The 187,384-nt window shown below is 63.5% G+C and carries 173 protein-coding genes and 2 tRNA genes; 68 read left to right on the top strand and 107 right to left on the bottom strand.

Annotated elements, in window-relative coordinates:
• Positions 1–361 precede the first annotated feature (361 nt).
• The 5 genes from DK366_RS21715 (at position 362) to DK366_RS05525 (ending at position 5,689) form a co-directional block, all read left to right on the top strand.
• Entirely contained in the window at positions 362–697 is a 336-nt protein-coding gene (locus DK366_RS21715; protein WP_109124525.1) for a glycine zipper 2TM domain-containing protein, read from the top strand.
• A gap of 73 nt (positions 698–770) precedes the next feature.
• Positions 771–1,289 (top strand): hypothetical protein, encoded by a 519-nt coding sequence (locus DK366_RS05540; protein WP_109124524.1) that lies wholly within the window; start codon positions 771–773, stop codon positions 1,287–1,289.
• A gap of 134 nt (positions 1,290–1,423) precedes the next feature.
• Complete coding sequence (locus DK366_RS05535) at positions 1,424–2,179, top strand: response regulator transcription factor (protein WP_109124523.1); 756 nt, start codon at positions 1,424–1,426, stop codon at positions 2,177–2,179.
• Positions 2,180–2,425: 246 nt separating this feature from the next.
• Positions 2,426–3,538, top strand: a complete 1,113-nt coding sequence (locus tag DK366_RS05530; RefSeq protein ID WP_232820925.1) for a glycosyltransferase family 4 protein — start codon at positions 2,426–2,428, stop codon at positions 3,536–3,538.
• 9 nt (positions 3,539–3,547) lie between these two features.
• The gene (locus tag DK366_RS05525) at positions 3,548–5,689 is read left to right on the top strand and encodes an amylo-alpha-1,6-glucosidase (protein ID WP_232820924.1); all 2,142 of its coding nucleotides are present in this window, start codon (positions 3,548–3,550) and stop codon (positions 5,687–5,689) included.
• A gap of 4 nt (positions 5,690–5,693) precedes the next feature.
• Here the strand turns inward: DK366_RS05525 and DK366_RS05520 are convergent, their stop codons facing one another.
• Together DK366_RS05520 and DK366_RS05515 are read right to left on the bottom strand one after the other, a co-directional pair.
• On the bottom strand, positions 5,694–5,921 hold the full coding sequence (locus tag DK366_RS05520) for a hypothetical protein (protein ID WP_109124522.1): 228 nt from the start codon (positions 5,919–5,921) through the stop codon (positions 5,694–5,696).
• Positions 5,922–5,986: 65 nt separating this feature from the next.
• Positions 5,987–6,574 (bottom strand): hypothetical protein, encoded by a 588-nt coding sequence (locus DK366_RS05515; RefSeq protein WP_109124521.1) that lies wholly within the window; start codon positions 6,572–6,574, stop codon positions 5,987–5,989.
• Positions 6,575–6,675: 101 nt separating this feature from the next.
• On the opposite strand from DK366_RS05515, the gene DK366_RS05510 reads away from it, so the two are divergent.
• Positions 6,676–7,722 (top strand): DNA topoisomerase IB, encoded by a 1,047-nt coding sequence (locus DK366_RS05510; RefSeq protein ID WP_109124520.1) that lies wholly within the window; start codon positions 6,676–6,678, stop codon positions 7,720–7,722.
• Positions 7,723–7,729: 7 nt separating this feature from the next.
• On the opposite strand, the gene DK366_RS05505 is transcribed toward DK366_RS05510, so the two are convergent.
• A complete protein-coding gene (locus DK366_RS05505) occupies positions 7,730–8,704 on the bottom strand; it encodes a GlxA family transcriptional regulator (protein ID WP_198651434.1) in 975 nt (324 codons plus the stop codon).
• A 135-nt stretch (positions 8,705–8,839) separates the two neighbouring features.
• Here DK366_RS05505 and DK366_RS05500 point away from each other — a divergent pair, with 135 nt between their 5' ends.
• Complete coding sequence (locus DK366_RS05500; protein WP_109124518.1) at positions 8,840–9,478, top strand: HD domain-containing protein; 639 nt, start codon at positions 8,840–8,842, stop codon at positions 9,476–9,478.
• 62 nt (positions 9,479–9,540) lie between these two features.
• Here the strand turns inward: DK366_RS05500 and DK366_RS05495 are convergent, their stop codons facing one another.
• A complete protein-coding gene (locus DK366_RS05495; RefSeq protein ID WP_198651433.1) occupies positions 9,541–10,284 on the bottom strand; it encodes a DUF4440 domain-containing protein in 744 nt (247 codons plus the stop codon).
• Positions 10,285–10,394: 110 nt separating this feature from the next.
• Complete coding sequence (locus DK366_RS05490; RefSeq protein WP_109124516.1) at positions 10,395–10,607, bottom strand: hypothetical protein; 213 nt, start codon at positions 10,605–10,607, stop codon at positions 10,395–10,397.
• A gap of 357 nt (positions 10,608–10,964) precedes the next feature.
• Between DK366_RS05490 and DK366_RS05485 the strand changes: the two genes are divergently transcribed.
• The gene (locus DK366_RS05485; protein WP_232820923.1) at positions 10,965–12,878 is read left to right on the top strand and encodes an FTR1 family protein; all 1,914 of its coding nucleotides are present in this window, start codon (positions 10,965–10,967) and stop codon (positions 12,876–12,878) included.
• A gap of 94 nt (positions 12,879–12,972) precedes the next feature.
• Here DK366_RS05485 and DK366_RS05480 read toward each other — a convergent pair whose 3' ends face one another.
• The 8 genes from DK366_RS05480 to DK366_RS05445 all read right to left on the bottom strand — a co-directional run bounded on the left by DK366_RS05480 (position 12,973) and on the right by DK366_RS05445 (position 22,777).
• Positions 12,973–16,059 carry an error-prone DNA polymerase gene (locus DK366_RS05480; protein WP_198651432.1) on the bottom strand — a complete coding sequence of 1,029 codons (3,087 nt, stop codon included), beginning with the start codon at positions 16,057–16,059 and terminating at the stop codon, positions 12,973–12,975.
• Positions 16,060–16,198: 139 nt separating this feature from the next.
• Positions 16,199–17,611: a DNA polymerase Y family protein gene (locus DK366_RS05475; RefSeq protein ID WP_109124514.1), complete on the bottom strand. Its 1,413-nt coding sequence runs from the start codon at positions 17,609–17,611 to the stop codon at positions 16,199–16,201.
• A 16-nt stretch (positions 17,612–17,627) separates the two neighbouring features.
• A complete protein-coding gene (gene imuA / locus DK366_RS05470) occupies positions 17,628–18,251 on the bottom strand; it encodes a translesion DNA synthesis-associated protein ImuA (protein WP_109124513.1) in 624 nt (207 codons plus the stop codon).
• A 12-nt stretch (positions 18,252–18,263) separates the two neighbouring features.
• Positions 18,264–18,833, bottom strand: a complete 570-nt coding sequence (locus DK366_RS05465) for a S24 family peptidase (protein WP_232820922.1) — start codon at positions 18,831–18,833, stop codon at positions 18,264–18,266.
• Positions 18,834–18,944: 111 nt separating this feature from the next.
• Complete coding sequence (locus DK366_RS05460) at positions 18,945–20,051, bottom strand: glycosyltransferase (protein WP_109124511.1); 1,107 nt, start codon at positions 20,049–20,051, stop codon at positions 18,945–18,947.
• Between the two features lie 164 nt (positions 20,052–20,215).
• Positions 20,216–21,352 carry an adenosyl-hopene transferase HpnH gene (hpnH, locus tag DK366_RS05455; RefSeq protein ID WP_109124510.1) on the bottom strand — a complete coding sequence of 379 codons (1,137 nt, stop codon included), beginning with the start codon at positions 21,350–21,352 and terminating at the stop codon, positions 20,216–20,218.
• A 112-nt stretch (positions 21,353–21,464) separates the two neighbouring features.
• Positions 21,465–22,073, bottom strand: coding sequence for an isopentenyl-diphosphate Delta-isomerase (gene idi / locus DK366_RS05450; RefSeq protein WP_232820921.1), 609 nt, complete (start codon positions 22,071–22,073; stop codon positions 21,465–21,467).
• Positions 22,074–22,240: 167 nt separating this feature from the next.
• The gene (locus DK366_RS05445; RefSeq protein ID WP_157956460.1) at positions 22,241–22,777 is read right to left on the bottom strand and encodes a DUF2147 domain-containing protein; all 537 of its coding nucleotides are present in this window, start codon (positions 22,775–22,777) and stop codon (positions 22,241–22,243) included.
• Between the two features lie 54 nt (positions 22,778–22,831).
• Between DK366_RS05445 and hpnI the strand changes: the two genes are divergently transcribed.
• The 5 genes from hpnI to DK366_RS05420 are packed head-to-tail and all read left to right on the top strand — an operon-like array spanning position 22,832 to position 28,278.
• Complete coding sequence (gene hpnI, locus DK366_RS05440) at positions 22,832–24,004, top strand: bacteriohopanetetrol glucosamine biosynthesis glycosyltransferase HpnI (RefSeq protein WP_109124548.1); 1,173 nt, start codon at positions 22,832–22,834, stop codon at positions 24,002–24,004.
• 58 nt (positions 24,005–24,062) lie between these two features.
• Positions 24,063–25,490, top strand: coding sequence for a hopanoid biosynthesis associated radical SAM protein HpnJ (gene hpnJ / locus DK366_RS05435; protein WP_109124507.1), 1,428 nt, complete (start codon positions 24,063–24,065; stop codon positions 25,488–25,490).
• A 22-nt stretch (positions 25,491–25,512) separates the two neighbouring features.
• A complete protein-coding gene (gene hpnK / locus DK366_RS05430) occupies positions 25,513–26,343 on the top strand; it encodes a hopanoid biosynthesis-associated protein HpnK (protein ID WP_109124506.1) in 831 nt (276 codons plus the stop codon).
• A complete protein-coding gene (locus DK366_RS05425; RefSeq protein ID WP_109124505.1) occupies positions 26,340–27,374 on the top strand; it encodes a lysylphosphatidylglycerol synthase domain-containing protein in 1,035 nt (344 codons plus the stop codon). Before hpnK ends, DK366_RS05425 begins: the two co-directional genes overlap by 4 nt.
• 13 nt (positions 27,375–27,387) lie before the next feature.
• On the top strand, positions 27,388–28,278 hold the full coding sequence (locus DK366_RS05420; protein ID WP_109124504.1) for an aminomethyltransferase: 891 nt from the start codon (positions 27,388–27,390) through the stop codon (positions 28,276–28,278).
• A gap of 7 nt (positions 28,279–28,285) precedes the next feature.
• Here the strand turns inward: DK366_RS05420 and hpnA are convergent, their stop codons facing one another.
• Entirely contained in the window at positions 28,286–29,269 is a 984-nt protein-coding gene (gene hpnA, locus DK366_RS05415; protein WP_232820920.1) for a hopanoid-associated sugar epimerase, read from the bottom strand.
• A 310-nt stretch (positions 29,270–29,579) separates the two neighbouring features.
• Here hpnA and DK366_RS05410 point away from each other — a divergent pair, with 310 nt between their 5' ends.
• The 6 genes from DK366_RS05410 to DK366_RS05385 all read left to right on the top strand — a co-directional run bounded on the left by DK366_RS05410 (position 29,580) and on the right by DK366_RS05385 (position 38,237).
• On the top strand, positions 29,580–30,719 hold the full coding sequence (locus tag DK366_RS05410; RefSeq protein ID WP_232820919.1) for a phytoene/squalene synthase family protein: 1,140 nt from the start codon (positions 29,580–29,582) through the stop codon (positions 30,717–30,719).
• Positions 30,716–32,713 carry a squalene--hopene cyclase gene (gene shc / locus DK366_RS05405; RefSeq protein WP_198651429.1) on the top strand — a complete coding sequence of 666 codons (1,998 nt, stop codon included), beginning with the start codon at positions 30,716–30,718 and terminating at the stop codon, positions 32,711–32,713. Before DK366_RS05410 ends, shc begins: the two co-directional genes overlap by 4 nt.
• A gap of 80 nt (positions 32,714–32,793) precedes the next feature.
• Complete coding sequence (locus DK366_RS05400) at positions 32,794–33,447, top strand: purine and other phosphorylase-like protein, family 1 (protein ID WP_109124501.1); 654 nt, start codon at positions 32,794–32,796, stop codon at positions 33,445–33,447.
• A 78-nt stretch (positions 33,448–33,525) separates the two neighbouring features.
• Complete coding sequence (locus DK366_RS05395) at positions 33,526–36,138, top strand: MMPL family transporter (protein ID WP_109124500.1); 2,613 nt, start codon at positions 33,526–33,528, stop codon at positions 36,136–36,138.
• A gap of 25 nt (positions 36,139–36,163) precedes the next feature.
• Positions 36,164–36,526, top strand: coding sequence for a copper resistance CopC family protein (locus DK366_RS05390; RefSeq protein ID WP_109124499.1), 363 nt, complete (start codon positions 36,164–36,166; stop codon positions 36,524–36,526).
• A 55-nt stretch (positions 36,527–36,581) separates the two neighbouring features.
• Positions 36,582–38,237 (top strand): CopD family protein, encoded by a 1,656-nt coding sequence (locus DK366_RS05385; RefSeq protein ID WP_109124498.1) that lies wholly within the window; start codon positions 36,582–36,584, stop codon positions 38,235–38,237.
• 17 nt (positions 38,238–38,254) lie between these two features.
• Here the strand turns inward: DK366_RS05385 and DK366_RS05380 are convergent, their stop codons facing one another.
• The 5 genes from DK366_RS05380 to DK366_RS05360 form a co-directional block, all read right to left on the bottom strand.
• On the bottom strand, positions 38,255–39,121 hold the full coding sequence (locus tag DK366_RS05380; protein ID WP_232820918.1) for a farnesyl diphosphate synthase: 867 nt from the start codon (positions 39,119–39,121) through the stop codon (positions 38,255–38,257).
• Positions 39,122–39,211: 90 nt separating this feature from the next.
• On the bottom strand, positions 39,212–40,414 hold the full coding sequence (ispC, locus tag DK366_RS05375) for a 1-deoxy-D-xylulose-5-phosphate reductoisomerase (RefSeq protein WP_109124545.1): 1,203 nt from the start codon (positions 40,412–40,414) through the stop codon (positions 39,212–39,214).
• Between the two features lie 2 nt (positions 40,415–40,416).
• Entirely contained in the window at positions 40,417–41,346 is a 930-nt protein-coding gene (ispH, locus tag DK366_RS05370) for a 4-hydroxy-3-methylbut-2-enyl diphosphate reductase (protein ID WP_109124546.1), read from the bottom strand.
• Positions 41,343–43,259 (bottom strand): 1-deoxy-D-xylulose-5-phosphate synthase, encoded by a 1,917-nt coding sequence (gene dxs, locus DK366_RS05365; RefSeq protein WP_109124496.1) that lies wholly within the window; start codon positions 43,257–43,259, stop codon positions 41,343–41,345. The genes ispH and dxs overlap by 4 nt, the downstream gene beginning before the upstream one ends.
• Before the next feature lie 163 nt (positions 43,260–43,422).
• Positions 43,423–44,199 carry a ferredoxin--NADP reductase gene (locus DK366_RS05360; RefSeq protein WP_109124495.1) on the bottom strand — a complete coding sequence of 259 codons (777 nt, stop codon included), beginning with the start codon at positions 44,197–44,199 and terminating at the stop codon, positions 43,423–43,425.
• Between the two features lie 504 nt (positions 44,200–44,703).
• On the opposite strand from DK366_RS05360, the gene ahpC reads away from it, so the two are divergent.
• The 4 genes from ahpC to DK366_RS05335 all read left to right on the top strand — a co-directional run bounded on the left by ahpC (position 44,704) and on the right by DK366_RS05335 (position 52,359).
• Positions 44,704–45,267: an alkyl hydroperoxide reductase subunit C gene (ahpC, locus tag DK366_RS05355; protein ID WP_109124494.1), complete on the top strand. Its 564-nt coding sequence runs from the start codon at positions 44,704–44,706 to the stop codon at positions 45,265–45,267.
• 159 nt (positions 45,268–45,426) lie between these two features.
• Complete coding sequence (gene ahpF, locus DK366_RS05350; protein WP_109124493.1) at positions 45,427–47,016, top strand: alkyl hydroperoxide reductase subunit F; 1,590 nt, start codon at positions 45,427–45,429, stop codon at positions 47,014–47,016.
• 944 nt (positions 47,017–47,960) lie between these two features.
• Complete coding sequence (locus tag DK366_RS05340) at positions 47,961–50,933, top strand: TonB-dependent receptor (RefSeq protein WP_232820930.1); 2,973 nt, start codon at positions 47,961–47,963, stop codon at positions 50,931–50,933.
• Positions 50,934–51,042: 109 nt separating this feature from the next.
• Positions 51,043–52,359 carry a thioredoxin family protein gene (locus DK366_RS05335; RefSeq protein ID WP_157956458.1) on the top strand — a complete coding sequence of 439 codons (1,317 nt, stop codon included), beginning with the start codon at positions 51,043–51,045 and terminating at the stop codon, positions 52,357–52,359.
• A 138-nt stretch (positions 52,360–52,497) separates the two neighbouring features.
• Here the strand turns inward: DK366_RS05335 and DK366_RS05330 are convergent, their stop codons facing one another.
• Complete coding sequence (locus tag DK366_RS05330; protein ID WP_109124489.1) at positions 52,498–53,151, bottom strand: glutathione S-transferase family protein; 654 nt, start codon at positions 53,149–53,151, stop codon at positions 52,498–52,500.
• A 116-nt stretch (positions 53,152–53,267) separates the two neighbouring features.
• Here DK366_RS05330 and DK366_RS05325 point away from each other — a divergent pair, with 116 nt between their 5' ends.
• Positions 53,268–53,852, top strand: coding sequence for a TetR/AcrR family transcriptional regulator (locus tag DK366_RS05325; RefSeq protein ID WP_109124488.1), 585 nt, complete (start codon positions 53,268–53,270; stop codon positions 53,850–53,852).
• Positions 53,853–53,949: 97 nt separating this feature from the next.
• Here DK366_RS05325 and DK366_RS05320 read toward each other — a convergent pair whose 3' ends face one another.
• Positions 53,950–54,207 (bottom strand): hypothetical protein, encoded by a 258-nt coding sequence (locus tag DK366_RS05320; RefSeq protein WP_109124487.1) that lies wholly within the window; start codon positions 54,205–54,207, stop codon positions 53,950–53,952.
• A gap of 256 nt (positions 54,208–54,463) precedes the next feature.
• Here DK366_RS05320 and DK366_RS05315 point away from each other — a divergent pair, with 256 nt between their 5' ends.
• Positions 54,464–55,147: an aspartyl/asparaginyl beta-hydroxylase domain-containing protein gene (locus DK366_RS05315; RefSeq protein WP_109124486.1), complete on the top strand. Its 684-nt coding sequence runs from the start codon at positions 54,464–54,466 to the stop codon at positions 55,145–55,147.
• Here the strand turns inward: DK366_RS05315 and DK366_RS05310 are convergent.
• From DK366_RS05310 to DK366_RS05255, 12 genes are all read right to left on the bottom strand, one after another.
• Positions 55,088–56,215 (bottom strand): mechanosensitive ion channel family protein, encoded by a 1,128-nt coding sequence (locus DK366_RS05310; RefSeq protein WP_232820917.1) that lies wholly within the window; start codon positions 56,213–56,215, stop codon positions 55,088–55,090. The two genes, DK366_RS05315 and DK366_RS05310, sit on opposite strands and share 60 nt — an antisense overlap.
• A 53-nt stretch (positions 56,216–56,268) precedes the next feature.
• Entirely contained in the window at positions 56,269–56,463 is a 195-nt protein-coding gene (locus DK366_RS05305) for a hypothetical protein (RefSeq protein ID WP_109124485.1), read from the bottom strand.
• 198 nt (positions 56,464–56,661) lie between these two features.
• Positions 56,662–57,222 (bottom strand): DNA starvation/stationary phase protection protein, encoded by a 561-nt coding sequence (locus DK366_RS05300; protein ID WP_109124484.1) that lies wholly within the window; start codon positions 57,220–57,222, stop codon positions 56,662–56,664.
• 46 nt (positions 57,223–57,268) lie between these two features.
• A complete protein-coding gene (locus DK366_RS05295; protein WP_109124483.1) occupies positions 57,269–57,961 on the bottom strand; it encodes a YoaK family protein in 693 nt (230 codons plus the stop codon).
• Between the two features lie 42 nt (positions 57,962–58,003).
• A complete protein-coding gene (locus DK366_RS05290; RefSeq protein ID WP_109124482.1) occupies positions 58,004–59,443 on the bottom strand; it encodes an alginate export family protein in 1,440 nt (479 codons plus the stop codon).
• 47 nt (positions 59,444–59,490) lie between these two features.
• Positions 59,491–60,396 carry a glyoxalase gene (locus DK366_RS05285; protein ID WP_232820916.1) on the bottom strand — a complete coding sequence of 302 codons (906 nt, stop codon included), beginning with the start codon at positions 60,394–60,396 and terminating at the stop codon, positions 59,491–59,493.
• Between the two features lie 20 nt (positions 60,397–60,416).
• A complete protein-coding gene (locus DK366_RS05280; protein ID WP_109124481.1) occupies positions 60,417–60,866 on the bottom strand; it encodes a DoxX family protein in 450 nt (149 codons plus the stop codon).
• A 3-nt stretch (positions 60,867–60,869) separates the two neighbouring features.
• On the bottom strand, positions 60,870–62,750 hold the full coding sequence (locus DK366_RS05275; protein WP_109124480.1) for an amidohydrolase: 1,881 nt from the start codon (positions 62,748–62,750) through the stop codon (positions 60,870–60,872).
• A complete protein-coding gene (locus DK366_RS05270) occupies positions 62,747–63,025 on the bottom strand; it encodes a XapX domain-containing protein (protein WP_109124479.1) in 279 nt (92 codons plus the stop codon). The genes DK366_RS05275 and DK366_RS05270 overlap by 4 nt, the downstream gene beginning before the upstream one ends.
• 24 nt (positions 63,026–63,049) lie before the next feature.
• Positions 63,050–63,703, bottom strand: a complete 654-nt coding sequence (locus DK366_RS05265; RefSeq protein ID WP_109124478.1) for a hydrolase — start codon at positions 63,701–63,703, stop codon at positions 63,050–63,052.
• A gap of 74 nt (positions 63,704–63,777) precedes the next feature.
• The gene (locus tag DK366_RS05260; RefSeq protein ID WP_109124542.1) at positions 63,778–64,599 is read right to left on the bottom strand and encodes an alpha/beta hydrolase; all 822 of its coding nucleotides are present in this window, start codon (positions 64,597–64,599) and stop codon (positions 63,778–63,780) included.
• Positions 64,600–65,044: 445 nt separating this feature from the next.
• Entirely contained in the window at positions 65,045–65,677 is a 633-nt protein-coding gene (locus DK366_RS05255; RefSeq protein ID WP_109124541.1) for a response regulator transcription factor, read from the bottom strand.
• Between the two features lie 221 nt (positions 65,678–65,898).
• Here DK366_RS05255 and DK366_RS05250 point away from each other — a divergent pair, with 221 nt between their 5' ends.
• Positions 65,899–68,964, top strand: a complete 3,066-nt coding sequence (locus DK366_RS05250; protein WP_198651427.1) for a sensor histidine kinase — start codon at positions 65,899–65,901, stop codon at positions 68,962–68,964.
• A gap of 36 nt (positions 68,965–69,000) precedes the next feature.
• On the opposite strand, the gene fusA is transcribed toward DK366_RS05250, so the two are convergent.
• Positions 69,001–71,130, bottom strand: coding sequence for an elongation factor G (fusA, locus tag DK366_RS05245; protein ID WP_109124476.1), 2,130 nt, complete (start codon positions 71,128–71,130; stop codon positions 69,001–69,003).
• A gap of 377 nt (positions 71,131–71,507) precedes the next feature.
• On the opposite strand from fusA, the gene DK366_RS05240 reads away from it, so the two are divergent.
• From DK366_RS05240 to DK366_RS05220, 5 genes are all read left to right on the top strand, one after another.
• A complete protein-coding gene (locus DK366_RS05240) occupies positions 71,508–73,946 on the top strand; it encodes a TonB-dependent receptor (RefSeq protein ID WP_109124475.1) in 2,439 nt (812 codons plus the stop codon).
• Between the two features lie 112 nt (positions 73,947–74,058).
• A complete protein-coding gene (locus DK366_RS05235) occupies positions 74,059–74,442 on the top strand; it encodes a conjugal transfer protein TraR (protein ID WP_109124474.1) in 384 nt (127 codons plus the stop codon).
• Between the two features lie 68 nt (positions 74,443–74,510).
• Positions 74,511–74,999: a peptide-methionine (R)-S-oxide reductase MsrB gene (gene msrB, locus DK366_RS05230; protein ID WP_109124473.1), complete on the top strand. Its 489-nt coding sequence runs from the start codon at positions 74,511–74,513 to the stop codon at positions 74,997–74,999.
• A gap of 33 nt (positions 75,000–75,032) precedes the next feature.
• Positions 75,033–76,325: an acetyl-CoA C-acyltransferase gene (locus tag DK366_RS05225; RefSeq protein WP_109124472.1), complete on the top strand. Its 1,293-nt coding sequence runs from the start codon at positions 75,033–75,035 to the stop codon at positions 76,323–76,325.
• 54 nt (positions 76,326–76,379) lie between these two features.
• Positions 76,380–77,813, top strand: coding sequence for an amidohydrolase family protein (locus DK366_RS05220; protein WP_109124471.1), 1,434 nt, complete (start codon positions 76,380–76,382; stop codon positions 77,811–77,813).
• Positions 77,814–77,978: 165 nt separating this feature from the next.
• Here DK366_RS05220 and DK366_RS05210 read toward each other — a convergent pair whose 3' ends face one another.
• On the bottom strand, positions 77,979–79,217 hold the full coding sequence (locus DK366_RS05210) for a porin (protein ID WP_109124469.1): 1,239 nt from the start codon (positions 79,215–79,217) through the stop codon (positions 77,979–77,981).
• A 251-nt stretch (positions 79,218–79,468) separates the two neighbouring features.
• Here DK366_RS05210 and DK366_RS05205 point away from each other — a divergent pair, with 251 nt between their 5' ends.
• Positions 79,469–81,229, top strand: a complete 1,761-nt coding sequence (locus DK366_RS05205; RefSeq protein ID WP_109124468.1) for an amidohydrolase — start codon at positions 79,469–79,471, stop codon at positions 81,227–81,229.
• Here DK366_RS05205 and DK366_RS05200 read toward each other — a convergent pair.
• Positions 81,221–82,099, bottom strand: a complete 879-nt coding sequence (locus DK366_RS05200) for a hypothetical protein (protein WP_232820915.1) — start codon at positions 82,097–82,099, stop codon at positions 81,221–81,223. The two genes, DK366_RS05205 and DK366_RS05200, sit on opposite strands and share 9 nt — an antisense overlap.
• 41 nt (positions 82,100–82,140) lie before the next feature.
• Between DK366_RS05200 and DK366_RS21150 the strand changes: the two genes are divergently transcribed.
• From DK366_RS21150 to DK366_RS05180, 5 genes are all read left to right on the top strand, one after another.
• Entirely contained in the window at positions 82,141–82,377 is a 237-nt protein-coding gene (locus DK366_RS21150; protein WP_157956457.1) for a hypothetical protein, read from the top strand.
• A gap of 50 nt (positions 82,378–82,427) precedes the next feature.
• A complete protein-coding gene (locus tag DK366_RS05195) occupies positions 82,428–83,177 on the top strand; it encodes an SDR family oxidoreductase (RefSeq protein ID WP_109124467.1) in 750 nt (249 codons plus the stop codon).
• 130 nt (positions 83,178–83,307) lie between these two features.
• Positions 83,308–84,039, top strand: a complete 732-nt coding sequence (locus DK366_RS05190; RefSeq protein WP_232820928.1) for an HAD family hydrolase — start codon at positions 83,308–83,310, stop codon at positions 84,037–84,039.
• A gap of 34 nt (positions 84,040–84,073) precedes the next feature.
• A complete protein-coding gene (locus DK366_RS05185; RefSeq protein ID WP_232820927.1) occupies positions 84,074–84,886 on the top strand; it encodes an NAD-dependent protein deacetylase in 813 nt (270 codons plus the stop codon).
• Between the two features lie 76 nt (positions 84,887–84,962).
• Positions 84,963–85,889, top strand: a complete 927-nt coding sequence (locus tag DK366_RS05180) for a CHAD domain-containing protein (protein WP_109124465.1) — start codon at positions 84,963–84,965, stop codon at positions 85,887–85,889.
• A 4-nt stretch (positions 85,890–85,893) separates the two neighbouring features.
• Here DK366_RS05180 and tadA read toward each other — a convergent pair whose 3' ends face one another.
• Together tadA and DK366_RS05170 are read right to left on the bottom strand one after the other, a co-directional pair.
• Positions 85,894–86,361: a tRNA adenosine(34) deaminase TadA gene (tadA, locus tag DK366_RS05175; RefSeq protein ID WP_255412555.1), complete on the bottom strand. Its 468-nt coding sequence runs from the start codon at positions 86,359–86,361 to the stop codon at positions 85,894–85,896.
• Between the two features lie 53 nt (positions 86,362–86,414).
• Positions 86,415–87,332 carry a LysR family transcriptional regulator gene (locus DK366_RS05170; RefSeq protein ID WP_109124463.1) on the bottom strand — a complete coding sequence of 306 codons (918 nt, stop codon included), beginning with the start codon at positions 87,330–87,332 and terminating at the stop codon, positions 86,415–86,417.
• Between the two features lie 116 nt (positions 87,333–87,448).
• Here DK366_RS05170 and DK366_RS05165 point away from each other — a divergent pair, with 116 nt between their 5' ends.
• Together DK366_RS05165 and DK366_RS05160 are read left to right on the top strand one after the other, a co-directional pair.
• Complete coding sequence (locus tag DK366_RS05165; RefSeq protein ID WP_109124462.1) at positions 87,449–88,312, top strand: NmrA family NAD(P)-binding protein; 864 nt, start codon at positions 87,449–87,451, stop codon at positions 88,310–88,312.
• A gap of 14 nt (positions 88,313–88,326) precedes the next feature.
• The gene (locus DK366_RS05160; protein WP_109124461.1) at positions 88,327–89,037 is read left to right on the top strand and encodes an SDR family NAD(P)-dependent oxidoreductase; all 711 of its coding nucleotides are present in this window, start codon (positions 88,327–88,329) and stop codon (positions 89,035–89,037) included.
• 6 nt (positions 89,038–89,043) lie between these two features.
• Here DK366_RS05160 and DK366_RS05155 read toward each other — a convergent pair whose 3' ends face one another.
• The 4 genes from DK366_RS05155 to folD form a co-directional block, all read right to left on the bottom strand.
• Positions 89,044–89,397 carry a gamma-glutamylcyclotransferase family protein gene (locus DK366_RS05155; RefSeq protein WP_198651426.1) on the bottom strand — a complete coding sequence of 118 codons (354 nt, stop codon included), beginning with the start codon at positions 89,395–89,397 and terminating at the stop codon, positions 89,044–89,046.
• Positions 89,398–89,463: 66 nt separating this feature from the next.
• On the bottom strand, positions 89,464–91,044 hold the full coding sequence (gene guaA / locus DK366_RS05150) for a glutamine-hydrolyzing GMP synthase (protein WP_109124460.1): 1,581 nt from the start codon (positions 91,042–91,044) through the stop codon (positions 89,464–89,466).
• 222 nt (positions 91,045–91,266) lie between these two features.
• Entirely contained in the window at positions 91,267–92,724 is a 1,458-nt protein-coding gene (gene guaB, locus DK366_RS05145; protein ID WP_109124459.1) for an IMP dehydrogenase, read from the bottom strand.
• 242 nt (positions 92,725–92,966) lie between these two features.
• Complete coding sequence (gene folD, locus DK366_RS05140) at positions 92,967–93,833, bottom strand: bifunctional methylenetetrahydrofolate dehydrogenase/methenyltetrahydrofolate cyclohydrolase FolD (RefSeq protein WP_109124458.1); 867 nt, start codon at positions 93,831–93,833, stop codon at positions 92,967–92,969.
• Between the two features lie 65 nt (positions 93,834–93,898).
• Here folD and DK366_RS05135 point away from each other — a divergent pair, with 65 nt between their 5' ends.
• Entirely contained in the window at positions 93,899–95,020 is a 1,122-nt protein-coding gene (locus DK366_RS05135; protein WP_157956456.1) for a GNAT family N-acetyltransferase, read from the top strand.
• Here the strand turns inward: DK366_RS05135 and moeB are convergent, their stop codons facing one another.
• The 8 genes from moeB to ndk form a co-directional block, all read right to left on the bottom strand.
• A complete protein-coding gene (moeB, locus tag DK366_RS05130) occupies positions 95,021–96,187 on the bottom strand; it encodes a molybdopterin-synthase adenylyltransferase MoeB (RefSeq protein ID WP_109124456.1) in 1,167 nt (388 codons plus the stop codon).
• Positions 96,188–96,349: 162 nt separating this feature from the next.
• On the bottom strand, positions 96,350–97,750 hold the full coding sequence (gene der, locus DK366_RS05125; RefSeq protein ID WP_109124455.1) for a ribosome biogenesis GTPase Der: 1,401 nt from the start codon (positions 97,748–97,750) through the stop codon (positions 96,350–96,352).
• Between the two features lie 24 nt (positions 97,751–97,774).
• Positions 97,775–99,001, bottom strand: a complete 1,227-nt coding sequence (bamB, locus tag DK366_RS05120) for an outer membrane protein assembly factor BamB (RefSeq protein WP_198651425.1) — start codon at positions 98,999–99,001, stop codon at positions 97,775–97,777.
• Complete coding sequence (locus DK366_RS05115; RefSeq protein WP_109124454.1) at positions 98,998–99,642, bottom strand: tetratricopeptide repeat protein; 645 nt, start codon at positions 99,640–99,642, stop codon at positions 98,998–99,000. The genes bamB and DK366_RS05115 overlap by 4 nt, the downstream gene beginning before the upstream one ends.
• 149 nt (positions 99,643–99,791) lie before the next feature.
• On the bottom strand, positions 99,792–100,763 hold the full coding sequence (locus DK366_RS05110; RefSeq protein WP_232820914.1) for a helix-turn-helix domain-containing protein: 972 nt from the start codon (positions 100,761–100,763) through the stop codon (positions 99,792–99,794).
• Between the two features lie 71 nt (positions 100,764–100,834).
• Positions 100,835–101,593, bottom strand: coding sequence for a type IV pilus biogenesis/stability protein PilW (gene pilW, locus DK366_RS05105; protein WP_232820913.1), 759 nt, complete (start codon positions 101,591–101,593; stop codon positions 100,835–100,837).
• 28 nt (positions 101,594–101,621) lie between these two features.
• Positions 101,622–102,761 (bottom strand): 23S rRNA (adenine(2503)-C(2))-methyltransferase RlmN, encoded by a 1,140-nt coding sequence (rlmN, locus tag DK366_RS05100; protein WP_109124451.1) that lies wholly within the window; start codon positions 102,759–102,761, stop codon positions 101,622–101,624.
• A 124-nt stretch (positions 102,762–102,885) separates the two neighbouring features.
• Positions 102,886–103,311 (bottom strand): nucleoside-diphosphate kinase, encoded by a 426-nt coding sequence (ndk, locus tag DK366_RS05095; protein ID WP_109124450.1) that lies wholly within the window; start codon positions 103,309–103,311, stop codon positions 102,886–102,888.
• A gap of 236 nt (positions 103,312–103,547) precedes the next feature.
• On the opposite strand from ndk, the gene DK366_RS05090 reads away from it, so the two are divergent.
• The 3 genes from DK366_RS05090 (at position 103,548) to DK366_RS05080 (ending at position 108,036) form a co-directional block, all read left to right on the top strand.
• Positions 103,548–104,171, top strand: coding sequence for a TetR/AcrR family transcriptional regulator (locus DK366_RS05090; protein ID WP_109124449.1), 624 nt, complete (start codon positions 103,548–103,550; stop codon positions 104,169–104,171).
• A gap of 79 nt (positions 104,172–104,250) precedes the next feature.
• Entirely contained in the window at positions 104,251–106,635 is a 2,385-nt protein-coding gene (locus DK366_RS05085; protein ID WP_109124448.1) for a 3-hydroxyacyl-CoA dehydrogenase/enoyl-CoA hydratase family protein, read from the top strand.
• Between the two features lie 192 nt (positions 106,636–106,827).
• On the top strand, positions 106,828–108,036 hold the full coding sequence (locus DK366_RS05080; RefSeq protein WP_109124447.1) for an acetyl-CoA C-acyltransferase: 1,209 nt from the start codon (positions 106,828–106,830) through the stop codon (positions 108,034–108,036).
• Positions 108,037–108,403: 367 nt separating this feature from the next.
• On the opposite strand, the gene DK366_RS05075 is transcribed toward DK366_RS05080, so the two are convergent.
• Positions 108,404–108,796, bottom strand: coding sequence for a DUF202 domain-containing protein (locus tag DK366_RS05075; protein WP_109124446.1), 393 nt, complete (start codon positions 108,794–108,796; stop codon positions 108,404–108,406).
• A 136-nt stretch (positions 108,797–108,932) separates the two neighbouring features.
• Here DK366_RS05075 and DK366_RS05070 point away from each other — a divergent pair, with 136 nt between their 5' ends.
• From DK366_RS05070 to cycA, 3 genes are all read left to right on the top strand, one after another.
• Positions 108,933–109,472: a DUF2058 domain-containing protein gene (locus DK366_RS05070; RefSeq protein ID WP_109124445.1), complete on the top strand. Its 540-nt coding sequence runs from the start codon at positions 108,933–108,935 to the stop codon at positions 109,470–109,472.
• 199 nt (positions 109,473–109,671) lie between these two features.
• Positions 109,672–110,304, top strand: a complete 633-nt coding sequence (locus DK366_RS05065) for a 2OG-Fe(II) oxygenase (protein WP_232820912.1) — start codon at positions 109,672–109,674, stop codon at positions 110,302–110,304.
• A gap of 67 nt (positions 110,305–110,371) precedes the next feature.
• Positions 110,372–111,784, top strand: a complete 1,413-nt coding sequence (gene cycA, locus DK366_RS05060; protein ID WP_109124443.1) for a D-serine/D-alanine/glycine transporter — start codon at positions 110,372–110,374, stop codon at positions 111,782–111,784.
• Between the two features lie 50 nt (positions 111,785–111,834).
• Here cycA and DK366_RS21145 read toward each other — a convergent pair whose 3' ends face one another.
• From DK366_RS21145 to DK366_RS05025, 7 genes are all read right to left on the bottom strand, one after another.
• A complete protein-coding gene (locus DK366_RS21145) occupies positions 111,835–112,419 on the bottom strand; it encodes a hypothetical protein (protein WP_157956455.1) in 585 nt (194 codons plus the stop codon).
• Positions 112,416–112,925: a sigma-70 family RNA polymerase sigma factor gene (locus tag DK366_RS05050; RefSeq protein ID WP_109124441.1), complete on the bottom strand. Its 510-nt coding sequence runs from the start codon at positions 112,923–112,925 to the stop codon at positions 112,416–112,418. The genes DK366_RS21145 and DK366_RS05050 overlap by 4 nt, the downstream gene beginning before the upstream one ends.
• A gap of 4 nt (positions 112,926–112,929) precedes the next feature.
• Positions 112,930–113,664, bottom strand: a complete 735-nt coding sequence (locus tag DK366_RS05045; RefSeq protein ID WP_109124440.1) for a hypothetical protein — start codon at positions 113,662–113,664, stop codon at positions 112,930–112,932.
• A gap of 152 nt (positions 113,665–113,816) precedes the next feature.
• Positions 113,817–113,892, bottom strand: a tRNA-Gly gene (locus DK366_RS05040).
• 61 nt (positions 113,893–113,953) lie between these two features.
• A complete protein-coding gene (pgsA, locus tag DK366_RS05035; RefSeq protein ID WP_109124439.1) occupies positions 113,954–114,562 on the bottom strand; it encodes a CDP-diacylglycerol--glycerol-3-phosphate 3-phosphatidyltransferase in 609 nt (202 codons plus the stop codon).
• A gap of 93 nt (positions 114,563–114,655) precedes the next feature.
• Entirely contained in the window at positions 114,656–116,485 is a 1,830-nt protein-coding gene (uvrC, locus tag DK366_RS05030; protein WP_109124438.1) for an excinuclease ABC subunit UvrC, read from the bottom strand.
• A 17-nt stretch (positions 116,486–116,502) separates the two neighbouring features.
• A complete protein-coding gene (locus tag DK366_RS05025; protein ID WP_109124437.1) occupies positions 116,503–116,976 on the bottom strand; it encodes a low molecular weight protein-tyrosine-phosphatase in 474 nt (157 codons plus the stop codon).
• Between the two features lie 201 nt (positions 116,977–117,177).
• Between DK366_RS05025 and DK366_RS05020 the strand changes: the two genes are divergently transcribed.
• Positions 117,178–117,585 (top strand): energy transducer TonB, encoded by a 408-nt coding sequence (locus DK366_RS05020; protein WP_157956454.1) that lies wholly within the window; start codon positions 117,178–117,180, stop codon positions 117,583–117,585.
• A gap of 227 nt (positions 117,586–117,812) precedes the next feature.
• On the opposite strand, the gene kdsB is transcribed toward DK366_RS05020, so the two are convergent.
• From kdsB to DK366_RS04995, 5 genes are all read right to left on the bottom strand, one after another.
• A complete protein-coding gene (gene kdsB / locus DK366_RS05015) occupies positions 117,813–118,586 on the bottom strand; it encodes a 3-deoxy-manno-octulosonate cytidylyltransferase (RefSeq protein ID WP_109124435.1) in 774 nt (257 codons plus the stop codon).
• 63 nt (positions 118,587–118,649) lie between these two features.
• A complete protein-coding gene (gene aroA, locus DK366_RS05010) occupies positions 118,650–119,954 on the bottom strand; it encodes a 3-phosphoshikimate 1-carboxyvinyltransferase (RefSeq protein ID WP_232820911.1) in 1,305 nt (434 codons plus the stop codon).
• A gap of 40 nt (positions 119,955–119,994) precedes the next feature.
• A complete protein-coding gene (gene pheA / locus DK366_RS05005) occupies positions 119,995–121,083 on the bottom strand; it encodes a prephenate dehydratase (protein ID WP_109124433.1) in 1,089 nt (362 codons plus the stop codon).
• Positions 121,084–121,162: 79 nt separating this feature from the next.
• On the bottom strand, positions 121,163–122,248 hold the full coding sequence (serC, locus tag DK366_RS05000; RefSeq protein ID WP_109124432.1) for a 3-phosphoserine/phosphohydroxythreonine transaminase: 1,086 nt from the start codon (positions 122,246–122,248) through the stop codon (positions 121,163–121,165).
• Positions 122,249–122,347: 99 nt separating this feature from the next.
• Entirely contained in the window at positions 122,348–123,115 is a 768-nt protein-coding gene (locus DK366_RS04995; RefSeq protein ID WP_109124431.1) for an FHA domain-containing protein, read from the bottom strand.
• 149 nt (positions 123,116–123,264) lie between these two features.
• Here DK366_RS04995 and DK366_RS04990 point away from each other — a divergent pair, with 149 nt between their 5' ends.
• Both DK366_RS04990 and infA read left to right on the top strand, forming a co-directional pair.
• Positions 123,265–123,540: a polyhydroxyalkanoic acid system family protein gene (locus tag DK366_RS04990; protein ID WP_109124537.1), complete on the top strand. Its 276-nt coding sequence runs from the start codon at positions 123,265–123,267 to the stop codon at positions 123,538–123,540.
• Between the two features lie 82 nt (positions 123,541–123,622).
• Positions 123,623–123,841 carry a translation initiation factor IF-1 gene (gene infA / locus DK366_RS04985; protein WP_019466733.1) on the top strand — a complete coding sequence of 73 codons (219 nt, stop codon included), beginning with the start codon at positions 123,623–123,625 and terminating at the stop codon, positions 123,839–123,841.
• A gap of 136 nt (positions 123,842–123,977) precedes the next feature.
• Here infA and clpA read toward each other — a convergent pair whose 3' ends face one another.
• A complete protein-coding gene (gene clpA, locus DK366_RS04980; RefSeq protein ID WP_109124430.1) occupies positions 123,978–126,245 on the bottom strand; it encodes an ATP-dependent Clp protease ATP-binding subunit ClpA in 2,268 nt (755 codons plus the stop codon).
• Between the two features lie 232 nt (positions 126,246–126,477).
• Positions 126,478–126,804: an ATP-dependent Clp protease adapter ClpS gene (gene clpS, locus DK366_RS04975; RefSeq protein WP_109124429.1), complete on the bottom strand. Its 327-nt coding sequence runs from the start codon at positions 126,802–126,804 to the stop codon at positions 126,478–126,480.
• Between the two features lie 120 nt (positions 126,805–126,924).
• Here clpS and DK366_RS04970 point away from each other — a divergent pair, with 120 nt between their 5' ends.
• From DK366_RS04970 to hflD, 3 genes are read left to right on the top strand one after another with little or no spacing between them, the layout of a single operon-like run.
• Complete coding sequence (locus DK366_RS04970) at positions 126,925–127,416, top strand: NUDIX hydrolase (protein ID WP_109124536.1); 492 nt, start codon at positions 126,925–126,927, stop codon at positions 127,414–127,416.
• The gene (gene mnmA, locus DK366_RS04965) at positions 127,413–128,552 is read left to right on the top strand and encodes a tRNA 2-thiouridine(34) synthase MnmA (RefSeq protein WP_109124428.1); all 1,140 of its coding nucleotides are present in this window, start codon (positions 127,413–127,415) and stop codon (positions 128,550–128,552) included. Before DK366_RS04970 ends, mnmA begins: the two co-directional genes overlap by 4 nt.
• 10 nt (positions 128,553–128,562) lie before the next feature.
• Positions 128,563–129,186 carry a high frequency lysogenization protein HflD gene (gene hflD, locus DK366_RS04960; protein WP_109124535.1) on the top strand — a complete coding sequence of 208 codons (624 nt, stop codon included), beginning with the start codon at positions 128,563–128,565 and terminating at the stop codon, positions 129,184–129,186.
• 42 nt (positions 129,187–129,228) lie between these two features.
• Here hflD and DK366_RS04955 read toward each other — a convergent pair whose 3' ends face one another.
• Positions 129,229–130,545, bottom strand: a complete 1,317-nt coding sequence (locus DK366_RS04955) for an MFS transporter (RefSeq protein WP_109124427.1) — start codon at positions 130,543–130,545, stop codon at positions 129,229–129,231.
• Positions 130,546–130,783: 238 nt separating this feature from the next.
• Between DK366_RS04955 and aqpZ the strand changes: the two genes are divergently transcribed.
• Positions 130,784–131,485, top strand: a complete 702-nt coding sequence (gene aqpZ, locus DK366_RS04950; protein ID WP_198651424.1) for an aquaporin Z — start codon at positions 130,784–130,786, stop codon at positions 131,483–131,485.
• Between the two features lie 72 nt (positions 131,486–131,557).
• On the opposite strand, the gene DK366_RS04945 is transcribed toward aqpZ, so the two are convergent.
• The 4 genes from DK366_RS04945 to rnk all read right to left on the bottom strand — a co-directional run bounded on the left by DK366_RS04945 (position 131,558) and on the right by rnk (position 135,826).
• Complete coding sequence (locus tag DK366_RS04945; RefSeq protein ID WP_198651423.1) at positions 131,558–131,953, bottom strand: VOC family protein; 396 nt, start codon at positions 131,951–131,953, stop codon at positions 131,558–131,560.
• A gap of 3 nt (positions 131,954–131,956) precedes the next feature.
• Positions 131,957–132,913, bottom strand: a complete 957-nt coding sequence (gene epmA, locus DK366_RS04940; RefSeq protein ID WP_109124426.1) for an EF-P lysine aminoacylase EpmA — start codon at positions 132,911–132,913, stop codon at positions 131,957–131,959.
• Positions 132,910–135,300 carry an NAD-dependent DNA ligase LigA gene (gene ligA, locus DK366_RS04935; RefSeq protein WP_109124425.1) on the bottom strand — a complete coding sequence of 797 codons (2,391 nt, stop codon included), beginning with the start codon at positions 135,298–135,300 and terminating at the stop codon, positions 132,910–132,912. The genes epmA and ligA overlap by 4 nt, the downstream gene beginning before the upstream one ends.
• Positions 135,301–135,415: 115 nt before the next feature.
• Positions 135,416–135,826 carry a nucleoside diphosphate kinase regulator gene (gene rnk, locus DK366_RS04930; protein ID WP_109124424.1) on the bottom strand — a complete coding sequence of 137 codons (411 nt, stop codon included), beginning with the start codon at positions 135,824–135,826 and terminating at the stop codon, positions 135,416–135,418.
• 246 nt (positions 135,827–136,072) lie between these two features.
• Between rnk and DK366_RS04925 the strand changes: the two genes are divergently transcribed.
• The 3 genes from DK366_RS04925 (at position 136,073) to DK366_RS21140 (ending at position 138,958) form a co-directional block, all read left to right on the top strand.
• The gene (locus tag DK366_RS04925) at positions 136,073–137,548 is read left to right on the top strand and encodes an MFS transporter (RefSeq protein WP_109124423.1); all 1,476 of its coding nucleotides are present in this window, start codon (positions 136,073–136,075) and stop codon (positions 137,546–137,548) included.
• A gap of 62 nt (positions 137,549–137,610) precedes the next feature.
• Entirely contained in the window at positions 137,611–138,825 is a 1,215-nt protein-coding gene (locus tag DK366_RS04920) for a cation:proton antiporter (RefSeq protein WP_109124422.1), read from the top strand.
• The gene (locus DK366_RS21140; RefSeq protein ID WP_157956453.1) at positions 138,806–138,958 is read left to right on the top strand and encodes a hypothetical protein; all 153 of its coding nucleotides are present in this window, start codon (positions 138,806–138,808) and stop codon (positions 138,956–138,958) included. The genes DK366_RS04920 and DK366_RS21140 overlap by 20 nt, the downstream gene beginning before the upstream one ends.
• Before the next feature lie 971 nt (positions 138,959–139,929).
• Here the strand turns inward: DK366_RS21140 and DK366_RS04915 are convergent.
• A complete protein-coding gene (locus DK366_RS04915) occupies positions 139,930–141,348 on the bottom strand; it encodes a deoxyribodipyrimidine photo-lyase (protein ID WP_109124421.1) in 1,419 nt (472 codons plus the stop codon).
• A 91-nt stretch (positions 141,349–141,439) separates the two neighbouring features.
• A complete protein-coding gene (gene fabV, locus DK366_RS04910) occupies positions 141,440–142,645 on the bottom strand; it encodes an enoyl-ACP reductase FabV (protein WP_109124420.1) in 1,206 nt (401 codons plus the stop codon).
• 240 nt (positions 142,646–142,885) lie between these two features.
• Here fabV and DK366_RS04905 point away from each other — a divergent pair, with 240 nt between their 5' ends.
• The 4 genes from DK366_RS04905 to DK366_RS04890 all read left to right on the top strand — a co-directional run bounded on the left by DK366_RS04905 (position 142,886) and on the right by DK366_RS04890 (position 146,445).
• Positions 142,886–144,190 (top strand): porin, encoded by a 1,305-nt coding sequence (locus tag DK366_RS04905; protein WP_109124419.1) that lies wholly within the window; start codon positions 142,886–142,888, stop codon positions 144,188–144,190.
• A 126-nt stretch (positions 144,191–144,316) separates the two neighbouring features.
• On the top strand, positions 144,317–144,589 hold the full coding sequence (locus DK366_RS04900) for a hypothetical protein (protein WP_109124418.1): 273 nt from the start codon (positions 144,317–144,319) through the stop codon (positions 144,587–144,589).
• Positions 144,586–144,840, top strand: a complete 255-nt coding sequence (locus DK366_RS04895) for a hypothetical protein (protein ID WP_109124417.1) — start codon at positions 144,586–144,588, stop codon at positions 144,838–144,840. The genes DK366_RS04900 and DK366_RS04895 overlap by 4 nt, the downstream gene beginning before the upstream one ends.
• A 15-nt stretch (positions 144,841–144,855) precedes the next feature.
• The gene (locus tag DK366_RS04890; RefSeq protein ID WP_109124416.1) at positions 144,856–146,445 is read left to right on the top strand and encodes a PepSY-associated TM helix domain-containing protein; all 1,590 of its coding nucleotides are present in this window, start codon (positions 144,856–144,858) and stop codon (positions 146,443–146,445) included.
• Here the strand turns inward: DK366_RS04890 and DK366_RS04885 are convergent.
• Together DK366_RS04885 and DK366_RS04880 are read right to left on the bottom strand one after the other, a co-directional pair.
• A complete protein-coding gene (locus tag DK366_RS04885) occupies positions 146,439–146,756 on the bottom strand; it encodes an antitoxin Xre/MbcA/ParS toxin-binding domain-containing protein (protein ID WP_232820910.1) in 318 nt (105 codons plus the stop codon). The two genes, DK366_RS04890 and DK366_RS04885, sit on opposite strands and share 7 nt — an antisense overlap.
• 243 nt (positions 146,757–146,999) lie before the next feature.
• Positions 147,000–148,430, bottom strand: coding sequence for a PLP-dependent aminotransferase family protein (locus DK366_RS04880; protein ID WP_109124415.1), 1,431 nt, complete (start codon positions 148,428–148,430; stop codon positions 147,000–147,002).
• Positions 148,431–148,531: 101 nt separating this feature from the next.
• Here DK366_RS04880 and DK366_RS04875 point away from each other — a divergent pair, with 101 nt between their 5' ends.
• Positions 148,532–148,969, top strand: coding sequence for a carboxymuconolactone decarboxylase family protein (locus DK366_RS04875; protein ID WP_109124414.1), 438 nt, complete (start codon positions 148,532–148,534; stop codon positions 148,967–148,969).
• A 14-nt stretch (positions 148,970–148,983) separates the two neighbouring features.
• Positions 148,984–149,445, top strand: coding sequence for a cupin domain-containing protein (locus DK366_RS04870; protein ID WP_109124413.1), 462 nt, complete (start codon positions 148,984–148,986; stop codon positions 149,443–149,445).
• Between the two features lie 9 nt (positions 149,446–149,454).
• On the opposite strand, the gene DK366_RS04865 is transcribed toward DK366_RS04870, so the two are convergent.
• The 9 genes from DK366_RS04865 to DK366_RS04825 form a co-directional block, all read right to left on the bottom strand.
• Positions 149,455–151,107: an alpha/beta fold hydrolase gene (locus DK366_RS04865; protein ID WP_109124412.1), complete on the bottom strand. Its 1,653-nt coding sequence runs from the start codon at positions 151,105–151,107 to the stop codon at positions 149,455–149,457.
• A 121-nt stretch (positions 151,108–151,228) separates the two neighbouring features.
• Positions 151,229–151,909 (bottom strand): NAD(P)H-binding protein, encoded by a 681-nt coding sequence (locus DK366_RS04860; protein ID WP_109124411.1) that lies wholly within the window; start codon positions 151,907–151,909, stop codon positions 151,229–151,231.
• A 9-nt stretch (positions 151,910–151,918) separates the two neighbouring features.
• On the bottom strand, positions 151,919–152,779 hold the full coding sequence (locus DK366_RS04855; protein WP_109124410.1) for an SDR family NAD(P)-dependent oxidoreductase: 861 nt from the start codon (positions 152,777–152,779) through the stop codon (positions 151,919–151,921).
• A gap of 52 nt (positions 152,780–152,831) precedes the next feature.
• On the bottom strand, positions 152,832–153,404 hold the full coding sequence (locus tag DK366_RS04850) for a TetR/AcrR family transcriptional regulator (RefSeq protein WP_109124409.1): 573 nt from the start codon (positions 153,402–153,404) through the stop codon (positions 152,832–152,834).
• A gap of 62 nt (positions 153,405–153,466) precedes the next feature.
• Entirely contained in the window at positions 153,467–155,038 is a 1,572-nt protein-coding gene (locus DK366_RS04845; protein WP_109124408.1) for a phospholipase D family protein, read from the bottom strand.
• 149 nt (positions 155,039–155,187) lie between these two features.
• Positions 155,188–156,264, bottom strand: a complete 1,077-nt coding sequence (gene zipA, locus DK366_RS04840; RefSeq protein WP_109124407.1) for a cell division protein ZipA — start codon at positions 156,262–156,264, stop codon at positions 155,188–155,190.
• Between the two features lie 13 nt (positions 156,265–156,277).
• Positions 156,278–159,787: a chromosome segregation protein SMC gene (gene smc, locus DK366_RS04835; protein ID WP_109124406.1), complete on the bottom strand. Its 3,510-nt coding sequence runs from the start codon at positions 159,785–159,787 to the stop codon at positions 156,278–156,280.
• A 264-nt stretch (positions 159,788–160,051) separates the two neighbouring features.
• Positions 160,052–160,315, bottom strand: coding sequence for a BolA family protein (locus DK366_RS04830; protein WP_109124405.1), 264 nt, complete (start codon positions 160,313–160,315; stop codon positions 160,052–160,054).
• Positions 160,312–160,617, bottom strand: a complete 306-nt coding sequence (locus DK366_RS04825; RefSeq protein WP_109124404.1) for a YciI family protein — start codon at positions 160,615–160,617, stop codon at positions 160,312–160,314. Before DK366_RS04825 ends, DK366_RS04830 begins: the two co-directional genes overlap by 4 nt.
• Positions 160,618–160,770: 153 nt before the next feature.
• Between DK366_RS04825 and DK366_RS04820 the strand changes: the two genes are divergently transcribed.
• Positions 160,771–161,409 (top strand): membrane protein insertase YidC, encoded by a 639-nt coding sequence (locus tag DK366_RS04820; protein ID WP_157956452.1) that lies wholly within the window; start codon positions 160,771–160,773, stop codon positions 161,407–161,409.
• A gap of 46 nt (positions 161,410–161,455) precedes the next feature.
• On the opposite strand, the gene lysS is transcribed toward DK366_RS04820, so the two are convergent.
• From lysS to prfB, 3 genes are all read right to left on the bottom strand, one after another.
• Positions 161,456–162,985, bottom strand: coding sequence for a lysine--tRNA ligase (gene lysS / locus DK366_RS04815; protein WP_109124402.1), 1,530 nt, complete (start codon positions 162,983–162,985; stop codon positions 161,456–161,458).
• Between the two features lie 40 nt (positions 162,986–163,025).
• Positions 163,026–163,400 (bottom strand): four helix bundle protein, encoded by a 375-nt coding sequence (locus DK366_RS04810; RefSeq protein WP_109124401.1) that lies wholly within the window; start codon positions 163,398–163,400, stop codon positions 163,026–163,028.
• Positions 163,401–163,437: 37 nt separating this feature from the next.
• A protein-coding gene (gene prfB, locus DK366_RS04805; protein WP_109124400.1) for a peptide chain release factor 2 occupies positions 163,438–164,563 on the bottom strand; the annotation gives its coding sequence in 2 pieces (ribosomal slippage) (positions 163,438–164,487 and positions 164,489–164,563; 1,125 coding nt in all).
• A gap of 161 nt (positions 164,564–164,724) precedes the next feature.
• On the opposite strand from prfB, the gene DK366_RS04800 reads away from it, so the two are divergent.
• Positions 164,725–166,035, top strand: a complete 1,311-nt coding sequence (locus DK366_RS04800; RefSeq protein WP_157956451.1) for an aspartyl protease family protein — start codon at positions 164,725–164,727, stop codon at positions 166,033–166,035.
• A gap of 7 nt (positions 166,036–166,042) precedes the next feature.
• On the opposite strand, the gene asnB is transcribed toward DK366_RS04800, so the two are convergent.
• The 5 genes from asnB to DK366_RS04780 form a co-directional block, all read right to left on the bottom strand.
• Positions 166,043–167,716, bottom strand: a complete 1,674-nt coding sequence (gene asnB / locus DK366_RS04795; RefSeq protein ID WP_109124398.1) for an asparagine synthase B — start codon at positions 167,714–167,716, stop codon at positions 166,043–166,045.
• 93 nt (positions 167,717–167,809) lie between these two features.
• A complete protein-coding gene (locus DK366_RS21680; protein ID WP_255412551.1) occupies positions 167,810–167,938 on the bottom strand; it encodes a hypothetical protein in 129 nt (42 codons plus the stop codon).
• Between the two features lie 50 nt (positions 167,939–167,988).
• Complete coding sequence (locus DK366_RS04790; RefSeq protein ID WP_109124397.1) at positions 167,989–168,381, bottom strand: STAS/SEC14 domain-containing protein; 393 nt, start codon at positions 168,379–168,381, stop codon at positions 167,989–167,991.
• 90 nt (positions 168,382–168,471) lie between these two features.
• Positions 168,472–169,419, bottom strand: coding sequence for a PD40 domain-containing protein (locus DK366_RS04785; RefSeq protein WP_109124396.1), 948 nt, complete (start codon positions 169,417–169,419; stop codon positions 168,472–168,474).
• Between the two features lie 62 nt (positions 169,420–169,481).
• The gene (locus DK366_RS04780) at positions 169,482–169,796 is read right to left on the bottom strand and encodes a 2-hydroxyacyl-CoA dehydratase (RefSeq protein WP_343125613.1); all 315 of its coding nucleotides are present in this window, start codon (positions 169,794–169,796) and stop codon (positions 169,482–169,484) included.
• A 225-nt stretch (positions 169,797–170,021) separates the two neighbouring features.
• Between DK366_RS04780 and DK366_RS21135 the strand changes: the two genes are divergently transcribed.
• On the top strand, positions 170,022–170,195 hold the full coding sequence (locus tag DK366_RS21135; RefSeq protein ID WP_157956450.1) for a hypothetical protein: 174 nt from the start codon (positions 170,022–170,024) through the stop codon (positions 170,193–170,195).
• Positions 170,196–170,230: 35 nt separating this feature from the next.
• On the opposite strand, the gene DK366_RS04775 is transcribed toward DK366_RS21135, so the two are convergent.
• The 11 genes from DK366_RS04775 to tpiA form a co-directional block, all read right to left on the bottom strand.
• Positions 170,231–170,644 (bottom strand): GFA family protein, encoded by a 414-nt coding sequence (locus DK366_RS04775; RefSeq protein WP_109124394.1) that lies wholly within the window; start codon positions 170,642–170,644, stop codon positions 170,231–170,233.
• Between the two features lie 75 nt (positions 170,645–170,719).
• Positions 170,720–170,950: a hypothetical protein gene (locus DK366_RS04770; RefSeq protein WP_157956449.1), complete on the bottom strand. Its 231-nt coding sequence runs from the start codon at positions 170,948–170,950 to the stop codon at positions 170,720–170,722.
• Positions 170,951–171,133: 183 nt separating this feature from the next.
• Positions 171,134–171,781: a hypothetical protein gene (locus DK366_RS04765; RefSeq protein WP_109124392.1), complete on the bottom strand. Its 648-nt coding sequence runs from the start codon at positions 171,779–171,781 to the stop codon at positions 171,134–171,136.
• Positions 171,782–172,578: 797 nt separating this feature from the next.
• Positions 172,579–173,295, bottom strand: a complete 717-nt coding sequence (locus DK366_RS04760; RefSeq protein WP_157956448.1) for a DoxX family membrane protein — start codon at positions 173,293–173,295, stop codon at positions 172,579–172,581.
• 375 nt (positions 173,296–173,670) lie between these two features.
• The gene (locus DK366_RS04750; RefSeq protein WP_109124390.1) at positions 173,671–174,315 is read right to left on the bottom strand and encodes a hypothetical protein; all 645 of its coding nucleotides are present in this window, start codon (positions 174,313–174,315) and stop codon (positions 173,671–173,673) included.
• A gap of 27 nt (positions 174,316–174,342) precedes the next feature.
• Positions 174,343–175,554 (bottom strand): ATP-binding protein, encoded by a 1,212-nt coding sequence (locus tag DK366_RS04745; RefSeq protein WP_157956447.1) that lies wholly within the window; start codon positions 175,552–175,554, stop codon positions 174,343–174,345.
• A gap of 473 nt (positions 175,555–176,027) precedes the next feature.
• Complete coding sequence (locus DK366_RS04740) at positions 176,028–176,546, bottom strand: hypothetical protein (protein ID WP_109124388.1); 519 nt, start codon at positions 176,544–176,546, stop codon at positions 176,028–176,030.
• A 198-nt stretch (positions 176,547–176,744) separates the two neighbouring features.
• Positions 176,745–177,242 (bottom strand): AAA family ATPase, encoded by a 498-nt coding sequence (locus DK366_RS04735; RefSeq protein WP_109124387.1) that lies wholly within the window; start codon positions 177,240–177,242, stop codon positions 176,745–176,747.
• Between the two features lie 113 nt (positions 177,243–177,355).
• Positions 177,356–177,440 (bottom strand) — tRNA-Leu (locus tag DK366_RS04730).
• A gap of 11 nt (positions 177,441–177,451) precedes the next feature.
• Positions 177,452–177,898 (bottom strand): preprotein translocase subunit SecG, encoded by a 447-nt coding sequence (secG, locus tag DK366_RS04725; RefSeq protein ID WP_109124386.1) that lies wholly within the window; start codon positions 177,896–177,898, stop codon positions 177,452–177,454.
• A 25-nt stretch (positions 177,899–177,923) separates the two neighbouring features.
• Positions 177,924–178,673 (bottom strand): triose-phosphate isomerase, encoded by a 750-nt coding sequence (tpiA, locus tag DK366_RS04720; protein ID WP_109124385.1) that lies wholly within the window; start codon positions 178,671–178,673, stop codon positions 177,924–177,926.
• Positions 178,674–178,795: 122 nt separating this feature from the next.
• Here tpiA and DK366_RS04715 point away from each other — a divergent pair, with 122 nt between their 5' ends.
• Positions 178,796–179,611 carry an SDR family oxidoreductase gene (locus DK366_RS04715; protein ID WP_109124531.1) on the top strand — a complete coding sequence of 272 codons (816 nt, stop codon included), beginning with the start codon at positions 178,796–178,798 and terminating at the stop codon, positions 179,609–179,611.
• Between the two features lie 400 nt (positions 179,612–180,011).
• Here the strand turns inward: DK366_RS04715 and DK366_RS04710 are convergent, their stop codons facing one another.
• From DK366_RS04710 to orn, 4 genes are all read right to left on the bottom strand, one after another.
• On the bottom strand, positions 180,012–180,947 hold the full coding sequence (locus DK366_RS04710; RefSeq protein ID WP_109124384.1) for a 2-oxoglutarate and iron-dependent oxygenase domain-containing protein: 936 nt from the start codon (positions 180,945–180,947) through the stop codon (positions 180,012–180,014).
• Between the two features lie 104 nt (positions 180,948–181,051).
• Complete coding sequence (gene glmM / locus DK366_RS04705; RefSeq protein WP_109124383.1) at positions 181,052–182,398, bottom strand: phosphoglucosamine mutase; 1,347 nt, start codon at positions 182,396–182,398, stop codon at positions 181,052–181,054.
• A gap of 58 nt (positions 182,399–182,456) precedes the next feature.
• Entirely contained in the window at positions 182,457–183,362 is a 906-nt protein-coding gene (gene folP, locus DK366_RS04700) for a dihydropteroate synthase (RefSeq protein ID WP_109124382.1), read from the bottom strand.
• A gap of 21 nt (positions 183,363–183,383) precedes the next feature.
• Positions 183,384–183,944, bottom strand: a complete 561-nt coding sequence (gene orn / locus DK366_RS04695; protein ID WP_109124381.1) for an oligoribonuclease — start codon at positions 183,942–183,944, stop codon at positions 183,384–183,386.
• A 127-nt stretch (positions 183,945–184,071) separates the two neighbouring features.
• Here orn and sbcB point away from each other — a divergent pair, with 127 nt between their 5' ends.
• Together sbcB and DK366_RS04685 are read left to right on the top strand one after the other, a co-directional pair.
• Complete coding sequence (sbcB, locus tag DK366_RS04690) at positions 184,072–185,520, top strand: exodeoxyribonuclease I (protein WP_109124380.1); 1,449 nt, start codon at positions 184,072–184,074, stop codon at positions 185,518–185,520.
• An 11-nt stretch (positions 185,521–185,531) separates the two neighbouring features.
• Positions 185,532–186,218 carry a DUF2461 domain-containing protein gene (locus DK366_RS04685; RefSeq protein ID WP_109124379.1) on the top strand — a complete coding sequence of 229 codons (687 nt, stop codon included), beginning with the start codon at positions 185,532–185,534 and terminating at the stop codon, positions 186,216–186,218.
• A gap of 119 nt (positions 186,219–186,337) precedes the next feature.
• Here DK366_RS04685 and DK366_RS04680 read toward each other — a convergent pair whose 3' ends face one another.
• Positions 186,338–187,249, bottom strand: coding sequence for a LysR family transcriptional regulator (locus tag DK366_RS04680; RefSeq protein WP_109124378.1), 912 nt, complete (start codon positions 187,247–187,249; stop codon positions 186,338–186,340).
• Positions 187,250–187,384: the final 135 nt, after the last annotated feature.

Here is a 187,384-nt window from a genome sequence, read left to right as displayed (position 1 = left end):
GCGCGGGCGGCTCGACCGGCTGGGGCGGGCCCGGCGGGGTCGGCGGCTTCACCGGATCGGGCGTCGGGGCAGGCACTTCACCCCGCGGACCTGACATGCGCTGAACCTTCGAGTTGGCGTGTTTACCGATAAGCATGATGGGCTCCTGCATAAGCAACTCCATCGTGAAAGCCCTGCGTTGAACTGCGTGCCTGCAATGCGTGACACAAATGTGCACGCACTTTGTATTCCAACGGTTCATGGACATCTGCACATCGCCGTGATGTCCGCAACCGCAGCTGACTTGTGCGACTGAATTTTGACCGGGCAGTCACTTCGCGGGGCGTAGCTCTTTCACAGGCCACCAAAGGAGGACATACGCATGAAGACGCGTGCCATTACTTCCCTCGCCTTCGCCATGAGCTTGTGCGCAGGAACCGCATGGGCGCAGAGCGCACCCCAGACGCGCACCGTATGCGAGGACGTACCGGTGAAGCAGATCAACTCCAGCGACACGCATCGCGTGGCCGGCACGGCGATCGGTGCCGTCGCAGGCGGCGTGGTCGGCAATCAGATCGGCGGCGGCAAGGGCAAGACGCTCGCCACCGTCGGCGGCGCTGTTGCCGGTGGCGTGGTGGGCAACCAGGTGCAGAAGGCGCATCAGGACAACAACGCCACGTACACAACGGAACGTCGTTGCCACCAGGAACAGTACTGATGCATGCATCGCCGGCCCCTGGTGGCGCCGCGATGGATCGACAAAAACCCGCACTCATCGAGGAGACCCTTGCATGAATACGTCTGTCTATTGCATGGCCCGCACGCCTGAGCAGGCGGAAGTGATCCTGCTTGAGCTGAAGCAGGCCGGCTTTACCAACAACGATATTTCCGCCCTGCTCCCGGACAAGCGCGGCAACAAGGATTTCGGTCACGAGCACAACACCAAGGCACCGGAAGGCGCTACCGCCGGCGGCATCGCAGGCATGGGTGTGGGTGCGGCACTGGGCTGGCTTGCAGGCATCGGCGCACTGGCCATTCCCGGAGCCGGTCCGTTGATTGCCGCCGGCCCGATCATGGCGGCGCTGAGTGCTGCTGCCGTGGGCACCGCGACCGGTGGCGTGGTCGGCGGACTGGTTGGCCTGGGCATGCCGGAGTTCGAAGCCAAGCGCTTCGACGCGAAAATCCGCGAAGGCAACATCCTGATTTCCGTGCACACGGAGAGCGGCAAGCAGAAAGACGTGGCCAAGGACGTGTTCAAACGCAACAATGCCGACGACATCTCGACCGCCGGCGAGGCACGGGTGCACTAGCACCCGTGACGCACCCGGCAGAAAGCTGACTGGGGCCGTCGAGGCAAACGAGGTTTTCACACGTGACTCACGACCGGGAAGCTCTGATCCCGGTCATTCGCCACGTACAGCACGCACAGTTGGGGGCCAAGCTCATGCACGCGAAGAAACGCCGATCCGGCTTCATCATCCTCGTCGAGGACAACCGCCAGAACGCTCAGGCCACGGGTGAATACCTGGAGAGCCAGGGCTATACCGTGGACTATGCCTACGACGGCATTACCGGTTTGCACCTGGCGTCGTCGAACGACTATGACGCCATAGTGCTCGACGGCATGCTGCCCGGCATGGACGGCCTGGAGGTTTGTCGCCGCCTGCGTGGTGAACACAAAATCGCCGCGCCCATCCTGATGCTCACCGGCCGCAACACGCTCGATGACAAGGTGGCCGGCCTGGATACCGGCGCCGACGATTACCTGTGCAAGCCTTTCGATTTGCGCGAACTCGAAGCACGCCTGCGCACGCTGATCCGTCGTGAACGTCGCCAGGTGTCGCGCGAAGTGCTCACCGTGGGTGACCTGACCTACGACACCGGCACCTTGAACGTGACACGCGGCGAACAGGAACTCACCCTGTCGCCCATCGGCTTGCGACTGCTGGCCATCCTGATGCGCGAATCGCCGCGCGTGGTGAGCCGTTCGCGCCTGGAGCGCGAAGTTTGGGGCGAATCGCTGCCCGATTCCGACACGTTGCGTTCGCACCTCTACATTTTGCGCCGGGCCATCGACAAGCCGTTCGCCAACCCGTTGATGCATACCCTGCCGACCGCGGGTTACCGCCTGGCAGACATCAAGCCCGCGTCGAAGAGCATGACGCCGCAGGCTGCGAGCCCTTCTCTCGCCATGGCCTGATACCGCACACGCCTGTGATTGACTCAACGGCCGCTGATATCCAGCGGCCGTTTTTTTCGGCTTGATGGCACCGAACGCCGTTTCCACGCCAGCTCCACCTCGCACACCGCAAAGTGAGCAGCAACGGACGCAAGCCTGCCCCGCCCCACGCGAATGTCTCTCGCGCCGCGCCTTGCCGCCTTATCGATGGCATGGCTAAGCCGCCGTGCGCGGTCCCGCCTTTCATCGCCAGGCAAGAACGAAGGGATGCACGACTCCCACGATGACGCACGCGCGTCATCCGGCCCTCGCGAGGTAAACGTGCGTATCGCCCAGATCTCCCCACTCTACGAATCCGTACCGCCTCGGCTCTATGGCGGCACGGAGCGCATCGTTGCCTACCTGACGGATGCACTGGTCAAGCGCGGACACGATGTCACTTTGTTTGCCAGCGCCGATGCACAGACACGCGCCAAACTCAGCGCCACGCGCGCACAGTCCATCCGGCTCGATCCCTCGCCACTGAAGTCCGATCTCGCCGCGCACCTGACATTGCTCTACGAAGTGCAGAGGCAGATGGATCGATTCGATGTGCTGCACTTTCATATCGACCTGATCCACCTGCCCGCCTTCGAAGCGGTGGCGTCCCACACGGTGACTACGCTGCACGGCCGCCTCGACCTGACGGACCTCCCCGACGCCTATGCACGCTGGCCGCAATATCCCCTGGTTTCCATTTCGCGACAGCAGCGCGCACCGCTGCCGCATGCGTCATGGATTGCCACGGTGCCCCACGGCATTCCAGCCGACCTGTATCGCGCCCACCTGAGCGCCGGCGACGGCTATCTCGCCTTCCTGGGACGCATCTCCCCGGAAAAGCGGCCGGACCGCGCCATCGCCATTGCGCTGCGTGCCGGTATTCCACTGCGTATCGCCGCCAAGGTCGATGCCGTGGACCAGGCATATTTCCACGAACACATTGCTCCGCTACTCGACCATCCACTTGTTCAGTTCGTCGGCGAAATCAGCGACAGCGACAAGGAAGCCTTTCTGGGGAACGCGCGCGCCCTGTTGTTTCCCATCGACTGGCCCGAACCCTTCGGCCTGGTGATGATCGAGGCCATGGCATGCGGCACGCCAGTGATCGCATGGAACTGCGGATCGGTGCCCAGCGTCGTCGACGATGGCTTGACCGGCTTCATAGTAAACAGCGAGGACGAAGCCGTGGCGGCCGTGGCTCGCCTTTCACGCCTCAACCGCCGCAGCATCCGAAGCGTCTTCGAACGGCGCTTCACTGCCGACGTCATGGCGGCCGCGTACGAGTCAGTGTATCGCCAAGTGATGATGCCGCCGGCCGACCTTCGCGCTGTGGGCACATGAGACCATCGGATGAATGACGCGTATGCACCGAACGAGATAACCGAAGACCTTCATGTCGGCGAAACGCGGGCCATGTTCGCGCTCAAGGCGGCGCACAGTTTTGCCGTCAGCGATGCACGCGGCGACATGCTGGGCGGCGCCGAAGGCATGTTCCGCAATGACACGCGCGTGTTGTCGCACTGGATACTGGAGCTGGGCGGCATCAAGCCGTCGCTGCTCAGCGGCACGGTAAGCCACGACAACGTCTTGTTTACCGCCGACCTCACCAATGAACCCCTGCCGCCGATTGGCGGCAAGGCGGCGCCCGCCGGCGTCATCCACGTGCAACGTACTCGACTGCTGTGGGACAACCGGCTGTTCGAACAGATCCACCTGCACAACTTCGACGACAGCGACCTGACCGTCCTGGTCTGCCTGCGCTTTCATGCCGATTTCCGCGACATCTTCGAAGTGCGCGGCATGAAGCGCGAACGACGCGGCGACGTGCTGCCACCGGACATCGGCAAGGACCAGGTTCGCCTGGCCTATCGGGGACTGGACGATGTCATGCGGCGCACTGTCATCAATTTCTCGGCAACGCCCACCCAACTCGGGCCGCAGCGCGCGGACTTCGAGATCGCCTTGCCACGCATGGACGGCGTCTCGCTCTACATCGAAGTGGGTGACGAACCGATGCAACCGACACGCGAGCGCTACCGCAGCGCCGCCGCAGCGGCGCGAGCCACCGTGCGCCGTCGACGCCATCGTGGCGCTTGTCTCAAGAGCAACGCGCGCCTGTTCAACAACTGGCTGGATCGCTCGCGTGCGGATATTGCGTTGCTGGTCGCCGACCTTCCCACCGGCCCTTATCCCTACGCGGGCATTCCGTGGTTCTCCACGCCATTCGGGCGGGACGGTCTCATTACGGCCCTGCAAACGCTGTGGGTAGATCCGAGCCTTGCGCGTGGCGTGCTGGCATACCTCGCCAGTCGCCAGGCGACGGAAACCTCGGCGTTCCGCGATTCCGCACTTGGCAAGATCATGCACGAGACACGCGCTGGTGAAATGGCATCGCTGGGCGAAGTGCCGTTCGGGCTGTATTACGGCGGCGTGGACTCCACGCCATTGTTCGTGATGCTTGCCGGGGCCTACGCCGAACGCACGGCGGACCTTGCCTTTATCGACAATCTGTGGCCCTCGCTGAAAGCCGCACTGGGCTGGATCGAAACCACCTGCGATGCTCACAGCCACGGCTTTCTCGCGTATGCCCGCGGCGCCGAAGGTGGCCTGGTGAACCAGGGATGGAAGGACAGCAACGACTCCGTGTTCCACGCCGATGGCCGCATTCCCGAAGGCCCGATTGCGCTGATCGAAGTCCAGGGCTACGTCTACGCCGCACTGCGCAGCATGGCCTGGCTGGCCGATCGGCGCGGCGAAGGCGAATGCGCTGGCCGTTGGCGCACGCGTGCCACCAGCATGCGGCACGCCGTGGAAGAACTGTTCTGGGACGAGGAGATGGCTTTCTATGGCATTGCCCGCGATGGTGCCGACGCACTTTGTCGCGTCCGCACGTCCAACGTGGGGCACCTGCTCTATACCGGCCTGCCGCGCAAAAAGCGCGCGCGGCAGGTGATACGACAGCTGCGCTCGGCAGCGTTCGACGGCGGCTGGGGCGTGCGCACGCTGGCCTACGAGCAGGCGCGATTCAACCCCATGTCCTATCACGACGGCTCGGTATGGCCGCACGACGTCGCCATGAGTGCTGCCGGCATGGCGCATTACGGCGAACGCGACGACGTGGTGCGACTGGTCGGCGAAACCTTCGAGGCGGCGACGCATTTCGGCATGCGCCTGCCCGAACTGTTCTGCGGCTTTCCAAGGCGCGCCGGCGAACCACCCGTGGCGTATCCCGTGGCTTGCATGCCGCAGGCTTGGGCAGCCGGCTCCATGTTCATGCTGATGCAGTCCTGCCTGGGCATGGATATCGATGGGCGCCACGGCGTGGTGCGTGTACGACGCCCGCGCCTTCCTCAGGGGATCGATCGACTCATAGTCAATGGCCTGGAAGTTGGCACGGCGCGCGTTAACGTCGGCTTCGAACGCATCGGCGGGCGCGTGGTGACCTTCCGCGAAGGCGGTGCACCGGACGTGCGCATCCGGGTGGACCAGTGAACCGTCAAAAGAGCGGATAGCTCCCCTGCACGCCATGCGTCGATAGCATGGCGCCGATGCGGGCCATCAACCAGTCCTGGTCCAAGGGGTCGCTACGCTGCATCAATTCGTCAGCCAGCGCGGCGAAGCGCGGCCAGAAGTCCGTCGCCTCCGGATGCGAACTGAGCAGCGTCGACACCTCGATATCCAGCACATCAAGGCTGCGTTCCAGGCGAAGGCGGGTTCGGTTCATGGTTGAAGCGTAGGCCGCGATTCATCACGGCCGTGTGGGATTTTCGCGATCCGGACGTGGCCTTTTCAGGCGGCCGCCCGCCATGCCAACGCACGCTCCGGAAAGAAGCCGCCCAGCGGCAAACCCACCGCCTCGCACGCGTCCATCACATAGGCCAGCGAAGCGGCGGCGAGGTTCCGCCGACGTTCCGCCGGCACGTTGAAGGTTTCATATTCGATGGCCTCCAGCATGCGCAGGGACCATTCGTACAGGCCATCACCCTGGCTGGCGAACCACTGCTGCAGCCACGCGCGCAGCGAGTGCAAGGGAAAACCTTCGCGCGATGCAATCTCCGACAACGTCGCCGTCACCTCGGGACAAACACCGCGCAGCCATTCGCTGTAGCCGGCGGCCTCGTCCGGCACCGACAAAGGCGCCGGTGAGCGCTCGTTGGCATGACGGACAAGAATGTCGCGTTCGATGCGGCGGGCTTGCGCCAGACGCTCGGTTTCCAGCAAAAGCCCGCGATCCAGATCGAACACGTCAAAGAAGCGGCGATGCAACGTACGCATGCGAACCAGCGGCTGGCGCGAATAGCCGACCTTGATCAGGTCCTGGTCCCGCCATGGCAGCAGGTAGACGAACGTGCGGCCCTTGGCGAGGGTGCGGGGCATGACGAATTCATCCATGGCGCGATGGTCGCACAGGCAGCAACGCACCCGGTGCTCACAAAAGGCAATCAGCCCATTCACGAACGCCGTGGAAGCTCATCCGCATGACCAGACGCATGACGCCACCGGAGCGTGACGCGGCCTCGGAAGGCCTTGTCTACGTGCATGACGGAGAACCCGGCCTGCATCGCCGGCGCCGCGGCAAGGGATTCATCTATGTGGATGCCCGCGGCCGACGCGTCACACGGCCCAGCGTGATCGAACGCATTCACGCCCTGGCCATACCGCCGGCCTATGCCGACGTATGGATCTGCGCCAATCCCAGGGGCCATCTTCAGGCCACGGGTCGCGATGCGCGTGGACGCAAGCAGTACCGCTACCACTCGCGCTGGCGTCAAGTGCGTGACGAAAGCAAGTTTTCGCACGTGAGCGAATTCGGCGCACTGCTGCCGCGCATCCGTCGCCGCGTGAGAACCGACCTTGCCCTGCCCGGCTGGCCACGGGAAAAAGTGGTGGCATTGATCGTTCGCCTGCTGGACGAAACGCTGATACGCGTCGGCAACGAGGCGTACACCAAGGACAACGGCAGTTACGGATTGACCACCCTGCGCTCGCGGCATGTACGTATCGATGCCGGCGAACTTCACCTGTGCTTCCGGGCCAAGAGTGGCCAGTGGAGCGAGGTGGCGTTGAACAACGACCGGCTTGCACGTCTGCTGCGACGTCTGCAGCAACTGCCGGGACAACGCGTGTTCCAGTACGTGGACGACGACGGCAAACGCCACGCCATCGATTCGGGTATGGTCAACGACTATCTGCGCGAAGCCAGTGGCAGCGATTTCACCGCGAAGGATTTTCGCACCTGGGCAGGCACCGTGATGGCCGTTGGCCTGCTTGCCGAAACGCATGTGCCGAGCACGGCCACCGACAAGGCGAAGCAGGAAGCCATCAACGACGTGGTGCGCGAAGTGGCTGCGCAATTGCGCAATACGCCCAAGGTATGCCGCACGTCGTACATCCACCCGAAAGCCTTCACTGGCTGGGAGGATGGAAGCCTGCATCGGCGCATACCCGCATCCCTGGCCCATCATCCACGCAAGCTGGAACGAGCGACGTTGCGCTTTCTTTCCCAGCGTTCGCGTGCGACATGACCGCTCGTCAGTCCAACGCGACATCCGCCGGACGATGCATGCGCCGATAATCGGCCGGTGTCACGCCAAGACGGCGCACGAACGCCCGGCGCAGGCTGTTGACGTCGGCATAGCCGCACAGGGCGGCCACACGCTTCGGCGCCTCCTTGCCGGCCTCGAGCAGTCGACGCGCCACTTCCACACGCACTTGCTCCACATATTCAGCGGGCGGCACACCGACTTCCTGGTGGAACACGCGAGCGAAGTGCCTGGCACTCAACCCGGCACGCTCGGCGAGTGCAGCCACGGAGTGATCCTCCTCAGGGTGTGCACCAATCCAGCGCTGCAAGGCCTGGATGGTGGCGTGCCCGGCCAGCGCAGCCTCGCCCTGCCGGCTGAATTGCAGCTGCCCGCCAGGCCGCTTGAAGAACATCACCAGTTCGCTGGCTACCTGCATCGCCACATCGCGGCCAAGATCCTCCTCGACCAGCGCCAATGCCAGATCCATGCCCGCCGTAACCCCCGCCGCCGTGCACACCGGCCCGTCGCGCACATAGAGCGCATCCGCCTCCACATCGATGCCGGGATGGCGCTCCTTCAATACATCCACCACGCCCCAATGCGTGGTGACGCGCCGGCCTTCGATCAGCCCGGTGTCGGCGAGTACAAGCGCGCCATTACACACGGAACCGTAGCGTCGACTGCGCTTCGCCACTCGCTGCAGCCACTGGATGGCACTGACATGGCTCGGCGCACGAGCCATGCCCGGTGCGCCGGCAACCAGCACAGTGTCGAATCGGGGCGGGTCGTCGCGAATGGTGAGATCCGGCATCACCCGCACGCCGGACGAGCTTTCGATGGCCCGCGCTGATGCACCCACCACCATGGGGCGATAGACATCGCGCCCCAGCCGGCGATTGGCCTCGGCGAACACGTCGAGCGGGCCGGATACGTCGAGCAGCTGCACGCCCGGCAGGGCAAGAATGGCCATGATTCGGGACACGGAACCTCCGGCGTCCGTTGATGGCACAAAATGGCATGATTTGTAACATTGAGTCAAATCATGCCCTTGCCATTTCAGGCTCCAATGACTGCGAAGCCGGCGCACCGCGTGCCGACCCAGACTGGAGCAACCCCCATGAGCACCATTGCAGGCATTGCCATTCCCGACAGCCAGCTGGCCCGGGAAGTGACCGACCTGGTACGCGACACCGAAACGGAGCTGCTGTACCACCATTCACGCCGTGTGTTCCTGTTCGGCGCGCTGACCGGCCAGCAAAAAAAGCTCGACTACGATCCCGAACTGCTCTACGTGAGCGCCATGTTCCACGACATGGGACTGATGCCGGGCCACAGCAGCCCCGACAAGCGCTTCGAAGTGGACGGCGCCAATGCAGCAGCCGATTTCCTGCGCCGCCACGGCATTGCCAGCGACGCCATCGAAACGGTATGGACCTCCATTGCGTTGCACACCACGCCTGGCATCCCGGAATTCATGCGCCCGGAAATCGCCCTGCTCACTGCTGGCGTGGAAATGGACGTGCTGGGACTGGGTTTTCCGAATGTCACCAACGAAGACCGTGCCAGCGTCGTCAAGGCACACCCACGCAGTGCGCAGTTCAAGCAAGACATCATCGAGGCGTTCTATCAGGGCATTCGCCACAAGCCCGACACCACGTTCGGCAACGTAAAAGCTGATGTGATCGCACTGAAGGAACCGCACTTCCATCGCGGCAACTTCTGCAGCGTCATTCTCAACTCCGCATGGCCGGCCTGATGGCTTCAGGCGATGGTGAGGCACTGGCCTCGCCATCGCCGGTCATCCGCAGGCCATGGCGCTCAGGCTTCCTTGTTGAGCCTCAGGTCGTTGAACTTCCGGCGTTCGATCAGCGTGGTGACCTTGCCATGCTCATCGCGCTGGAAGATCAGCAGGTTGCGCTCGTCATCCGTCCCCATGAAGACATCCTTGGCAACGGGTTGAAGCGTATGCACTTCGCCGCCGGCACGCATGGCAACAGCAAGCGCACCGTGATCCACCGACACGACCCACGCCCGCCCCGGCGCAAAGCGGTAGGTACCGACATAGTCGCCCGGGACAAGACCAGGCACATCCAGGCTGGGTGGTGGCGTGGGAAGAGTCACGTCTTCGGAACCCACCAGCTTCCATTCGCCATCGCGCCTGGCAAAGGTCAGCAGCGCGCGATAGCGCACCACGAACGATTGCCCGAAGTAGGTTTCGCGCTCGTATTCCTCCACGCTGAGCAAGGCGCTGTCGCCATGCAGCCACGCATGCGGATCGCGCATCTCGATGCTGCCGGTGATGCCTGCAGGAAATGCGCGGAGCGATGCGATCGTATCGGCCTTCCCAGCCACGCGACCGAACTCATCGATGATGACGGCATCGTCGGCTACCCAGCGCTGCCACGCGGCCTTGTCGCCGGTGGGAAGTGCATCCATCAGGGCCTGATTGATGTGTACCAGATCGTCGCGCAGCGCCGCAGGCGCCTCGTCAGCCCGCGCGACAGTTCCCAAGCTGATGATGCCAAGCATGCATACGATGATTGCGAATGGCCATCTGCTCATGTCAGCACCTCCGGCGACAGACCTGCAGCATGCGCCCATGCAGGTATGCCGGCCCGTGCTTGAAGTCACTGGGCAGATGCCCCAGCACGCAGGCGCACGACGCCAGCCCGCTAATCGCGATCGCCCCGCTGGATCGCGCGCAGGAACCCAATCACGTGTTCCGCGCGCCCCTGCGCAACCAGTTCACGCGCCGTCAGGCCGCCCAGTTCGGCAATTGGCACCTCGCGATACCACGCCAGCGAGTCGTAGAAGGAGGATTCGATCTTGCGCGCACTTTCCAGCACGGCCAGCGTCGCAGCCAGGGATGGTGCCCGACGCGGCAATGCCTTGTCCGGCTGCTCGCATCGCGCCGGGACGGCGTCATCTAAAGGTGGCGGAAGGACACACATGGGCAGGCGGTCGCGATAAGAGCTCGACCCACCATAGGGGTAACGCCTGGCGGAAAGCTTGCCTCTTACCGCCGTCCATTGAACGTTCCGCGCATACAGCCGCGAGCTTGCATCCATTCGGCTTGCCGGAGCTTCCGCGACGGATGAAGGCCCATCGTCACCTGTCCCTTGCACGCTGCTTCGTGGTCACACGGGAAACGGATCGTCCATTCCTCGGGACATCGCCTTCGAGCAATACCGGAGTACACTTCACAAATGAGAACTAATCGCATTTGTGAAGTGTTGCGTCACTTGGCTGCGATCGCACTGGCGGCCGGGCTGATTTTTTCTTCCGCCCACGCGCAACAGGCGTCCGCCGATCCGGCAACAAGCGTTCCGCAAACCTGGCAAATGCTCGATTATCTGGCCGCCGATTACGCAGGCGCCGTGCATCAAGGCCAGGTGGTCAGCGCGTCGGAGTACGACGAGATGCGCGAGTTTGCGCGCCATGCACGCGAGCGCGTGCAAGCACTGCCGCCCTCCGCCGCCACGCCGACACTGCATGCGCAGGCCGACCAGCTCGTGGCGCTTATCGACGCCAAGGCACCGGAAGCGGATGTGGCGCGCCAGGCCCACGCACTCACCGACACACTGCTGCAGGCCTACCCCATTCCCACCGCGCCCACGAAGGCACCCGACCTTGCGCGTGGCGCTGCCGTCTATCAGTCGCAATGCGCGATCTGCCATGGCGCCACCGGTCATGGCGACGGCCCCGCAGGCAAGCAGCTTTCGCCACCGCCCATCGATTTCACGAATGTGGAGCGCGCCGATCAGCGCAGCGCGCTGTCCCTGTACGAAGTGATCACGCAAGGCGTTGCCGGCACACCCATGGCCAGCTTCGCCGACCGCCTGTCCAGCGACGAACGCTGGTCGCTTGCCTATTACGTCGGCACCCTGGCGTATCCCGCGGCCACTGCGCAGGGTGCGCAAGCGTGGCACGACGACGCGCGCGCACGCGGCGCCATCGCATCCCCCAACGAGCTGGCACGCGCTCGCGTCAGCGAACTCGCCGATGCCGTGGGAGGCACCGCGCAGGCGCGCCTGATCGTGGGCTACCTGCGCGCCCACCCGCAAGCCATCCATGAGGCACTCGCGGGCATTCCGCTGGCACGCACGCGCATCGCCGACAGCGTAAGGGTATTTCGCGATGGCAAAGCGGAAGAAGCGCGACAGCTCGCCCTGTCCGCTTATCTCGATGGCGTCGAACCCGAGGAAGCACGACTGGATGCCCGCAATGCACCACTGCGGGGCCAGATCGAAACCGCCATGGGCGCGTATCGCACGTCGCTGTCGAACGGCGCCTCGAGTGATGCCGTCGCGGCACAAGCCCATGAGGTCGACGGCTTGCTCGCCCAGGCGCAAAGCCTGCTGTCGGAAAGCGCGGCAAGCCCCATGACCACGTTCATCGGCGCACTCACCATCCTGGTGCGCGAGGGCCTGGAAGCGCTGCTTGTCGTGGTCGCCCTGCTCGCTTTTCTGCGCAAGGCGGACCGGCATGACGCCACGCGTTACGTGCATGCTGGCTGGGTACTGGCGCTGCTGGCGGGCGCGGCCACCTGGGCCGTCGCGAGCTACGCCATCTCCATCAGCGGTGCCAGCCGCGAACTCACCGAAGGTCTTTCGTCACTGTTTGCCGCCGCCGTGCTGCTCGGCGTGGGCCTGTGGATGCACCAGAAGAGCATCGGCGGGCGCTGGCAGTCGTACCTGAAGGCGAAGATGACCACGGCGCTCAACCGCCGCTCGGCGTGGTTCGTGTTTGGCCTCACTTTCATCTCGGTATATCGCGAGGTGTTCGAAACCATCCTGTTCTACACCGCCCTGTGGAACGAAGGCCAGGGACAGTGGCTGCTTGCCGGACTGGGCGTGGGCGCCATCATCATTGGCTTCATTGCGTGGCTGCTGTTGCGCACCAGCCAGCGCCTTCCGCTGGGCTTGTTCTTCTCCATCAGCTCCGTGGTGATCGCCGCGCTTGCCATCGTGCTCACCGGCAAGGGCGTGGCCGCGCTGCAGGAAGCGGGATGGACCAGCGTAACGGTCGCGCCAGTTCCTTCCATCGACCTGCTCGGCATCTACCCCACCTGGCAATCGTTGCTGGCGCAGCTGGCCGTGGCACTGATGCTGGCATTCGGGTTCGCATTCAACCGTTGGCGCGCCCGCACGGCCTGACGGCGCGCGGCCGAAACGGTGAAGCATCAACGTGGGCGATAACCCATCGCTCACGTCGCAGCATGGCGGCTCATTGAGCGCCATGCCGCGAAACTCAGTGGAAGTCGCGCGAACGACTGTCGAGCGATCCCAGCAAATCACTCAAATCGTGCAGGCGGTGCGCAATCAGATGGCTCACGCCATCCACATGCTCCCAGCGACCATCGACCGCCAATAGTCGCGATTCGAGAAAGATGCGTCGCTGCCTCTCGGCCACATGCGCCCACACCACCACGTTGATGGGGCCGAATTCGTCTTCGATGGTGACGAACGTGACACCACTGGCGGTTTGCGGCCGTTGACGCTGCGTCACCAGGCCAGCGGCGCGCACGTTGCTGGCGTGCGGACGGTGCTGGAGGCTGCGCGAATCCGTGCATTGCGCCGCACGCAGGCGCTTGCGGATCTGCTGGATCGGGTGCGGGCCCAAGGTAAGTCCCGTGCGCGCGTAGTCAGCCAGCGTGTTTTCGCCCTGCGACGGCGGAGGCAACGACACATCGTCTTCTTTCGGACTGGTGTTGCCGAACAACGGCAGTTGAGCCTCGATGCCCGCCATCGCCCAGCGTGCGCGATGACGATGGCCGGCAATGCCACGCAGGGCATCGGCCTCGGCCAAGGCTTCCTGTTGATGCTTGTTGAGATCGGCGCGAGCGCACAGGTCAGCCACGTCATCGAAGGGACGATGCGCACGAACACGCACCAGTCGCTCCATCACATCCTGCCGGCATCCGCGCACCTGCCGAAAGCCCAGGCGCAGCGCAAAACCGCCACGCGACGTCGCGTCGTCTTCGAGGGTGTTGTCCCAGTCGCTGCAGCGCACATCCACCGGCCGCACCTTGATGCCGTGGCGCTGCGTATCCTGCACGAGCTGGCTGGCGTCGTAGAAGCCCATGGGCTGGGCATTGAGCAGCGCACACATGAAGGCGGCTCGGTAATGGCACTTGAGCCAGCAACTGGCGTAGACCAGCAACGCGAAACTTGCCGCGTGGCTTTCCGGAAATCCATAGGAACCAAAACCCTTGATCTGCTCGAACAGGCGCGCGGCGAATTCCTGCGTGAAACCGTTTTTCAGCATGCCAGCCATCAGCTTCTGGCGATGCATTTCCATGTCGCCGTTGCGCCGCCACGCCGCCATCGAACGGCGCAGCTGATCTGCCTCGCCCGGCGTGTATTCGGCAGCCACGATGGCCAGCTTCATCACCTGCTCTTGAAACAGCGGCACGCCAAGCGTTCGCTCGAAGACATCTTTCAAGGCGTCCGATGGATAGGTAATCGGCTCCTCTCCTCGCTTGCGTCGAAGATAGGGATGCACCATGTCGCCTTGAATAGGTCCTGGGCGTACGATGGCCACCTGGATCACCAGATCATAGAATTTTTCCGGCTGGTGACGCGGCAGCATCGCCATCTGCGCACGCGATTCGATCTGGAACACGCCAATGGTATCGGCGGCACGAATCAGCTTGTACGTGTCGGGATCTTCCTTCGGCATCGACGCAAGCGTTTCCACGCGCCCGTGATGCGCCTCCAAAAGCTTCAGGCATTTGCGAATGCAGGTGAGCATGCCCAGGGCGAGGCAATCGACCTTGAGCAGCTTCATGGTGTCCAGATCGTCCTTGTCCCACTGGATGATGGTGCGATCCGGCATGGACGCGTTTTCCACGGGCACCAGGTGCGACAGGGGCTGGTCGGAAATGACGAAGCCACCCACGTGCTGGGAAAGATGGCGCGGGAAATCCATCAGCTCATGCGTCAGCGCAATCACGCGCCGCAGCAGTGGACTATCCGGATCGAAACCGCGTTCGCGCAGGCGACCATCCAGCGGATCGCCACCGTCCTGCCATGCAAAGGTGCGCGACAACAGGTCGATCTGATCCGATGGCAAGCCGAGTGCACGCGCCACGTCGCGCACGGCGCTGCGCCCGCGATAGCAAATCACCGTAGCCGCCAGTGCAGCGCGTTCACGGCCATATTTTTCGTAGATGTGCTGGATGACCTCTTCGCGGCGCTCGTGCTCGAAATCGATATCGATGTCGGGCGGCTCGTTGCGCTCGGCAGAAATGAAGCGCTCCACCAGCAGCGTGGTGACATCAGGATCGACGGCCGTCACGCCAAGTGCGTAGCAGACCGCCGAATTGGCGGCCGATCCACGCCCCTGGCAAAGAATGTCCTTGCTTCGCGCGAATGAAACGATTTCCTGGACGGTAAGGAAGTACGACTCGTACTCAAGCTTTTCGACCAGCTCAAGCTCGTACTCGACCTGCTTTCTCACCTTGGCCGGCTCGCCTTGCGGCCAGCGCCACTTCAGGCCATCTTCCGTCAACTGACGTAGCCAGGTTGTGGGCGTGTGCCCTTCCGGCACGAGCTCGGACGGGTAGCGATATGTCAGGTCCGTCATCACGAAATGACATCGATCCGCGATGCGCACGCTTTCGGCCAGCAAGTCTTCGGGATAGATGGCCGACAACGCATCGCGTGTCCGAAGGTGACGCTCGCCATTGGGAAACAGCAGGTCGCCCGCCTCGGCCACGGTGCGGTGATGACGAATGGCCGTCATCACGTCCTGCAATGCCCGGCGCCGACGCACGTGCATGTGCACATCACCCGTGGCGACCATCGGCAATGCCAAGGATTCTGCCAGCAACGTCAGCTTGGAAAGTCGCCGTGAGTCATCCGGCCCACGATGTAATTCAACAGCGAGCCACAGGCGGTCACCAAACAGCGATTGCAGCCATTGGCCGTGTTGTGATGGCGCATCACTGGTCGGCAACCACAAGGCCAGCGTGCCGGGCAATGCGTCAGCAAAGTCCGCGCGCGTTACGCGATACTCACCCTTCTCCGCTTCGCGGCGTCCACGCGTGATCAGGGCGCACATCGACACGTAGCCTTCCAGGTTTTCACACAGAAGCACCAATTTCGGGCCGTCTTCCACCTGAAACTCGGCACCCACGATCAGCTTCAGGCCGGTATCACGGGATGCCTCATAGGCGCGAACAATGCCCGCCAATGAACACTCATCCGTGATCGCCAGCGCACGATAGCCGCATTCCTTCGCCCGCTCGAACAGCTCGCGCGCACTCGATGCGCCCCGCTGGAAGGAGAAGTTGGAGAGGCAGTGGAGTTCGGCGTAGTCGTTCACGCTTGTCATCACCGCTGCCCTGCCTATCCGTCATTCCCGCGAAGGCGGGAATCCAGTGACTTTCGCACCTCAAATAAGCAAAGGCACTGGATTCCCGCCTTCGCGGGAATGACGTTGAGGGGCTTTGCAAAGTGGCCGGCAAAGAAACTCACGCAAACCACCCATGCAGCATCCAGCCGCCCTGCTCGCCCGGCGCACAGAACACCCATGCGCACTGCCCTTGCGAGGTTCGCACCACGTAGTAATCGCGGCGTATATCGCCACCGTCCCACCAGCCGGTTTCGATGCGCTCGGGGCCGGCGATCACTTCCGGCGCCGGACCGCGCAAGGGACATGGCGACTCAAGCAACCAAGTGGGACGCGGCAAGGTTTCGGGGGATGTCGCGGCTTTCACGTGCGTCACATCGGATTGTGCTTTTTCAGGGCGTGGATCGACGGTGCGATGCAGTTGCCGGATGGCTTCCTCACCCAGCCGTGCGCGCAGGCGTTCGCGCAGTTGTTCCAGCGGAACGGCGTGCACCGGACGTGCGTCGAACAAATCTCGCCCCGCCGGCACGAACGGCGGAAGCTCGCGCGCCACCAGGCGCATGGCCATCACTGGCTGATGCAATGCCAGACGCTCAAGCCGCCCGCGTGCGCAATCGAACAGCAGCGCGGCATCGCGCGCGGCAGCCAGCATGCCGACCGTGACATGGGTGGGTGGACCGCTGCGATGTTCCAGCTCCAGCTCGAAACGCTGCACACCACCGTCGCGGCCAGCGAGATAAGCGGCAAGGTCGCCTGTGAGCCGGCGCAACGGAAACACCAGCGCCTCCACGTGTTCGATTTCGTGCGTCCATTCCATGCGCTGTTCGAACGCATCCGGTGGGCGGTAGCTGTCCATGGGCGTCGGCTCGTCGCCGGTAAGGCGATCGAGCTGCGCCACCAGGTTCTCGCCAAAACGTCGCTGCAAGCCGGCACGAGGCAACTTGAATACCTGCCCGAGCGTGCGAATGCCCATGGATGGCAACCCTTGCGTGGCGTCATCCGGCAAACGGGCACGCGCGATGGGTACGGGCGCCAGCGCATCGCGAAGCGCCTCCGGCGACATCACGGCGATGCCGTCCTGCATGCCGGCCAGCACATAAGCCGCATGCGGCGTGGGTGCGAGCGCCACACGGTGACGAAAACCGAGTTCCTGCAGATCGTTCCGCAGCAGCGATTCGAAACGCGACCACGGGCCAAACAGGTTGAGGCTGCGGCTGACCTCAAGCACCACGGCGTGCGCGTACAAACCCACTTCCCCACTGTAACGGTATGCCCAGGCAGCGAGCAGGCGATGCCAGCGGCCTTCGTCTTCCGCATCGTGTTCGATCATCGTGAACTGTTGCAGCAATGCCTGCGCAGCCACGAGCTTTTGCCCGCGATAGATGCCGGCCGCACGCGCCGGTGCATTGGCCGCGTGCACGATGCGCGCCTGCGCGGGACCACTTACCAGTACGAGCGGCTCATCCGATGGCGGGCGTCGCCGAAGGACACCGTCCAGCGCCAGTTGCGGCAGCAATACGCAGGCCCACGACATGGTGCAGGCTCTCCTGTCACGACCAGCCGGAGGCGAGCGGCACCGCGCTCACCGGCGGATTGCCACCACGGCACTTGCGTACGCGCACCTGCCATGCAGGCGTGCTTTCCAGCTCCAGCCGCAGGGCGGCCGGCGATGCCTGCACGGCGTGGCGACGATCGCGAAACACGAAGGACAGCGCCTTGCCGGTATCGGCCGCCACCTGCAGGCGACGCAGGGAGCGATCGTCCGCGTGCGCGGGCCACGCCAGCACGGCAGCGCAACTGGCAGAACGCAGGCATTGCTCGGCAGCCCACAGCACGTCGCGCTCATCCGCCTGCACGATATCCACGCGTGACATCACCACGCCGCGCGCCTCCCAGCCCGCCACGTAAGGCACATACGGTGGAGAAATCACCACGACGGGGCGATCTTCGCGCGTCAGCCGCGCCAGCGTGGGCAGCACGAGTTGCAGTTCGCCCACGCCATCGGCGGGCAACAGGATTTCGGTCATCGCATGCTCGGGCCAACCACCCGCCGGCAACACGGCATCGAGCGCGGCCCAACCGGTCGGCTGGCTGCCTGAAGGCACAGGTGCAGCCCGTCCATGCCAGACCTGGCGGCTGTGCAAGAGCGAATCGAGCGCGAGAACCTGGCCCATGGAGCGCTCACCTCAACGCAGGGTTCGCAGGCAACGCGTCACCACGCCCCACACGCTCAACGTCTCGCCTTCGCGAAACACGATGGGCTTGAAGTGCGCGTTCTCGGGCAGCAGTGCGATATGGCCGTCCCCCTTGCCGAGCCGCTTGATGGTCAGCTCGTTGTTCACCACCGCCACCACGATGTCGCCCTGCCGTGGCGCGAGCGCGCGATCCACCAGCACTTCGTCGCCATCGAAAATGCCGGCACCGATCATCGACCAGCCGGACACGCGAATGATGAAGGTGCTCGGCTCGTGGCCGGGCAACACGAGATGCTGATTGAGGTCGACCACTTCGTCGACATCGTCTTCCGCCATCGAGGGTACGCCTGCGGGTACGCGACTGAGGAAAGCCGTCAGGGCGACCGTCGAAGGGTCCAGCGACACCGGGCGAGGCGCGTCCAGCGAGGCCGGGCTGCGATAGGCATCCAGGTACGCAAGCACGGCCGGCACCTGACTGTCAGGGACGCGAATACGCTGACTGGGCTCGCCGGCGGGTCGACCGGCTCCCGGACGGCGTCCACCGTGGTCGGAAGGAGGCATGGGATGACTTGATTACTGGGACGGCAATCAAGATACCACGCCGGCATTCTCATGGATCGAGATTCAGCATCCGCACCCGAAAGATTTCAAACAACTGATTCAAAAGATAATTCAAGCGCCCACACCGTAAACACGCCCCTTCCACTGGGAGCGCACGCCACGCCAGTAGCGGACCGCCGAACTCCAGGTCATGCCCAGGTAAAGGCCCGCCCCCAACGGCAGCAGCAGCGCCCACCACAAGGGCATCCGGTAGTACAGGAGCATGGGCAGGTAGCCCAGCATCATGGCGACCAGCGCCAGCCACGCCAGCGGCCAGACCCCCGGGGCGCCAAGCAGGACCATCGGCACCCCGTAAGCCAGCACAAACAGCGCCGTCACCACCAGCAGCACTACCGTCGAGTAGCCCAGCTGGGTGAAGGCCGAGCGCGCTACCATGCGATGAATGGAGTCGAAGCTGCCGTACGGCCGCAGGCTCACCACATCGCGGCTCAGCCCTATCCATGTGCGTCCGCCAGCACGCTTCACCTGTCGGGCCAGCGTGCAATCGTCGATCAGTGCATCGCGAAGGCTGGCGAAGGCGCCGATGCGCTCCAGCATGCCCGTATCGACCAGGATGCAGCCACCCGCACCCGCCGCCACCAGCGTGGACGGCGAGTTGGATATGGCAAAGGGATAAAGCAGCTTGAAGTAGTAGACGAACGCCGGCAGCAGCAGGCGATCCCAGAAACTGGTGCGGCGAAGATCCGCCATGATCGACACGAACTGGCGCTGCTCGCACTGCTTGTGTTGCAGCAAGGTGGCCAACATGCCTGGACGCAGCTCGATATCCGCATCCAGCAGCAACGTCAGCGATGTGCGCACGTGCTGCCTGCCCTGCTCCAGCGCCCACAGCTTGCCCGCCCAGCCTTCGGGAAGCGGTTCACCCGATATCACGCGAACGCTGGAAAAAGACGATGCGATGCGTGCCGTACCGTCGGTGGATTGGTCGTCGATGACGATGATCTGCAAGCCTTCGCCTTGGGCCTGCAGACCGCGCAACGTTGCGCCAATCACGTCAGCTTCGTTGCGTGCAGGGATGAGCACGGTGATGTCATCGAGGCGCGTACTGGCGGAGACGTCTGCCTCAAGATGTTCGCGCGTGCTCCAGGGGCGCCAAGGTGCGATTAGCAGACCTAGCCACATCACGAGAGGGATGGCGGCGCAGAGAAGTAGCCACATGATTAGCGCCTATAGACGCCCGAAGACTTAGTCACGCCCACACCTCCCTCACCGTCATTCCCGCGAAGGCGGGAATCCAGCGACTTTGCTTGTTGCCTTAAAGCGGAAAGGCACTGGATTCCCGCCTTCGCGGGAATGACGATGAGGTGGTTCGAATGGTGCTATCAGTGCCCAGCATCAACACCCGACGAACGACGCTGAATCGCACTCACCGGAATAAGGATGGCCGTCGCATCCGCCCGATTGCCGTAAAGCACCGGCAAATCCGGCGCCATCGATCCATCCGTGCGCGGCCCGAACGTCGCCACGCGCGCCGCCTTCAGCGGATGCGCAAACGTGTCGTCCACCGCCGTACCCTCAAAACCGCAATGCGCCATGCAGTTGTCGCACTTGGGATTGATGCCGACGCCGTACTTGTCCCAGTCGGTGTCTTCCATCAGCTCCTTGTACGAGCTGGCATAGCCTTCATCCACCAGCAGGTAGCACGGCTTCTGCCAGCCGAAGATGTTGTACGTGGGGTTGGACCATGGCGTGCACTGATAGCTCTGGTTGCCCGCGATGAAGTCCAGGAACATCGACGACTGGTTGAACACCCACTTGCTCTTGCGTTCCTTGCCGATGCGGAACACATCGCGGAACAGGTTCTTGCTCTCCGTGCGCCCGAGGAACACATCCTGCCGCGGTGCATGCTGGTAGCTGTAGCCCGGCGACACCGTAATGCCTTCGATGCCCAGCGACATGGCGAAGTCGAAGAACTTGGCAATCTCCTCCGGCTCTTCATTGTTGAACAGCGTGCAGTTGATGGTGACGCGAAAACCGCGCGACAACGCCAGCTTGATCGCCGCCACGGCCTTGTCGAACACGCCCTCCATGCATACCGACTGGTCGTGCCGTTCCTTCAAGCCATCCAGGTGCACGGACCACGTGAAATACGGCGACGGCTCGTACTCGTCGATATGCTTGGTCAGCAGCAGCGCATTGGTGCACAGGTAGATGAACTTCTCGCGCGCGATCAAACCCCGCACCAGCTGCGGCATCTCCTTGTGGATCAGCGGCTCGCCACCGGGAATGGACACCACCGGCGCACCACATTCGTCCACCGCACGCAGCGCGTCTTCCACGCTCATGCGCTTCTGCAGGATTTCCTTCGGATGATCGATCTTGCCGCAACCTGCACAGGCGAGATTGCACTGAAACAAGGGCTCCAACATCATCGCCAGCGGGTAACGCTTCTGCCCGCTCAGCTTCTTGCCGATGATGTAACGCGCGATCTTGGTTTGCTGAATCAGAGGAATGCCCAACGGAATCTCCTCATCGCTATCGATGGATCGTTACGCGCTGCGCCACATGTCGCAAGCGCCTGGATGTCAGCGGTACACAGAAGCAAATCGAGTATAGCCAGCGGCGCTTCGCTCAGGACGCCAGGCTGGCTGGCGGCGCCAATACGTGCGCATGTTCCCGTCGCAAGCGATCCCATTCAATCTTGAACCACGGCGTGAATCGTTCCGGATGCTCGGCAATTTCCCTATCGAGCGCATCGGGCACGATATAGCGCAGTGCGGCGATCTCATGAATGTTGGCGACAGGTGCCGCATCCGTTCGACCCGCGTAGACCCAGCACAGTTCATGCTCGGCGCCTTCATCGTCGAATTGCGCCTGATACTGGAACTTGAACTGGAACTGGAATTCACACTGCATGCCCAGCTCTTCGCCAAGCCGGCGATGGATGGCGATGTCCATGCTCTCGCCGCGGCGAGGGTGGCTGCAACAGGTATTGGACCAATAGCCCGGCCACAGGCGCTTGCCTTCGGCGCGCTGCTGAAGAAGCACTTCTCCTTTCGTGTTGAACACGAACAGCGAGAACGCGCGATGCAGAATCCCTTGCCCGTGGTGCGCGGCGGCCTTGTCGAGAAATCCGGTTTCCCGATCGTGCTCGTCCACCAGCACCAGCGGCTCGTCCTGGAAGGAAACCACGTTCCTTGACCAGAGTCCTTCGTTGTAATCCAGCTCGCGGCTAGCCAAGGCTCAAACCTCTCTCTTCCGGCGGACGGCTGTAACGCCCGGTCATCACATCTTCGTCACAAATGGCGCGACGCACGCTCGACCGTCAAACGAATGCGCTCTCAGGCTAGCAAGGATGCGTGCGTGCGAGTAGTCCCTCGCAGCGCATCCTGCGACAACGCGAAAACTCAATGCGCATCGGCAGCGCTGCGCGCGACGGCGGGAAACGGCTCGCGCGTGCGCGTCCACGTCGTATTGCCACCCAGCAAGGTAATACCGATATAACCGTGCAAGACAAGGCGATCCGCCGATGGCAGATGGACCTGGCAGTGGTAATCCTTGCCGTTGTCGGAGTTGTAGACATGACCATCGACCCAGGCATGTTCACTGGCGTCGTAACGCAACCCCCAGAGCAGATGCAGCCCCGTCAATGGGCGGGAACGCAGGGATGGATCGGGGTTGTGACGGTCGGTCACCGTCTTGCCGTTGAGCTCCGGGCCGTCTTCCGGCCCATACGTATCGTGCAATTGCCACACGATGGTGCCGCCATAGGTATCGCCCTGGCGTTCGATGCGAATGATGGCGTCACGACTTTGCACCAGCCAGTCGCCCACGATGCCGTCAGCCGCCGAGTCCGCCGACGTCTGCGCCAGCGTCGCGCAAGCCAGGCCGAGCCCGGCGACCAGCCAGAGCCAGCGGCGCAGCCAAAAAGCACGGGTATTCACGAAGTGCATGCAGTAACTTTGGGAGGAATGGTGGATCGCGTCCGAACCGACCTCATGCCGCCCTATCCTCCCGAGTTATCGCTGCTGTCATGGCTGGGCCTTGCACTGGCGTCATGTGCCACGGCGTACGCCTGCCTGAGCCTTTGGGCCTGGTTTCGATGCGAACGCCTGAACAAGCATCGGCGAGCCCGCGTGAACGATCAGGCAAGCCACGCGGTAAGCGTGCTCAAGCCTTTGCATGGCGCCGAACCGCATCTTTACGAAAATCTTCGCGGCTTCTGCCAGCAACAGCACGATCACTACGAAATCCTGTTCGGCGTGCGCGATCCGGATGATGCGGCCATCGCCGTCGTGCAGCGACTGCAGCGTGAATTTCCGGCGCTGCCCATGGCGCTGGTCATTGATCCCACGGTGCATGGCGCCAACTTCAAGGTCAGCAACCTCATCAATCTGCTGGCCCAGGCTCGCCACGATTGGCTGGTGCTGGCCGACAGCGACATCAGCGTGCCGCCGGATTACCTGGCGCGCGTCACGGCACCGCTGGGCGACCCGGGCACCGGCATCGTTACCTGCCTTTATCACGGCGTAGCCGGCAAAAGCATGACGACCCGGCTGGGGCGCCTGTTCATCGATGACTGGTTTGCACCGTCTGTGCGGCTTGCCCATGCCTTCGGCTCCACGCGATTCGCGTTCGGTTCCACGATTGCCCTGCGCCGCGACGCGCTCGAAGCCATCGGCGGCTTTGAAGCACTGGAAGACACCCTGGCCGACGATTTCTGGCTGGGTGAGCGCACGCGCCAGCTTGGCTTGAACACGGTATTGAGCGATGTCGTGGTGGGCACCGACGTTACAGAAACCCATCTGGCGACACTGTGGCCGCATGAACTGCGCTGGCTTCGCACCATCCGCGCCATTTCCCCGGCAGGCTTCGCCTTCAGCTTCATCTGCTTTAGCTGGCCGCTGCTGGCGCTGTCCCTGGCGCTTTCACCCACACTGTCTTGCATGATCGTGACAGGGGTTGGCGGATTGGCGCGTCTCATTCGTTATGGGGCGTCCTGGCGCGGCACCGCAAGGTCTTCCCGATGGCAGGACCTGTGGCTCACCCCTTTTCGCGACGCGCTGATGCTGCTGGAATGGGCGGGCGCGCTGTTCCATTGGCGAGTCCAGTGGCGCGGCCAGGTGCTGCATGCTCGCGATCACGCGCCATCGCGGTATTCTTGGAAATGAAGCTGAAAGTGCGATCACCCACTCATTGCGGACCCCCGCTGCAGGAGCCTGGCAATCCATGAAGACGCTTTTTCTGCAAGCCCCTTCGTTCGACGGTTTCGATGGCGGTGCGGGTTCCCGTTACCAGGCCAAGCGCGAGATCAAGAGTTTCTGGTATCCCACGTGGCTCGCGCAGCCGGCTGCCATGGTGCCCGACTCGCGCGTGCTGGACGCGCCCGTGGAAGAACTGTCGGTCGAAGACACGCTCAACATCGCCAGCGTGTACGACCTGGTGATCATCCATACCAGCACGCCGTCGTTCCCTACCGACGCCAAGTTCGCCGAGCTGCTCAAGGAGCGGCGCCCCAACATCCTCATTGGCATGGTGGGCGCGAAAGTCGCCGTGGAACCCGATGCATCGCTGCTCGCGTCGCCCGCCATCGACTTCGTGGCGCGCGAAGAATTCGACTACACGTGCAAGGAAGTGGCCGAAGGCCGGGCCTTCAAGGACATTGCCGGCATCAGCTACAAGCTGGCCGACGGCACCGTGCAGCACAACCCGTCACGCGCCACCATTGAGCGCATGGACGATCTTCCGTTCGTCGCGCCCATCTACAAGCGCGACCTGAAGATCGACCGCTATTTCATCGGCTACCTGCTGCATCCGTACGTGTCCATCTACACCGGCCGCGGCTGCCGCTCCAAGTGCACCTTCTGCCTGTGGCCGCAGACAGTGGGCGGTCATCGCTATCGCGTGCGTTCGGCGGCCAACGTGCTTGCCGAGGCGAGGTGGATCAAGGAAAACATGCCGGAAGTGCGCGAACTGATGTTCGACGACGACACTTTCACCGACAGTTCCAACATGGATCGCGTGCACGAGATCGCTCGCGGCTTGCACGCCATGGGTTGGACATGGAGCTGCAACGCGAAGGCGAACGTGCCGTACGAGTCGCTGAAGATCATGAAGGACAACGGCCTGCGCCTGCTGCTGGTGGGTTACGAGTCCGGCGACGACCAGATCCTGCACAACATCAAGAAAGGCTTGCGCACCGATATTGCGCGCACCTTCACCGAGAACTGCCGCAAGCTCGGCATCACCGTGCACGGGACCTTCATTCTCGGCTTGCCGGGCGAGACCAAGGAAACCATCGCACGCACCATCGAGTACGCCAAGGCCATCAACCCGCACACCATCCAGGTATCGCTGGCGGCACCGTACCCAGGCACCGCGCTCTACAAGCAGGCCATCGAGAATGGCTGGCTTGAGCACAACACGGCAGCCCACACGGTGAACAACCAGGGCGTGCAGCTGGCCATGATCAGCTACCCGCATTTGTCCAAGGAGGACATTTTCCACGGCGTGGAAACGTTCTATCGCAGTTTCTATTTCCGCCCGTCGAAGATCTGGGAGATCGTGAAAGAGATGGCGGGCAGCTGGGAAATGACCAAACGGCGCTTGCGCGAGGGCGTGGAATTCTTCCGCTTCCTGCGCGCGCACGAGGCATGACCGCATCGCCGTTGTGGGAACCATGACTGCTGCACGCTCGCCCACTCGGCCTCGATTGATCGTGACGGCCGACGATTTCGGCCTGCATCCAGCCGTGAACCTCGCCGTAGAGCGCGGATTTCGCGAAGGCGTGCTGCGCGCAGCCAGCTTGATGGTCACGGCGCCCGCAGTCGCCGACGCCGTGGCGCGCGCCAAGCGCATGCCGGGCCTCGCCGTGGGTCTGCATCTTGTGCTGGCCGACGGCCAGTCCGCCCTGGCGCCCTCCCGGGTGCCATCCCTGGTCGACGCGCGCGGGCGCTTCGGCGACGATATGGTGCGCAACGGGTTCCGTTTCTTCTTTCTGCCGCACGTGCGGGAGCAGCTGGCAGCGGAAATACGCGCGCAATTCGAGGCCTTCGCCGCGACGGGCCTGCCACTGGACCACGTCAACGCGCACAAGCATTTCCATCTTCACCCCACGGTACTTTCCTTGATGCTTTCCATTGGACGCGACTACGGCCTGCGCGCCGTGCGTTGGCCAGCCGAACCCGGCGCCGCCCCCTGGCTGAAACCCTGGCTTGCCCTGATGCGCCACCGGCTGCGCCGTGCGGGCGTGCGCTCCAACGACCATGTGTTTGGCATCCAGCACAGCGGCGCCATGGATGAACAAGCCTTGCTCGAGGTACTGGAACGACTGCCGGAAGGATTGAGCGAGCTGTACCTGCACCCTGCCACCCACGGCGACATCACGCCCGCGATGGTCGATTACCGGCATGCAGACGAACTGGCGGCGCTGCTTTCTCCGCGCGTGCGCCGAGCCGTGGCGGAGCACTGCCACCTTTGCCATGGCTTCAGCGATCCGGCGGCAGCATGAAGTATTTCGTTTACCTGGCCGGGCTGCTTGGCCTGGTCGCCGCCATTGTTCTGGTGACGCACCAGAACTGGTCGGCCATCGAGCACGCCTTCAACAACGCGGGCTGGGCCTTGCTGTGGCTGCTGCCTTTCCACGCCCTGCCCTTGTTGCTCGATGTTTTCGGCTGGCGCGCCCTGCTGGCACCCAGCGATCCCCAGCGCCGCGCCGGTGTGCCGTTTCTGTTCTGGGTAGCCACGGTGCGCGAGGCGTGCAATCGCCTGCTGCCGGTGGCCAATATCGGCGGAGAGATAGTCGGCATCCGGCTGGTGAAATGGCGAGGACTGGAAGGCGCACCGGTGGCCGCCAGCGTGATCATGGAAGTGCTGCTGACCCTGGTCAGCCAATACATTTTCGTGGCGTTGGGACTGTTGTTGCTGATCGGCATGGCGGGCCATATCGGCACGCTCAACTCCATCATCGGCGCGATTGCGGCCACCCTCCCATTGCCCATTGGCCTGCTCTGGCTGCTGCGGCATGGCCAGCTGTTTTCCCGGCTGGAAACCTTCGCGGAGAAGCTGCTGGGCGGCCCGTCGCGTTTCACGGAACTGCTGGACGGCGCGCGCCTCGACGACGAGGTGCGCAAGCTTTACGGCAAGCCTGCGCGCCTCAGCGTGGCGTGCGCCTGGCAGGTCGCCGGTTTTCTGGCTGGCAGCTTCGAAAGCTGGCTTGCCCTGAAATTGCTGGGCTATCCCATTTCGGTATGGGATGCGATTGCCATCGAGGCCACCACGCAAGCGGTGCGGCATATCATCTTCTTCGTACCGGCCGGACTGGGCGTGCAGGAAGGCGGCCTGGTGTTGTTCGGCAACATCATCGGCCTACCTGCCGACGCCGCCATCGCGCTCTCGCTCGTGAAACGCGCCCGCGAAGTAGGCTTTGGCGTGCCTGCATTGCTGTCCTGGCAATGGGCCGAGGCGCACCGGCTGCATCGCCGCTGGCTGTCGCGACGCAAGCCAACGCTTCCCGATACCCCCAACAGCAAGCTGTCCTGATGAGGTGAGCGCGATGTCCCATGACGCCGTAGCCGCTGCCGACCACACCATGCGCCATTGGGCTGGCCATGAGCCGGGGCGCATCAAGATCGGCTCCGACGCCCATAAACGGCTGTTCTGCCGGATGCTGCTGGACACGCACAACCCTTACAAACCCGCCGTCATCGACTGGCCCGCGTTGAGCGAGGATGCGTTGCATCGCATCACCTCGTTGCCGATCTGGGATATTGCCGTACAGACCGAAGGCAAGGCCAAGCTGCGCGTGGCCACGTACACCGCCACCGTCAGCGATCCGCTGCTGCACGACGCCCTGACCATGGATGGCGACGAGGAGGCACGCCACAAGGTCGTGCTCAGCAAGATGGTCGAGGCCTACGGTATTCCCCTGGCACCAGAGCCCGACTACGAAGTACCGAAAGATCCCGAATGGGGCTGGCTGGTGACCGGTTACAGCGAGTGCATCGACAGCTTCTTTGCTTTCGGCTTGTTTGAATCGGCCAAACGCACGGGCTATTTCCCCGCGGAACTGGTGGAAACGTTCGAGCCCGTGATGCAGGAAGAAGCGCGGCACATCCTGTTCTTCGCCAACTGGGTGGCGTGGTACCGCAAGCAATTGCCCTGGTGGAAGCGCCCCGCGTTCGAGCTCAAGGTGGCGCGCGTGTGGCTGTTCCTGATCTGGGAACGCATCGGCATTGCCAAGGGGCTGGACGACAACGGTGAAATGCAGGACGCCAACTTCACCATCACCGGTCACGAACAGATCGGTCTGGACCTGAAGCTCGGGGAGCTGATCGACATGTGCCTCGCCCAGGATGCCTTCCGCATGGGCGGTTACGACGAACGCCTGCTGCGCCCGACCTTTGTACCCCGCATGGCACGCCTCGCGCGAAAATTCGTGCGCTGAACCGCGCTCAGTGGTGCAGGCTGAACCAGGCCACGGCATCTTCCAGCGCAAGGCGTACCGGACCGGCGGCATACCCCAGTTCGCGCTCGGCCTTGGCGCTGCTGAAAAACATGCGCTTGCGCGACATGCGTATCTCTTCCACCGTGGCAATGGGCGGCCTTCCCGTCAGTCGCGCCCACGCCTCGGCGACATACGCCACCGGCATCACGGCGCCATGCGGCAAACGCCAGCGCGGCGGCTCGCGCCCGACGATGTCGGCGATCTCGAACAGCAGATCGCGCAGGGACATATTGGTGCCACCCAGGATGTAGCGCTCACCCACCACACCCTTGCGAAACGCCAACCAGTGGCCATCCGCCACGTCGTCCACGTGCACCACGTTCAGGCCGGTATCGACATACGCCGGCATGCGGCCGGACATCGCATCACGCACCACGCGGCCCGTCGGCGTGGGCTTGATGTCGCGCGGACCAATGGGCGTCGACGGATTCACGATCACCACCGGCAGGCCTTGCGCCGCGTATTCGTCCACCACGCGCTCGGCAAGGAACTTGGAGCGCTTGTAGTGACCGACCATGTCCGCCAGTGACACTGGCGTCCTCTCGTCACCCAGCGCGCCGTCCTTGGGAATGCCCAGGGTCGCCACGCTGCTGGTGTACACCACGCGCGGCACCGCCGCCCGTTGCGCTGCCTCCAGCAGCACACGCGTGCCTTCGACATTGGTCTGATACAGCTGCTTCGGCCGGGGCGCCCACAGTCGATAGTCGGCAGCGACATGGAACAGCGCATCACAACCGTCACATAGCCTGGCCAGTGACGATGCGTCCGTGAGATCGCCCTCGACGACGTCAACATCGAGCCCTTGCAGGTTGCGGCGATCCGAACCTGGACGCGCCAACACGCGCACGCGGTGGTCTTCGCGCAGCAGCCGGCGCACCACGGCCGACCCGACAAAACCCGTGGCGCCGGTGACCAGCGACCTCACAGGCACGACACCAACATCGCCAGCGTGAATCCTGGACACATAAGGCGGCCGATCCCTGAACCCGGGGTGGATTGAGAGTTCATTATGTACGAAGACATGCGCGCCATGTCGCACCCCGCATACACCCGAACACCGCGCGGACCGAGCTGGTGACACGGTCTTTGCACCACGCTTTCCCCAGCCTTTCCGCCGGCTCCCGCGTCTCGACGAATCGAAGACATTCGCTTTGGTCAGATGGCTGCGTCTCACAGGAACAGGGTGATACCATGCCTGCGTCGCTGGTTTCTCTGTATGTGAATACTAAGAAGGCCGAGGCATGCCCATGTTCGAAGCGAAACAAGCCGCTGCGATCGCCCCGAGCAACGCCAGCGCTTACCAGGACGCCATTCTTCCGAAGGTGTCACGAACGTTCGCCCTGACGATTCCGCAGCTGCCGCCGGCACTGCGCGACGTCATCGCCAATGCGTACCTGCTGTGTCGCATCGCCGACACCATCGAAGACGAACCCGCCTTCAGCCCGGAAGAAAAAGGCCGCTACGAGAACGCCTTCGTCGATGCCGTCACGGGACGCACCGATGCGCGCGCCTTCGCCGCGGACATCGCGCCGCGCCTTTCCAACGCCACTTCGGAAAGCGAGCGGGAACTGATGTTCCGCCTGCCGTTGGTGCTGGAAGTGACCGACACGTTCAACCCGACCCAGCACGACGCCATCGTGGAATGCCTGCGCGTGATGTCGCATGGCATGCACGATTTCCAGCGCGTGGTGGGCCTGCAGGGATTGGACACGCTGCACGACATGGATCGCTACTGCTATCACGTGGCGGGCGTGGTCGGGGAAATGATCACCAAGCTGCTGATCGATTTCGAACCGGAACTGGCGTCGCAGGAGCGCACATTGATGCGCCTGGCCACCTCGTTTGGCCAAGGCCTGCAGATGACCAACATCCTGAAGGATCAATGGGAGGACCGCAGCCACGGCGTGTGCTGGTTGCCTCACGACGTATTCGAGCGCTACGGCGTCGAACTTCGCGACCTTACCGCCGGCCAGCAGGATGCGCACTACGCCGATGCGATGATCGAGCTTATCGGTATCGCACACTCGCACCTGTGCCGCGCGGTGGAATACACGCTCATCGTGCCGGCGCGCCACGCGGGCTTTCGGCGATTCTGCCTGTGGAGCATTGGCCTTGCGGTGCTGACATTGCGCAACCTGCAGGACCGCCTGGATTTCTCCTCCGGCACGCAGGTCAAGGTGTCGCGCGCCGCCGTGGCGCAAACCATTGGACTCACGCGCCTTACCGACAAGTACGATCCGGCAGTGCGTTTCCTGTTCGGCGCCGCGGCACGCAAACTGCCGCTCACGCCACTAGGCCCCGAGTGGGACGTGCCACAGGCAAGCAACGCGGCATGGCCGTGGCGGCGCGCATCGGATTTCAAAAACGCCCGATCGCTATGACGGACACGCCCACTATCGCCGTCCCACCCACCTCAGCCACGCGCCCACCGCAGCACGACCCTGACCGCCTCGAGCAGGCCATCGACCGCGCACGACGTGCGCTGCTGGCGCGCCAGCACGCTGATGGCCACTGGTGTTTCGAGTTCGAAACCGATTGCACGATTTCGTCCGAATACATCCTGATGATGCACTTCCTCGACGAGATCGACGACGGGCTCCAGGAAAAACTGGCTCGCTACATTCGCGCCAAGCAGCGCCTTGATACGCACGGCGGATGGCCGCTGTACCACGATGGCGCACTCGACGTGTCCTGCTCGGTGAAGGCGTATTACGCGCTGAAGGCCGCCGGCGACTCGCCTGACGCACCGCACATGCGCTGCGCACGCGAAGCGATTCTTGCCAGGGGCGGCGCATCGAAGAGCAACGTGTTCACGCGCATCCTGCTGGCCATGTTCGCGCAGGTTCCCTGGCGCGCCGCGCCGTACGTGCCCGTGGAGATCATGCTGTTTCCACGCTGGATGCCCTTTCATCTCGACAAGGTGTCGTACTGGGCGCGCAGCACGATGGTGCCCCTGTTCATCCTGTGCTCGATGAAGGCGCGCGCCAAAAACCCGCGCGACGTCGGCATCACCGAACTGTTCGTGACGCCACCGTATGAAGAGCGCCACTACTTCACCACCAGCACCTTCGTCAGCAAGCTGTTTCTGGTGCTGGACAAGGTGGGGCGAGCGATCGATCCGCTGATTCCCTCATCTTTGCGCAGCAAGGCCATTCGCGAAGCCGAACAATGGTTCCTGCCGCGACTCAATGGCGAGGATGGCCTGGGCGCCATTTTTCCACCGATGGTCAATGCGCTCGAAGCCATGGACTTGCTCGGCTACGCGAAGGATCACCCTGCCCGCGCTACCTGCCTCAAGTCGCTGCAGAAACTGATCGTGCATCGCGACGATGGCACAGCCTTCTGCCAACCCTGCGTGTCGCCCGTGTGGGATACCGGCTGGGCGGCGATGGCGTTATTGCGTGCATCGCCCGATGACACCACGCAAGCCGCCGTCACCCGCGCCATGGAATGGCTGGCACCACTGCAGGAACTCGAACTGAAGGGCGACTGGGCGACACAGGCGCCCGATCTTGCCCCTGGCGGCTGGGCGTTCCAGTACGCCAACGCCTATTACCCGGACCTGGACGACACGGCCGTCGTGGCGGCCCTGCTGCATGTCGCCGTACGCGACACGCCCGACGCGGATGCCTATCGCGCACGCATCGAGCGCGCGGCGGACTGGTTGATCGGCATGCAATCGGACAACGGCGGCTTCGCTGCCTTCGATCGCAACAACACGCACTACCACATCAACGAAATTCCCTTCGCCGACCACGGCGCCATGCTCGACCCGCCCACCGAAGATGTTTCCGGCCGCGTCCTTGCATTGCTGGGCATACTGGAACGTCCGCAGGATCGCCCCGCCATCGATCGGTGCGTGGCCTACCTGCGTGATGCACGACTGCCGGACGGCTCGTACTGGGGGCGCTGGGGCACCAACTACATCTACGGCACGTGGTCCGTACTTGCCGGACTCGCCCTGGTCGGCGAGGACATGCAGCAACCCTGGATTCGCGCATCCGTGGACTGGCTGTTGTCGAAACAACACGACGACGGCGGCTGGGGCGAAACCAACGACACGTATTTCGACGCGTCGCTGCGCGGCACGAACGCAGGTGTCAGCACCGCCCACAGTACGGCATGGGCGGTTCTAGGCCTGCTTGCCGCCGGCGACGTGGCGTCAGAGGCCACACGGCGTGGCATCGCGTGGCTGCTCGATCACCAGCAACCCCAAGGCGAACCCGAAGCCGATCTCTGGTATCACCCAAGTTTCAACGCACCAGGCTTTCCACGCGTCTTCTTCCTGAAGTATCACGGCTACACGGCCTATTTTCCGCTATGGGCACTTACCCGCTATCGACAGCTGCTTGCGCGCTCGCGACCGGCGTCGTGACGCCTGGCCCCGTGGGCATCGTGACGGCGCTCGCATCCGAGGCGCGCGCGCTGACACGCCGGTCACTCCGGACTCGCGAGATGTCGCCACTGGAAGCGGGCAGCCAACTGTGGCTCAGCGGCATGGGACAGGACGCCGCACGACAGGGCGCGTTGTCACTGATTGCATCGGGCGCCGTGGCACTCGCGTCGTTCGGTGTCGCCGGTGGATTGGCACCGGGACTGCGTAGCGGCACGTTGTTCTGTCCGTCGTGCGTGCTTGACGAACGTGGCCACGATTACGCGCCCGACGGAGCGTGGCGGGCATCGCTCATGCATCGCATCCAGGCGGCAAAGCTCCCGTTCGTGACCGAAGGAAGCCTGCTCAGCCTGCCCCACCCGTTGCTCGATGTCGGCGCAAAAGCCGCCATGCGCGAGCGCCACCAGTCGCTCGCGGTGGATATGGAGAGCGCCGCCATCGCATCGGTTGCGATGGAACATGGCGTGCCCTTCATCGTGCTGCGCGCGATTGTCGACGAACGTGACGACGAAGTGCCCGCAGCACTGCAGGCCGGCGTGGATGCCTGGGGGCGACCACTCGCCGGCGCCATGCTGCTCGCCCTGCTTCGCCGCCCGTCGTTGCTGGCGCAACTTCCTGGCCTCGCCGTTCGCATGGGCAAGGCCACGCGGGCACTGCATGCGGCGGCAAGGGCAGCCGGTACCGAACTGGGACGCGACGTGGCCGTGCCCTGCTAATCTCTATCCATTGTTCTCGGATGTCAGGCCTGGCCTCGACGGACGGCCAGCGGCATCAAAGCCCGGAGGCCCGACAGCGTGTTCAGAGCGATCCACAAAGGTCTGGTCTGGCTGGTCGACCGCAGCGGTCGACATCACTTTATTGTCCTGATCATGGCGGCACTGCTCGCCGCACTGTGCCTGTGGGGCGCATCGCGACACCTGAGCATCGACACCGATGCCGACCATCTCTTCTCCGACAAGCTGGCATGGCGGCAACAGAGCCTGGCGTTCGCAAAGCAATTCCCGCAATTCAGCGACACGCTCACGGCCGTCGTGCGGGCGCCTACACCGGAAGAAGCACGCATCGCCGCGCAGGCGCTTAACGCCAAACTCGTTGCCGACAAGCAACACTTTCTTTCATCGTCCACACCCGGCATCAGCCCATTCTTCAATCGCGAAGGCCTGCTCCTGCTGCCGCAGGACGAACTGGAAAGCACGGTGGACAGCATGTTGCAGGCACAGCCGTTGCTGGGCCCGCTGGCGAAAGATCCTTCCGCGCGCGGCCTGTTCAACGGCATCGACCTGATGGTGGAAGGCGTGCGCCGCGGCATGGCCAAGGACCTGTCTTCGTACGACACCGCACTTGGCAATGTGGCCGGCACCATGGAAGGTGCGCTCGCCGGCAAGCATGCGCCGCTCTCGTGGCAGGCCTTGCTGACGCCGGATCTCGTCAACAGCAACGGTGGCCAGGAATTCATCCTCATTCACCCCGTGCTTGACCACACCGCACTGGAACCCGGGCAGGCAGCCACCCAGGCCATGTTGAAGCTGGCCAACGAACTGCCGGAAGTGCAATCCGGGCGCGTACATGTGAACTACACGGGCTCCGTACCGCTGGCCGATGAAGAGTTCGCGGCACTCACGGATCGCGCCGGCCCCATCGCCATCGGCAGCAGCCTGTTGCTGGTGTTCTGGCTGGTGCTTGCCTTGGGCACGTGGCGGTTGATCGTGCCGGTAATCATCACGCTGGTGGTTGGCCTGATTTACACCTTGGGATTCGCCGCGTTTGCGGTGGGTCGACTCAACCTTGTATCCGTGGCATTCGCGGTGCTGTTCGTTGGCCTTGCCGTGGATTTCGGCATCCAGTTCGGCGTACGCCTGCATGCACGTCAATACAGCGATCGTACTTTCGACGACTCGTTGCATGAAACCGCCAACCGCGTGGTGAGCCAGGTCGGCCTGGCGGCACTTGCCACGGCCTGCGGCTTCCTTGCCTTTGCGCCCACGGATTTCACCGGCGTGGCCGAGCTGGGCATCATTGCCGGCATGGGCATGTTGCTCGCACTGATCTGCACGCTCACCGTATTGCCGGCACTGCTTCGACTTCTTTCGAAAGGATCGCCCCACGCGGAAGTGGCCTTGCCCGGGGGCGTCGCGGCCGATGGCTGGCTGCAGCGCCACCGCAAGATGGTGCTCGGTATTTTCGGCGTACTGGGCGTCATCGGCATCTGGAGCGCCATCACCATTCCCTTTGACGCCAATCCACTGCATACCAAACGCTCCGACAGCGAGGCGATGCGCACGCTTACCTCGTTGATGGATGACCCGAACACCAACCCGTTCACCATGGACGTGCTGGTGAAAGACCTTCCTGCCGCCAAGGCCCTCAGCGAGCGACTGGGTAAATTGCCGGAAGTGGCGCAGGTAGTGTCCGGCGTCGACTTTGTTCCCACAGGCCAGGACGACAAGCTGGAGCAACTCCAGCAAGCATCCGACCTGATGTACGGCGTGCTGAATCCTGGCGAAAAGAGCCCGGCGCCCAGCTACGACGAGATGCGCAGCGCCGCCAAGGACACCAGCGAGGGTATCGCCAGCGTCGCCAATCAATTGCCGGCAAGCTCACCCCTGCTGCGTATTGGCAAGGCGCTGGCTGCGTTGTCGAAAGGCACGGACCAACAGATGGCGACGGCGAACCAGGCGCTGACACAGTTCCTGCCTTACACACTGAACCAGCTGGCCGATTCACTCTCCGCCACGCCGATCACCATGCAGAGCCTGCCGGAAGATCTGCGGCGCGACTGGTTTGCGCCTGATGGGCGCGTACGCGTGCAGGTGACGCCCACCACCAAGGCGCAAAGCACCATGGGCTTGCGCGATTTCGTGAGCGCCGTGCAACGCGTGGCACCGGACGCCGCAGGCTCGGCGGTGGATACCATCAAGGCTGCGGACACCATCCTCATCGCGTTCCGCGAAGCTGCCATTTACGCCACACTGGCCATCGGCATCGTGCTGCTGCTCGTGCTGCATCGACTGCGTGATGCAGGCCTGGTGCTCGCCACCTTGTTGATGTCGGCCTTGCTTACCGCGCTGCTGGCGCGACTGTTTGGCATATCCATCAATTTCGCCAACATCATTGCGCTGCCTTTGCTGCTGGGTGTGGGCGTGTCGTTCAACATCTACTTCGTGATGAACTGGCGACACGGCATGAACCTGTTCCTGGGTTCACCCACGGCGCGTGCCATCCTGTTCTCCGCACTCACCACCGGCACGGCGTTCGGCAGTCTCGCCATTGCCCGCCACCCGGGCACGGCCAGCATGGGCGCGGTATTGCTGCTCAGCCTGCTCGCCGTACTGCTTTCCACCTTCGCTTTCCTGCCCGCCATGCTTTACTCCATCGGACAGTGCAAGCAGCCCATCAGCCACACCTGACCCGCCTGTTTCAGGAGCCCATTGCATGCTGCCTTTTCGTCGTGCCGCGTTCGCCGCCCTGGCCCTTTTCGCCAGCATCAACGTTCAAGCCCACGCCATTCTCACCAGCAGCTCGCCCAAGGCGAACGGCGCCGTGCCGGCCGGGCATGTCGTGTTTACGCTCACGTACAACAGCAAGATCGATCAGGGGCGTTCACGACTGGTATTGATCGGACCGGACAAGAGCGAAACGCCGCTCGCCATTGCCGCGAACAACGACAAGCCGAACGAACTCGACAGCAGCGCCGAGGTGAAACCGGGTGCCTATGTCGTTCGATGGCAGGCGCTGGCGCTCGATGGCCACATCACGCGCGGCGACCTGCCATTCTCGGTGACGGCAACGCCCTGAGCGTCGTCAATCTCTTTCCTTTCATCCATCGCCACCGCTGACCAACGGGGGTTCCGTGGCCCTGCTTGTCGATATCTTCGGTTACCTGAGCGTCATCCTGCACGGCTTCGTCATCGTCGCGCAGTCGATGATGCTTGGCGGCTTGCTGTTCCTCGTGCTCCTGCTTCATCCCCTGTCGACCCAACTGCAGCACGGCGTTGACCTGGAACAACGTGTCGCACGACTCACGCGCTGGAGTGCCTGGGGCCTCGTGCTGGCCGAGCTGGTCACGACGGCGCTGCAGGTCTCGGTGCTCATGTCGACGGTGGATCTGCCGCTGGGCAATGTCATGCAGGCCTCGTTTGCCGAGGCGGGCAGCGTCAAGATGCTTTGCGCACTCGTCATCGCCATCACGCTTGGCCCGCGCACGATGGCCCAGCCTCTTGCACGTTCTGCGCTGCTGCTGGTGGGGCTGGTTGAACTCACGGCTGCCACGCTCACTACGCATGCCTATGCGCGACTGGACGACAACGCGCTGCTGATGGTGGTGGAAGGCCTGCATCAGTTTGGCGCGGCCATCTGGATTGGTGCGATCCCCTGTTTTGTCCTGGTGCTACGTCACCTGGAGGATGCCGACAGCCTGCGCCTCGTTGGCGCGCGCTTTTCCCGCATGTCGATGGCGGGTGTTGCCTGCATCCTGCTTTCAGGCATCACCATGTGGGCTTTCTACGTAGGAAGCATGCAGGGCTTCTACGGCACGGCCTACGGCGTGATGGTGGGCGCCAAGGTCGCCATGTTCATCGGCCTGCTGGGGCTGGGGCTTGGCAACTTCCTGGTCACCGAACGACTGCGCAAGGGGCGCGACGCCTCCGTCATCCGCATGCGCCGCTTTGCCGAGGTGGAGATCGGCATCGGCTTCACCATCTTCTTCGCCGCCGCCTCGCTGACGTCCGTACCGCCCGCCGTCGACCTGACGACCGATCGTGTGACGCTGCACGAGATTGCCGAACGCAACGCGCCTTCATGGCCCCGCCTGAGCTCACCCGACCACGACACGCTGGCCATTTCGCAGCTGCAGGCTCAACTCGACCGCGACGCGGCGCGCGAACACCAGGTGTCGTCATCCGCCACGACGCCCGGTTCCGGCGTGCTGCCGCCGCGCAACGCGGAAGACATTGCATGGTCGGAATACAACCACCACTGGGCCGGCATCTTCGTGCTGCTGATCGGTCTGCTTGCCCTGCTCAGCCGCTTCGGCGTGCGGTGGGCGCGACACTGGCCATTGCTCTTCCTCGGCATGGCCGGATTTCTGCTGATCCGTTCCGATCCCGAGGTATGGCCACTCGGCCAGGAGGGCTGGTGGGTGGCGTGGCGTGACGTCGAAGTGGCGCAGCATCGTTTCTTCGTGCTGCTGATCATCCTGTTCGGAACCTTCGAGTGGTCCGTACGCACGGGACGCCTCAAGAGCGAACGCGCCGCGCTGGTGTTCCCGTTACTGGTGGCGACGGGCGGCGCCATGCTGCTCACGCACAGCCATCAGATTTCCAACGTCAAGGACCAGATGCTGATCGAGCTGACCCACACGCCACTCGCCCTTGCCGGCGTCGCCGCCGGCTGGGCACGCTGGCTGGAACTGCGATTGCCGGGACGCGGCGGACGCATCGCCGGCTACGTATGGCCGGCGTGCTTCATGCTGATTGGCGTGATCCTGCTGTGGTACCGCGAAGCGTAAGCGTTGGCGAACGACAATCAGCGGATGCGATGCACCACCATGTCAGCCAAGTCATGCAGGTGGCCAGCGCGCGGGCCAAGCGGCGCCAAAGCGGCGCGTGCGCGCTTGCCGAGTTCTTCAGCCAGCGCGCGCGATGCGTCCAGGCCAAGCAGGGCAACATAGGTCGGCTTGTTGTCCTGCGCGTCCTTGCCAGGCGTCTTGCCCAGCGTGGCGGCATCCGAGGTGACATCGAGAATGTCGTCAACGACCTGGAATGCGAGACCGACGGCACGCTGGTAGTCGTCCAGCGCCGCGTGCAGTGACGCCGGCACCGGCGCAGGACCGCAATGGGCGCCCATGAAGATGGACGCACGCAACAGTGCGCCGGTCTTCAGGCGGTGCATCTGTTCGAGTTGATCGCGCGTCAGCACATGGCCCACGCTGGCCAGGTCAATCGCCTGACCGCCCACCATGCCCAATGAACTGCTTGCGCTGGCGAGCTCTTTCAGCAATGCCACCTTTTGCGAAGGTGAAGCTGGCAGTTCGCTGATCGCGGCGAAGGCCTGAGCCTGCAATCCATCGCCAACCAGTATCGCCATCGCCTCGCCGTAGCGCACATGCACGGTCGGCTGGCCGCGACGCAGCAGATCGTTGTCCATCGCGGGCAAATCATCGTGCACCAGCGAATAGGCGTGGATCATCTCGACCGCGCTGGCCGCACCATCGAGCACAGCCTCTTCCGCATCCACCAGCTCGCCTGCCGCGTGGCACAGCAACGCACGCAAGCGCTTGCCGCCACCCAGCGTGGCGTAGCGCATGCCGTCATGCAGGACGGTCGGCTCCATGTCTTTCGGCGGCAGGTAACGATCCAGCGCCTGCTCGGTGCGCTGAAGTATCCGCGGCATCCATGTTTCCAAGGGCTCGGTCATGGCGGGTCCGTCGGGGGAATCGGCCCTCACCTGAAACGCTTCACTCACGGAATCCTCTCCCTATCGTCAATGGACAGCGACGGCATGCGTATAGCCCCTGGTCTGCTGCGCCATGAACTGCCGCGCCGTGACGCGGGCGAGTTCGTCGGCGGCAAGAATGTCATCAAGCCCGGCGGTCGGCGCCAGCGGCGGCAGTCGGTCAAGCGCGTGACCGATCACTCGTGCGATGTCGGTGAAGCGAATGTGTTCGTGCAGAAAAGCGTCGACGGCGACTTCGTTTGCCGCATTCAGCGTTACGCTGGCAGCGCAGCCATTACGCAGCACATCCAGCCCGAGGCGCAGGCACGGGAATCGCTCCAGGTCGGGCTCGTGAAAACTCAGCTGGGACATCCGCGTGAGATCCAGCGGTGCAACGCCCGAATCGACTCGATCAGGATGCGCCATGGCATGGGCGATGGGCGTGCGCATGTCGGGGTTGCCGAGCTGCGCAAGCACGGATTGATCGGCGTAAGCCACCATCGAATGAATCACGCTTTGCGGGTGGATCAGCACCTCGATGCGCTCGGGCGGCATGTCGAACAACCACCGCGCCTCGATGACCTCAAGCCCCTTGTTCATCATGGTGGCCGAGTCCACCGAGATCTTTCGCCCCATCACCCAGTTGGGATGCTTGCATGCCTGGTCGGGCGTGACGTCGTCGAGAGTATCAAGCTCCCGATGAAGGAACGGACCACCGGAGGCGGTGAGAATCAACCGCTCCACGCCCGCACCGGTGCATGAGCTGGTGCCCAGGCATTGGAAAATGGCGTTGTGTTCGCTGTCCAGCGGCAACAGCGTCGCGCCGTGTTCCGCCACGGCACGCATGAACAAGGCGCCCGACATGACGAGCGCCTCCTTGTTGGCAAGCAGGATTTTCTTGCCCGCGCGCGCCGCAGCAAGCGACGACGACAACCCGGCAGCACCCACGATGGCCGCCACCACGGTGTCGCAACGCGATGCGCTCGCCACGGCATCCAGTGCCTGCGGCCCATAAGCCACTTCGGTAGAGAGGCGTGCGGCGCGCAGGCGCTGCTCCAGCTCGGCGGCACCTTCGGCGTGACCCACCACGGCAATGTCCGGAAGAAACGCCACGCACTGTTCGAACAGTCGGTCGATACTCTGATGTGCCGTCAATGCAAAGACGCGGAACCGATCAGGATGGCGCGCCACGACATCCAGTGTGCTGGTTCCAATGGAACCGGTGGAACCAAGGATGGCAAGGCGCTGCATGCTCATGACACGGCCTCCAACACCACGGGCAAGGGAAACACCGCGCGCTCGCGGCGTCCTTCCATGGTCACCAGCTCCACAGGAGCCAGCTGCCTCAAGGCGCGAATCACATCGTCGACGCAGGATTCCGGCGCGGAAGCACCTGCCGTCAGGCCGATGGTACGCGCATCGGCCACCCACGATGGCAGGAGCTCGTTGCCGTCGGCCAACAGATAGCTCGGCACCCCGCATTCCTCGCCAATTTCCTGCAGGCGGCGCGAATTGGAACTGGCCGGCGAACCAACCACCAACAACACGTCCACCTGCGCCACCAGCTCGCGCACGGCGTTCTGCCGGTTCTGCGTGGCGTAGCAGATATCGCCCACGCTGGGGCCTGCCAGGTTTGAAAACCGACGACGCAGCACATCGATGATGCGGCGCGTGTCATCCACGCTCAGCGTCGTCTGCGACACGTAGGCGAGCGGTGCATCGGCAGGCATGTCGAGCGACTCGGCATCATCCACGCCCTGAAGAAGCAGGACGGGACCCGGAATCTGGTCCAGCGTGCCCACCACTTCGGGATGTCCGGCGTGACCGATCAACAACACCGTGCGGCCCTCGGCGGCGTAGCGCTGTCCCTGATGGTGAACCTTGGACACCAGGGGGCACGTGGCGTCGAGTACCTGCAGCCGGCGCCGCTCCGCCACCGCCTCAACCGTGCGCCCCACACCATGCGCGCTGAAAATCGCGTGCGCGCCTTCGGGCACCTGCGACAAGTCGTCGACGAAGATCGCGCCCTTGTAGCGCAGCTCATCCACCACGTGGCGGTTGTGCACGATTTCGTGATGCACGTACACCGGCGCGCCAAAGCGTTGCAGCGCACGCTCGACAATCTCGATGGCGCGAACGACGCCGGCACAGAAACCACGTGGCTGGGCCAGGATCACTTTCATGAAGAACGAACCTCCCATGCCACGGCGTAATTGGATCGCGGTGCCAGCACGCGCTCCGTGAAGCGCTGAATGGACGCACGGATCCCCTCGGCGTCCAGTCCGTAGTGATTGAGCAGACCGGCGGGATCGCCGTGCTCCACGAATTCGTCCGGAAGCCCGAGGCGAAGTACCGGCACGCTTATGCCGGCATCGGCAAGGCATTCGAGACAGGCCGAGCCCACGCCGCCTTGAAGGCAGCCCTCTTCCACCGTGACGAGCGCGTCATGCGTCTGCGCCAGGTGACGAACAAGTGCTTCGTCCAGCGGCTTCACGAAACGCATGTTCGCCACCGCCGCATCCAGCGCTTCCGCCGCAGCCAGGCTGGGCGCAACCATGGACCCGAACGCAAGAATGGCCACGCGCTGGCCCGCAGGCGTGCCGGCATGTCGTCGCACTTCACCCTTGCCGATGGGAAGCACTGTCATCCCGGCTTCCGTCGCCACGCCCGGCCCTGTGCCTCGCGGATAGCGAACGGCGCATGGGCCCTCATGATTCACGGCGGTATGCAGCATCTGCCTGCATTCGTTTTCGTCCGATGCCGCCATCACCACCATGTTCGGCACACAGCGCAGGTAGGCAAGGTCGAACGCACCCATGTGCGTGGCGCCATCGGCACCCACGATGCCAGCGCGGTCGATGGCGAACGCCACCGGCAGGTTTTGCAGCGCGACGTCATGAATAAGCTGGTCGTAACCGCGCTGCAGGAAGGTGGAATAGATCGCCACTACCGGCCGCAACCCTTCGGTGGCAAGGCCCGCGGCAAAGGTCACCGCATGCTGCTCGGCAATGGCGACGTCGAAATAGCGATCCGGAAAACGTTTCTCGAATTCCACCAACCCCGATCCCTCGCGCATGGCCGGCGTAATGCCGACGATGCGTGGATCTTGCGCGGCTTCGTCGCACAACCATTCGGAGAAGACCTGCGTATAGCTTTTGCGTGACGCCTTGGCAGCGGATACCAGGCCGACTTTCGGATCGAACTTGCCCGGACCGTGATACTGGATCGGGTCAGCTTCCGCCAGCTTGTAACCGTGCCCCTTTTGCGTGATCACGTGGAGGAATTGTGGCCCGCGCAACTGCTTGAGGTTCTGCAATGCAGGAATGAGCACGTCCAGATCGTGCCCGTCGATGGGGCCGGTGTAGTTGAAGCCGAATTCCTCGAACAGCGGCGACGGCACCACCATGCCTTTCATCTGCGATTCCAGCCGCGACGCCAGGTGATTGATCGGCGGAATCGGCCGCAGCGCGTAATGCACGCCTTGCCTTGCCTGTTGATAGAAGCGGCCGGAAATGAGCCGCCCGAAGCAATAGCGCAACGCGCCAACGGGCGGCGAGATCGACATGTCATTGTCGTTGAGCACCACCAGCAGCGGCATGTCCTCCGCTACGCCGGCATTGTTCATGGCCTCGAACGCCATGCCCGCACTCAGCGCGCCGTCACCGATCACGGCAATGCTGTGCCGCGGCTCACATTGAATGCGTGCGGCGTGCGCCATGCCCAGCGCGGCCGAGATGGAAGTGCTGGAGTGCGCCGTACCGAACGTGTCGTATTCCGATTCCGTACGACGAGGGAACCCTGAAATGCCACCAGCCTGGCGTATGCCGTCCATCATGTCGCGCCGGCCGGTAAGGATCTTGTGCGGATAGGACTGGTGCCCCACGTCCCACACCAGCCGATCACCCGGTGTATCGAACACGTAATGCAGCGCAATGGTCAGTTCCACACTGCCCAGGTTCGATGAGAGATGCCCGCCCGTGCGCGACACGCTCTCCAGAATGAAGGCGCGCAATTCACCCGCCAAACGATGAAGCGCCGGCATGTCGAGCTGACGCAGCTGCGCCGGTGAATCGATGGTTCGTAGCAATTCGTACACGACGGACTCTCCTCGGGGCTGCCGGAGTCTCTATCTGGACGTTTGACTAAGCACTTGTGCCTACCCTGGCTACTTCCAGCCTTAGCACCGCGTTACAACGCACTTTTTCGACGAGCATGGTTTGCGCCGCTACCCGATCATCATGCCTCCGGGCCGCCTGCGTTCACCTTTCGACGAACGCACGCTCGATCACGTAATCACCCGGCTCGCGCGTGCGCGGCGAAATCCTGAAGCCGCGACCATCCAGCAAGGCGCTCGTGTCATCCAGCATCGCCGGACTACCGCACAACATCACCCGGTCGGTTTCGGGGTTCAGTGGCGGCAAGCCCGCGAAGTCACTCATGCGTTCGTCCACGATGGCATCCGTAAGACGCCCGCGGTGGCGAAAGGGTTCCCGCGTCACGCTGGGGTAATAGACCAGCTTCTCGCGCACCAGATCGCCCAAATAGTCGTGGCTCGGCAGTTCACGCTCCAGGTATTCGGCAAACACCAGGTCGCTGACACGCCGGACGCCGTGAGCCAGCACCACCTTGTCGAAACGCTCGTACGTTTCCGGGTCGCGCACGATGCTCAGGAACGGCGCAAGCCCCGTGCCGGTGCCCAGCAGATAAAGATGCTTGCCGGGGCGCAAAGCGTTCAACACCAGCGTACCGGTGGGTTTGCGGCTGACGATGAGGGGGTCGCCAGGCTTAAGGTGCTGCAGGCGGGACGTGAGTGGGCCGTCGGCCACCTTGATGCTCACGAATTCCAGGTGCTCTTCGTGGTTAGCACTGGCAATGGAATAGGCCCGCATCAGCGGCTTGCCTTCCACTTCCAGGCCAAGCATCACGAAGTGGCCGCTGTCGAATCGAAAACCCGGATCCCGCGTGGTTCGAAAACTGAAAAGGCTGTCGTTCCAGTGATGAACGTCGATCACGTACTCCGTCGCCAATGCCACCATCGCAGCCACCGTTGCCAAGTGAAGAGATGTTGCACGCGGCCAGGCATGTACAGCGTGGGGAGCCTGGCGCAGGTCGTATGACTCGACCGTTATGTCCTAGGTACAAGTTTCGGCAGGTTGAAGTCAATCCTGCACGATGGCGATTTTCGTCTCTTGCACAATCTGCGCAAAAGTTGTTGTGCAAGAGCGTCTTGCATCACGCAGAACTCACGTGACGCCTGCTAGCGGACAACGGGTTTTTCCTGCGTCACCCGGGCGACACGGCGATGCGCTTTCATCGCTCGCACGCCAGCGCGAACGCCGTGGCACATCGTCGCGCTTGTCTTGCAAAAAAACCCACGACACCACGAAGGTGATGTGGCAGGCTCCACGCCCCTTGCCCGGTACCGCAGGGCTCGATCATAGCTACGCTCAATGGCCATGATGCCAACAATCAATTAGAACTATGGTTAGCCAGACCGTATTCTTGAGTCCTCACCAACCACAACAACGGAAAAAACAACGATGTCGTTGATCAATACCGAAATCAAGCCGTTCAAGGCCAACGCTTTCAAGGATGGCCAGTTCATCGAAGTGACCGACGCCTCGTTGAAGGGCAAGTGGTCCGTGGTGGTGTTCTACCCCGCCGACTTCACCTTCGTCTGCCCGACCGAGCTGGAAGACCTGGCCGACCATCAGGCCGAGTTCTCGAAGCTGGGCGTTGAGATCTACGGCGTGTCCACCGATACGCATTTCGCGCACAAGGCATGGCACGACACGTCGGATGCGATCGGCAAGGTGAAGTACACCCTGATCGGCGACCCGACCGGCGCCATCACGCGCAACTTCGACGTGATGATCGAAGAAGAGGGCCTGGCCCTGCGCGGTACCTTCCTGATCAACCCGGAAGGCCAGATCAAGCTGTGCGAAATCCACGACAACGGCATCGGCCGTTCGGCTTCCGAGCTGCTGCGCAAGGTCAAGGCCGCGCAGTACGTTGCCGCTCATCCGGGTGAAGTGTGCCCGGCCAAGTGGCAGGAAGGCGACAAGACGCTGAAGCCGTCGCTCAGCCTTGTCGGCAAGATCTAAGCAACTCGCTCTACCGTCTTGCGGCCCGCTGCATCGGGCCGCCTGGGACCCGGCGATTCACGCCGGGTCCGATTTCCCCACGAATTCCAAGGCACGCAACGCCCGGCGCAAGCCGCAGGTGCTGACGGCGCTCATCCCGAACAACCGACGGAGTCACCCATGCTGGATGCCGATCTGAAGTCCCAATTGCAGGCTTACCTCGAAAAGGTCGTTCACCCGATCGAGCTGGTGGCCTCCCTCGATGGCGGCGAGAGCTCGCAGGAGCTGAAGGCCCTGCTGGAAGACATCGCGCCGCTGTCGGACAAGATTTCGCTGCGACTGGACGGCACCAACGCACGCAAGCCGTCGTTCGCCATCAACCGCCTTGGCACCGATGTCAGCGTGACGTTCGCCGGCATTCCCATGGGCCACGAGTTCACCTCGCTGGTGCTGGCGTTGCTGCAGGTGGGCGGCCATCCGTCCAAGGCCACGCAGGAAGTGATCGAGCAGGTGCGCAATCTCGACGGCGAATACCGCTTCGAGACCTTCATGTCGCTCACCTGCCACAGCTGCCCGGACACCGTGCAGGCGCTCAACCTGATGAGCGTGCTCAACCCCAACATCAAGCATGTCGCCATCGACGGCTCGCTATTCCAGGATGAAGTGAACGAACGCCAGGTGATGGCGGTGCCCACCGTCTACCTCAATGGCGAGTTCTTCGACACCGGCCGCATGTCGATCGAGCAGATCGCGGCGCGCCTGGATACCAACGCCCATGAGCGCGAAGCGGAACGCCTGAAGACCAAGGCACCGTTCGACGTGCTGGTGGTCGGCGGCGGCCCGGCGGGTGCAGCGGCGGCCATCTATGCAGCCCGCAAGGGCATCCGCACCGGCGTGGCGGCCGAGCGCTTCGGTGGTCAGGTGCTGGACACCATGGCCATCGAGAACTTCATCTCCGTGCCTTACACCGAAGGCCCGAAACTGGCCGCGGCGCTGGAGCAGCACGTGCACGAGTACGACGTGGACGTGATGAACCTGCAGCGCGCCGAAAAGCTGATGCCGGCCACGACCGAAGGCGGTCTGCACGAAATCGTGCTTGCCAACGGCGCATCGCTGAAGGCGAAGACGGTGATCCTTACCACCGGCGCCCGCTGGCGCAACATGAACGTGCCGGGCGAGCAGGAATACCGCAACAAGGGCGTCACCTACTGCCCGCACTGCGATGGCCCGCTGTTCAAGGGCAAGCGCGTGGCGGTGATCGGCGGCGGCAACTCGGGCGTGGAAGCAGCCATCGACCTGGCCGGCATCGTGGGTCACGTCACGCTGCTGGAATTCGACAGCAAGCTGCGTGCGGACGAAGTACTCCAGCGCAAGCTGCGCAGCCTGCCGAACGTCAACATCATCGTCAGCGCGCAGACCACCGAAGTGGCCGGCGATGGCCAGAAGGTGACCGGCCTCAACTACACCGACCGCGTCGGCGGCCAGACTCACAGCGTGGCGCTGGAAGGCGTGTTCGTGCAGATCGGCCTACTGCCCAACACCGACTGGCTGAAGGGCACGGTGCAATTGTCGCCACGCCACGAGATCGAAGTGGATGCGCGCGGCGAGACCTCCATCCCCGGCGTGTTTGCCGCGGGTGATGTCACCACCGTGCCGTACAAGCAGATCGTCATCGCGATGGGCGAAGGCTCCAAGGCTTCGCTGAGCGCCTTCGATTACCTGATCCGCCTGCCGGTGGATGAGGTGGCAGAGGAAGCTGTCGTCGCCTGACGCACGTTGTTCCAGCGCGCCGCCCTGTGTTGCCGACCCCTCGCGGCGCACAGGGCGGGGCATTTTTGTGGGCTGGATAGATTGCCGAACATCTACAAGGTGCCTAAAGCGGCGCCTATTTTCCTCGTCATCCCTGCGAAAGCAGGGATCCAGTGACTTTCCACTCAGTGAAAAGGCGCTGGATTCCCGCCTTCGCGGGAATGACGGTGAGGAAAGTTCAAGTCGTGATGGACTTCGGGCGAATTCGCGTATGCCCCGCAACCCTGCCGCGATGCGGCTTACGACTACGCTTAGCGCCTTCGATTACCTGGCCCGCCCGTCGGGAAACGGAAGTCTTCATCGCCTGATACACCGTCTGTTCTAGCGCCCGCCCTGTGCGCCCCCTCTCGGCGCACAGGGCGGGGCTTTTTTGTGGACGGGAAATGGACAGCCACATATCTTCCGCGCATTTTAAAAGGCGTCGTTTTTTTTCGTCACTCCCGCGAAGGCGGGAGGCGCCTTTCAACAGCCACATGCTGGTCATCCAGTGACTTCACCCGCAACGAAAAGGCACTGGATTCCCGCCTTCGCGGGAATGACCGTGAGGAAAGTTCAAGTCTTGATGAACTTCGAACGAACTCGGAGACGCCCCGCAGCCCTGTCACAGCGCGGCTTATAACCCTGCGTTGTTCCGACATGAGAAATGCTCATCTGTCGAAGTATTTCAATCGTTCAAATCTCGGGTTTTCATAGCCCCTACCCATCGACACCCACGCTGGCATGCGTTGGTGTCGCGGTGGCGCCGAGCGTCCCCACGCCCGGATAGGGGCCACTTTCCGAACACCGACGTCGACACGGGAGCTCCCCCTCCCGCTCAGCGCATGGATGCGCGCGACGGCGGCACCCGATTCCCGAACCTTCGAGAGCCGACTTTGACCAAGCACGTTCCTGTTTCGCCGCGTCCGTTGGCGGCCGCCCTGATCACCTTGCTGGCACTGGGCAGCACGCCCGTCCTTGCGCAATCCACCACCGGCAGCATCTTCGGCCAGGTGCCCGCCAATAGTGGCGAGGCCGTGCAGATCAAGAGCAGCACGGGCATTTCCCGCACGGTGACCGTCGACAGCCGTGGCCGCTACAGCGCCACCGAGCTGCCGCTGGGCACCTATACCGTGACGCTGTTGCGCGATGGCAGCGTGGTGGACACGCGCAACGACATCTCGCTGCGCGTGGGCTCCGGCACCGAAGTGTCGTTCGAAGCGGCGGCTGCCAAGGACCTGGGCGCCGTGAGCGTATCGGCCAGTACCGCACCACCGATCGATGTCACCGCGACCGATTCGCGCACCGTCATCACCGCCGACGAACTGCAGCGCCTGCCGCTGGGGCGTTCGGCGGAAGCCATCGCGCTGCTCGCACCCGGCGTCACGTCCAACAGCGGCGGCTACACCGGCCCCACGGGGCAGTCGCTGGTGAGTTTCGGCGGCTCGGCGGCAAGCGAGAATGCGTATTACATCAACGGATTCAACACCACCGATCCGCAGCGCGGCATGGGCGGCCTTACCCTGCCCTACGGCGCCATCGAGCAGCAGGAAATCTACACGGGCGGCTACAGCGCGCAGTACGGCCGCTCCGATGGCGGCGTGATCAACATGGTCGGCAAGCGCGGCACCAACGAGTGGCAATTCGGTGGGCAAGTGGTGTGGGAACCGGCATTCGCGCGCTCGGATGCCACCAACACGTACTACACCAATGGCCTGCCCGCCTCGCCCGTGGCCGGCGGCCTGTACGACCCCAACAGCAGGAATCGCCAGTGGACCACCACGTATGACGCCTACCTTGGCGGCCCGCTGATCAAGGACAAGCTGTTCCTGTTCCTGGCCGCGGAAGCCTCCACGCAGGAAGGTGACACGGTGAACAACGTCACCAGCGCCAAGCCGTATGTCGACTACAAGTACAGCTCGCCCAAGTGGTACGCGAAGCTGGACTGGAACATCACCGACAGCAATATCCTTGAAGTCACCGGCGCATCGAGCAAGCAGCAGACGTCGGGCAGCATCTACGACTACGACTACACCACGCTGTCGCGCGGCAACTACATCAACCTCGCCGACAACACCAAGACCGGCGGCGATCTCTACACGGCCAAGTTCACCAGCTACATCACCGACAGCCTCACGTTCTCCGCCATGTACGGCAAGATGAAGCTGCTCAACTACGACGTGCCGGGCAACTACGACAGCAGCCTCACCTACCTGACGGATGTGGCGTACCAGAACCCGCAGCTCAATGGCGGCAACCCCATCGGCAACAGCCAGGTGACGCAGTCGCTGTACAACGCCAATCGCCACAACACCACCAACAACCTGCGCATCGACCTGAGCTACCAGCTCGGCTCGCACACGATTTCCGCGGGCATCGACAACCAGAATTCCCGCGCCATCGACCAGGGCAGCCAGACTTCCGGCCCGGGTTACTACTGGGGCTACGCGTACACCACCACGCCGAACGTGGCTTTGATTCCGAATCTCGGCGTGGGCGCACCGGCCAACTATCCGAACGGCGGCTCGGGCTATTACGCCATCCAGTACGTCAACAGTTCCATCGCCAGCGTGAGGTCGGCGCAGCGTGCGCAGTACATCGAAGACAAGTGGCAGGTGACCGATCGCTGGCTGCTTTCGCTGGGCCTGCGCAATGACCAGTTCACCAACTACAACGCCAACGGCGATGCCTACATCAGCCAGCGCAGCGCGCAATGGGCGCCGCGACTGGGCTTCAGCTGGGACGTGAACGGCGATTCGAGCTTCAAGGTGTACGGCAACGCCGGACGCTACTACCTGGGCCTGCCACTCAACCCGGCATTGAACGCTGCCGGCGCGTACGTGGCCACGCAGCAGTACTTCACCTATAGCGGCATCGCAGCCGACGGCACGCCGATCGGGCTGGTGCCGTTCTCCAACCCGGTGTCGTCCAACAACACCTACGGCGTACTGCCCGACCCGAAGACGGTAGCGGCGCAGAACATCAAGCCGGAATACCAGGATGAATTCATCCTGGGCTTCAGCAAGACACTGGGTACCAACTGGGTCTACGGCGCCAAGCTGACGCAGCGCATCCTGCGTAACGGCATCGACGATTATTGCGACGTGCCCACCATCGAGAACAAGGCCGCGCAGCTGGGCTACACCGTCAGTGCCACCAACAGCTGCTACCTGATCAACCCGGGCCGTGCGAACACCTTCACGGTGATCGACGACACCGGCGCGTATCGCAGCGTGTCACTCTCCAACGACGAGATGGGCTTCCCGCCGCTCAAGCGCAAGTACTACGCGCTGGAGACTTTCCTGGAGCATCCGTTCGATGGCCACTGGTACGGCAAGATCGACTACGTGTTCTCGCGCAGCTACGGCGACACGGAAGGCCAGTTGCGTTCGGACATCCAGCAGCCGGCGGCATCCACCAGCATCGACTGGGATTTCCCCTCGCTGATGGTCAACAGCAACGGCGCGCAGAGCAACGACCACACGCACCAGATCAAGCTGTTCGGCTACTACCAGTTCACGCCGGAATGGCTGGTGTCGGGCAACCTGTCGGTGGTTTCGGGCAATCCGCGCAACTGCCTGGGTTATTTCGGCCCCGACCAGACCGACCCGAACGGCTACGGCAGCTACTACCACTGGTGCGGCGGCCAGCCGTCGCCCCCGGGCACGCATCGCCTGCCATGGAACAAGCAGCTGGATCTTGGAGCCACGTATCGACCGGCGTTCGCGGAGCACAAGCTGGGCTTCTCGCTGAACGTGTTCAACGTGTTCAACTCGCAGGCCATCCTGAATGCGTATCCGTACTACCAGATATCGCCAGGCACGCCGGACCCGCTGTACGGCTCGTCCGTGGTTCGCCAACAGCCGCGTTATGTGCGACTGACCGCCACGTACGACTACTGACGCAACGTCATCGATAAAGGCATCCCCTCGTGCCTGCGTCGGGAGGGATGGCCAGCCAGGCCATCCCTCCACCTTGTTCCAACGATTCGACAAACAGGGCACCGCCACCATGCAGATCCGATCCCTCCGCGCTCCGCTGTTCGCCGCCGTGCTGTTCGCCACCGTGGGTGTGCATGCCGCGGAAACGAAGGCACCGCTCACCATCGACGAAGCCCTCAAGGCTTCTGCCGAACAGCATCGACCCGTGCTGATCGATTTCCAGGCCGTGTGGTGCTACTCGTGCTACTACATGGCCAGTCACGTACTGACCGGACCCGAATGGAATGCAGTGGAGCGCAAGGCCATCGTGGTGGAGGCCGATGCCGATTCGCCGGATGGCCAGACGTGGATGAAGAAGCTCAACGCTTCCTTCCTGCCCAGCTATGTCGTGCTGGACGAACACGGCAATGAGCTGGGACGCATCGCGGCCGAACAGCCGCGTGAAAAGTTCTATCCGAAGATCAACGCCATCCTGGCGACCGGCAACACACTCGACAGCCTCAAGCAGAAGGCGGCGAAGGGATCGAGTGACGACATCGCCAACGTGCTGGAGGCTTATCAGGCGCGCTCCGAAGCAGACGATGGCCTTGGCTGGTTCGCCAGCTTGCCCGCCAACCAGCAGCAGGCAGCACGCAAGAACAACCGCGCTGCCGTGGCGCTCGATCAGCTGGCACTGATCAAGTCCGTTGCCGCCAGGGACAATACCGCCATCATCACGAGCGCACAGAAAGTGCTGGCACAGGACATCGGCTGCCAACGCCCCTACGTGCTGGACAACCTTCTGGAGGCCAGCACCAAGCTGCCGCCAGCGGAACGCAAGACACTGCTCGCGGCGCAACGCACGCCACTGGACCACTACGTGTCCACCCAAGTGCTCGTTGCCAAGCCTGCTTGCGCAGACCAGCGCAGCGCCGTGCTCGCCAGCGCGGATCTCGATGATGCCCTCGGCGACGCGCAGGCCGCCAAGGCCATCCTTGATCGCGCCATCACGCAAACGCAGCAGCGCCTGGGCGGCAAGCTCACCAGCGACCGCAACCTTGCCGACAACCTGCGCATCTACCTGCAGCGCGCCGGACGCACCGCCGAACTGGACGACTACCAGCGCAAGCTGATCGCGGCCTATCCGGAGGACTACGTCTACGCCTATCGCTATGGCCGCAGCCTGGTGGAAACCGGCAAGCCAGCGGACGCCCTGCCTTACCTCGCCACCGCTGCCGACAAAGCTTATGGAGCCAACCGCCTTACCGTGGCCCTGTGGCGCGTGCGAGCGCTCAAGGCACTGCATCGCGATGACGACGCAAAGAAGCTGGCGGGCGATGTACTGGAAACCAACGGCCCGTGGTTTCCCAAGCAGGCCGATGCGTTGAAGGCTGAACTCAAGGCTTGATGACTCATCATTCCGGCGACGGCTGGCGAAGCTAAAAAAATAGGGACTCGTCTTTCCTCGTCTTTCAGTGTCTTCGCACGCCACGAAGGCACTGGACCCCAGCTTTCGCTGGGGTGACGAGAGTCGACCCTGTGGCACTCATACAGCTACCGCGTCGGACGTAAACGGCGCCGCTCTTTTTGCCGGCCACGGATCTGCCCACGCCGGCAAACCTTCAAGTCCATCCAGCCACCGCACGATGTTGGGATACGTCGCCAACGGCATGTCCGCCTGCCGCCATTCGCAGGCCATCGCCGCCAGCTGGAAATCGGCAATGGTCAGGCGGCTGCACGCCACGAAATCACGGCCTTCCAGCCAGCCATCGAGCACGGCTGCCAATACCTTCAACTCGGGAACGGCCGTCTCCAGCGCACGCGGATCGGGCGCACCAAGACCGAACGTAGCCTTCACCACATACTCAAAGTAGAACGGGCCCACCGCACGCGCCCAGTGATTGTCGTTCCACGACAGCCAGCGCAGCACCTGCACCTGTTCGTCCGGCCGATGCGACGGCCACATGTCGGAACCGGCCTTGTCGCACAGATAGGCCATGATCGCCGACGACTCCCACAACACGAAGTCGCCATCGACCAGCGTAGGTGCCTTGCAGTTCGGATTGAGTGCCGCGTATTCGGCCGTCTTCATGGCGCCTGCCTTGGCATCCATCCAGATGAATTGAGCGTCGATGCCCAGGTGCTTTACCAGTGCCAGCACGCGCCGCGGCGCTTGCGCCTTGATCCAGTAGATCTTCATGCGGTCCTCCGTTGGTGTGTGACCTCACCCTCGGCAACCCAGCTTACGCAGCGCCAAATTATGTTAAAGAACATATTCTCAGCGCTGCTATACCACCCGGCAGGAGGTCACCCGCCATGCCCTATAGCCCTGAACACAAGACCCATACGCGCGCCCGCATCGTGGAGTCGGCGCGACGCCTGTTCAATCGACACGGTTTCCAGCAAGTCACCATCGACCAGGTAATGGCGCATGCCGGACTCACGCGCGGCGCGTTCTATCACCATTTCGACAGCAAGGACGAGCTTTACGCCGCCGCTGTCGGCAGCTTTGCCAGCTGCAATCCGTTCGTGGTGAAAATGTCGGAAGCGGAAAAGCCCATCGACGACCCGCGCCAGCTCGCGCGCATGCTGGTGGACCTCTACCTGAGCGATGAAGTGCTGGATGACGTGGACATGCACTGCCCGCTCTATGCGCTGCCATCGGACGTGGCGCGCGCAGGACTTGAACCCCAGCAAGCCTATACCGATCTGATTCGCGGCATGAGCCACGTGTATCGCTCGGCATTGAAAGGGGTGCGCGATGCGGATCGTCGCGCTGAATCCATGGTGTCGCTGTGCGTGGGCGGCATGGTGCTGGCACGTACCACCAATGATCCAGGCTTGCGTCGCTCGTTGCGCGCATCGGCAAGACACCAGGCGCTCGCCTTGCTCAAGGCATAGCGGACAAAACACCGGCGCGACCATCGCAAGGATGGTCGCGAACGTTTGGCCAGACGATCAACGCGCTGCGCAAATCAGCCGCCGTGCGCCTTCATCCTTACGCCTGTAATTGCACGAGCAATCGCTCCAGCTCGGCGCGCAGCTGCTTGACCTGAGCCTGCGCCTCATCGCGCTCGCGCATGACGTCGCTGTGCACAGCCAGCGATACGACATGCATCGACAGCGTTTTCTTCCTTGCCCGATAGCGACGCGCACGCTCTGCCGCCGTCAATGCATTCGGCTTGCGCGGACGACCGCGCGAACGCTTGAACGTCAAGGGCAAAGCAAGCGTGCCCGGATCTTGTGGGTCAACCATGGCGCATCCTCCTCATTTGCCGCTTATTTTACGTGACGTCACGTAAAATGCAACAAAAATATCGCGAAAAAACAGCCGGAAAGGCCACTTTTTTCGGCTGAATTCGCAAGAAGAGCGTGTCGGCGCGAAGCCGGTCCGCGCGTTCACGGGACAAGGAGATTTTTGTCGCTACCGTGAAACACGTCGGCAGCGGCAGAACCCCGCCGAGCGGCATGGCGGTGAGCAAGCCCACCGAGCAGGAACAAGGAAACCGAAGATGGAGTCGCTCTATGAGCTGTCATCGCGGGCCATTCGCCGCCTGTACGACGCCCGCATCAACACGCCGCCCGTGCTCGATATGGACACCTACTTCCCCGATGGACATCGTTTCCGTGACGCGTGGGAAGTGATCCGGGGCGAGGCACTGGCCATTCTTGAAAGCGAACGCCCCATTCCCCGCTTCCACGAGATCATGCCGACGCAGGCCGAGATATCGGCCACCGACGGACGCGACTGGCGCATGTTCCTGCTCAAGGTTTACGGACAGGACATACGCACCAACCAGATGCCCTGCCCGTTCCTGTCGGAGTTGCTGTCAGCATGCCCCGACGTGATCTCCGCGACGATTTCCTTCCTTGCGCCGCACAAGCACATTCCGCGTCATAGCGGGCCTTTTCGCGGCATTCTTCGCTATCAGTTGAACCTGGAGGCGCCCGTGGCAAGCGACGGCCGACCTGCTGCCGTGCTCTGGCTGGCCGGCGATGAGCACCGCCTGGCGAGTGGCGAACAACTGCTATGGGACGACACGTTTCCACATGAGGTATGGAACCGCAGCGAGCAGACGCGCGTAGCGCTGCTGCTCGATGTGCGCCGCCCTGAGCTGCCGCTGGATCTGCGCCTGTTATCGAACGCCGTGACCAAAGGCGTCGGCATGGTCGTCCGATGGCGCGGGTTTTCCTGACGAGCCGTCACTGCCTGGCGCCATGTCTGCACGCAGCCGTGGCAGCGCCCGCGGATAGTGCGCAGCGATGTATGCGACAAGCCCCTCGCGCACCTTGCAGCGGAGGTCGAAGTTGCGGCCCGAGTCGGCCGAGCTCATCAGCGCGCGCAACTGCACGGCCCTTTCATTGGCGTCAGTCACCTGCAGCACGCACACGCGCCCGTCCCATTCGGCGGCGTCGCGGCACAGCCGCCGCAATTCTTCCCGCAAGGGTTCGATGGGCACGCTGTAATCCATCCAGAGAAACACCGTGCCCATCAGCTGTGCGCTGTTGCGGGTCCAGTTCTGGAACGGGTTTTCCATGAACCAGCCCAACGGCACCACCATGCGGCGCTCGTCCCAGATGCGCACCACGACGTAGGTGCCGGTGATCTCTTCGATGCGCCCCCATTCACCCTGGATGATCACCACGTCATCCAGCCGAATCGGCTGTGTCAACGCAATCTGCAAGCCGGCGATGAGATTGCCGAGCACGGGCTTGGCGGCAATGCCGAGCGCAATGCCAGCCACGCCAGCCGATGCCAGCAGGCTGGTGCCCAGCTGGCGCACGCCGGGAATGGTGAGCAGGATGGCCGACGCACCCAGCAGCAACACCAGCACATCGGCCGTTCGCCTGAGCACCCGCACCTGCGTGATCATGCGACGCGCGGCCAGGTTGTCGGCGACATCGAGCGGATAACGCCGGATCGCCGCCACTTCGAACGCGCCCAGGCAACGCAGGACCAGCCAGGTCACCGCCACCATCAGCGCAACAAGCAGCACGTGCTGCACCAGCACGAACGCCGGCAGGACGTCGGCATCCGGCAGCACACGCAGCGCGACCACCAGCATCAGCAACGGAACCAGCCAATCCATCGGCGCACTGGCGCGCCCCAGCAGACTGGCGACGAACGGGTGTCGCCGGGCAAGGCGCCGACGCGCCGCATACGCCAGCAACCGCAGCAGCAAGGCCAACAGCAGTGCCACCACCACCGTCATGCCCAGGCGGGCCAACGGATCGTGCTGCCATGCCTGGACGAGGCTATCCACCGCCACGGTCCTGAATCACGACGACCGCCCTGGCACGATCCGCCCTGGCACGATCAATGATGAGAACGCGGCTTGGCGGCAATGAAGGGCGCTACCGGGTCGCTCGCGGGAAAGGTTTCTTCCAGCGCCTCGTCATGCAGCGCCTGCGAATGCAGCTGCTCGGCCTCCTTGCGGGAAGCGCGCTTCTCCGCATGTCCGGAGGGACGGTCGCTCGGATGAACGGTATGACGCTTTTCTCGATTCGGCATGATGGTTTCCGCAGAAGTGGGCCTGAGACGGGATAGCCGTCCCGCATCTTCGCGATCGCGCCGTTAGTCACGTGCCTTGCGCATGTGACCGCGCGTGGATCAATGTGAACGCCGCGCATGGGCAGCTCACCGGGAGAAGATGATCCCTGCCCCAAAGAAAGCCCGCGGCCAGCCGACAGCCGCCGCGGGCGGTAACGATCAGGCGCGACGGCTGGTTTCGAACAGGAACCATACGCGGCGCTCGGCCTCGTCGATCCAGTTTTCCAGCAGGCTTGCCGTGGCGACGTCGCCGTATTCGTCGCACAGCTCGTGCGTGGCGCGCATGTAGCCGGCCAGGCGCTGGTTGTCTTCGCGCAGCTCGGCGAGCATGTCGTCCGGCGTCACGAACTCGGCGTCGTTGTCGCTCAGGCGCGCCAGGCGCTTGGCATGGCCCAGTGAACGCAGCGTGGTGCCGCCCAGCTTGCGCACGCGCTCGGCAATGGGGTCTACGGTGGCGTAGATCTCATCCGATTGCTCGTCCAGCAGCAGGTGGTAGTCGCGGAAGTACGGACCGGACATGTGCCAATGGAAGTTCTTGGTCTTCAGGTACAGGGCAATGATGTCGGCCAGCAGTGCATTGAGCTCGGCGGAGATGTCCCGGGTCGCCTTTTCACCCAGGGGCGACGGCGTGCTGAGGGCCGCCTTCTGGCGAGTCTTGACGGCACCCGTGTCGATTTTGGGCTTACTGGTGTCGCTCTTGGCCTTGCTTGTCTTGCTCATGAGGGCTTTCTCCGCGGTTGGCTGTTCGAGTATGGGCAGATAAATGTCATTGGGATGTCACTGCGGGAGCGGCATCGGCGTGGCGAATCAGCGCGGCCAGGGCAAGCACGGGCGGAACGGCGAAGCACCACATGCCACCGAAGGCGTACAGCACTGCGCCGGCCGCGCATCCGATGGCAAAGGCCAGCACGGCGACGGTCATCTTGCCGAGTCGCGCATCGAGCGCCGCTTTCTGGTCCCCGGGCACGCCGCGGATGCGGTCGGCCACGTCGAGCATGATCTGCGTGGTGGTGCCGGTCATCAGTGTGGAGGGCGGCGCGCTGGTCAGGTGCACGCGGTGCAAGGCGTTCTGGATCGCCATGGCGCCGACCAGGGTCATGCCCGTCATGGTGGCGGCGAGGCTGTCACCCTGAGGAAAGGGCCCGTAGCGAATGGCCAGCACCATGGCCACCAGGAACATCGCCAGCTTGATCGCCAGCAGCGAGCGCACCACGGGCTGTCCACGCGCCATCAACTGGTAGCGCAACAGGCGCGCACCGATCACGAACACGCAGAACACCGGCAATGCCAGCAGCTTGGCGATGATCCCCGAGCTGCCATTGACCAGTGCCGCGCCTATGGTCACGAAGTTGCCCGTGACATGCGCGGTGAACAGGCCATGCAGCGCAAGAAAGCCCGCCGTATCGACGTAACCGGCCATCACGCTGAGGATGGTGGGCAGCAAAGGCTTCTCAGCCATGGCGTGGTGTTCTCCCGTTGGCGAATGGATGAATGCGCGGCGTCACCACATGAATTTCCCTTCGACGCCGAGGTAGTCGCCATCGCGCCCGCCCGCCATGCGGATGGCCCGCCCGACGTCGTAGCGGACAGCTTCCACTGCGCCGGTGAAGTTGGCGTTGAAGCTGTAATCGGCACGCAACTGGCCGTAGGCGCCCGTCCAGTGACCACCCTGCCCGGCCGTGCCTGGCAACGGAATGTTCGGTTGCACGTAGATGGCATCCGCCGTGGTTTGCCGCCACTGGAAACCCAGTGCCGCCATCAGCGTAAGGCGCGACACCGGCTTGATGGTGACACTGGGCTTCACGTGGATCAGGTTGGTGTAACCCGTAAAGCCGGCCAGCGTGAAGTAATAGCCGTTGGGGAACAGCGGATTGAACGTGCCCAGCGTGCCGTCACCCGGATGGCGATCGCCCGATGCCGCATCGACCTGCAACCCCAGGCGCGGCGACCACGGCACGGACCAGGTATATCCTCCGCGCGCGCCCGAACCCCAGGCATTGATGTCCTTCGCGCCCACATGGCCACGCTGGGCCATGGCTTCCAGGTCCCAGTCCACGCCCGACTGGTTGCCGGCAAAACGCACGTCATAAACGTCGCGATGTTCTTCGCCGACCGCATCGAGATAGCGCGCGTTGTCGCGACTGTAGAGCGCGTAATACGCCGACAGTTCGTCCTTCCCCCACAGCAGGCGCTCGACGCGCAAGGTATCAAAGCGGAAATGGCGGTTGGACGTATCGTCGAACGGATGCTCGTCGCTGTACTGCACAGGCTGGCTGACAAAACCCATGACGCGCCACTTGGCTCCTTCCCAGTCCACCCAGATCGCATCGAACGATTGCCGCACATTCGGACCGTCACGCAACGACACAAAGCGCTGCAGGTCGAACGCGAAATCCTGGCGCCCCACGCGCGCCTTGAACGTGCCATCGGCAAAGGGGCGCACGTAGGCAAGGAACGCCAGCCGCAGGTCCCAGGGGTTGCGGTCCGCACCGCTGATCGCCTGCTTGTTGACGGTGCGCGCGTCCTCGAATTGCACGAAAGCCTGCCAGTAGGTCGCAAAGCGCAGGTCGGCGTGAATCTGGAACCGCTGCAACAGATAGGTGTTGTTCGCGCTGCCTATGCCAAAACTGGCGGCATCCGACATTTCCGTTCGCTCACGCAAATTCACGCCGAACGAGAGATAGGTCTTCGGATCGCTGTCGCTCAACGACAGATACTTCAACGCATCGCCGCATTGCGTGCGCAACGCGGGATCGGCCAACACCGACCAGTCTTCCTGCCAGCGGTTGCTGCGCAACGCCGGGCGCTCGGCGGCGTCCTGCACGGGCGTGGATTGCGTGGAATCCAGGTTGATCTCCTGCGCCACCACCGGCGATGCAAGCACCGACACCAGCAGCACGCCCGCCACCAGCGAACGCATGGGCACGATGACTGCGCCCATGCGCTTTCCTGAAGGACATCGCGTCCTTCGCGTTCGATTCATGAGGGTCAATGACCGGCAGCGGCGTGAATCTCCGCAACGTAACCGCCCGGGAATTCAACCACCGACGAGGTGCGCCCCTCGCTGACGTACGGATCGACCAGCACGTTCACGCCGTGGGCCTTGGCCTTGGCCAGCGTATCGGCGACGCTGGTCACTTCGTAGCCCGTCAACTCGTGACCGTAGGGGTACGGCAAATGGCCATCCGTCACGAACACGGTCATCTTGCCGAAGGTGGATTCAATGCGGATGCGACGGAACGTGTCGTTCGGACGTCCAATTTCCACGCCGGGCGCCTTCGCCTCGTCCGACACCACCTTGCCGTGCGAGAACGCCAAGAAACTCTTCACCAGCGCATCGGCGCGATCCGGCGAAACGTAAACCCGGTTCTCCGGAATGGTCTGGAGCGCCGCATAGTTCGGTGGCGTGGTGTGCCAGTAGAGCTGCATGTTTACGCCGCCCGGCCACTGGATGACGGCATCGCGGCCGATGGGATCGGGGAACGTCTGCACGATCACGTCCGCACCGGCAGCGCGCGCAGCCTTGATCGCCACATCCATGTCGGTCACCAGGTAGCCGGTGCGCTCAAGGCCAAACGGGTGCGGAATCGGCGTGCGGAAACCGAACAGGGACACCATGCCCACCGGCGTCTGCAGCAGCTGCGTACTGGTACTGCTGGGCGTTGGCGTCACGGTGGCAATGCCCTGCTTGGTGCTCTGGCCGCCGAACGTCGCGAGAAAGCTGTCGACGAAATGATCCACCTCGCCAGGTGCCACATAGACATGCGTGCTGTCGTACTGCGCACCCACAGCCACCATGGGCGTCGTCGACGCCTCCTTGGCGAAAACGGGTGACACCGCACCGATCGCACCCAAACCCAGGGCGACGGCAAGAATCCTGGAATACATGTGCATGGCGAAACTCCCTTGGGTTATCAAGAATGAGAGGAACTGATGGCGGATGTCGCGCGGTCACGCAGGTCATGCCACGCAACCAGCAGGAAACCGCCCGTCAGGCCGAGATGTTCGAAAAATGCGTTCGTCACGCCAAATCGTTCCTGCTGGGGCAGATTCCAGAAACGATTGGCGATGAAGGTTGCAGCCAACGTGAAGAAGGCCAGCAGCAGCGCACCCAGCCAACGCCCTCGTCCCGTAAGAATGGCAAGCGACGCACCGAGCTCCAGCACAATGGTCAGCACGGTGATCGGCATGGCCGGCGACAAACCGAAATGCGCGGTTTCCGCTACCGCAGCGTGGATATCCCACGCCTTCTGCAAGCCGCCCTGCAAGTAGGCGGCGCACAGGCCGAGCAAGGCGACCCAATGCACGACTGGTGTCGCGAAACGTGCAGCCCAGGGTCGCAGTGTCGGTGCCGTGGCGCGCATGGCCTACACCGCCCAGCACGCGCAGCCCAGCGCGCCCCAGAACGACTTCAGGTCGGACACGGGCAATCGACTCGACCAGGCGTTCGCATGATCGTGACCATGTACGCCACAACCATGGCTGCAACCGCAGGCAGCCGCCGTGATCGCCGGCTGCGCATTGCGTTGCTGTGCCCAGGCGCCATAGCCGCCATAGGTGCGCACGGGCGACCATTCCGGCATGGCAGGCGGCACGGTCACATCTTCGAACGTGGCAAACCCGCCGCTGCCGTACACCACCCGGCCGCCGACAATGGTGAGCAGGGACGTGGTATCGGCGATGTCGTCTTCCGGGCAGGCGAAGAAGTCACGGTCAGGCACAATCAGATCGGCGAGTTGCCCCACCTTGATCTGGCCCTTCTTGCCCTCCTCGTTGGAAAACCATGTGACGTGCTCGGTCCACATGCGCAGCGCCTCATGCCGGTCCAGGCAATGGCTGCGCGGATAGAGCCCCATGCCACCGACGGTCTTGCCGGTGATCAGCCACGACAGCGACACCCACGGGTTGTACGACGCCACGCGCGTGGCATCGGTGCCGGCTGACGTGCGCACGCCCTTTTCCAGGATGCGCTTCACCGGCGGAGTCGCCTGTGCCGCGGCAGGGCCATAACGCTCGACGAAGTATTCGCCCTGGTAGGCCATGCGGTGCTGCACGGCGATACCGCCGCCCAGCGCGGCGACACGGTCGATGGAGCGCTCGGAAATGGTTTCCGCGTGATCGAAGAACCAGTTCAAGCCCTGCAGCGGAATCTCGCGATTGACCTTCTCGAACACGTCCAGCGCACGACTGATCGTTTCATCGTAGGTGGCATGCATGCGCCACGGCCAGCGGTTCTGGGCAAGCACGCGTACCACTTCCTCCAGGTCGCCTTCCATCTGCGGCGGCATGTCGGGGCGCGCCTGGCGGAAGTCTTCGAAATCCGCCGCCGAGAACACCAGCATTTCGCCAGCGCCGTTATGACGGAAATAATCGTCGCCCTGCTTGTACGTGGAGGTCTTCGTCCAATTCAGGAAGTCTTCCTTTTCCTGCTTGGGCTTTTGCGTGAAAAGGTTATAGGCGAGGCGGATGGTGAGCTGGTTTTCCGCCGCCAGTTGCTCGATGACGGCGTAGTCGTCGGGATAGTTCTGGAAACCGCCACCCGCATCGATGGCGCCCGTCACACCGAGGCGATTCAATTCACGCATGAAATGACGCGTGGAATTGAGCTGGTACTCGAACGGCAGCTTGGGCCCCTTGGCCAGGGTGGCGTAAAGGATGGAGGCGTTCGGCTTGGCCAGCAGCAGGCCCGTCGGGTTGCCCGCACCGTCACGGATGATCTGACCACCGGGCGGCTCCGGCGTATCTTTGGTGTAGCCCACGGCACGCAATGCCGCGCCGTTGAGGATGGCGCGGTCATACAGGTGCAACAGGAACACGGGCGTGTCCGGCGCAACCGCGTTCAATTCCTCGATGGTCGGCAAGCGCTTTTCCGCAAACTGATGCTCGGTAAAACCGCCCACCACGCGCACCCATTGCGGCGCGGGCGTCACCGCAACCTGTTGCTTCAGCATCGCCATGGCATCGGCCAGCGAGCGCACGCCGTCCCAACGCAGTTCGAGGTTGTAGTTGAGACCACCGCGGATGATGTGCAGATGGTTGTCGATCAGGCCCGGCAGTACACGCTGACCCTTCAGGTCGATGATGCGCGTCCGCGTTCCGGCCAGCGGCATCACTTCCGTGTTGTCACCCACCGCCACGAAACGGCCATCGGCAACGGCGACGGCCTGCGCCTCCGGGCGTCCGCGGTCGAGCGTGGTGATGCGCCCGTTGTGAAGAATCAGCTCAGGCGATTGGGGCGCTTCGGTCATGAGCTCTTCTCCGTTGCCTTGTCCTTGTTGCCGGCGTTCTGGGCCGTCGGCAACTGGCCGCACATGTGTGGCCCGACCTGCTCGTGCAGCCATGCCGTGGCCTGGCCCTGGCGATGCCAGTAGGTTTTCACCAACGGCGGCATCTGCTCACCCACCAGGATGCCCAGCAACCCCACCAGCGCCACCAACGGCGGCGCGGGCGAGCGGACCTGCAACAGGCCATAGATGACACCGACCAGCACGCCGGCGGCAAGCGAGATCACATAGATTTTCATGACCGTGCTCCTGGACTGCGTCCATCAGCCTTCGTGGGCGCTAAACATGGTCTTGGCATAGGTGACGCCCAGGCCGTACGAACCTCCGAAGCGCCTGGCGATGCCCGTGGTGCTTTCGTAGCTCTCGGTACGCGCCCAGTCGCGCTGGAGTTCCAGCAGATACTGCAGCGAAGTCATCGGACGGGCACCGGCCTGCACCATGCGATCCATGGCACGGTTGTGCGCTTCGGCGGAAACGTCGCCGCACGCATCGGCAATCACGTAGACCTCATAGCCCTGCTCCAGCGCCGACAAGGTGGGCCCTACGATGCACACGGACGTCCAAAGGCCGGCAAGCACCAGGCGATCCTTGCCGATCTCGTTCACGCGCCTGATGACCGCGGCGTCTTCCCACGTGTTCATCGACGTGCGGTCGAGCAGTGCCTGCCCGGGAAACGCGTCGGTGATCTCGTTGAACATGGGGCCGGAGAAGCTTTTTTCGGCCACGGTGGTGAGGATGGCCGGCACCTTGAAACTGGCTGCCGCGTTGGAGATGAGCGCCGCGTTGTTGCGCAGCGTGATGGCGTCGATGGAGTGCGTGGCAAACGACATCTGCGACTGGAAGTCGATCAGGATCAGCGCGTGATCTTTCGGAGTCAGCAGTTGCTTGCCCGGGGTTGGCGTCGCGGTGATGGACATGGGGAGAATCTCCAGTAGTGCGGGAAGCGACATGGGCCCAAGGGCCCATGTCGTCGTCGGATCGATCGGCGCGGTTACGAGCGGATGAAATCCAGCAGGTCCTTGTTGACCTGCTCCTGATGCGTGGCGGTGAGGCCGTGCGGCGCGCCCGGGTACACCTTGAGCGTGGCGTGCTTGACGATCTTGGCGGTGAGGCGGCCGGAGTCATCGATCGGCACGATCTGGTCGTCGTCGCCATGGATCACCAGCGTGGGCACCTCGATCTTCTTCAGGTCGTCGGTGTAGTCCACTTCGGAGAACTGCTTGATGCAGTCGTACTGACCCTTCAGGCCGCCCTGCATGCCCTGCATCCAGAACGAGTCGCGCATGCCCTGCGTGGCCTTGGAGTTCGGATGGTTGGCGCCGTAGAACGGGCCCGACAGGTCCTTGAAGAACTGCGAGCGATCGGCCAGCGTCTTGGCGCGGATGTCGTCGAACACCGAGAGCGGCAGGCCGCCCGGGTTCTTCTCGCTCTTCACCATCACCGGCGGCACGGCGCCGATCAGCACGGCCTTGGCCACGCGCGCATTGCCATGACGGCCGATGTAGTGCGCCACTTCACCACCGCCGGTGGAATGACCGACCAGCACGATGTTCTTCAGGTCCAGCTTTTCGATCAGCGCGGCGAGGTCGTCGGCATAGGTGTCCATGTCGTTGCCGTTCCACGGCTGGCCCGAACGGCCATGCCCGCGGCGGTCGTGCGCGATGGTGCGGTAACCGTGCGAGCTCAGGAAAAACATCTGTGCGTCCCATGCATCGGCCGTCAGCGGCCAGCCGTGGGAGAACACGACAGGCTGACCCTGCCCCCAATCCTTGTAGTAGAGCTCGGTGCCGTCTTTCGTGGTGATCGTGCTCATGTCGCTCGTTCCATGGGTGGGATGGGAAGGCGCAGTCGCGCCCAGTGCAGTGGAAGGCATAGAGAGACCGGCGACAGGCAGCGCCAGCGCAGCGGAAGCCATCGCCACGCCGCCCATGAAGGCGCGTCGCGAGGAGTCGATCTCCGAACCGTGGTCTTTCGTGGACATACGGGGCATTCCTCGTGGAATCACCAGGCCTTGCGTGTCGGCAGCCGTCTTTGCTGCGACGTGTGCCACTTGCCCGGTGATGGTGTTGAGAGAGCGATAGGCTGACGGGCATCGCCAGCCGCCCTGTCATTTTTCACAACCGCGTAGCGTTGCCGTATCCCTGTCGTGGCAAATCTTGACTACCCGATCAGGTAGTTGATGCAGCAACAGGGAACGCACTCGCGCGCACATCCGCGGCGACCTGTGTCGCGCGCGTTACATCGTCGAGCGGGATGGATCAGCTGTCGAAGAAACCCCGATTGCGTGCCAGCGTGACGGCGTGCGTGCGGTCGAGCGCACCAAGCTTGATCATGATGTTCTTCAGACGCGCCTTTACCGTGTCTTCGGAGACGCAAAGAATGTCGGCGATGCGCTTGTTGGTATGACCGGTGGCGACAAGACGAAGCACGCTGAGTTCGCGATCGCTGAGCATTTCCGACCAGGCGTGCGTGGCAATGTCGCCGGCAACTTCTGCCGCCATCACGCGACGGCCGCCCAGCACCGAGCGAATGCCGGCAAGAATTTCATCGCGCGTGGCGGTCTTCAGCAGGTACGCATTGGCGCCGAAGGTCAGCGCACGCTTTACCCGCGCATCGCCCGGGTAGGAGGTAAGCACGATGATCCGCGCGTTCGGAAATTCGCCGCCCAGCGTAGAGATGGCCTGCAACCCGTCGACGCCCGGCATCTGCAGGTCGATCAGGGCCACATCGGGGCGCAACTCGCGGTAGCGCACAATGGCCTCGGCGCCATCGGCGGCCTGCCCGACCACTTCCATGTCCGGCGCGCTCTCGATGGCGGCGACAATGCCGTCGCGCATGATCGGGTGGTCGTCCGCGATAAGGACCCGGATGCGTGTCGCATCAACTGTCACGATATGGTCCCTCGACACGTGGCTGGTCACGCTTCCATCGACGAACGGGGATTCGTCCGGGGCGACCATCGAACTATAGCGGGCGACGCACCCGGGCGATCAATGCCCAATCGGGTGATTCTGCGTTCACCTCACGGCACCTATGGCGGCACGTGTGACAGGGATATGCTGCACGCATCGCTCGCCGAATCCGTCGGTGTCGCGTCACCCATGGGATGTTCATGACGATGCTCGGATGGCCGGCTTTCGTCCGACGTGGCGCCCTGTTCCTTGCAGCAGCGCTGTTGATGGCGTGTGCGCTGGCGTTGCATGCCGACGAATCGCCGGGTTTCCGCCGCCGCCTGTGGACCACCGAATCGGGTACGCCCGCGGATATCTGGGCGATGACGCAGGGCAAGGATGGTTATCTGTGGCTCGGCACCGGCAGCGGCCTGTACCGGTTTGACGGCTTCCGCTTCGAACGTTTCCAGCCGGCGCCGGGCGAGGGCTTCCGCTCCAACGACATCACCGCCCTTTCCACCCTGCCCGACGGCACGATGTGGATCGGCTTCTACTATGGCGGCGCCAGCGTGCTGCGCGCGGGGCACCTCAAACACTTTACCGCCGGCACGGATTTTCCCGCCGGCATGGTGCTCGCATTTGCGCAAACCGGCGACGGGGCGACATGGGCGGCCACCGAAGGCGGCCTTGCGCGCTTCGACGGCCACGAGTGGCAGACCGTGGGCGCAAGCTGGGGTTATCCCACGCATCGCGCCGATTGGATCATCGTGGCGCGCGATGGCACGCTGTGGGTGACGACCGGCGAATCGCTGATGTATCTGCGACCGGGCGAACACCATTTCCAGCGCACCGATCAGGCCGTCGCCAAATACGGCATCGTGGCGCAGGCCCCCAACGGCACGCTGTGGCTGTCCGATCATTTGCACGGCACCCGCGCGCTGCCGGGCCTGACATCGACGCATCCCACCAGCACACCCAGCGAGGCACCTGGCGACTCCGATTTTGCCTGGGCGAACCGCCTGCTGTTCGATCGCTACGGGAACCTCTGGGGTACGTGTGTCGACCGCAACGGCATTTATCGCGAGGCGTCGCTCGCACCGCTGGCAACGGGCCGATCATTGCGTGCCCAGGATCTCACCGAGTCGATTGGCCGCGGCAACGGGCTGGTGTCCGAGCGCGTGGTGCCGCTGATCGAAGATGCGGAAGGAACGATCTGGGCCGGCACCAACATGGGGCTGATCAGCTTTCATCGGAATAGCTTCCAGGTGCCCGGGCTGGTGTCGCTGGGTTCCGCCGCCAACTACGCCATGGCGGCCGATGCCACCGGTGCGATGTGGGTCGCCAATCGCGGCGTGCTCTATCGCTTCGATGGGCACAACGACAAGGTGGCGCGCAGCGATCTCCACGATGTCGACGGCATGGCATTCGACCGCAAGGGCGACTTGTGGATGGTCGGCCGCAACCGGCTTTTCGTGCTGCGCGACAATACGCTGGGAACCATCGAGTGGCCTGTCTCACCCGACTTCACGCGCGTCAACGCGTTCGCCATCGATCGTGACGACCAACCCTGGCTGGCGCTGGCGGAGCACGGCCTTTACCAGTTGCGCGAGGGGCAATGGCGGCGCGTTTCACCCCTGGCAGCGCTGGCGGACGACACACCCACCGCGCTTGCCAGCGACGGGCACGGCGCCATGTGGATCGGCTACGCCGACAACCGCCTGTTGCGTCTGGACGAACGTGGTGCGCGCCTGTACACGGCGGCCAACGGCCTGCACGTGGGGACCGTTACCGCCATCGTCATGACCGGCGAAGGCATGCTGATCGGCGGCGAGCAGGGGCTGGCGCGCCTGCGCGACGACCGCATCGCGTCCATGTTCGTGGGCGATGACGATACCTTCAGCGGCATCACCGGCATCGTGCGCACGCCGCGCGGCGATCTGTGGCTCAACACTGGCAAGGGCGTGGTGCGCATCGAAGCCTCCGAAGCGTCGGCCAGTTTCGAGCAGGCTGACCATCGTCCCGCCTACCGCCTTTTCGACTTCCGCGACGGCCTGCCCGGCATCGCCAAGCAAGGCACCATGCTGCCGACGACTGCCGTCGACGGCATGGACCGCTTCTGGTTCCTGACCAACCAGGGCCCGGCATGGATCGACCCCGGCAAGCCATTCAACAACCCGCTGCCACCGCCGGTGGCGATCACGTCGATCATCGCCAACGGCCGCCGATATGCAGCAGATGGCCAGGTGCGGTTGCCCAAAGGCACCACCAACCTGCAGGTGCAATACAGCGCAGCCAGCCTCGCCATTCCCGACCGCGTGCGCTTTCGTTACCGCCTCCAGGGCGTGGACAAGACCTGGCAGGACGCAGGCAATCGACGCGATGCCTTCTATTCCAATCTTGACCCCGGAACCTATCGCTTCCAGGTGATCGCCGCGAACGACGATGGCGTGTGGAATATGCAGGGTGCCGACATGCACCTGACCATTGCGCCGTGGTTCTACCAGTCGCACTGGTTCTACGCGCTGTGCGTGGTCGTGCTGGTGACGCTGGTGGCCATGTTCTTCTTCTGGCGCACCCGCCTGGCCGCCGACCGCGTGCACCTGCAATTGATGGAGCGCATGAACGAGCGCGAGCGCATTGCCCGCGAAATACACGACACCTTGCTGCAAGGTGTGCAGGGACTGCTGCTTCGCCTTCAGGCGTTGATGGCCCGCCCCCCGCGCGACCAGGTGCACAGCGATGCACTGAATGCAGCCATCGAACAGGCGCGGCAGATGGTGATTGAAGGACGGGGCAAGATCATCGCGCTGCGCGGCGAGGCCATCCAGCACAACGAACCGGTGCAATCGATACTCGCCGTCGGCGAAGACCTGGCCTCACTCTACCCAGCTGTTACCTTCCGGCTCACGTCCGACGGCGAACCGCGCGCCCTGTTGCCCAGTGCGCGCGACGAGATTATCGACATCGTGCGCGAGGCCATACGCAACGCCTTCATCCATGCCGAGGCCAAGCACGTGAGCGTGCACGTGGATCACGAACCACGCTGGTTGCGCGTACACATTGCGGACGACGGCAGCGGCATGGACGAGTCCACCGTGCGCCTGGCGGCCGATGCCGGGCATTGGGGCATCGTGGGCATGCGCGAACGCGCCGAACGGCTGGGCGCGAAGCTGAGCCTGCGCCGCGTGCATCCCCATGGCACCGAATGGGTGCTCAGCGTTCCCTGCCGGGCAGCTTACCGGTCCCGCAGGGAACAGGCCCGGGCGGATCGCTCCGTCACGCCGTGAGCGAATCTCGCTGCACGGCGTGACGTACGCGGTCGATTACTTCGACTCTTTCTCCATCAGCGTATCCACCAGGTTGGCGGGTACTTCTTCGTAATGGTCGAACTCCATGGTGAAGGTGCCACGACCGCGCGTCGCCGAACGAAGGAAGTTGATGTAGCCGAACATTTCCGCCAGCGGCACAAAACCCTGCACGAAGGCCTGCGTGCCCTTCTGGCCCTGATCGCTCACCGTACCGCGACGGCGGTTGATGTCGCCAATGACATCGCCGAGATAATCGGCCTCGGTCACCACTTCCAGCTTCATCACCGGCTCCAGCAACTTTGGCTTGCTCAGTTTCTGGGCTTCGCGGAAACACTGGCGCGTGGCAATTTCAAACGCCAGCGCGGACGAGTCGACGTCGTGGTATTTGCCGTCGATCAGCCGTGCCTTGAAATCCACCACTTCGTAGCCGGCGATCTGGCCTTCGCGCGCTTCCACTTCCACCGCGTGTTCCACCGCCGGGATGTATTCGCGCGGCACGCGACCACCCACGATCTCGTCCGAGAACACCACGCCGCTGCCCTGCTCGCCCGGCTCGAAAATCATGGTGACTTCGGCGAACTGGCCCGATCCGCCCGACTGCTTCTTGTGCGTATAGGTGTGTTCCACCGTGCGGCCGAAGGCCTCGCGGAAGCTCACCTTCGGCTTGCCCATGTTGGCTTCGACGCCAAGCTCCGTGCGCATGCGGTCGATGGTCACTTCCAGGTGCAATTCACCCATGCCCTTGAGCACGGTCTGCCCGGTTTCCTTGTCCACTTCCAGGCGCAGCGAAGGGTCGGCGCGCACCATCTTGTAGAGCGCCGTGGAAAGCTTGTCGACGTCGTTGCGGCTCTTGGGTTCCACCGACACGCTGATCACCGGATCGGGGAAGCGCATACGCTCAAGCAGTGCCGGATGCGCGGGATCGGCAAGCGAATCGCCGGTTTCCGTTTCCTTGAGCGACACGAACGCGCAGATATCGCCCGCGCGTACCTCGTCGATTTCCTTGGTGGCATTCGCCTGCACTTCCACGATGCGGCCGATGCGCTCCTTTCGCCCACGCGTGACGTTGAGCAAGGTGTCGCCCTTGCTGATCACGCCCGAATAGATGCGGCAGAACGTGAGCGTGCCGAACTGGTCGTTGATCACCTTGAAGGCGAGCGCGCGGGCCGGCGCATCATCAACCACGCCCTGTTCGCCGGTCACATGACCATCTTCATCCACCAGCGCGATGCCGCCGTTCTCGCCCGGATACGGCAGATAGTCGATCACGCCATCCAGCAGCTGCTGCACGCCCTTGTTGCGGTACGACGAGCCGCAGAACACCGGCACCAGCTTGCCGGACACGCAACCCTTGCGGATGCAGGCCTTCAACGTTTCCTGGTCGAACTCGCCCGTTTCGATCAGGCGATCGAACGCGGCATCGTCCATCGCCAGCGCGTATTCCAGCGTTTCCTGGCGAAGCTTTTCAAGGTTTTCCACCCACGCGCGATCGGCCGCCGAGGTGAAGTTCACGCGGCCGGCAATCTCGTTGAGCGGCACGGTGTCCCAGGGGCTGTCCTTGTCGTCGCCCTTCCACAGGTAACCCACGCCCGCGACCAGGTCGGCCATGCCGATGAATTCGTCATGGCTGCCCAGCGGCACCTGGCACAACAGCACGTTGCCGCTCAGGCGCTCGCGGATGCCCTTCACGCAATGCTCGAAGTTCGCACCAATGCGGTCCATCTTGTTGACGTAACACAGGCGCGGCACGTTGTACTGGTCGGCCAGGCGCCAGTTGGTTTCGGTCTGCGGTTCCACGCCGGCCACGCCATCGAATACCACCACCGCGCCATCGAGCACGCGCAGGCTGCGATTCACTTCGATGGTGAAATCCACGTGGCCTGGCGTATCGATCAAGTTGATCTGGTAGCCCTTCCATTCGGTGGACACAGCCGCCGACTGGATGGTGATGCCGCGCTTGCGCTCCTGCTCCAGGTAATCGGTGGTGGTGGAACCCTTGCCGTCCTTGGTGTCGTGCACGTCGACAATCTGATGCTTCTTGCCGGTGTAGTACAGGATGCGCTCGGTGGTGGTGGTCTTGCCGGCATCGATGTGCGCAATGATGCCGAGGTTGCGATACAGCTGTAGCGACTTCTTGCGTGGCATAAGGGTTCCGCCTTGGCGTGATACATGTCGCCAGCCGCGCGGTCCATACCGCAGGCCGCCTGGCGATCCGCTCAATATAGGGTCGTTCAGCCAAGCATCAACGTTGCGTGAAATCCTTTGGTATCAGGCACTAAGCGAAAGTCTCCCCTGAAGCCGGCGCGCACCCTTCCCGCGCCGACTGTCGCCCCGCTGTCACTTTCGACACGTGACGCCCCGCCCTTCCACGCGCAAGCTCATGCCACCACGTCATGAGGAAAGAACCAAAGTTCATTGGACTTGTTTGGACGTCTATACCGCTGTTGACTCGCACGAAGAAAGGCCGCTAGCCTCCAATTGCTGCACTGCGTCACTGCATTTTTTAGACTGGGGAACACACAATGAATAAGAACTCCGTCGGCCTGAAGGCCGCGCCAAGTTTGCTCGCCGTTGCACTGCTTTCCATCCTCTCCCAGGCATCCGCGCAGGATGCCAACCCGCCACCCACGCAAGACAACGCCAAGAAGCTCAGCACGGTGATCGTTACCGGAACGCGTGCCGACAACCGCACCGAGAGCAGCTCGCTGACACCCATTGACGTGGTGTCGGCGCAGACGCTGAAGGAAACCGGCACCACGGATCTCAACACCGCGCTCTCGCGCATCATTCCCTCGCTGACGTTCCCGCGCCCTTCGGCCGCGGATACCGCCGATTCGCAGCGACCGGCGCAATTGCGCGGACTTTCACCGGACCAGGTGCTGGTACTGGTGGACGGCAAGCGCTGGCATCCGGGCGCCATCCTGCTCACCAACGGTGTGCTGGGTCGCGGTTCGCAGGCGGTGGACCTGAACACCATTCCCATCGGCGCCATCGATCACATCGAAGTGCTGCGTGATGGCGCCTCGGCCCAATACGGCTCCGACGCCATTGCCGGCGTGATCAATATCGTGCTGAAGAAAGGCGCGGCGGGTGGCGAGGTGGATGTCACCGGCGGCCAGTATTCGGCCGGTGACGGCCGCCAGTGGCAGGGCTCGGCGAACTTCGGCATTCCGCTGAGCGACAAAGGCTGGATTCGCTTCACCCTGCAGGATGGCAACCAGGATTACACCACCCGCGCGGAGCCCAATCGCACGCGGCCGTGGGAAGGCACCACGCAACGCTACGGCGACCCGGCGGTGCAGGACCACAACCTGATGCTGAACTCGCAGTTCGACATCACGCCGAATGTTCAGTTCTACGCGTGTGGCCATTACAGCGAACGCAACACCACATCGCCGGCCTTTTTCCGCAACCTGGCCAACAGCAACTCGGTGCCGTCGCTTTATCCGAACGGTTACCTGCCGCTGGAGCATGCCGACTCCACCGATCGCTCGCTGGTCATTGGCGTTCGCGGCAAGACGGATAGTGGCTGGCGCTGGGACGTCAGCGGCAACTACGGCGGCAACCGCGTGTCGTATGCCACGGAAAACAGCGTGAACCGCGCGTTCCTGCATGACTTCGGTTACAGCCCCACCGAATTCCACGACGGCATCCTGAATGCTTCGCAGCAATCATTCGACGTGGATATCGCCAAGGAATTCTCCACCAGCTGGTTGCCCAACCCGGTGACGCTGGCCTTCGGCGCGGAGTATCTGCGGCAGACGTACGAGATCGACGCAGGCGATCTCACCTCGTGGTACACGGGCACGTCCGGCGTGGCGGGTGGCGCGCAGGGTTTTGGCGGCTACCAGCCCACCGACGCCGGCTCGTACAGCCGCCATGACGTGGCGGAATACGTGAGCCTGGAATCGAACATCACGGACCGTTTCGGTGCCTCGGCATCGCTGCGCCACGAGGATTACAGCGACTTCGGCAACACCACGTCCGGTGCCCTCGCCGGGCGTTTCGATTTCACCGACCGCTTCGCCCTGCGCGGCAGCGCCTCCACCGGCTTCCGCGCGCCGTCGCTGGCGCAGCAGCATTACTCGTATACATCGTCGCTGTACTACGGGGCGGGCAACTCCCTGCAATTGCCGGCCGGCATCTACAACACGGGCCTGGTGCAGGTGAACAGCCAGGTCGCCACGCTGCTGGGCGCCCAGCCGCTGGAGCCCGAGAAGTCGCACAACTACACGCTGGGCATGGTTTGGAACCCGCTCGATGCGTTGAACGTGAGCCTGGACATCTACCAGATCAACATCGACAACCGCATCACGCTGTCGAGCAACCTGGCCACCACCACGCCGGCGGTGCAGGCGTATCTGGCGGCGAACGGCGTCACCAACACCAACTACAGCGGCATCGCCTATTTCACCAACGCGGTGGATACGCGCACGCGTGGGGTGGACCTGGTGACCAGCTACCTCAGCGACTTCGGCGATGCCGGTTCGCTGCAGAGCACGCTGAGCTACAACTACAACAAGAACAAGGTGACGGACATCAAGGCCAACCCGGCCATCCTCAACGAGCTGGGCGTGAACCTGAAACGCATCGACCGGCGCGACCAGTACGGCCTGCTGGCCGATACCACGCCACGCAGCAAGCTGATCCTCAACGAGCTGTACAAGCTCAGCCGCTGGAGCTTCGTGGGTACGCTGACGCGCTATGGCAGCTTCGTTTCCTACAACTCCACCACCGCCACGCTGGATCAGACATTTGGTTCCAAGTGGATCCTGGACCTGGCGGTGAACTACAACCTGGACCGCTGGACCTTCACCCTCGGCGGCGACAACGTGCTCAACACCTACCCCGATCGGGTAATCGCAGCCAACGACAACAATGGCACCATGCCGTACTCGGTGTTCTCGCCGTTCGGCTTCAATGGCGCCTATGTCTACGGCAAGGTGGCCTACCGCTGGTGAGCGCACCGCACCGGCCCGTCCTCGCGGGCCGGTGCGTTTCCCTTCACTGCGCACGAACGAGGCGTGTGCCATAGCTACGGATCGTCATCCCGATCCCGACGGAGTCGCCACCATGGCCGCCGAGCATCTCAGCCCCGAATTCATCGCGCAGCAGCGCAAGCGCCTGGAAGCCCTGCGCACGCAAGTGCTGGGCGGCGAGCTGAACGTCAACGAGCGCAAGCGCGCATTCACCGAGGAACACGGCGACGAGCCGGAGGAGTTCGAAGACTCCGCCCAGGATCTGGCCATTGAAGAAGTGCGCCAGGCCCAGCATGACGTGGACGAACTGCGCGTGGCCGATATCCAGCGTGCGCTGGAAAAGATCGACGAAGGCAGCTACGGCCTGTCCGACGAAAGCGGCGACCCCATCCCCAAGGCACGGCTGGAAGCCACTCCCGAAGCGGTGCTCACCGTGAAGGAAGAAGAGGCTCGCGAGCGCTCCCGCCGCACCCCTTGACCCGCGTGCGTCCGCCCCGATCTAGGGGCTTGGCATCCCATCCCTGATGTCGCCCAGGAGAGCACGCCGTGAGCAACCGTCCCGCGTTCGATCTGTCCCCTCCCCCGCCCCAGCAACTGGATGCGCTTTCCGCCACGCTGACGGCCGAGGAGCGCAACGTGCTGCTCAATCATGGCACCGAATCGCCGTTCTGCGGCGTGCTGCTGACGGAGAAACGTGCCGGCGTGTACTGCTGCCGCCTCTGCGGCCTGCCGCTGTTCCTGGGCGGCAGCAAGTTCGACAGCCGCACAGGCTGGCCCAGCTTCACGGCGCCTTTCGACGAGCGGCACCTGGCCTATGTGCGCGATGCCAGCTACGGCATGGTGCGCACCGAAATCCGCTGCGCCCGCTGCGGCAGCCATCAAGGCCACGTGTTCGACGATGGTCCGCCGCCGACGCATCAGCGCTACTGCATCAACTCCGTGTCGCTCGAATTCGTCGCCTCGACCGATCCGCTGCCGAACAAGCTGCAACGCGGATCGCCCGAGGGCGACGTGTGGAATTTCTTCGCCAGCTGATTCCATCTACCAGCCCGCCATCAGGACACTTTCATGACCCTGAAGTCGCGTTACAGCCATCCCGTCTGGCTGGCCTCCGGCCTGCGCACGCCGTTCTCCAAAGTGGACGGCGCACTGGCGTCATACGACGCCATCGCACTGTCGGTGCCCGTAGTGCAACGCATGCTGGCCAGCCTGCCCGACGGCACGCGGCCCGACTTCGCCGCGTGGGGCACGGTGGTGCCCAACCTCACCTGGAGCAACATTGCGCGTGAGGTGCTGATGGATGCCGGTGCACCCGCCACCATCCCGGCGTTCTCCACCGTCATGGCCTGCTCCACCAGCATGATCGGCGCCATCGAAGCCGCCGGCATGCTGGACGACGACAGCCTGCAGCTGGCTTTGGTGGGCGGCGTGGACAGCCTGAGCCGCGTGCAGCTGGGCCTGCCGCAGAGCCTTTCCGACTGGATCAGGCAGTTCCAGAAAGCACGTTCGGTGGGCGAAAAGGTATCGCATGCGCTGTCGATCAAGGCGGGTGACATCAAGCTGTACATCCCCGGCATCGTCAACCGCACGACCGGGCTGAGCATGGGTGAGCACACCGAGATCACCGCGAAGGACTGGCACGTGCGCCGGGAAGATGAAGACGCCTGGGCGCTGGACAGCCACCAGCGCACCGTGGCCGGCTGGAACAGCGGATTCTTCGACGATCTGGTGATACCCGTCGGTGACTTCCGTCGCGACAGCATTCCGCGCGCGGACACCACGCTGGAGAAGCTCGCCAAGCTGCCGCCGGCATTCGACCGCACCACGGGACAAGGCACGCTGACCGCAGGCAATTCGTCGCCGTTGACCGATGGCGCGGCGGGCCTGTGGGTAGCCAGCGAGAAAGGCCTCGGGCGCATTCCTTCGCATGTGCCGCGCGTGAAGCTCGTCGACTGGGAAATCGCCGCCGTCGACTTCCGCGTGGAAGGCCTGCTGATGGCGCCGGCGTTCGCCATTCCGAAGCTGCTGGCGCGCCACAACCTTCGCTACGACGATGTGGCGTTGTGGGAAATCCATGAAGCGTTCGCCGCGCAGGTGCTGTTCCATATCGCCGCACTGGAAAGTCGCGAATTCCTCGCACGCAAGGCAGGCGTGGATCGCGACTTCGGTCCGTTCCCGCGCGACCGCGTGAACCCGAACGGCGGCAGCCTGGCGATTGGCCATCCCTTCGGCGCGACGGGTGCGCGCATCCTGAGCCAGGCGGTGAAGGAACTGGCCACCAAGCCGGCAGGCACGCTGGGCATTGTCAGCATCTGTGCGGATGGCGGCCAAGGCACCGTGGCATTACTTGAGGCAGGCTGATCGGCTCGATGCCGCTTGCTAGGATGCTCCCCATTGTCCTGAGGGGGAGCATCCATGAACTTGAAGCGTTCGCTTTTTACCGTGGCTGTTGCTGCTGCAACGGCGAGTGCATCAGCGTGGTCCGCTGACGCCAGGCCTCCCTCGGACAAGGATTTCGTCGCCTACGACCAGCCCTTGATCGCCTTTACCCATGCCACCGTGATCGACGGCAGCGGCGCCAAGGCCATGCGCGACCAGACGCTGGTGATCGAAAAAGGCCGCATCACGGCGCTGGGCAAGAGCAGCAAGGTGAAAGTGCCGCAAGACGCCAAGGTGATCGACGCCAAGGGCAAGACGCTGATGCCCGGCTTCGTGATGGTGCACGAGCACATGTTCTATCCGGCCGGTGGCGTGGAATACAACGAGATGAGCTACAGCTTTCCTCGCCTGTATCTCGCCGGGGGCACCACCACCTTGCGCACGGCCGGCTCGATGATGCCGTACGCCGACATCAACGTGCGCGACGCCATCAACGCGGGCAAGGTGATCGGTCCGGACATGGACGTCACCGGCCCCTACCTCAACGGGCCCGGCCTGCCCATTCCCGCCGTGCACGTACTGAGCGGCCCAGATGATGCCGAGCGCACCGTGAATTACTGGGCCGATGAAGGCGTCACTTCGTACAAGGCGTACATGCAGATCACGCGCGACGAGTTGAAGCGTGTGATCGATACCGCGCACGAGCGCAAGGCCAAGGTCACGGCGCACTTGTGCTCAGTGACGTATCGCGAAGCGGTGGACATGGGCATCGACAACCTTGAGCACGGCTTTTTCGTGGCCAGCGATTTCGTCAAGGACAAGAAGCCTGACGAGTGCCCCAAGAGTCCCGGCGTGAGCGATTCGCTCGCCGCGCTCGATGCACGCTCGCTGGAAGTGAAAGCGCTGATGCGCGACATGATCGATCACCATGTCGCGCTGACTTCGACACTCACTGTGTTCGAAACCTTCGTGCCCAACCGGCCCAAGGCGCCACAAGGTGCGCTGGACCTGATGCTTCCCGAAGTACGGGCGCAATACGAAGCCACCTGGAACAAGGTGCAGGACAGCAAGGGCCGCATGTCGCCGGAGACCTATCTCAAGCTGGCCCGCATGGAAAAACAGTACGCGGACGCCGGCGGCCTGCTGCTCGCCGGCACCGACCCCACTGGCTACGGTGGCGTGGTGCCGGGGTATTCATCCAAGCGTGAAGTGGAATTGCTGGTGGAGGCGGGCTTCAGTGTTGAACAGGCGATGAAGGTCGCCACGTCCAACGGCGCGAAGTACCTCGGGCGCGATGCCGACGTCGGCACGCTCGCTGTAGGCAAGCGCGCCGATCTTGTGGTGATCGACGGCGACCCGGCGAAGCACATTGCCGATATCGAACACATGCCTTATGTGTTCAAGAACGGCGTGGGGTATGACACGCAGAAGATTTTCGAAGCGACAAGGGATACGGTGGGGCTGCGCTGAGGCCCTCAATGCTCGCGAAAGCGCCGACTCTCCCTCACCGTCATTCCCGCGAAGGCGGGAATCCAGTGCCTTTGCTCAACGCCTGGAAAAGCGCTGGATTCCCGCCTTCGCGGGAATGACGGTTGGGAGTTTCTGAAGCGCTTGCTTCGACAACCCCACCAACACTCAGAAATAAACCTGCGCACGCACCTCAAAAATCCGCGGATTCACCTGCAAATTGCCGCGATCACTGAAGGCCCACACGTAGTTCGTCTGGAATTTCAGGTGCTCGCCGATGTACCAGTTGGCGCCCGCCGTCCAGTCGTGTTCCTTGCCACCGGTAACGGCGCCGTCATTGAGATCCAGCTCGCTGTAGCGCACGGCCAATTCCACTGCACCCCACGCGTGCGTCGGTCGCACGGCTTGAAGATCACGGCCGTTGTATCGACGATCGGCCACGTTGCCGTCGCTGTAGAAGCGCGATTCACCCGTGAGCGTCCATGTGGCGAACAGGTAGTAGCCATCCACGTTCACGTTCGGCTTGCCGTTGTAGCGATCCACCTGCGCCTGCAGATATTCGCCCTGCAACGACCAGGGCCCCTGAATCCACAATCCTTCGAAGCCCTGGCGATCCACGCTGCGGCTATAGGGAAGGCTGCCTGTGTCGACCAGTCGCACGGGCGAAAGGCCATCTTCCGGACGCGCGCGCAAGCGCGCTGTAGGCACCACCGAGCCGTTGTCGGCCCAATCCAGCTTTTCGCGTGAGGCGGACACGCCCAGGTGAAGCACTTCGCCGGGCTTGTTCAGCGGCATCCACGCCGCGCGCCCCGCCCAGGTATGACCGGGATTGTTGCCGTCGAAATCCTTGCGCCAGAAGTAGTCGCCGATGTTCACGATGAAATGCGGGCGCACGAATGCCCAGTCCACGCCGGCACGCCGCCCTTCCCAGATCGCCTGTGTCGGCAACGCGGTCTCGACAAAGGTCGTGGCGGACGAACTGGTGACACCTTCGAAGCCCACGGGTGTCTTGGAATAGCCGAAACGGAAATTGCCGATGTCTTCGCCAATCACGCCGCCGCTGCGAAAGCGCACAAACGCGTCCGCCCACTGGTTGGCCTGAAAGTCGTACTGCACCGTGGCGTCGTAAACGCCGGGCTTGCGTATGTAGAAGCCCAGGTAGCGGCGCCGGTTGGTATTGGCGTCCTCGAACTTTCCGTTGTCGTTGGAAAACTGGTTGACGTCGTATTGGTACAGCACAGCCAAGCCGAAGTCCGTGCCGTCCGACGCGGTCACATGAGTGGGCCAGTTACTGTAGACGTCGTAATTGTCCGCAAGACAACACGCCGGCCACGCGCACACCAGTGCGCTGGCGACCAGCGCGCGTCGGACGGTGGTGACGGTGCTTGCAGACAAGGATGGGTTCATGGTCTCGCCTCCCAACGAGTCAGGGCATGCTGGTCCGGCGCCGACACCGGCGTGAAATGACTTTTGTGCATATGCACATGACGCCTTGGCCGCCGCGTTGTCCCAGACGATGACGGAAATCCAGCCCCAGTTCCTCGTACCCTCCTTGACCCGATCGATTGACGCCACGGGCGCATGGTCACGAAAACTCGACGCGTCTGGCCGTACATCTGTTCGCACATAGGGGTGGTTTCGGCAACAAGGCAACGCACATGGCCGTGTATCCGACGCTCATCATTCACAACGCAAGCATCCACACCGGCGTCGCGCACCGCCCGGAAGTGCAGGCTTTGGCAGTGAATGGCCGTCGAATCGCAGCGGTGGGCACCAACGGGCAGATTCGCTCGCTGGCCGGCCCGGCCACTCAGGTCATCGACGCGGGAAAGCGCCGCGTCATTCCCGGCCTGATTGACGCACACCAGCACCTTGTCGAAGCTGGCCTTCACTACAACGAACAATTGCGATGGGACAGCGTGCCCACGCTGGCCTTGGCGTTGCGCATGCTGGAAAGCCAGGTGCAGCGCACACCTTCACCGCAGTGGGTGCGCGTGGTCGGCGGCTTCAGCGAACTGCAGTTCGAAGAACGAAGGCTGCCGACACTGGAAGAACTGAATCGTATTGCGCCCGCCACGCCCGTCTACATCCAGCACATGCAGGATCGCGCGCTGCTCAACACGGCGGCCATCAGGGCATGTGGCTACGACGCGCAGACGCCCGACCCACCGGGCGGCCATATCGAATGGGATAGCGCCGGCTCGCCGACAGGCCTGCTGATGGCCACGCCAGCCACCGACGTGTTCCGTCAGGCGTTGGCGCACGCACCGCCGTTGCCGCACGAATACCGGCTTAACAGCACGCGGCATTACATGCGTGCGCTCAACCGCCTCGGCATCACCAGCGTGGTCGATGCCGGTGCTCCGCATTTGCATCGTCCGGACGATTACCGCGCCATCGAAGAACTGGCGCAGCACCACCTGCTGACGACGCGCGTCGCTTATCACCTGGCCGCACAAACGCCCGGCGCGGAAACCAGCGACTACCTGCATTGGTGCACCATCAATCACTACGGCGATGGCGATGAACTTTTCCGCTTCAACGGCGCAGGCGATGTGCTGATCCATGCGGCCATGGATCACGACAACTTCCAGCAGCCGGCACCGCATATCGCCCCGCAAACGGCCAAGGAGCGGGAAGACGTGGTGAGCCGCCTCGTGGCACGAGGCTGGCCCTGGCGGCTGCACGCCGTCCACGACGAAGTCATCGACATGGCGCTGAACGTGTTCGAGCACGTGAATGCCGACATGCCCATACGCGCCCTGCCCTGGTTTCTGGATGGCGCCGACACCATCAGCCAGCGCAACATCGAACGCATCGCACGACTCGGCGGCGGTATTTGCATCCAGCCTGCGATGGCGTACGAAGGCGAGTATTTCCTGGAGCGCCACGGTGCCGATATCGCATCGCACACGCCGCCCTTGCATCGAATATTCGAAACCGGCATGCACGTCGGCGTAGGTTCCGGCGGCGCCGAATCTCAAGGCATCGACCCGTGGGCGACGCTTTATTGGCTCACGACCGGCCGAGCGCTGGATGGCACGCCATTGTTTGCGCCCGAACACTGCCTTGATCGCCCCGGCGCACTCGCCCTGCACACCCGTCGCAACGCATGGATTTCAGCGGAAGAAGGACACAAGGGACAGCTCGACGTCGGCCAGCTGGCGGACTTCGCCGTGCTGTCGCAGGATTATTTCAGCGTGCCTGATGAAGACATCCGCCACATCACCGCCGAACTCACCGTGATGGACGGCCGCGTGGTGTACGCGCAGGGCGACTTCCGTGCCTGCGACCTGGTGCCACCCATGCCCTTGCCGGAGTGGTCGCCCGCCAATCATGGCAGCGGCGCCTGGCGGCCGGATCGTAATGCAGCCGATAGCGCGTGCATCCCGCAGAACGAACATCGCGCCTCACACTGAAGCGCCATGTTCATCGCGCAATGATCCGTTCAGAAGCGCAGCCGTACGAACAACGACGGACCCTGCATCTTCAGGTCGAGGTTGGCCTGATAGGAAGGGTGATTCTGGTCGAGCCGAATGCGCGTATAGCTGTACTCGCCGCCCACGCCGAGGTTTTCGATGGGAAACCACTCCATGCCGAGCGCCGCGTTGTAGATGTGGCCGGCCAGGTTGCCACTTCTTCACACCGTAGGCATCGGCATACATGCGCAAGTTGTGCGAAAACGCGTGACGCCACCCCATCTGCAGCACCGGTGCCCACGCCGTTTCATGCGTGCTGGCCTGGGCCTGCCCTGTATAGCCGTCGACATCCGCCTCGCCCGCGATGCGCGCCTTCACGCCGTAATACGCCGCGCCAATGCCGAGGCCAAACACATCGCTGCCCGAGCCGAACCAATAGCGATAAGCGGCGCTGCCGAAATTGAAATTCAGCTTGCCGTCCACGCGCGCCGAGGCTGGAAAGTCGGTGCCATCGAAATCGATGTCGCGGCTGATCGACTTGCTGCGCGTGCGATCAAGGCCGAAGAAGTCGAACGAGAAGCCCTGATGGTCGCCAATCAGGAAATCCAGCTTCGCACGCGGCACGGCCTTGTGTTGCTGAAAACCGAGATCGTCTTCGAGGCTGAAGTGGCCACTGTAGCCATTGAGCACGCCGCTGCGTCCCGTGGCGCCGAGCTGTGTCTGCGTGTCGGAGTAGAACGCGCCAAGCCAGATGCTGACGCGATCGAGTGCCGGTGAAGGATCGGCAAAAGCCGGTGCACTGCCGAATGCGGTCATGGCGGCAAGGGCAATATGGGTGGAAATCCGTGTTTTCTTTTGTTGTTGATACATCGATCGTCTCCCTGGGCGGTCTTCGTACCGTAGGAAGACAAATGTCGACGCGTGGTCCCGGTCATGTGACCGTAATGACAAGACGTCGTCGTTCGCTTATCGACGTCGTCGTTTCAAACGCGATGCTTCGACGACGCGCGCATGGTTTCAACATCACGCACGAACGCGCCGCACATGCCGCATGCACACATGCCTTCGCGGCAACAAAAAATCCTCAATTCAGGATGTTCGATATGATCGAACGAGTTCATCGATTTGACGGCACGGCAACCGTGTGAGCGAAGCGCAACATGCATCCATCGACCCACCACCCCCAAGGGATCACGCCATGAAACGCTTCACCCAAAAGACCATCCTCGTCACCGGCGGCAACAGCGGCATCGGCCTCGCTACCGCCCAGGCGTTCGCTGCCGAAGGTGCACGCGTCGTCATCACTGGCCGCGACGAAGCCTCGCTGGAACAGGCCCGCGCCACGCTTGGCGACAACGCCATGGCCATCCGCAACGACGCCAGCACGCTCGCCGGCGCCAAGGAGCTGGCCGGCGCATTGAATGCCCAAGGCATCCGCCTGGACGGTGTTTTCCTCAATGCAGGCATCGCGAAGTTCGCACCGCTGGAAGCCGTGGACGAGACGCTGTGGGACCTTACCTTCAACGTCAACGTGAAGGGCCCCTACTTCCAGATCCAGGCGCTGGCACCGCTGCTTAACAAGGGCGCGTCCATCGTGATCAATGGTTCGATCAACGCCCATCTCGGCATGCCGGCTTCGTCGGTATACGCCGCGAGCAAGGCAGCCGTGATCTCGCTGGCCAAGACGCTGTCGGCCGAACTGCTGCCGCAGGGCGCCCGCGTCAACGTGGTAAGCCCGGGCCCGGTGGAAACGCCGCTCTACGGCAAGCTGGGCATGGACCAGGCCACGCTGGAAGCCACCGCCGCGCAGATCCAGTCCCAGGTGCCGCTGGGCCGTTTCGGCACGCCAGCAGAGATCGCCTCCACCGTGCTGCACCTGGTGGCACCGGAATCGGCCTTCATCGTCGGCACCGAGATCATCACCGACGGTGGCATGAGTCAGCTGTAATCGCGGCACTTCGACGACGTGGCCGGCTCTGGCACCGGCCACGTTGCGTGCGTCTCACCCGGCACCAGAACGCGGCCCAGCGCTGTTTTCTGGGAAAATGGCCCCATATGGCTGATAGGGCCAGCAAGGCATCCGGGTGAGCAAAGTGATTGAACTGGTAGGTTTCGACGGCGACGACACGCTGTGGCACAGCGAGGGTTATTACCAGTCGGCGCATGGCGAATTTGAACGCATCGTGGGCGCTTATGTGGACCTCGCCGACGTGCACGTGCACGATCGCTTGCTGGCCACCGAGCGCCGCAACATCAAGCTGTTCGGCTATGGCGCCAAAGGCATGACGCTGTCCATGCTGGAGTCGGCCATCGACATCACGGGACAGCGCATCAGCGCAGCCGACATTCACCGCATCATCGAGCTGGGCAAGCAGGTGCTCGCCCATCCGGTGGATCTGTTGCCGGGCATTCGTGCGGCAGTGGAAGCCGTGGCGCAGCATCATCGCGTGGTGCTCATCACCAAGGGCGACCTGTTCCACCAGGAGCAGAAGGTCGCCAGCAGCGGACTTGCCGACCTGTTCCATCGCATCGAAATCGTGTCCGAGAAGGACGAACGCGCGTATCGCAACGTGCTTGAGGAATTCCAGCTGGCGCCCACGCGCTTTGCCATGGTGGGCAACTCGCTGCGCTCCGATATCGCGCCCGTGGTGGACATGGGCGGTTGGGGCGTCTACATGCCCTATCACGTGACATGGGCGCACGAGACCGACACCGACTTCGTTGATCACGCCTCGCGCGTGGTGCAGGTGGAAGGCCCTCACCGCATCGCTGATGCCATCCAGGAGTTGCAGGATCGTGCTGTCGCCTGACGTTCTCGAAACACCCATTGCCTCCGCCAACGACATCGAGGCGGACCGCGCACGACTGCGCGCATTCATCGAAGCGCATCCACGATTGTTCGTGCTGACCGGCGCTGGCTGTAGCACCGACTCGGGCATTCCCGATTACCGCGACACCAACGGCGGCTGGAAGCGGCCGCAGCCGGTGACCTACCAGGCCTTCATGGGTGAGAAGTCGACGCGCCAGCGTTACTGGGCACGCAGTCTGGTCGGCTGGCGTCGCTTTGGCCGCGCCCTGCCGAACGCCACCCACCACGCGCTCGCGCGACTCGAACAACAGGGTCGCGTGACGACCTTGCTCACCCAGAATGTCGACGGACTGCACCAGGCCGCTGGCCAACGCAGCGTCATCGATCTGCACGGTCGCCTGGACGAAGTGCGCTGCATGGGATGCGATGTGCGCCTGTCGCGCCACGTGTTCCAGGAAGCGCTGGTAGAGCTCAACCCCGCATGGGCCACGCTGGATGCGGGCGACGCCCCCGATGGCGACGCCGACCTGGAAGGGCGCGACTTCTCGGGCTTCAACGTGCCGGCCTGCCCCAAGTGCTCGGGCATCCTGAAGCCTGATGTGGTGTTCTTCGGCGAAAACGTGCCACGCGACCGTGTTGACGCTGCCGTCACGTCACTGAACGAGGCAGACGCCATGCTGGTGGTTGGTTCGTCGTTGATGGTGTTCTCGGGCTATCGCTTCGCAGCGGCCGCTGCGCGGGAAGGCAAACCCATTGCCGCGGTAAACATGGGCCGCACCCGGGCCGATCCCCTCCTCAGCCTGAAGATCGAACACCCCTGCGCCGAGGTACTGTCCTTCGTGTCATGACCCTGCGGCGCCGGGTCCCTCGCGCATTGTGACAATTTGATGCAGAGTAGACATCCCGGTCGTGTGGAATCACTGCATGAATGCCAGGCTGCAACATCGCGCTGCGACATCGCGTGGACCCTCCGTGGCTGCACGGAAACAGCCGGGGAAGCCGCCTGAGTTCGAGCGGGTAAGACGCGCACTGGACGGCTATCTCTCCAAGGCCCTCGATGCCCGCAAGCGACTGCTGGAAGCACCTTACGACCCGAAACTGCTGCATGCCTGGCGCACCAACCTGCGCCGTGTCACGGCCACGCTGAAGGACGTCGCCGCGCTGTCCGACGATGATCTCCACGATGTGTTGAGTTATCTGCGCGCCTGCCGTGAAGCCACCGGCCAGTGCCGCGACATCGATATTCTTGCCAACGAAACGCTGCCCACCTTTCTCGACAAGGATCAGGGCAAGCTGGCCAACGCCGACGTTGCGCGCAAGACACTCGGCAACCTGCAGCAGCAGAACCACAAGAACGCCATTGTCCAGCTCAAGAAGCACAGCCTTGCCACGCCATTGCAAGCGTGGCGGCACTGGGTGCAAACGCTCGAACCACCCACGGATGGCCACTTGCGCAAGGTGGCCGCGGCGGCCATCGAAAAACGTTTCGACGACCTGAAGAAACGCGCCGACAAGCTCGATGGTGGCCAGAAGCGCCTGCACCGCCTGCGCAGCGCCACCAAGAAACTGCGTTACAGCATCGAGCTGTACGAACACTCGTTTCCCAAACAGGCCACCCAGGCGTGGCTGAAGCGACTGGCCGATCTGCAAGGCCACCTGGGCGATGCGCACGATCGCATGATGGGCAGCAAGCTGATTGGCGACGTGGTGTCAGGTGACGACGCCAAGCAGCAGCTCAAGGAGTTTCGTCGCTGGAGCAAGCGCAGTGCCTTCAAGGCTTCGGAAAAAGCCATGGATTCGCTGGACAAGCTGAAGAAGCTGAAGGCCTACTGGCGCCCCGAGGCGCACTGAAAGGTCAGCGTCGCGCGCGGAAAAACTCACGCAGCATGGTCGACGCTTCGTCGGCCAGCAGGCCACCTTCGACCGCGATGCGGTGGTTGTGACGATCCGAAATCAGGGTATCGAACACACTGCCGGCGGCGCCCGTCTTCGGATCGGTCGCTGCGTACACGACGCGACCAATGCGCGCATGCACCAGCGCCATCGAACACATCGCGCACGGCTCCAGCGTCACGTACAGCGTGGCGCCCGGCATGCGGTAGTTGGAAAGTTTTTCGCCCGCCGCGCGCAGCGCCATGATTTCCGCGTGCGCGCTTGGATCATTGAGCGTGATGTTGCGGTTCCAGCCGAGCCCGACGATCTCCTCGCCTTGCACCAGCACCGCGCCCACAGGCACCTCGTTTTCCGCATCGCGCGCGTGCGCCGCCAGCTGCAGCGCTCGACGCATGTAGCCCTCGTCCTCGACGGAAAAGGCAGGCGTCAGTGGCGAAAAATCATCGTTCTTCGGATGGCGTGCAACAGGCAGGGGCGTCCATTCTATCGGTTGGCGGCGCTGGTGATGTCGATGACGAAATCCAGGAACGCGCGCACCTTGGCCGAGGGATGATGCCGCGACGGATACAGCGCATAGAGCGGAAAGCGCTCGTCGGGCCAATCGGGGAACACCTCCAGCAGCTGACCGTTTGCAACGAAGGGCGCCGTCGCCACCTCCATCACCTGGGCCACGCCATAACCGGCCAGACAGGCGTGGTGCATGGTGCCGCCGTCGTTGACGACGAGGCGCCCCGAGGTTTTCACCGATAGCCGCTTGCGCTTGCGGTGGAACTCCCAGGGGAAGGTGCGCCCTGTCGCCGGGTCCCGGAATTCGATGCAGATGTGCTGATCACCTTCCAGTTCCTGCGGGTTGGCCGGCCGGCCATGGCGCCGCAGGTAGGCCGGCGAAGCCACGGTGAGGATGCGGGTGTCCAGCAGCTTGCGCGCGACCAGGCTCGAATCCGGTGGCTCGCCGAAGCGGACAGCCAGGTCGAAACCATCGGCCACCAGATCGCCCAGCTGGTCACGCGTGGCCAGCTCCACTTCCAGCTGCGGCCAGGCTGCCATGAATTCCCCGATACGCGGCGCCAGCACAAGGCGCGAGAACAGTGGGTCCATATGCACGCGAAGCCGGCCCCGCACGCTGATGGCACCCTGCGCCGCACCGGCGGCCGCTTCTTCCAGCCCCGCCAGCAGCGGCAGCACCTGCAGGTGAAAACGCCGCCCTTCGTCTGTCAGCCGAACCGAGCGCGTGGTGCGATCGAACAAGCGGATGCCCAGCCGGGCTTCCAGCCGGGAAATGGCCCGGCTTACACCGGGCGGGGACATGTCCAGCGCGTCGCCGGCAGCCGCGAAACTGCCGGCATCCACCACGGCGGTGAACACACTCATGCCGTTCAACATGCGCTCGTCGAAAGCCATCAATTAGTGCTCTTTTGTCACTTATCCATTGCCATTGATGTTATCGCGAAACCAGTTGATGGCGCCCAGAATTCGCATCCAATGCGGCCCGTGCCGCTTCATCGAGGATCGCGAACATGTATGCCGTCATGGGTATCACCGGTCAGGTTGGCGGACAGGTCGCCAACGCATTGCTGGACGCCGACCAGCGCGTGCGCGCCGTTGTGCGCGATGAGTCCAAGGCGTCCACCTGGGTCCAGCGTGGCTGCGAAGTCGCCCGGGCCACGGCCGACGACGCCGAGGCGCTGGCCCGCGCCTTTCACCACACGAAAGGCGTGTTCCTGATGATTCCGCCGGACTACGACCCTGCCCCCGGTTTTCCGGCCATCCGGGACATCATCGCCGCGGTGGGCAAGGCAGTGGCAAGCGCAACGCCCGGCAGGCTGGTGTTTCTGTCCACCGTCGGTGCGCACGTGGACGCGTTCTCACTGTTGAACAACGGCCGCCTGATGGAATCAGCGTTGCGCGACATGCCCTTGCCCACCACGTTCGTCCGCGCAGGCTGGTTCATGGAAAACGCCAGCTGGGACGTCGCGGCCGCGCGCCAAGGACTGATTCCTTCCTACCTGCAGCCCCTGGACCATCGCATCGCCATGGTGGCCACGGCCGACATCGCGCGCACGGTGGCCGACGCCCTGCAGTCGCACGCGCAAGGCAACCAGATAATCGAGTTGGAAGGACCGCGCCGGTACTCCGCGCTGGACATCGCCGCAGGCTTTGCCCAGGTACTCGGGCGCCCCGTGCGCACCGAACCCGTGCCGCGAGATACCTGGGAACACATCTTCCGCACGCAGGGCATGCAGAACCCTGAGCCTCGCATGCGTATGCTTGATGGCTTCAACGAAGGCTGGATCGATTTCGAACACGGCGAAGCCGGCTCGCGCAAGGCATCCACGCCATTGGAAACGGTGCTACGCCAACTGGTGGACCGCACACCCTGACTACCGAGGCTTCCATGACGTCGAACACACCGCAGAAACCGCAGACCGCGCTCATCGTGGGGGCGTCCCGTGGGCTTGGCCTCGCCCTGGTCGAGGAATACCTCAAGCGCGGCTGGCAGGTTATCGGCACCGTCCGCGGCGACAAGCACACGCCATTGCACGACCTCCAGGCATCGTCCGATGGACGACTGGAGATCGCGCACCTCGACATCGATGCGCCCGAGCAGATCGACGCGCTCCATGCGCACCTGAAAGGTCGGTCGCTGGACGTGCTGTTCGTCAATGCCGGTGTCGCCATCGAAGCGGATAAACCCATCGGCAAGGTGAGCACTGATGGCTTCACCCGCATGATGGTCACCAATGCCCTCAGCCCCATGCGCGTGATCGAGACTCTCGACACGCTGGTCGCGCCTGGTGGCGTCATTGCCGTCATGTCGTCCGGCCTCGGCAGCGTGGCCAACAATGTGGACGGTGGCTGGGAGCCGTATCGCGCAAGCAAGGCGGCGCTCAACACGTTGATGCGCAGCTATGCGAGCCGGCATACCGAATCCGGGCACACATTGCTCTTGATTGCCCCGGGCTGGGTGCGCACCGACATGGGCGGCCCGGATGCCGCGCTGGATATCAGCGAAAGCATTCCGCTGGTGGTCGACGTGGTGACCCGACAGGCCGGCCATGACGGCCTGCAATACCTCAACCGACTGGGCGAAACGCTGCCGTGGTGAGGGTGCTCAGGCCTTGATGTAAACCCAGGCCCGCTTGCCGGACTTCAGCTGCACGGCGACGCGCTGGTAGTCCGCGACTTCGTAACGATCGGCCGCGGCCAGCTCAGCCGCCGTGACCCGGAACACCTTGCCGGTTACTTGGTCGGCAACGTCGCCACTGGGCACGACGATGGGGTGGAAGCGCTCACCGCTCTGGCGCAGCACTTCCGGATCGGTAATCTCGATCAAGGCCTGGCGATAACCCGGCATGGCGTCGTCTTCGCCATCGAGCAGGCGACCGAAGGATTCGAGCTGCACCCGTTCGAGTTGCAGAGTGCCGTAGGAAAACAACAGCTCGTCGCGTGGCTCGGCCGGCATCATTATCTTTCCTGTCAATGAATTACGGCGACTTCTTGAGAAAGTCGCCGTAGCCTCAAAGTCGGGAGCTCACTCCCACTCAATGGTTGCCGGCGGCTTGCCACTGATGTCATAAACGACACGAGAAACGCCGCGCAACTCATTGATAATACGATTGGAAACCTTGCCAAGGAAGTCGTACGGCAGGTGCGCCCAATGCGCCGTCATGAAGTCGATGGTCTCCACGGCACGCAGTGCGATCACCCATTCGTAGGCACGGGCATCACCCACCACGCCCACCGACTTCACCGGCAGGAACACGGCGAAGGCCTGGCTGGTCTTGTCGTACAGGTCCCAGGCGCGCAGCTCTTCGATGAAGATGGCGTCGGCACGGGCCAAGAGCTCGGCGTATTCCCGCTTCACTTCGCCCAGGATGCGCACACCCAGGCCCGGACCCGGGAACGGATGGCGATAGACCATGGCGCGCGGCAGGCCGAGTTCCACGCCGATGCGGCGCACCTCGTCCTTGAACAGCTCACGCAGCGGTTCGACCAGCTTGAGCTTCATGTGCTCCGGCAGGCCGCCCACGTTGTGGTGGCTCTTGATCACGTGCGCCTTGCCGGTCTTGCTGCCGGCGGACTCGATCACGTCCGGATAGATGGTGCCCTGCGCCAGCCACTTCACCTGGCCGTGGCCGGCGTTGGTGACCTTGGCTGATTCCTCGTCGAAGATCTCGACGAACAGCCGACCGATGATCTTGCGCTTGGCTTCCGGATCAGCCTCGCCTTCCAGCGCCTTGAAGTAGCGCTCGGCGGCGTTCACACGAATCACCTTGACGCCCATGTGCTCGGCCATGGTGGCCATCACCTGGTCGCCTTCCTGGAAGCGCAGCAGGCCGGTATCGACGAACACGCAGGTCAGCTGGTCGCCGATGGCGCGATGGAGCAGTGCGGCCACCACGGACGAATCCACGCCGCCTGAAAGGCCCAGCAGCACGTGATCGCTGCCAACCTGTTCGCGCACGCGGGCGATCTGGTCTTCGATGATGTGCGCGGCCGTCCACAGCGTCTGGCAGCCGCAGATTTCCGTGACGAAACGCTTGAGCAGGCTGGTGCCCTGCTTGGTGTGCGTCACTTCCGGGTGGAACTGCACGCCGTACCAGCGCTTGTCCTCGTTCTCCATCACGGCAACCGGAATGCGGTCGGTGGTGCCAGTGATGGTGAAGCCCGGCGGCGCCTTCGACACGTGGTCGCCATGGCTCATCCAGACGTCAAGGCGATGCGCGCTGTCGTGGTCGCTCAGGCCAGCGAACAAGCGGCTGGTCGTGGCGATATCCACTTCCGCATGACCGAACTCGCGCGCGTCGGCGGCTTCGGTGGCGCCGCCCAGCTGGGCGGCCATGGTCTGCATGCCGTAGCAGATGCCGAGGATGGGCAGGCCCGCGTCGAACACTTGCTGCGGCGCGGCGGGCGCACCCGGCAGCGTGGTCGATTCCGGACCACCGGAAAGGATGATGCCCTTGGCCCCGAACGCGGCGATTTCGGCGGGGTCGTGGTCCCACGCCCAGATTTCGCAGTAAACGCCAATCTCGCGCACGCGGCGTGCAATCAGCTGCGTGTACTGCGCGCCGAAGTCGAGGATGAGGATTTTGTCGCTATGGATATCGGTCATGACGGCGAAAACCAGAGTTCGAAAAAGAGAAAGGTCGAAGCGCAGAAACGCTTCGACCTGCGAATAGCTTGATGACCGTCATCCCCGCGAAGGCGGGGATCCAGTGACTTTTTCGCAGCCCGGAAGGCGCTGGATTCCAGCTTTCGCTGGAATGACGATCTCGCATGGATCGGAAGTTGCGAGACGCTGCAGGCAACACTCGCAACTCCGTCTCCACCGATCTCAGGAATTGAGCCGATAGTTCGGCGCTTCCTTGGTGATCTGGATGTCGTGCGGATGCGCTTCGGTCACGCCGGCGCTGGTCACCTTCACGAACTGCGCCTTGTTGCGCACATCGTCGACCGTGGCGGCACCGAGGTAGCCCATCGAGGCACGCAGGCCGCCGATCAGCTGGTGGATGATGTTGCGCAGCGAACCACGGTACGGCACGCGACCTTCGATGCCCTCGGGCACCAGCTTGTCGGCGTCGGCTTCGTCCTGGAAGTAGCGGTCCTTGGAACCCAGCGCCATCGCGCCCAGCGAACCCATGCCGCGGTAGCTCTTGTACTGGCGGCCCTGGAACAGTTCGACGTCGCCCGGCGATTCTTCGGTGCCGGCGAACATGGAGCCCAGCATCACGGTGGATGCACCGGCAGCCAGCGCCTTGGGGATGTCGCCCGAGTAGCGGATGCCGCCATCGGCGATCAGCGGGATTTCGTCCTTCAGTGCCGTGGCGACCAGGTCGATGGCGGTGATCTGCGGCACACCCACGCCAGCGACGACGCGCGTGGTGCAGATAGAGCCCGGACCCACGCCAACTTTCACGGCATCGACGCCGGCATCGAGCAGCGCACGGGCCGCTTCACCGGTGACGATGTTGCCGGCGATCACCTGCACCTGCGGGTAGCGCTTCTTCACCCACGCAGCGCGCTCGATGACGCCCTGCGAATGACCGTGCGCGGTGTCGACCACCAGCACGTCCACGCCGGCGTCCACCAGCGCCTCAACGCGCTGCTCGGTGTCGCCACCCACGCCAACTGCTGCGCCGACCAGCAGGCGCTCGAGGCGATCCTTGGCGGCGTTCGGGTTGTCACGGGCTTTCTGGATGTCCTTGACGGTGATCAGGCCACGCAACTGGTAGTCGTCGTTGACCACCAGCACTTTCTCGATGCGGTGCTTGTGCAGCAGCTGCAGCACTTCGTCCTGGCTGGCACCTTCGCCAACCGTCACCAGCTTCTCCTGGCGGGTCATGATGTTGCGCACCGGGTCGTCATGCTTGCGCTCGAAGCGCAGGTCGCGACTGGTGACGATGCCGACCAGCTTTTCGCCGTCGACCACCGGCACGCCGGAAATATTGTGCGCGCGGGTCAGCTGCAACACTTCGCGGATGGAGGTGTTCGGGCCGACCGAAATGGGGCTGCGAATGACGCCGGCTTCGAACTTCTTCACCAGGCGCACTTCGGCGGCCTGCTGCTCAGCGGTCATGTTCTTGTGGATGATGCCGATACCGCCCTGCTGGGCCATGGTGATGGCGAGGCGGGCTTCGGTGACCGTGTCCATGGCAGCGGACACGATGGGGATGTTCAGGCGCAGGTTTCGGGTGAGCCGCGTGGAAGTGTCTACATCACGTGGCAGAACGGCCGAATGGGCCGGAACGAGGTAAACGTCGTCGTAGGTGAGGGCCTCGGCGAGGATACGCATGCGATTTGTCCCGCTGCAAAGAGAGGATTATACGCATAAGCCAAAGTGCTCGCCACTCTCTGCGTGAACGGAAGGCTGGCCGAAGCCCGTCTTTGTGGAGGCGCACCCTGCGTGCGACCGGCCCCGCCAGCTCAACCGCTTGCCGCTTTTTTCCGCATTGTTTCTAGGCTCGGGCACCACCTGAGACCGAGGCGCGACAAAGCGCCGCGGTCGCGCACCAAGTGCGCTCCTACAAGGGTCCATCAACCCTGATGACCGGCGTCCCGCGCCTCGGCCGCTTCCAGCGTGTTCTCCAGCAGCGTGGCTACCGTCATCGGGCCGACACCGCCCGGTACAGGCGTGATCCAGCTGGCGCGCTCGGCAGCGGGCGCAAAGTCCACGTCGCCCACCAGGCGGCCGTCTTCCAGGCGGTTGATGCCCACGTCGATCACCACCGCGCCCGGCTTCACCCATTCACCCTTGACCAGGCCCGGCTTGCCCACGGCGACGATGACGATATCCGCCTGGCGCACGAAGCTTTCCAGATCACGGGTGAACTTGTGGCAGCAGGTGGTGGTGCAACCGGCGATCAGCAACTCCAGGGCAAGCGGGCGGCCGACATGGTTGGACACACCCACCACCACGGCGTGCTGGCCGCGCACGGGGCGATCCGTGTGCCCCAGCAGCGTCATGACGCCACGGGGCGTGCAAGGACGCAGGCCAAACCGGCGAAGCGCCAGACGCCCGACATTGACGGCCTGGAAGCCATCCACGTCCTTGAGTGGATCGATGCGATCGACCAGCGCGTCCTCATCGATATGATCGGGCAGTGGCGACTGCACCAGGATGCCGTGCACTGCGGGGTCGGCATTGAGCTTGTCGATCAGCGCAAACAGCTCGTCCTGCGTCGTGCTCGACGGCAGGTCGAAATCGAAAGACTGAAAACCCACCTGGTGGCAAGCTTTGCGCTTGTTGCGCACATAGACCGAGGAGGCCGCGTTGTCACCGACCAGTACCACGGCAAGTCCCGGCACATCCCGGCCTTTGGCCCGGCGCTCGGCGACGCGCCGGCCAATGCGGTCCATCAGTTCCTGCGCAATGCGTTTGCCGTCGAGGATGCGTGCGCTCATGGTCTTGGGTGGCCTGCAAAGAAACGTATTATCCCGGCTCGGCCGCACGCACACAAACGGACCTCATGGCTGACACGCTACCGCTCGTCCATCCGCTGGAACTGGAAGCCCAGGGCATCCGCCTGCGCCCCTGGCGTCACACGGACGCCGATGCCCTGTTCGAGGCCACCCGCGAATCCATCGCTTCCGTCTCGCCCTGGCTGCCATGGCTGCACGAAGGCTATGACCGCGATGACGGCGCCCAATGGATCGCCAAGTGCGAGGCCGACCAGGAAAAAGGCGAAGCGTATGCCTTCGGCATTTTCGACAAGGATGGCCGCGCCCTGGGTGACATCGCCCTCAACCGCGTCGACCCACGGCGAGGCAGCGCCAACCTGGGTTATTGGGTGCGCACCTCGGCACAGGGCCAGGGTGTGGCCACGCGAGCCGCACGCGCCATCGCCGACTTCGGCTTTCGTGTGCTCGGACTAGTCCGCATCGAAGTCGTGATTGCCGTGGATAACACGGCCAGTCGACGCACCGCCGAGCGACTGGGCGCGAATTTCGACGGCGTGTCGCCGAACCGCATCATTCATCGCGGTGAAGCCGCGCCTGCCGCGGTGTATTCCCTCCTTCCTCCGGAACGCAACGACGCGTCACCGGGTCCGGTGCTGGAGGAAGGCGGCCTGCGCCTGCGCCCCTTTCGCCATGCCGACCTCGACGCCTTGCATGCATCCCTGCACGAGTCGATGGACACCATTGGTCGCTGGCAGCCCTGGTGCACACCCGCCTACAGCAGGGAAGACGGTCGCCGCTTCATCGCCCGGGCACGGCTTGGCTGGCACGGCGTCGGCGACGAATGCGCCCTGGCCATCACCGACCGCGACAGTGACGAGGTGTTGGGCAGTGTGGCGCTCAATCACTGGCAGCCCGATTTCGGCAAGGCCAACCTCGGCTATTGGGTTCGCCAGAGCAGGCAGGAAGGCGGCATCGCCACTCGGGCAGTGCGCTTGCTGACGCGGCACGCCCTGAAGTCCACGGAGCTGCGCCGCATCGAGATCGTGGCCGCCACCGAGAATCGCGCCAGTCGACGCGTGGCAGAAAAAGCAGGAGCCCAGTTCGAAGGTGTGTCGCGTCGACTACTTCTGCTGCGAGGTGAGCCGCTGGATGCAGCGGTCTATTCGTTGATCGCCACCGACATGGACTGATCAGCCTGCCGACGCGCAGAGTTGCACCAGATCCTCGTAGCCGTGGAATGAAGCGGCATCGCCACACCCCGGGCATTCGGCATCGCGAGGCAAACGTGTCTCGCGGAATCGCATGCCCAGCGCATCGAAGTGCAGTAGTCGTCCCACCAGCGATTCACCGATGCCGAGCAGAAGCTTCAGCGCCTCGGTCGCCTGCAGCAAACCCACGATGCCAGGCAGCACGCCGAGCACGCCGGCCTCGCTGCAGTTGGGCGCATCGGCCGCCGCGGGTGGCTCCGGGAAAAGGCAGCGATAGCATGGCGAATCCGCACGACGCGGATCGAACACGCTCACCTGCCCGGTAAAACGCTCTACCGCGCCGTACACCATCGGCATTCGCAGGCGCCGTGAAGCTGCCGCAACGAGGTATCGCGCAGGAAAATTGTCGGCGCCGTCGATCACCAGATCATGATCCGCAAGCAGGCGCTCGACGTTGTCGGCCTGCAAGCGCTCATTACGGATTTCCACCTGCACGCGCGGATTGAGCCCCGCCAGCGCGATGCGCGCGGATTCGGTCTTGTGCATGCCCACGCGCGCGTCGGCATGAATCACTTGTCGGTGCAGGGTCGAGCGCTCCACGCGATCGTCATCGAGCAACGTCAACTGCCCCACGCCCGCCGCAGCGAGATACAAAGCCGCCGGTGCACCAAGTCCGCCCGCACCCAGCAACGCGACGCGAGCCGCCGCCAGTTTCGCCTGCCCTGCCTCGCCCACCTGCGGCAACTGCAACTGGCGCGCGTAGCGTTCAGCGGCATCGCTGTCCAAAGCACCCGAGGCCACCGGCAGGCCCTCGGCCTTCCAGCGCTGGAAGCCACCAGCGACCGACGCGCCGTGCTCGTAACCCATGCGCTGCAATGCTTCGGCAGCAAGCAACGAGCGCTGTCCGCTGCCGCACAAAAGCAGGATCGGCTGCTGGCGATCTGCTGTGATCTGTTCGATGCGCAACTCAAGGAACCCGCGCGAGAGCCCCACGGCGCCCATGGGCGTGCCACTGGCTCGTTCGCCGTCTTCGCGCACGTCGATCAACACACTGCCCTGCGCCTGCCTGGCCAGCGCATCGACGGGAGAAAGCTCGGGGATACTGGCGCGCAGGGAGGCCAGCCAACGGTCGCGGTCAAGGCTCGTCATCGCGCTAGCTTACTCCAAGCGCCAGTGCACACTGCCCGAGGCGCACTCGACGCGCGCTGGCGACGATGGCTCATCTGAAACTCAAGGCCGAGGAAGGCGCCGCTGTTGCCGCGGCGCCATGGCAGAGGCGCACTACGCGCACCTCTGCAAAACAACGGGCAATCAGCGCCCGCGCTTCTTCATCTCGCGGATCATGCGCTGGCGTTTACGCTTCTGGCTGTCCGTGAGCACGTTCTTCTTGCCTGCAAACGGATTCTCACCGTCACGGAACGCAATGCGGATCGGCGTGCCTTCCAGGCGATAACGCTTGCGGAAGAAGTTTTCCAGGTAACGCCGATAGGCAGGCGCAATGTGCTTGGTGCGGCTGCCATGGATCACGATGGTCGGCGGATTGGTGCCGCCGGGATGCGCGAAACGCAGCTTGGGAGCGTGACCGCGAACCAGCGGCGGCTGGTAGCCTTCGTAGGCCATCTCCAGCGTCTTGGTGAGTTCGGACGAACCCAGCTCCTTGGTCGCGGCATGGTGCGCGCGCACCACCGACTTCATCAGCTCACGCAAGCCCGAGCCATGCAGGGCCGAGATGAACACGGTCTTGGCCCAGTCCACGAACTGCAGGCGGCGCTCCAGCGCCTTCTGGCACTGCTCGCGCTGGTAGCTGTCCATGCCGTCCCACTTGTTGACGGCAATGACCAGCGCCCTGCCCTCGTCCACGGCGTGGCCGATCAGGGTGAGATCCTGATCCGCGAGGTTTTCGCGTGCATCGACCATCACCACCACGACCTGCGCGGCGGCCATCGATTGCAGCGTCTTGATGACGCTGAATTTCTCCACCGCTTCTTCGACGCGGGCCTTGCGGCGCACACCGGCGGTATCGATCAGGGTGTACTTGCGGCCATCGCGCTCCAGCGACACGCGAATGGGATCGCGCGTCGTGCCGGCCACATTGGAAACGATCAGCCGGTCTTCGCCGAGCAGGCGATTGATCAGCGTGGACTTGCCCGCGTTCGGGCGGCCGACGATGGCGACGCGAATGCTGTCCGCCTCGCCCGGATCGATTTCCTCGTGCACTTCTTCCGGCAGCAAGGTGATCGCCGTGGCGACGAGGTCGTCGGTACCACGATTGTGCGAGGCAGCCAGCGGCAGCGTGTTGGCGATGCCGAACACGGCGAACTCCGCCATGGCGTTCTGCAGATCAAGGCCATCGGTCTTGTTGACCGCGGCAATGATCGGCTTGCCGCTGCGGCGCAGCTCGGAAAGGATGGTGCGGTCCTGCGGCAGCAGGCCATCGCGCGCATCGACCACGAAGACCAGCACGCTGGCCTCTTCGATGGCTAGGCGCACCTGTTGGGCAGTCAGGCCATCAAGGCCTTCTTCGTCACCGGACAAACCGCCGGTATCCACCACCACGAAGGGGCGTGTGCCGGTGCGGCACACGCCGTAGTGACGATCTCGCGTGACGCCCGGCATATCAGCCACCAGGGCGTCGCGACTGCGCGTCAGTGCGTTGAAGAGGGTCGATTTACCGACATTGGGACGACCGACCAGGGCAACGACGGGCAGCATGAGTTAACAACCTTCAAAAAGTGATCAGCGGCTGCCGATACGGTAAGCGCCGATACGGCCCTTGACGTCTTCGACGTACACGATGTCACCGACAACCAGCGGCTGCGCACGAATGGCCTTCTTGGACAGGCGCTCGCGCGCCGCCAGCGCACCGTCGCCGACCTGCAGGAAGTGCACGTAGCCTTCCAGGTCGCCGACCACGACGTAATTGCCAAGCACAGCCGGGCCGGTGAGCCAGCGGTACTTCAGCGCGTCGTTCTTCCACATGTCCGAACCGCCGTTCTTGTCGAACGCCCAGACCTGGGAGTCGTCGTTCACGCCATAAACGGCGCTGTCGGTGACTTCCAGCGAGGTGAACGTGGAGAACGGACGCCCCCACAGCGGACGGCCACTGGGGCCATCAATCGCGGCAAGGTTGCCGTGATAAGCCGCGCCGTACAGCGTGGTACCGGAAAGGATGATCGAGCCGTCCGCGTCGGCAAGGCGATCGATTTCGGTACGGCCTTCGCCGCTGGCGAGCGTCTGTTCCCAGAGCTTCTCGCCGTTGTCCAGGCGCAGCGCGACCAGCTTGCCGGCGTCGTTGCCGTAGAACACCACGCCATTGGCCGCCAGCAGCGGACCATTGCCGCGCAGGCTGAGCAGCGGCACGCTGTCCTGGTCGTACACCCAGCGACGCTCGCCCGTGGCGCTGTCGAAGCCGTACAGACGGCCATCCTGCGTGCGCGCAATGACAAGGTTGCCGGAGATGACCGGCGAGGAAATCACTTCGGAATTGACGACCGATTCCCAGCGCGGGCTGCCGTCCTTCGCATTGATGCCGTACACGTGGCCATCGAGCGTACCGACCACGAGCAGGTCGCCGGCCACCATCGGGCCACCGGCATACAGCGCATCGGCGCGCTTCTTGTCGCCCCAGCCAAACCAGCCCTGGGTGCGCGAGCTCTTGGACCACAGCGTCTTGCCGCTGGTGGCATCGATGGCGGCGATCTTGCCGTCGGTGCTGCACGCGTAGAGCACGCCGTCCGCAAAGGCAGGACGCAGGCGAACGCCACTGTCGCCGGCGCCGTCACCGACGCTGGTCGTCCACAGCTTGCTTACTTCGACGGTGTTCTTGAAATCCTTGGCCAGCGGAGTCGGCGGCTGGACGTTTTCTTTCTTGAACGAATGGCAGCCGGCAAGGACGACCAAGGAGGTCAGCGCCACCAGCCACACACGCTTCATCGAACCGCCCTTCTTCACTTCAGGTTTCATGCACCCTGCTTCCCGGCCACGGCCAGATCATCGATTTTCATCTGCACGCTCTGAGGCGCGTTCTCACCCATCGCTGCCTTGGCGGCCACATAGGCCTTGCGGGCATCGTCCGGGCGCCCAAGCTTGACCAGCACATCGCCGCGTAGTTCCTGAGCCACGCCTTCATAGGCCTTGGCAGGCATGCGGTCCAGCGCGGCCAGCGCATCAGTGCCCTTGCCCTGCGCCAGCAACACCCTGGCGGTGCGCATCTGCGCCAATGCCTTGAGGTTCGCGTCCGACGTGTGGCCCTCGGCCCAACCCAGCGACTCGATCGCCTTGTCCAGCTGCTTGGCCTGGACCTGGCGCTCCGCGCGATCGCTCACGGCAAAAAAGGCATAGGTGGAGTCGGTGTAATCCTTGAGCAATTGCTCGGTCAGCTGGTCGGCGCTATCCGTCTTGCCGGAAGCCGCAGCAACCTGGATCTGCTGATAAAGATTGGAAGCCTCGGCCTGATGTTCGGCCTTGTGCTTGTTCCACTGCTGCCAGCCGAAGATGCCAACCAGGCCGATCGCAATGCCGACGACGATGGACAGGCCGTTCTGGCGCAACCACTGCTGTACGCGTTCGCTCTGTTCGTAATCGTCGTACGCTTCAAATGCCATGCAATCACCCTTGGGGAACCACACGCCTAAGGCCCCTGGTGGCGCCCGTCATGCGGAAAAGAAATCAGCCCGACTTGCCCGCTCGTCGCCGAGCGGACAATGGGCAAGCATAACCGATTGCGCCAGGCCGCACAGGCCCGGCGCGAGACTCAAGCGCCGGCAGGCGCAGCCTTGCCGTCATGCATTTCGACTCGGAAATGCGCGACATTGGAACGGCGGTAGTTGTCCAGCGCCATCGGCTGGCCATCCAGCATGACCTGGGCGCCATTGGCGTTGCCAATACGCACTTCCAGGGCCTGGTCGCTGTGATAGGTCTTGGAGCTGCCGGCCGGCAGCAGGCCATATTCCAGGCGTGAACCGTCTTTCGCGGTCACTTCGACCCAGCTGGCGCTTTGCAGGCTCAACACCAGGCTGTGCGCGCCAGTACCGGACGCATCCGAAGCTGCCGGCGCAGCGGCCTGCGGCGCGGCGTGGCTGTCGCCACCCAGGTTCGGGAACGGCGTCATGGACGCCATCAGCGGCTGATCCTGCGGTTGTTGCGGCGCAGGCTGCACCGGCTGCTGAGACGCCGGTGCCGCAGCCACGTCGGCGGCATTTTCCTGCGGCCCGGTCGTCGCCACGTTGGCATTCGTGGCCGCGCTGGCGCTGGTCGCTGGCGCATCCACCTGCGCTACCGGAGCGGCATCAAGCGGAGCCAGGTGACTGACATCGCGATCCAGGGTGCCGCGAACACCAAGCCAGATCGTGGGAACCACGATCGCCGCCGTCAGCACGACGTACGTCGCGGCGCGAGCGTAGTTTTCCAGCAGGTAGCGCGAGTGCGAAATGCCGCCGGTCGCCACCAGCGAAGGCTGCGCAGGCTTGATGCGCTCCAGCTCGGCCTTGACCTCTTCCTCGTCGATGCCGAGGTAACGCGCGTACTTGGTGAGGTAACTACCCAGGTAAACCTGGTAGTCGATACCACCGTATTCGTTGCTTTCGATCTGCTTGAGCACCCGCGTGGGCAGGCGCAGCGTGTGTGCGCACGACGCAACGTCGATGCCGCGCGCCTCGCGCGCAGCGCGCAGGCGCCCGCCAAGGCTGCCCTTGATCGCGTCCAGCGAAGAATGTTCGATATCCATGGTCGCGTTGGGTGCTTCGTTAAAGGGAAATGCCCGGTTGCCGCTGTTGGCCGAATCTGACTGCTGAGAGGTCATTGGCGTGCAGTTGCGTCGAGGGCGCGCGCCTGCTCCGAATCCGGGAACTGGCTTTGCAGTCGCCTACTGTAGTTGAGAGCAGCATCCCTGTTGCCCAACCGTGCTTCGATGTCATGTCCAAGTTTCAGCGAGGCCGCGGTCGGCTGACCCAGCGCATCAAATCGCTGGATGAAGGCCCTTGCACGGAACGCATCGTTCTGAAGATAAAGCACATTGGCGAGCTGATACAACGCCCCGCCGTTCTGCGAATCGATTTCCAGCGCCTTGCGGAAGTCGGCCTCGGCAGCCGGAAGATTCTGCGTCTTGCCCTGGCAAATGCCGGCATTGGTCCAGGCCAGCGCAGGTGTTTGATAGAACGGATCGGCCACGGCCTTCTGGAAATACGGCAGCGCTTCGGCCGACTTGCCTTCGGCGTTGCACAGGAACCAGCCGAGATTGTTGTTGGTGTCGCCCTTGTCCGGCGCCAGCGACTGCGCCTTGCGGTAATGCATTTCCGCATTCGGCATGTCGTTGATGCGCTGGTAAATCACGCCAGCCACGGTATGGGCCGGCACATAGTTCGGATCGAACTGCAGCGCCTTGTTGATCTTGACCAGCGCGTCTTCCAGATCACCGTTGGTCAGGTACTGCTGGGCCAGCTCGGTGTGGATGCGGGCGCCTTCCTGCTTCTGCTCGGCCTTGCTGGTATGCGGAATCTTGTCGGGCGGCGGCGCCGCGCTCGTATTGGGCACGGACACGCACGCAGCCATGGACATGGCCGCTCCCGCGCTCAACAACCATCGATCAAGCCGCATGACTCGCCCCTTCGTCCAGACGCTTTCGAAATTCGGCCTGGCGACGGGTGCGATCCAATACCTGCCCTTTGAGCTGGCCACATGCCGCGTCGATGTCGTCACCGCGAGTACGGCGCAACATGGTCAGCACGTTGGCATTGAGCAACTGGGTCTGGAAGGCGCGGATGGTTTCGGCGTCAGAGCGCTCGAAACGCGTGCCAGGAAAAGGATTGAACGGAATCAGGTTGACCTTGCACTGAGGCATGCGGCGCATCAGCTTGATCAGCTGGCGGGCATGCTCGGGCTGGTCGTTGACACCCTTCATCAGGGTGTACTCGAACGTGATGGACGTGCGCGGCCTGCGATCCAGCCAGCGCTGGCAAGCGGCCATCAGTTCGGCAATGGGATAACGCTTGTTGAGCGGCACGAGTTCCGTGCGCAACTCATCGTTGGCGGCATGCAGCGACACGGCCAGCGACACGTCGATGGTGTCGGACAGCTTGTCGATCATCGGCACCAGGCCGGCGGTGGACAGCGTGACGCGCTTGGAAGCCAGGCCGAAGCCCAGGTCGTCGCGCATCAGGCTCATCGCCTTGGTGACGTTCTCGAAGTTCAGCAACGGCTCGCCCATGCCCATCATCACCACGTTGGTGATGCGGCGGTTCTGGTGCGTGATGTTGCCGAGGTATTTGGCCGCCACCCACATCTGCCCGATGATTTCGGACGTGGCGAGGTTGCGGTTGAAGCCCTGCGTCGCGGTGGAGCAGAACTGGCAATTGAGTCCGCAACCCACCTGCGAGGACACGCAGAGCGTGCCGCGGGTGGGCTCGGGAATGTAGACCGCCTCGACGGCGTTGCCACCGTCCATGCCAAGCAGCCACTTGTGCGTGCCGTCGGCAGCACCCTTGTCGAACATGGTCTTGGGTGCACCGACATAGCACGACGCTTCGAGCTTGGCTCGAAGCGCCTTGCCGACATCGGTCATGTTTTCGAAGTTGTCTTCCAGGCGGTGGTAGATCCACTTCATCACCTGCTCGGCGCGATACGGCTTCTCGCCAATGCTGGCGAAGAAGTCACGCAGGCCCTGTCGATCGAAATCGAGCAGGTTGACCTTGTCGGTGGTGGGGATGGATACGGCCTGGTCAGTCATCTTCTATTGCGGCGCGATGCCGCCCTCTATTTCCTTACGTCATCCATTGAAACGCGGTTTTCGTGAAGAGTGCGGCCATGGATGGCCGCTTTTTGATCTTCGCGTTCATGGATGAACGCACTAATTAGCGCGAGTGAACTTCGGTCGTGGCGAAGAAGTACGCGATTTCGACCGCTGCGGTTTCAGCAGCGTCGGAACCGTGCACGGCGTTCGCGTCGATGGAGTCGGCAAAGTCGGCGCGGATCGTGCCCGCAGCGGCTTCCTTCGGGTTGGTGGCGCCCATCAGGTCGCGGTTCTTCAGAATCGCGCCTTCACCCTGCAGCACCTGGATCATCACCGGGCCGGAGATCATGAACTCGACCAGTGCGTTGAAGAACGGGCGCTCTTTGTGCACGGCATAGAAGCCTTCGGCTTCGGCGCGCGACAGCTGCTTCATCTTCGAAGCGATGACCTTCAGGCCAGCCTTTTCGAAGCGTGCGTAGATTTCGCCGATCACGTTCTTGGCAACGGCGTCGGGCTTGATGATGGAAAGGGTGCGCTCCAGCGCCATGAGGTCTGCTCCGGAAAAAAACTGGTATCTGAGTGGGCGGGTCGGTCTTTGCCGACGAACTTACGCCAAATCCGCCCTAGATATGCGGATTTAGCTCACGAAAGTTTGACAGATTCTACCTGATACGCAAGCCGGGCGCAGGGATTTCACGCCCCCTTGAAACGACCGTTTGACGGGCGCAAATCGTCCCGCGTATCCTCAAACGATCGTTTGATTCTTGCCCGGGGTTGCGGACCATGCCTGTCTCCAGTGCTTCCATGCCGACCAAGGAGCGCATTCTCGGCGCCGCGGAGGAATTGTTCGCCCGCCACGGGTTCGAAGGCGCCTCGCTGAGGCAGCTCACGGCCGCCGCGGGCGTGAATCTGGCTGCCGTGAATTACCACTTCGGCTCCAAGGACCGCCTGATCGAAGAGGTGTTCCGCCGCCGCCTGGACCAGCTGAACGGCCGTCGCCTGGCCGCCCTGCAGAAGATTGCCGGCGAGCCGGGAACCACCATCGAGGACGTGCTGGCCGCGTTCATCACGCCTGCACTCGAGCTTTCCCACGATGGCAACGGTTCGCTCTTCATGCGCGTGCTGGCCCGGGCGTTCGCCGAGCACGACGACACCCTCCGCAAGTTCCTGTCGGACAACTACGGCCACGTGATGCGCCAGTTCACCGCCGAATTCGCTCGCCTGCTGCCCACGTTGAGCAAGGAAGAACTGTATTGGCGCGTGGACCTGGTCACCGGCGCCCTGACTCATGCCATGTCCGGCTTCGGCATGATCCAGCGCAAGAGCGACGTGCCCGAACAGCGGCACCGCGAGCAGACCGCCGAACACCTGATCCGCTTTGCGGCCTCCGGCCTCAAGGCCCCCTGATTTCGCTCCACCGAACCCTTTCGGCCGGTGACGGCCGCCTGTCTCACAACCACAAGCGTTTCGCATTACGGAGAAGCCAATGACCGCTCCATCCATCCCCAAAGCGCTACGTATCCGCAAGGCTGCGGTGCTCGGCGCCGGCGTCATGGGCGCGCAGATTGCCGCGCACCTGAGCAATGCCGGCGTTGAAACCGTGCTGTTCGACCTTGCCGCGAAGGAAGGCCCCAAGAGCGGCATCGCGCTGAAGGCCATCGCCAACCTGCAGAAGCTCTCGCCTGCCCCGTTGGCCGACAAGAACGTCGCCGCCACCATCATCCCGGCCAACTACGACGAGCACCTCGATCATCTGAAGGATGTGGATCTCGTCATCGAAGCCATCGCCGAACGCATGGACTGGAAGCTCGATCTCTACAAGAAGATCGCTTCGCACCTGTCGCCGACCGCCGTGATCGCGTCCAACACCTCGGGCCTGTCGATCAACCAGTTGGCCGAAGCACTGCCGGAAGAAATGCGTCACCGTTTCAGCGGCGTGCACTTCTTCAATCCGCCGCGCTACATGCACCTGGTCGAGCTGATTCCGACCAAACTCACCGACAAGAACGTGCTGGAAGGCCTTGAGGCATTCCTGACCACGGCGCTCGGCAAGGGCGTCGTGTACGCCAAGGACACGCCGAACTTCATTGGCAACCGCATCGGCGTGTTCTCGATGCTGGCCACCATGCACCACACGCAGCAGTTCGGCCTGGGCTTCGACACGGTCGACGCGCTCACCGGTCCGGCGGTTGGACGTCCGAAGAGTGCGACCTACCGCACCGCTGACGTCGTGGGCCTGGACACCATGGCGCACGTGATCAAGACCATGGCCGACACGCTGGCCGACGATCCGTGGCACGAATACTTCAAGGCACCGGTGTGGCTCTCCGCCCTCATCGAAAAGGGCGCGCTGGGCCAGAAGACGGGCGCGGGTTTCTATCGCAAGGCCGGCAAGGACATCGTCGTCCTCGACGTGGCCAAGCAGGATTACCGCCCGTCCGAGCAGAAGGCGTCCGACGAAGTCGCCGCCATCCTCGCCATCAAGGACCCGGCCGAGAAGTTCGGCAAGCTGCGTGCATCGAATGATCCGCAGGCACAGTTCCTGTGGGCGACGTTCCGTGACCTGTTCCACTACAGCGCCTACCACCTGGCCGATATCGCCGACACCGCGCGTGACGTCGACTTCGCCATCCGCTGGGGTTACGGCTGGAAGCTCGGTCCGTTCGAAACCTGGCAGGCTGCTGGCTGGCAGCAGGTCGCCGGCTGGATTGCCGAGGACATCGCCGCCGGCAAGGCCATGAGCAAGGCACCGCTGCCGGCGTGGGTCACCGACGGCCGCAACGGCGTGCACGGCAAGGACGGTTCGTGGTCGGCATCGGCCGGCACCAACAAGCCGCGCTCGCAGCACCCGGTTTACCAGCGTCAGCTGTTCCCCGATCCGATCCTGGGCGAGAAGTTCGACCAGGGCACCACGGTGTGGGAGAACGAGGGCGTGCGCCTGTGGACGCTCGGCGACGACGGCGTGGGCATCATCTCGTTCAAGACCAAGATGAACACGGTCAACGACCACGTGCTCAACGGCGTGCAGCAGGCGATCGACATCGCCGAGCAGCAGCTGAAGGCCGTGGTGATCTGGCAGACCGGCGAGCCGTTCTCGGCCGGCGCGGATCTCAAGGGCGCGCTGGGCCTGCTGCAGGCGGGCAAGTTCGACGACTTCGACGCCATGGTCGCCAACTTCCAGGCCACCAGCATGCGCATCAAGCACTCGCTGGTGCCGGTGGTGTCTGCCGTGCGTGGTCTCGCCCTCGGCGGCGGCTGCGAATTCCAGATGCATTCGGCCCGCACGGTCGCTGCACTGGAAAGCTACATCGGTCTGGTCGAAGCCGGCGTCGGCCTGCTGCCGGCCGGTGGCGGTCTGCACGAGCTGGCCATCCGCGCGGCGAAGGCCAACCCGGAAGATCCGTTCGAGGCGCTGAAGAAGGTGTTCGAGACCGTCGCCATGGCGAAGGTGTCGGGCAGCGCTATGGAAGCCAAGCAGTTGGGCCTGCTGCGCGACAGCGACGTGGTCGTGTTCAACGCCTACGAGCTGTTGTACGTGGCCAAGAAGGTCGCGCTGTCGCTGGCTGAAACCGGCTGGCGTCCGCCGATGATGGCCCGCAACATCCCGGTTGCCGGCGATGTGGGCACCGCCACCTTCCAGGCATCGCTTGCCAACCTCGCCGAAGGCTACTTCGCTTCGCCGCATGACGTGGCCATCGCCACGCGCATTGCCGACACGCTGTGCGGCGGCAAGATCGAGCGCGGTTCGCAGGTGGACGAGGAGTGGCTGCTGCAGCTGGAACGCAAGCACTTCGTGGAGCTGGCCAAGACCGAGAAGACCCAGGCCCGCATCGCGCACACCATGACCACGGGTAAGCCGCTGCGTAACTAACCCGACTCTTCGCTCGCCATCCCCGCGCAGGCGGGGATCCAGCGACTTTAAAGGCACTGGATTCCCGCTTTCGCGGGAATGACGAGCAAAAGAATCGCAACCTGTTATGGCTCGTTACTCCCACAACGTGAGTGACGATCAAAAAACCAATAGCGTCGCCGCGAATCACGCGCGACGCCACGGAGCAAAACCATGACCAAGCAAGTGCAAGACGCCTACATCGTCGCCGCCACCCGCACGCCGGTCGGCAAGGCGCCGCGCGGCGTGTTCCGCAACACCCGTCCGGACGACATGCTCGCCCACGTGATCCGCGCCGTGATGGCGCAGGCACCGGGCATCGATCCGCATCGCATCGAAGACGTCATCGTCGGCTGCGCCATGCCCGAAGCCGAGCAAGGCATGAACGTGGCGCGCATCGGCGCCCTGCTCGCCGGCCTGCCGTACACGGTGCCGGGCGTCACCATCAACCGCTTCTGCTCGTCGGGCGTGCAGGCGATTGCCATGGCTGCCGACCGCATCCAGCTCGGCGTAGCCGACCTGACGATCGCCGCCGGTACCGAAAGCATGAGCATGGTGCCGATGATGGGCCACAAGGTGGCGATGAACCCCGCCATCTTCGCCAACAAGGAAGATGTCGCCATTGCCTACGGCATGGGCATCACCGCCGAGAAGGTGGCCGAGCAGTGGAAGATCACGCGTGAGCAGCAGGACGCGTTCGCCGTGGAAAGCCATCGCCGCGCCCTGGCCGCCATCGCCGCTGGCGAGTTCAAGGACGAGATCACCCCGTTCCAGCTCGACGATCATTACCCCAACCTCGAAACGCGCGGCATCGTCACCGACAGCCGCCTGATCGACACCGATGAAGGCCCGCGCGCCGGCACCACGCTGGAAGTACTTGGCAAGCTGCGCACGGTGTTCCGTAACGACAAGTTCGGCGGCTCGGTGACGGCCGGCAACTCCTCGCAGATGTCCGACGGCGCCGGCGCGCTGCTGCTGGCCAGCGAGAAGGCGATCAAGGAGTTCAACCTCACCCCGATCGGCCGCTTCGTCGGTTACTCGGTGGCGGGCGTGAAGCCGGAAGTGATGGGCATTGGTCCGAAGGAAGCCATTCCGAAGGCGCTCAAGCAGGTCGGCCTGACCAAGGACCAGCTGGACTGGATCGAACTCAACGAAGCCTTCGCCGCGCAGGCGCTGGCCGTGATGGGCGACCTGGGCCTGGACCCGGCCAAGGTGAATCCGCTGGGCGGCGCCATTGCGCTGGGCCATCCGCTCGGCGCCACCGGCGCCATCCGCGCCGCCACCCTGCTGCACGGCATGCGCCGTCGCAAGCAGAAGTACGGCATGGTGACCATGTGCATCGGCACCGGCATGGGTGCGGCGGGCGTGTTCGAGGCGCTGTGATCCAGCGTTTCATGCTGGATGAAGAAGCGCCGCAGCGATGCGGCGCTTTTTTTGTGCATGGCGTTGATGGGCTTCGGTTGGTCGGCTCAAAGAAAGATTGATGCGCCCGCGTCGCGCACAGGGTGCGCTCCCACATGTTCGGTGCGTGGTGGCTCCCATGTAGGAGCCCACTTGTGGGCGACAATCCAGCATCGGTGAGCACCGGGCCGTGCGTGTCGCGCACAAGTGCGCTCCTACAAGGGCCGCGCCAGCCTTCAACGCCAAGACGGCGCCGTGCCGCCTCCTTGTGGGAGCCCACCCTGTGGGCGACAAACCGGCGGAGCGGAATGCCTGAGGTATGCCCACCGTCAGCAGCGGCCCAATTTCATCAACTCAACGCCGCAATCTGCCTCGCCACATACACGGTCAGGAAGATCGCCATCAGCACCAGCAATACCGCCATGGCCCGTGCCACCCAGGAGTCGCCATACATCGTCGACTCCAGAGACTCGATGGCCCGCCGATTGCGATAGAAACGCAATGTGGCACCGACGATCATCAAGGCGCCGACCAACAACAGGCCCAGGCCCAGCCACTGGGATGCCCGCGTGTGCAGCATGGTGGCCGCATTGGCTGCGTTGCTCGCCGCGCGCGAGGTGAACAGCAGGAAGATGTCGAAGCGCTCCAGCAGGAAGCCGAACGCCATGACCGAGATGGCGGTGCGCACCCAGGCCAGGTAGGTACGTTCATTGGCTGAATGATCGGAGAAATACGGGATCACGGTAGACCCTTGATGGCGGGCTCCGACGCCCTGTCGCGGACATCATGCCACGTCGCGTCTCATGGCCGGGGAGCGCCAGGCACGTCCGGCGAGGCGCGCGCTACAATCGGCGACCACGCCTCCCGAACGTCGCCTCATGCGCAATCCCCTGCAGGAACAACTACTCAAGGCCGGCCTCGCCAAGAAGGGCAAGGTCGACCAGATCGCCCGCGAACAGGCCAAGCAGCGCCAGGGCAAGGCCGCCCCTTCCGAGCCGGTAGAGAAGATCGACGCCCAGCGCCTGCAGGCCGAGAAAGCCGAGCGCGACCGCGCCCTGGCTGCCGAGCGCAATGCGCAGGCACAGGCACGCGAAGTGGCCGCACAGGTGCGCCAGATCATCGACGCGAACAAGATCAAGCGCGAAGGCGACATCACTTATCGCTTCACCGACGGAGAAGCGATGCAAAGCGTGCTGGTGAATGAAACCTTGCGCACGCAACTGGCCAAGGGCGTGCTGGTGATCGTTCGCGCAGGCAGCGGTTACGAGTTGCTGCCGCGCATGGCTGCCGAAAAAATCCGCGAACGCGATGCCTCCATCATCGTGCTCGACCACGGCCAGAAGACGGAAGGCTCGCCCGCCAGCGAAGACGACGAGTTCTACAGCCAGTTCAAAGTGCCGGACGATCTGATCTGGTAATGGTGGCCATGTGCAGCGCAAGAAACGGAGTGTGAGACGGGTCGTCGTTGGTTAGCTTGGTTACCCGCTCCGCACACCACCCAAGCCTCCGCGCATGCATGCACAGCCGATCGATCTGCAAGACCACGCCATGTCGTCCCGCATCGACGCCGTGGACTGGCCCCTTGTCCTAGGTGACATCCACGCACGAGGAAGCGCAATGCTTCCGGCCCTGCTCGATGCACCTACCTGTCGCGAGATTGCCAATCACTACAGTGACGACACGCTGTATCGAAGCCGTGTGGTGATGGCGCGTCACGGGTTCGGCATGGGCGAGTACAAGTATTTCCAATATCCCCTGCCCGCTCCCGTGCAGCTCCTGCGCCAGGCGCTCTATCCGCGGCTCGCCCCGCTGGCCAACGACTGGAACGCCCGCATGGGCATCGACACCCGGTATCCGGCCACGCACGCCTCCTTCCTCTCCCGTTGCCACGACGCCGGGCAAACGCGCCCCACGCCACTGCTGCTTCGCTACGGTGAGGGCGACTACAACTGCCTGCACCAGGATCTCTACGGCGAACACGTTTTCCCGTTGCAGGTGGCCATCCTGCTGTCCGAACCCGGGCGGGATTTCACCGGCGGCGAGTTCGTGCTCACCGAACAACCGCCGCGCATGCAATCGCGTGCTGAAGTGGTTCCGTTGCATCAGGGCGATGCCGTTGTCTTCGCGGTGAATCAGCGTCCCGTCGCTGGCACGCGCGGCTCCTACCGGGTCACCATGCGTCACGGTGTGAGTCGCGTGCGCAGCGGCCAGCGGCACATGCTGGGCATCATTTTCCACGACGCGCGATAGCTTCTCCCGGCGCACCGCGAATCCGATAGGATGGCCCTTTCGTGCCATCCCAAGGATCGTGCCGCCCATGCAGAACCACGAACCGACCGCCACGACGGGCGCTCCCGAGCATCACCTGCAGCGCAACCTGCGCAACCGCCACCTGCAGCTGATCGCCATTGGCGGCGCCATTGGCACCGGCCTCTTCATGGGCTCGGGCAAGACCATCAGCCTCGCCGGCCCCTCGGTGATCTTCGCCTACGCCATCATCGGAAGCGTGTTGTTCTTCATGATGCGGGCGATGGGCGAGCTGCTGCTGTCGAACCTGCACTACAAGTCGTTCGTGGATTTCAATTACGACTTGCTGGGCCCTGCAGCGGGCTTCTTCACCGGCTGGACCTACTGGTTCTGCTGGGTGGTCACCGGCATCGCGGACATCGCCGCCATCACGGGCTACGTCCAGTTCTGGGCGCCAGGCGTGCCGCTGTGGCTGCCCGGATCGGCCTGCATTCTTTTGCTGCTCAGCCTCAACCTGCTGACGGTAAAACTATTCGGCGAACTGGAGTTCTGGTTCGCGCTGGTCAAGATCATCGCCATCGTGTCGCTCATCGCCATCGGTGTGGTGCTGATCGCCATCGGCTTCACGTCGCCGTCGGGCGCCAAGGCGGCGGTATCCAATCTCTGGACGAATGGCGGCTGGTTCCCCCATGGTGGCGCGGGTTTCCTTGCCGCGTTCCAGATCGCGGTATTCGCCTTTGTCGGTATCGAGCTGGTGGGTACCGCGTCGGCCGAGGCGCGCGATCCGGAAAAGACCCTGCCCAAGGCCATCAATTCCATTCCCATCCGCGTCATCGTGTTCTACGTGCTCGCGCTGCTGGTGATCATGACCGTGACGCCGTGGAACCAGGTGGTGCCGGACAAGAGCCCGTTCGTGAATCTCTTCATGCTGATCGGCATTCCGATCGCTGCCAGCCTGATCAACTTCGTGGTGCTCACTTCGGCGACGTCGTCCGCCAACAGCGGCATCTATTCGACGGGGCGCATGCTCTATGGCCTGTCTGCCGGCAAGCTCGGGCCCAAGCCGTTCGCCAGGCTGAGCAACAACAACGTGCCGGCCAACGGGCTCGCCTATTCGTGCTTTCTGCTCTTCATCGGCGTGTTCCTGCTCTACCAGGAAGGCGACGTAATGAAGGTGTTCACCATCGTCACCACCATCTCCAGCATCTGCTTCATCTTCGTGTGGTCGCTGATCATGATTGCGTACATGCGCTACCGGAAGCTGCACCCGGAACGTCACGCATCGTCCATCTTCAAGATGCCCGGCGGCGTGGCGATGTGCTGGATCGTGCTGGCGTTCTTCGCGTTCGTGCTGTGGGTGTTTGCGCAGAAGCAGGACACTCTGCAGGGCCTGATCTACACACCCATCTGGTTCGTGTGCCTGGGACTGTGCTATCCGCTCTACCGCAAGCAGGCGATAGAGCATCGCAAGGACACGCACTGAAACGAAGGTCGGCGTGCGGGTTCATACCATCCGCACACCGGCTCGCCCGCCTAGACATCCGGCTTCAGCAGATCATGAATTCGCACGATGCGCGCACGCTGACGCCTGATGTACCAGAAGTAGAACGCGAAGATTCCAACCATCAGCGGCGCGTTTACTGCCACTTGCAGCACCAGCATCGACTTGAGCCTGGGATCTGCCTGCCAACGTGCAGGCTCCAGTTCCGGCAGGCCAACCACGACGCTCACGGCAACCCAGGCCAGGGTGGCCCAGATGTTGAGCTTCGCCAGGCGTATGCCCGCTGCCGCGCGTTGAAGCGTGAGCTTCAACAGGCTGTGGACATCGTCGCCCGAGGCCCGCCAGGTGCCTCGGCGCACGTGCAGGTATAGCCATTGAAGCGCGAGCACGAACACCAGCGAGGCCATACTCCATAGATGCCAACGCCCCGTCGTAAGCATAGCCAGTCGCACGCACTGCGCGCAGGCAACGATTGAGCCCGCGATTTCCAGCGTCACCAACGTGCGCATGCGCCACAACTTCCTCGACGCGGTCCGCTGCAGGCGCGCGACATCCACTTCGGGCTGCTCTCGCCATAGCTCGCCCCATTGGGACCAGTCATTGCCTTGGTCGCTCACGCCTGTTCTCCCAGTGCCGTTTTCAAGGCACTTTTTGCGCGGTTGAGCCGCACGCCGACGCTATTGGTGGTGATGCCGAGCGCATCCGCGATCTCGGCGTGACTGAAACCTTCAAGAGCCAAGGTCACGGCTTGCCGCAGGGACAGTGGCAGGCGCCTCACCGCGTCCTGCAGACGCACGCGACGTTCTTCGAGTTCCGCATGTCCCTCGGGGCCGTGACGCGGTTCCACCCAGTCGTCGTTCAATGCACTGCCCGTCGGCCGGCGCATCTGACCCACGACATGCGTCGCGCCACGGTTGTGCGCCACACGTGCCACGAAGGCCCGCAACGGCGCCTCCCCTCGCCATCCCGGCAGGGCTCGCCACAGCGCCAGCGCCATGTCCTGCAAGAGGTCATCGCGCAGCGCCAGGTCCGCTTCGTAGCTGGCGGCAATGCGCGATAGCAGCCCCGCATGCTCGCGCAGCACCTCGTTGAAGTTCTTGTGTTGCCCCGCGTCCCCAGTCATCGAATCACGGCGTTCCTTCGCCCTTGTCGATGTCTTTCCATATCACCAGCCAACACGCGCTCATCCACGGCAGCAAGGCAAGCAACAAAAGCATGCCCCAGGGAATCAGCAAAAGGCCGGCCATGAGCAACAATTGGATCAACGCATAGGTGGCGAATGCACCCGGCGATCGAAGCATGACGGCCACGCTGCTCCGCATGGCCTGCCAGGGCGTGGCTCCACGGAACATCACGAACATCGGGGCCAGCGCCAGCCATATGGCCACGGGTGTACCCGGCAAAATGAGCAGGCAGATGAACAGGCGATTGGCGAGCTCAGGGTGCGCCGACATATGGCCGAGCAGGACGGCGTCCACCGCGGGCCAGCCATAAACGGCTGCTGCCACGCCTTGCTGCACGCCAAAAACCAGGGGGCCGCACAGCAGCGCCAATCCCAGCGCACGCCAACGATAACCGTGCTGCCAGGTGCTGAACGGACTGCTCCATCGCAATACGCCCGACGCTTCCGCAGCCACCAAACCCTGGAAGACACCGAAGCTCAGCAGCAACGGAAAGACCTTGGACAAGGCCACGCCTACAAGGGGAATAAGCTGCAACAGGGCCTCAAGCACCATCGGCGCGAGGCAAAGCAGAAACAGGCGCAGCGGATAACGCCGCCAGACGCGCAAGCCTTCCATGCACCAGTAGGCGACTCTGCTCGTCGACACGACGAGGGCGGGACTCTCGAACACGACTGCCATGGGACGATCTCCTTTCGTGAGCAGGTTCGTCGGTAGAGTCCCTTGGCGCGCCAAAAACCTTACATGGCTCGCGCGCTATCGTTGCGGCCATAAAAAAAGCAGCCTCAAGGGCTGCTTTTTTGGTGGACTGCGATGCATCAATCCACTGAATCTGGAGCGGGAAACGAGACTCGAACTCGCGACCCCGACCTTGGCAAGGTCGTGCTCTACCAACTGAGCTATTCCCGCATCGGAGTCGCGCATTGTAATGGGTAATGCGCTGCCGTCAAGCACCTGTCACAAACAATATTCAGTCGTCGCTGCGCGGCAGCGGATGGCCCGAACCGTCGCCCTGCAGGCTCGGCCATGCGGCGCGGAGGTAATAAAGGCCCGACCAGATGGTGAGAATGCCGGCGATAACCAGCAGCGCCTCGCCGATGTGGTACAGGCGCAAGGCTTCGGCGCTTTTCTCGTGCTGAACGATCAGCACCACCAGCGCCACCATCTGCATCACGGTCTTGAGCTTGCCGATGAAAGCCACCTTCACCGTGGCGCGCATGCCGATCTCGGCCATCCATTCGCGCAAGGCGGATACGCTGATTTCGCGTCCGACGATGATCGCCGCCGTCACCGCCATCAGGATGCCCGGCCAGCCACCACGATGCGTCTCAACCAGCAGGAACAGCGTCACCGCCACCATCAGCTTGTCGGCAACCGGGTCAAGAAACGCGCCGAACGCCGAGGTGAGATTCATGCGGCGCGCCAGGTAACCGTCCAGCCAGTCAGTGAGGGCTGCCAGCACGAACACGATGGCCGCCGTAATGTTGTGCCCCGGGAACTGCCAGTAAAACACCACCACCATGACCGGCAACAGCAAGACGCGGAACAGGGTCAGCCAGGTGGGCAGGTTGATGTGCATAAATCCTTTCCGGGTTTGAAGCATTCGGCCAAGCGCTCTCGCGTTGGATCATGCGCGATTTTTGCGTCGGCCGGAATGACAGACGCTTACAGGTTAGCCGTGCAGTGCTGCATAAATGCGCTCGGCCAGCCCACGATCGATACCTTTGACGCGGGTAAGTTCCTCCACGCCCGCCGCCTCGACGCCCGCCAGGCCGCCAAAGGCCTTGAGCAGGGCCGACCGGCGCCGCGCGCCGACACCCTGCACATCCTCAAGCACGCTGCGTTCGCGCGCTTTCTCACGCCGTTTGCGGTGGCCGGTGATGGCAAAGCGATGCGCTTCGTCGCGCACGGCAGCGACAAGATGCAGGGCTGGTGAGGACGGACCGGGATGCAGGTTGCGCCCGGAATCGGCCAACACCAGGGTTTCCTCGCCCGCGCGGCGCCCCGGCCCCTTGGCCACGCCCACCACCTCGATGCCGGTAACGCCCAATTCGCGAAGCACATCCAGGGCCTGCGCCACCTGCCCGCTGCCGCCGTCGATCAGCAGCACGTCGGGCTTGGCGCCCTCACCCTCGGCCACCTTGCGGAAGCGGCGCACCAGCGCCTGGTGCATGGCCGCGTAATCGTCGCCCGGGGTAATGCCCGTAATGTTGAAGCGTCGATAGTGCGATTTCTCCGGACCTTCGGGACCGAACACCACGCACGACGCCACGGTCAGCTCGCCTTGCGTGTGACTGATGTCGAAGCACTCGATGCGACGCGGCGGCTCGTCCAGTTCCAGCAGCTTCTGCAGATCGTCAAAGCGCGCACCGAGCGTCTGGCGGCTGGCCAGCTTGGCGGTCAGCGATGCTTGCGCGTTGCGCTCCGCCATTTGCAGGAAGCGTGCACGTTCGCCGCGCACGCTGGACTTCAGCTCCACGGCGTGCCCCGACTGCTGCGCCAGCATCTCGCCCAGGATCTGTTGGCTGGGCAAGGCGTCGCCCAGGATCAGTTCACGCGGTACGGGGCGATCCAGGTAGTACTGCGCGATGAATTGTTCGAGCACATCGGACGGCTCGGCATCCAGCGGCAGGCGCGGAAAGAAATCGCGCGTACCCAGGCTGATGCCGTTGCGGAAAAACAGCACGCTGACGCAGGCCATGCCCGCCTCGATGCGGCACGCCAGCACGTCCATGTCCGCGCTGGCGCCCTGCACGTGGTGCTCGGCCTGCAGCTTGCGCAGGGCCGCGACCTGATCACGAAACGACGCGGCACGCTCGAATTCCAGCCCTTTGCTGGCCTGTTCCATTTGACCGGCCAGTTCGTCGATCACGGCGCTGCTGCGTCCCTCAAGGAACATCTCCACGTGACGCACGTCGTTGCGATAGTCATCGACCGTGATGAGCTGCACGCAAGGCGCCGTGCAGCGACCGATCTGGTGCTGCAGGCAGGGACGCGAACGGTTCTTGAAGTAGCTGTCCTCGCACTGGCGCACCTTGAACAGCTTCTGCATCAGGTTGAGGCTTTCGCGCACGGCAAACGTGCTTGGATAGGGTCCGAAGTAGCGCCCCGGCATGTTGCGGGCACCGCGATGGAACGCGAGCCGCGGATAGTCCTCGCCACCCGACAGATAGATGTACGGATAACTTTTGTCGTCGCGCAGCAGGATGTTGTAGCGCGGCTTCAGCGACTTGATCAGCTGCGATTCCAGCAGCAGCGCCTCGCCCTCGGTGCGCGTCACCGTGATTTCCACGCGCGCAATCTGCGACACCATCGCCGCGATGCGGGGTTCCATCCGCGGCTTGAGGAAATAGCTGCCGACGCGCTTCTTCAGGCTCCCTGCCTTGCCCACGTACAGCAGGTCGCCGTCTTCGTCGAAATAACGATAGACGCCCGGTGACGTAGTGAGGGTTTTGACGAAAGCCTTGCCGTCGAAGGCTTGCGGCGGCGGTGTGGACTGCATCGCGTGATTCTATCCGCTCAGGGTTGCCGCAGGCGTGCGATCAGGCCATCCACACCGGCCTCGGCCAGCGCCACCGCGCGACTGAAGCCCGCAGCGTCGCCGTAGTAGGGATCAGGGAATTCATCCGGCCTGGGCACGCCTGCCCAGGGCAGGAAAAGCACGGGGGCCGTGCCGCGGTTTCGCCTCAGGCCTTGCAGCGTTTCCAGGTTGTCCTGGTCCATGGCCAGCACCCAGTCGAAATCGTCGAAATCCGCCGTGCGGACCTGCCGTGCCCGATGCGGCGCAAGGTCATAGCCGGCGTCCGCGGCGGCTTGCACCATGCGATGGTCCGCGCCCTTGCCCACATGCCAGCTGCCCGTGCCGCAGGAAGCCAGCGACACCGCGATTCCCGCCTGTTCGCAGCGCTGGCGAGCCACGGCTTCCACCAGCGGGGAACGGCAAATATTTCCCAAACAGACAAAAAGGACGGACGGCGTTTCGCGTTTTTTCATCACGCAGGCTCTTTCTCGAACGGCAGGTCTGTCATGGATGGGCCTTCCAGACGGCAGCCAGGCACAGGTTTTCGCGAAATGTCGCGGGGAACTGCGTTAATGGCAGCCGGGGACGCCACTATCAAGGGCCATGACCGTCGGCACGATTGTTGTGCAGCAACAGAGCCGACTATGCTTGCCCGGTAGACAGGGAGGAAGAAAGTGAAAAGCAAGCTGAGTACGTTAGCGGCCTGTGTCGCCGCCATGATCCTGAGTCAGGCCGCCATGGCCGCCCCTTCGATGCAAGACCCACCGGCGGCTGCCACACCCGCCGCCAGTGACAGCACCTCGGGCGATCGACCGGCCAGCGTCGATGAAGACCGCCCCCAGCCGGCACCCCGCATGTCGCCCAGCCTGAAGAATGCCGGCGGGGCGAGCGGTTCGGTCGTCGTGATGGTGCAGGTCGGCGCGGACGGCAAGGCCAAGTCCTTTCACGTGATGATGTCGTCGGGCTCCAAGCAGCTGGATGACGAGGCCGTTCGTACCGCCAAGAGCTGGTCCTACAAGCCGGCCATCAAGAACGGCGCACCGGCCGACGGCTACGTGCAGATTCCGATCAACTTCCGATAAGAAAGCCGGCATGTGCCGCCCCTGAAGCACGTGCCGAGGGGCGGCGCTCATGCAGGGAATCATCCATGGGCTGCCTGCCACTACCCATTCTGTTCTTGCTCGGCTTTTTCATCGGCCGTTTTGTCGCCGGCCCAAGCGGCGCCCTGTGGGGCGCCGGCATAGGACTGGCCCTCGGGCTCATCCTTGGCGGTCTTTTCGTGATGCTGATACGACGCCGGCGCTGAGCCTCAGCTGCTCGCCAGCCAGCGTTCCGCGCGCTCGAGATCGGCCTCGGTATCAATGCCCGGCGGAAACGGCTCGGGCGTGAGTCGGGCCGCAATGGGAAAGCCATGTTCCATCACGCGCAATTGTTCGAGCGACTCGGCCTGTTCGAGCGGCGTGCGCGTGAGCGTCGTATAGCGCTTCAGGAAGCCTGCGCGATACGCGTAGATGCCGATATGGCGCAGGAACGGCACGTCGTCGGGCAGCGCGTTCCGATGGACCGCAAACGCATCACGTGCCCACGGTGCGGGTGCACGGGTGAAATACAGGGCGCGCCCGTTGGCGGATCGAACCAGCTTGACCACGTTGGGATCGAACAGCTCGTGCGCCTCGGTGATGGGCGTTGCCAGCGTGGCCATGGGAGCGTCGTCTTCCGCCAGCGCACGCGCAACCTCGCGGATACCCGCAGCAGGCGCAAAAGGTTCATCACCCTGCAGGTTCACCACGATGGCATCGTCCGCCCAACCGTAGTGCTCGGCGCATTCGGCCAGGCGATCACTGCCGGAAGCGTGATCGCTGCGTGTCATGCACACGTTCACGCCCTGTCCCTGCAACGCATCGACGATGCGCTGGTCATCCGTTGCCACGATCACCTGGGAGGCACCGGCTTCCATTGCGCGCTGCGCCACGCGCACCACCATTGGCACGCCGGCGATGTCCCGCAACGGCTTGCCCGGCAAACGCGTGGAGCCGTAGCGGGCAGGAATGGCAACGATGAAGGAAGGCGTGGCAACGGACATGGTGACCTCTCGACAAGACACCAAGCGTAGCTGCTGAACCTTCCAGCGGCGAGTGGTGCGTCGTCAGGCCACCTGAAGATCGAAACCGCAACCGTTCGCGAGCTCAAGGAAGCCCGGGAACGATGTCGCCACGTTGGCGCAGTCGTTGATGCGCACCGGCCCGCTGGCGACAAGCCCGGCGGCAGCGAAACTCATGGCGATGCGATGGTCGCCGTGACTTTCGATGGTGCCGCCGTGCAGCGGGCCACCGTGAATGGTGGCACCGTCCGGCGTTTCATCGATCGTGGCGCCCAGCGCACGAAGACCTGTGGCCATCGCAGCCAGTCGGTCCGACTCCTTCACGCGTAACTCCGCCGCACCGCGCACCACGGTTGCCCCCTTGGCCGCCATCGCTGCAACAAACAGCGCGGGAAATTCATCGATCATATCCGGCACCAGCGCCTCCGGCAGCTCGACTCCATGCAACGGCGCATGTCGAACCACCAGATCGCCCACCGGCTCGCCGCCACTCTCGCGTTCGTTCTCGATGCGGATATCCGCACCCATCAGACGCAAGGCCTGCAGAAGCCCGGTGCGACGGGGGTTGAGGCCCACGGCGGGCAAGTGAAGCTCTGAACCCGGCACGATGCTGCCGGCCACCAGGAAGAACGCGGCGGAAGAAAAATCCGCCGGCACATCCACATTCGTGGCGCGAAGGGCGTGACCACCGCTCAGTCGTGCGCGGCCCGGCGAAAATTCGATGGGCCAGCCGAAGGCGGCGAGCATGCGCTCGGTGTAGTCGCGCGTCGGATGTGGCTCGATCACTTCGGTCTCGCCCTGCGCGTACAACCCGGCCAGCAACAAGGCGGACTTCACCTGTGCGCTGGCGACCGGCAACGTGTACTGGATGCCATGCAGCGACTGGCCGCCGCGCACTTGCAAGGGCGGCAGGCCATCCTGCGTATCGATTCTTGCGCCCATGCTGGCAAGCGGGTCGGTGACCCGACGCATGGGGCGCCTGGACAACGATTCGTCGCCCACCAGCGTGCTGTCGAACGCCTGCCCGGCGAGCAAGCCGGTGAGCAGGCGCATACCCGTACCGGCGTTGCCGCAGTCGAGCAGCTGCGTCGTGCCGCACAGGCCATGCAGCCCGACGCCGTGCACTACGCGCTCGCCATCCGCCGGCGCATCGATACGCACGCCGAGCTGTTGCAGCACGGCCGCGGTGGCACGCGTGTCTTCACCTTCCAGAAAACCACGTATATGCGAGGTGCCTTCAGCCAATGCGCCGAGCATCAGCGCACGGTGCGATACGGACTTGTCGCCAGGCACGCGCACGGTGCCCTTCAACGCGCCAACGTTGCGGCTGTTCCAGTCGAGTCGAGTCACGAACATTCTCCAGCGACCGCCTCTCGCGGCCGCATTGCTATCAGGGCAGCGCCACCGGGTACGAGCCGAGCACGCGCACCTGCGCGGCGGCCTCGCCCATTTCCTTCATCGCGGCCTGCATCGGCTCGTCGTTGACGTGGCCGGACACGTCGATGAAGAAGGCGTACTGCCATTTGCCCGAATGCGCCGGGCGCGATTCGATGCGATTGAGGCTGATGTCGTGCTCGGCAAACGGCTTGAGCACGTGATACAGCGCTCCGGGCTTGTCGTTCACCGTGATCAGCAGCGACGTGCGGTCGTTGCCTGAAGGTGGAAACAGCGAGCGACCGATAACCAGGAAGCGCGTGGTGTTGTCGGCGCGGTCCTCGATGGCCTGGGCCACCGTCTTCAGACCATACACGCGGCCGGCGGTTTCACCTGCAATGGCAGCCGCGTCGTCCGCATGACGCGCAAGCCGGGCGGCTTCGGCATTGCTGCTGACGGCGATGCATTCAACGCCCGGCAGGTTGATGCGCAACCACGTCTTGCACTGCTGCAGCGACTGCGCGTGCGCGTAAACGCGCTTGATGCCTTCCAGCTTGCCGTTGAGCGAATGCAGGCACTGATGCACGCGCAATTCGACTTCACCGCAAATGGTGGCGTCGGAGGTGAGGAACATATCCAGCGTGACCTGGATCATGCCCTGCCCCGAGTTCTCCACCGGCACCACGCCAAAATCGGCATGGCCTGCGGCCACTTCCTGGAACACTTCTTCGATGCTTCCAAGCGGAAGCCCGTAGGCGGCATGGCCGAAATGCTTGCGCACGGCCTGTTCGCTGAACGTGCCTTCCGGCCCGAGAAAACCCACTTTCAGGGGGTCTTCCTGCGCCAGGCACGAGGACATGATCTCGCGGAACAGGCGCACCATTTCCACGTCCGTCAACGGACCGTTGTTGCGATCCACCACCATGCGCAGCACGTGTGCCTCGCGCTCGGGACGGTAATAGTCGATGGCCGAAAGCCCCTCGCCCTTGACCCGCGCCACTTCCTGGGCCCAGCCAGCGCGCTCGGAAATCAGCTGCTGGATCTGCTGGTCGATGCTGTCGATGCGCTCGCGCACGTCACTAAGCGAGGATTTCTTGTCGGTCATGTGATTCGGCTGTGGAAGCAAAGAAGTCCAAACGGGGAACCAGGGATAGTCTCCGATACCCCCGCACCGTGCAACGGTTTCATCCGTGACGTTTCGCGAAGTCGTGCATGAAGGCCACCAGTGCCTGCACGGCTTCCAGCGGCACGGCGTTGTAGAGCGACGCGCGCATGCCACCAATCGCCTTGTGCCCCTTCAGCGCCAGCAGGCCTGCAGCTTCCGACTCCTTGAGGAAATCAGCATCCAGCGCGTTGTCGTGCAGGGTGAATGGCACATTCATGCGCGAACGCGACGCCGGATCGATCGGGTTGCGATAGAAACCGCCGGAACCATCAATCGCCTGATACAGCAACGATGCCTTCGCGCCATTGCGTTCACGCATGACCGCAAGACCACCCTGCTCCTTCAGCCACTCGAACGTGAGACCGGCGAGATACCAGCCCCAGGTGTTGGGCGTGTTGAGCATCGAATCGTTCGCCGCGTGGTCGGCGTAGCGAAAAATCTTCGCCATCGGACGCGTGGCGCGTTCGAGCAGGTCGCGGCGCACGATCATCACCACCAGGCCAGACGGCCCGATGTTCTTCTGCGCACCGGCGTAGATCAGGCCGAACTTCGACACGTCGATGGGGCCCGAGAGGATATCCGACGACATGTCCGCCACCAGCGGCACATCGCCCACGTCCGGAATGTCGTGGAACTCCACGCCATGGATGGTCTCGTTGGGCGTGTAGTGCACGTACGCGGCGCGTGCATCGAGCTGCCATGTGTCGCGTGGCGGCCGGCGCAAGTAGTTCTCACCCTTGCTGCTCGCCGCCACGCTGACCTTCACGTACGGCGCCGCCTCGCTGGCCGCCTTCTCGCCCCAGTGCCCGGTGACGATGTAGTCGGCGCTGTCGCCATCGGCGGCCAGGTTCATCGGAATCTGGGCGAAGTGCTGCGTTGCGCCGCCCTGCAGGAACAGCACGGCATAGTTCTCGGGAATGGCGAGCAGCCCGCGCAGGTCCGCCTCCGCCTTCTGGGCAAGTCCCATGAAGAGTTTGCCGCGATGGGACAGCTCCATCACCGAGGCACCGCAACCCTGCCAATCCAGCAATTCGCGCTGGGCGCGCTCAAGAACCGGTTGCGGCAGCGCGGCCGGACCCGCGCTGAAATTCCAGAGTCTGCTCACTGACGACGCCTGCACAAGGAAGATCGTCGCATTATGGCGCGTCGCAGCAACGCGTCGTCAACCAATGATGAAGCGTCGCGCTTTCGCCCGCTGCCGGCCTTAGAAACGCACCAGCAACGCCACCGCAATGCCCAGCGCAAGCACCGCCGCGGTGGCGATCAGCCACCACACCTCGCCACGCGGGCCGGCATCTTCTTCGGGCAGGCGCGCGTGTTCCGGTTCGGGCCTCACGCTCTCAGGCTCCGGCTCCAGCCCCGGCGCAACGACAACAAAACGGTGCATGCCCAGCCCGATCTGGTCGCCCGGGCGCAGCGCAGCCTGGGATACCGGCACGCCGGTTACGCGCAAGGGATAACGGGCCGATTGCTGTGCCGCTTCCAGCATCAGCTGTCCGTCGCGCCAGAACACGGCCAGCGCCGCGGTCTCACCTTGCGGCAGGTCAAGCGGCATGCGGCCATGAGGGCCCAGCTCCAGGCGGTCCTGCAACGAAAGCACGCGGCCGGACAAGGGGCCAGCCACCGCGCGCAGCGCGACGGTGCAGCGACCTTCGGCGGGAATGGTGACCGGCAGGTTGTGTGCCGGTTCCTCGTCGGTGCGCAGCAGCATGCGGCAGTCGCCCACGCTGAGAATGTCGCCCGCACGCAGCAATGCTTTTTCGCGCACCGGGCGTGCGTTCACGTAAATGCGGTTGCCCTGCGGAAGTATCTGCAATACCCAGCCGCGACGGTCCAGCTGGATGCGCATGTGATAAGCGCCCGCCTGGTGCGATGCGAGAATCAAGTCGTTATCCGGTGCACTGCCGATGCGCAACGCAGGGCCGTCCCAGTGAAAATCCTCTCGGGGCGAATTGGGAAACTCGATGCGCATCTGTGAACCAGTCGATGGACGGCGGGACTCTAGCAGATGCCTGCGTAATTATTCGCCGTTTTCCGACAGGCAATGCACGGCGACATCGGGCCAGCCCCGGGTCCCTCGTCTGGCTTACCATGCGCATTTGCCTTCCAAGGAACATGGCCATGCCCAAGATCGATATCCGCCGTCCGCACCAGCTGTCCGTGACCGAGGCCCGCGCGGTGGTCGACAAGGTGGCCGCACGCATGCAGGAAAAGTTCGGCATGGAAGGCCAATGGCAGGGCGACACGCTGCGCTTCTCGCGCCCGGGCGTGAACGGCAGCATTGCCGTGGGCACCGACGCCATTCAGGTCACGGCCGAGCTGGGCATGATGCTGTCCCCCCTGAAGGGGATGGTGGAACAGGAGATCCGTCGCAAGCTCGATGAGCATTTTGGCTGATGATTCTTTAACCATCGGAACTTCCGTGGCATAATCGACGGCTTACGCGGCCATGACGGCTGCCCTAGCCCCCTCGGAACGCATGGCCAAAGACGACGTCATCGAAATGGAAGGTACGGTCCAGGAGACCCTGCCCAACACCATGTTCCGTGTGCAGCTGGAAAACGGCCACGTCATTACGGCCCATATTTCCGGCCGCATGCGCAAGCATTACATCCGCATTCTCACCGGCGACAAGGTGAAGGTCGAGATGACCCCGTACGACCTCACCAAGGGTCGTATCACGTACCGCATGAAGTAATTCCAAGCCACTTTCGTGGAGCGCACCCGGTGCGCGGCTTTTCACGAAAGGGAGGCCCGCCAGCTCAGCTGCTTGCGGGCAGGCATAAAAAAGGCCGCGTTGAACGCGGCCTTTTCTTTGCTTGCGTGAAACCGTCTCAGCTCACCGTGGCCGGCAGGCTTTCAGCGGCTTCGGAGGTCACCACCAGCTCGCCGTCCTTCACGCTCAGGCTCACCTTGCCGCCATCGGCCAGCTTGCCGAACAACAGCTCGTCGGCCAGCGGACGCTTCACCTTCTCCTGGATCACGCGGGCCATCGGACGGGCACCCATCTGCGGATCAAAGCCGTGCTCGGCCAACCAGCGGCGGGCGTCGGCATCCACATCCAGGCTCACGTGCTTCTCGGTGAGCTGCGCTTCCAGCTCGATCAGGAACTTGTCCACCACACGCAGGATGTGATCGAAGTCCAGCGGGTTGAACTGGATGATCGCGTCCAGGCGGTTGCGGAACTCCGGAGTGAAGCTGCGGCGGATCACTTCCATCGCATCCATCGAGTGGTTCTGCTTGACGAAGCCGATGCCGCGACGCGACGCCTGCTGCGCACCCGCATTGGTGGTCATCACCACCACCACGTTCTTGAAGTTGGCTTCGCGACCGTTGGTGTCAGTGAGCACGCCGCGGTCCATCACCTGCAACAGGATGTTGAACACATCCGGATGCGCCTTCTCGATTTCGTCCAGCAGCAGCACCGCATGCGGATGCTTGGTGACGGCTTCCGTCAGCAGGCCACCCTGGTCGAAACCCACGTAACCCGGAGGTGCACCCACCAGACGCGAGACCGAATGCGCTTCCATGTACTCGGACATGTCGAAGCGGATCATCTCGATGCCCAGCTGCATCGCCAGCTGCTTGGTCACTTCCGTCTTGCCCACGCCCGTGGGGCCGGCGAGCAGGAAGCAGCCGATGGGCTTGGACGGATCAGCCAGGCCCGAACGGGCCATCTTGATCGACGCCGCCAGCGCCTCGATGGCCGGGTCCTGACCGAACACCACCATCTTGAGGTTGCGCTCCAGGTTCCTCAGCACATCGCGATCCGACGCCGAGACCTGCTTGGCCGGAATGCGCGCCATCTTGGCGACGATGTATTCCACCTCGGGCACGTCGACCTTGCCCGTGCGCTGATCGGCGGGCAGCAGGCGCTGACGGGCGCCGGCTTCGTCGATCACATCAATGGCCTTGTCCGGCAGCAGACGATCCGGAATGTGCTTCACCGACAGGTCCACTGCGGCCTTCAGGGCTTCCGTGGTGTAGGCCACGTTGTGATGTTCCTCGAAGCGCGAACGCAGGCCCTTGAGGATCTCGAAGCTGTCGGCCACGGTCGGCTCGACCACGTCGATCTTCTGGAAGCGACGGGCGAGTGCGCGATCCTTCTCGAAGATGCCGCGGAATTCCTGGAACGTGGTGGAACCGATGCAACGCAGCTCGCCGGAAGCCAGCATGGGCTTGATCAGGTTGCTGGCGTCCATGGTGCCGCCCGACGCGGAACCGGCACCGATGATGGTGTGGATCTCGTCGATGAAGAGCACCGCACCCGGCTGCTTCTTGAGCTGGCCGATGACGGCCTTCAGGCGCTTCTCGAAATCACCGCGATACTTGGTGCCGGCCACCAGCGCGCCGAGATCCAGCGACCAGATGGTGGCGTTTTCCAGCACCTCGGGCACGTCGCCGTCCACGATGCGCTTGGCAAGGCCTTCGGCCAGTGCCGTCTTGCCGACGCCGGCCTCACCCACGTACAGCGGGTTGTTCTTGCGGCGACGGCACAGCACCTGGATGGTGCGCTCGATTTCGTCCTGGCGGCCGATCAGCGGATCGATCTTGCCTTCCAGCGCCAGTTCGTTGAGGTTGCTGGCGTATTCGCTGAGCGGATTGCCCTTGGGCTCGCCGTCTTCGCTCTCACGCTCGGAGCCCGGCATGCTCTGCGACGGCTCGTCGCCGATCTTGGCGATGCCGTGCGAAATGTAGTTCACCACGTCCAGGCGGGTGATCTCCTGCTGGTGCAGGAAATAGACCGCGTGCGAATCCTTTTCGCCGAAGATCGCCACCAGCACGTTGGCGCCGGTGACTTCCTTACGGCCGGAAGACTGTACGTGGTAGACCGCGCGCTGAAGCACGCGCTGGAAGCCCAGCGTGGGCTGGGTATCACGCTCGTCCCCGTGCGGCAGTACCGGTACGGTTTCGGCAATGATCTTTTCCAGCTCGCGCGTCAGGCGCGGCAGGTCGACGCCACAGGCGCGCAGCGCGCCAAGGGCCGACTGGTTTTCGGTGAGTGCGAGCAGAAGGTGTTCCACCGTCATGAATTCATGACGCTGCTCGCGGGCCTGCTTGTAGCACTGGCCGATGGTGACTTCGAGATCCTTGCTGAACATCCGGACCTACTCCGCTTGTGTGGCAGGGCGGCAACGCCGCGATAGCTACGAAATGGGGGTACTGGAAGCCTCTTCAATATCCGTGCCAGCGAAGAGGGGCAGGAATCGTGCCCGGGACCGCAGGTGCCTCATGAAAACCGTACCTGCCGCCGTCCTGCCCTATTCCCGTCCGCTGCCCGCGGGCCGGCTTCGTTTCGTCCTTCCTTGCCCTCACCACGTATTTCGTCGCTTTTTAAAGCTTTTCCATAGTGCACAACAAAGGGTGCTGATGAGCACGTGAATATTCGTTCACCTGGGTCACCTTGGTTTCCGCCACTTCCCGGGTAAACACCCCGCAGACGCCCTTCCCGCGTGTATGGACGTGCAGCATCACCTGCACGGCCCGTTCCTGGTCCAGGCTGAAGAAGCTACGCAGCACTTCGACCACAAAATCCATCGGTGTGAAATCGTCGTTCAGCAGCACCACCTGGAAGAGCGGCGGTCGGGCCACCTCCGGACGGGAGGTTTCCAGCGCCAGACCGTGACTATTGCCTTGTTCGTGTTCGGGTTCGTGAGCCATGGTTTTACGTGAGAATTCCTTGAGGGAAAGTATACCGCCCGACCGTCAAAGGCAGACCGCCTACAGGTGATGGCACAATGACGGCTTTTCCAGTGGCGATATCGCCGCCATATGTCCTCGATGGCCCATCCCTCCCCTGTTCCCCTGCAAGTCTGGTGCCCCCACGTCACGGTGGCCTGCGTCGTTGCCGATGGCGACCGCTTCCTCATGGTCGAAGAGGAGGTGAACGGCCGCGTGGCCTATAACCAGCCCGCCGGACATCTGGACGACCGGGAAAGCCTGGTGACCGCCGCCGTGCGTGAAACGCTGGAGGAAACGGGCTGGACGGTGGCGCTGGAGCACCTGATCGGTGTCCATCAATGGCGCAGCACCGAGCATGGCGACGGCGTGGTGCGCTTCAGTTTCGCTGCGCGGGCACTGCATCATGACGCGGATCGCCCGCTTGATGACGGCATCCGTCGTGCTTTGTGGATGACCCGCGACGAAATCGTGGCACTTGGTGACGCATTGCGCAGTCCTTTGGTGCTGATGAGCATCGATGCATGGCTTGCCGGTCATCGTTATCCGCTGGACATGCTCCACAGCCTGCTTGTGGAGGATCGTTACCCGTGAAAGTGATGCTCGGCATTTCCGGTGGCGTGGATTCGTCCGTGGCCGCCCTTCTGCTTCAGAAGGACGGTTATGCGGTCGAAGGCCTGTTCATGCAGAACTGGGAAGAAGACGACCGCGACGGCCCCTGCACCGCCGACATCGACCGCAAGGACGCCGTCGCCGTGTGCGGGCGCCTGGGCATTCCGTTCCATGCGCGCAATTTCGCCGGGGCTTACTGGGATGGTGTCTTCGAGCATTTTCTCGCGGAATACCGCGCAGGCCGCACGCCCAACCCGGATGTGCTGTGCAATCGCGAAATCAAGTTCAAGACGTTCCTGGACGAAGCCCGCGCACTGGGCGCCGACAAGATCGCCACCGGCCATTACGCCCGCGTGGATTTCCACGATGGAAAATATCGGCTGTTGCGTGCGGTGGATACGTCCAAGGACCAGACCTATTTCCTGCATGCGCTAGGCCAGGAACAGCTGGCTGCCACGCTGTTTCCCGTGGGCGAAATCGAGAAATCGCTGGTGCGCCGCATGGCCGAGGACGCCGCGCTGCCCACGCACGCCAAGAAGGATTCCACTGGCATCTGCTTCATCGGCGAGCGCGATTTCCGCAGCTTCCTCGCGCAGTACATCCCGGCCCAGCCCGGCCCCATGCGTACGCCGGATGGTGAAACCGTGGGGGAGCATCAGGGCGTGATGTATTACACGCTGGGCCAACGCAACGGGCTGGGCATCGGTGGCCGGCACGGTGCGAGTGGCGACGCCTGGTACGTGGTGGGCAAGGACGTACCCAACAACGTGCTCTATGTGGCCCAGGGTGGCGAGAACCATTGGCTGTATTCGAGCCGCCTGCATGCCGAGCCGCCCACCTGGGTGGCCGGCGCACCGCCGGCCGCGCGCTTCCGCTGCACGGCCAAGACACGCTATCGCCAGGCCGACCAGGCCTGCGAAGTGTTCGTACGCGATGACGGGCTGGAGGTGGTCTTTGATGAACCTCAGCGTGCCGTCACACCGGGCCAGTCGGTCGTTTTCTACGATGGCGAGGCCTGTCTCGGCGGTGCCGTGATCGACCGCACCAACGCCCCCTTCGGCGGCTGGAATGATGTCGCCGCCCTTCCCGTCACTTCGGAATCCCTTACCGGTGTTTGAAGCTTTCGCCATGAACGAAGAGCGCGTGCTGGCCCTGGCTGGACTGTTCCAGGCCACCACGCTCGCCCAACAGCTGGCCAATGACGGCCGCTGCGACGACATCGCCATGGCCGCCAGCATGGCCAGCGTGTTTCGTATCGATGCACCGTCGGTGGTGGGCGTGTATGGCGATGTCTCGGCCGTACGCCTTGGCCTGCGCCAGCTGATCACCCTGCTGGACGAGAGCAACCGCGACGTCGCGATCACGCGCATGTCCTTCACGGTGATGCGACTGGAACGAAGCCTTTCGCGCCGCAGCGAGCTGCTTGATCGCCTGCAGCAAGGCATCCAGGCCACGCAACGCCAGGTCGAGCACTTCGGGCCGGATTCGCCCCAGGTCGTGAAGCGACTTGCCGAGCTCTATGCCAACACGCTGTCCACGCTGAAGCCGCGCGTCATGCTCACCGGCAGCCCGCAGCAGCTGCAACAGCCGGCCGTGGTGGAAACGGTGCGAACCAACCTGCTGGCCGCCGTGCGCTCGGCCGTGCTGTGGCACCAGCTGGGTGGACGCCAATGGCAGCTGCTCCTCTACCGCAAGCAGTGCAGCATGCTCGCGCGCGGCCTGCTTACCGGCTCGACCATCAACAACACCTGATGCAGGGTGCCGGCGCATCAGGCGCCGGCACCACCCCCGCTCTCAGCCAGCGGGTTTGCCTTTTCCCTTCAACAGCAGCCACAACGCAGCCACGATGCTGATCGCCGCGGTGAACGCCACGTAGTGCGCTGGCATGTGACGGCCGACGCGACTGCCCAGGTACTGGATCAAGGGCGCCGTGCTCGCGCCGAACACGGCATAGGCCACGTTGTAGGCGAACGACACGCCCGAAAAGCGGATCGGTGCGGGAAAGGCCGAGACCATGATGGTGGGCACCACGCCCACCGTGCCCACCAGAAATCCCGTTACTGCATAGAGCACCAGGAAGTGTGCGCCACCAGCGGCAAGATCCGCGAACAGCAGATAGGTGCAGGTCACCAGCGCGATCGAGCCCAGCAGCAGGGACAGCGGCGCGCCGATGCGATCGACCAGCCATCCAAACGCGAGGCAACCCACGCCAAGACAAAACGCAGCGATGCTGTTGCCGAGGAAGGCCTCGTCGGGCGCAATCTGAAACGCGTGCTGCACCAGCGTCGGCAGCATCAGGATGAGCACGACGATCGCCGCAGTCAGCATCCACGTCACCGACATGGACAACACCACGGCGCCACCGTGCCCTGACAGCACCGTGCGCAACGGCATGTTCTCGCTCAGCGCCTTGCGGGCCTGCAGCTCGGCGAACACCGGCGTTTCGCTGAGCCAGCGGCGCAACCACACCGCGATGAAACCAAACACGCCGCCGAGCAGGAATGGCAGGCGCCAGCCCCAGGCGAGAATCTGATCGGGCGACAGGTGATGATTCAACCAGGCTGCCGTGAGTGAGCCGATCAGGATGCCGACTGTCAGCCCAGAAGTAAGACAGGCACAGGCAAACCCTACACGGCCTGCGCGCGCATGCTCCGCCACGAACACCCAGGCGCCCGGCACTTCGCCACCAATGGCCACGCCCTGCACCACGCGCATCAGCAGCAACAGCAGCGGCGCCAACACGCCAATGCTTGCATAGACAGGCAGCAAGCCAATGGCCAGCGTGGGCAACGCCATCAGGAACACGCTGAGCGTGAACATGCGCTTGCGCCCCTGGCGATCACCGAAATGCGCCATCACGATGCCGCCCAGCGGGCGCGCCAGGTATCCCGCCGCAAAGATGCCGTAGACCTGCAATTGCGCCAGCCACGCCGGCATGTTCGCGGGGAAGAACAGATGGCTCAGCGGCAACGCAAAGAACACGAACACCACGAAGTCATAGAACTCCAGCGCGCCGCCTAGCGAGGCAAGGAACAAGGTCTGGATGTCCCGTCTATCCATGCGGCGTGAGCCGTCCGCCGCGAGCGGCGAGGTCGTGAAAGCTTGCGTCATCGGTGTTCCTGCGGTTCCAGATGAAAGCGACGGGCCAGCATACCCAAAGAGAAAGCCGATTCGGCGCGTGTCACTTCACTGTTACAGGGTGTGAAGACGCTATCCCCACAAACGGTTTTGCTAGCCTATGCCCGCCCCGGGCCCTGCACCAAGAGCCTGTTTCAAATCGGGATCGATGTGGAAATCCCGCACGGATGCGCCCGGGTCCATCCCTGAAAATCTGGCAAGGAGAGTCCCCATGAATATGGGCAAGCGTTTGGGAGCCGAGTTCTTCGGTACGTTCTGGTTGGTGTTTGGCGGTTGCGGCAGCGCGGTCTTTGCGGCGTTGTTTCCCGATGTGGGCATTGGTTTTGCGGGCGTTGCCCTCGCCTTCGGCCTTACCGTGGTCACCATGGCTTACGCCGTGGGTCATATTTCCGGTGCGCACTTCAACCCCGCCGTTACCGCAGGCATGTGGGCCAGCGGCCGTTTCCCGGCCAAGGATGTGATCCCCTACTGGATCGCGCAGGTGGTGGGTGGCGTCCTGGCTGGCGGCACGATCTACCTGATCGCCAGCGGTCGCCCCGTGTTCGACCCGGTCGCCGGCGGCTTTGCCTCGAACGGTTACGGCGAACATTCACCCGGCCAGTATTCGTTGATGGCCTGCATGCTCGCCGAGTTCGTGCTCACGGCGTTCTTCCTCATCGTGATCAACGGCACCACCCACAAGCTCGCACCGGCCGGCTTTGCGCCGCTGGCCATCGGCCTTGCCCTTACGCTCATTCATCTGATTTCCATCCCGATCACCAACACCTCGGTCAATCCGGCCCGCAGCACGGCGGTGGCGGTATTCCAGGGAAGCTGGGCCATGGGCCAGCTGTGGATGTTCTGGGTGGTACCGCTGATTGGCGGCGTCGTGGGTGGCCTGATCTATCGCCATCTGCTCGACTGGCACGACTGAGCAGCGCGCCCTTTGCAACAACGAAACCGGCGGCCATTCCAGCCGCCGGTTTTTTCATGTCGGCATTGAAACCTAAGCTTCGTAAAGCTCGATCGGCAAACCATCCGGATCGGCAAAGAACGTGAAGCGGCGGTCGGTGAATTCATCCACGCGCACGGGCTCGCACGTGACGCCACGCTCCGTCAGCGTGGCAATCACCCTATCGATGTCCGGCACGCTGAAGGCCAGATGGCGCAAGCCCTGCGCTTCGGGGCGCGAGGGGCGCGGCGGCGGCAATGGAAACGAGAACAACTCCAGGCTGACCCCGGGCGACACTTCCAGATCGAGCTTCCACGAATCACGTTCGGCCCGGTAAACCTCGCGGATAACGCGAAAGCCCAGCGTCTCGCTGTAGAAGGCTTTCGAACGCGCGTAGTCGGAGCAGATCAGCGCCACGTGATGGATAGCGGGCAGCAAGGTCGACGCCATCCGTCATGCCTCCGAGAACGGGAAGGTGAGCACATCGGCGATGGCATCCGTGCCCACCAGGCACATCAGCAGGCGTTCGATGCCCAGAGCCACGCCGGCGCAGTCGGGCATGGCATCCAGCGTTTCGATCAGGCGCTCATCCATGGGAATCACCGGCTGGCCGCGCGACCGGCGCACCTCGTTGTCCCGCTCGAAGCGACGGCGCTGTTCCGCGGCATCGTTCAACTCGTGATAGCCATTGGCCAGTTCGTAACGCCCCAGATACAGCTCGAACCGTTCGGCCAGCGGCGGGTCGCCGGGGCGAATCTTCGCCAATGCGCACTGCGAGGCCGGATAGTCGTGAATCACGGTGATCCGGTTTGGCGGAAACGCTGGCTGCAAACGATGCGTGATCAGCAGATCGAGCCAGTCGTCGCGCGTCAGGCCTTCCGGGTTGATGTTGAATTCTTCCAGGGCCAGCTGCAGCTGCTCGATGGGCGCGTGCGCCGGGTCGATGCCCAATTCGTCGATGAAAAGCTGCCGATAGCCCTCGACCCATACCTCGGCGCGCAAGCCCATCATGGCCAGCGCGGCTTCCACCAGCGCGATGGTTTCCTCCATCAGCCGGCGGTGGTCCCAGCCTACGCGGTACCACTCCAGCATGGTGAATTCGGGGTTGTGCCGACCACCCGCCTCGCCATTGCGGAACACGCGGCCCAGTTCGTAGCAGTCGCCCACGCCCGCGGCGAGCAGGCGCTTGAGCGGATATTCCGGCGACGTGCGCATCCAGCGCGTACGTGCACCCGCGTCCACGTGGCCACTGAACGTGGTGCTGAAGCTCTCGATGTTGGGATCGGTGTTGCCGGCCGCCGAAAGCATCGGCGTCTCCACCTCAAGCACATCGCGCTCGGCGAAGAACGCTCGAATCAGCGCATACAGGCGTGCGCGTAGATGCAGGCGTCCGGCCATGTGCAGGTTCATGCACCGCCCTCGTGCGTGGCGAGCAGCTGGAGCAGGCGTGCTTCATCCCACACCTCCACGCCCAGTTCCTGTGCCTTGTCGAGCTTGGAACCCGCCGCCTCACCGGCCACGACAAAATGGGTCTTCTTCGATACCGAGCCGGACACTTTCGCGCCGAGTGCTTCGAGTCGCTCCTTGGCTTCGTCGCGACTGAGCGACGACAACGTGCCCGTAAGCACCACGGTCTGCCCTTCCAGCGGAGCTGCGGTCGATTTGGTTGCCTTGGGAATCGCATCGAGCAATTCCCACATCGCCGCATCGGCTTCGCGCAACTGGCGCAGGCTGGACTTGTCGGCGAGAAACGCACTCAAGTTGGTGGCGGCCGCCGAAGGCAAACCCGCTGTAAGCCAGTGCGCCTGCCCCGCTTCGATCAACTTGTCGAGCGAGCGGAAATGCTCCGCCAGCAACTTGGTGCTCTTGGGCCCTAGCTTGCTGACACCCGCCATATCCAGCAGCACCGCGAGATCCAGGCGCTGGCGGAGCTTTGGCGAGGGATGGGTTTCGTCGGTGAACTCGATGCCCGAGGCGAGCAGTTCGTCGACCACCTTCTGGTTGCCTTCCTGGGCGAAGAAGCCCGCGGTGGAACGCGCCACCTCGTCACCGATATCCGGCAGCACGCGCAAGACAGACGCCGGCATGCGGCGGATCAACGCCAGATTCCCCAGCCAACCCGCCAGGGTCTTCGCCGTGCTTTCGCCGATGTGCATGATGCCGAGGCCGAACAGGAACCGAGGCAACGTCGTGCGCTTGCTTGCCGCGATGGACTCGATCAGGTTCTCAGCCCACTTGGTGGCGACCTTGCCCTGCTTGACCGTTTCCGGCGTGGTGCCCTCGCGTTCGTCCGCGCGGCGCTTCATTTCAAGGAAATCGTCCAGCGTGAGCTTGTAGAGATCGGCCGGCGTGTGCACGTAACCGAAATCCACCAGTGCTTCCACGAAGCGCTCGCCAATACCCTCGATATCCATGGCGCGACGCGCGGCAAAGTGGATCAAGGCTTCCTTGCGTTGGGCCGCGCAGATCAGGCCGCCCGAGCAACGCCACACGGCCTCGCCTTCCTCCCGCAGCAACGCCGATCCGCACACCGGGCAATGCGTGGGCACGTGCCAGGGATGCGTGTTCGGCGGCCGCAACTCCGGCAGCACGCGCACCACTTCGGGAATGACATCGCCCGCGCGGCGCACGATCACGGTGTCGCCCACGCGCACATCCAGTCGCGCCACCTGGTCGGCGTTGTGCAAGGTGGCATTGCTCACCGTAACGCCACCGACCTGCACCGGCTTCAGGCGTGCCAAAGGAGTCGCCGCACCAGTGCGTCCAATGTTGATCTCGATGGACTCGACCGTGGTGGTCTGTTCCTGCGCCGGGAACTTGTGTGCCACCGCCCAGCGGGGCGCGCGCGACACGAATCCCATCGCGCGCTGGCCTTCGTAGTCGTCCAGCTTGTAGACCACGCCATCGATGTCGTACGGCAGCTTGTCGCGCTTGGCGCCAATGCGACGGTAGTACGCCACCAGGCCATCGAAGCCCTTGGCCGTGTCCACTTCGGGCGACACGGGGAAACCCCAGTCGCGCAGTTTCGCCAGCGTCTTGGAATGCGTGGCAGGCAGCTCGCCGCCCTCGACGTCACCGACGGCGTAAGCGAAAAAGCTCAACTTGCGTCGCGCCGTAATGGCAGGATCGAGCTGGCGCAGCGAGCCTGCCGCGCCATTGCGCGGATTGGCCAGCGGCTTTTCGCCGTGCGCACGTGCGTGTGCGTTGAAGGCCTCGAAATCCTTGTGCAGCATGATCACTTCGCCGCGCACTTCCAGCACGCGCGGCCAGTCGGTGCCGCGCAGGCGCAGGGGAATGGCACGCACGGTGCGCAGGTTGGCGGTAACGTCTTCGCCGGTTTCGCCATCGCCGCGCGTGGCGCCCTGCATGAACACGCCGTCTTCGTAGCGAAGGCTGATCGCCAGGCCGTCCAGCTTCGGTTCGACCGAGAACACCGGAGCGCGTCGATCCAGCGTTTGCTCGATGCGACGCTCGAACTCGGCGATCTCACGAAAGCGTTCGCGATCGTTCTCGCCTTCCTGTTCGAACGCGTTGTTGAGCGAGAGCATGGGAATGACGTGGCGCACTTCGGCAAAACCGCCGTGGGCGCGGGCACCGACACGCCGCGTGGGCGAGTCGGGCGTGGCCAGTTCGGCGTGGGCCGCTTCAAGCGCCTCCAGCTCGCGCATGGCGCGGTCGTACTCGGCGTCCGTGATTTCCGGATCGTCGAGCACGTGGTAGCGGTAGTTCGCGCGTTCGATCTTGTCGCGCAGTTCGGCGGCCTGGGCGCGCCAATCGTTGGCCTGACTCTGGCTCATGCGGGTTTCCTCATGAGCGGAAGTTTACCGAGTCCCGGCGCGGTTCGGTCCCTTGTGCCGCAAATCGCGCGACCACGTGAAGAAGTTGTGGACGCGCGCCGTGGCCCGCCCGCGGTCAGCGGTGCAAGTCGCCGGAAGCTTCGGGCTGATATTCGATATCAAGCACGCGCAGGTTGCGGCGGCGGCCATCCGGCGTGGGCCATTCGATCCACTGCCCCACCCGCAGACCCAGCAAGGCGCTGCCCACCGGCGCGAAGATCGAGACGGTGCCCGGGGCACCTGCGCCCGAGGGGTACACCAGACTGATGGTCAGTTCGTCGCTCGAATCGTCGTCCCTGAACGTGACGACAGAGTTCATGGTGACCACATCGGCCGGAATGTCAGACGGTTCGAGCACGGCCGCGCGATCCAGTTCGCCACGCAGCGCCTCGTACTTCACCGCCTCGACAGGCGGCATGCGTTCGAGCAAGGCGTCGATGCGCTCCAGATCCAGGGACGAAATGCCGATGGGTGGCGTGCTGCTCATGTGGACTCCTGTCTTTGAACCGTTGGCGCGTGGCCCTGTGTGCCCTGCAAAAGACGACGCGCCGGGACGATGCCGTCCCGGCGCGCTGGTTCCTTCGCATGTTCCTCTCATCCTTGGCGGGTTCGCTGCTGCACTTCGTCGCGGTTGACGCCATGCGCACGCACGAACCCGAAAGATGAAACGCAGCCGACTTTGGACGCAGCGACAGGCAAAAGCAAGCTGCCATAGCAGCTATCATGGAGCGACATGCCCGAGACTATCGCCGCCACCAGCACCAATCTCCCCGTGCCACCGCCGGGTGAGGAACCACCGGCTTCCACGCCTCCACCCGAGTCGTCGCAAGACCGCTATCGCGGCTTGATCTGGCTGGTCGCCGCGGCGTTCTTCATGCAGGCGCTCGATTCCACCATCGTCAACACGGCCGTGCCGGCCATGGCCGAGGCGTTGAACGTCACGCCACTGGGCATGCGCACGGCGCTCACCAGTTACGTGCTGACGCTGGCGATTTTCATTCCCGCGAGCCCCTGGCTGTGCGACCGCTTCGGCACGCGACGCATCTTTGCCGCCGCCATCGCCACCTTCACTATCGGTTCGCTCCTTTGTGGTATCGCGCAAACGTTGCCGCAACTGGTGGCCGCGCGCGTGCTCCAGGGCCTGGGTGGCGCGGCACTTATGCCAGTGGGACGCTACGTGCTTGTTCGCAGCATCGACAAGCGCGATTTCGTGAAGGCGATGAGTACGGTCGCCACGGTGGGCTTGCTTGGCTCGGTGCTCGGGCCGCTGCTGGGCGGCGCGCTGGCGCAGTACACCACGTGGCGATTGATCTTTCTCATCAACGTGCCGGTCGGCGTGGTGGGCATGTGGATGAATCGACGCGACATGCCCGACTACCGGCTCGATGACGTGCATCCTTTCGACCTGGCGGGTTTTCTGTTGTTCGCCGCCGCGTCCGCCATGCTGCTCACGGCTTCGGAAGTCGCCAGCGGCGGTGGTGGGCAATGGGTGCGCATCGCCATCTACGGCGTCTTGGCAGTCGTTTTTGGCGCCACGTACGTCTGGCATAGCCGCCGTACCGATCACCCGGTGGCCGACCTCAGCTTGCTGAAGGTGCGCAGCGTGTGGGTGTCCCTGGCAGGCAACCTGTTCACGCGACTGGGCGTGTCGGGCATGTTCCTTCTGCTGGTCTTGTTCCTGCAGGTGGGTTGCGGCTGGTCGCCGCTGATGGCTGGCCTGATGATGGTGCCGCAGGCGTTGGGCTCGATCACGGCCAAGTGGGGCATCAACCGGCTGCTGCAGCGTTTTGGCTATCGGAAACTGCTGTTCACCAACACCCTGGTGGTGGCGGTGATGCTGGCCTCTTTCGCGCTGCTGGGCAAAGGCTCGCCCATGTGGGTGATCGCGTTGATGGTGTATGTCTACGGCGGCTTCATGGGCATGCAGTACACCGCCATGAATACGCTGATCTACAACGACCTGGACGTGAAGTTCGCTTCGCAGGCGTCGTCGATGGCATCCACCGCGCAATACCTGTCCATGAGTTTCGGCATTGCGCTGGCGTCGCTGCTGATGGAAGCGTTGCTGCAGGGACACGCACACGACGACTACATTCCCGCCTTCCGCTGGACCGTGCTGTTGCTGGCTGTCGTCACGGCCACGGCAAGCTGGGTCTTCAGTCGCCTGAAAGGCGAAGGCGGCAAGCACTCGGTATCCGCGGATCATTGAGCGCACGCCCCGCAACGAGCATGTAGCATGCGTGGCATCCATCGGTTGCCGCGGCTTCCCACATGCATCATGCCAGCGACATTTTGCTTACGCTCTTTATCGTCTTTCTTGCCGCGCAGGTCGGCAGTGAAGTCGCGCAACGACTGAAACTTCCTGGCGGGGTGGGCGAAATTGCCGCGGGCTGTGTGGTCGGCCCCTCCCTGCTCGGCTGGATCACGCCCGAACAGGTTGCATCGGGCACGCCGCTGGATGTGCTTGCCGAAGTCGGCGTGGTGTTGCTGCTGTTTTCCGTAGGCCTGGAAACGCGGCTTGAAGACCTGAAGAAGGTCGGCAAGGTGGCTTTCCTGGTGGGTGTGCTTGGCGTACTCGTGCCGTTCGGCATGGGTGGCGTCTGGGCGCATGCGAGTGGCTTCGACTGGAGTCGGTCGCTGTTTATCGCCGCGGCATTCGTGGCGACGTCCGCAGGCATCACCGCGCGCGTGCTGCAGGAACTGGGCGCACTTCAACGCATCGAAAGCAAGGTGATTCTGGGCGCGGCGGTCATCGACGACATCCTTGCCATGCTGTTGCTGGGCGTGGTGGTGTCGCTGCAAGGCGGTGAAGGCATCGACGTCGTGCACCTGCTGGCCGTGCTGGCGGGCGCCATTGGCTTCATCGCCATCATCGGCATTGGGGGCGCACGGGTCATGCGCTGGAACTCCAGCTGGCTGGACAAGCCGCAAAGCCCGCATTCGGCGCTCGCCATCGTGTTGGCGCTGTGCCTGGGCCTGGCCTACGTGTCCACGCTGTTTGGGCTGGCGGCCATCATTGGTGCCTTCCTTGCTGGCATGATCGCCTCCGAAACGCGCCAGCAGCACACGCTGGAGAAGCAGACGCAGCCACTGCTTGCGTTGCTGACACCGTTCTTCTTCGTCATTACCGGCAGCAAGATCGACTTGCATCAATTAGGCAACGCCGAGGCAGGCATCATGCTGCTCGTCGTCACCTTGATCGCCATTGTTTCCAAGTTGATCGGCGGCTTTCTTGGCGCATGGTCGCTGGGTGGCCGAAGCGCCACGCTGGTGGGCTTCGGCATGGTGCCGCGTGGTGAAGTGGGCGTGGTGATCGCCAGTCTCGGTCTGGCCGCCGGCGTGTTCACAGCGCAGATCTACGCGATCATCGTGGCCATGTCGCTGCTGACCGCGATGGTGACGCCACCGGTGCTGGCGTGGCTGCTTCGTCGGGCGAATGCATCGGTGGGGACGGAAGCTGTTCGCGATGACGCTGTTGAGCGTTGACGCGAAAGTCCGTCGCGCACAGGGTGCGCTCCCACCGTTTGGCTTTCCGGACGGCGGGGCGGAAAAGCTGCCCGAGGCGGGCATTTTTCATCAGGCGATCCGCAAACGCTTTCAGTACGCCAGCTTTTTGTAGGAGCCTGCTTGCAGGCGACCACTGCCTGGCTGGCGCCGAACCGTGCGGTGGTCGCGCACAAGTGCGCTCCTACATAAAGGGCGGAGCATCGCTGGGAACTCCACCTGATCGGGAACTCCAACGGTGGGAGCGCACCCTGTGCGCGACTGTCCCGGTGACACGCATCGCTCCGTTGGGTTGTCGCGCACAGGGTGCGCTCCCACACTTTGGCTTTTCGGGCGGCGGGCGGACAAGGCCGTCCGAGAACGGCATTTTTCATCAGGCGATCCGCGAACGGTTTCAGTACGCCATCTTTTTGTAGGAACCCGCTTGCGGGCGACCGCTGCCTGGCTGGCGCCGAACCGTGCGGTGGTCGCGCACAAGTGCGCTCCTACATAAAGAGCGGAGCGTCGCTGGGAACTCCAACTAGTCGGGAACTCCAACGGTTTCAGTACGCCATCTTTTTGTAGGAGCCCGCTTGCGGGCGACCGCCGCCTGGCTGGCGCCGAACCGTGCGGTGGTCGCGCACAAGTGCGCTCCTACACAAAGGGCGGAGCGTCGCTGGGAACTCCAACTGGTCGGGAACTCCAACGGTGGGAGCGCACCCTGTGCGCGACCGTCCCGCTGACATGCATCGCTCCGTTGGGTTGTCGCGCACAGGGTGCGCTCCCACACTTTGGCTTTTCGGACGGCGAGGCGGAAAAGGGCCGTCCGAGAGCGGGGTTTTCATCAGGCGATCCGCTAGCGGTTTCAGTACGCCATCTTTTTTGTAGGAGCCCGCTTGCGGGCGACCGCTGCCTGACTGGCCTCGAACCGTTCGGTGGTCGCGCGCAAGTGCGCTCCTACATGAAGGGCGGAACGTCGCTGGGAACTCCACCTGGTCGGGAACTCCAACGGTGGGAGCGCACCCTGTGCGCGACCGTCCCGCTGACATACATCGCTCCGCTGGGTTGTGGCGCACAGGGTGCGCTCCCACAAGACCGCGATCCGAATCAACCGGATCGCATGGTGCGGTAGGCCGCCAGCGCGTCGTCACGACTCACGCCAAGATCGATCATCGGCGCAGGATAGCCGCTGCGCTTGAGCAGGGACGGGTCCTTCCACGGCTCGTGCAGCAGCGGAAGCGGCGCGTTCGCGAGCTCCGGAAGCCAGCGCCGCAGGTATTGTCCATCCGCGTCGAATTTCTGCGCCTGCGTCACCGGATTGAATACACGGAAATACGGCGCGGCATCGGCGCCGCTGCCGGCCACCCATTGCCAGCCCAGCGTGTTGTTGGCCAGGTCGCCATCCACCAGCGTGTCCCAGAACCATCGTGCGCCGTGCAGCCAGTGCTGCCGCAGGTTCTTGGTCAGGAAACTGGCCACGATCATGCGCACGCGGTTGTGCATCCAGCCCGTATGCCAGAGTTCACGCATGCCTGCATCGACCAACGGTATGCCGGTGCGGCCACGCTGCCATGCCTCGATGGCCTTGCCGTTCTTGCGCGCCCATGGAAACCGGTTGAACTGTTCGTTGAAGTTCGCCGTGGGCGTGCGCGGAAAGTGGTACAGCAGGTGATGTGCGAACTCGCGCCAACCGAGTTCGCGCAGATACGGTTCGATATCGGGACGACGTCGCGCATCGGTGGCGGCGACCCGGTCCAGCATCTGGCGATGGATCTGTCGCGGCGATATCTCGCCAAAATGCAGGTATGGCGACAAGCGCGACGTGCCATGTCGCGCAGGCAGATCACGCAAACGCGCGTAATCGCCGATGGCATCGTCCATGAAGAGGTCGAGCATGTCGTGCGCGCCCTCTTCCCCCGGCGTCCAGGCTTCTTCCATGCCCTGGTCCCAGCGAATGGACGGCCGAAGTTCCAGTGCATCGATGGAAAGACCGCCGCCGACATCCACGCCACGCGATGGCGAAGGCACGGGCAACGGGCGCGGGGATTCAAGCTGCGGACGCAGCGTGCGCCAGTACGGCGTGAACACGCGGTACGGACCTTGCTGCTTCGTCTCGATCTGCCATGGCTCGCACCAGAGCAAGGCATTGGAGCTGTGTACGTCGACGCCTTGTTCGCGCAGCGCCGCCTTGATGGTGCTGTCGCGCGCAATGGCATTCGGCTCGTACTGGCGATTCCAATACACCGCCGCGGCGCCGGTCCGATCGATCAAGTGCCGCAGCACCTGCAGACTGTCGCCCTTGGCGACGTGCAAGGCACTGCCCTGCCCGCGCAACTGCGCATGGAGATGCGTCAACGAATGATGCAGCCACCAGCGGCTGGCAGCACCGGGCGCCCACTCGCCGTCTTCGTCGGGCGAATGGATATACAGCGGCAGGATGTGCGCATGTGCCTGGCAGGCGGCAGTGAGCGCGGGGTTGTCAGCGAGGCGAAGGTCGCGGCGAAACCAGACGATGGCAGTGGTCATGGCGGCAGCTTAGTGAGCGCGTGCGGCCTTGTATGCCTCGTCTTTGGACCGTACCGGATGCCGCCGCGACGACGGCATCCGGTACGTTCGATCAAAGCTCGACGACGTCGAAGCGGCGATCCGGGTTCACGTCTTCCTCGTAGTTCACATCGGTGCGGCCGAAGCCGAACAGGTGCAGGAAGTCGTTCTTGTAACCGGCGTAGTCGGTCAGTTCATTGAGGGTCTCGGTGGTTACCGTCGGCCACAACGCCTTGCATTCCTTCTGCACGTCTTCGCGCAGTTCCCAGTCGTCCAGACGGATGCGGCCGTCGCTGTCGGTTTCCGTCGCCGCGTGGTCCTTGCGGTACATGCGATCGCGGAACAGGCGGTTGATCTGTTCGATGGTGCCTTCGTGGATGCCCTTTTCCTTCATCACGCGGAAGGAAATGGCGATGTACAGCGGCAGCACGGGAATGGCCGCGCTCGCCTGCGTCACCACGGACTTCATCACGCCCACGTAGGCGTCCAGATGCTCGGCCTTGTGCTCGGCAACCAGCTGCTTGGCAGTGTTGTCCAGGTGCTGCTTGGCCTGGCCCAGCGTGCCGTGCCAATACATCGGCCAGGTGATCTCGGTGCCGATGTAGCTGTAGGCGATGGTCTTGGCGTGGTCGGCCAGCACACCGGCCTTGCTCAGCGCGTCGATCCAGAGCTTCCAGTCTTCACCGCCCATGACGGTGACGGTGTCCTTGATCTCCTGCTCGGTCGCCGGTTCCACCGAGGCCTGGATCACCGTGTCGCGATTGGTGTCAATCGAGTTGGCCGTGAAGGTTTCGCCAATGGTCTTGAGCGAGGAGCGCACCACTTCGCCCGTATCCGGCAGCTTGCGCACCGGCGAGGCGAGCGAATAGACGACGAGGTCGATCTTGCCGCCCATCTCGTTCTTGATGATGTCGATGGCGCGTTCGCGCGTTTCGTTGGCGAACGCATCGCCATTGATCGAACGGCTGAACAGGCCCGCTTCCTTGGCGTATTTGTCGAAGGCGGCGGAGTTGTACCAGCCCGCGGTGCCTGTCTTGGTCTCGCTGCTGGGCTTTTCGAAGAACACGCCCAGGGTGGCCGCGCCGTAGCCGAAAGCCGCGGTGATGCGCGAGGCGAGGCCATAACCGGTGGAGGCGCCGATCACCAGCACGCGCTTGGGGCCTTCGCCCAGGTCGCCCTGTGCCTTGGTGATGTTGATCTGGTCGAGCACGTTGCGCTCGCAACCGACCGGATGGGCCGTCACACAGATAAAACCACGCACCTTGGGGTTGATGATCACTCGAGACTCCTGAAAGGGCTTGCAAACCGACATATTAACCCGCGTGCCCCGCCATGCGCTCCCGTAGGGAATCACGGTCCGGCGCCACGCCCATCACGGCGACGACAGTAGTTTTTCGGAGGCATCGCGGCCGGCCGGGGCTTCACAATCCGGGCACGATGACTGAAATAACGCTGCCGGGCAGGGACTGCCGGGTGCCGAACATGCCGCCACGGCACGGAATGAGGGACCTCACACATCATGGCTGAGCCTGAGCGCACGCCGCCAACCCGCCAGGCACGATCGTGGCTGGCCGCGAGCCTTGCCTGCGTCATGGCCGGCTGCGTGCATCAGCCGTCCAAACCGGCGCCGTCGTCTTCCGAGTCTGCGCAGACAGCACCAGCCTCGGCGTCGACCACGGCCGGCAGCGACAGCAAGACCGTGAAGACACTGCAGGACCTCTCACTGATGCGGCCGTTCGAAGGAGGCTTCAACACGCCCGTGCTGCATAGCCAGATCAACGGCTACATCATGATCGACGCGGCGAACTACACCGACCGCGCCCTCGGCGACACGCAACTGACCGTGCGAAGGGCCGACCTCACCATTTCGCACATGACGAAGATGGGCTGGCTGATTTACGGCGATGCACAGATTGTGGATGGGCGGTTCGAATTCAAGGACGTCTATCTGCGCAAGGAAACGAGCTACCTGGGCATCGTCACCCTCGGCAACCAGCAGGAGCCCTTCGGCCTGGAGCAGTTCGGCAGCTTCCGCAACACCACCTTCCTGGAACGCGCCACCACCAATGCACTGGCGCCGAGCCGAAGCATCGGCGCGTCGTCCACCGATTCGCGCGGGCCATGGATATGGAGTTACGGCTTCTTCACCGCCGGCACCAAGGACGAAGGCCGCACGCAGCGCGGTGTCGCCCTCACGGGGCGATTGGCTTACGTGCTGAAGACGGATGGCGGCCCCTACCATCTCGCCGTGGATTATTCGACGCGACGCGCGGGACCGGAAAACGACCAGACCTTCAAGTCCGCTCCGGAAGTGGCGCTTTCGAACGGCAATGATTTTCTCGACACGGGCAGCATCGCCGGTTCCAACAAGGTGCAGCGTTACGGCCTGGAAGCGGCGCACGTCAACGGCCCCTTCTCCTGGCAGGCCGAATACATGGAAGCCCACCTGCAACGCGACGCCGGCTATCCGAACCTGCGCTTTCGCGCCTGGTACGCGTATGCCAGCTGGATGATCACGGGCGAGAGCCGCGAATACCGTGAAAGCAACGCCACCTTCGGACCCGTTGTTCCGAACGCGTCGTGGAATGGACACGGCGGCGGCGCCCTGGAAGTGGCCGCGCGATTGAGCATGACCGACCTCAACGATCACGACGTGCTGGGCGGCAAGGAAACCAACCTGTCGTTCGGTATCAACTGGTATCTGGACAAATCCGTGCGCTTGTCGGCCAACCTGGTGCGCGCGCTGGATCTCAACACGCCGGGCGACCCGGACAGCGGCAAACACCCTGCCGCCATCGTCGGGCGCCTGCAGTACCAGTTCTGACGTCCGAATCGGGTCGCCATCACCTCACGCCAGAGCGGCAGCCGCATGGTTGCGGTTGACGGGCACGACTTAGATGAGAATAATTCTCAATATCTGAGCTCGTAAGATCCGCTTTCAAGGCGCCACGTGATCATTCTTATTGCCCTGCTGTTGACCCTCGCGGGCGCCGTGCTGGTTTATCTGGCCAGCGCGCAGCAGCGACTGCGCGTTCGTGCGTTGCCGTCGTCGGCAAAGTGGGCGGGCGCCGCACTCGTTGCCGCGGGCACGGCCTGCTGGTGGTACGACGCGGGCGTTGGGCCGGGTATCACGGCCGCACTCACCATGCTCATGCTGACCTGGGTGACGCTGCCCTATCTGTCCTGGTGGCGGACCGCGAGCGAGGAAGCCGGCGAATCATGATCGCTCGTTGTCTTGCCGGCACCCTGCTCGGCTTTCCGCTCGCTGCCTTGTTGCTCGCGCTGGTGCTTCACGTGTTGCCGGAGCATGGGCAGGCCTTCCTTATTCCCGCCCTGATTCTTTTCTTTCCGCTGTGGACGGCGTTCATGGCCGGCGCTTACCTGTTCCGCAGTGGTCCGCGTGCGTGGCTGGTGCTGGGTGGTGCCAACCTTGCTGTCTTTGTTGCCCTGTGGGCATTGCGTTTGCCCGGCTGAATCAGGGACGTCCCGATGAAATCCTCCACCATCCGCACCTTCACCACGGTTCACACCTGGGCGGGACTGATCGCGGGCTTCGCCCTCTTTGTGGCGTTCTACGCAGGTGCCCTCACGGTTTTCCATGACGACATCGCCGCCTGGCAAAACCCGCCGTGGCGAGTGGCCGCCGATTCGCATGTGTCGTTGGATACATTGATGGAACGGTTGGTCGAACAGCATCCGGCAGCGCGCGAGGATTTCGGCATCGTGCTCCCGCGCGACAGCTCGCACCCGGCCTATGCGTTCTGGATGGAAAAGGGCGAGGAGCAATTCGCGACCGCCAGCCAGCTCAGTGCGCCACGCGCAGAGGCATCGGAAAACGAACTCGCCGATTTCGTCTACGCGCTGCACGATTCATTGGGCTTGCCGGTGATCGGCCTGTATCTGATGGGCATCGTGAGCGTGGTGTACGGGCTCGCCCTGCTTACCGGCATCCTGATTCACCTGCCGCAACTGGTGAAGGATTTCTTCGCCATGCGCGTGGGTCGCAACCTGAAGCGCCTGTGGCAGGACGCACACAACGCGATTGGTGTGATCAGCCTGCCCTTCCACGTGATCTTCGCCGTCACCGGCGCGTTGTTCTGTCTGTTTGCCATCACCCTGGCGGCGCTCAACACTGTCGCCTTCGACGGCAAGCTGTTCGATGCGTTTGCCAAGGCGACCGACACCACGCCTACCGTGATCGTAAGCGGCACGCCAGCAAGCATGCTTACTACCGATGAGCTGATCGAACGCGCTCGCACCCATGCGCTGAAGAACGGCGTGACCACGTTCGAGCCGGATTACATGCATTTCGTGCATTACGGCGACCGCAACGCCGTGGCCGAAGTGCGCGGGCTTTCGCAGCACACGCTAGGCTCCTACGGCACCGTGGCCATGTCGGCCCACGATGGCACCGTGCTGGCCACGCATGTGGGCGACAGTTACAGCCTCAATGGCATCAGCTATGCCGCGTTGTTCGGACTGCACTTCGGCAGCTTCGGTGGACGCACGGTGCAGTGGCTGTATTTCATCCTGGGGTTGGCCGGCGCGTTCCTGTTCTATTCGGGCAACCTGCTTTACATCGAAACGCGCCGCAAGCGTCGCCTGGCCGACCAGCCACGCAAGACACTGGTGATGGCGCGCGCCACCGTGGGCGTGTGCATCGGTTCGTGCCTGGCCATCAGTGGCGCCTTCGTGGCGACGTGGATTGCCGAACGGCTGGGTGTGGATGCAGGCATGCCGCAGCGCGTGGCCTGCTATGGCTTGTTCCTCGGCGCGTGCGCTTACGCCTGCCTGCGCCCCATTGCCAACGCCACGGTGGAACTGTTGTGGGCCACGGCGGGACTGACGGCAGCGATGTCCATCGTCGATCTTGCCTGCAGCGCGCCGGCGATGATGCAACAGTGGTCGCCGCTCGCCTGGCGCGTGCTTGGCGTGGACCTCACCGGCGTCGCGCTCGGCATCGTGTTTGCCATGCTCGCTCGCGCCGCCACGCGTCGCGCGCGCAGCGGCGACGCCAACAGCGTGTGGGCTTTCAAGGCGACACGTGGCGTGGCGATCGGGTCCGAACGACCTCAATAAGCCATGCGTGCGGAGTTGATGCGCGCCGACACCGGCGCATCACTCATCAGCGCAATCTCGTCCCACACGGCATCTTCTTCGCCATCGGCAAGCAGCTCGTAGGCGGTGCGGCCATCGAAGGCGTTCTGGTGGCGGCACATCCAGCGAACAGCGCGCTGGCGATCGCCCAGGCTCTGCACCAGCATCGCGGCCAGTGTGCCGTGGCGTTGCTCAAGCATGACGAAGGCCCGCTCCATCACGTCGTCCCGCAACGTGTTGATCTGGGCTAATTCGGTGGCGACGTCCTGAAACCTGATCGTAACCTTGCGCATGCGTTCACTCCCTTTTCCCCCACGCCGTCCGGTGATGTCGCCCGGGTCGCCTCCGGTCAGGGAAACGCCCGCGCTCCTATCGCTCTTCCTGAGCCCGCCGTGCTCGATGCGCCCTGGCACCTTACGCAGTGAAAGAAGCCAGACGCGGCCCGATCATGCTTAACCAAATGCTGAATTCGCGTGAATTCAAGCACTCATGCGCCTAAGACTTTTGGGTGGTGTGCGGCCTATCCCGATACCGCGTCAGGCGTTGGCGAGCAGCGAACCCAGCAACGTCATGGAGGCGTGGATGTCGTCCACCCCCATGTCGCCATAGCCAAACAGCAGCCCCTGCCGTGGACGCCGGCCGGCATAGAAGCCACGGATGCCGTAGAGCGCCATGGATTGGGCACGTGCCTGCGCAATGACAAGGTCTTCGGCCAAGCCATTGCGCAGCATGCCGACCATGTGGATGCCGGCCACCGGCACGATCGGCTCCAGCCACCGGGACAGCGGCCCCTGAAGATGTTCCAGCAAGGCCTGCCGACGCAGCGCGTAGTGTTTTTGCACGCGCCGCACGTGCCGTCCGAACTCGCCATCCAGCATGTAACGCCCCAGCGCGGCCTGCGTCAGGCTGCAGCCGTGCCAGTCGTTGATCTGCCTTGCCTTGAGGAAGTCCGCGGCCAATGACGCGGGAGGCACCACGTAACCCGTGCGCAGTTCCGGAAAGATCGTCTTGGAAAACGTGCCGACGTAAGCCACCACGCCATGGCGGTCCAGGCTCTTGAGCGACTCCACCGGGCGACCTTCGAAGCGGAATTCGCCGTCGTAGTCGTCCTCGATGATCAGGGCACCGCGCCGGGCTGCCCATTCCAGCAACGCCATGCGACGCTCCAGGCTCATCGGCATGCCAAGCGGAAACTGGTGCGACGGGGTGACATAGACGAGGCGCGCCTCGTCAGGCAGCGCATCCACGCACAGGCCTTCGTCGTCCACGCGAACGGACTTCACGCGCGCACCCAACGCCAGCATGCTGCTGCGCGCCGGCGGATAACCGGGCTCTTCGACGGCAACCGTGTCGCCCCGGTCAACCATGACGCGTGCGGCCAGGTCGACCGCCTGCTGCGCGCCCTGCGTCACGATCACGTCCTGCCATTGGCAGGCTACGCCACGACTGAAACCGACATAGCGCGCAATGGCCAGTCGCAACTCCTGCTCGCCCGCCGGGTCGCGATACATGCCGCGACCACGCGCCTGCGCGCGCAACGCATGCGCCACGCATTTGCGCCATGCGTCGGCGTGGAACAACGATTTGTCGGTGACGCCGCCCAGGTAGTCGTAACGCAAACGCTCGCCAGCCTTCGGCATCGACAAGGCATCGGGCACGCGCTGCCACACCTTTGCTGGCCGGGGCGTGACGTTGCTCCGTGTGTTCGCACGGTTCGGCATTGCCGTGATGGTTTCGGTAACGAAGGTGCCATCGCCCTGCCGACTGGCAAGAAAACCTTCCGATGCAAGGCGCTCGTAGACCTCCAGCGTGGTCTTGCGCGACACGCCCTGCTGGCGGGCAAGGTCCCTCGTGGAAGGCAGGCGCGAGCCTGCCGGCAAGCGGCCGTCGACGATGGCGGCACGCAGTTGCTGGTAGAGCTGCCCCGCCAGATCGCGCCGTCCGGCAATGATGAGCTGCACATCCATCAGTGGTCACCTCATTTCTTCAAGAAATGGACATTTCAGAAGACCATCACCAAGTCTAACCTGATTCCACTTTCCCACCGGATACCACTGAGGATCCCACCATGAACCAGCGTCTCGACTTCTACAAAGCCAGCCCCGATGCCATCAAGGCGATGGTCGGCCTGGAGCAGCGCATCGGCAAAAGCAGCCTGGAAAAATCACTGGTAGAACTGGTGCGCCTTCGCGCTTCGCAGATCAACGGCTGCGCCTACTGCGTGGACACGCACTCGGCCGACGCCCGCAAGGCCGGCGAGAACGAACGTCGCCTGGCCACGGTGAGCGTGTGGCGCGAAACCCCGTTCTTCACCGATCGCGAACGCGCCGCACTGGAATGGACCGAGTCGCTCACGCTGATCGCCGGCAACCATGTGCCGGACAACGTATGGCAAGCCGTGCAGCCGCACTTTTCGGACGAAGAACTGGCCGACCTGACCCTGCTCGTCATCGCCATCAACGGTTGGAATCGTTTCGCGATTGCCTTCCGCAAACTGCCGGCGTGAGGAGCGATGTCATCATGAAAACGCCGATGACACGCACGCTCTCCACCTTGCTCTCGCTCATCGTGTCATTCGGCATGGCCGGCACGGTGCTGGCACACGATGGCGGCGAGAGCGTCCAACCCTTGATGAAGCAGCCCTTGACCGACGTGCCGGGGAAAAGCGCCGTGATGGCCACCGTCACGCTGGCTCCCGGCCAGAGCGCAGCACCTCATCTCCATCCGGGCTCCATCTTTGCGTACGTGCTTGAAGGCGAGGTGGTGTCCCAACTCGAAGGACAGGAACCGAAGACCTACGCCACCGGCGAAAGCTGGTACGGACCGCCGCGCGCACATCACCTGGTGACCCGCAACCCCAGCACCACCAGGCCGGCCAAGCTGCTGGTCTGGGCCATCGTGGGCCCGCAGGACCCGATCAAGCTGCCGTTGCCGCAAACCTCGTCCGTGCCGACGGCATTGCCGACGCTGGCATCGCACTGAAGGCAGGCCTCAGGGCTGGCGAAGAATCTCCACGATCTTCGCCAGCACCTCGTCGTTGAGGTAAAGCTGATGACCATCCTTCACGACGGTGGTGGAAACCGCGCCGGGAATCACGGCGCTCTTGAGCGGAACAAAGCCGTCGCCCGGCGGATTCGAACCCGGCAGGTTGCCGGCGAAGGTGTAGTAACGCACGCCCTTCGCTGGCATCAGCGACTGTGCCGCATGACTTACGGGTTGCACGTCACGCAGCGTGCTGATGCTGCTGAGTCCGTAGCGTTCGTAATCCTGCGCCAGCAGTGGATTTTCATGTGCCCGATTTTCTGCCGCCACGCGAACCAGGGCATCCAGCTCCGGCGCATGGGCGTGCACGACGCGCAAGGCGACTTGTCCGATCAGGCTGTCGACATATGGCGAGCCCAGATGCGGCGCCGCCAGGAAAATCGCCCGCGTCACGCCGGGATAGGGATGAAAGCGGAATATCGAATCCATGATGGCCAGATCGGCGGGCGTGCCGTGCAACTGCTCCGGCGGAATGTCGAATACCGCTTTCCAGATCACATCGCCGCTGTCGGACACCATCAGTCGTGAAATGACGCCGCCCATGCTGTGCCCGATCAACACCATGTCCTTGTGCGCAGGCGCGGTGTCTTCGGGGTCCAGGATGTTCCACGCCTGGTCCAGCGAGCGCTGCACCGTCAGGCGGTTGAGCAGCTGGGGAGTATTGGTCGGGTAGACCACGTGCCATATCTGATAGCGCGCGCGCAGTTGCGGGTCGCCATCGATCAGGTTGGTCAGCTTCGCCCAGACCATCGGGCTGCGCCCCAGGCCGTGCACCATGATCACCGGCGTCTTGGCCGGGTCGTAATCTTCCAGCAGATACAGCCCTTCGCGCATCGCGAACTGGCGACCGCCAATCAGGTTCCACAGCGCCAGGCGGTTGATGTGTGAACGATCGTACAGCGCGGCCAACGCGGCGGAGGAATCCACCGCCAGGGGAACGCTGCGATGGCCGATGGTGATGTCCGGATGTTCGTGCATGCCGGAGACCACCAGCTGCGCAACACCATCGTCGCCGGGTTCCACCCACGCGGTAAGCGCCCGGGTAATGCCTTCCGGCGGATCGAGCATGCAGATGGGCTTGTCGTCGCATCGCGGTTGCCAGCCCACCATCGACACGCCATAGCCTGGCGTTGCATACCGCGCGCCCATCACCGTGGGGATGGTCACTTCCTCGGCGCGCGCCAAGGCCACCGGCCCCTCATTGTCCAGGCTGTTCGGCAGATCGCGGAACACCACGCGCAACGGCTCGTCCAGTACGTGCAGGGAATGCGAACGCCAGGGGCTGGTTTCGATGTCCAGCAGGTAGCCCAGCAATTCGTACGTGCAGTTGTCGGCGATCTCCTGGGCTTCGGCTTGCTGCGCCGCGTTCTCCGATTCCGACGCGTGGTAGGCGACCACGGCGCAACGTATCCAGTTGCGGGCGGCAATGTCCCTGCGATGGATTTCGGCGGTATCGCGCCATAGATGACGCGCTTCGTTGAGGGCGTCGTTCTTCGGCGGCTTCAGGACGCTGCTGCATGCCGCAAGCAGCGCAAGACACACCACCCATGCCAGGCCGTGGCAAAGGTGCGAGCGCGGATTGCGGGGAATACCTGAGCGCATGCGGGCATCCGTCGCCAACGAGGTCAGACAACGCGGGCGAAGAACGAACACCCGCAGCCGGTGGAATGCCGCGACACGCTACGCCATTCCACCGCCGCGCGCACTCATCCGTTGGGGTGGGTCATGCGCTTGCCGCGCGCTTCGCCGCCTCAAGGATGTCCGCACACTCCATCACCGCGACCGGCGCGCCGTGACGCACCACCGACAACATGGCCTGTCCGATGATGACCGTGCTGAGGATGTGACGAGGAAACACGGCCCGCAGCACCGGTACCAAAGGCCGCGTCACGGCGTAGACCACGCGGGACATCGTGGTCTTGGAGCGTTCGCCATGCGCGGGCTCGATGAAACCGGGGCGGAACAGGTACACCGCGCGGAACGGCAACCGGCGCAGCGCGTTTTCCGTCCGCCCCTTCACCCGCGCCCACATCGCTCGCCCCTGTTCGCTGCTGTCCGTGCCCGCGCCGGACACATAGACAAACGTCATGGCCGGGTTGAGGCGAGCCAGCGTGCCTGCTGCGGCAAGGGTCAGGTCGTAGGTGAGATGGGTATACCGCGCCTCGTCCATGCCGGCGGCGCTGACACCGAGGCAAAAGAAACAGGCGTCATAACCCAGCAGTTCGGGTTCGATGCGGGTGTAGTCGAAGAAATCCTGGTGCACCACTTCACGTAACCTTGGATGGTGGATGCCAAGACTGGACCGCACCACCACCAGCACTTCGTCCACATCGGATGCGGCCAGGCATTCGCGCAGCACGCCCTGGCCGACCATGCCGCTGGCACCAAACAGGATGATCTTCATTGTTTCGCCTCAATATGCGGGAAGCGGCGGCACATCACGCGCGTCGAAGCCGGTGGATTCGCTGACACCACGCCAGCGCTCAGCCGCATCCATGCGTTCCTTCTCCACCATGCCGAAGAAATGCAGCGCGTCGGTGCCCAGCAACAGATGGCGCGGCGGCTGCTCGTGATAGGCCAGCTTGACGACCACCTGCGCCACACGCGCCGGATCGCTGGCTTCCTTGCCTTCCATCGCCTGGATGCGACTGCGGAACACGCCGACCGAGGCTTCGTAGTCGGGCATCAACTCGCCCAGCGTGCTGTTGGCCTCCGCCATCCAGCCTGTGCGCATGCCACCCGGCTCCAGCGAGCACAGCTTGATGCCCAGATGCGCCACTTCCGCAGCCACCACCTCGGTGAAGCCACCCACGGCCCACTTGGCCGACTGATACGCCGAAAGCCCCGGCGTGCCGATGCGCCCACCCACGGACGAAATCTGCAGGATGTGGCCCGACCGCTGCGCGCGCATTACCGGCAACGCCGCGCGCGTCATGTTCACCACGCCGTAGAAATTGGTATCGATCTGCGCGCGGAAATCCTCTTCGTCGCTTTGCTCGAATGGCATCGCATGGCCGAAGCCCGCGTTGTTGACCAGGACGTCCAGACGTCCAAACGCATCCACGGCCGCCTGCACCGCCTTGCGAGCCGCGACGGCATCGGCGACATCCAGCGCCACCGCTTTCACCTGATCGCCGTAACGTTCCACGAGATCGGCCAGTTGCTCCGGCCGACGCGCCGTGGCGACCAGACGGTCACCCTTGGCCAGCACCGCTTCGGCGATATCGCGGCCCAGGCCGCGCGAACTACCCGTCACCAACCAGACTTTCGACATGATGTTCTCCAGATATTGAGTGATTACTTACTCATTTAATTGCCAAGAAAAATCACGCCTTGGCAATGGCGTTCCAGAACGCCTCAAAACCCGCGCTGCGGTACTTATCCGCCCGCGCAGGCTCCCTTTCCACGAAACCGATGGTCACATCCGCCATGGCGGACAACAGCGCACCCACGAACGCCGGCGCCAGGTCCCGCAGGACGCCCTTGTGCATGGCGTCCTTCAGCATGTCCTGCACGCCACCGAACGGCGCCGAACCCGCGGCCCTGCTCTCCTGCGTCACGCGCTCGGACACGGTGAGTTGCGCCATCACCTTGCGTCCTTCCGGGTTCGCCGCACCCCAATTCACATAGGCATTCCACACGTGGTGGGCGCGCTCCTGGATGGCGGCCTGGCGCGGATAGCCGTCCAGCATCATCTCCCGCAGGCCGCTCTTCAGGCTCAGGTACAGCTCGTTGAGCAAGGCGTCCTTGCTCTCGAAGTAGGTGAACAGCGTGCCTTCGGCCACGCCTGCCTCCCGGGCGATCCGCGAGGTGGGCGCACTCGTCCCCTGCTCCGCGAACACCTTGGTGGCGGCGTCGAGGATGGCGTTGCGCTTGTCTTCGCTACGGGGGCGGGCCATGGGAGGTCAATAATTGAGTGCGTACTCAATCATAAGTTCCGCCCGCCCCGAATTCAAGGGCCTCACAGCAGGCTTTCGATGGGCAGCAAGCCACCGGCATTCACCTTGAACCGCCGCCACCAGCTCGTTTCCGGCGCGTGGTTGTAGCGCATCACGGCCTCGTGCGGCTCCTTGCCCTCCCAGTAGACGCTGCCCTTGTCGTCGAGCAGCACCTGGTAGCTGTGAACAGGCTTCGTGGCGTCGACGAAGATCGCCAGCAGCGCCTGCGCCAGCGCGGGCGAGTCGACGATCACGCCGTCTTCCGTATTGAGGTGAGCCGAGCGCGGGTCCAGGTTCATCGAGCCGACGAAGGCGTGTTGCGCATCCACCACCATGGCCTTGGCGTGGAGGCTGTTGCTACCGCTGGACGAACCGAAGAAATGGCTGCTGTTGCGACCGGCATGCGCATCGGGCTTCAGCTCGTACAACTGCACGCCTGCCTTGAGCAACGCCACGCGATACGACGCATAAGCCACGTACACATCGCCCGCATCGGTAGAAGCCAGCGAATTGGTCAGCACCTCGACCGCCACGTTGCGCGAGCGCATGCCCTGAAGATACGCAACACCCTTGTCGCCCGGCACGAAGTACGGCGAGATCAGCGTCAGGCGCTGCTGTGCGCCGTCCATCCAGGCGCGAATCTGCGGCGCCATGTGCAGGTCTTTGCTGTCCGCCTCGGGATTGCTCTTGTCCGGGTCGTCCGCCAGATACGTGGTGGGTCCCCACGCCCAGTCGGTGGCCGGCGCCTCGTGCGCCAGGTCGCCCACGCGAGCCACCAGGCTTTGCGCATAGTTGGTCTGGCTGAACTGCCGCGCGTTAGCGGCCATGGTCTTTCTCAACTGATCCAGTTCGTCCGGACCCGGCGTGCGATGGTGGAAGGCACCAATGGGATAGGACTGGTCACTGTTCCAGTAACGGTCGAACATCTGCCCGACCTCGGCCACCACCGGTCCCACGGCAAGCACGTCCAGGTCACGGAAATTCAGACTGTCGTTGGCGTCGAAATATTCGTCGCCAATATTGCGACCGCCGACGATGGCCATCGCGCCATCGGCAATAAAGGCCTTGTTGTGCATGCGGCGGTTGAGCCGCGAGAAATCCCCCGCGAACTGCTTGCCCATGCCGAACCAGCCCTTGCTGCGCTCCATGAAGGGATTGAATAGCCGGATCTGGATGTTTGGATGGCCATCCAGGATGCGCAGCACCTTGTCGTCACCCGCCACGTGCAGGTCATCCAGCAGCAGTCGCACGCGCACGCCGCGATCCGCCGCGGCCAGCAGGCGCTGCGCCAGCAAGCCACCGGTCGCGTCGCTGTGGAACATGTAGTACTGCAGGTCCAGCGAATGCTTGGCGCGATCGGCCAGCGCAATGCGCGCCAGCAACGCGTCGTTGGAATCGCTGATCAGCCGCAGGCCGCTGTCGGTGCCATGCTGGACCGTGACGCGCGATGCGTACGCCTCCAGCGGCGCATCCGGACTGACCGGAAGCACGGTGCTGGGAACGCGCGGGTAATCGGGACGAAAATCCGAATGGGTGCAAGCGGACAGCGCCAGCAGCCCGAGACAGGCAAGGCGACGCAACAAGGTGCAGGCCATGTTCCCTCCTTGGAGCGGACTCTGTCGGAGGTCGCAGCCCGGCGCAAGAGCTCTCCGCGCACCCACACATGGCGCCTTCAGCGACGTCGTTTCTTCATGAAGACGCGGCCCATCGATGACAGGCCGCGCAAGCGCACCGCCAAAGACGATCAACGCCCGAAGGTGATTTCCTTGCCTTCGTGATCGCGGTCCCAGCCGCGCAGTTCATCGCGGATGTGCGCCACGCGCTGGCGACCGAGCGCGTTGCGCTCTTCGTCCAGCACCTGGCCATCCAGCAGCTCGGCGAGGCGCTGCGCCGTCGGCAGCATCATGTCCCACGCATCGAGCGCCGGGATGGGCGCCGGCAACGTCATGAAGAAACTGAGGCCCGGTGTGCGCAAGGCATCAACGCGGCTCAGGTCGAAGTTGCCGGGCTTGAGCATGTTGGCCACGCTGAAGACGGGACCAAGCTCGCGCTTGCCGTCCACCAGACGGTGATAGATGCCCATGTCGCCGAATTCCAGCCCCGTCTTCTCGGCGGCCACGATGAGGTCGGAACCGTTGAACGTGCTGCCCTCGCGTGCCACCACGAACAGCGTGACGATGCGCTCCACCGGCAAGCGCTCCGGACGACGACCCACGTCGGAACGCGGCGCCACATAAGGAGCCTCGGGTGCCGGCGCGGGCGCGGGTGCGGGTGCGGGAGCGGCAACCGGCGCAGGAGCAGGAGCCGGCGCGGGTGCAGCAACCGGCTCGGGCTCGGGCGCACGCGGCGGCGATATCAGGTCGGCGGCGCCGGTGGCGTGTGCCAGGCTCTGTTCAAATTGTTCGGGCGGTGCGCGCAGCGCATCGACGATGGATGCTGCCGCGCCCAGCGGCTTGCCAATCGGCGCGGGTTCCACGCGATCCTTGCCCGCCGAGAGCGTTGCTCCCAGGCGTTCCAGTTCTTCGCGAAGACCCATCTCCAGCTCGCCCTGCTGCGGCGATGGCGCCGGGCGGTCGTCGAAGGCGTCCATGCGGAAATCGTCGCGTGCGTTGAACGAAGGCTCGTCAGCCGTTTCGCCTTCGTTGCCAAAGGTCGGTTCGCGGCGCTCACCCGACGCGGTCACGATGACGCGCCGCTTGCCCTGCTCTTTCTTTGGCTGGCCAAACAGCCACATGGCCGCCAGGAAGATCAGGCCAACGATGAGCATCGGAACGCCAACGGCGGCATTCCAGGCAAAGGCAAGTACGGGTTGCGCGGTCATATCGAAAGATTCCTCAAGCTGCGCCCGCAAGTTTAGCTGCTTCGGCCAGATCCACCTGCACCAGACGCGACACGCCCGCCTCGCGCATGGTCACGCCGCACAGTTGTGAAGCGGCTTCCATGGTGGCTTTGTTGTGGCTGACGAAGATGAACTGCACCTTCTCGCTCCTCTCCTTCACCATGTTGGAGAAGCGACCCACGTTGGCTTCGTCCAGCGGCGCATCCACCTCGTCCAGCAAGCAGAACGGCGCCGGGTTGAGGCCGCAGATGGCGAACCCCAGCGCCACGGCGGTAAGCGCTTTTTCACCACCGGACAGCAACGTGATGTTGGACACGCGCTTGCCCGGCGGACGCGCCATGATTGCCACGCCCGTGTCGAGCAGATCGTCGCCGGTCAGTTCCAGGTACGCATGGCCGCCACCGAACAGGCGCGGGAACAGCTCCTGCACGCCCGCATTCACGCGGTCGAACGTTTCCTTGAAACGCTGGCGCGTCTCGCGATCGATCTTCTTGATCGCTGCTTCCAGCGTTTCCATCGCGCTGGCCAGGTCGGCCAGCTGATTGTCGAGGTAGGTCTTGCGCTCGCTCTGCTCGGCGTGTTCCTGGATCGCCGCCAGGTTCACCGGCTCCAGGCGAACAATCTTCTGGCCGATGTCGGTGAGCTGCGAGCGCCACTGGCTGGCATCGGCGTCTTCCGCCAGTTCCGCCAGCAGCGGCTCCAGTTCCAGGCCGGATGCGGTAATGGCTTCCGCCAGCTGTTCGGCGCGCAACTGCAACGCCTGTGCGGCGAGTCGCTTCTGGGAAAGAGCTTCGCGCAGGCCGTTGAGCAGCTGCTCGATGCGCTGGCGTTCCTGCTCAAGGCGACGGAACTCGCCGTCGCAGTCTTCCAGCGCGCGACGCGCCTCCACCAATTGCTTGTCCACCAGCAGGCGCTGGTCGAGATAGGTCTGACGCTCGGCTTCCAGTTCGGCGATGGGATCGGAACCGGCGGCCAGCTGTTCGGTGATTTCGGTGCGGCGCGCATCGATCTGGCGCAGCTGCGTTTCCATGCGGGCCAGCGCCTGTTCCAGCGACGTCAGCGAGGAGCGCTTGGACTCCATCGACAGCGCCAGCGCGTGCGCCTGGTCCGCAGCCTCGCGTGCATTCATGCGCGCTTCCTCGCGCGCCTCCAGCAACGCACGGCGTTCGTTTTCCAGTTCGCGGCGCTGGTCTTCCAGGTCGCCCATGTGACCGACGGATTCGTCGAGACGCGCACGCGCATCGCGTGTCTGCGTCTGCAATTCGTCGAGCTGGCTGATCAGGTCAGTGAGTTCGCCCGCCACTTTCTCTGCACGGGCACGCGCGGTTTCCATCTTGCCGCGATGGCTCTGCACCTGGCCGGCCAGTTCGGACTGGCGACGATGCGCGTTGTACAACTCGCGCTGCGCATCGTCGCGCGCGCGCTCGGCTTCGAACTTGCTGGTGCGCAGATCGTCGAGGGTGCCGGTGGCTTCTTCGATGCGCTCTTCCAGCGCCATGATCTGCTCGGCCAGCGTGCGCATCTCGCGCTCGCGCGCCAGCACGCCGACCTGGTTGCCCTGTGCACGACGCACGCGTGCCCAACCCGGACCCATCCATTCGCCGCTACGCGTCATCACCGACTGGTACGGCGCCAGCGCGGAAAGACCGGCCACGATCTGATGCGCATGCTCGATGGAGTCGGCGGTGAGCACGTGATTGAGAATCGACAGGGCCGCTGCGGGACCGCGCACGTGCGCCGCCAGGGTGCCGGCCGTGTTCACGCCACCCTCGGCGCTGTTCACCAGCGCGACGTCGGCGTTTTCCAGTGCGCCGAACTCCGCGGCCAGCGCATGCGATTCATCGACCAGCACAGCATCGAGGAAACCGGCCAACGCGGTTTCAACCGCCGTTTCCCAGCCTGCTTCCACCTGCAGCGATTCGCCGAGGCGACGCGACTTGTCCAAGCCAAGGCGCGCGAGCCAACCGCTGGCGGCGCTTTCTTCCTGGCCAAGCGCGGCGTGCTGCAACGCTTCCAGCGAGGCCTGGCGACCGCGCGCGGTCTGCAACTGCTGGCGCGCTTCGTTGAGCGAGGACTGCACCTGTCGCTCTTCGTCCAGCACTTTTTCGTGGGCGGACTTGTGCTGGTCCAGCAGGCTGCCCAGCGATTCCACGCGCTCGCGCTGCGTATCGTGTTCAGTGTGCAGTTGTTCGGACGCCGCGTCCAGCGCGGCAATGTCCGTTGCCTTCTGCTCGGTTTCCAGCGTTTCGCGACGGCGCGACAGGTCCATGCCCTGACGGTCGAGATAATTGAGCTTGGTGCGCTCCACTTCCGCCGCGCGGCTGGATTCGCCCGCCGTGCGCGTGTGCGAGTCCCAGCGCTGCTGCCAGTCGGCCAGCTTGGTTTCGGTGTCGCGCAACGAATCGGACGTCTCGTCCTGCATCTGCTGCAGCGCTTCGAGCTTGGGCTCGCCTTCGGCCAGCGCCATGCGCAGCGTTTCTACCTGCGCGCGGTCATTGGCAATGTGTTCGGCAAGCTCGGCGTGTTCGCGCTCGGTCTCACCCTGCGAGCGCAGCAGGCGGTCGGCCGTCTCGCGGTTGAAGCGCACCTGCTGCTCCACGCGCGCAATTTCGGCGCCCACCTTGTAGACCTCGGCCTGCACCTTGTTGAGGTGCTCGGTGGCATCGGTATGACGTTCGCGCACCGTCTCCATCTGCGCCTCGTGATGGCGCTGCGTGGCGATGTGCTTTTCGATTTCGATCTCGGCCGCCGACAGGCCGGAACCTTCCTTGTCGTGCTGACCCTTGAGGCCGCGGTATTCGAGTGCGCGCAGCTCCGCTTCCTTGCGCGTCTGCTCTTCCTTCAAGGCTTTCCAGCGCTCCGCGGCGCGGGCCTGACGGTTCAGGTGTTCGAGCTGCTTGTCCACTTCGTCGCGCACGTCACGCACGCGGTCGAGGTTTTCGCGGGTGGACTTGATGCGGCTCTCGGTTTCCTTGCGGCGCTCCTTGTACTTGGAAATACCGGCCGCTTCTTCCAGATGCGTGCGCAGTTCATCGGGCGCGGCCTCGACGATCTGGCTGATCATGCCCTGCTCGATGATCGAGTAGCTGCGCGGGCCCAGGCCCGTGCCCAGGAACAGGTCGGTAATGTCGCGACGACGGCAACGCGCGCCATTGAGGAAGTACGCGGACTGGCCATCACGCGTCACCTGGCGCTTCACCGAGATCTCGGCGTACTGCCCGTATTCGCCCTGGATGGTGCCGTCGGAGTTATCGAAGATCAGCTCCACCGTCGCCTGGCCCACCGGCTTGCGCGCGTTGGAGCCAGAGAAGATCACGTCAGTGAGCGAGTCACCGCGCAGGCGGCTGGCCGCGCTCTCGCCCATTACCCAGCGAATGGCGTCGATGATGTTGGACTTGCCGCAACCATTGGGACCCACCACACCCGTCATGTTGGTCGGCAGGTGCAAGGTGGTCGGGTCCACGAAGGACTTGAAACCGGCGAGTTTGATCGTGGTCAGGCGCATGCGGGCGTCCGCGGGAGAGGTGAGAACCCGGCAGCCCGGGCGATGGGTCACTGTGCCAAACGCAGGGCCCAGCCGCAATGCAGCCAGGCTCGATGTTCAACTTTAACTATGGCGTGTAAGCCATCGTTATAAAAGAGTTTATTTAGCGATCCAAGCTCGTCATTCCTGCGAAAGCAGGAATCCAGCGCCTTAAGCAGCCCGCTGTGAGCAAGAAGTCACTGGGTCCCAGCTTTCGCTGGGACGACGATCATGGCGCTAATCGCCCTATTCCCCGGCCGCCTTGGCATCGATGGACAGCGCGTGGATGCCGTTGTCCATCAGGCCATCGAGGGCTGCATACACCAGGCGGTGACGCTTGATCGGCAGCTGGCCGGCGAAGGCCGCGCTGACGATGCGCACGTGGAAATGCCCCTTCCCCTCGTTGGCGTGGCCCGCGTGCTTGTACCCCTCGTCCAGCACGTCCAGCTCGACGGGATCGAGCGCCTGCTGCAGGCGCTCGCGAATCTGTTCCGCCATCGATGCGCTCATGCCGAGGGCAACGCCTTGATGAACGGCTTCACGCTGACGCTGGCATAGACGCCGGCATCCACGTACGGATCGACCTTGGCCCACGCTTCCGCCTCGGCCTGCGACGGGAATTCCGCCAGGATCAGGCTGCCGGTGAAACCCGCCGGGCCCGGATCGTTGGAGTCGATGGCCGGGAACGGGCCGGCCACCAGCAGGCGGCCTTCAGCCAGCAGCTTCTGCAGGCGCTCGATGTGGGCCGGACGGGCGGCCTTGCGTTTTTCCAGCGAATCGGGGACGTCGGTACCGACAATGGCAAACCACATGGCGACCTCCTGCAAGACGAATCGGAGAAGTTTAGCCGACCGCGCCACCCGGCACCTCACAACCTTGCATTCGCAGAGGCCGTTCCCATGTCGCCCGGAAGCCGGCTGCGCCACGCGGGCCGCTTCGGGGAAAACCACATAGGGAGGACGTGTATGGAACTGTGGAACGGTTTTGTCGGCTGGATCGCTCACCTGCTTGCAGGCTTGGCGCACGGCCTGGGCGACAGCTATGGCCTGGCGATCATCGTGCTGGCACTGATAGTGCGTCTGGGGCTGCTGCCCTGGACGCTGCGCGCAGCCGAACAGGGCTGGCATCAGCGACGCAAGATGGAGGAGCTCAAGCCCCAGCTTGAAGCCTTGTCCAAACGACACGCCGACGATGCACTCGCTCACGCGAACGCCATGCGTGCGCTCTATCGTGAGCATGGCATCGGTTCGGTCATGGGTGGCGGCTTGATCACGGCGCTGGTGCAGGCGCCTTTGGGTCTGGGCGTTTACAACGCCATCCGCCAGGGTCTGGGCGGCGCAGGCTCGTTCTTGTGGATTCCACGGCTGGCGCGCCCGGATGTGCTGCTCGCCTTCCTGGTTGCCGTATTGAGCTATGCCGCGATCACGCTCAACCCGGCCATGTCCGCACAGATGAAGACCGCGCTGCAGCTATTGCCCGTGCTGGTTTCCTTCATCGTCGTGTGGCACGCCGCAGCAGGGCTCGGGCTTTACTGGGCTGCCTCCAGCGCCGTGAACGTGCTGCAGTCGGCGCTGCTTCGATATCGCTTGCGCGCACACCGCTGATAAAAAAAGCCCGGCATTTGCCGGGCTTTTTTCTTCCGGGCGAGGCTTACGCCTCCGGACGCATGTACGGGAACAGCAGCACGTCGCGGATCGATACCGAGCCGGTCAGCAGCATCACCAGGCGGTCGATGCCGATGCCCAGGCCGCCGGTCGGCGGCAGGCCCACTTCCAGCGCGCGGATGTAATCGGCGTCGAAGTGCATGGCTTCGTCGTCGCCACCGGCCTTGGCTTCCACCTGCTTCTGGAAACGCGCGGCCTGATCTTCCGGGTCGTTCAACTCGGAGAAGCCGTTGGCCAGCTCCTTGGCGTTGATGAACAACTCAAAGCGGTCGGTGATGCCCGGGTTGGTGTCGCTTTCGCGCGCCAGCTGTGAGATTTCCACAGGATGATCGGTGATGAAGGTCGGCTGGATCAGCGTGTGCTCCACCGTCTTCTCGAAGATTTCCAGCAACAGGCGACCCCAGCCGAAACCGTCCTTCACCTGGCAGCCGAGGCGCTTGGCGTGAGCGGCCATCACGTCACGATTGCGCAGGTCGTCGCGCTTGATGTCCGGGTTCAGCTCAAGCACGGCGTCTTCCATGCTCCAGCGACGGAACGCGGGACCGACGTCGATCTCGTTGCCTTCCCACATCAGCTTGGTGGTGCCGATGACGTTCTTCGCGCTTTCGCGGATCACTTCCTCGGTGATGTCCATGATCTCGGTGTACGTGGCGTAGGCCTGGTACAGCTCGAGCATGGTGAATTCGGGGTTGTGGCGCGTGGACACACCTTCGTTGCGGAAGTTGCGGTTGATCTCGTACACGCGATCGAAACCGCCCACCACCAGGCGCTTCAGGTACAGCTCCGGCGCCACGCGCAGGTACAGATCCATGTCCAGCGCGTTGTGATGCGTCACGAACGGACGCGCCGTGGCGCCGCCGGGAATCACGTGCATCATCGGCGTTTCCACTTCCATGAAGCGGCGCGGCTCGGCTTCGAGCCACTTGCGGATGAAGCCGATGATCTTGGAGCGCTGCGCGAACGTACGGCGCGCTTCCTCGGTGACGATCAGGTCGACGTAGCGCTGGCGGTAGCGCTGCTCCACGTCGGCCATGCCGTGATGCTTGTCCGGCAGCGGGCGCAGGCTCTTGGTGAGCAGGCGCAGCTTTTCCACCTTCACCGACAGCTCGCCGGTGCGCGTGCGCATCAGCGTGCCTTCGGCACCCACGATGTCGCCCATGTCCCAGGTCTTGAACGCCTTGTAGGTCTCCTCGCCCACCGTGCCCTGGTGGATAAACAGCTGGATGCGACCGTTGACGTCCTGCATCTGCACGAAGGCCACCTTGCCCTGGTCGCGCTTCAGCATGACGCGGCCGGCCACCTTCACCTGGCGACCCAGCGCTTCGATGGCTTCGGCCGTCCATTTCTCGGCGTCGGCGAACTCGGCCTGCAAGTCGCCGGTGAACGCGTCGATCTTGAAGTCGTTCGGAAACGCCACGCCCTGGCCACGCAGCGCTTTGAGTTTCTCGCGACGCTCGGCGATGAGTTTGTTTTCGTCCTGGATTGGCGAAGCGTTGTCGTTGTTCTGGTCAGTCATGGTTTTTTCTCAGGGACGAGGGGCGAGTTACGAGGGCGCACTAACGACGTTTCGCGGCAAGTCTGTTGTCGAGCGATTTTCGCAGGCCGCGCAAGACACGACCCAATTCATCACAACATACCAAGGCTGCGTCCACTTGCTCGGCAGATAACCATTTTAAGCGCTGCACAAGGAGAATCTGGGTTTCGAGTTCTGCCAGTGAACCGCGCGAGATGGAAACAAACCGGATGAAATCCTTGGTGTTGTCGCGCGAATGTCCTTCCGCAATATTGGATGGGATGGAAACCGCAGACCGCCGGAGTTGCGAAACCATCCCGAATCGCTCGTCCGACGGAAGCCCGGCAGTCAATGCATAAACCCGTTCAACCAGATCCATGCCTAATTGCCAGGCAACGAGATCGCGATAAGTCATCATCCTTGCGCCCTCGCGACTCGTCTCTCATCTCTCCAAATCAGGCATCCACGCGCTTGGCACCGGCATCCAGGCCGGACTTCAGGCTCGCCTCGACAAATTCGTCGAGATCGCCATCCAGCACCTTCTGCGTGTCCGAACGCTCGATGCCAGTACGCAGATCCTTGATGCGGCTCTGGTCCAGCACGTAGTTGCGGATCTGGCTGCCCCAGCCGATGTCGGACTTGGAGGCTTCCAGCGCATCCTTCTCGGCGTTGCGCTTCTGCAGCTCCAGCTCGTACAGCTTCGCGGCCAGCATTTTCATGGCGCGGTCGCGGTTGGCGTGCTGGCTGCGCTCGGTCTGGCAGGCCACGACCGTATTGGTCGGGATATGCGTGATACGCACGGCCGATTCGGTCTTGTTGACGTGCTGACCACCGGCACCGGACGAACGGTACACGTCCGTGCGCAGGTCGGCCGGGTTGATGTCGATGTCGATGTCGTCATCCACTTCCGGCGACACGAACACCGAGGTAAAGCTGGTGTGGCGACGGTTGTCCGAATCGAACGGGCTCTTGCGCACCAGGCGGTGCACGCCGATTTCGGTCTTGAGCCAGCCGTACGCGTAGTCGCCCTCCACGCGGAACGTGGCGGATTTGATGCCCGCCACTTCGCCGCCGGAGACTTCCATCAGCTCGACCTTCCAGCCGCGCGACTCGGCCCAGCGCAGGTACATGCGCAGCAGGATTTCCGCCCAGTCCTGCGCCTCGGTGCCACCGGCACCGGCCTGGATGTCCACGAAGGCGTTGTTGGCGTCCATCTTGCCGGAGAACATGCGCTGGAATTCCAGCTTGCTCACCTGCGCGTCGAGACCCTTCAGGTCGTCGACCACGGACTGCACGGTGGATTCGTCGTTGTCGGCGGCAGCCATCTCGACGAGTTCGCCGGCATCGGCCAGACCATTGGTCAGCGTGTCGATGCCGTTGACGATGGTGTCCAGGCGGGCGCGTTCGCGGCCCAGCTCCTGCGCGCGCGGCGGATCGTCCCACACGTTGGGACTTTCCAGTTCGCGGCTTACTTCTTCGAGACGCTCACGCTTGGTGGCGTAGTCAAAGATACCCCCTAAGCGACTCGACGCGGCCCTTCAGGTCCGCAATCTGCGCAAGGATCGGATTGGTCTCGATCATGTGGTTTAAGTTCCGGATCAGCAGCCCTCTAGGATACCAGAGGAGCTCCCCGCCCCGCTAAGCGCCGCGGTGTAAACCGTCACGAAACATTTGCGTTCATGCGCCTTCATGGCTGTCCGGACGACAGCCACCCGGATACATGGCCAACGAAGGAGCACGGCATGGGCAGCGGACGGAACGGCAGATTGGTCATGGCGCTCGGCGCAGCCCTGGCACTTGGCGCGGGCGTGGCGGCATGGGCCGACGACGGCACGCCACGCATGGCGCCCCAGCCCGGCTCGGAAAGCCCGGCGGACATGAACGCCCAGCTCAAGGTGGTGACGGACGCCATGCAAAAGGCCGATGCCGCCACGCTCACCCAGCTCTACCAGACCGCTACCGACCCTGTCGTCCACGTCTGGACCGCAATGGCACTGGAGCGCGTCCACTTCAACCTGGACGCAGCATCGGCCGATGCCAAGGCCTGCGAGGACGCGCTGTTCGACAGCCGTCCCGGCCTGGCGCTTTCCTGCGGCCAGTTCCGCGTGGGCAACCTCACCCTGGCCGGGCGAGCGGCCGAGGCCACCCAGGCCGAGCGTGATCTGATCAGCCGGTACCGCGGCCATCGCGTGGAGCGGCGCCTGGACAACATGCAGGCCTATCTGGACGGTCGCGCCGACGTGGCGCCGCTGTCCTACGAGATTCCTTCCGGCGATGTCACGCTGAAGCTCGACGAGACATCCGCCATTCCCCGCTTCAAGGTATCCGCCAACGGCCACGAGCTCACCGCCATGCTCGACACCGGCGCCAGTGATTTCATCGTCGGCCGTGAAGAAGCCGAACGCCTGGCGGTCAAACCGCTCGACAAGACCGGCCACGTCAACGGCTGGCTGGCGAAGAACGTCCCCAGCCAGGCCGGCGTGCTGGAAACGCTTAGCTTTGGCGGCATCACCCTGCACAACGTACCCGTGACGGTAGTGCCCGATCCCATCGTGCTGATCGGCGGCAACCTGGTCGCGCCGCTGGGCACGCTGAAGATCAGCAGCAGCACGCTGCAGATCCTCGGCAAGGATGCCACCGCCCCGGCCTGCGACACGCCCATGCTGGTGAGCAGCACGCCATGGGGCGAGGCACTGCGCCTCTACCCGCGGTTGCTGGTGAACGACGCGCCGCAGTCAGTGATGCTGGACACCGGCGCCCACAACTACCTGATCGGCACGCGCGTGGCGCTGGATGAAGTCACCACGCTCCGTCGCGACAAGACCGCCATGCACGATATCGGCGGCAGGCACGAATTCGCCAACGCCGACGACGCCAAGGTGAAGCTGACCATCGCTGGCCAGCCGTTCGACATCACCTTCCGCGTGTACACCGACGCGGACAACGCCAAGCATCCCATCACGCTCGGTGCAGGTGCGCTGCGCGACATGGATTTCCTCCTGGACTTCCGTCACCAGCACCAGTGCTTCCTGCTTCACTCCAACCTGCGATGAGCGCGCCCTACGCCAACGCCTGTTGATGCACGCCACGCACGGCGCGGCCGGAAGGATCGGCCGCGTTGGCGAACGCCGGGTCCCACGCCAGTGCCGCCGGCGAGGAACACGCGATGGATTTGCCGCCCGGCACTGTCTCCGCACAGGCCTGACCGGGATAGAAGCGTTCGAAGATGCGTCGATACAGATACGCCTCCTTCGTGGCCGGCGTGTTGTGCGGGAAGCGCGCCGCCGCCGCGGCAAATTCGCGATCGCTTACCGCCTGCTCCGCATGTGCCTTGAGTCCATCGATCCAGCCATAGCCCACGCCGTCGCTGAACTGTTCCTTCTGGCGCCACAGGATTTCATCCGGCAACGCGCCCTGGAACGCCTCGCGCAGCACGGCCTTTTCGATGCGTCCCTGCCCCGCCATCTTGTGGCGTGCATCCATGCCCATCGCCACGTCCAGAAATTCGAGATCCAGGAATGGCACGCGCGCTTCCACGCCCCACGCCATCATCGACTTGTTGGCGCGCAGGCAGTCGTAGCTGTGCAACGCATCCAGCTTGCGCACGGTTTCCTCGTGAAACGCCTCGGCCGACGGTGCCTTGTGGAAGTACAGGTAGCCGCCGAAGATTTCATCGGAGCCTTCACCCGACAGCACCATCTTCACGCCCATCGCCTTGATGCGTCGGGCGAGCAGATACATGGGCGTGGACGCACGAATGGTGGTGACGTCGTACGTTTCGATGTGACGGATCACTTCCGGCAACGCGTCCAGCCCTTCCCAAAACGTGTAGACGAAGCCGTGATGCACCGTACCCAGCGCATCGGCCGCCACCTGTGCGGCGGCAAGGTCCGGTGATCCTTCCAGTCCAATGGCGAAGGAATGCAGGCGCGGCCACCAGGCTTCGGCGCGGTCGTCTTCTTCCACGCGATGCCGCGCGAAACGCGCGGCGCATGCGGCCACCAATGACGAATCGAGACCACCGGACAGCAGAACACCGTAAGGCACGTCGGTCATCAGCTGGCGATGCACCGCCTGCTCGAACGCTTCGCGCAGCTGCGGCAGCGGCACGTCGTGCCCCGTTGTCTGCGCGTAATCACGCCACGATTTCCGGTAATAACGACGAAGCTCACCATCCGCGCTATCGTACACATGCCCCGGGGGAAACGGCGCCACGTCCTGGCACACGCCCACCAAGGCTTTCATCTCCGATGCCACGCACAAGCGACCTTCGCCATCGTGTCCCCAGTAAAGCGGACAAACGCCAATGCGATCGCGCGCAATCACGTAGCGCGACTGGCTGCTGTCCCACAACGCAAAGGCGAAGATGCCGTTGAGTTGGGACACCCACTCCACCGGCGATGCGTGATCGCGATGCAACGCGTTGATCACTTCGCAGTCCGATCCGGTGGTGAAGTCATAGCCGCTCGCCGCGCGCAGTTCGCGATGGTTGTAGATCTCGCCATTCACCGCCAGCGCCAGCGCGCCATCGCGCGAACGCAACGGCTGCGCACCGCTTGCCGGATCGACAATGGCCAGTCGCTCGTGCACCAGGATGACACCGGCATCCACGAACACGCCGCTCCAGTCCGGTCCGCGATGACGCTGGCGCTGTGAGAGTTCCAGCGCCTGTTGGCGCAACGCCGCCAGGTCATCGCCGGGTTGCAGGTCGAACATGCCGAAGATCGAACACATGATGGTGATTCCCTGGTGTGGTTTTCATGCCGTGGAAAAACAAAAAGGCCCGCTGGGAGCGGGCCTTCTGCGTGTGTATGTGTTGCTTGTTGCTTACACGCCGGCCCACCCGTGGTTGCGGGTATTGTTATTGGCGTTGTTATTGTTCAGCGCGCGCATGCAGTCGCCAGCCGCGCCGGAGGCGGCGGTCATGGCGACAAGCGTGGCGTGGATGCGTGACATGGAGCTGACTTCATCACATGTTGCGCTGCGTGACAAGCGCGAAAAAAGTTTCATTTGTTCCCATCGTCGTCGACGGGGCGCGGCTCGCCGATCCAGGCCATGGCCTCGTCCAGTTGCGCGTTGGAAAACAGCTTGAACTCCGCAGGTACCGCGAACCCCATGGCCGTCGCGGTAACGCGCAACCAGTGCACATCCGTCACCAGCGCCACGCGATCCCAGCCGCTGAAATGGCGCAGCCCCAACTGCGCGTCTTCCCACATGGCACCCGCATCGAAGCCAGTGAACTCCGGGCCGATGTGATACAGCAGCCGCAGCTTGCGATTGATGGCGAACGCTGCCTCGATATCAGGCACCAGCACGCGCGAATAATCGGTGGCCGTTACCTGCCCGCTTGCGCGAAAACCCAGCGCTCCCGCCGGCAAGCCCTGAATCTGCTCGATCATGATCGACGTCCTTGAAGGATTGGACGTCTGTATCTCAAAACGTTTGTTACGGATGCGTCACGAACACAGCAAAACGCAAGGCCGCTGCACTCAGTGCGTCGCCTTGGCGTGCGCGTCCAGCCACGGCGTCAACGGAATCTGCCAGATGTTGTATTTGCCATTGTCCCAATCGGCACGCACCGTGCCCGGTGCAATATCCACCAGGCGATCGCTGGCGAAATAAAGCGTCTGATGGTCCGGGCTCAAACGCGCTTCCGCATCCGAGCCCGCGCTGTTCACGCCATTACCCAGGTGAATCGGCACGCCCCATTCGCCGTTGTCGCGAAACACGATGAAAAGATCGATCTGCCGCGCCGGCGAACGGTTGGAACCAAACACCACGAACGATTCATCCGGCGCCACCGCCGGATCGACATCCGTGACGTGTCCATCGCTGAAAGGCAACGCCTGCGGTTCGTCATACGTGCCATGGTGCCAACCCGCACGGAACAGCTGGAAGTGTTTGGGATCCGCCGCCGGATGCATGAAATACAGGCTGCCATCCGCTGCCACGCTGGGCGCAAACGTGGAATCGCTGCGATTGACGGTATCGGGCAAACGCACCGGCGCACTCCACTTGCCGTTGTCCCACATCACCTTCCACAGGTTGCCGCCGCGCCCGGGAATACTGCGCCCCATGAAGAAACCGTCCAGCGGTTTGCCGCCCGGCTTTTTTGGGCGATTGGAGATGAAGACAAGGAAGCGCCCGTCCGGCGACATGGTCGGCTCCATGTCGCTCCATTGACCGGAGAACGGCGCGGTAGCCGGCGCGGACCAGTGCCCGTTGTCGAGGTGGCTCACCAGGATAGTGGAGTTCGTGCCGTCACTGCGCGTGAAGTACACCGTGCGCCCGTCGGGCGTGAAGGCAGGCGCGCTGTCGTGCAGCGGGCCGGAAATGACACCGGGGGCAAACACGGTCGGCGTGACGTCCTTGACGTCCTGCGCGCGGGCATTGACGCCCACGAATATGAGCACGGCAGCAAACGCGTAGCGCAACATCCGGACACCTCGCAGAAGGAACGCCGGATGCTAGCGTCCCCGCCGTCGCCGGCAAAGTGCGCTTAGTCCTGATCCTGCCCGGCGGCCTTGCGGCTGACGCGACGCTTGCGCGGTGCGGCTTCGGAGGCGGCGATCAGGCCCTGCAGATAGGCCACGCCTTCCTCTTCCGGGAAAAACGCCACCACGTCGGCCACGGTCAACTTATAGCGCTCGCGCAGTTCCTGGAACTCGCGGCGAGCCAGTTCCATAGGCGTTTCCGTCGCCATCTTGCGACGCTTTTCCTGATCCTTGTCGAGTGCGGCCAGTTCATCCTGGAACTGCCGAAAGGCGTCTTTATTGATGGCCATCGCAAGGTAGGTCGCGGCGATGCGGGGCAAGCATTGTGGCACGACTCGCCGACATGTCGAAAAAACCGGCGTTTGCCATCGAACCTTCATGCGGCGGAGGCCTTGGGTTGCTGCGTGTCACGAGATCGTCAAGTCCCGCGATTCCTAGGAATTTCATAAGTTTTGCGTTCGCGATTTTCGTGCGCAGCTTTAACCGCGCATCAACGAACACCTCGTTAGCCTGAACTTCCCACGCGACAACCACGAGGAGAGCATATGGATCCCACGACCCTTGATGCCCTGATTGCCGGCGCGGAACACCCCCACGCACGGCGCGTGTCACCGGAACCCACCGATGGCTACGTGCTGGACCCTTGGTCGGGTCTGTATCGGGAAACGGACGCCACGTACCAAAGCCGGCTCCAGTCATCGCCGGCCATCAGCGCCTGAAACGAAACAACCCCGCCGAGGCGGGGTTTTTCATGTCAGTCCGGGAAGGCGGTGAACTGGGGAAGATCGTCGGTGATGGTGAACCACGGCGCCTTCGAACCGGTAAAGATGTGCTTGCTGGGTCGAATGGAAGGCGCATCCACCAGCGTTCCCATGGCCACATGCACGAAAGCGCCGTCGCGCACCACTGAATACAACAGCGAACCGCACCGCGCGCAATGCGCATCGTGCCCTTCCGCCTCGCCCACGATCAGCAATGCATCGGCACCCTGCACCATCGACAGCTTTTCCCGCTCGATGCCGGCAAAAGGCTTGAACGCCGAACCCGTGGTGCGCCGGCATTGCGAGCAATGGCAATTGGCGGCGTAGAGAAACGCATCCTGCACCCGGTAGCGGGCGTGGCCGCAGAAACATTGCCCGGCAAGCCAACGTTCGTTTTTATTCGCCATGACACCGCTCCGGCCTCGGATCGATGGATGGTAGCGGCATGGCGCACGCACGCCATCCCGGATGCATCGGGTCAGTTACTGCCGCTGTAGGTCAGCATGCGCGCGGATGCCGCGCAGCAGGATTTCCGCCTGGATCATGCCGGGAATGGCCGTGTCGTCGGCAGCGCGCCCTTCCAGCGTGTCCAGCAGCGACGCAAAGCCATACAGCCACGCACGCCAATACACCGCCTCGCCGCGCTCGAACACCTCGCAGAACACTTCAACGGGCTCGCCTTGCTCATCGACCAGCGTGAAGTTCATTTCCATGTCATCAACCACTTGTTGGACGCACAGCCATGCCCGTTCCACGCCGTGGAAGGCGTGGTACTCAAGAACCAACGGGCATGACGCCGGGGATGGAATGGTTCGGGTTACCCAGGGAGATACAAGGAGCGTGCCAGCGCGCCACAACACCCTGCGCCACGCCATGGAACCCGCGGCAAGGGGACGTCAGCCCAGGCCGGCCGCCAACAGCCACGCCGACAGGCAGGCCAGCTTCTGCTCCTTGCGCCAAGGCCGGCCAACCGAGGCACCCAGCGCCTTCAGGCGTTCCGGCATGGCGTCGGCAGGCAGGCCAAGCGCGGCGCCCGCCACCTCGGGAAGCGACTTCTCGTCCAGCTCCGTGAGTTCGATGCCGCACTGCCCGCACGCTGCGCGCATCGCGTCGCGCACGCCCATCAGCTCGGCCACGGGCACATGCTCCGCCCAGGCAAGGCTGTATTGGAGCAGATCGGTAATCCAGCCCGCGCGATTCACCAGCAACGCCGCGGAGACGGACGTGTATCCCTGCGCACGCAAATCATCCAGCAAGGCCTGCAAGCCGCGTGTCGCCAACGCATCCTGACCCCGACGCCCTTCGGCAACGGCAGCGAGCGCCTCCGCCGTCGCCCTGCCCTTCGGATCGCGCGGCATACCAGCCGCGAGGGTATACGGCGCGATGGAAAGCGCATCGCCATCTTCACTGCACGCAAGCAGCGTGGAAAACATCACGCGCGGCTCGCCATGCTCAAGCGTCACACCCACCGCAACGGCCGCACCCTTCTGCGCACGCAAACCCAGTGCGATGGCACGCGATACGTGTTGTTGGAGTCGAGGCATTCGCCGCTCCCGCTCACCGACGTCGCAAACACTATACGTTCGTCAGCAACCACGCGATGAAACAAGCCACCGCTTGTGGGCCGCAAGCCTTCAAAGTGAAAGACAAATCCTGACGCGCCGCCGCAGCGCGACGCCTACAAACGGCACCCGCGTTGCGCGGCGAACCTTGCTAGTTTGTGCGGGCTGCTCGCGGGTGTCTTCGGACGGGGTTTTGCGAGCGGCCACGGCAGCAGTGCCGTGAGTAGCGCGGGCCGCATGGGCATAGGACCCCATGCGACCCGCTAACCAAACCAACTTCTAAGGAGTTGATCATGGCTACGCCGGATCATAAGGCACGCGCACGCGCGTCTATTACACAAGACGACCACCTCACGACATTCCCCTACACGGCCGAGCCCACGCACGGCGCGTCGCTCACGAATCGCCTAGGTGACAACCACCTCGCCCACCGGGACCGAGGTGTGCCTCTGCGCGCGACCACGCGAATCCCGCAAAGAGACGGGCGACCACCCGCGAGCCCCACGCTGTCACCACAGCCCCGCGCCCGCTGCGCAAGCCACGCCGTGTAACCCGGGAATAGTCGGCCACCCGCCGACGTGAGCGCACCGCGCGCCAGTTGATCGCCCCTGTGGCGTGACGGATGGTGATCCGGCACGCCACGCCTGGCAGGGCGGCGTGCAAGCACTGCGCGATTGGATACCAGTGAACGCTCGGCCACGCGAGCGCGTGCACTTACCAGCTTCTGCGCTTCACCCGATCTTTCGAGAATCCACCGATGCACGCGGTAACTCGCCAGCTTATGGCCGTCCTTGCTTCGACCAAGCCAGCGAATCTGCCACCACCCACGCAACGCCAATCAGCGCAAGGTTCAACGCGTTCTCCGTCCAGTTGAAAAACTTGGACGAATCCGCCAACAGCGTCGGCACGTGCACCAACACCGTAAACGACACATACATCACCGTCAGCAACACCGCCGCCAACCGCGCCCAACCCCCCGTCACTATCGCCAACCCTGCCGCGATCTGCGCAACGCCAGTCGCATACGCCCAGAACGTCTGACCCGGCGGCAACCACGCAGGCACCAACGGCGCCGTCAGATTCATGTACGCAAAATGCGCGCCGCCAAACAAGATGGCACAGATGCCAAACACCACCTGCCCCACTCGCACAAACCGCGCTGCCGTTTGCGCATCCAACCTGGCGTTACGGGCAAAAACAATCCAAGCCCCCGCCGCAATCGCCAACTGCTCCGCCGTGCCGCTGTAGCTGCCGAACTCCGTGTAGTGAGCAAGCACCGAGCGGCCATTCATCAGCACTACGACGACAAACAGGAAATATGCGGACAGCGCGACAGCGCCAGACATCGCAGTGCGACGCCACGCAAGCGCGGCGCCGGAAATCAGCATGAAAACTGCGGCGGCATAAGCGAACACAACTCGATAAGGGAAATCCTTGGGCACAGGCTGCCCAGGATCAAAATTTCCCCAGACCAGGCAAACCACGGCCATCGCCATGACCCCCAGTCCCAAGATGTACCTGCCCAAGCCTTTAAGACGATGTTGAGCAACCATGGCGTGGCACCTGAAGCTGCTTCAATTGCCCAATCTCATAGCCCCTGCATTCTGTATACAAAGCATACGCAGATTAGTGCACCTGACTCGAAATCAGGCGTAGGTGTAAGCCCACCGTGGGTTCGAATCCCACCCTCTCCGCCAAGAAACAAGGGCTTGCAGCGATGCAAGCCCTTTTTCTTTGCCTCTGTTTCAGTCTCACCGTAAAAATCACCGCAAAAAGATTGCCGGTTTAGACATTCGACAGCCAATCGCCCTTTCCCGCACAGGAGGAGGATTGGGAGGTCCCCATCACCATGGCGTGGCAGCTTGGCTAGGTCATGATGACCGAATGGGCAGCTTAATAAGCCTGTAGAGCGATCCCTTTCCAGTAATGACCCCGCGGCAGGTGCCCTCTATGTCTTTGAGGATTGCATCCATGCGCGGTCGAATCGGGTCTTCTTCAGGCAGTGTCCACCCAAAAACAGCCTCATATTTGTTGACCAGCTCCTGATGGGCAAGAAACGCGGCTTCATCCTTGAAGGTATTCCTGGGCCATAGCCGAGTGAGCATTCTGGCCGCGGCCTGCACATCATTGACGATACGTCGAAGCTCATCGAATGGAGCTGCTTGAGCTTTTCCAATCTGAGCCATAAAGCGGTATCGCATTGCGTGAATTCGATTGAACAGATCGCTATGCTCCGAAAACCTCGTGAACACGATGGAAGCCTTTCGGCGCGCATCAAATTCGGCATTGGATTCGTTAGGGTCGCGAACTAGATCTCGATATTCCGACCCAAACGAGCCAGGATTTCGGACGTGTTCCAAGGCGTCCGCTGCTTCGTAAAACATGGCTAGCGTCTCTTCCGCCAACTCAATGCTACGTCGGCCAGCGTGCTCACGCCGCCACGCGTCCAACCCGTACATCGCTAACACGATCGTTACCACCGAGCCGATTAAAGCCAACGCTTGTGCTAACGGCATGGCGCTCTTCCCCCCTCTGTTTGGCTGTCATTTGAGCAGGCCGTCGTCGTAGCCACGCATGATGATGTAGGGCCGCATAAGGGGGCTAGTAAAGCGATAGCGAAGCTTGCGGGCAGTGCCTACTCGCTCAATGATCCCCCCTCTACCCTCGGTACTAAACTCCTTGAGATGCCGGGCAAAGCTAGGAATGTCGAGAAGCCGACCGGTAATCTGCTTAAGGGGCGCACGAATACTCGACGCACTGAAGTAACCGAGCTCGTCCGTTTCAGCCAATGCACACGCCAGTAAAACTTCCTTAAAGAGATTTACGGGCTGAGGGCTTCTGATTGCATCAACATAGGCCGTTCGAATCGATTGTTGCCACTGCTCTAACGAACGCTGGATTCCCTGGTCGGCGTGGGATCTCGTGATGGTCCTCGCGTGGCCTTGGAGCGCAACCCTGGTTGTATGCAAGCCAAGCAGATGTGCAACATAAGGCAAGCCCTGTGTGAGATGGACAAGGTGAGCTCGAGCCCCGCCATCCATCTGCATGCCCAACTTGCTAACGCCGGTATCTAAAATCTCGGCAATTTCCTCGTCAGACATGCGTGGCATCGGGATCTGCACCACGGCACGCTCAATAGACTGATGGCCTTCGATGAGGTCATCGATGGTATCCGCGACACCAATGATCAACACCGTTGCATCGACACCAAAATCCGAGAGCGCCTTGATTGTGTCCGAAACGAGTGTCGCGACCTGTCGATCAACGATTCGGTCGTATTCGTCAAGGATTATGAGAACACGGGCATGACGCGACAGATCTGACAATGTCCGCCGAATGTCGTCCGGCTGCACCACCGTTGGAAGAGTCGCAGAAACCGGGGTATGTGCGACGGTGTCGGCAGCATTGAAACCAATGCCCCGCTGGGGATTAGTGAACGAGATATCCCTGAGCGCTTTGTGCCAAATGCTGCTGAAGGTGTCCCCCGCATCGCAGTTTACGCGACCGATCAGCGAAGCCTGGGGCATCGCGCCCAGAATCGTCACAAGAATGTTGGAAAGGGACGTCTTCCCAACGCCACGCTCCCCGTAGAGGACCGCGTGGTAACCACGTTGAGAAATAGCACCCATGATCTCTTGAAGCTGATCGCGTCGGCCAGCGAACAGGTCACGAGTGCTGACGGGCGAGCCCGGAGTGAAGACGTTTCCGGCTTCCATCCACTTCAATTCGGCTTCTTGCTGCGAAATTGCGTCCAAGGGACCTCCTAAGATATCCGCGACTTTTGATATCTTAGCAGCCAACCATCCAATTAATGCAAGCAAGCTTAACAATATAAATGCCAAGGCAAGCAGGATAAGAGGGATCGCTGCGGGGTTGCTCCCACCCACCCTGGACAGCTCGGGGCAATGGCTTCATGCCGATACGCTGCCAACTTCTCGTTCTCGTAATACCCAAGGCTGCGCGAAGTGGGTCGAGCACTGTCTTCACCAGCGCACCCAATGCGGCAACTTCGATCGGGCCGGGTACGTTCGAAATGCCGCAGCGCTTCGCTTCCGCCGACGCCGTCATCTCGTCGAGTGTGAAGTACATGCCAAGTTTCATAGCTTCACCAGCAGACGCAAAAGAAAAGCCCCGCACAGGTCGGGGCTCAGAAAGTAGCTTTGTTTATGTATTGGTAAGCGCGCCGGCCATTAAGTCGCTGGTCGTAGCGCCTACCCGACTGGTCAGGTCAATACTTACGAGGGGCGACGTCCTGCGTCTGGAACATCGTGTGCCCGCCCGCAACATCGCATCCGTAAGGATCAGGTTTGGATGTCTGGGAACTGTCCGAGTTCGACCTCTGAGATCGATCACCCTTGCCTCCGCCACCAGGCTTTTGGTCTGGGCTGCCCGTCGAATCGCCCTTCGTGGCGACCAGACAAGGGTTCTGCCAAACGAGCGTGATCGTGTTCGTGGTCGATTCGGAAAACGTGCCCTTACCACCGAGGCTAAATGGGTACTTACCAGGTAACGCGACATCCACTTCTTGCCCGTTCGTACTTGCCAAGGCGAGGCTAATCGTGACGGTGTTGAGTTGAACATTTGAAGTGCATTTGTGCGATGTATCCGCACAGTAGGCGTATCCGTTTTCAATAGCAGCGCGAACGCTGGAGATCGCGTTCTCCAACGAAACGGTTTCAACCTTTTGAGGCTCCGTGCAACAGGCGGCCAGCCCGAAACAGACAAAGCAACACAGAAGCTGCTTCATAATCCCCTCCGGAGTGCGCGGGATGCGCGCGAAAATGCTACGCACGCTGCGGAAGGTTTCGCCATATAACGCGTCTGTTACACGTCACGGCCTAACACACACCAAAACCGGGGTCAGAGTGTACTTTTCTTTGCGATACGCGGCGTTTCGCTGACTGCATAGCTAAATAATACGAGGACGTGCAGTGCACGATAGCTGTCAAGCTACCACTTGAACTTCGCACCACTCTTTTTCAGCCTCAGCGATAGGCTCCCAAGCGTCACTCGCCAATTCAAAGAACGCATCAGGCACCTCCATCGTATAAGTCGGCCCCTTCTCTCGATTGCGCTGCCTCACCCGCTCCCGCCGAACATCACGCGGCGCATCGAGCAGATAGACCGTGAGGTCGTATCCCGCGTCATCCACCAACGCGTAGAACCGCTTGCGACTGGCGCGCTCGACCAGTCCGAGTTCAAGCACAACATCGTGCCCTGTGCCGAGTATGTCCAAGGCGGTTGCCCAGATATGCGCGATGCAGCGTTCCTTGCGTTCCACGTACCACGGCATCAAACCTTCAGCGGGACGGTCAGGACTGTAGAGTCGGGCGAACCAGGCATCGAGGATCAGGGCAGGCGCGGCGGGTTGGTTGCTCAGCTGTGCAGCGTAGGTGGATTTGCCGGCGCCGACGGGGCCTTCGACCAGGTGGATTTTCGGCATGGCGGATGGACTCCCTTGAGTTTGGACGTCTGAAACGCGCGCACAAAAAAACCGCCGAGTGGCGGTTTCTTTGTTCTTTGGGATATCGATGCATGTGCATCGGTATCTTCGATTGGTGCCCAAGGGGGGACTCGAACCCCCACGCCTTACGGCGCTACCACCTCAAGGTAGTGCGTCTACCAATTCCGCCACCTGGGCAGGTGTCTTACTTAATTTTTCTTTGCCGGTTCCGTCGCGGCAGGCACGTCACCCGAGGGCTTGGCCGGAGCCGTGGCAGCGGGGACATCACCCTGTGCCGGCTTGGTGGCCTGCGGGATTTCCGCGTTGGCCGGAGCGGCGGGGAGCGCATTCTGCGTTGCCGCCGGCTTGTTGGCAATACCCGACATCACACCCAGGTCACTGCCGCCGTCACTCTGCGAATGCGCGTTGTGGCCAAGGTAGATACCCATGCCCAGGCTCAACGCGAAGAACAGCGCTGCCAGCACCGCGGTGGAACGGGTGAGGAAGCTGGCCGAACCGCGTGCACCGAACACCGTGGCGGAAGCACCGCCGCCGAAGCCGGAGCCCGCGTCAGCACCTGCACCGCGCTGCATCAGGATCAGCACGATCATCGCTGCGGCGATCAGAATGTAGAAAACGCTGAAAATGACGAACATGGTTCTCTTTAAGAGTCCGTGGCGCTCAGTGTGCTGCCGCGCAGATTCCCAGGAAATCGGCCGATGCCAGTGAGGCGCCCCCGATCAACCCTCCATCCACGTCCGGCTGTGCGAACAATTCCGCAGCATTTGCCGCTTTGACACTACCGCCGTAAAGCAGTCGGGTCAGACGGGCAATCATAACATCTTCTTTTTCCAGTTGGCTACGGATGAACGCATGAACGTGCTGCGCCTGCTCCGGCGACGCCGTTTGCCCGGTGCCAATGGCCCATACCGGCTCATAAGCGATAACGGCGGTGTCGAAGCTGGCGATGCCGTTCAACTCGATCACGGCCTTGAGCTGGCGTGCCACAACGGCATCGGTGAGCCCGCTGTCACGCTCGGCCAGCGTTTCACCCACGCAGAGAATGGGGGTAAGGCCGCCCGCGCGTGCGGCGGCGAACTTGCGGGCTACCAGCTCGTTGCTTTCCTTTTGGTACTGGCGGCGCTCGGAGTGGCCCACGATGGCCCATTGCGCACCCACGTCGGCCAGCATGGCAGCGGACACTTCGCCGGTATAGGCGCCCTGCCCGTCGTGCTCGCTCACATCCTGGCCGCCGAAACCCAGGCCGGAACCGGCGTGCTGCGAGGCCAGTTCACCCAGATACGGAAAGGGCGGAATCACCACCACGTCGACGGCGGTGGGCAGGGCGGCAACGATGTCGCTGACCAGGGCTGTCGCCATGCTGCGGCTACCATGCATCTTCCAGTTGCCGGCGACGAGTTTCTTGCGCATGCGCGTGTTCCATTGCGTATAAACCCGAAAGCTTACCGACCGACCATGCCACTGGCAACGTAGACCGCACAAACCATTGCCGTTACGGAAAAAATCGGATGGACCACAAGGAGACCACTTTTATGCCACCTGCCCGCCCACTGAGTCTTGTCACGGGTGCTTCCGCCGGTATTGGCGCCGCCTTCGCCCGCGAACTGGCAGCGCATGGCCACGACCTGGTGCTGACGGCGCGACGCGTGGAACGGCTTGAATCCCTTGGGGAAGAGTTGCGCACCAAGCATGGGTGCAACGTGACGGTGCTGCCGGCCGACCTGGCCGATCCCGCGGCGGTGAAGCAGCTGTGCGATGCGCTGGACGCACGTGGACTGGTGGTGGACTGGCTGATCAACAATGCCGGCTACGGCGTGCCGGGCACGTTCGACGTGGTGCCGTGGCCGACCCATGAGGCATTTATCCGCGTGTTGATGACGGCGCCGGCGGAACTGGCGTGGCGTTTGCTGCCTGGCATGCAGAAGCGTGGTTACGGGCGCATCGTCAATGTGGCCTCGCTGGCGGGGCATGTGCCGGGTTCGGCGGGACACACGCTGTATGCGGCGAGCAAGGCGTACCTGATCAAGTTCTCGCAGTCGTTGGCGCTGGAGAATCGCCACCGCGGCGTGAATGTGTGTGCGTTGTGCCCGGGCTTTACGTGGTCGGAATTCCACGATGTCACGGGCACGCGTCAGCTGATGAACAAGATGCCGGCCTTCATGTGGCAGAGCGCGGAGGCGGTGGTGCGTGAGGGTTACGACGCGGTGGAGCGCGGGGATGTGGTGCGCGTGACGGGCGGCGTGAATCGTTTCATCAAGGCGATGATGAAGTTGCTGCCGGATCGGCTGACGTTGTGGTTGTCGGCGCGGGAGTCGAAGAGGTATCGGGATTTGGGGGATGCGGTTTGATGTGGTTTCGCGTCGTCGGCTTTTTGTAGGAGCGCACTTGTGCGCGACCGGAGCAGGAATTCGCATGGGTGATTGGCTTTGTCGAGCACCCGCCCCTCACCCCGGCCCTCTCCCCGTAGGGGAGAGGGAGAAGGAAAAAAGCCCGCGGCTTTGTGCGGGCTTTTTTATTCACATCAGATCAACTTAATCTCGCATGGGCGTTTCTGTAGGAGCGCGCTTGTGCGCGACCGAGGCAGGAATTGGCACGGGTGGATGGTTTTCGCGAGCACCCGCCCTTTATCCCCTTTTCGGGACTCACCCCGGCCCTCTCCCCGGAGGGGAGAGGGAGAATTAAAAAAGCCCGCGGCTTTCGGCAGCGGGCTTTTCTACTTACATCAGATCAACTTGATCTCGCCTTACATCAGATCAACTTGATCTCGCGCAGGCGTTCCAGCAGGTACTCGTGGGAGGTGATGCTGGTGGTGTAGCGGCTCGGGTTGTCCGGGGTCACCGTTTGCGGCAGCGGGTCGAGTACCACGTCCGGGTTCGGGTGCAGGAAGTACGGCACCGAGTAGCGCGGTTTGCGGGCGTTGTCGTTCTGCGGGTTCACCACGCGGTGCGAGGTGGACGGGTACACGTGGTTGGTCAGGCGCTGCAGCATGTCGCCGATGTTCACCACGATGGCATCGCCTTCGGTGGTGATGGGCAGCCACTCGCCTTCGCGCGTGAGCACTTCCAGGCCTTCGGCGCTGGCGCCGACCAGCAGCGTGATGAAGTTGATGTCTTCATGCGCACCGGCGCGCACGTTCGGCACGGTCGCGTCGGTGATCGGCGGGTAGTGGATCGGACGCAGGATGGAGTTGCCCTGGTTGATCTTGTCGTCGAAGAAGTTTTCCGGCAGCTCGATGTGCAAGGCGAGCGCGCGCAGCACGCGTGCGCCGAGCTGGTCGAGCGCGTCGAACAGGCCGTAGCCGTTCTTCTTGAAGTCGTCGATTTCCGTCGGCCACAGGTTCGGCGGCATGACATCGGCGAACTTGGAATCGCGCGGGATTTCGCGACCGACGTGCCAGAACTCCTTGAGGTCGGCGAACTTGCTGTCCTTGGCCGTTTCCACCTTGTACGGCGTGTAGCCGCGTGCGCCACCACTGCCGGGCACGTGGTACTTCATCTTGGTGTCGGTCGGCAGTGCGAAGAACTGCTGGAACGAATCGTAGGCGCCGTCGATCAGCTCGCGCGGAATGCCGTGGCCGCTGATGCAGCAGAAACCGTATTCGCGGTAGGCGTTGCCCAGTTCGGCAACGAAGGCGTCACGATCCGTCTCGTAACGACGGATGTCGAGGGTCGGAACTTTCTTCATGGCTTGTCCACAGGTTGTGCGTGCGGTCCACTTGTCTGTCCGCCACCGCAGGGGCGGGGCACGTCGGGCCAATCCTTGGCGACCTGGGAACACGCTTTACAGGCTCACGCACGTTCTGCGGCGGATTTTACGTCACCGGCGCGCTTTTCGGCCATCTGGCGCACTTCGGCCTCGTCGGCGGCTTCCACGGTCACGCGCACCAGCGGTTCGGTGCCCGAGGCGCGCAGCACCACGCGGCCGCGGCCGGCCAGGGTTTGCTCGGTCTCGGCCAGGGCCGCGCGCACGGCATCGCTGGTCAGGGACTCGCGGGCACCGTCGGCGCGCACGTTGATCATGATCTGGGGCATCTTGTGCAGGCCCTGGCGCGCGTCGGCCAGGTCGGCACCCGCCAGTGCCTCCAGCACGGCCAGCGCGGAGACGATGCCGTCGCCAGTGGTGGCGCGGTCCAGGCACAGGATGTGGCCGGAGGTTTCGCCGCCCAGGTTGCCGCCGTGCTCCTTCAGCTGCTGCAGCACGTAGCGGTCGCCCACGTTGGCGCGGATCAGCTTCACGTCGATCTTCGACAGGGCGAGCTGCAGGCCGTAGTTGCTCATCAGCGTGCCCACCACCGGGCCGAGCAGCTGGCCCCTGGCATGCCAGGCATGGGCCAGCACGAACAGGATGTCGTCGCCATCGCCCAGCTTGCCGTTGCGGTCCACCAGCTGCAGGCGATCGCCATCGCCATCGAAGGCGATGCCCAGATCGGCACCCTGCTCCAGCACGGCGTTCACCAGCGCCTGCGGATGCGTGGAACCCACCTCGCGATTGATGTTGAAGCCATCGGGCTTGTCGCCAATGGTGGTGACCACGGCGCCCAGTTCGGAGAACACCTTGGGTGCGACTTGATACGTCGCACCGTTCGCGCAATCGAGCACGAGCTTGATGCCGCGCAGGTTGAAGTCTTCCGCCACGGTGGATTTGCAGAACTCGGCGTAGCGCGTCACGGCATCCGCAATGCGGATGGCCTTGCCCAGTTGCTCGGAGGGAACCGTGGAAAATTCCAGCTCCAGTTCTTCCTCGATGGCGAGTTCGACTTCATCGGAGAGCTTTTCGCCATTCGCGGAAAAGAACTTGATGCCGTTGTCGTGATGCGGGTTGTGCGAAGCACTGATGACGATGCCGGCGTCCGCGCGCAGCGAACGCGTGAGAAACGCGACGCCGGGCGTGGGCATGGGGCCGAGCAGCGCAACGTCGGCGCCCGCCGCGACAAGGCCAGCTTCCAGCGCGGATTCGAACATGTAGCCCGACACGCGCGTGTCCTTGCCGATCACCACTTTCGGACGCGCGCGCCCGTTGCGCGCCAGCACCACGCCTACGGCGCGGCCCAGTCGCAGCATGAAATCGGCGCTGATCGGCCACTGGCCCACCAGGCCGCGAATGCCGTCCGTTCCGAAGTATTTGCGTTGCGTCATGGCCCTACTCCTGCTGGAAATCGGCGCATGCGTGCGCCCGACATCCGGTTGTCTGTGATTATTCGTCGGCCGGCCAGCGGATCGTGGGCTTGCTGTCGCGCCGCTCGGGCACGTCGCCAGCCTGCACGGCATGCCACACCGCCAGCACATCCACCGTGCCTGCCACATCGTGCACGCGCACCATGCGTGCGCCGCGCTGCACGGCGATGACGGCCGCCGCGATGGAGCCAGCCACGCGATCCGTCGGGGCCTTTCTGCCCGTCATCGCGCCGATCATGGATTTTCGGGACATGCCCACATACACACCGCTGCCCAGGTTGCTGAAGCGCTCCAGGGCACGCAGCAGCGCCAGGTTGTGTTCCAGGTTCTTGCCGAAGCCGAAACCGGGATCGACCATGACCTTGCGCCGATCGATGCCGGCGAGTTCGCAGGCGAACAGGCGGTCGGTCAGGAACCGATGCACCTCGCCCACCACGTCGTCGTATTGGGGGTCGTCCTGCATGCTGCGCGGCTCGCCCAGCATGTGCATCAGGCACACGGGAACGCCGAGCTGCGCTGCTGCATCCAGCGCGCCTTCCCGGCGCAACGCGTAAACGTCGTTGATCATGCCGGCGCCCGCGGCCACGGCCGCACGCATCACCTCGGGCTTGGAGGTATCGATGGCAAGCGGCACCGTGGTGCGCGCCGCGAGCTGTTCGATAACCGGCACCACACGGCGAATTTCTTCCTCGACCGGCACGTCATCGGAACCGGGACGCGTGGACTCGCCACCGATATCCAGCATGTCCGCGCCCTCTTCCACCATGCGCAGGCCATGCGCCACGGCATCGTCCACGGACGCATGGCTGCCACCGTCGGAAAAGGAATCGGGCGTGACATTGAGGATGCCGACCACGCGTGGCCGATCCAGCTTCAGCGGACGGCCGTTGCAGTCGAGCACGGGAGCGAACAGATCAAGAGACATGGTGACTCCCGTGAAAAACGGTCAGGACTCGCCGCCCAGCGGGCCCATGAACTGGCGGTAATAGCGCAGCTCGTCGATGGAATCGCGAATATCCGACAACGCGGTGTGCGCGGATTCCTTCGAGAAGCCCTTGCCGATCTGCGGCGCCCAGCGGCGCGCGAGTTCCTTCAGCGTGGACACGTCGAGGTTGCGGTAATGGAAGAAGCGCTCCAGGCGCGGCATCTGGCGATGCAGGAAGCGGCGGTCCTGGCAGATGGAGTTGCCGCACATCGGCGACTTGCCCGCAGGCACCCATTCCTTGAGGAAATCGAGCGTGGCCTGCTCGGCCGTGGCGTGGTCATCGGTGGAAGCCACCACCTGGTCCCACAGGCCCGAGCGGCGATGCTGGTTGCGGTTCCACGCGTCCATGCCTTCAAGGCGGTCCAGCGCGTGACGGATCGCGAACACCGGGCCTTCCGCCAGAATGCGAAGGTTTTTGTCGGTGACGATGGTGGCGATCTCGAGGATGGAGTCGTTGTCCGTATCGAGTCCGGTCATTTCCAGATCGATCCAGATCAGGTTGTCTTCGTTCGCTTGGCTCATGCGCCCTCCTGGACGCGGAGTCTAACAGCAGGCCGCCCGCTGGCACTCCGCTTTTCAGCCTGGTTCCAGGCGCCCATCGTGAACGGGCTGCGTGGAGCGGGCATGAAGGCCATGCGATGATCGCTGCATGCAGACCTTTTTCTGGCACGACTACGAGACCTTTGGCGCCGACCCGTGGCGCGACCGGCCGGTGCAGTTCGCAGGCATCCGCACCACCATGGAGCTGGAGATCGTGGGCCAGCCGGTAATGTTCTTCGGCAAGCCGCCACGCGAAATGCCGCCCCACCCCGATGCCTGCCTGATCACCGGCATCACGCCGCAACAGGCCGAGCGCGAGGGCGTGATCGAAGCCGATTTCGCGGCGCGCGTGCACGAGCAACTCGCCCAGCCCGGCACGTGCGGCGTGGGCTACAACTCCTTGCGCTTCGACGACGAGATCGGGCGCCAGCTGTTCTACCGGAACATGTTCGAGCCTTACGGGCGCGAATGGGAGAACGGCAATTCGCGCTGGGACCTGATCGACCTGGTGCGCATGTGCCAGGCCCTGCGCCCCGAAGGCATCGAGTGGCCCAAGCGCGACGAAGGCACGCCGAGTTTCAAGCTGGAGCATCTCGCCGCGGCAAACCATCTGCGGCAGGAGCGCGCGCACGATGCGCTGTCGGACGTGTATGCGTTGATCGACCTGGCGCGGCTTATTCGCGTGCGCCAACCGCGCTTGTGGGACTGGTATTTCAGCCTGCGCCGCAAGCAGCGCGTGTTCGAGATGCTCGACGTGGTGTCGATGACGCCGGTGGTGCATGTGTCTTCACGTTACCCGTCGAGCCGGCATTGCCTGGCTGTAGTGGCGCCGCTGGCCGCACACCCCAGCCGCCCCGCGGAAATCATCGTGTACGACCTGTCCAGCGATCCATCGGACCTGCTCGCGCTGGACGAGGACGAGATCGCCGACCGCGTATTCACGTCGCGCGCCGATCTGCCCGAAGGCATCGAACGCATTCCGCTGCGCACCGTTCGCGCCAATCGTGCACCCGCCCTGGCACCGCTGTCGACGCTGAAGGGCGTGGACCTGGAGCGCCTGCAGCTGGATATGGATCGCATCCATGCCCATCGCGACATGCTCGCATCCGCCGATGGGCTGGCCGCCAAGCTTCGCCGCGTGTTCCAGCGCGCCACCGACCTGCCCCCGCCGGCCGACCCCGAACTGGGGTTGTACGGCGGTTTTCTTCCCGATGCGGACAAGCGCCTGCTTGCGGATATTCGTGGCACGCCTCCCGAGCAACTGGGGCAGCGCACTTTTCCCTTCCGCGATCCGCGTTACCCGGAGTTGCTGTTCCGCTATCGCGCGCGCAACTGGCCCGAAACGCTCAGCCTGGAGGAACAGGCGCGCTGGCAGTCGTTTCGCCGCGACCGCCTGACCCGTCCCACGCCACTGACCAACCTGACGCTGGACGACTACTTCGCCCGCATCGCCGCCTTGCGTGCGGATGATCTTTCGCACGACAAACTGGCCGTGCTCGACCAACTGCAATCGTGGGGCGAGATGCTCGCCGCCGATGTCGCACCGCTTACTGCCTGACCCCAGAGACCATGGCCAAGCCCTATTTCAGCCCCGCAACGTTCCGCTTTCTCAAGTCGCTGGCGAACAACAACAGCCGCGAATGGTTCCACGATCACAAGGAAGCCTATGAGCGCGATGTGCGCGAGCCCTTCCTGGCCCTGATCCGCGACCTCCAGGCTCCGCTGGCCAAGATCAGCCCGCACTACCGCGCCGACACGCGCAAGGTGGGCGGCTCACTGTTTCGCATTCATCGCGACACGCGTTTTTCGAACGACAAGCAGCCCTACAAACCTTGGCAAGGCGCGCGTTTCTTCCACGAGCGACGCAACGAAGTGCACGCACCCTCGTTCTACATGCATATCCAGCCGGGCGATTGTTTTGCCGGCGGCGGCATGTGGCATCCGGAATCGGACGCGTTGAAGAAGATCCGCGATTTCCTGGCCGACAACCCCGAGGCGTGGAAGCGTGCGACGCGCAGCAAGGTGTTTCGTGAGCACTTCACCTTCTGGGGCGAATCGCTGACCCGACCGCCACGCGGCTTCGATCCGGCGCATGAGCTGATCGATGACATCAAGCGCAAGGATTTCGCGTGTGGCGAGGCGTTTGACGAGAAGCTCGCCTGTTCGGCGGAGTTGCTGCCGTGGCTGGTGGAGACGTACAAGCGCGTCGCGCCGATGGTGGATTATCTGTGCGCCTCGCAGGAGCTGGATTTCTAAAGCTCCAGCGACCTTGCGCAACTAGCTCCCTCTCCCCTCCGGGGAGAGGGTAGGGGTGAGGGGTGGGTGCTAGCGAAAGCGCTTCTAACTGGGCTCTTTTTTACGTCACCCGGCTAGCCCTACTCCCCCTCACTCAAAACCTTCACCCCCGGCCGCTGCTTCGCCAGCTTGCGCAACAACGCCGCAAAGTTTTGCAAATCCGCATGCCACGGCGACGCCTCGCGCCAGTACAACGCAATCTCACGCCCCGGCGCCTGTCCCTTGAGCTTGGCAAGCACCACGTTCGGCATCGACGCCAAGCGCTCGTGGGCAAGCGCCGGCACCAGCGCATAGCCACCGCGCAACTCCACCAGCGCAGCCAGACTTTCCAGGCTCACGTCCTGCACGTGGCCGCCACCGAGCACGTCTTCGCAGTGGCTTTCCGTCATCAGCGTGGCGTCTCCGGCTTCAAGCTGTTCAAGCCCCACGCTTTTCTTGCCTGCGAGCACGTGATCAGCGCGGAACATGACTTCCCACGGCTCGAAGAACAGCGGGCGCATGGCGACACCACTGACCGGTGGCACGCGCGGTGCGAGTACGGCGTCGAGTTCACCCTCGTTGAGGCGGCGCAGCAGGCCGCGCGGCTTGCCTTCGGAAAGGCTCAGGCGCGTGCCCGGAAAATGCTGCGGAAACGGCGCGATCAAATGAGGCAGCAGATACGGGCCAAGCGATGCCGGCACGCCCAGACGCAGCTCGCCACCAAACGACACTTCGCCAGCACGTGCGACCTGCTGAAGATGTTCCGCCGCCGCAAGCACGGCATCGATCTGCTCCAGCAGCCGCTGGCCGCCCGCCGTGGGAACAATGCGACGCCCGCCACGCTCGAACAGCGGCGCGCCCAGCGCCTGCTCCACTTTCTGCACCTGATGCGAAAGCCCCGACGGACTGATGTGCATCGCCCGAGCCGCACTGTTGAAGCTGCCATGGCGACGCACAGCCTGCACCAGCATGAGGTCACGGAGCGAGACGACCGATAGGTGAGAAGAGATCATCCGCTGGGTGTTCGCCTGGCCTGTGACAGGGGAAAGCATAAACGACAGCGGCAGGATGCGTGACGATTGCCGCACGCGAGGCTCTTTCTGTGGGAGCGCGCCCAGTGCGCGACGGGCGATGCGCAGGCGCCCGGG

It is taken from the genome of Dyella sp. C11, assembly GCF_003121485.1.
Lineage (GTDB): Bacteria > Pseudomonadota > Gammaproteobacteria > Xanthomonadales > Rhodanobacteraceae > Dyella.
The sequence above is the reverse complement of the archived record's forward strand: the minus strand, read 5'-3'. Positions and strand labels throughout refer to the sequence as shown.

Bases quoted from the DNA above. Each gene is read 5' to 3' on its own strand.
- DK366_RS21715 (WP_109124525.1), top strand. From the start codon at position 362: ATGAAGACGCGTGCCATTACTTCCCTCGCCTTCGCCATGAGCTTGTGC.
- DK366_RS05540 (WP_109124524.1), top strand. From the start codon at position 771: ATGAATACGTCTGTCTATTGCATGGCCCGCACGCCTGAGCAGGCGGAA.
- DK366_RS05535 (WP_109124523.1), top strand. From the start codon at position 1,424: ATGCACGCGAAGAAACGCCGATCCGGCTTCATCATCCTCGTCGAGGAC.
- DK366_RS05530 (WP_232820925.1), top strand. From the start codon at position 2,426: ATGCACGACTCCCACGATGACGCACGCGCGTCATCCGGCCCTCGCGAG.
- DK366_RS05525 (WP_232820924.1), top strand. From the start codon at position 3,548: ATGAATGACGCGTATGCACCGAACGAGATAACCGAAGACCTTCATGTC.
- DK366_RS05520 (WP_109124522.1), bottom strand. From the start codon at position 5,921: ATGAACCGAACCCGCCTTCGCCTGGAACGCAGCCTTGATGTGCTGGAT.
- DK366_RS05515 (WP_109124521.1), bottom strand. From the start codon at position 6,574: ATGCCCCGCACCCTCGCCAAGGGCCGCACGTTCGTCTACCTGCTGCCA.
- DK366_RS05510 (WP_109124520.1), top strand. From the start codon at position 6,676: ATGACCAGACGCATGACGCCACCGGAGCGTGACGCGGCCTCGGAAGGC.
- DK366_RS05500 (WP_109124518.1), top strand. From the start codon at position 8,840: ATGAGCACCATTGCAGGCATTGCCATTCCCGACAGCCAGCTGGCCCGG.
- DK366_RS05495 (WP_198651433.1), bottom strand. From the start codon at position 10,284: ATGAGCAGATGGCCATTCGCAATCATCGTATGCATGCTTGGCATCATC.
- DK366_RS05480 (WP_198651432.1), bottom strand. From the start codon at position 16,059: ATGACAAGCGTGAACGACTACGCCGAACTCCACTGCCTCTCCAACTTC.
- DK366_RS05475 (WP_109124514.1), bottom strand. From the start codon at position 17,611: ATGTCGTGGGCCTGCGTATTGCTGCCGCAACTGGCGCTGGACGGTGTC.
- imuA (WP_109124513.1), bottom strand. From the start codon at position 18,251: ATGGGCCAGGTTCTCGCGCTCGATTCGCTCTTGCACAGCCGCCAGGTC.
- DK366_RS05465 (WP_232820922.1), bottom strand. From the start codon at position 18,833: ATGCCTCCTTCCGACCACGGTGGACGCCGTCCGGGAGCCGGTCGACCC.
- DK366_RS05460 (WP_109124511.1), bottom strand. From the start codon at position 20,051: ATGTGGCTACTTCTCTGCGCCGCCATCCCTCTCGTGATGTGGCTAGGT.
- hpnI (WP_109124548.1), top strand. From the start codon at position 22,832: ATGCCGCCCTATCCTCCCGAGTTATCGCTGCTGTCATGGCTGGGCCTT.
- hpnJ (WP_109124507.1), top strand. From the start codon at position 24,063: ATGAAGACGCTTTTTCTGCAAGCCCCTTCGTTCGACGGTTTCGATGGC.
- hpnK (WP_109124506.1), top strand. From the start codon at position 25,513: ATGACTGCTGCACGCTCGCCCACTCGGCCTCGATTGATCGTGACGGCC.
- DK366_RS05425 (WP_109124505.1), top strand. From the start codon at position 26,340: ATGAAGTATTTCGTTTACCTGGCCGGGCTGCTTGGCCTGGTCGCCGCC.
- DK366_RS05420 (WP_109124504.1), top strand. From the start codon at position 27,388: ATGTCCCATGACGCCGTAGCCGCTGCCGACCACACCATGCGCCATTGG.
- DK366_RS05410 (WP_232820919.1), top strand. From the start codon at position 29,580: ATGCCCATGTTCGAAGCGAAACAAGCCGCTGCGATCGCCCCGAGCAAC.
- shc (WP_198651429.1), top strand. From the start codon at position 30,716: ATGACGGACACGCCCACTATCGCCGTCCCACCCACCTCAGCCACGCGC.
- DK366_RS05400 (WP_109124501.1), top strand. From the start codon at position 32,794: ATGTCGCCACTGGAAGCGGGCAGCCAACTGTGGCTCAGCGGCATGGGA.
- DK366_RS05390 (WP_109124499.1), top strand. From the start codon at position 36,164: ATGCTGCCTTTTCGTCGTGCCGCGTTCGCCGCCCTGGCCCTTTTCGCC.
- DK366_RS05380 (WP_232820918.1), bottom strand. From the start codon at position 39,121: ATGCCGCGGATACTTCAGCGCACCGAGCAGGCGCTGGATCGTTACCTG.
- ispC (WP_109124545.1), bottom strand. From the start codon at position 40,414: ATGCAGCGCCTTGCCATCCTTGGTTCCACCGGTTCCATTGGAACCAGC.
- ispH (WP_109124546.1), bottom strand. From the start codon at position 41,346: ATGAAAGTGATCCTGGCCCAGCCACGTGGTTTCTGTGCCGGCGTCGTT.
- DK366_RS05360 (WP_109124495.1), bottom strand. From the start codon at position 44,199: ATGGTGGCATTGGCGACGGAGTACGTGATCGACGTTCATCACTGGAAC.
- ahpC (WP_109124494.1), top strand. From the start codon at position 44,704: ATGTCGTTGATCAATACCGAAATCAAGCCGTTCAAGGCCAACGCTTTC.
- ahpF (WP_109124493.1), top strand. From the start codon at position 45,427: ATGCTGGATGCCGATCTGAAGTCCCAATTGCAGGCTTACCTCGAAAAG.
- DK366_RS05335 (WP_157956458.1), top strand. From the start codon at position 51,043: ATGCAGATCCGATCCCTCCGCGCTCCGCTGTTCGCCGCCGTGCTGTTC.
- DK366_RS05330 (WP_109124489.1), bottom strand. From the start codon at position 53,151: ATGAAGATCTACTGGATCAAGGCGCAAGCGCCGCGGCGCGTGCTGGCA.
- DK366_RS05325 (WP_109124488.1), top strand. From the start codon at position 53,268: ATGCCCTATAGCCCTGAACACAAGACCCATACGCGCGCCCGCATCGTG.
- DK366_RS05320 (WP_109124487.1), bottom strand. From the start codon at position 54,207: ATGGTTGACCCACAAGATCCGGGCACGCTTGCTTTGCCCTTGACGTTC.
- DK366_RS05315 (WP_109124486.1), top strand. From the start codon at position 54,464: ATGGAGTCGCTCTATGAGCTGTCATCGCGGGCCATTCGCCGCCTGTAC.
- DK366_RS05305 (WP_109124485.1), bottom strand. From the start codon at position 56,463: ATGCCGAATCGAGAAAAGCGTCATACCGTTCATCCGAGCGACCGTCCC.
- DK366_RS05300 (WP_109124484.1), bottom strand. From the start codon at position 57,222: ATGAGCAAGACAAGCAAGGCCAAGAGCGACACCAGTAAGCCCAAAATC.
- DK366_RS05295 (WP_109124483.1), bottom strand. From the start codon at position 57,961: ATGGCTGAGAAGCCTTTGCTGCCCACCATCCTCAGCGTGATGGCCGGT.
- DK366_RS05290 (WP_109124482.1), bottom strand. From the start codon at position 59,443: ATGGGCGCAGTCATCGTGCCCATGCGTTCGCTGGTGGCGGGCGTGCTG.
- DK366_RS05285 (WP_232820916.1), bottom strand. From the start codon at position 60,396: ATGCACATGTATTCCAGGATTCTTGCCGTCGCCCTGGGTTTGGGTGCG.
- DK366_RS05280 (WP_109124481.1), bottom strand. From the start codon at position 60,866: ATGCGCGCCACGGCACCGACACTGCGACCCTGGGCTGCACGTTTCGCG.
- DK366_RS05275 (WP_109124480.1), bottom strand. From the start codon at position 62,750: ATGACCGAAGCGCCCCAATCGCCTGAGCTGATTCTTCACAACGGGCGC.
- DK366_RS05270 (WP_109124479.1), bottom strand. From the start codon at position 63,025: ATGAAAATCTATGTGATCTCGCTTGCCGCCGGCGTGCTGGTCGGTGTC.
- DK366_RS05265 (WP_109124478.1), bottom strand. From the start codon at position 63,703: ATGTCCATCACCGCGACGCCAACCCCGGGCAAGCAACTGCTGACTCCG.
- DK366_RS05260 (WP_109124542.1), bottom strand. From the start codon at position 64,599: ATGAGCACGATCACCACGAAAGACGGCACCGAGCTCTACTACAAGGAT.
- DK366_RS05250 (WP_198651427.1), top strand. From the start codon at position 65,899: ATGACGATGCTCGGATGGCCGGCTTTCGTCCGACGTGGCGCCCTGTTC.
- fusA (WP_109124476.1), bottom strand. From the start codon at position 71,130: ATGCCACGCAAGAAGTCGCTACAGCTGTATCGCAACCTCGGCATCATT.
- DK366_RS05240 (WP_109124475.1), top strand. From the start codon at position 71,508: ATGAATAAGAACTCCGTCGGCCTGAAGGCCGCGCCAAGTTTGCTCGCC.
- DK366_RS05235 (WP_109124474.1), top strand. From the start codon at position 74,059: ATGGCCGCCGAGCATCTCAGCCCCGAATTCATCGCGCAGCAGCGCAAG.
- DK366_RS05225 (WP_109124472.1), top strand. From the start codon at position 75,033: ATGACCCTGAAGTCGCGTTACAGCCATCCCGTCTGGCTGGCCTCCGGC.
- DK366_RS05220 (WP_109124471.1), top strand. From the start codon at position 76,380: ATGAACTTGAAGCGTTCGCTTTTTACCGTGGCTGTTGCTGCTGCAACG.
- DK366_RS05210 (WP_109124469.1), bottom strand. From the start codon at position 79,217: ATGAACCCATCCTTGTCTGCAAGCACCGTCACCACCGTCCGACGCGCG.
- DK366_RS05205 (WP_109124468.1), top strand. From the start codon at position 79,469: ATGGCCGTGTATCCGACGCTCATCATTCACAACGCAAGCATCCACACC.
- DK366_RS05200 (WP_232820915.1), bottom strand. From the start codon at position 82,099: ATGTATCAACAACAAAAGAAAACACGGATTTCCACCCATATTGCCCTT.
- DK366_RS21150 (WP_157956457.1), top strand. From the start codon at position 82,141: ATGTCGACGCGTGGTCCCGGTCATGTGACCGTAATGACAAGACGTCGT.
- DK366_RS05195 (WP_109124467.1), top strand. From the start codon at position 82,428: ATGAAACGCTTCACCCAAAAGACCATCCTCGTCACCGGCGGCAACAGC.
- DK366_RS05180 (WP_109124465.1), top strand. From the start codon at position 84,963: ATGAATGCCAGGCTGCAACATCGCGCTGCGACATCGCGTGGACCCTCC.
- DK366_RS05170 (WP_109124463.1), bottom strand. From the start codon at position 87,332: ATGGCTTTCGACGAGCGCATGTTGAACGGCATGAGTGTGTTCACCGCC.
- DK366_RS05165 (WP_109124462.1), top strand. From the start codon at position 87,449: ATGTATGCCGTCATGGGTATCACCGGTCAGGTTGGCGGACAGGTCGCC.
- DK366_RS05160 (WP_109124461.1), top strand. From the start codon at position 88,327: ATGACGTCGAACACACCGCAGAAACCGCAGACCGCGCTCATCGTGGGG.
- DK366_RS05155 (WP_198651426.1), bottom strand. From the start codon at position 89,397: ATGATGCCGGCCGAGCCACGCGACGAGCTGTTGTTTTCCTACGGCACT.
- guaA (WP_109124460.1), bottom strand. From the start codon at position 91,044: ATGACCGATATCCATAGCGACAAAATCCTCATCCTCGACTTCGGCGCG.
- guaB (WP_109124459.1), bottom strand. From the start codon at position 92,724: ATGCGTATCCTCGCCGAGGCCCTCACCTACGACGACGTTTACCTCGTT.
- folD (WP_109124458.1), bottom strand. From the start codon at position 93,833: ATGAGCGCACGCATCCTCGACGGCAAACGCATTGCGCAGGAACTGATG.
- DK366_RS05135 (WP_157956456.1), top strand. From the start codon at position 93,899: ATGGCTGACACGCTACCGCTCGTCCATCCGCTGGAACTGGAAGCCCAG.
- moeB (WP_109124456.1), bottom strand. From the start codon at position 96,187: ATGACGAGCCTTGACCGCGACCGTTGGCTGGCCTCCCTGCGCGCCAGT.
- der (WP_109124455.1), bottom strand. From the start codon at position 97,750: ATGCTGCCCGTCGTTGCCCTGGTCGGTCGTCCCAATGTCGGTAAATCG.
- bamB (WP_198651425.1), bottom strand. From the start codon at position 99,001: ATGAAACCTGAAGTGAAGAAGGGCGGTTCGATGAAGCGTGTGTGGCTG.
- DK366_RS05115 (WP_109124454.1), bottom strand. From the start codon at position 99,642: ATGGCATTTGAAGCGTACGACGATTACGAACAGAGCGAACGCGTACAG.
- DK366_RS05110 (WP_232820914.1), bottom strand. From the start codon at position 100,763: ATGGATATCGAACATTCTTCGCTGGACGCGATCAAGGGCAGCCTTGGC.
- pilW (WP_232820913.1), bottom strand. From the start codon at position 101,593: ATGTCCATGGCTGCGTGCGTGTCCGTGCCCAATACGAGCGCGGCGCCG.
- rlmN (WP_109124451.1), bottom strand. From the start codon at position 102,761: ATGACTGACCAGGCCGTATCCATCCCCACCACCGACAAGGTCAACCTG.
- ndk (WP_109124450.1), bottom strand. From the start codon at position 103,311: ATGGCGCTGGAGCGCACCCTTTCCATCATCAAGCCCGACGCCGTTGCC.
- DK366_RS05090 (WP_109124449.1), top strand. From the start codon at position 103,548: ATGCCTGTCTCCAGTGCTTCCATGCCGACCAAGGAGCGCATTCTCGGC.
- DK366_RS05085 (WP_109124448.1), top strand. From the start codon at position 104,251: ATGACCGCTCCATCCATCCCCAAAGCGCTACGTATCCGCAAGGCTGCG.
- DK366_RS05080 (WP_109124447.1), top strand. From the start codon at position 106,828: ATGACCAAGCAAGTGCAAGACGCCTACATCGTCGCCGCCACCCGCACG.
- DK366_RS05070 (WP_109124445.1), top strand. From the start codon at position 108,933: ATGCGCAATCCCCTGCAGGAACAACTACTCAAGGCCGGCCTCGCCAAG.
- DK366_RS05065 (WP_232820912.1), top strand. From the start codon at position 109,672: ATGCTTCCGGCCCTGCTCGATGCACCTACCTGTCGCGAGATTGCCAAT.
- cycA (WP_109124443.1), top strand. From the start codon at position 110,372: ATGCAGAACCACGAACCGACCGCCACGACGGGCGCTCCCGAGCATCAC.
- DK366_RS05050 (WP_109124441.1), bottom strand. From the start codon at position 112,925: ATGACTGGGGACGCGGGGCAACACAAGAACTTCAACGAGGTGCTGCGC.
- DK366_RS05045 (WP_109124440.1), bottom strand. From the start codon at position 113,664: ATGGCAGTCGTGTTCGAGAGTCCCGCCCTCGTCGTGTCGACGAGCAGA.
- pgsA (WP_109124439.1), bottom strand. From the start codon at position 114,562: ATGCACATCAACCTGCCCACCTGGCTGACCCTGTTCCGCGTCTTGCTG.
- uvrC (WP_109124438.1), bottom strand. From the start codon at position 116,485: ATGCAGTCCACACCGCCGCCGCAAGCCTTCGACGGCAAGGCTTTCGTC.
- DK366_RS05025 (WP_109124437.1), bottom strand. From the start codon at position 116,976: ATGAAAAAACGCGAAACGCCGTCCGTCCTTTTTGTCTGTTTGGGAAAT.
- kdsB (WP_109124435.1), bottom strand. From the start codon at position 118,586: ATGTCCGTTGCCACGCCTTCCTTCATCGTTGCCATTCCTGCCCGCTAC.
- pheA (WP_109124433.1), bottom strand. From the start codon at position 121,083: ATGACCGACAAGAAATCCTCGCTTAGTGACGTGCGCGAGCGCATCGAC.
- DK366_RS04995 (WP_109124431.1), bottom strand. From the start codon at position 123,115: ATGCGCATCGAGTTTCCCAATTCGCCCCGAGAGGATTTTCACTGGGAC.
- DK366_RS04990 (WP_109124537.1), top strand. From the start codon at position 123,265: ATGCCCAAGATCGATATCCGCCGTCCGCACCAGCTGTCCGTGACCGAG.
- infA (WP_019466733.1), top strand. From the start codon at position 123,623: ATGGCCAAAGACGACGTCATCGAAATGGAAGGTACGGTCCAGGAGACC.
- clpA (WP_109124430.1), bottom strand. From the start codon at position 126,245: ATGTTCAGCAAGGATCTCGAAGTCACCATCGGCCAGTGCTACAAGCAG.
- clpS (WP_109124429.1), bottom strand. From the start codon at position 126,804: ATGGCTCACGAACCCGAACACGAACAAGGCAATAGTCACGGTCTGGCG.
- DK366_RS04970 (WP_109124536.1), top strand. From the start codon at position 126,925: ATGGCCCATCCCTCCCCTGTTCCCCTGCAAGTCTGGTGCCCCCACGTC.
- hflD (WP_109124535.1), top strand. From the start codon at position 128,563: ATGAACGAAGAGCGCGTGCTGGCCCTGGCTGGACTGTTCCAGGCCACC.
- DK366_RS04955 (WP_109124427.1), bottom strand. From the start codon at position 130,545: ATGACGCAAGCTTTCACGACCTCGCCGCTCGCGGCGGACGGCTCACGC.
- aqpZ (WP_198651424.1), top strand. From the start codon at position 130,784: ATGAATATGGGCAAGCGTTTGGGAGCCGAGTTCTTCGGTACGTTCTGG.
- DK366_RS04945 (WP_198651423.1), bottom strand. From the start codon at position 131,953: ATGGCGTCGACCTTGCTGCCCGCTATCCATCACGTGGCGCTGATCTGC.
- epmA (WP_109124426.1), bottom strand. From the start codon at position 132,913: ATGAACCTGCACATGGCCGGACGCCTGCATCTACGCGCACGCCTGTAT.
- ligA (WP_109124425.1), bottom strand. From the start codon at position 135,300: ATGAGCCAGAGTCAGGCCAACGATTGGCGCGCCCAGGCCGCCGAACTG.
- rnk (WP_109124424.1), bottom strand. From the start codon at position 135,826: ATGAGCAGCACGCCACCCATCGGCATTTCGTCCCTGGATCTGGAGCGC.
- DK366_RS04925 (WP_109124423.1), top strand. From the start codon at position 136,073: ATGCCCGAGACTATCGCCGCCACCAGCACCAATCTCCCCGTGCCACCG.
- DK366_RS04920 (WP_109124422.1), top strand. From the start codon at position 137,611: ATGCATCATGCCAGCGACATTTTGCTTACGCTCTTTATCGTCTTTCTT.
- DK366_RS21140 (WP_157956453.1), top strand. From the start codon at position 138,806: ATGACGCTGTTGAGCGTTGACGCGAAAGTCCGTCGCGCACAGGGTGCG.
- DK366_RS04915 (WP_109124421.1), bottom strand. From the start codon at position 141,348: ATGACCACTGCCATCGTCTGGTTTCGCCGCGACCTTCGCCTCGCTGAC.
- DK366_RS04905 (WP_109124419.1), top strand. From the start codon at position 142,886: ATGGCTGAGCCTGAGCGCACGCCGCCAACCCGCCAGGCACGATCGTGG.
- DK366_RS04895 (WP_109124417.1), top strand. From the start codon at position 144,586: ATGATCGCTCGTTGTCTTGCCGGCACCCTGCTCGGCTTTCCGCTCGCT.
- DK366_RS04890 (WP_109124416.1), top strand. From the start codon at position 144,856: ATGAAATCCTCCACCATCCGCACCTTCACCACGGTTCACACCTGGGCG.
- DK366_RS04885 (WP_232820910.1), bottom strand. From the start codon at position 146,756: ATGCGCAAGGTTACGATCAGGTTTCAGGACGTCGCCACCGAATTAGCC.
- DK366_RS04880 (WP_109124415.1), bottom strand. From the start codon at position 148,430: ATGGATGTGCAGCTCATCATTGCCGGACGGCGCGATCTGGCGGGGCAG.
- DK366_RS04875 (WP_109124414.1), top strand. From the start codon at position 148,532: ATGAACCAGCGTCTCGACTTCTACAAAGCCAGCCCCGATGCCATCAAG.
- DK366_RS04870 (WP_109124413.1), top strand. From the start codon at position 148,984: ATGAAAACGCCGATGACACGCACGCTCTCCACCTTGCTCTCGCTCATC.
- DK366_RS04865 (WP_109124412.1), bottom strand. From the start codon at position 151,107: ATGCGCTCAGGTATTCCCCGCAATCCGCGCTCGCACCTTTGCCACGGC.
- DK366_RS04860 (WP_109124411.1), bottom strand. From the start codon at position 151,909: ATGAAGATCATCCTGTTTGGTGCCAGCGGCATGGTCGGCCAGGGCGTG.
- DK366_RS04855 (WP_109124410.1), bottom strand. From the start codon at position 152,779: ATGTCGAAAGTCTGGTTGGTGACGGGTAGTTCGCGCGGCCTGGGCCGC.
- DK366_RS04850 (WP_109124409.1), bottom strand. From the start codon at position 153,404: ATGGCCCGCCCCCGTAGCGAAGACAAGCGCAACGCCATCCTCGACGCC.
- DK366_RS04845 (WP_109124408.1), bottom strand. From the start codon at position 155,038: ATGGCCTGCACCTTGTTGCGTCGCCTTGCCTGTCTCGGGCTGCTGGCG.
- zipA (WP_109124407.1), bottom strand. From the start codon at position 156,264: ATGACCGCGCAACCCGTACTTGCCTTTGCCTGGAATGCCGCCGTTGGC.
- smc (WP_109124406.1), bottom strand. From the start codon at position 159,787: ATGCGCCTGACCACGATCAAACTCGCCGGTTTCAAGTCCTTCGTGGAC.
- DK366_RS04830 (WP_109124405.1), bottom strand. From the start codon at position 160,315: ATGAGCGCATCGATGGCGGAACAGATTCGCGAGCGCCTGCAGCAGGCG.
- DK366_RS04825 (WP_109124404.1), bottom strand. From the start codon at position 160,617: ATGTGGTTTGCCATTGTCGGTACCGACGTCCCCGATTCGCTGGAAAAA.
- DK366_RS04820 (WP_157956452.1), top strand. From the start codon at position 160,771: ATGGAACTGTGGAACGGTTTTGTCGGCTGGATCGCTCACCTGCTTGCA.
- lysS (WP_109124402.1), bottom strand. From the start codon at position 162,985: ATGACTGACCAGAACAACGACAACGCTTCGCCAATCCAGGACGAAAAC.
- DK366_RS04810 (WP_109124401.1), bottom strand. From the start codon at position 163,400: ATGATGACTTATCGCGATCTCGTTGCCTGGCAATTAGGCATGGATCTG.
- DK366_RS04800 (WP_157956451.1), top strand. From the start codon at position 164,725: ATGGGCAGCGGACGGAACGGCAGATTGGTCATGGCGCTCGGCGCAGCC.
- asnB (WP_109124398.1), bottom strand. From the start codon at position 167,716: ATGTGTTCGATCTTCGGCATGTTCGACCTGCAACCCGGCGATGACCTG.
- DK366_RS21680 (WP_255412551.1), bottom strand. From the start codon at position 167,938: ATGTCACGCATCCACGCCACGCTTGTCGCCATGACCGCCGCCTCCGGC.
- DK366_RS04790 (WP_109124397.1), bottom strand. From the start codon at position 168,381: ATGATCGAGCAGATTCAGGGCTTGCCGGCGGGAGCGCTGGGTTTTCGC.
- DK366_RS04785 (WP_109124396.1), bottom strand. From the start codon at position 169,419: ATGTTGCGCTACGCGTTTGCTGCCGTGCTCATATTCGTGGGCGTCAAT.
- DK366_RS21135 (WP_157956450.1), top strand. From the start codon at position 170,022: ATGGATCCCACGACCCTTGATGCCCTGATTGCCGGCGCGGAACACCCC.
- DK366_RS04775 (WP_109124394.1), bottom strand. From the start codon at position 170,644: ATGGCGAATAAAAACGAACGTTGGCTTGCCGGGCAATGTTTCTGCGGC.
- DK366_RS04770 (WP_157956449.1), bottom strand. From the start codon at position 170,950: ATGGAAATGAACTTCACGCTGGTCGATGAGCAAGGCGAGCCCGTTGAA.
- DK366_RS04765 (WP_109124392.1), bottom strand. From the start codon at position 171,781: ATGCCTCGACTCCAACAACACGTATCGCGTGCCATCGCACTGGGTTTG.
- DK366_RS04760 (WP_157956448.1), bottom strand. From the start codon at position 173,295: ATGGCGATGGCCGTGGTTTGCCTGGTCTGGGGAAATTTTGATCCTGGG.
- DK366_RS04750 (WP_109124390.1), bottom strand. From the start codon at position 174,315: ATGCCGTTAGCACAAGCGTTGGCTTTAATCGGCTCGGTGGTAACGATC.
- DK366_RS04740 (WP_109124388.1), bottom strand. From the start codon at position 176,546: ATGAAGCAGCTTCTGTGTTGCTTTGTCTGTTTCGGGCTGGCCGCCTGT.
- DK366_RS04735 (WP_109124387.1), bottom strand. From the start codon at position 177,242: ATGCCGAAAATCCACCTGGTCGAAGGCCCCGTCGGCGCCGGCAAATCC.
- secG (WP_109124386.1), bottom strand. From the start codon at position 177,898: ATGTTCGTCATTTTCAGCGTTTTCTACATTCTGATCGCCGCAGCGATG.
- tpiA (WP_109124385.1), bottom strand. From the start codon at position 178,673: ATGCGCAAGAAACTCGTCGCCGGCAACTGGAAGATGCATGGTAGCCGC.
- DK366_RS04715 (WP_109124531.1), top strand. From the start codon at position 178,796: ATGCCACCTGCCCGCCCACTGAGTCTTGTCACGGGTGCTTCCGCCGGT.
- DK366_RS04710 (WP_109124384.1), bottom strand. From the start codon at position 180,947: ATGAAGAAAGTTCCGACCCTCGACATCCGTCGTTACGAGACGGATCGT.
- glmM (WP_109124383.1), bottom strand. From the start codon at position 182,398: ATGACGCAACGCAAATACTTCGGAACGGACGGCATTCGCGGCCTGGTG.
- folP (WP_109124382.1), bottom strand. From the start codon at position 183,362: ATGTCTCTTGATCTGTTCGCTCCCGTGCTCGACTGCAACGGCCGTCCG.
- orn (WP_109124381.1), bottom strand. From the start codon at position 183,944: ATGAGCCAAGCGAACGAAGACAACCTGATCTGGATCGATCTGGAAATG.
- sbcB (WP_109124380.1), top strand. From the start codon at position 184,072: ATGCAGACCTTTTTCTGGCACGACTACGAGACCTTTGGCGCCGACCCG.
- DK366_RS04685 (WP_109124379.1), top strand. From the start codon at position 185,532: ATGGCCAAGCCCTATTTCAGCCCCGCAACGTTCCGCTTTCTCAAGTCG.
- DK366_RS04680 (WP_109124378.1), bottom strand. From the start codon at position 187,249: ATGATCTCTTCTCACCTATCGGTCGTCTCGCTCCGTGACCTCATGCTG.